The 230,686-nt window shown below is 50.2% G+C and carries 198 protein-coding genes, 1 tRNA gene and 2 pseudogenes (1 of these 201 running past the window's edge); 119 read left to right on the top strand and 82 right to left on the bottom strand.

Features of this window, described 5'->3' with window-relative positions; genetic code table 11:
* Positions 1 to 273: 273 nt before the first annotated feature.
* From H8K29_RS05885 to H8K29_RS05875, 3 genes are all read right to left on the bottom strand, one after another.
* Positions 274 to 3,027 (bottom strand): MASE3 domain-containing protein, encoded by a 2,754-nt coding sequence (locus tag H8K29_RS05885; RefSeq protein ID WP_186896809.1) that lies wholly within the window; start codon positions 3,025 to 3,027, stop codon positions 274 to 276.
* Positions 3,028 to 3,173: 146 nt separating this feature from the next.
* Positions 3,174 to 3,740, bottom strand: a complete 567-nt coding sequence (locus H8K29_RS05880) for a response regulator (protein WP_186883074.1) — start codon at positions 3,738 to 3,740, stop codon at positions 3,174 to 3,176.
* A 123-nt stretch (positions 3,741 to 3,863) separates the two neighbouring features.
* Positions 3,864 to 4,820 carry a 4-hydroxyproline epimerase gene (locus H8K29_RS05875; RefSeq protein WP_186897149.1) on the bottom strand — a complete coding sequence of 319 codons (957 nt, stop codon included), beginning with the start codon at positions 4,818 to 4,820 and terminating at the stop codon, positions 3,864 to 3,866.
* A gap of 253 nt (positions 4,821 to 5,073) precedes the next feature.
* Between H8K29_RS05875 and H8K29_RS05870 the strand changes: the two genes are divergently transcribed.
* From H8K29_RS05870 to H8K29_RS05860, 3 genes are all read left to right on the top strand, one after another.
* On the top strand, positions 5,074 to 7,155 hold the full coding sequence (locus H8K29_RS05870; RefSeq protein ID WP_186896808.1) for a TonB family protein: 2,082 nt from the start codon (positions 5,074 to 5,076) through the stop codon (positions 7,153 to 7,155).
* A 160-nt stretch (positions 7,156 to 7,315) separates the two neighbouring features.
* Entirely contained in the window at positions 7,316 to 8,209 is an 894-nt protein-coding gene (locus tag H8K29_RS05865; RefSeq protein WP_186896807.1) for a TIGR01777 family oxidoreductase, read from the top strand.
* Positions 8,210 to 8,268: 59 nt separating this feature from the next.
* Positions 8,269 to 8,994, top strand: coding sequence for a tRNA-uridine aminocarboxypropyltransferase (locus H8K29_RS05860; protein ID WP_186896806.1), 726 nt, complete (start codon positions 8,269 to 8,271; stop codon positions 8,992 to 8,994).
* A gap of 51 nt (positions 8,995 to 9,045) precedes the next feature.
* On the opposite strand, the gene H8K29_RS05855 is transcribed toward H8K29_RS05860, so the two are convergent.
* The 3 genes from H8K29_RS05855 to groES all read right to left on the bottom strand — a co-directional run bounded on the left by H8K29_RS05855 (position 9,046) and on the right by groES (position 13,457).
* Positions 9,046 to 11,028: an OPT family oligopeptide transporter gene (locus H8K29_RS05855; protein ID WP_186896805.1), complete on the bottom strand. Its 1,983-nt coding sequence runs from the start codon at positions 11,026 to 11,028 to the stop codon at positions 9,046 to 9,048.
* 438 nt (positions 11,029 to 11,466) lie between these two features.
* Entirely contained in the window at positions 11,467 to 13,116 is a 1,650-nt protein-coding gene (gene groL / locus H8K29_RS05850; protein ID WP_186896804.1) for a chaperonin GroEL, read from the bottom strand.
* Positions 13,117 to 13,166: 50 nt separating this feature from the next.
* Positions 13,167 to 13,457, bottom strand: a complete 291-nt coding sequence (groES, locus tag H8K29_RS05845; protein ID WP_186883080.1) for a co-chaperone GroES — start codon at positions 13,455 to 13,457, stop codon at positions 13,167 to 13,169.
* Positions 13,458 to 14,677: 1,220 nt separating this feature from the next.
* On the opposite strand from groES, the gene H8K29_RS05840 reads away from it, so the two are divergent.
* Positions 14,678 to 16,936, top strand: a complete 2,259-nt coding sequence (locus tag H8K29_RS05840) for a putative bifunctional diguanylate cyclase/phosphodiesterase (protein WP_370527142.1) — start codon at positions 14,678 to 14,680, stop codon at positions 16,934 to 16,936.
* Positions 16,937 to 17,124: 188 nt separating this feature from the next.
* Here the strand turns inward: H8K29_RS05840 and H8K29_RS05835 are convergent, their stop codons facing one another.
* Positions 17,125 to 17,307: a hypothetical protein gene (locus H8K29_RS05835; protein WP_186896803.1), complete on the bottom strand. Its 183-nt coding sequence runs from the start codon at positions 17,305 to 17,307 to the stop codon at positions 17,125 to 17,127.
* Positions 17,308 to 17,340: 33 nt separating this feature from the next.
* Here H8K29_RS05835 and H8K29_RS05830 point away from each other — a divergent pair, with 33 nt between their 5' ends.
* The 6 genes from H8K29_RS05830 (at position 17,341) to H8K29_RS05805 (ending at position 23,666) form a co-directional block, all read left to right on the top strand.
* Positions 17,341 to 17,730 carry a DUF4260 domain-containing protein gene (locus tag H8K29_RS05830; protein WP_186896802.1) on the top strand — a complete coding sequence of 130 codons (390 nt, stop codon included), beginning with the start codon at positions 17,341 to 17,343 and terminating at the stop codon, positions 17,728 to 17,730.
* Positions 17,731 to 17,819: 89 nt separating this feature from the next.
* Positions 17,820 to 18,947: an ABC transporter substrate-binding protein gene (locus tag H8K29_RS05825; RefSeq protein WP_186896801.1), complete on the top strand. Its 1,128-nt coding sequence runs from the start codon at positions 17,820 to 17,822 to the stop codon at positions 18,945 to 18,947.
* A gap of 8 nt (positions 18,948 to 18,955) precedes the next feature.
* Positions 18,956 to 20,218, top strand: coding sequence for a sensor domain-containing diguanylate cyclase (locus H8K29_RS05820; protein ID WP_186896800.1), 1,263 nt, complete (start codon positions 18,956 to 18,958; stop codon positions 20,216 to 20,218).
* Between the two features lie 45 nt (positions 20,219 to 20,263).
* Positions 20,264 to 20,665: a hypothetical protein gene (locus H8K29_RS05815; RefSeq protein WP_186896799.1), complete on the top strand. Its 402-nt coding sequence runs from the start codon at positions 20,264 to 20,266 to the stop codon at positions 20,663 to 20,665.
* Between the two features lie 115 nt (positions 20,666 to 20,780).
* Positions 20,781 to 22,208: a TolC family protein gene (locus H8K29_RS05810; protein ID WP_186896798.1), complete on the top strand. Its 1,428-nt coding sequence runs from the start codon at positions 20,781 to 20,783 to the stop codon at positions 22,206 to 22,208.
* 24 nt (positions 22,209 to 22,232) lie between these two features.
* Complete coding sequence (locus tag H8K29_RS05805) at positions 22,233 to 23,666, top strand: multicopper oxidase family protein (protein WP_186896797.1); 1,434 nt, start codon at positions 22,233 to 22,235, stop codon at positions 23,664 to 23,666.
* A gap of 69 nt (positions 23,667 to 23,735) precedes the next feature.
* Here the strand turns inward: H8K29_RS05805 and H8K29_RS05800 are convergent, their stop codons facing one another.
* Genes H8K29_RS05800 through H8K29_RS05790 form a run of 3 tightly spaced genes read right to left on the bottom strand, consistent with a single transcriptional unit; the run spans position 23,736 to position 26,098 of the window.
* Complete coding sequence (locus H8K29_RS05800; protein WP_186883089.1) at positions 23,736 to 24,191, bottom strand: hypothetical protein; 456 nt, start codon at positions 24,189 to 24,191, stop codon at positions 23,736 to 23,738.
* A gap of 58 nt (positions 24,192 to 24,249) precedes the next feature.
* Positions 24,250 to 25,140, bottom strand: coding sequence for a tRNA glutamyl-Q(34) synthetase GluQRS (gene gluQRS, locus H8K29_RS05795; protein WP_186896796.1), 891 nt, complete (start codon positions 25,138 to 25,140; stop codon positions 24,250 to 24,252).
* Positions 25,141 to 25,180: 40 nt separating this feature from the next.
* The gene (locus H8K29_RS05790) at positions 25,181 to 26,098 is read right to left on the bottom strand and encodes a LysR family transcriptional regulator (protein WP_186897147.1); all 918 of its coding nucleotides are present in this window, start codon (positions 26,096 to 26,098) and stop codon (positions 25,181 to 25,183) included.
* A gap of 262 nt (positions 26,099 to 26,360) precedes the next feature.
* On the opposite strand from H8K29_RS05790, the gene H8K29_RS05785 reads away from it, so the two are divergent.
* The gene (locus H8K29_RS05785; protein ID WP_186883092.1) at positions 26,361 to 26,930 is read left to right on the top strand and encodes a flavodoxin family protein; all 570 of its coding nucleotides are present in this window, start codon (positions 26,361 to 26,363) and stop codon (positions 26,928 to 26,930) included.
* Positions 26,931 to 27,022: 92 nt separating this feature from the next.
* Here H8K29_RS05785 and H8K29_RS05780 read toward each other — a convergent pair whose 3' ends face one another.
* The 6 genes from H8K29_RS05780 to H8K29_RS05755 all read right to left on the bottom strand — a co-directional run bounded on the left by H8K29_RS05780 (position 27,023) and on the right by H8K29_RS05755 (position 34,035).
* Positions 27,023 to 29,083: a M13 family metallopeptidase gene (locus H8K29_RS05780; RefSeq protein ID WP_186896795.1), complete on the bottom strand. Its 2,061-nt coding sequence runs from the start codon at positions 29,081 to 29,083 to the stop codon at positions 27,023 to 27,025.
* A 147-nt stretch (positions 29,084 to 29,230) separates the two neighbouring features.
* Positions 29,231 to 30,106: a sulfurtransferase gene (locus tag H8K29_RS05775; RefSeq protein WP_186897146.1), complete on the bottom strand. Its 876-nt coding sequence runs from the start codon at positions 30,104 to 30,106 to the stop codon at positions 29,231 to 29,233.
* Between the two features lie 58 nt (positions 30,107 to 30,164).
* Complete coding sequence (locus H8K29_RS05770) at positions 30,165 to 30,641, bottom strand: GNAT family N-acetyltransferase (protein ID WP_186896794.1); 477 nt, start codon at positions 30,639 to 30,641, stop codon at positions 30,165 to 30,167.
* 43 nt (positions 30,642 to 30,684) lie between these two features.
* Positions 30,685 to 31,488, bottom strand: coding sequence for a LytTR family DNA-binding domain-containing protein (locus H8K29_RS05765; RefSeq protein ID WP_186896793.1), 804 nt, complete (start codon positions 31,486 to 31,488; stop codon positions 30,685 to 30,687).
* On the bottom strand, positions 31,485 to 32,627 hold the full coding sequence (locus H8K29_RS05760) for a sensor histidine kinase (protein ID WP_186896792.1): 1,143 nt from the start codon (positions 32,625 to 32,627) through the stop codon (positions 31,485 to 31,487). Before H8K29_RS05760 ends, H8K29_RS05765 begins: the two co-directional genes overlap by 4 nt.
* A gap of 166 nt (positions 32,628 to 32,793) precedes the next feature.
* Positions 32,794 to 34,035 carry a CaiB/BaiF CoA-transferase family protein gene (locus H8K29_RS05755; RefSeq protein ID WP_186896791.1) on the bottom strand — a complete coding sequence of 414 codons (1,242 nt, stop codon included), beginning with the start codon at positions 34,033 to 34,035 and terminating at the stop codon, positions 32,794 to 32,796.
* 43 nt (positions 34,036 to 34,078) lie between these two features.
* Here H8K29_RS05755 and ugpQ point away from each other — a divergent pair, with 43 nt between their 5' ends.
* From ugpQ to H8K29_RS05720, 7 genes are all read left to right on the top strand, one after another.
* A complete protein-coding gene (gene ugpQ, locus H8K29_RS05750) occupies positions 34,079 to 34,825 on the top strand; it encodes a glycerophosphodiester phosphodiesterase (protein ID WP_186896790.1) in 747 nt (248 codons plus the stop codon).
* A 141-nt stretch (positions 34,826 to 34,966) separates the two neighbouring features.
* Positions 34,967 to 35,296 carry a hypothetical protein gene (locus H8K29_RS05745; protein ID WP_186896789.1) on the top strand — a complete coding sequence of 110 codons (330 nt, stop codon included), beginning with the start codon at positions 34,967 to 34,969 and terminating at the stop codon, positions 35,294 to 35,296.
* A 226-nt stretch (positions 35,297 to 35,522) separates the two neighbouring features.
* Positions 35,523 to 38,138 (top strand): alanine--tRNA ligase, encoded by a 2,616-nt coding sequence (alaS, locus tag H8K29_RS05740; protein ID WP_186896788.1) that lies wholly within the window; start codon positions 35,523 to 35,525, stop codon positions 38,136 to 38,138.
* Between the two features lie 478 nt (positions 38,139 to 38,616).
* A complete protein-coding gene (locus tag H8K29_RS05735; RefSeq protein WP_186883101.1) occupies positions 38,617 to 38,844 on the top strand; it encodes a sulfurtransferase TusA family protein in 228 nt (75 codons plus the stop codon).
* Positions 38,845 to 39,301: 457 nt separating this feature from the next.
* Positions 39,302 to 40,054: an electron transfer flavoprotein subunit beta/FixA family protein gene (locus tag H8K29_RS05730; protein WP_186896787.1), complete on the top strand. Its 753-nt coding sequence runs from the start codon at positions 39,302 to 39,304 to the stop codon at positions 40,052 to 40,054.
* A 103-nt stretch (positions 40,055 to 40,157) separates the two neighbouring features.
* Positions 40,158 to 41,090 (top strand): electron transfer flavoprotein subunit alpha/FixB family protein, encoded by a 933-nt coding sequence (locus H8K29_RS05725; RefSeq protein ID WP_186896786.1) that lies wholly within the window; start codon positions 40,158 to 40,160, stop codon positions 41,088 to 41,090.
* 147 nt (positions 41,091 to 41,237) lie between these two features.
* Positions 41,238 to 43,028 carry an acyl-CoA dehydrogenase gene (locus H8K29_RS05720; RefSeq protein ID WP_186896785.1) on the top strand — a complete coding sequence of 597 codons (1,791 nt, stop codon included), beginning with the start codon at positions 41,238 to 41,240 and terminating at the stop codon, positions 43,026 to 43,028.
* A gap of 66 nt (positions 43,029 to 43,094) precedes the next feature.
* Here H8K29_RS05720 and H8K29_RS05715 read toward each other — a convergent pair whose 3' ends face one another.
* Positions 43,095 to 43,511, bottom strand: a complete 417-nt coding sequence (locus tag H8K29_RS05715) for a hypothetical protein (protein WP_186883105.1) — start codon at positions 43,509 to 43,511, stop codon at positions 43,095 to 43,097.
* A gap of 169 nt (positions 43,512 to 43,680) precedes the next feature.
* Here H8K29_RS05715 and rpsP point away from each other — a divergent pair, with 169 nt between their 5' ends.
* The 9 genes from rpsP to H8K29_RS05670 all read left to right on the top strand — a co-directional run bounded on the left by rpsP (position 43,681) and on the right by H8K29_RS05670 (position 50,185).
* Positions 43,681 to 43,932, top strand: a complete 252-nt coding sequence (rpsP, locus tag H8K29_RS05710) for a 30S ribosomal protein S16 (protein WP_110255824.1) — start codon at positions 43,681 to 43,683, stop codon at positions 43,930 to 43,932.
* Positions 43,933 to 43,945: 13 nt separating this feature from the next.
* Complete coding sequence (gene rimM / locus H8K29_RS05705) at positions 43,946 to 44,488, top strand: ribosome maturation factor RimM (protein WP_186883106.1); 543 nt, start codon at positions 43,946 to 43,948, stop codon at positions 44,486 to 44,488.
* A 25-nt stretch (positions 44,489 to 44,513) separates the two neighbouring features.
* The gene (trmD, locus tag H8K29_RS05700) at positions 44,514 to 45,260 is read left to right on the top strand and encodes a tRNA (guanosine(37)-N1)-methyltransferase TrmD (RefSeq protein ID WP_186897145.1); all 747 of its coding nucleotides are present in this window, start codon (positions 44,514 to 44,516) and stop codon (positions 45,258 to 45,260) included.
* 128 nt (positions 45,261 to 45,388) lie between these two features.
* Complete coding sequence (gene rplS, locus H8K29_RS05695) at positions 45,389 to 45,772, top strand: 50S ribosomal protein L19 (RefSeq protein WP_186883107.1); 384 nt, start codon at positions 45,389 to 45,391, stop codon at positions 45,770 to 45,772.
* A gap of 99 nt (positions 45,773 to 45,871) precedes the next feature.
* Positions 45,872 to 46,540, top strand: coding sequence for a CoA pyrophosphatase (locus H8K29_RS05690; RefSeq protein ID WP_186896784.1), 669 nt, complete (start codon positions 45,872 to 45,874; stop codon positions 46,538 to 46,540).
* A 118-nt stretch (positions 46,541 to 46,658) separates the two neighbouring features.
* On the top strand, positions 46,659 to 47,609 hold the full coding sequence (locus H8K29_RS05685) for a CobD/CbiB family protein (RefSeq protein ID WP_186896783.1): 951 nt from the start codon (positions 46,659 to 46,661) through the stop codon (positions 47,607 to 47,609).
* 48 nt (positions 47,610 to 47,657) lie between these two features.
* On the top strand, positions 47,658 to 48,209 hold the full coding sequence (locus tag H8K29_RS05680) for a GNAT family N-acetyltransferase (protein ID WP_186896782.1): 552 nt from the start codon (positions 47,658 to 47,660) through the stop codon (positions 48,207 to 48,209).
* Positions 48,210 to 48,657: 448 nt separating this feature from the next.
* Positions 48,658 to 48,996 (top strand): DUF3579 domain-containing protein, encoded by a 339-nt coding sequence (locus tag H8K29_RS05675; RefSeq protein ID WP_186896781.1) that lies wholly within the window; start codon positions 48,658 to 48,660, stop codon positions 48,994 to 48,996.
* Between the two features lie 505 nt (positions 48,997 to 49,501).
* Positions 49,502 to 50,185 (top strand): hypothetical protein, encoded by a 684-nt coding sequence (locus H8K29_RS05670; RefSeq protein WP_186896780.1) that lies wholly within the window; start codon positions 49,502 to 49,504, stop codon positions 50,183 to 50,185.
* A gap of 147 nt (positions 50,186 to 50,332) precedes the next feature.
* Here H8K29_RS05670 and H8K29_RS05665 read toward each other — a convergent pair whose 3' ends face one another.
* Positions 50,333 to 51,238 carry a LysR family transcriptional regulator gene (locus H8K29_RS05665; protein WP_186896779.1) on the bottom strand — a complete coding sequence of 302 codons (906 nt, stop codon included), beginning with the start codon at positions 51,236 to 51,238 and terminating at the stop codon, positions 50,333 to 50,335.
* A 94-nt stretch (positions 51,239 to 51,332) separates the two neighbouring features.
* Between H8K29_RS05665 and H8K29_RS05660 the strand changes: the two genes are divergently transcribed.
* The 5 genes from H8K29_RS05660 to H8K29_RS05640 all read left to right on the top strand — a co-directional run bounded on the left by H8K29_RS05660 (position 51,333) and on the right by H8K29_RS05640 (position 56,195).
* On the top strand, positions 51,333 to 52,067 hold the full coding sequence (locus H8K29_RS05660) for a histidine phosphatase family protein (RefSeq protein ID WP_186896778.1): 735 nt from the start codon (positions 51,333 to 51,335) through the stop codon (positions 52,065 to 52,067).
* Positions 52,068 to 52,076: 9 nt separating this feature from the next.
* The gene (locus H8K29_RS05655) at positions 52,077 to 52,841 is read left to right on the top strand and encodes an SDR family oxidoreductase (protein WP_186896777.1); all 765 of its coding nucleotides are present in this window, start codon (positions 52,077 to 52,079) and stop codon (positions 52,839 to 52,841) included.
* A 65-nt stretch (positions 52,842 to 52,906) separates the two neighbouring features.
* Positions 52,907 to 54,133, top strand: coding sequence for an acyl-CoA dehydrogenase (locus H8K29_RS05650; RefSeq protein ID WP_186896776.1), 1,227 nt, complete (start codon positions 52,907 to 52,909; stop codon positions 54,131 to 54,133).
* Positions 54,134 to 54,171: 38 nt separating this feature from the next.
* Positions 54,172 to 54,324, top strand: coding sequence for a hypothetical protein (locus H8K29_RS05645; protein WP_186896775.1), 153 nt, complete (start codon positions 54,172 to 54,174; stop codon positions 54,322 to 54,324).
* Between the two features lie 170 nt (positions 54,325 to 54,494).
* Positions 54,495 to 56,195 (top strand): long-chain fatty acid--CoA ligase, encoded by a 1,701-nt coding sequence (locus tag H8K29_RS05640; protein ID WP_186896774.1) that lies wholly within the window; start codon positions 54,495 to 54,497, stop codon positions 56,193 to 56,195.
* Between the two features lie 81 nt (positions 56,196 to 56,276).
* Here the strand turns inward: H8K29_RS05640 and sppA are convergent, their stop codons facing one another.
* Together sppA and H8K29_RS05630 are read right to left on the bottom strand one after the other, a co-directional pair.
* On the bottom strand, positions 56,277 to 58,133 hold the full coding sequence (sppA, locus tag H8K29_RS05635) for a signal peptide peptidase SppA (RefSeq protein ID WP_186896773.1): 1,857 nt from the start codon (positions 58,131 to 58,133) through the stop codon (positions 56,277 to 56,279).
* A gap of 24 nt (positions 58,134 to 58,157) precedes the next feature.
* Positions 58,158 to 59,171, bottom strand: a complete 1,014-nt coding sequence (locus H8K29_RS05630) for a S1/P1 nuclease (RefSeq protein WP_186883119.1) — start codon at positions 59,169 to 59,171, stop codon at positions 58,158 to 58,160.
* Between the two features lie 344 nt (positions 59,172 to 59,515).
* Here H8K29_RS05630 and H8K29_RS05625 point away from each other — a divergent pair, with 344 nt between their 5' ends.
* From H8K29_RS05625 to H8K29_RS05615, 3 genes are all read left to right on the top strand, one after another.
* Positions 59,516 to 60,418 carry an ABC transporter substrate-binding protein gene (locus H8K29_RS05625; protein ID WP_186896772.1) on the top strand — a complete coding sequence of 301 codons (903 nt, stop codon included), beginning with the start codon at positions 59,516 to 59,518 and terminating at the stop codon, positions 60,416 to 60,418.
* A 144-nt stretch (positions 60,419 to 60,562) separates the two neighbouring features.
* Entirely contained in the window at positions 60,563 to 62,248 is a 1,686-nt protein-coding gene (locus H8K29_RS05620) for a peptide chain release factor 3 (RefSeq protein ID WP_186883121.1), read from the top strand.
* Between the two features lie 279 nt (positions 62,249 to 62,527).
* The gene (locus tag H8K29_RS05615) at positions 62,528 to 62,842 is read left to right on the top strand and encodes a hypothetical protein (protein WP_186896771.1); all 315 of its coding nucleotides are present in this window, start codon (positions 62,528 to 62,530) and stop codon (positions 62,840 to 62,842) included.
* A 189-nt stretch (positions 62,843 to 63,031) separates the two neighbouring features.
* Here the strand turns inward: H8K29_RS05615 and H8K29_RS05610 are convergent, their stop codons facing one another.
* The 3 genes from H8K29_RS05610 to H8K29_RS05600 all read right to left on the bottom strand — a co-directional run bounded on the left by H8K29_RS05610 (position 63,032) and on the right by H8K29_RS05600 (position 67,472).
* Entirely contained in the window at positions 63,032 to 64,162 is a 1,131-nt protein-coding gene (locus tag H8K29_RS05610) for a PepSY domain-containing protein (protein ID WP_186896770.1), read from the bottom strand.
* 78 nt (positions 64,163 to 64,240) lie between these two features.
* The gene (locus H8K29_RS05605) at positions 64,241 to 66,340 is read right to left on the bottom strand and encodes a TonB-dependent siderophore receptor (protein ID WP_186896769.1); all 2,100 of its coding nucleotides are present in this window, start codon (positions 66,338 to 66,340) and stop codon (positions 64,241 to 64,243) included.
* Positions 66,341 to 66,725: 385 nt separating this feature from the next.
* Positions 66,726 to 67,472 (bottom strand): YoaK family protein, encoded by a 747-nt coding sequence (locus H8K29_RS05600; protein ID WP_186897144.1) that lies wholly within the window; start codon positions 67,470 to 67,472, stop codon positions 66,726 to 66,728.
* A gap of 290 nt (positions 67,473 to 67,762) precedes the next feature.
* Between H8K29_RS05600 and H8K29_RS05595 the strand changes: the two genes are divergently transcribed.
* The 8 genes from H8K29_RS05595 (at position 67,763) to H8K29_RS05560 (ending at position 77,300) form a co-directional block, all read left to right on the top strand.
* Positions 67,763 to 68,704 carry a BadF/BadG/BcrA/BcrD ATPase family protein gene (locus H8K29_RS05595; protein ID WP_370527141.1) on the top strand — a complete coding sequence of 314 codons (942 nt, stop codon included), beginning with the start codon at positions 67,763 to 67,765 and terminating at the stop codon, positions 68,702 to 68,704.
* A 26-nt stretch (positions 68,705 to 68,730) separates the two neighbouring features.
* Positions 68,731 to 69,465, top strand: a complete 735-nt coding sequence (locus H8K29_RS05590; protein ID WP_186896768.1) for a GntR family transcriptional regulator — start codon at positions 68,731 to 68,733, stop codon at positions 69,463 to 69,465.
* Entirely contained in the window at positions 69,462 to 70,571 is a 1,110-nt protein-coding gene (gene nagA, locus H8K29_RS05585; RefSeq protein WP_186896767.1) for an N-acetylglucosamine-6-phosphate deacetylase, read from the top strand. Before H8K29_RS05590 ends, nagA begins: the two co-directional genes overlap by 4 nt.
* On the top strand, positions 70,564 to 71,574 hold the full coding sequence (locus tag H8K29_RS05580) for an SIS domain-containing protein (protein ID WP_186897142.1): 1,011 nt from the start codon (positions 70,564 to 70,566) through the stop codon (positions 71,572 to 71,574). Before nagA ends, H8K29_RS05580 begins: the two co-directional genes overlap by 8 nt.
* Before the next feature lie 198 nt (positions 71,575 to 71,772).
* Entirely contained in the window at positions 71,773 to 73,335 is a 1,563-nt protein-coding gene (gene nagZ, locus H8K29_RS05575) for a beta-N-acetylhexosaminidase (RefSeq protein WP_370527140.1), read from the top strand.
* Positions 73,336 to 73,792: 457 nt separating this feature from the next.
* A complete protein-coding gene (locus H8K29_RS05570; RefSeq protein WP_186896766.1) occupies positions 73,793 to 76,210 on the top strand; it encodes a PAS domain S-box protein in 2,418 nt (805 codons plus the stop codon).
* A gap of 213 nt (positions 76,211 to 76,423) precedes the next feature.
* A complete protein-coding gene (locus tag H8K29_RS05565) occupies positions 76,424 to 76,918 on the top strand; it encodes a glutaredoxin family protein (RefSeq protein ID WP_186896765.1) in 495 nt (164 codons plus the stop codon).
* A 226-nt stretch (positions 76,919 to 77,144) separates the two neighbouring features.
* Entirely contained in the window at positions 77,145 to 77,300 is a 156-nt protein-coding gene (locus H8K29_RS05560; RefSeq protein ID WP_186896764.1) for a DUF3096 domain-containing protein, read from the top strand.
* A 77-nt stretch (positions 77,301 to 77,377) separates the two neighbouring features.
* Here H8K29_RS05560 and H8K29_RS05555 read toward each other — a convergent pair whose 3' ends face one another.
* The 3 genes from H8K29_RS05555 to H8K29_RS05545 all read right to left on the bottom strand — a co-directional run bounded on the left by H8K29_RS05555 (position 77,378) and on the right by H8K29_RS05545 (position 84,456).
* Positions 77,378 to 79,540, bottom strand: a complete 2,163-nt coding sequence (locus tag H8K29_RS05555) for a metallophosphoesterase (protein WP_255423269.1) — start codon at positions 79,538 to 79,540, stop codon at positions 77,378 to 77,380.
* Between the two features lie 265 nt (positions 79,541 to 79,805).
* Positions 79,806 to 81,740: a phytase gene (locus H8K29_RS05550; protein ID WP_186896763.1), complete on the bottom strand. Its 1,935-nt coding sequence runs from the start codon at positions 81,738 to 81,740 to the stop codon at positions 79,806 to 79,808.
* A 157-nt stretch (positions 81,741 to 81,897) separates the two neighbouring features.
* Positions 81,898 to 84,456 carry a TonB-dependent receptor gene (locus H8K29_RS05545; protein ID WP_186896762.1) on the bottom strand — a complete coding sequence of 853 codons (2,559 nt, stop codon included), beginning with the start codon at positions 84,454 to 84,456 and terminating at the stop codon, positions 81,898 to 81,900.
* Positions 84,457 to 84,802: 346 nt separating this feature from the next.
* Here H8K29_RS05545 and H8K29_RS05540 point away from each other — a divergent pair, with 346 nt between their 5' ends.
* On the top strand, positions 84,803 to 85,717 hold the full coding sequence (locus H8K29_RS05540) for a diguanylate cyclase domain-containing protein (RefSeq protein WP_186896761.1): 915 nt from the start codon (positions 84,803 to 84,805) through the stop codon (positions 85,715 to 85,717).
* A complete protein-coding gene (locus H8K29_RS05535) occupies positions 85,714 to 86,751 on the top strand; it encodes an AraC family transcriptional regulator (protein ID WP_186896760.1) in 1,038 nt (345 codons plus the stop codon). The genes H8K29_RS05540 and H8K29_RS05535 overlap by 4 nt, the downstream gene beginning before the upstream one ends.
* Positions 86,752 to 86,774: 23 nt before the next feature.
* On the opposite strand, the gene H8K29_RS05530 is transcribed toward H8K29_RS05535, so the two are convergent.
* On the bottom strand, positions 86,775 to 87,086 hold the full coding sequence (locus H8K29_RS05530) for a hypothetical protein (protein ID WP_186896759.1): 312 nt from the start codon (positions 87,084 to 87,086) through the stop codon (positions 86,775 to 86,777).
* 289 nt (positions 87,087 to 87,375) lie between these two features.
* Entirely contained in the window at positions 87,376 to 90,066 is a 2,691-nt protein-coding gene (locus H8K29_RS05525) for a S9 family peptidase (protein ID WP_186896758.1), read from the bottom strand.
* 385 nt (positions 90,067 to 90,451) lie between these two features.
* Here H8K29_RS05525 and H8K29_RS05520 point away from each other — a divergent pair, with 385 nt between their 5' ends.
* Genes H8K29_RS05520 through H8K29_RS05510 form a run of 3 tightly spaced genes read left to right on the top strand, consistent with a single transcriptional unit; the run spans position 90,452 to position 92,615 of the window.
* The gene (locus H8K29_RS05520) at positions 90,452 to 90,832 is read left to right on the top strand and encodes a GntR family transcriptional regulator (RefSeq protein WP_186896757.1); all 381 of its coding nucleotides are present in this window, start codon (positions 90,452 to 90,454) and stop codon (positions 90,830 to 90,832) included.
* The gene (locus H8K29_RS05515) at positions 90,829 to 91,686 is read left to right on the top strand and encodes an ABC transporter ATP-binding protein (protein ID WP_186896756.1); all 858 of its coding nucleotides are present in this window, start codon (positions 90,829 to 90,831) and stop codon (positions 91,684 to 91,686) included. Before H8K29_RS05520 ends, H8K29_RS05515 begins: the two co-directional genes overlap by 4 nt.
* On the top strand, positions 91,683 to 92,615 hold the full coding sequence (locus H8K29_RS05510) for a hypothetical protein (RefSeq protein WP_186896755.1): 933 nt from the start codon (positions 91,683 to 91,685) through the stop codon (positions 92,613 to 92,615). Before H8K29_RS05515 ends, H8K29_RS05510 begins: the two co-directional genes overlap by 4 nt.
* Positions 92,616 to 92,674: 59 nt before the next feature.
* On the opposite strand, the gene H8K29_RS05505 is transcribed toward H8K29_RS05510, so the two are convergent.
* The 3 genes from H8K29_RS05505 to xseA form a co-directional block, all read right to left on the bottom strand.
* Complete coding sequence (locus tag H8K29_RS05505) at positions 92,675 to 93,547, bottom strand: DMT family transporter (RefSeq protein ID WP_186896754.1); 873 nt, start codon at positions 93,545 to 93,547, stop codon at positions 92,675 to 92,677.
* Positions 93,548 to 93,764: 217 nt separating this feature from the next.
* Positions 93,765 to 94,343: a superoxide dismutase [Fe] gene (gene sodB, locus H8K29_RS05500; protein WP_186883141.1), complete on the bottom strand. Its 579-nt coding sequence runs from the start codon at positions 94,341 to 94,343 to the stop codon at positions 93,765 to 93,767.
* Positions 94,344 to 94,531: 188 nt separating this feature from the next.
* Positions 94,532 to 95,896, bottom strand: a complete 1,365-nt coding sequence (gene xseA, locus H8K29_RS05495; RefSeq protein ID WP_186896753.1) for an exodeoxyribonuclease VII large subunit — start codon at positions 95,894 to 95,896, stop codon at positions 94,532 to 94,534.
* 1,145 nt (positions 95,897 to 97,041) lie between these two features.
* On the opposite strand from xseA, the gene H8K29_RS05490 reads away from it, so the two are divergent.
* The 15 genes and pseudogenes from H8K29_RS05490 to H8K29_RS05420 all read left to right on the top strand — a co-directional run bounded on the left by H8K29_RS05490 (position 97,042) and on the right by H8K29_RS05420 (position 111,350).
* The gene (locus H8K29_RS05490; RefSeq protein WP_186883143.1) at positions 97,042 to 97,647 is read left to right on the top strand and encodes a MotA/TolQ/ExbB proton channel family protein; all 606 of its coding nucleotides are present in this window, start codon (positions 97,042 to 97,044) and stop codon (positions 97,645 to 97,647) included.
* A 2-nt stretch (positions 97,648 to 97,649) separates the two neighbouring features.
* Positions 97,650 to 98,099 carry a biopolymer transporter ExbD gene (locus H8K29_RS05485; protein WP_186883144.1) on the top strand — a complete coding sequence of 150 codons (450 nt, stop codon included), beginning with the start codon at positions 97,650 to 97,652 and terminating at the stop codon, positions 98,097 to 98,099.
* 141 nt (positions 98,100 to 98,240) lie between these two features.
* The gene (lpxK, locus tag H8K29_RS05480) at positions 98,241 to 99,284 is read left to right on the top strand and encodes a tetraacyldisaccharide 4'-kinase (RefSeq protein ID WP_186896752.1); all 1,044 of its coding nucleotides are present in this window, start codon (positions 98,241 to 98,243) and stop codon (positions 99,282 to 99,284) included.
* Positions 99,265 to 99,333, top strand: a pseudogene (locus tag H8K29_RS18170) (Trm112 family protein); the annotation flags it as partial. The gene lpxK and the pseudogene H8K29_RS18170, both read left to right, overlap by 20 nt.
* 129 nt (positions 99,334 to 99,462) lie before the next feature.
* A complete protein-coding gene (kdsB, locus tag H8K29_RS05470; RefSeq protein WP_186896751.1) occupies positions 99,463 to 100,218 on the top strand; it encodes a 3-deoxy-manno-octulosonate cytidylyltransferase in 756 nt (251 codons plus the stop codon).
* Positions 100,219 to 100,420: 202 nt separating this feature from the next.
* The gene (gene adk, locus H8K29_RS05465; protein WP_186896750.1) at positions 100,421 to 101,077 is read left to right on the top strand and encodes an adenylate kinase; all 657 of its coding nucleotides are present in this window, start codon (positions 100,421 to 100,423) and stop codon (positions 101,075 to 101,077) included.
* 153 nt (positions 101,078 to 101,230) lie between these two features.
* Positions 101,231 to 103,399 (top strand): sodium-translocating pyrophosphatase, encoded by a 2,169-nt coding sequence (locus H8K29_RS05460; protein ID WP_186896749.1) that lies wholly within the window; start codon positions 101,231 to 101,233, stop codon positions 103,397 to 103,399.
* 254 nt (positions 103,400 to 103,653) lie between these two features.
* Complete coding sequence (locus tag H8K29_RS05455) at positions 103,654 to 104,412, top strand: 3-hydroxyacyl-CoA dehydrogenase (RefSeq protein ID WP_186896748.1); 759 nt, start codon at positions 103,654 to 103,656, stop codon at positions 104,410 to 104,412.
* Positions 104,413 to 104,546: 134 nt separating this feature from the next.
* The gene (locus tag H8K29_RS05450; RefSeq protein ID WP_186896747.1) at positions 104,547 to 105,740 is read left to right on the top strand and encodes a patatin-like phospholipase family protein; all 1,194 of its coding nucleotides are present in this window, start codon (positions 104,547 to 104,549) and stop codon (positions 105,738 to 105,740) included.
* A 100-nt stretch (positions 105,741 to 105,840) separates the two neighbouring features.
* Positions 105,841 to 106,212, top strand: a complete 372-nt coding sequence (locus H8K29_RS05445) for a ribonuclease (protein WP_186896746.1) — start codon at positions 105,841 to 105,843, stop codon at positions 106,210 to 106,212.
* A gap of 5 nt (positions 106,213 to 106,217) precedes the next feature.
* Positions 106,218 to 106,637 (top strand): annotated as a pseudogene (locus H8K29_RS05440) (barstar family protein); the annotation flags it as partial.
* Positions 106,638 to 106,726: 89 nt separating this feature from the next.
* Positions 106,727 to 107,332, top strand: coding sequence for a phosphoribosylglycinamide formyltransferase (gene purN, locus H8K29_RS05435; RefSeq protein ID WP_186896745.1), 606 nt, complete (start codon positions 106,727 to 106,729; stop codon positions 107,330 to 107,332).
* A gap of 41 nt (positions 107,333 to 107,373) precedes the next feature.
* Positions 107,374 to 108,630, top strand: coding sequence for an RsmB/NOP family class I SAM-dependent RNA methyltransferase (locus H8K29_RS05430; protein WP_186896744.1), 1,257 nt, complete (start codon positions 107,374 to 107,376; stop codon positions 108,628 to 108,630).
* A gap of 70 nt (positions 108,631 to 108,700) precedes the next feature.
* Positions 108,701 to 110,017 carry a mechanosensitive ion channel family protein gene (locus tag H8K29_RS05425; RefSeq protein WP_186896743.1) on the top strand — a complete coding sequence of 439 codons (1,317 nt, stop codon included), beginning with the start codon at positions 108,701 to 108,703 and terminating at the stop codon, positions 110,015 to 110,017.
* A gap of 130 nt (positions 110,018 to 110,147) precedes the next feature.
* Positions 110,148 to 111,350 (top strand): fatty acid desaturase, encoded by a 1,203-nt coding sequence (locus tag H8K29_RS05420; protein ID WP_186896742.1) that lies wholly within the window; start codon positions 110,148 to 110,150, stop codon positions 111,348 to 111,350.
* A 133-nt stretch (positions 111,351 to 111,483) separates the two neighbouring features.
* On the opposite strand, the gene rpmG is transcribed toward H8K29_RS05420, so the two are convergent.
* From rpmG to radC, 3 genes are all read right to left on the bottom strand, one after another.
* Positions 111,484 to 111,651, bottom strand: a complete 168-nt coding sequence (rpmG, locus tag H8K29_RS05415; protein ID WP_110257750.1) for a 50S ribosomal protein L33 — start codon at positions 111,649 to 111,651, stop codon at positions 111,484 to 111,486.
* Between the two features lie 25 nt (positions 111,652 to 111,676).
* Positions 111,677 to 111,913 carry a 50S ribosomal protein L28 gene (gene rpmB / locus H8K29_RS05410; protein WP_162040513.1) on the bottom strand — a complete coding sequence of 79 codons (237 nt, stop codon included), beginning with the start codon at positions 111,911 to 111,913 and terminating at the stop codon, positions 111,677 to 111,679.
* Between the two features lie 125 nt (positions 111,914 to 112,038).
* Positions 112,039 to 112,713: a DNA repair protein RadC gene (radC, locus tag H8K29_RS05405; RefSeq protein ID WP_186896741.1), complete on the bottom strand. Its 675-nt coding sequence runs from the start codon at positions 112,711 to 112,713 to the stop codon at positions 112,039 to 112,041.
* A gap of 86 nt (positions 112,714 to 112,799) precedes the next feature.
* Here radC and H8K29_RS05400 point away from each other — a divergent pair, with 86 nt between their 5' ends.
* The 6 genes from H8K29_RS05400 to H8K29_RS05375 all read left to right on the top strand — a co-directional run bounded on the left by H8K29_RS05400 (position 112,800) and on the right by H8K29_RS05375 (position 118,341).
* Positions 112,800 to 113,255, top strand: coding sequence for a peptidylprolyl isomerase (locus H8K29_RS05400; protein WP_186896740.1), 456 nt, complete (start codon positions 112,800 to 112,802; stop codon positions 113,253 to 113,255).
* 4 nt (positions 113,256 to 113,259) lie between these two features.
* Entirely contained in the window at positions 113,260 to 114,225 is a 966-nt protein-coding gene (gene ispH / locus H8K29_RS05395) for a 4-hydroxy-3-methylbut-2-enyl diphosphate reductase (protein WP_186883171.1), read from the top strand.
* 477 nt (positions 114,226 to 114,702) lie between these two features.
* Positions 114,703 to 115,632: a branched-chain amino acid ABC transporter permease gene (locus H8K29_RS05390; protein WP_186896739.1), complete on the top strand. Its 930-nt coding sequence runs from the start codon at positions 114,703 to 114,705 to the stop codon at positions 115,630 to 115,632.
* Positions 115,633 to 115,643: 11 nt separating this feature from the next.
* The gene (locus H8K29_RS05385; protein ID WP_186896738.1) at positions 115,644 to 116,834 is read left to right on the top strand and encodes an ABC transporter ATP-binding protein; all 1,191 of its coding nucleotides are present in this window, start codon (positions 115,644 to 115,646) and stop codon (positions 116,832 to 116,834) included.
* 11 nt (positions 116,835 to 116,845) lie between these two features.
* Positions 116,846 to 117,616, top strand: a complete 771-nt coding sequence (locus H8K29_RS05380; RefSeq protein WP_186883174.1) for an ABC transporter ATP-binding protein — start codon at positions 116,846 to 116,848, stop codon at positions 117,614 to 117,616.
* Positions 117,616 to 118,341, top strand: coding sequence for an ABC transporter ATP-binding protein (locus H8K29_RS05375; protein WP_186896737.1), 726 nt, complete (start codon positions 117,616 to 117,618; stop codon positions 118,339 to 118,341). The genes H8K29_RS05380 and H8K29_RS05375 overlap by 1 nt, the downstream gene beginning before the upstream one ends.
* Positions 118,342 to 118,428: 87 nt before the next feature.
* On the opposite strand, the gene H8K29_RS05370 is transcribed toward H8K29_RS05375, so the two are convergent.
* Positions 118,429 to 118,995, bottom strand: a complete 567-nt coding sequence (locus tag H8K29_RS05370) for a phasin family protein (protein WP_186896736.1) — start codon at positions 118,993 to 118,995, stop codon at positions 118,429 to 118,431.
* Between the two features lie 345 nt (positions 118,996 to 119,340).
* Here H8K29_RS05370 and H8K29_RS05365 point away from each other — a divergent pair, with 345 nt between their 5' ends.
* The 3 genes from H8K29_RS05365 (at position 119,341) to H8K29_RS05355 (ending at position 121,601) form a co-directional block, all read left to right on the top strand.
* On the top strand, positions 119,341 to 119,778 hold the full coding sequence (locus tag H8K29_RS05365; RefSeq protein ID WP_186883177.1) for a thioesterase family protein: 438 nt from the start codon (positions 119,341 to 119,343) through the stop codon (positions 119,776 to 119,778).
* Positions 119,778 to 120,473 carry a nitroreductase gene (locus H8K29_RS05360; RefSeq protein WP_186897138.1) on the top strand — a complete coding sequence of 232 codons (696 nt, stop codon included), beginning with the start codon at positions 119,778 to 119,780 and terminating at the stop codon, positions 120,471 to 120,473. The genes H8K29_RS05365 and H8K29_RS05360 overlap by 1 nt, the downstream gene beginning before the upstream one ends.
* Positions 120,474 to 120,581: 108 nt before the next feature.
* Positions 120,582 to 121,601: a serine hydrolase gene (locus H8K29_RS05355; RefSeq protein ID WP_370527138.1), complete on the top strand. Its 1,020-nt coding sequence runs from the start codon at positions 120,582 to 120,584 to the stop codon at positions 121,599 to 121,601.
* Positions 121,602 to 121,827: 226 nt separating this feature from the next.
* Here the strand turns inward: H8K29_RS05355 and H8K29_RS05350 are convergent, their stop codons facing one another.
* From H8K29_RS05350 to glnE, 6 genes are all read right to left on the bottom strand, one after another.
* Entirely contained in the window at positions 121,828 to 122,373 is a 546-nt protein-coding gene (locus H8K29_RS05350) for a cytochrome b/b6 domain-containing protein (protein ID WP_370527137.1), read from the bottom strand.
* Complete coding sequence (locus H8K29_RS05345) at positions 122,357 to 122,629, bottom strand: PepSY domain-containing protein (protein ID WP_186896735.1); 273 nt, start codon at positions 122,627 to 122,629, stop codon at positions 122,357 to 122,359. Before H8K29_RS05345 ends, H8K29_RS05350 begins: the two co-directional genes overlap by 17 nt.
* A gap of 36 nt (positions 122,630 to 122,665) precedes the next feature.
* On the bottom strand, positions 122,666 to 123,349 hold the full coding sequence (locus H8K29_RS05340) for a Fe2+-dependent dioxygenase (RefSeq protein WP_186896734.1): 684 nt from the start codon (positions 123,347 to 123,349) through the stop codon (positions 122,666 to 122,668).
* A gap of 13 nt (positions 123,350 to 123,362) precedes the next feature.
* Complete coding sequence (locus H8K29_RS05335) at positions 123,363 to 124,544, bottom strand: alpha-hydroxy acid oxidase (protein WP_186896733.1); 1,182 nt, start codon at positions 124,542 to 124,544, stop codon at positions 123,363 to 123,365.
* Between the two features lie 75 nt (positions 124,545 to 124,619).
* On the bottom strand, positions 124,620 to 126,989 hold the full coding sequence (locus H8K29_RS05330) for a TonB-dependent siderophore receptor (RefSeq protein ID WP_255423268.1): 2,370 nt from the start codon (positions 126,987 to 126,989) through the stop codon (positions 124,620 to 124,622).
* 347 nt (positions 126,990 to 127,336) lie between these two features.
* On the bottom strand, positions 127,337 to 130,087 hold the full coding sequence (gene glnE, locus H8K29_RS05325) for a bifunctional [glutamate--ammonia ligase]-adenylyl-L-tyrosine phosphorylase/[glutamate--ammonia-ligase] adenylyltransferase (RefSeq protein ID WP_186896732.1): 2,751 nt from the start codon (positions 130,085 to 130,087) through the stop codon (positions 127,337 to 127,339).
* A gap of 255 nt (positions 130,088 to 130,342) precedes the next feature.
* On the opposite strand from glnE, the gene H8K29_RS05320 reads away from it, so the two are divergent.
* The 11 genes from H8K29_RS05320 to H8K29_RS05270 all read left to right on the top strand — a co-directional run bounded on the left by H8K29_RS05320 (position 130,343) and on the right by H8K29_RS05270 (position 149,688).
* Positions 130,343 to 134,623 (top strand): YhdP family protein, encoded by a 4,281-nt coding sequence (locus H8K29_RS05320; RefSeq protein ID WP_186896731.1) that lies wholly within the window; start codon positions 130,343 to 130,345, stop codon positions 134,621 to 134,623.
* Positions 134,620 to 135,417: a carbon-nitrogen hydrolase family protein gene (locus H8K29_RS05315; protein WP_186896730.1), complete on the top strand. Its 798-nt coding sequence runs from the start codon at positions 134,620 to 134,622 to the stop codon at positions 135,415 to 135,417. The genes H8K29_RS05320 and H8K29_RS05315 overlap by 4 nt, the downstream gene beginning before the upstream one ends.
* A 124-nt stretch (positions 135,418 to 135,541) precedes the next feature.
* Positions 135,542 to 137,002 carry a metalloprotease TldD gene (tldD, locus tag H8K29_RS05310; protein ID WP_186896729.1) on the top strand — a complete coding sequence of 487 codons (1,461 nt, stop codon included), beginning with the start codon at positions 135,542 to 135,544 and terminating at the stop codon, positions 137,000 to 137,002.
* Positions 137,003 to 137,044: 42 nt separating this feature from the next.
* Positions 137,045 to 137,812: a cellulose biosynthesis protein BcsQ gene (bcsQ, locus tag H8K29_RS05305; protein ID WP_186883185.1), complete on the top strand. Its 768-nt coding sequence runs from the start codon at positions 137,045 to 137,047 to the stop codon at positions 137,810 to 137,812.
* Positions 137,813 to 138,288: 476 nt separating this feature from the next.
* On the top strand, positions 138,289 to 138,780 hold the full coding sequence (locus H8K29_RS05300; protein ID WP_186883186.1) for a cellulose biosynthesis protein BcsD: 492 nt from the start codon (positions 138,289 to 138,291) through the stop codon (positions 138,778 to 138,780).
* Positions 138,781 to 138,826: 46 nt separating this feature from the next.
* A complete protein-coding gene (bcsP, locus tag H8K29_RS05295) occupies positions 138,827 to 139,462 on the top strand; it encodes a cellulose biosynthesis protein BcsP (RefSeq protein WP_186896728.1) in 636 nt (211 codons plus the stop codon).
* Entirely contained in the window at positions 139,459 to 140,226 is a 768-nt protein-coding gene (gene bcsQ, locus H8K29_RS05290) for a cellulose biosynthesis protein BcsQ (RefSeq protein WP_186896727.1), read from the top strand. The genes bcsP and bcsQ (H8K29_RS05290) overlap by 4 nt, the downstream gene beginning before the upstream one ends.
* A gap of 59 nt (positions 140,227 to 140,285) precedes the next feature.
* Complete coding sequence (gene bcsA / locus H8K29_RS05285; RefSeq protein ID WP_255423267.1) at positions 140,286 to 142,385, top strand: UDP-forming cellulose synthase catalytic subunit; 2,100 nt, start codon at positions 140,286 to 140,288, stop codon at positions 142,383 to 142,385.
* Positions 142,386 to 142,388: 3 nt separating this feature from the next.
* Positions 142,389 to 144,767 (top strand): cellulose biosynthesis cyclic di-GMP-binding regulatory protein BcsB, encoded by a 2,379-nt coding sequence (bcsB, locus tag H8K29_RS05280; protein WP_186896725.1) that lies wholly within the window; start codon positions 142,389 to 142,391, stop codon positions 144,765 to 144,767.
* Between the two features lie 157 nt (positions 144,768 to 144,924).
* Positions 144,925 to 149,265 (top strand): cellulose synthase subunit BcsC-related outer membrane protein, encoded by a 4,341-nt coding sequence (locus H8K29_RS05275; RefSeq protein WP_186896724.1) that lies wholly within the window; start codon positions 144,925 to 144,927, stop codon positions 149,263 to 149,265.
* A gap of 3 nt (positions 149,266 to 149,268) precedes the next feature.
* Positions 149,269 to 149,688, top strand: coding sequence for a tetratricopeptide repeat protein (locus H8K29_RS05270; protein ID WP_186896723.1), 420 nt, complete (start codon positions 149,269 to 149,271; stop codon positions 149,686 to 149,688).
* A gap of 100 nt (positions 149,689 to 149,788) precedes the next feature.
* Here H8K29_RS05270 and H8K29_RS05265 read toward each other — a convergent pair whose 3' ends face one another.
* Positions 149,789 to 149,926, bottom strand: a complete 138-nt coding sequence (locus H8K29_RS05265) for a hypothetical protein (protein WP_186883193.1) — start codon at positions 149,924 to 149,926, stop codon at positions 149,789 to 149,791.
* A gap of 68 nt (positions 149,927 to 149,994) precedes the next feature.
* On the opposite strand from H8K29_RS05265, the gene aroG reads away from it, so the two are divergent.
* Positions 149,995 to 151,062: a 3-deoxy-7-phosphoheptulonate synthase AroG gene (gene aroG, locus H8K29_RS05260; RefSeq protein ID WP_186896722.1), complete on the top strand. Its 1,068-nt coding sequence runs from the start codon at positions 149,995 to 149,997 to the stop codon at positions 151,060 to 151,062.
* A 30-nt stretch (positions 151,063 to 151,092) separates the two neighbouring features.
* On the opposite strand, the gene H8K29_RS05255 is transcribed toward aroG, so the two are convergent.
* Positions 151,093 to 151,776 carry a TIGR02281 family clan AA aspartic protease gene (locus H8K29_RS05255; protein ID WP_255423266.1) on the bottom strand — a complete coding sequence of 228 codons (684 nt, stop codon included), beginning with the start codon at positions 151,774 to 151,776 and terminating at the stop codon, positions 151,093 to 151,095.
* Between the two features lie 52 nt (positions 151,777 to 151,828).
* Complete coding sequence (locus H8K29_RS05250) at positions 151,829 to 152,320, bottom strand: YajQ family cyclic di-GMP-binding protein (protein WP_186896721.1); 492 nt, start codon at positions 152,318 to 152,320, stop codon at positions 151,829 to 151,831.
* 87 nt (positions 152,321 to 152,407) lie between these two features.
* Between H8K29_RS05250 and murB the strand changes: the two genes are divergently transcribed.
* Positions 152,408 to 153,436: a UDP-N-acetylmuramate dehydrogenase gene (gene murB, locus H8K29_RS05245; RefSeq protein WP_186896720.1), complete on the top strand. Its 1,029-nt coding sequence runs from the start codon at positions 152,408 to 152,410 to the stop codon at positions 153,434 to 153,436.
* A 318-nt stretch (positions 153,437 to 153,754) separates the two neighbouring features.
* Here murB and H8K29_RS05240 read toward each other — a convergent pair whose 3' ends face one another.
* Positions 153,755 to 154,378: a hypothetical protein gene (locus H8K29_RS05240; RefSeq protein ID WP_186896719.1), complete on the bottom strand. Its 624-nt coding sequence runs from the start codon at positions 154,376 to 154,378 to the stop codon at positions 153,755 to 153,757.
* Between the two features lie 70 nt (positions 154,379 to 154,448).
* Positions 154,449 to 156,365 carry an ATP-binding cassette domain-containing protein gene (locus H8K29_RS05235; RefSeq protein WP_186896718.1) on the bottom strand — a complete coding sequence of 639 codons (1,917 nt, stop codon included), beginning with the start codon at positions 156,363 to 156,365 and terminating at the stop codon, positions 154,449 to 154,451.
* Positions 156,366 to 156,541: 176 nt separating this feature from the next.
* Between H8K29_RS05235 and H8K29_RS05230 the strand changes: the two genes are divergently transcribed.
* The 4 genes from H8K29_RS05230 to H8K29_RS05215 all read left to right on the top strand — a co-directional run bounded on the left by H8K29_RS05230 (position 156,542) and on the right by H8K29_RS05215 (position 161,543).
* Positions 156,542 to 156,616, top strand: a tRNA-Arg gene (locus H8K29_RS05230).
* A gap of 409 nt (positions 156,617 to 157,025) precedes the next feature.
* Entirely contained in the window at positions 157,026 to 158,720 is a 1,695-nt protein-coding gene (locus H8K29_RS05225; protein WP_186896717.1) for a PAS domain S-box protein, read from the top strand.
* Complete coding sequence (locus H8K29_RS05220; protein ID WP_186896716.1) at positions 158,717 to 160,288, top strand: chemotaxis protein CheW; 1,572 nt, start codon at positions 158,717 to 158,719, stop codon at positions 160,286 to 160,288. Before H8K29_RS05225 ends, H8K29_RS05220 begins: the two co-directional genes overlap by 4 nt.
* Before the next feature lie 361 nt (positions 160,289 to 160,649).
* Complete coding sequence (locus H8K29_RS05215; protein ID WP_186896715.1) at positions 160,650 to 161,543, top strand: ankyrin repeat domain-containing protein; 894 nt, start codon at positions 160,650 to 160,652, stop codon at positions 161,541 to 161,543.
* Positions 161,544 to 161,679: 136 nt separating this feature from the next.
* Here the strand turns inward: H8K29_RS05215 and H8K29_RS05210 are convergent, their stop codons facing one another.
* The 7 genes from H8K29_RS05210 to kynB form a co-directional block, all read right to left on the bottom strand.
* On the bottom strand, positions 161,680 to 162,267 hold the full coding sequence (locus tag H8K29_RS05210) for a DUF4124 domain-containing protein (RefSeq protein ID WP_186896714.1): 588 nt from the start codon (positions 162,265 to 162,267) through the stop codon (positions 161,680 to 161,682).
* A gap of 140 nt (positions 162,268 to 162,407) precedes the next feature.
* Entirely contained in the window at positions 162,408 to 163,016 is a 609-nt protein-coding gene (locus H8K29_RS05205) for a fumarylacetoacetate hydrolase family protein (RefSeq protein WP_186896713.1), read from the bottom strand.
* A gap of 58 nt (positions 163,017 to 163,074) precedes the next feature.
* Entirely contained in the window at positions 163,075 to 163,701 is a 627-nt protein-coding gene (locus H8K29_RS05200; protein WP_186883202.1) for a LysE family translocator, read from the bottom strand.
* Positions 163,702 to 163,783: 82 nt separating this feature from the next.
* Positions 163,784 to 164,041: a hypothetical protein gene (locus tag H8K29_RS05195; RefSeq protein ID WP_186896712.1), complete on the bottom strand. Its 258-nt coding sequence runs from the start codon at positions 164,039 to 164,041 to the stop codon at positions 163,784 to 163,786.
* A gap of 255 nt (positions 164,042 to 164,296) precedes the next feature.
* Complete coding sequence (kynA, locus tag H8K29_RS05190) at positions 164,297 to 165,151, bottom strand: tryptophan 2,3-dioxygenase (RefSeq protein ID WP_186896711.1); 855 nt, start codon at positions 165,149 to 165,151, stop codon at positions 164,297 to 164,299.
* Between the two features lie 63 nt (positions 165,152 to 165,214).
* Positions 165,215 to 166,465 carry a kynureninase gene (kynU, locus tag H8K29_RS05185; protein WP_186896710.1) on the bottom strand — a complete coding sequence of 417 codons (1,251 nt, stop codon included), beginning with the start codon at positions 166,463 to 166,465 and terminating at the stop codon, positions 165,215 to 165,217.
* Positions 166,466 to 166,536: 71 nt separating this feature from the next.
* Positions 166,537 to 167,163, bottom strand: coding sequence for an arylformamidase (gene kynB, locus H8K29_RS05180; RefSeq protein WP_186897134.1), 627 nt, complete (start codon positions 167,161 to 167,163; stop codon positions 166,537 to 166,539).
* 206 nt (positions 167,164 to 167,369) lie between these two features.
* Between kynB and H8K29_RS05175 the strand changes: the two genes are divergently transcribed.
* Positions 167,370 to 167,843, top strand: coding sequence for an Lrp/AsnC family transcriptional regulator (locus H8K29_RS05175; protein ID WP_186896709.1), 474 nt, complete (start codon positions 167,370 to 167,372; stop codon positions 167,841 to 167,843).
* 111 nt (positions 167,844 to 167,954) lie between these two features.
* Here the strand turns inward: H8K29_RS05175 and H8K29_RS05170 are convergent, their stop codons facing one another.
* Positions 167,955 to 169,043: a serine hydrolase gene (locus H8K29_RS05170; protein ID WP_186896708.1), complete on the bottom strand. Its 1,089-nt coding sequence runs from the start codon at positions 169,041 to 169,043 to the stop codon at positions 167,955 to 167,957.
* Positions 169,044 to 169,145: 102 nt separating this feature from the next.
* On the opposite strand from H8K29_RS05170, the gene murJ reads away from it, so the two are divergent.
* The gene (gene murJ, locus H8K29_RS05165; RefSeq protein ID WP_186896707.1) at positions 169,146 to 170,699 is read left to right on the top strand and encodes a murein biosynthesis integral membrane protein MurJ; all 1,554 of its coding nucleotides are present in this window, start codon (positions 169,146 to 169,148) and stop codon (positions 170,697 to 170,699) included.
* A 67-nt stretch (positions 170,700 to 170,766) separates the two neighbouring features.
* Here the strand turns inward: murJ and H8K29_RS05160 are convergent, their stop codons facing one another.
* The 3 genes from H8K29_RS05160 to argF all read right to left on the bottom strand — a co-directional run bounded on the left by H8K29_RS05160 (position 170,767) and on the right by argF (position 173,353).
* Positions 170,767 to 171,081 (bottom strand): pyrimidine/purine nucleoside phosphorylase, encoded by a 315-nt coding sequence (locus H8K29_RS05160; RefSeq protein WP_186896706.1) that lies wholly within the window; start codon positions 171,079 to 171,081, stop codon positions 170,767 to 170,769.
* A 76-nt stretch (positions 171,082 to 171,157) separates the two neighbouring features.
* Complete coding sequence (locus H8K29_RS05155; RefSeq protein WP_186883210.1) at positions 171,158 to 172,390, bottom strand: argininosuccinate synthase; 1,233 nt, start codon at positions 172,388 to 172,390, stop codon at positions 171,158 to 171,160.
* A gap of 48 nt (positions 172,391 to 172,438) precedes the next feature.
* Complete coding sequence (argF, locus tag H8K29_RS05150) at positions 172,439 to 173,353, bottom strand: ornithine carbamoyltransferase (protein WP_186896705.1); 915 nt, start codon at positions 173,351 to 173,353, stop codon at positions 172,439 to 172,441.
* Between the two features lie 395 nt (positions 173,354 to 173,748).
* On the opposite strand from argF, the gene H8K29_RS05145 reads away from it, so the two are divergent.
* The 4 genes from H8K29_RS05145 to H8K29_RS05130 all read left to right on the top strand — a co-directional run bounded on the left by H8K29_RS05145 (position 173,749) and on the right by H8K29_RS05130 (position 177,761).
* Positions 173,749 to 174,408 (top strand): SGNH/GDSL hydrolase family protein, encoded by a 660-nt coding sequence (locus H8K29_RS05145; protein WP_186883212.1) that lies wholly within the window; start codon positions 173,749 to 173,751, stop codon positions 174,406 to 174,408.
* 123 nt (positions 174,409 to 174,531) lie between these two features.
* A complete protein-coding gene (locus tag H8K29_RS05140; RefSeq protein ID WP_186896704.1) occupies positions 174,532 to 175,188 on the top strand; it encodes an alginate O-acetyltransferase AlgF in 657 nt (218 codons plus the stop codon).
* 20 nt (positions 175,189 to 175,208) lie between these two features.
* Positions 175,209 to 176,606: an MBOAT family protein gene (locus H8K29_RS05135; protein WP_186896703.1), complete on the top strand. Its 1,398-nt coding sequence runs from the start codon at positions 175,209 to 175,211 to the stop codon at positions 176,604 to 176,606.
* A gap of 9 nt (positions 176,607 to 176,615) precedes the next feature.
* Positions 176,616 to 177,761, top strand: coding sequence for a cell division protein FtsQ (locus H8K29_RS05130; protein ID WP_186896702.1), 1,146 nt, complete (start codon positions 176,616 to 176,618; stop codon positions 177,759 to 177,761).
* A gap of 57 nt (positions 177,762 to 177,818) precedes the next feature.
* Here the strand turns inward: H8K29_RS05130 and rsgA are convergent, their stop codons facing one another.
* The 3 genes from rsgA to H8K29_RS05115 are packed head-to-tail and all read right to left on the bottom strand — an operon-like array spanning position 177,819 to position 180,381.
* On the bottom strand, positions 177,819 to 178,724 hold the full coding sequence (gene rsgA, locus H8K29_RS05125; RefSeq protein ID WP_186896701.1) for a ribosome small subunit-dependent GTPase A: 906 nt from the start codon (positions 178,722 to 178,724) through the stop codon (positions 177,819 to 177,821).
* Positions 178,724 to 179,074 (bottom strand): 4a-hydroxytetrahydrobiopterin dehydratase, encoded by a 351-nt coding sequence (locus tag H8K29_RS05120; protein ID WP_186896700.1) that lies wholly within the window; start codon positions 179,072 to 179,074, stop codon positions 178,724 to 178,726. Before H8K29_RS05120 ends, rsgA begins: the two co-directional genes overlap by 1 nt.
* Before the next feature lie 38 nt (positions 179,075 to 179,112).
* Positions 179,113 to 180,381, bottom strand: a complete 1,269-nt coding sequence (locus H8K29_RS05115; protein ID WP_186896699.1) for a M48 family metallopeptidase — start codon at positions 180,379 to 180,381, stop codon at positions 179,113 to 179,115.
* A 39-nt stretch (positions 180,382 to 180,420) separates the two neighbouring features.
* On the opposite strand from H8K29_RS05115, the gene orn reads away from it, so the two are divergent.
* Entirely contained in the window at positions 180,421 to 181,005 is a 585-nt protein-coding gene (gene orn, locus H8K29_RS05110) for an oligoribonuclease (protein WP_186896698.1), read from the top strand.
* A 261-nt stretch (positions 181,006 to 181,266) separates the two neighbouring features.
* On the opposite strand, the gene H8K29_RS05105 is transcribed toward orn, so the two are convergent.
* A complete protein-coding gene (locus tag H8K29_RS05105) occupies positions 181,267 to 181,623 on the bottom strand; it encodes an FKBP-type peptidyl-prolyl cis-trans isomerase (protein ID WP_186896697.1) in 357 nt (118 codons plus the stop codon).
* Between the two features lie 240 nt (positions 181,624 to 181,863).
* Between H8K29_RS05105 and H8K29_RS05100 the strand changes: the two genes are divergently transcribed.
* The 6 genes from H8K29_RS05100 to H8K29_RS05075 are packed head-to-tail and all read left to right on the top strand — an operon-like array spanning position 181,864 to position 187,604.
* Positions 181,864 to 182,838: a cytochrome D1 domain-containing protein gene (locus H8K29_RS05100; protein ID WP_186896696.1), complete on the top strand. Its 975-nt coding sequence runs from the start codon at positions 181,864 to 181,866 to the stop codon at positions 182,836 to 182,838.
* Positions 182,801 to 183,631: a polysaccharide deacetylase family protein gene (locus H8K29_RS05095; protein ID WP_186896695.1), complete on the top strand. Its 831-nt coding sequence runs from the start codon at positions 182,801 to 182,803 to the stop codon at positions 183,629 to 183,631. Before H8K29_RS05100 ends, H8K29_RS05095 begins: the two co-directional genes overlap by 38 nt.
* Positions 183,631 to 184,623, top strand: a complete 993-nt coding sequence (locus tag H8K29_RS05090; RefSeq protein WP_186896694.1) for a sterol desaturase family protein — start codon at positions 183,631 to 183,633, stop codon at positions 184,621 to 184,623. Before H8K29_RS05095 ends, H8K29_RS05090 begins: the two co-directional genes overlap by 1 nt.
* Entirely contained in the window at positions 184,620 to 185,441 is an 822-nt protein-coding gene (locus tag H8K29_RS05085; RefSeq protein ID WP_255423265.1) for an EI24 domain-containing protein, read from the top strand. Before H8K29_RS05090 ends, H8K29_RS05085 begins: the two co-directional genes overlap by 4 nt.
* Positions 185,442 to 185,472: 31 nt before the next feature.
* The gene (locus tag H8K29_RS05080) at positions 185,473 to 186,276 is read left to right on the top strand and encodes a molybdopterin-binding protein (protein WP_186896692.1); all 804 of its coding nucleotides are present in this window, start codon (positions 185,473 to 185,475) and stop codon (positions 186,274 to 186,276) included.
* Positions 186,276 to 187,604, top strand: a complete 1,329-nt coding sequence (locus H8K29_RS05075; protein WP_186896691.1) for a TAXI family TRAP transporter solute-binding subunit — start codon at positions 186,276 to 186,278, stop codon at positions 187,602 to 187,604. Before H8K29_RS05080 ends, H8K29_RS05075 begins: the two co-directional genes overlap by 1 nt.
* Positions 187,605 to 187,622: 18 nt before the next feature.
* Here the strand turns inward: H8K29_RS05075 and H8K29_RS05070 are convergent, their stop codons facing one another.
* Complete coding sequence (locus H8K29_RS05070) at positions 187,623 to 188,732, bottom strand: beta-eliminating lyase-related protein (RefSeq protein WP_186896690.1); 1,110 nt, start codon at positions 188,730 to 188,732, stop codon at positions 187,623 to 187,625.
* Between the two features lie 140 nt (positions 188,733 to 188,872).
* On the opposite strand from H8K29_RS05070, the gene H8K29_RS05065 reads away from it, so the two are divergent.
* The 4 genes from H8K29_RS05065 (at position 188,873) to H8K29_RS05050 (ending at position 193,479) form a co-directional block, all read left to right on the top strand.
* Positions 188,873 to 190,579 carry a M14 family zinc carboxypeptidase gene (locus H8K29_RS05065; RefSeq protein WP_186896689.1) on the top strand — a complete coding sequence of 569 codons (1,707 nt, stop codon included), beginning with the start codon at positions 188,873 to 188,875 and terminating at the stop codon, positions 190,577 to 190,579.
* 88 nt (positions 190,580 to 190,667) lie between these two features.
* A complete protein-coding gene (locus H8K29_RS05060) occupies positions 190,668 to 190,883 on the top strand; it encodes a hypothetical protein (protein ID WP_186896688.1) in 216 nt (71 codons plus the stop codon).
* Between the two features lie 61 nt (positions 190,884 to 190,944).
* Positions 190,945 to 192,660 (top strand): GGDEF domain-containing protein, encoded by a 1,716-nt coding sequence (locus H8K29_RS05055; RefSeq protein WP_186896687.1) that lies wholly within the window; start codon positions 190,945 to 190,947, stop codon positions 192,658 to 192,660.
* A gap of 6 nt (positions 192,661 to 192,666) precedes the next feature.
* Positions 192,667 to 193,479 carry an SAM-dependent methyltransferase gene (locus H8K29_RS05050; RefSeq protein WP_186896686.1) on the top strand — a complete coding sequence of 271 codons (813 nt, stop codon included), beginning with the start codon at positions 192,667 to 192,669 and terminating at the stop codon, positions 193,477 to 193,479.
* A 157-nt stretch (positions 193,480 to 193,636) separates the two neighbouring features.
* On the opposite strand, the gene H8K29_RS05045 is transcribed toward H8K29_RS05050, so the two are convergent.
* The 4 genes from H8K29_RS05045 to hutC all read right to left on the bottom strand — a co-directional run bounded on the left by H8K29_RS05045 (position 193,637) and on the right by hutC (position 195,631).
* On the bottom strand, positions 193,637 to 193,855 hold the full coding sequence (locus H8K29_RS05045) for a DUF3820 family protein (protein WP_186896685.1): 219 nt from the start codon (positions 193,853 to 193,855) through the stop codon (positions 193,637 to 193,639).
* 19 nt (positions 193,856 to 193,874) lie between these two features.
* Entirely contained in the window at positions 193,875 to 194,522 is a 648-nt protein-coding gene (locus H8K29_RS05040) for a DUF2242 domain-containing protein (RefSeq protein WP_186896684.1), read from the bottom strand.
* A 51-nt stretch (positions 194,523 to 194,573) separates the two neighbouring features.
* Positions 194,574 to 194,771 carry a hypothetical protein gene (locus H8K29_RS05035; protein ID WP_186883234.1) on the bottom strand — a complete coding sequence of 66 codons (198 nt, stop codon included), beginning with the start codon at positions 194,769 to 194,771 and terminating at the stop codon, positions 194,574 to 194,576.
* Between the two features lie 149 nt (positions 194,772 to 194,920).
* On the bottom strand, positions 194,921 to 195,631 hold the full coding sequence (gene hutC / locus H8K29_RS05030; protein WP_186896683.1) for a histidine utilization repressor: 711 nt from the start codon (positions 195,629 to 195,631) through the stop codon (positions 194,921 to 194,923).
* A 179-nt stretch (positions 195,632 to 195,810) separates the two neighbouring features.
* Between hutC and hutU the strand changes: the two genes are divergently transcribed.
* The 7 genes from hutU (at position 195,811) to H8K29_RS04995 (ending at position 207,374) form a co-directional block, all read left to right on the top strand.
* Positions 195,811 to 197,514, top strand: a complete 1,704-nt coding sequence (gene hutU / locus H8K29_RS05025) for a urocanate hydratase (RefSeq protein ID WP_186896682.1) — start codon at positions 195,811 to 195,813, stop codon at positions 197,512 to 197,514.
* 109 nt (positions 197,515 to 197,623) lie between these two features.
* Positions 197,624 to 199,165 carry a histidine ammonia-lyase gene (gene hutH, locus H8K29_RS05020; RefSeq protein ID WP_186896681.1) on the top strand — a complete coding sequence of 514 codons (1,542 nt, stop codon included), beginning with the start codon at positions 197,624 to 197,626 and terminating at the stop codon, positions 199,163 to 199,165.
* A gap of 12 nt (positions 199,166 to 199,177) precedes the next feature.
* Positions 199,178 to 199,804 (top strand): HutD family protein, encoded by a 627-nt coding sequence (locus tag H8K29_RS05015; RefSeq protein ID WP_186896680.1) that lies wholly within the window; start codon positions 199,178 to 199,180, stop codon positions 199,802 to 199,804.
* Positions 199,804 to 201,012, top strand: a complete 1,209-nt coding sequence (gene hutI, locus H8K29_RS05010; protein ID WP_186896679.1) for an imidazolonepropionase — start codon at positions 199,804 to 199,806, stop codon at positions 201,010 to 201,012. The genes H8K29_RS05015 and hutI overlap by 1 nt, the downstream gene beginning before the upstream one ends.
* A gap of 440 nt (positions 201,013 to 201,452) precedes the next feature.
* On the top strand, positions 201,453 to 205,169 hold the full coding sequence (locus H8K29_RS05005) for a DUF748 domain-containing protein (protein ID WP_186896678.1): 3,717 nt from the start codon (positions 201,453 to 201,455) through the stop codon (positions 205,167 to 205,169).
* 159 nt (positions 205,170 to 205,328) lie between these two features.
* A complete protein-coding gene (locus tag H8K29_RS05000; protein ID WP_186883241.1) occupies positions 205,329 to 205,721 on the top strand; it encodes a response regulator in 393 nt (130 codons plus the stop codon).
* Positions 205,722 to 207,374, top strand: coding sequence for a diguanylate cyclase (locus H8K29_RS04995; protein WP_186896677.1), 1,653 nt, complete (start codon positions 205,722 to 205,724; stop codon positions 207,372 to 207,374). It abuts the gene before it with no gap.
* Between the two features lie 117 nt (positions 207,375 to 207,491).
* Here H8K29_RS04995 and parC read toward each other — a convergent pair whose 3' ends face one another.
* Positions 207,492 to 209,807: a DNA topoisomerase IV subunit A gene (gene parC / locus H8K29_RS04990; RefSeq protein WP_186896676.1), complete on the bottom strand. Its 2,316-nt coding sequence runs from the start codon at positions 209,805 to 209,807 to the stop codon at positions 207,492 to 207,494.
* Positions 209,808 to 209,971: 164 nt separating this feature from the next.
* Complete coding sequence (locus H8K29_RS04985) at positions 209,972 to 211,963, bottom strand: DNA topoisomerase IV subunit B (protein WP_186896675.1); 1,992 nt, start codon at positions 211,961 to 211,963, stop codon at positions 209,972 to 209,974.
* Positions 211,964 to 212,098: 135 nt separating this feature from the next.
* On the opposite strand from H8K29_RS04985, the gene H8K29_RS04980 reads away from it, so the two are divergent.
* Positions 212,099 to 212,932, top strand: coding sequence for a PleD family two-component system response regulator (locus H8K29_RS04980; RefSeq protein ID WP_186896674.1), 834 nt, complete (start codon positions 212,099 to 212,101; stop codon positions 212,930 to 212,932).
* 9 nt (positions 212,933 to 212,941) lie between these two features.
* Here the strand turns inward: H8K29_RS04980 and H8K29_RS04975 are convergent, their stop codons facing one another.
* Both H8K29_RS04975 and H8K29_RS04970 read right to left on the bottom strand, forming a co-directional pair.
* Complete coding sequence (locus tag H8K29_RS04975) at positions 212,942 to 214,111, bottom strand: VWA domain-containing protein (RefSeq protein ID WP_186883246.1); 1,170 nt, start codon at positions 214,109 to 214,111, stop codon at positions 212,942 to 212,944.
* 11 nt (positions 214,112 to 214,122) lie between these two features.
* On the bottom strand, positions 214,123 to 214,716 hold the full coding sequence (locus tag H8K29_RS04970; protein WP_370527152.1) for a GNAT family N-acetyltransferase: 594 nt from the start codon (positions 214,714 to 214,716) through the stop codon (positions 214,123 to 214,125).
* A 243-nt stretch (positions 214,717 to 214,959) separates the two neighbouring features.
* On the opposite strand from H8K29_RS04970, the gene rpsT reads away from it, so the two are divergent.
* Entirely contained in the window at positions 214,960 to 215,223 is a 264-nt protein-coding gene (gene rpsT / locus H8K29_RS04965; RefSeq protein ID WP_186883248.1) for a 30S ribosomal protein S20, read from the top strand.
* A gap of 132 nt (positions 215,224 to 215,355) precedes the next feature.
* Here the strand turns inward: rpsT and H8K29_RS04960 are convergent, their stop codons facing one another.
* The 3 genes from H8K29_RS04960 to H8K29_RS04950 all read right to left on the bottom strand — a co-directional run bounded on the left by H8K29_RS04960 (position 215,356) and on the right by H8K29_RS04950 (position 216,809).
* A complete protein-coding gene (locus H8K29_RS04960) occupies positions 215,356 to 215,745 on the bottom strand; it encodes a DUF192 domain-containing protein (protein WP_255423298.1) in 390 nt (129 codons plus the stop codon).
* Positions 215,746 to 215,919: 174 nt separating this feature from the next.
* Complete coding sequence (locus H8K29_RS04955) at positions 215,920 to 216,120, bottom strand: hypothetical protein (RefSeq protein ID WP_186896672.1); 201 nt, start codon at positions 216,118 to 216,120, stop codon at positions 215,920 to 215,922.
* Positions 216,121 to 216,263: 143 nt separating this feature from the next.
* Positions 216,264 to 216,809: a pseudouridine synthase gene (locus H8K29_RS04950; protein WP_186896671.1), complete on the bottom strand. Its 546-nt coding sequence runs from the start codon at positions 216,807 to 216,809 to the stop codon at positions 216,264 to 216,266.
* Positions 216,810 to 216,991: 182 nt separating this feature from the next.
* Between H8K29_RS04950 and icd the strand changes: the two genes are divergently transcribed.
* Positions 216,992 to 218,245, top strand: a complete 1,254-nt coding sequence (gene icd, locus H8K29_RS04945; RefSeq protein ID WP_186883252.1) for an NADP-dependent isocitrate dehydrogenase — start codon at positions 216,992 to 216,994, stop codon at positions 218,243 to 218,245.
* A 67-nt stretch (positions 218,246 to 218,312) separates the two neighbouring features.
* Here icd and H8K29_RS04940 read toward each other — a convergent pair whose 3' ends face one another.
* The 3 genes from H8K29_RS04940 to H8K29_RS04930 form a co-directional block, all read right to left on the bottom strand.
* Positions 218,313 to 218,933 (bottom strand): response regulator transcription factor, encoded by a 621-nt coding sequence (locus H8K29_RS04940; protein WP_186897133.1) that lies wholly within the window; start codon positions 218,931 to 218,933, stop codon positions 218,313 to 218,315.
* Positions 218,933 to 220,297: a cache domain-containing protein gene (locus tag H8K29_RS04935; protein WP_186896670.1), complete on the bottom strand. Its 1,365-nt coding sequence runs from the start codon at positions 220,295 to 220,297 to the stop codon at positions 218,933 to 218,935. The genes H8K29_RS04940 and H8K29_RS04935 overlap by 1 nt, the downstream gene beginning before the upstream one ends.
* Before the next feature lie 116 nt (positions 220,298 to 220,413).
* Entirely contained in the window at positions 220,414 to 220,617 is a 204-nt protein-coding gene (locus tag H8K29_RS04930; RefSeq protein WP_186883254.1) for a cold-shock protein, read from the bottom strand.
* 386 nt (positions 220,618 to 221,003) lie between these two features.
* Here H8K29_RS04930 and clpS point away from each other — a divergent pair, with 386 nt between their 5' ends.
* The 3 genes from clpS to H8K29_RS04915 all read left to right on the top strand — a co-directional run bounded on the left by clpS (position 221,004) and on the right by H8K29_RS04915 (position 223,964).
* A complete protein-coding gene (gene clpS / locus H8K29_RS04925) occupies positions 221,004 to 221,312 on the top strand; it encodes an ATP-dependent Clp protease adapter ClpS (RefSeq protein WP_186883255.1) in 309 nt (102 codons plus the stop codon).
* Positions 221,309 to 223,609: an ATP-dependent Clp protease ATP-binding subunit ClpA gene (clpA, locus tag H8K29_RS04920; protein ID WP_186896669.1), complete on the top strand. Its 2,301-nt coding sequence runs from the start codon at positions 221,309 to 221,311 to the stop codon at positions 223,607 to 223,609. Before clpS ends, clpA begins: the two co-directional genes overlap by 4 nt.
* 76 nt (positions 223,610 to 223,685) lie before the next feature.
* Positions 223,686 to 223,964, top strand: coding sequence for a hypothetical protein (locus H8K29_RS04915; protein ID WP_186883257.1), 279 nt, complete (start codon positions 223,686 to 223,688; stop codon positions 223,962 to 223,964).
* 200 nt (positions 223,965 to 224,164) lie between these two features.
* Here H8K29_RS04915 and dut read toward each other — a convergent pair whose 3' ends face one another.
* The 6 genes from dut to ltrA form a co-directional block, all read right to left on the bottom strand.
* A complete protein-coding gene (dut, locus tag H8K29_RS04910; RefSeq protein WP_186883258.1) occupies positions 224,165 to 224,614 on the bottom strand; it encodes a dUTP diphosphatase in 450 nt (149 codons plus the stop codon).
* Between the two features lie 47 nt (positions 224,615 to 224,661).
* On the bottom strand, positions 224,662 to 225,864 hold the full coding sequence (gene coaBC, locus H8K29_RS04905; protein WP_186897132.1) for a bifunctional phosphopantothenoylcysteine decarboxylase/phosphopantothenate--cysteine ligase CoaBC: 1,203 nt from the start codon (positions 225,862 to 225,864) through the stop codon (positions 224,662 to 224,664).
* Between the two features lie 18 nt (positions 225,865 to 225,882).
* Positions 225,883 to 226,401: a signal peptidase II gene (gene lspA, locus H8K29_RS04900; RefSeq protein WP_186896668.1), complete on the bottom strand. Its 519-nt coding sequence runs from the start codon at positions 226,399 to 226,401 to the stop codon at positions 225,883 to 225,885.
* Between the two features lie 240 nt (positions 226,402 to 226,641).
* Positions 226,642 to 229,515, bottom strand: coding sequence for an isoleucine--tRNA ligase (ileS, locus tag H8K29_RS04895; RefSeq protein WP_186896667.1), 2,874 nt, complete (start codon positions 229,513 to 229,515; stop codon positions 226,642 to 226,644).
* Between the two features lie 52 nt (positions 229,516 to 229,567).
* Positions 229,568 to 230,548, bottom strand: a complete 981-nt coding sequence (locus H8K29_RS04890; RefSeq protein ID WP_186897131.1) for a bifunctional riboflavin kinase/FAD synthetase — start codon at positions 230,546 to 230,548, stop codon at positions 229,568 to 229,570.
* Positions 230,549 to 230,684: 136 nt separating this feature from the next.
* Positions 230,685 to 230,686: a 2-nt sliver of a group II intron reverse transcriptase/maturase gene (ltrA, locus tag H8K29_RS04885; RefSeq protein ID WP_186896666.1), read on the bottom strand. It continues 1,696 nt past the right edge of the window; just 2 of its 1,698 coding nucleotides fall inside the window; its start codon lies off the right edge, out of view; only part of the stop codon is in view: it crosses the right edge, with 2 bases visible at positions 230,685 to 230,686.

The following is a 230,686-nucleotide window of genomic DNA, read 5'->3' as shown; positions in this document are numbered from 1 at the left end:
CTATCCTTCGCATTCAGTGAAAGATATTTCTCTTTTCATCTGATTCAGCGGTCATGCGGCAAAGCATGTTGCTCACCTGTGAGGAGAGTGGTGTCCGGCTGGCAGATATGTTGAGGAAAATATCGGATCAGAATCGTGCTGCTAGCACGCTAACAGCACAGAATTTATTTCCAGATGGCAATGCTAAGGCTTTTGATTATATCGAGTCAATCGAATTTATCGATTTGTTGTTTGCGGGAGAATCTGCGATTGCAAAGTGTGTATTGTTTTACATCAAGGTTTTTTGTTGTTGATGTCGAAAATATCGGCAATGGTTGTCAGTAGTGCTGCGGCGGCAACCGGCTTGGTGAAGTAATGCCTTATTCCTTTGCGAAGGGCTTCATCGCGGTCTAAGCCATCACTGTATCCAGTGCACAGTATCACTGGTAAATCGGGTTGCATGCTGTGCAGGTAGCGGGCCAGGGTCACGCCAGTGATGCCTGGCATAGTCTGATCGGTGATCAGTAAGTCGATGGCAATCTCTTCGTTGGCAAGTGCATTCATCACCTTGTACGGATCGGTAAATAGTTCCACCTGATAACCGGCACCTTCAAGCAATTCCCGTAGAAATCCGCCGACGGCGGGTTCGTCATCCACGACCCAGATGCGTTGTCCGGTTCCGGTGACATCGACTGCACTGGAATTTTTTGCGGCTTGCGATTTGCATTCTGACGCCGGAACGATGGAAAACAGAAGCCGGAAGCGGCTTCCGAGGTTAGCACCGGACTCCACCAAAATATGGGCGTCCGAGCGCCGCAGTATGCCCTGTACCATAGACAAACCCAGCCCGGTACCTTTACCCACTTCCTTGGTCGTAAAAAAGGGATCGAATAAGCGCGACATATTTTCGGGAGAGATGCCGCCGCCATTGTCAGAGACATCGATCGCCAGGTATTTACCGGATAACCTTTGCTGACTGATGGCACAGATTTCCCCGTGTAACTCTGTCTGATGCAGATGAATGTCAATCACGCCATGGGTATCAATCGCATCGCGCGCATTGATGACGAGATTCAACAGGATCTGGCTTAATTCTCCTGCATCCATACGGATGCACAGATCATCTTCGATATGGCTTTGTAACTGTATGCTGGAAGGCAGCGACGGCAACATCATTGCCACCACTTCCTGTATTACTGAGGCGGGAGAAATCAGGTTCACGCCTGTGCTGGCCTGGGTGCGGGTGAAGGTCAGCATTTTGGCGATCAGATCCCGCGCGCGTTCGCTGGCCGTGATGACTTCTTTCAGATAGATTGCCAGTTTGCTTTGTTTATCAGGCACGAAGCGTTCCAGCGCCAGATTGGAATAGCCAAGAATAGCGGCCAGAATATTATTGAAATCATGCGCAATGCCGCCCGTCAATTGCCCCAGCGCCTGCATCTTTTGCGACTGCTGCAATTGCCGTTCCAGTTCCTGCTTGACGCATTCCGCCTTCTCTCTTTCGGAGATGTCGCGCGTGAAAATAAAGAAATGTCTGGATTCCGGATCGTAAGTCACAGAAACTTCAACACGGAAAATATGACCGTCTTTATGGCGATGATGTGTTTCAAACTGATCGCGATATTGTGTCCTGATTTTTTGCAGATGATTTTGGGCGTTTTCAGCATTCTGCATAACATGTAACTGACTGATGCTCATCGTCAGCAATTCCTCCATGGAATAGCCGGACATTTTTACGTAGGCTTCATTGACTTCCAGCAGATCTCCTTTGGTATCAACGATGACGAAGCCATCAATCGCGGTATCGAGCACACGCTTGTGCCGCAATAAAGCTTTCGTGCTTTCTGTCACATTTTCACCAACCGAAACATAACCCTCAATGATCCCATTGTCGTTCAGCAGCGGCGTGACGGTACGATTGATGATGAAGCTTTCGCCGTTACTTCGGGTAATGGTGATCGCGCCACGCCAGATACGCCCCGCTTCAACGGTTTTTCTTAATTCTGCTGCGATCCTGGGGTCTGGTGTGATCGGTGCTGAAAATAAACAGGCCTGCCCAGCGACTTCCGATGCATCCGGCGGAAGAATGGCGCGTGACGCCGGATTTCTCCAGCGCAGTAAGCCATTTTCGTCGGTAAGAAAAATCGGCGTTGCGGAGGATTCCAGTGCCATTGCCTGTGAACGCAAGGTTTCATTGATTTTTTGTACTGTTTCTGCATGCATCGCCAGCGTCTGATATGGCTTGCGCACAATCACTACAAACATCGCGCGGTAAATCAGCGCATAACTGACGACCTTGTAAAAATGTCCGATGACATTCGATGTGTCACTGATGACGACGTAGTCTGCAAAAAAAAATTCACTCATCGCCGCAATGGCAATCGCCGCGAACATCAGTGTTGAGAATTCCTGACCAGATGCGCGTGCGAGACGATAGTAACGGAAGGCGGCGACGGACAGTGCTGCGGTGATCAGCCATTCAGTGACGATCTTGAACTGGCTTAATCCGGTGTTTTCATTGTATGTAATGACCAGGCTGCTTTCCTGAAAAAAGACCAGCCACAAAATCCCCAGGTTAATGACGCTGAATGCGACCAGCACGGTATATCTGAAGCGCCGTCCTGGCGGATGCAGATTGGGGAAAAAGCTGATGAACAAAATAATGCCAGCAAACAGTATCCGCGCAAAAAGCCAGAAAGCAATCGACTTTTGTGGCGAGGATGGAGTGATCAGATCAGGCATTCCTTTGTAGGACATGACGTGCGCAAAATCGAGCCAGCCAGCGGCGAGTAAAGTGACGGCGATCAGCAGCAGGGAAGTAGAGACTTCTTTTTCCGGTGTGTGCCAGACTGCCGCAAAAATCAAAAACGCAAACAGAATGGCCGCAAATTCCAGCAAGGTATGCAGAGGAAGATAATACTGGTGCGGAATATGAATATCCGTCAGAGGCAAAAACATCGCCAGCAAAAATAAGGCGGCAAAGACCGCGACCAGATATAGCTGCCGGTTTAACAGCTGGCGCTTTGCGTCGACTCCAGAGATGAGCATGATGTCATTCATTCAGCGTGCATTCAACGTTCATCGTGGCATCAGTTTTATTCATCGTCGGCATGACCGTAAGAATAATTCAAGCTAAGCGGAAAGAAGATCATCGATGGCGACTGTATCGATGTATGAATCCTATTCTGACATGGTCAGATGTTGAAGCCTATGACCTGAAACAAACGTGCAGTATCGATAGGTTTTGAAAAGCAGCATTCGACACCGACGGAGAGAAGCTCCGCTTCGTTTTCCGGGCTCAGATATCCGCTCATGGCGATAATTCTGACATTGGCTTGCCCCGGTATTTCCTTGATCTGACGGCAAACTTCGGTACCTTTGATGCCCGGCATCATCAGGTCGAGCAAGACAATATCCGGGGAAAAAGTATGCACTTTACGGCCTGCATCAAAGCCATCGTAGGCGGCTTCGACCACCATAGGCTGTTCGCCTTCACCAAGTAATTCCATCAGGAAGCCAGCAAAAGCCTTATTGTCATCGACGATCAGAATTCGCTGTGGCCCCTTGTTTCCGGCGGGATTCCACTGGCGGGCAAAGCGTTCGACTTCTTCCAGACGAAAACGACGATGTCCACCCGGCGTGACTTCGGCCTGCAATAAACCTCTTTGTGCCCAGCTACGCACAGTAATTGGCGACACCATCATCCATTGCGCGACTTCATTCGGCGTCAGGTAAGGTTTCTTTTTGTAGTCTTCAGTCATAAAAACAATGAATTCGATAATTTACAGATGTGCCCAATTATGTCACTTTATTGATTTTGGGAAATAAAAATAATGTTTCTGTCGCCCTCTGTCAGCGTGCTTTGAATGCAATGAACAAGCGTATCAGCGTATGCCCCAGACAAACGGATCTTCTTCATTCAGCAGTATGTCTGCCTCCATGTTGACAAAGGCCATTCCACGTAAGCTCGGCAATATTTGCCCTCTTGCCTGACGCTCAGGCGAGGCTAGCAACTGATACGACGCTTCGAAGACGCTACCGATAATACTTTCCTGACGCCACAGCTGACCCGGTGCCAGTTTATTGTCTGCCGCAAGGCAAGCCAGCTTGGCACTGGTGCCGGTGCCGCAAGGCGAACGGTCATAGGCTTTGCCGGGGCAGAGCACAAAGTTTTGGCTATGATTATTCGCTTTGGTCGCGGCGCCAAACAATTCAATATGATCGATGAGCGCATTGTTCTCGCCCGTAATCTGGCTGGCTTCCAATGCTTGTCTCACGCGCCATGCATAGTCGGTCAGGCGCTCAACGTTCGACAGATGCAATTCTTGCCCATGCTGATTGATCAGGAAGAACCAGTTGCCACCCCAAGCGATATCGCCACAGACCTCTCCGATACCCGGCACTTCAACACGGACTGCGCTTTTGTAGCGATAAGCGGGAACATTGTGGACGGTAACGCTGTGATCGTCATGTAACTCAACATTCACGATACCGACCGGCGTTTCTACGCGATGCTGTCCGGCCTTGATCTTTCCCTGGTGGGCGAGAGTTGCGACAAAACCGATCATGCCATGACCGCACATGCCGAGATAGCCGACATTATTAAAGAAAATAATCCCTGCCACACAAGACGGATCTGCAGGTGTGCACGCCAGTCCGCCGACGACGACATCTGAGCCACGCGGTTCGCAGGCGGTGGCGCTGCGATATTGGTCAAACTTGTCGCGAAAAACTTGCAGACGTTCAGCGAGTGAGCCGCGGCCTAAGTCGGGGCCGCCACCGACGATAATGCGGGTGGGTTCGCCACCGGTGTGAGAATCAATGATGGAGATTTTTTTCAACATGCGTTTCTTTCTGCGTGCGGATATCAGTGATGGTATGGTGCCATAGTATAAATGCCTGACGTTTGTTTTATCCGGGACGTTAATTTTTTTTCCGGCAAACGCTTGCAATTCTCAGGTCAGAATCTGCAACAATATGGATTGCCGAGCATGCGATAATGAGGCTTGGCGACGAGCTCATCATAAGACAGCATCGCCAGTTCCCGGTTTTTGATTAACTTGCAATTTAGCCGAATTTTCCACTATCTGCTGCATGAATCTGTTTCCAGCCAAAACTGAACATCAATTGCCTGATGAGATTAAAAAACGCCTGACTGGCGGCTTGTTGATTTCTTTGTTGGTGCATGCATTCATCCTGTCGTTGCAGTTTGGCTTACCGGGTGTCGGCTTACCGGGTCTCGAAGTACCCTGGGATAAACGCCGGGCAGAAACACCTGAACTCAGTGTGCAAATTGCGGATGTTGTTCCTGCTGCAGCCACGACAGCCTCACCTGCTGGGGTGAGCAGTTCTGACCCTGTTGCAAGTGCAAACCTAAAAGCTGAAACGAACACCGTTTCGCCATCAACGGAGCCCGCAGTCTCTGCGGCTCCGCTTGCTTCCCCGCCCGCCCCGGCAATGGCTGACGCGCCAAAATCAACGGCGACGCATGGCATACAGTTGTTGGCACCGTCGATTGCTGTTGCCAGCGTCGCTGCACCGGAGAAAAAAACGCGCACCAAAGCCGCGAAAGTGAAAAAATCGGTGACCCGGACACCTGTTGCTATGTCACGCCCGCCACGGGTTGTCGCGGTGGATGTGCCTGACATTATTACTCAGAATAATTTCAGGAGCGACACTTTCAGCGTCGCGGTTCGTGATCCGGAAGAACGCAAAAAAGAGCTTACGCAGAATGAAGAGCAGAGAATGTTTCCTGACCCAGTAAGCCAGTCAGTTGAAGAGCTGACTGATCTGCCGCCGGTCGCGGTCAGTCGCTTTGAGCCGGACGCGCAGCAGCGTGAACGGCGCGAACAAAAAATACTGCAGGCGACGAAAGAATTGTTGCAAGAAAAAATTGCAGCACCTGCATCCACGCAGCAAAGTGTGAAGCAGATGGAAGACGCCAGCCGCAAGCAAATAGCTGAAGCAGTGCGCAAGGAGGCTGACGCTGCGTTGGCACTGAAACAGCATGAAGCCGAGCAGCAACAGCATGAAGCCGAGCAGCAACAGCAACGTATTTTGCAAGAAGCCAGCAAAGCCAATGCCAGTGCACTGGCGGCAACCGCGTTGCAACGTATCGATAATATGAAACTTGTCGATGACAGCCTGAAGCAGCAAATGCAGGCTGAACTTGTTCAGCGCGAACAACAACGCAAAGAGCGCCAGACAGCCATGCTCACTGCGCGTCAGCAGGCAGAAGAGCGCGAGGAAGAATTGAAGCGGCAACGCGAAGAGGCGTTGCGCAAACAACAGCAGATGGAAATGCAAATTGCTCAGGCAAAAAATGAGGAATTGCTGGAACGCCAGAAAATGGAAAAACTGGCAGAACAACGGGCGCAGCAACAAGTGCAGCAACAAGCGCAAGAGGCTCAACAAAAAGCGCAACAAGAGCGCCTTGAAAAACAGCGTGCCGAGTCTGCTCGTCAACAGGCTGAACAGGCGCTGGCGCAGCAACGTGAGCGCGAACAGGCTGCCATCGCCGCGGCAAAAGCTGCCGGTACGAATAAGCTGGCGAATGCCAATGATCATCCGCTCACCGCTGGCAAGGCAGATGGCAATAGTGCCGTCGGCAAGACCAGCGTGTCCGGTAGCCACAGTAATTCTGCAGCATCAACTGCCAGCAATGCTGCGGGAAGTGGCGACAAAACTGCTGCTTTTGTTTTGCCGCAAAGCTTACTCAGCAGCGATCTGGCGAACCGGTCGCGTGAACAGGCGCGTGGCTTAGATTTGTTGCGTGGTACGCCGCCATTGCCGCGTGCCGACACTGAAGAACGGCCTCGCCGCCGCAGTGTGTTAGGCAGTGCGGAAAAAGATATCCAACTGCGTATGTACATCGATAGCTGGAAGCAAAAAATCGAAAGAAACGGGAATCTGAATTTTTCACAGACATCACGCGATAAAGCGCGCGGCGATCCTGTCGTCACGGTGGCGATCCGCAGCGACGGCAGTGTTGAGGAAATTACGATACACCGATCGAGCGGGCGAGCTGATCTGGATCAGGCCGTGCGCAATATTGTTCGTATCAACGCCAAGTACGCTGCATTTCCACCGAATATCGCTGCACAATATGACGTGATAGAAGTGCGTCGTGTATGGAACTTTGATGATGGTTTGCGCATACTCGAAGAGTTGCGCTGATCGCCGACGAAGCTGATTCTTTGATGCACTTTTGTTTCGTCACCGCCATTGCTGTTTGCAGTTATGCCGTTTGGCGCTGATTGTTCAGTGCTGTGAACTGAGAACGGTGATGGGAAAGTGATGCAAGGTCTTCTGATGAAAAATATTTAACGAGGCTGATATGCGTATTCTGATCACAGGCGGTACCGGGTTAATCGGCCGCCGTTTATGCTCGTCCTTACTTGATCACGGACATGTGCTGACTGTGTTCAGCCGTCATCCCGAAACGGTCAGATCTTTGTGTGGTAATGCCGTCCATGCGATGCAATCGCTGGATGAATATCATGTCGATACCGAGTTTGATGCCATCATTAATCTTGCTGGCGAACCTATCGTTGATAAACGCTGGACCTCCGCCCGGCAAAAAGTTTTACGTGACAGCCGGATCGCCCTGACTGAAAAGCTGCTGCAAAAAATTTCTGCAGCTAATTTCAAGCCTGAAGTTTTTCTGAGTGGTTCTGCGGTGGGCATTTATGGAAATGGCGGTGATCAGTTGTTGAATGAGCAGGCCGCTGTGGCTAAAGATTTCGGCGCTCATCTGTGCGCTGACTGGGAAGCGGCTGCGAACAGGGCGGCAGACATGGGAATTCGCGTTTGCATCTTACGTACAGGACTGGTGCTGGACGCTGCTGGTGGCATACTGAAGAAAATGCATCTGCCATTCAGTCTCGCTCTGGGCGCGCGCATTGCTGATGGCAAACAATGGATGAGCTGGATTCATGTGCAGGATTATGTGGCCATCGTGCGCTATTTACTGGACGATAAAAATGCAGCTGGACCCTACAATATGGTGGCACCGCATCCGGTAACGAACCGCGAATTCACCCAGACCCTAGCCGCTGCTTTACACCGCCCCGCGCTGTTTGTTGCGCCGGCATTTCTGCTCAAACTGGCGATGGGCGACATGGCAGAGTTACTGACCGGTGGGCAACGCGTGCAACCCATGCACGTTGCTGAGTTGGGTTACGAATTTCAGTATCCGTATCTGGCGGAAGCGCTGCATGATTTACTTTGAGCGATATCTGGCATCGATCAGTTCAGTCTGTAGCGCATTTACATGAACAGTCTTATTGCATGAATTTTTCTGCGATTTCCCCGGCATCAGCTAAACGTGCGATTTGTCAGCGCTGCCTCCGGCCGCAATCTGCTTGTATCTGCAACTGGATAGTACCTGTGAATAATGGGGTAGAGGTATTGATACTGCAGCACCCTCTGGAAGTGAATAATGCGAAAGGCAGCGTACGTCTGCTGGATTTATGTCTGCAGCATTCACGTGTTCTGACGGGCGAGGTTTTTACCGCCGAAACTTTGATGCAGGCCTTGTATGCACCCGCCGATGTGCTTGCCGATGTAGCTGCAGATGTAGTTGCAGATGCGGCGATGGATGTCTCAAATGATACGCGGCCTGTGGCACAAATTCGGCCTGTGTTGCTCTATCCTGATACGTCTCTCATCGAAGCCGCAGATCTGGCCTTGCCTGTGGCAGAAAAATATCAGGAAAGTGAGCAAATACAAGGACTCCGGTTGGTGATTATCGATGCCACCTGGCGTAAAAGTCGCAAAATGTTGTATCTGAATCCCTTACTGCAAGCCTTGCCACGCCTGAGTCTGGAGCAGATGCCTGCATCGCATTACCGGATACGTAAAGCGCACAAAGCAGATCAATTATCGAGTCTGGAAGCCTGTGCTTATGCGCTGATGCGTCTGGAAAACGACGAAGACAAATATCAATGTTTGCTGCAGGCATTTGATGGTTTCGTTGATCAGCAGCTCGGCAGTATTCCGGCAAACCTCAGATAAAAAAAGCCCCGCATCGTGCGGGGCTTTTTTAATATATCAATACTTCAGTTATTACATCAGCACATTGATGATCGCATTACCGATCCCCATCAATGCCGCACCTGAAATCAGGCCGGCACAGATAGGCTCGCAGCCTTCGACCCAGAATTGATGACCAGCCGTACCTTTCTCGGTATGCTTGCGCCCCATCCACCAGAATACGGCTGCACCTATCCACATCGCCAGACAGGCATCCGGTGGTAAGACAACACCCAGACCAATCGCGACTGCTGACAACGGGACTTTACCCTTGGTGATGATTTTAGCGCCTTCGATGACCACCGCAGCAATGGCGGCGATAACCATCGCAATGACGGCTGACGTCGGCAAACTGCTGATGCCTTTGGCAATCAATTCGGCCATGCCTTTCCACTGCATCGCGGATGGATGCGAAAACTGGTCGCTGACGATACTTGCCGTGTCGCGCACACCCTGCGCATCCGCAGGTAAGAACAGCAGGTAGTAAATCGGCACACAAGCGAGTGCGCCAGAAATAATGCCGATGATGTGACCAATTGCCTGTTGGCGAGGTTTTGCACCCAGCATGTAACCCGGTGTAATGTCGGATAACAGGTTAGAAGCATTCGATGCTACTTCGGCGGTCATCCCGGCAGGGATCATGTTGCTGGCCGGGTTGACTCTGTCGATCGCACCCATCGTGATCTGGGTGATTTTTGAGAGTGCGCCGGTTGGTGTCCAGGATGTCAGTGCCATCGAGTTTGCACAAATCACAGACAGCAGAAGAACTAATGGTAAGGCCGCGAACGTCAATACCATAGGCACGCCGAAAAAGCTGAAATTCAGCCATGCGCCGAGCATACTGAATGCCGGAATACCGACATAGGAAATCATCAGCGGCAATTCGATATTTTTCAGCAAATCGTTGTTGCTGCTGATCTCTTTCTTTTTACCGAAAGATTTAAATAAGCTGGTAAAAATTTCAGGCTTCGCTGCCAGCGTGACGATAGAACCGACGACCATGATCGATACCGCCCACCACAGACCCCATTGATTCAGAATTTCGACGCGGGAAATCGGTACGGCTTTACCACTGGGAGCGATACGCGCGACGATATCGCCTTTTTGTATCATCAAGGGGCCAAGTAAAGCAAAATTCAGCAAGCTGCCGAACAACAAGCTGCTGGCAACCCGGATACCCATCAGACCACCGACGCCAAACATCGCCGCATCGACGGTAAAGCGTAAACCCAGTGTGCGGAAATCGATTCCCAGGATTTTTGGCAGCCATAAATCAAATTTCACCGCTGCCATGTAATAGTATTCGTCAAACCTTTCCTGCAGATGCCAGGCTTCTTTCATACCAGCCCATTTATCCATTTGCAGCAGTTTGAATTGCAGCAGTTTCATCCAGCCATCGCTGATCAGGAACTGATAGGCGCCAGCAAACAGCGTCGTCAGACCCAGCAGTTTGGCCTGACGCATGCCTTCTTTGCCATCGCCGGAATACAAAGTGTCGAGTACCACGCCACAAGCACGGCCTTCCGGAAACGGTAACTGATCTTCGTTAATGAAACGGCGTTTCAATGGAAACGCAACGAGCACACCAAGCACAGAGCAGACCACCATCCAGATCATCATGTGCCACCACGGAATAATTTTCCCTGTCACCAACATGTAAGCGGTAATCGGGGCCACCATCGGCATAGTCATATAGCCTGCGGCAGTAGCGATTGATTGCGCACAGTTATTTTCGAGAACGGTAAAGTCTTTAGCGATACCGGTTTTGGACAAAATCCGGAACAGGGCAAAGGCCAGGATCACGGAAGTCAGGCCAACGCCGATATTCACACCGGATTTAGCGGCGATATACAGCGCTGTCGCGGCCAGAATGCCGCCTAATAAAAAGCCAGTCAGTGCTGAACGGAACGTCAGCTGCGGCATGTCGCCACGATAAATATTCTTGAACCACCACTCGTCTTTCTGAGCTCGGGTCCAGGTGCGTACCTGCTCTTCAGATAATTGTTGCAGCGCCATTATGTCTCCGGGATGAAATAGGATACCAACCGCATCAGCGTGCAGATGACGGGCATAGGTATTTGCCAGTTTTATCAACGCTGATGTCGAAATAATGAAAATAATTTTTCAGATGCCGCAGTATCTGAGTCATCAATCTTGCTGTCAAGATGTGTGACGACAAATATCGTTGAACGTAGATTGCCTTCACGGTGATTCTTGACGTAACGCAGCAGAGCGGATGCCAGAGGTATCAGCAGCAGGAAGTTGGCGGGGGAGACGAGTGAAAGGAAGAGGGAATGAAAGCAGTACCGAAAGCAGAATTGACATTCGCAACGAAGAAGGAAATTCTGGTTATTTATTTTCCCCACAAATATGCTGCACGCTGAAATGAAAAAAGCTCTGCAAAATAATTGCAGAGCTTTTTAGTATGCAGCTCAAACTGAGCAGCAAGCGGTATTACATCATGCCGCCCATACCACCCATGCCGCCCATACCACCCATGTCGCCCATGCCACCAGCTGGTTTGTCTTCAGCCAATTCAGCAACCAGAGCGTCAGTAGTCAGGATCAGGCCAGCAACAGACGCTGCATTTTGCAATGCGGAGCGTGTTACTTTTGCTGGATCCAGAATACCCATTTCAATCATGTCGCCGTAAGTGTCATTAGCAGCATTGAAACCGTAGTTGCCAGAGCCGTTGATGATCGCGTTGACCACAACAGATGGTTCGCCACCGGCATTTGCAACGATTTCACGCAATGGTGCTTCGATTGCTTTCAACACCAGCTTGATACCAGCTTCTTGATCTGCATTGTCGCCTTTGATCACGCCAGCTGCTGCACGAGCGCGCAACAGAGCAACGCCACCGCCAGGAACGACGCCTTCTTCTACTGCAGCACGAGTTGCGTGCAGAGCATCTTCAACGCGGGCTTTTTTCTCTTTCATTTCAACTTCAGTTGCAGCACCGACTTTGATCACAGCAACGCCGCCTGCCAGTTTGGCAACGCGTTCTTGCAGTTTTTCACGGTCGTAGTCAGAAGTTGCTTCTTCGATTTGCGCGCGGATTTGTTTTACGCGTGCTTCGATAGCGATAGCCTGACCAGCGCCGTCAATCACTGTCGTGTTTTCTTTACCGATTTCTACACGTTTCGCCTGACCCAGATCTGTCAGAGTTGCTTTTTCCAGTGTCAGACCGACTTCTTCAGCGATCACGTTACCACCAGTCAGGATAGCGATATCTTCCAACATCGCTTTACGACGATCACCAAAGCCCGGCGCTTTTACAGCAGCAGTTTTCAGGATGCCACGGATGTTGTTAACCACCAGAGTTGCCAGTGCTTCACCATCAACATCTTCAGCGATGATCAACAATGGGCGGCCAGATTTAGCCACTTGTTCCAATACTGGGAGCAGATCACGGATGTTCGAGATTTTTTTGTCGAACAACAGGATGAATGGGTTTTCCAGAATAACGGATTGTTTTTCTGGGTTATTGATGAAGTATGGTGACAGGTAGCCACGGTCAAACTGCATACCTTCAACGATGTCGAGTTCGTTGTTGAGGGATTTGCCATCTTCAACAGTGATCACGCCTTCTTTGCCCACTTTGTCCATTGCGTTTGCAATGATGTCGCCGATGTCAGCGTCAGAGTTAGCAGAGATAGAACCAACCTGAGCGATTTCTTTATTCGTTGTCGTTGGGCGGGACAGTGTTTTGACTTCAGCAACCAAAGCGGTTACTGCTTTGTCGATACCGCGTTTCAGGTCTGTTGGGTTGAAACCCGCTGCAACGTATTTGAAACCTTCGCGAACGATGGCTTGTGCCAACACTGTCGCTGTCGTTGTGCCGTCACCAGCGTTGTCGGAAGTGCGTGAAGCTACTTCTTTCACGAGCTGCGCGCCCATGTTTTCCAGCTTGTCTTTCAGTTCGATTTCTTTAGCAACAGAAACGCCGTCTTTAGTTACTGTAGGCGCGCCGAAAGAGCGTTCCAGAACAACGTTACGGCCTTTAGGGCCCAGAGTGACTTTTACTGCATTTGCCAGAATATTTACGCCATTAACGATTTTCGCACGTGCGTCATCGCCAAAAATTACTTGTTTAGCTGCCATGTTATTTTCTCCAGAATCTTGTGGATTTCTATAGTGCTACAGGGAAAGAATTACTTCTGTACGATCGCGAAGATATCTTCTTCACGCATGACCAGCACTTCGTTGCCGTCAACTTTGACAGCCTGGCCAGAGTATTTGCCGAACAAAACGCGGTCGCCGACTTTCACTTCCAGTGCGCGGATCGAACCGTTATCCAACTGCTTGCCAGCGCCAACGGCCAATACTTCACCTTGATCTGGTTTTTCAGCTGCTGCGTCTGGCAGAACGATACCGGATGCAGTTTTTGTTTCTTGATCCAGACGTTTGACGATAATGCGATCGTGCAGGGGACGAAGATTCATATTAACTCCTAAAATAATTACAAAAGTAAAACTACCGAAGTAAAACGGGGCTTATCACAAATTCAGACAGAATGACATTGAAGCATCACCTGATTTGCATAAGTCCCATCAGCAAACAAACAAAAATGTGCGCCGTAGATGGTGTCAGTGTTCGCCACTTTCAAGCCCTTTACTTCACACATACATGTGCTGCACAAGAGCCACCACGCTAACAGCGGCTAAGTTGCCTGCAATGCTGAAACCAGTCGATTTTAACATTGTTAGCACTCTCTTGTGTGGAGTGCTAATTGTATGGACGAGGTCAGGTTTTTTCAAGGAAGAATGTTGAAAAAGCAGTTTTATTTTAAAAATCAGAGGCTTAGCGACGCTTTTGGCTGGTTATCATTTTCAACGTCCACATAACAAGCCCGGCAAGTTCTCGCAAACTGTCTGATAGGCGATTAGGGCAGGCGCATTCTCGCGGCAAACTTGCTGCATATCTTAATTTTCCGTTCTTCACGTACTGACCACTTTAAGCAGATGGGCGCGATGTATTTTTGTGCCCGGCGGTGTCGGCAGTCTCAGGCGTGTTCGATGCCCTCAAAACCCGGAAAATATACTCCCCGGAGTATGTATACAAGCCCAATGTTTCTGATGAGATTTGGGGTGTTTTGCCAAAAACAGGGGGGAGTATGCGGATTTTCGCTTTTTCTTTACCATGCCGTTTGCCGATGCAGGCTTGCTGTGTCGCGGCCGATGTGATGGCTTCGGGTGTTGTTGCGTTCGCGAACGATAAAAACTGCCTTAGAGGGCGCGGCGTGATCTGTCAGTGTATGATGGGCTGGTGCTATCGGTGTATGCCGTAGTTTTGGCTGCAACCAGCGTCTGGAATGTGGATAGGCATGTGCATGAAAATGCGTCAAAGGCGACGTCAACATGAGTAATGCGAATCGTGAAATGTTGCTGCATGGAAATTAATTGTCTAGTATACGAACGCTTTGAAATACGCACGCTTTGAAACTAAGGCAGTTTTTAATATCAGGCTTTTCCGCTCGCCAGCTTCATTTTCCGGTTGACTTCTGACAATATGAGGGCAAGAGCCTTCAATGCACGAACATGCGCCGGGAAAATTCAGAAAGCTCATTTTCTGATCAAACACAGTTCGGATATTTCTTGTGGTAACAAGACCGGTTTTACGTTCTATCAATTGCTGCTTACTACAATGAAATGCACAGAGAGACGTGGATACTCAGACATTTATTATTTTTTCACTGGTGGTCGATGTCATTCTGATCATCACCATGATTCTGCCGTGGCTACATGAGCGCGATGACTGGCATGCGCTGTTCTGGGCCGCAGGTCAGGCTGGCATTACCTGTGGCAGTGGGCTGGCATTTCAGCAATTGCCGCAACAGCTGAATCCTTTGCTTTCTGCCGGTTTGCTGACCATCAGTATCAGCGGATTCTGGGCAGGCACCGAATATTTCATCGGCAATCTGCGCCGTAAGCATGTCATGCCTATCGCGGCTGCATCTGCACTTTTTTGTCTTCTTCTCACGCTGTTTTTTTTCAACGTGCCAGCCATGAGAGAGGCAACAACGAAGATGTTGCTTGGCACCGTGATTTTGTGGTCCGGCATCCGTGTATTGTGCATGCAGCGTCACTTTCGTCTTTTGGGGATGATTTTAATCATTCGCGGTGGCTACAATTTACTCACGGTGCTGAACCTGATCCCCGACCGTTTGGACGTCTGGTTCATGTTTGGATTAATCGTCAAAACATCGTCAACCCTTTGTCTGATTTATGCGGTACTCGAAAAAATACGTGAACGTTACGCCAGTACCATTGATTGTCTGAGTAATGGCCTGTTGATTCTGAACATGGATGGCATCATTCATGTCATTAACGAACGCGGCGCGCGTTTGCTTGGATATTCCTCAACGAAAGGCATGGCCGGCTCGCCCGTGGTGAACCACGTGAACGGGCTGGATGCTCATGCGGTCAAGAGCTATTTCAAACGATTCGCCGCTGCGGCCGGCAATTATCCTTTGGTCGAGAATATTGTCGTTCTGCTGCCAGACAAAGGACAGGTGCCCTTAGAGCTGATTTCCTCGCCCTATTATGAACGTGGGCGTCCTTACTGCATGGTGCAGATGATGGATATCAGCGAGCGTAAACAAAAAGAGGCGATACTGCACAAGGCTGCGCACTACGATGATCTGACTGGGCTCTTCAATCGTCATGGCTTTTCCCAGGAGCTGGCGCGGGTGATCGCTCAATCGCAGGAAAAGGGGCAAGAGTGCGTCGTGTTACTGGTGGACATCGACAGGTTTAAACGAATCAATGATTCCTTCGGGCACCTCGCCGGTGAACAGTTGCTGCGGGAAATCGGGGGGCGATTACAGCGCGCGTTACCAGATAACAGCCTGGCCGCCCGTTTCGGCGGCGACGAGTTTGCAATTGCGATGTATGGTCTGGAGCCCGGTTCCGCAGCACAAACAGCAGCCCTCTGCGGCGGCGATCTGTTTCAGATACTGACCAGCGGAATACCTTTGTTGCAGCAAAATATACAGTTCTCGGCAAGTATTGGCGTTACATGTATTCCTGAACATGGTACCGATACCGACTCCGTTATTCAGCATGCCTATATCGCGATGTATGACGGAAAAAAAGCGGGGCGGAATCAACTGCGCTTTTTTTCTTCCAGCATGATTTCTCATGCGCGGGAGGCGGTCATCGATACCGCGTTGCGCAGCGCTATTTCTTCCGATGAACTCTATCTTTTATATCAACCGGTCGCGAATGCGAAAACGGGCAGAATTGATAAGGTAGAAGCTTTACTCCGTTGGAACAGCCGCACACTTAATAATGTTTCGCCGGATCATTTCATTCCGATTGCAGAGGAAAGCGGCATCATAGTCGAAATCGGCACCTGGGTACTCAATCAGGCATGTCGGCAGCTGGCGGAATGGCAGGGCAGTGGCGTGCATCTGACCATGTGTGTCAATGTATCAGCGAGTCAGTTGCTCGACACACGATTCATTACCTATGTGGAGCGCGCGCTGCAAATACATCAGTTAAATCCGGCGCAGCTTGAACTGGAACTGACCGAGCGTGTGCTGATCGACGATGGCGCTCATGTGAGAACGACCTTAAATCATCTCCGCGCGATGGGGGTGCGATTGTCGTTGGATGACTTTGGCACCGGATATTCGTCGCTGAGTTATCTGACACAGTTTCATTTGAATACGCTGAAAATCGATCGGTCATTTGTGATGGCGCTGGAAAGCAGTGCGCGACATCAAAGCCTGGTTTCCACCATTATTGCGATGGGACACAATCTGGATCTGGAACTGGTTGCCGAAGGGGTCGAGACAGAACAGCAAATCAGTATGCTGCAGAAAATGGGATGCCACTATTTGCAGGGGTATTACATTTCCAGACCCATCGCTGCGGAAAACATACCATTGATCTGTTCGTCACCAGTGAAAATTCATTGATGTCAGCGGAGGAAATATCTTACCGTCGATAGTCCGCCATCGATCATTTTCTGGCACGTCGTTTGCCTGCATAACGTCGATGTTGCTCGGACTACTCCGCTTTGAGCCGCGGAAGTGTTTTATAATCTCAGCTTTCAGCAGTCAACTTCAGCATTCCACCGCCATCGTCAGTTTATCGACCCCCGGATTTACAACCCGGTCCGGCCAGATGCTTCCACATAATAATCCAGAGAACTTGCACCGCCGCTTTCACCAGCGGTGAATACGGTGACGAGGAAAAGTTCCGGCAACCGGGCATATCGTCCGGTTTTTGAATCGCTTTGAATAATACTGAAGCTAAGACTAGTGGCGCGTTCGTGTGCAGTTGACATAGCTTCTTCAGATGAACAGGTCAGGGGAGTGACATGGCGGGTGAAACAACCGGCGCAGTGCGCTGGATTCTGCGGCTGGAAGGGATATGCGTGCTCGCTGCCGCCATCTTTTTTTATCCGGCACCTGATTTTGGCTGGGGATGTTTCGCACTATTCTTTCTTGCGCCCGATCTTTCTCTGCTTGGATATGCGTTCGGATCACGTGTTGGTGCCGTCGCTTACAACGCCGCGCATTCTTATGCCGGCGCTATTGTTTGCCTCGTCGCCGGATCCTTGTTCGCGTTACCAGTGTTCTCTTGTGCGGGTGTGATTTGGTGCGCACACATAGGTTTTGACCGGGCGTTGGGCTATGGTCTTAAATATCCGGGTGATTTCAACATGACGCACTTAGGCAGAATTGGTTTTCAATCTGGCCCGAGGTAAAAGGTCGGTATGTTCGCAAATGATCGCCCGCTTTTGTGCCGATATTTTGTGCCGATAGGCATTGACTAGGTTTTATTTCTGGAGAAGATATGTGTTGGCTTCGCAGCGTGCTCATTTTTAGTCTCAGTCTGGGATATTTCCTTTGCTGTGACGCCGCTGCGATGTCGGTTACATTTCTGAATCCCGGGAAGTCGGATGAAATCTACTGGCTGACGGCAAGCAATAGTATGTTGGCCGCAGCGAAAGATCTGGATGTCAGGCTGGAAGTGCTGTACGCCAACCGTAATCACCTCAATACTTTGACGCAGGCAAAACAGCTGGCTGCCCGTGAGGTGAAAGACCGGCCGGACTATGTCATTCTGTCGAATGATCATGCCGTGGGATTTGAAGTCATCCGCATTCTGGATACAGCCAATATCAAGACTTTCCTGGCATTCAGTGGTTTACGCGAACAAAGTGAGCGTCTGCTTGCCACTGTTCCGCGACTACACTTTCCGGGATGGCTGGGTTCACTTGAACCACGCGCAGAAGAGGCCGGGTATCTGACAGCGCGGGCGCTGATTCTACACGGTCAGCAACATCACATGCAGGGATCAGATGGTCGTCTGCACATGCTGGCGATTGCCGGAGATCGTTCTACGCCGGCCTCACTTAAACGCAATGAAGGTATGCGCCGAGCGGTCGCCGAAGCAAAAGATGTGGTGGTTGATCAGGAAGTGTATGCAGAGTGGAGTCGCGCCAAAGCGCAGGAACAAAGTGAGTGGCTTTTTCAACGCCACCCCCAGGCAAGGCTGATCTGGGCAGGAAGTGATCTGATGGCATTCGGTGCGATGGACAGCTGGAAAAATAAAGGTGGGCAACCAGGCAAGGATGCTTACTTCAGTGCTGTCAATACTTCATCTGAGGCATTGGCTGCGCTGGAATCGGGTAGTCTGACTGCTCTGGTTGGCGGGCATTTTATCGCTGGTGCCTTTGGTCTTGTAATGCTGTATGACTATCATCATGGTAAAGATTTCAAAGATGAAGGGCTGGAACTGGATCGCTCCATGTTTATTCTTTTTAACAAGGATGATGCGCGCAGATTTCAGCGTCATTTTGGCAGACTCGATTTTAGCCAGGTTGATTTTAAAAAATTTAGTAAAGTGCTGAATCCGAAGTTAAAAAAATACGACTTTAATTTCCGGCAGATATTAACGCAGGTCGAAAAACATCAATGAAACTCCGATTGTCACAACCTATTGCAAGCCTGCTGTTCCGGCGGGTGTTTAAATGGGTCATTCTGTGTATTTTGCTGTTCAGCAGTTTGCAAGCCTATCTGAATTACAGAGCGATAGAGCGTAACTTTGATATGACCATCAGAGACGTTGCCAACACGCATATCCCCTTGTTATCTCTGGCGATTTGGGACATCGAATTACAGGCAATACACAAGCAGATTTCTTTGCTGACGAAAAACACGAATATTGCTTATGTTGTTATCAAGGCCAGCACTGGGCAACAGTTTGTCGGTGGAAATGGTGGGCAATCAATTTCAGATGAACATCTGATGTTTGATATTCCGTCGCCGGACGGTGTGGGTCCGCGTGTCGGAACGATGGAATTAGTTGTTGATCGCAGCGTATTACGTCATGAGGTAATGCGCAGCTTTTTTATTGTCCTCGCTGAAGTGCTCTTACTTACGGTATTTATTTTTGCTGCTGTCTTCGCAATCTTGCGACGCGATCTTGAACGTCCTATGCGTCAATTGGCCGATTTCGTCAAAAATCTTCAGGCAAATAAAATAGCTACCCGCCTTGATTTAGAGCTCGGGCCGCGGCACGTCTACAATGAAATTGATCTGGTTGTGGATGGTTTCCGCACTATGCAGGATCGTTTGCAGAAACACATAGAAAATCAGGATGCCCTGGTGTCAGAGCGGACTACCCAGCTACAACAGGCGATGGACAGATTAAAGAAACTATCGGTGACGGATGTTCTGACCGGCTGTTATAACCGTTTGTTTTTCAACGAACGCATGCCCGGCGAAATGCACAGAGCGATACGCTATGAGCGGGATTTGGCTGTGGTGTTTTGCGACATCGATTTTTTCAAGTCGGTGAATGATCAATATGGCCATGCTGTCGGTGATGATGTGCTGATCGTTTTCGTGGAGTCCTTGCAAAGAGAGTTGCGCGCGGAAATCGACTGGCTGGTACGGTATGGTGGCGAAGAATTTCTGATTGTCTTGCCTGAGACTTCGCTTCCGGCTGCCATTGAGGTCGCCGAGAGAATGCGCCTGAACGTCGAACGGGATCTGAAGGTGCCTTTGCCGGATGGGCAGCATCTGAATATCACCGCCAGTTTTGGTGTTGCCGAAAGATTGGCAGATGACACGCTGGAGACACTGGTTCAACGTGCTGATCAATGGCTCTATTTTTCAAAATCGCTGGGGCGCAATCAGGTACAGCCTGTGAGCGGCCGTGTGACGCGGGATGTGGAGTCACTTTGATGTCGTCGGTGGTCGCGCAGACTGAATTATGGTAAGTTCTCATTCATGAAATCTGGTTCCTGGCGTTTTCTGTTGATTTGTCTGATGCTGGTGCTGCTGCCTTTGCAAGGCTTTGCAGCCACTGGCATGTGGGCATTTGTGCATGGAAATAGTACGCAAACGGCATCAGGTGCAGAGACAAACGATACTGTGAGTCGTCCTGAGCATTGCGATACGATGAAGCAAAGCCAGCAGGGATCTGCGCAGGATGCACACATAGTGAAGCCCGATACCCAGAATCATTGCAAAGGGGCGTCACCTTGCTGCATTGGCATCGCCTTACTACTGCAGCAAGCGGATCAATGCTGTTCACCCGGCACGATCACGGTGTATCCGCTTGATTTTCACTCATTTTCATCAGCTCCTGCGCGTGCGCTGGAACGTCCGCCTAAACATTTTCCCGTTTAAATTGTTTTTGTAACTCAGTTGATTGCTGCCAGACTTCATGTTTTAGGCACGACAATACTGAGTTCAACTATGCCTGAGAGTATCAGGTCAGATTTGACTTTTTAACGAGGACGACATGTCGCCACCTTTACCAAGTTCTTTTGGTGTTGTACTTCCATTCGTGTCAGCCATGTTGCTGGCTGGCTGCACCAGTTTTGAACCGGAACAATCTGTTGATCAAATCAATCAGCAGTATTCTGCGTTCACACAATCGTCGCTGAAACCAGCGTTTAATTCCGAACAAAAATCCCGTTTGCAAGCGACTGCGGATCGTTTGCTTCAAGAACCGATTTCACAAAACGATGCAGTGCAGATTGCACTGACGAATAGCCCGGCATTCCAGGCCATGCTTGCGCAATACTGGGCAAGCGGGGCGAACGCCGCACAGCAAGGGCGAATTGCTAACCCGCTCTTCAGTATCGAGCGCAGCCGCTTCGTCGATGAACTTGAAATTGCGCGCACGATCAGTTTTGGTTTGCTTGACGTGCTGACCTTACCGCGCCGAAACGCGATTGCTCAAAGCAAAATAGAGGCGGCGCAATGGCAGTTCAGCAGTGAGGTGATTGATCGGATCACGCAGGTGCGGGCAGCGTGGGTAAAGGCAGTCGCCGCGCAGCAAGTCCTGGGTTATGCGATGCAAGTCAGTGATGCCGCAGAGGCCAGTGCAGAACTGGCGCAACGTATGCGCAGCGCAGGTAATTTCAATCAGTTGCAAGCCGCCAGACAGCGCGCTTTCTATGCGGACGCTGTCGCACAACTGGCGGCGGCACGCCACAGCAATACGGCGGCCCGCGAGGGATTGGTGCGCTTGCTGGGACTGACAAGCGATCAGCTGGCACGTTTGCGTTTGCCCGAGCGTCTGCCCGATTTGCCGACAGCCGTTTATCCAGCCGAAAAAATCGCGGCAGTTGCGACTGAAAATCGCCTCGATGTCCGTATGGCGCAAGCCTTGCTGGATACCGCCGCAAAGCAGCAAGGTTTGACGCTGGCGACCAGCATGACGGATATCGAACTTACGGTGAAGCGTAATACGATTTTTGATAACGCAAGTAAAACCAGTGATGTAAAACGAGGCGTGGAAATCGGCGTGCGTCTGCCTGTGTTTGACAGCGGACAATTGCAACGTGATGCGATGAATGCAGCGACGCTGGCAGGCAGTTATCGTCTCGAAAATATTGTGCGTAACGCGGCCTCTGAGTTGCGTGAAAGTTATTCGGCGTATCGCACCAGTTACGATATTGCACATCACTACCAACATGAAATTCTGCCTTTGCGCAAACGTATTTCTCAGGAAAATCAACTCCGCTACAACGGCATGTTCATCAGTGTTTTTGAGCTGTTGGCGGATAGCCGTGAGCAGATCAGTAGTGTGATGGCGGCGATTAACGCTGAACAGCAATTCTGGCTCGCAGATGCCGCTTTGCAGGCATCGCTGATCGGGCGGCCCGAACGTATCAGCGTGACTGGCACTAGCAACATCAATGAATCAGCCGCTGCGCACTGATAACGGAATTGAGAAGGAATAAAAATGAACTCAAGAAGAAACTTTTTCAAATTTGCCGGCATCGCCGGTGGCGCACTGGCAGCCAGCGCAGTGAGTAAAGTCGCGTTGGCCGCATTGCCAGAAATTACGACACAAACCAGCCCGGATACCATGCCGCCTTTAGTGCCAGGTAATGGACGTCCATATAATCCTGTTGTCACTTTAAACGGCTGGACGCTGCCGTGGCGGATGAAGAATGGGGTGAAGGAATTTCATCTGGTCGCTGAGCCTGTCGTGCGGGAAATGGCCCCCGGAATGAAAGCACATTTATGGGGTTATAACGGTCAGAGCCCGGGTCCGACGATAGAGGTGGTGGAAGGCGATCATGTCCGTATTTTTGTCACCAACCGCTTGCCTGAACACACCAGTGTGCATTGGCATGGGCAACGTGTACCGAATGGCATGGATGGCGTCAGCGGTTTGACACAACCTGCGATTCAACCAGGTAAAACCTTTGTGTATGAATTTGTCGCCCGCCGTCCCGGCACATTTATGTATCACCCGCACGCGGATGAAATGACGCAGATGGCAATGGGTATGATGGGTTCGTGGATCACGCATCCAAAAAATAAACATCCACTGATCGCAGATGTGGACAGGGATTTCGTCTTTTTGCTCAATGCCTATGACGTTGAACCGGGGGCTTCCCGGCCTAACATCATGACCATGACGGAATTTAATTTGTGGTCGTGGAATAGTCGTGTCTTTCCCGGCATCGATACCCTGAACGTCCGCAAAAATGACAGAGTCAGAATCCGTGTCGGTAATCTGACGATGACGAATCATCCGATTCATCTTCATGGACATGAGTTCACGGTCACCGGTACCGACGGTGGTGCGATTCCCAAAACTGCGCGCTGGCCGGAAGTGACGACCGATATCGGTGTCGGGCAAATGCGTCAGATCGAATTTATTGCGGATGAAGAGGGTGACTGGGCGTTGCACTGCCATAAAAGCCATCACACTATGAATGCAATGGGACATAGTGTGCCGAGCATGATAGGCGTGGATCATAAAGATGTTGCCGATAAGATCAATCGCTTGATCCCTGCATATATGACGATGGGCGATAAAGGTATGGCGGATATGGGCATGATGGAAATGCCTTTACCGGAAAATACCCTGCCGATGATGACAGGCGAGGGCCCGTTTGGCGGAGTAGAAATGGGCGGCATGTTCAGCGTTCTGAAAGTACGTAAGGATCAGAAGCCGGGTGATTACAAAGATCCGGGTTGGTATATGCATCCGAAAGGAACTGCTGCGTATGAATACCAGGGGGATGCCGCGGGATTAGGTGAACCAGTCAGACCTGCTGCCGCTGCCGATCATGCCGGCATGCACCATCATCACGAGCCAGCATCTGCGGAAAAAGAAATCGAGGTGCAGGTCGTGAAACCCAAGGGGCACGCCGGACACTGATATGCGCAAGCTTGGTCGTGAATCCATGTTTTGATCATGCAGAACAGGATCAATGCGATTCCAAAAACGTCAGTCAGCTTTGCTGGTCTGACGTTTTTTTTCTTCGAGCTCGGCCACCTTGGAGAGTAACTGCTCTATCGTCCAGTGTCTGCTCAGCCATATCGTCAGCGCACCGCCGGATAACTGCTGCCACATGACACCCTCGTGTGCATGATGCTGGCGCTGATACGAGGAAGCGACACGCCACGCAAACAAAGTCACCGGCGGTGGCGCGTCTTGTCCCGCTGCAGACAAAATATACGATACTGGATTTAATGCGACTGATTCAGGCTGCCCCTCATAGCCGGACTCGGCCCAGATTTTTTGCTGCATGTCACCGGAGATCATGTGTGCCGGTAAGTCTGGCTTACCGTCGATATCTTTCAGACCAAGATAATACAAACCCCACGGAATACTGAAAACAAGAGCGATGATGAACAGAACGATGGCGATCAGACTGCGTTGCAGGATGCTTAATGTGGGCATGGTGGATGAGTCAACAGGGGTGGATAGGGAATAAGGGATTGCAAAATACAGTGCTGATCTAAGCGATATGCAGTTTTTTTGCCCAAAGCATCGTTGCCTGCTGCCAGAATTCATGCAGATTGCTTGCCGGGCTGAGCTGCAAGCCCAGAAAACGCGCGGCGGGCAGTAACGCTTCATGTAATAAATCATTATCGCCGCGATCAAATGCCAGTGCGCCGGTTTGTTTCGATAATTTTTCACCGTTGGCATTGGTGACCACGGCAACGTGCAGGTAACTGGGTGTCGGTAAACCAAGTAAACCTTGTAAATATATCTGACGCGCAGTGGAGTCGATAAGATCGGCACCACGCACAATATGATTGATTCCTTGCGCCGCATCATCAACGACAACGGCGAGCTGATACGCCCAGAAACCATCGGCGCGCTTTAAAACGAAATCGCCGACTTCCGTTGCCAGGTTCTGACTTTGCGAGCCGCATAAACGATCTTCAAAACAGATGATGCCTTGTTCCGGTTCAGGCACACGCAGACGCCATGCGCGCGCCGTTTTTCCTGCGGCGATGCCATGTCTGCATGTGCCCGGATAAATCTGACTGGCGGTATCGCCGAGACGTAGGCGTGAGTCAGCAATTTCCTTGCGTGAGCAGGCACAGGGATAAACATAGTCGCCCAACTGTCGTAATGCCGCCTCATACAAATCCTGACGCTGGCTTTGCCAGACGACTTCGCCATCCCATTGCATACCGCAACGTTGCAGTGATTGCAGAATCTGCTGATCTGCACCGGCGACATTTCTGTCGAAATCCAGATCTTCTATACGCAGCAACCATGTGCCCTGGTGCGCTTTGGCGTCGAGGTAACTCGCCATGGCGGCGACCAGTGAGCCCATGTGCAGCGGGCCTGTCGGGGAGGGCGCAAAACGCCCGATGTAATCAGTCGTAGCAGACATGTTCGGTCTAATTCATTTTGTAGTATGGCTCAGCGCAACGTCAGTTACCCATCAACATTTTCTGCACTATCGGGTCATTCAGTTTTTGTAAAAACCATTGCAGGGCTTTGCCTTTATTTGTACTGCGCCATACGATGCGGTTGTTACCCAGCAGGCGATTGGCGTTGGTTTTCTTTTCAATCAGCATGCCCGACTGCAAATAAGGTTGAGCAATTCTTCGCGGTAAGTGCCCGCAGCCCAAGCCTGCCAGTTGCGCGGACAGTTTTGCTTGTATTGACGGCACTGTCAGTGTGTCCTGTCCACTCAATAACCCCGCTGTCATTGATGGCAGTGTCAGGCTGGTATCGCCAACCGCAACGGCGCGGTGCTCCAAGATTACTGCATGGCTGAGTGGCTCCGTCGCATTGGCTAAAGGGTGCTCGGGTGCAACCGCAAACACCCAATCAATGTTGCCAAGTGAGCGGGTCTGAAACTCTCCCTGCATGCGGATGGCATCGGGGCCATCGTATGCGGCACCAATGGCCAGATCGGCGCGCCCGGTGATCAGACTTTCCCAGACGCCGGATAAAATTTCCTGTGAAATACGGATGCGTGTGCCGCAGCCTTGTTGTTCAAATTCTTTAATTAAGGGGATCAGATCTTCAAAGCGGATGATGCCATCGATCACAATATGAAAGTCTGCTTCCCAGCCGCTCGCTGCGCGTTTGACGCGATTTTCAAGATCCTGTGCCGCATGCAATAAGTTTCTGCCCTGAGTTAACAACTCTTCGCCAGCGCTGGTCAGTTTTGCTCTGTGTCCCCGCCGGTCGTACAGCAAGACATCCAGATCTTCTTCGAGTTTGCGTATGCTGTAAGTAATTGCCGACGGCACTTTATCCAGCGCAGCTGCAGCTGCGGCAAAGCTGCCTTTGCGAGCGATGGCATCGAGAATTTGCAAGGCTTCCAGCGTCAGATTCATTTTATTCAATTAATTTGAATGATGTGTAGAAAATTTTACCCTTATCTTGCTTACCCTGCATGTATATAGTGTAGGTGCCGCATCAATTATTTTGAATAAGACAGATTTATCCGGGCTGACTTTGTGTGTGCTTGCTTGATGCTGATCGGCCATGTGCTGACGATGGTTTGAACATCGGAATAAAAGATTGTTGACGAGATTCATCGGTTGTCATGGATGCGGATGATTTTTAATGAACCTAATGAACCAAAAGGAATATGACATGAAAAAAGTAGCGATTGTTTATCACTCAGGTTACGGACACACCACCAAAGCAGCTGAAGCGGTGCAGGCGGGTGTTGCCGCCAATGGCGCGGCAGCAGAATTGATACTGATTGATGCCGAAGGCAATATCACCGAAGCACAATGGGCCAGCCTGGCTGCGGCAGATGCGATAGTGTTTGGCTCGCCGACATACATGGGCACCGTTTCGTGGCAATTCAAGAAATTTGCCGATGCGTCATCCAAGCCTTGGTATCACCAGCAATGGAAAAACAAGATTGCAGCAGGTTTCACGAACTCCGCAACGATGAATGGCGACAAACTAAGCACGCTGCAATATCTGTTCACGTTCTCACAGCAGCATTCTATGATCTGGGTCGGTACTGGTCTGATGCCATCGAACAGTAAAGCTGCGCAACGCAACGATGTTAATTATGTCGGCAGTTTCAGCGGTCTGATGACGCAATCTCCGTCAGACTCTTCACCGGAAGAAGGTCCATTGCCAGGTGATCTGGAAACAGCGAAACTGTTTGGTCAGCGTATTGCTGAAGTGGCGAAAAAATTTAGTTAATCGCTCATTTTTATTTGATCGTATATGAAAAAGTCCGCTGCAACAGCGGACTTTTTTTGTTTCTCAGTTACCAGATCAGTTGCCAGATTCAGTTACCAGATGCTGACGCGCTTGTTTTCCGGCAGGTACATGCCGTCACCCGGTTTCACGTTAAATGCGTCATAGAATGTTGTGTTATTTCTGAGGCTGCCATTGACGCGGAATTCACCGGGAGAATGTGGGTCAGTCTTAATCAGGGCGAGCGCACGTTGTTCGCGGGATTTGCTGCGACGTGCTTGCGCAAGGCCGAGGAACAGGCGTTGCTCACCCGACCAGCCATCGAGAATTGGAGATGGTTTCCCTTCCAGCGACAGACGGTAAGCTTTTAAGGCCATCACGATACCGACGTTATCCGCAATGTTTTCACCCAGCGTCAGTTCGCCATTCAGGAAATGACCCGGAACTGGGCTGTAGCCATTGTATTGTTCAACCAGAACCTTGGTTTTGCGGTTGAATTTTTCACGGTCTTCTTTGGTCCACCAATCACGCAAGTTGCCGTCACCATCGTATTGTGATCCGGCATCGTCAAAGGCATGGCTGATTTCATGACCAATTGAAATACCGAGCGCGCCATAGTTAACCGCATCTTCTGCCTCGACATTAAACAACGGTGCTTGCAAACGCGCTGCCGGGAACACGATTTCATTCATCTCCGGGCTGTAATAGGCATTCACGGTTTGTGGTGTCATATGCCATTCACTGCGATCAACCGGGGTTCCCAATCGCTTCACGTTTTTCTCGAAATCCGCGCTGCGGATACGTTTCAGATTACCAGCCAGATCATCTTTACTGATTTGTATTGCGGAGTAATCTTTCCACTTCTCAGGATAGCCAATCTTGACGCTGATTTTTGAGAGTTTTATCTGCGCCTGTTTTTTTGTTTCGGCGCTCATCCAATCCAGAGAGTCTATGCTGTCTTTGAACGCTGCCAGAAAATATTTCACCATTTTTTCCGTGCGGACTTTGGTTTCTGGGGCGAAATATTTTTCAACGTACAGCTTGCCAACGGCTTCGCCCAGCATCTGATCTGTCAATGCAACCGCGCGTTGTTCGCGTGTGCGGTTGACTTTGATTCCGGCCAGCGTGGTGCCACGGAAGGCAAAATTTTCATTCGCAAATGCGCTGGACAAGTAGGGGCTGTAGGCACTCAGCAGTTGCCATTCGGCATAACTTTTCCAGGTAGATAAAGGAAAACTTTTCAGTGCATGGCTGAATCCGCTCAGATAACTTGGTTGCTGTACCAGAACCTGATCTGCTTTTCCGGCGATACCGTTAGTCTGGAAATAGGATTTCCACTGATAGCCCGGCGCAAGCGTATCGAGTTTTGATACGGTCATTTTGTTATAGGTCTTGAGCGGATCGCGGTTTTCCACATTCGTCCATTGTGCTTTAGCGAGTTCCGTTTCTATCGCCAGTACCTGCTTCGCATTTACTGCAGCATCTTTATCGCCTGCCAGTGTCAGTATTTTTTCCACATGCGTCAGATAAGCAGCGCGGATATCGCTCATTTTCTTGTCGTCGGTTTTCAGATAATAATCGCGATTCGGTAAGCCTAATCCTGATTGTGCGATATCGACGATGTATTGACTGGATTGCTTGCTGTCTTGTTCAACACGCACCCGGAACGGGATAGTGACACCGATTTTCTGAAGCTGAGCAAAAAGTACGGCAAGCCCCTCTTTATTTTTCACTGCTGCAATGGTGTCGAGTTCAGATTTCAGTGCCGCTGCACCCAGCGTTTCCAACTTTTCTTCGTTCATGAAGCTGTTGAAAAGATCAGCAATTTTCTGTTTTTCTGTGCCGGCAGGATTTTTATCGTCTTTAGCGACATCGCTGATCAGTGCGTGCAATTGTCGTTGTACGTTTTCACGGGCTTCCATGAAGGAACCCCAGTCTGATTTGTCGGCTGGGATTTCATTGGCTCTTAACCAGCCACCTTGCGCATGTCTGAAAAAATTATCCTGACCACGAGTCGTTGGTTCAAAATTACGCGGAATGATCCCGGAACCGAGTGTAAATGCGACGGCAGTTGTTGGTGCAGCGGCTGGTTCGGCGGCGTAAACGGCGTTAGACAACAGGCTAAGGGCGAGAGTACTCAGTAAAAAACGTTTCATGGATTAGTCTCGTTTGTATTGTGGATAGATGAAAAGAATGTAGTGCGATTGTGACATGGTGTGGCGCCGGAAGTTCAGACCCGGAATGAAAAAAGCTCATTTAACGGACTTGCGTCAAATGAGCTTTTATGAAGAAAAACGGAATTATCAAGCTTGGGTCTGCGCTGATTCCTTTTTACAGTGAGGGCAGGATTTACCCGGCACGTACCATGGTGACAGTTGTTCACGCGGTGTGACGACGGCACGGCAGGCAAAGCATTGCTTGGTATCTGTTGCCTCTAACTGTGGATTCAGCGCGGTACGATAGTCAAACACAAAACAGTCACCGTGATAATGATCGCCACCGACTTCTTCGAAATACTTGAGAATGCCGCCTTCCAGCTGATACACGCTTTCAAAGCCAACGTTTTGCATGTGAATTGCCGCTTTCTCGCAACGAATACCACCAGTGCAGAAGGTCACAACGGTTTTGTCATTCAACACGTCACGATTGGCAGCGATGACTTGCGGGAATTCCGTGAATTTGGTAATGCGATAATCGATCGTATTATCAAAACTGCCGACATCGACTTCAAAATCATTACGGGTGTCGACCATCACGACCGGCTTGCCGTTATCGTCATGGCCCTGATCCAGCCAGCGTTTCAGAGTTTGCGCATCGACTGAGGGCGCGCGGCCTTCTTCGGGCTTGATCAGCGGCATGCGCATGGTAATGATTTCTGCTTTCAGCTTGACCAGCAATTTGGTAAACGGCTGACGATCAGAGTAACTTTCTTTGGCAACGATGTCGGCGAACCTTGGATCACTATGCAACCAGTCCATGTAAGCGTCGATCTCATGGCGCAGCCCTGCGAGGAACATATTGATGCCTTCCGGCGTCAGCAGAATGGTACCCTTGAGATTGAGTTCCTGGCATTTATCAATAAACGCCTGCCGCTTTTCAGCGGTGTCGTTGAAGGTGATAAATTTGTAAGCAGAGATATTGACGTAAGGTGTTTCTGGGGATAACTGTGCGACCGGCATAATAGAAGAATTCACTCATTTTCAGTAAGTCATTGATTTATCTCAATTATAGTTGAATTCACTGGTCGCTTGCTGGCAGCAACATGATCAGGTGCGGAATCTCGTCTTCGAGGTAGATATCGGAAACTGTCTGAAAGCCGAAGCTGGCATAAAATTTCTCAAGATAGGCTTGCGCACCGATACGTACAGAGGCGGCTGGATAAAGCTGGCGCAGTGCCTTGATGCCGTTCGCAATCAATTCTTTTCCTACACCAGTCCCGCGCCATGCCTGCGTACTCAGAACACGACCCAGCGATGGTTCTGCATAGCTGATGCCGGGAGGAACTATGCGTAAATACGCGGCAATGTCACCGTTGTCATCCCAGGCTACAAGATGATGGGATTGCGGATCTTTGCTGTCAATATCTTGATACGGGCAATTTTGTTCAACGATAAATACGGCGCACCTGGCCTGATACACCTTGTGTAACTGCTCAGGGTTGAATTCTGAAAAAGCTGATAATTGCCAGCGTAGTTGAGTGAGTTGATTTGTCATGTGCGTTAGGGAATTAGGCAAAGTTGAAGCATTGCGATGGCGATTACATTTGCCGGAATAAATGTGAATAAACTCTGCTGACAGTCAGCTTATCATCGCTATCCCTCAATTTCAGCGTCATTTTTCCGCTTTCATCTTTGTGGGCGGCGAGAATTTTTTTACTGTTAACCACAGTGCTGCGATGGATCTGCCAGAACACATCGGAATCGATTTGCGGCAATAATTCGCGCAAGCTGCTGCGGATCAGTGATGAATGTTCTTTGGTGACAACGTTAATGTATTTGTCTGTGGCTTCAAAATATAAAACGTCTTCGACCGGAATCATGCGGATCTGATTACCAACGGCGGCACGTATCATATGCAAAGGTTTGTGCGCAGCAGAGCCACTGGCGTGTACGTGCCCGGGCATTAAGCTGCGTAATTGTCCCAGCACGCGTTCGAGTTCTGTGCCGCTTTGCGACTGGTCAGTCAGACGCATCTGCAGACGCTGCACTGTTTTACTGAGACGTTCTTCACTGACTGGTTTGAGTACATAATCTGACGCCGAATGTTCAAATGCCTGAATCGCAAATTCGTCGTAAGCGGTCACATAGACGATCAAAGGGAACGCGCGGTTTTCCGGCCATTCTTCTGCCAGTTCCTGTGCGACTTCCAAGCCGGTTTTACCTGGCATTTTAATATCCAGAAATAGAATGTCCGGTGCGTGATGCAAGGCTTCCCGCACGGCTTCAACACCATTTTCCACTACGCTGCACAATACTAATTCCGGCCAGAGTTTTTCCAGCATTTTTTGCAGGGTGAGTGAGAGTATGACTTCATCTTCAGCAATCAGGGCGCGTATATTCATAATGATGTATGTAGGATTAAAGGGATAGAAATCCGTGCAATCGCGCCTTCCGGCTGATTTGCTTCTAATGTGAATGCGGCTGATGGGCCAAAGAGTGCTTGCAGGCGTTCACGGAGATTGATATTGCCAAGCCCCAGCCCGGCGTGATGTGTTTCTGGCGACGCCGCATGAGGCGCAGATAATCCAAGACCGGTATCCTTAACGGTCAGATACAGAAAATGCGCATCATTTTCTGCTGCAACATGAATGTTTCCACCGTTGATTTTTGGCTCCAGCCCATGTTTGATCGCGTTTTCTACCAGCGGTTGTAAAAGCATGGGTGGGATGGTTTGTTCCCGCAACTCTGATGGCAGAGATAAGGTATAAGTCAGACGTTTTCCCATACGTATCGCGAGCAGCTCCAGATAGGCTTCGATCAGAGAAAATTCCTGTTGTAAGGTGGTTTTTTCTGCTCTGGAAGCACTCAGTGTATTGCGCAGATACACAATCAACTGCGACAGCATATGTTGCGCGCGTGGTGGGTCAAGTGCGATCAGTCCTTGCAGATTAGCCAGTGTGTTAAACAGCATATGCGGTTCTATTTGAGCCTGCAGCATTTGCAGTTGCGCTTGCAAGGCCTGTCGCTCTATCGCGGAAGATTTCGCTTTTTCTGCCTCCGCTTCCGCGGCCAGTTCTGATATTTTTGCTTTATTCCAGAACGACCAGACCGAAATCAGACTGATGACCATGGTCAGCCCGATGAAACTGCTGAAGTATGCCCATTGCATTGAAAAAATACTCAGCAGCGGATAGGAAAAAATAGCGGCAGCAAGCGTTGATCCTGCGACAAATCCCAGTGGGGTAATGAGCAAGCAGACCAGAAAAAAAAAGAATGGCTGCGGTTTGCGTGTACTCCAGAATAAATGCTGGATGATTCGTACCAGCGCATAGCAACTGAATCCTATGCAATTGGAAAATACCCAACTTTGCAGCAAGGGACTGTGTGTCCGCATCACATAGGTGACGATCAGTGTGCAGATGGCATTGATGAGCAGTAGCCGTGGCAGATCCTGCAGAAATTTCCGTAGCTGCGTTTCTGCGCAAGGCTTCTGGTCAGGTGAGTTGCTGTTCTTTGGCTTAGGAATTGATGGCGTTATCATTTTTGCGCTGAGTATCTGATGCAATATTTTGTCCGGAGTTGATGTTAGCGCGCACAAGCGGGGTCGGACATCTGATTGCGATGGAGAGTACAGAATCTGTCGTCAAGCCCACTTTATCCGGCGCGAAATACCGCACGGATTCTCGCCTCATGTCAGATCATCTGCTTCAGATAATGCCGCGCTGCCTGAGTAGACTCAATTGTTCATCGTCATATCCAAGCACGGATTTTAAAATCTGATCCGTGTGTTGCCCTAGCAATGGCGGCGGCGACTGATAATCCGGTGGCGTGGCCGATAGTTTCATTGGGCTACCAACTAACTTCACGCTGCCGGCGCTTGGATGCGGCAAGGTAATCTGCATACCGCGCGCCTTTACCTGAGGATCATTAAACACGTCGTCCAGCCGGTTAATCGGTCCACACGGAACACCGGCGTCCTCCAGCAGCGCTATCCACTCTTGTCTGGATTTGCGTTTCACCATGTCCGCCAGCAATGGAATCAATACCTCACGGTTTGCCACGCGCGCTGGATTCGTGCTGAAGCGTTCATCAGTCGCAAGCTGTTCTTCGCCACCGGCCGCGACAAATTTTTTGTATTGGCCGTCATTGCCGGCTGCGACAATAATATGCCCATCGGACGTAGCGAATGTCTGATAGGGAACGATGTTGGGATGGGCGTTGCCCCAGCGTACCGGCGGTTTTCCGCTGGCCAGATAATTCGTATTCATGTTTGCCAGCATGGCGACCTGCACATCAAGTAAAGCCATATCGATGTACTGACCTTCACCTGTGCGGTCACGATGTGTCAGTGCTGCCATCACCGCGATAGTGGCGTACATGCCGGTCATCAGATCGGCAATCGCAACCCCCGCTTTTTGCGGCCCGCCACCGGGCAGATCATCGCGCTCCCCGGTCAGCGACATAAATCCGCCCATACCCTGAACGATAAAATCATAGCCAGCGCGATGAGCGTAGGGGCCATCCTGACCGAAACCGGTAATCGAACAGTAAATCAGATCCGGTTTGATTTCTTTCAGGAACGCGTAATCAAGCCCATATTTTTTTAACTGACCGACTTTGTAGTTTTCTAGAACTACGTCGGATTGTGCCGCCAGTTTTCTGATAATTTCCTGACCTTCAGGGGTGGAAATATCCACCGTGATGGCTTGCTTTCCACGGTTCGCAGCCAGATAGTAGGCCGCTTCTGTTGTGTTGTTGCCATTCTGATCGCGCAGATAAGGAGGGCCCCAGGAACGCGTATCATCGCCATTCCCTGGACGTTCGACCTTAATGACTTCGGCTCCCAGGTCGGCAAAATTCTGCGCACACCAAGGGCCAGCCAGCACGCGCGTCAGATCAAGAATGCGTATATGGCCGAGTGCTTTTTTTTGTAGCGACGTCGCTGTCATCCTGGATTATCCTTTTGTCTGCAATATTTTTCTGGAGATCAATATGTGGTCGTATCCCAAAGTTCTTGCGCACCGAGGTGGCGGTGTACTTGCGCCCGAGAACACGTTGGCGGCAATGAAGTGTGGAGCGGCGCACGGTTTCACTGCGGTGGAATTTGATGTCATGTTATCAAAGGATGGCGTTCCTGTGCTGATGCACGACCCTGAATTTGGCCGCACCATCATCGGTCGCGGGCATGTGGCGGATACGCTTGCCGCTGATTTGCAAAAAATGGATGCAGGCGCGTGGTTTAGCTCCTGCTACAAAGGGGAACCGGTGCCGCTGTATTCTGATGTCGTCCGTTTCTGCCGTCAGCATGACATCTGGATGAACGTGGAAATCAAGCCAGCCCCGGATTTTGAAGAGGAAACCGGGCATATCGTTGCCGCCCGGAGTTCTGAACTATTTGCAGATGTAGCTGTGAGCGATGTAAAGCACCTACCTTTGTTTTCCTCGTTTTCTTTTGTTGCCCTGATGGCCGCCAAACGTGCCGCCCCCACTATTCCGCGCGGTCTGCTGATGGATGAGCTCACGTCGGATTGGAAATCGAAATTGCAGGAAGTAGGTGCAGTGTCCCTGCACACGAATCACAAGTATCTGAGTCCATCTCTGGCAAAAAATGTGAAAGACGCTGGCTACGGATTATTTTGCTATACCGTCAACAGTGCCGAGCGCGCAGCGGAAATTTTACGTTGGGGCGTCGATGGATTCTGTACTGACAGGATTGATCTGATACCTGCCGGATTCTGAGATTCATGTCTGCTTACCGCTTGTTACATGACTATACAAATACTTGTCATCGCCGAAGGTTTGCGCTCCGTTGTGGAGTCTATGGGAACAACCCATTGATTTCACTCCCCGGAAACATGTTTCTACATTGAAAGGTACAACATGAAAACGATACAGATGACGGCATTCATTCTTGCCACTGCTTTTGTTGCGCCAGTGTTTGCGCAGACTGCAACACCGAATATCGATAAACGTCAGGCTCGTCAGCAGGAACGGGTCGCCAAAGGCATCAGCAATGGCGAATTGAATGCGAAAGAAAGCGCAAATCTGGAAAAACGCGAAGCGAAGATTGAAGCAAACAAAGAGGCTGCTGCGGCTGACGGTGTTGTGACCAAACAGGAACGCGCAAAGCTTGAACATCAGGAAAATGTTGCCAGCAAACGTATTTATACAAAAAAACATAACGCCAGAAAAGTTGAAACCAGTCAGTAAGATCATCCTTATCAGAAAAAACCGTCAGTGCATTCAGTGTTGACGGTTTTTTTCTTTTAAAGTCTGCGAACAGCTTTAGTCGTTTTGTGTGCTGGCGCAATGGCAATCACGGATCGCTATTTTATTGACGAATCTTCGGATTTCACAGCGCTGACTCCTGTTATAAGGCAGAATTTATACCGTATAATCAGAAGTTAACTCATTTTCAGCTTTGGCCTATCTCTCTATGAACTCGTCAGAAATCCGCGATAAATTCCTCAGTTTTTTCGAATCTAAAGGCCACACCCGTGTGCGTTCATCCAGCCTGATTCCCGGCAATGACCCGACTTTATTGTTCACCAATTCTGGAATGGTGCAATTTAAAGACGTGTTTCTGGGGCAAGACAAGCGTAGTTATACGCGTGCCACAACGGCGCAACGCAGTGTTCGTGCGGGTGGTAAGCACAATGATCTGGAAAACGTTGGCTATACGGCGCGTCACCATACTTTCTTTGAAATGCTGGGCAATTTCTCTTTCGGCGATTATTTCAAAAAAGATGCAATTCACTATGCGTGGGAATTGCTGACTTCTGTTTATGGACTGCCAAAAGACAAGCTGACCGTCACTGTTTATCAGGAAGACGACGAAGCTTACGAAATCTGGAAAAACGAGATCGGCGTACCGGTAGAACGCATCATCCGCATCGGTGATAACAAAGGTGCGCGCTACGCATCTGATAACTTCTGGCAGATGGCGGATACTGGTCCTTGCGGCCCGTGTACCGAAATTTTCTATGACCACGGCCCTGAAATCTGGGGTGGCCCTCCGGGTTCACCAGACGAAGACGGCGATCGTTTCATCGAAATCTGGAATCTGGTGTTCATGCAGTTTAATAAGGATGAAGCCGGTGTTTTGCATCCATTGCCTAAACCATGCGTGGATACGGGCATGGGTCTGGAACGTTTGTCCGCGGTGTTGCAGCACGTACACTCCAACTATGAAATCGATACTTTCCAAAACCTGATCAAGGCGGCTGCGCGTGAAACTGGTTGTACCGATCTGGAAAACAATTCCCTGCGCGTGATTGCTGATCATATCCGTTGCGCTGGTTTCCTGATTGTTGATGGCATCATTCCTGGCAATGAAGGCCGTGGCTATGTGCTGCGCCGTATTACCCGTCGTGCTTTGCGTCATGGCCATAAATTGGGTCAAAGCCAGCCTTTCTTCTACAAGCTGGTGGCGGATCTGGTCAAGGAAATGGGTGGTGCTTATCCCGAGCTGGCCGAGGTTGCTGACCGCGTTGCCCAAGTCTTGAAGACCGAAGAAGAGCGTTTCGGCGAGACGCTGGAACACGGTATGAAAATTCTGGAAGCGGCACTCGTCAAAGACGGTAAAAACCTTGACGGTGAAACTGCGTTCACCTTGTATGACACTTATGGTTTCCCACTCGATCTGACCGCAGATATCTGTCGTGAGCGTAATGTCGTGCTGGATGAGGCTGGTTTCAATGCCGCGATGGAAAGACAAAGACAGACTGCGCGCGCTGCCGGTAAATTCAAAATGGCGACTGCCATTGAATACAGCGGCGATAAGACCAAGTTCGTCGGCTACGATCAGTTGCAACACGAAGCGAAGGTTGTGGCGCTGTATGTTGATGGTAGTGCTGTCAATGAAATCAAAGCAGGTCAACAAGCGATCGTTGTGCTTGACACGACCCCTTTCTATGCTGAATCCGGCGGTCAGTGCGGTGACTCAGGTGTATTGATGGGCTTGGATGGCGCGGTATTTGAAGTTGCAGACACTCAAAAAATTCAGGCTGATGTGTTCGGTCATCACGGTGTATTGAAATCAGGTAGCCTGACGATCGTACAAAACGTCAAGGCTGAAGTGAATGCGGAAATTCGTGCGCAAACCATGCGCAATCACTCAGCCACACATCTGATGCACAAGGCATTGCGTGAAGTGTTGGGTAGCCATGTCGCGCAAAAAGGTTCTTTGGTTGACGTTGAAAAAACCCGTTTTGACTTCAGTCACAACGGCCCGATGACTGCTGATGAAATCCGTCAGGTAGAGTCCATTGTTAATCGTGAAATTCTGGCGAATGCTGCCACCCGGGCGCAAGTGATGGGTTATGACGATGCCGTCAAACATGGTGCGATGGCATTGTTCGGCGAAAAATATGGTGATGAGGTCCGCGTACTGGATATCGGTTCTTCCCGCGAGTTGTGCGGTGGTACGCATGTTTCCCGTACCGGTGATATCGGCCTGTTCAAGATCGTTGCAGAGAGTGGTGTGGCGGCCGGTATTCGCCGTGTCGAGGCAGTGACAGGTGAAGTTGCGCTAGCGCTGGTACAGAATCTGAACAGCCGTATCAATGAAGCGGCTGCAGCCTTGAAAGCACAGCCAGAAGAATTGACGCAGCGGATCGGACAAGTACAAGATCACGTCAAAGCTTTGGAAAAAGAACTGGCGATGCTGAAATCCAAAATGGCATCGAGTCAGGGCGATGATCTGGTCGGTAAAGCGGTTGATGTTAAAGGTATCAAAGTGTTGGCAGCGACACTGGAAGGTGCCGATGTCACAGCTTTGCGTGAGACTATGGACAAGCTGAAAGATAAATTGAAAACTGCTGCGATTGTATTGGCCGCCGTGAACGACGGTAAGGTCAGCCTGATTGCTGGTGTGACAGCAGATAGCACATCTAAAGTCAAAGCAGGTGATCTGGTTAACTTTGTGGCGCAGCAAGTTGGCGGCAAAGGTGGTGGCCGCCCAGACATGGCGCAAGCCGGTGGTACTGATCCTTCAGGCTTGCCAAATGCGCTCGCAGGTGTGGCAGATTGGATCGGCGCCAAGCTGGGTTGATCGTCGAGATCGCTACAGTTATTGCTACAGATGTAAAAGTAGATTTTAGTCAATAAAAAAAGCCGGCATGTGTGCCGGTTTTTTATTTTCAATGCGTGAGCCTGACGCTTACTTTCGTTTATCAATAACGGTAAATAACAGTAACGAAATGGACGCTGCTACACCAGATTATTTTCTAAAAAATATCTGAATTTCACCTATGATGAAACATTAAGTTAGCTATTGGATTCTAATATTTTAGTTAACGTTGATATCACCTGATTTTCTTCTTCACCTTGTTTTTGCCGAGATGTTTTTTTGAAAATAGGACAGATTTAAAAAAAGCGATTTGCCATATTTTGGTGCATAACTTGAGTAAATAAACAGGGTAAATGTTGTTAGTGTGCTGCATCGCACCATGCCAATGAAAATTCCGGTAGAATTGGTGCGTCAAATGTTTTGCAAATGAGCTACATCGTTTGCTGCTACAGGAAAAATCATGCAATTCAATAAAGAACTTGACGCTCGTGGACTGAATTGTCCTTTGCCTATTTTGAAGACGAAAAAGGCACTTGCTGAAATGATTACCGGTGAGGTCTTGCACGTGCTTGCAACTGATCCCGGATCTGTTCGTGACTTCAAAGCATTTTCAAAACAAACAGGAAATGAATTATTGTCGCATCAGGAAAGTAGTAACGAATTTGAGTATTTTATTAAGCGCAAATAAATCTCAAATTTCAAAAAAACCCGCAAATTTTGCGGGTTTTTTTATATTCTGAACTTCTTCAATTTTTTAAAGTGACTGCTTATTTTCATTTTAAGTAGTGCATCAGCGATAACAAGGCAACCTGACTGCCCAATTAAAAAAAATTGTGAGGTGTATGCGCATAAAAAGTCATGAAAGGTGTTGATTAGATACTCTGCTCTAGTATCAATACAAACAAAAAAGGAACGATCGTGCTAAATTGTGCGAAATCTTCTCATTTCGATTTATAATCAAACGGATTTACTTTACGTATACGTCAATCAGCATTAAATCAGCTTTAAAAGTACGTGTCGCGCAAAAAGTCGGCGCAGCGATTTGGTTAACCTGATTGTTCAGCATGACTTAGCATTAATTAGCAATAAATCCGATAGAAGTAAGTACATCTGTATTTCCAATTAGCTCACAAAAAGGCAGAACTATGAAAGTCCTGGTACCAGTCAAACGAGTAGTCGATTACAACGTCAAAGTACGTGTCAAATCTGATGGCACAGGCGTTGATATTGCCAACGTCAAAATGTCGATGAACCCATTCGATGAAATTGCCGTCGAAGAAGCAACGCGCCTAAAAGAAGCTGGTGCTGTTACTGAGATTGTTGCCGTGTCCTGCGGCGTTGCACAATGCCAGGAAACATTGCGTACAGCAATGGCAATCGGTGCGGATCGCGGCATTTTGGTCGAAACTGATGCCGAGCTGCAGCCACTGGCAGTGGCAAAACTGCTCAAGGCGCTGGCCGACAAAGAGCAGCCACAATTAATCATTCTGGGTAAGCAAGCCATTGATGATGACTGTAATCAGACAGGTCAGATGCTGGCAGCTTTGCTGGGCTGGCCACAGGCAACTTTCGCATCAAAAGTAACTGTTGCAGACGGTAAGGCAACAGTCACTCGCGAAGTGGATGGCGGTCTGGAAACTGTTGCCCTGACCTTGCCAGCGATCGTGACAACGGACTTGCGCCTGAATGAGCCACGTTATGTGACTTTGCCTAACATTATGAAAGCGAAGAAAAAGCAGTTGGATAACGTCAAACCAGCTGATCTGGGTGTCGATGTTGCGTCCCGCGTCAAGACGCTGAAAGTGGTTGAACCAGCTAAACGCAGCGCAGGCATTATTGTTCCTGACGTAGCGACACTGGTTTCCAAACTGAAAAACGAAGCAAAAGTGATTGGTTGATTCGCTGGTTATAGCTGATTCACCGACAGTTTGCTTTATCGCATCTTATTTACAAATTTTTTCACCAGAGTGCATTCTGGTGATTTATTAAGTGGAAAACATCATGACTACACTCGTCATCGCTGAACACGACAATGCTGGCCTCAAGGGCAGCACTTTGAATACCGTTACTGCCGCGACTCAATGCGGCGGTGATGTTCATGTACTGATTGCTGGCTCGAATGCCGGTACTGCAGCTGCAGAAGCAGCTAAAATCGCTGGCGTCAGCAAGGTTTTGCACGCTGACGCAGCACATTTTGCGGATGGCCTGGCGGAGAACGTCGCTGAGCAGGTATTGGCTGTTGCTGCTGGTTACAGTCATATTCTGGCTCCGGCAACTGCTTACGGCAAAAATATCCTGCCACGCGTCGCCGCTAAACTGGACGTTTCTCAGATTTCTGAAATTACCAAAGTCGATGCTCCTGACACATTTGAGCGCCCGATTTATGCAGGTAATGCAATCGCAACCGTGCAATCCACCGATGCTGTGAAAGTGATTACTGTCCGCACAACCGGCTTTGACGCTGCTGCAGCAACTGGTGGTTCAGCGGCTGTTGAGACTATCTCGGCAGTTGCTGATTCTGGTAAATCAGTTTTTGTTTCGCGTGAAGTTGCCAAGTCTGATCGTCCTGAACTGACCGCTGCGAAAATCATCGTTTCCGGTGGTCGCGGTATGGGTTCTGCGGATGCATTCAAAGTGCTGGAACCATTGGCAGACAAACTCGGCGCAGCGATGGGTGCATCTCGCGCTGCAGTCGATGCGGGCTTCGTCCCTAACGACTGGCAGGTTGGTCAGACCGGTAAGATCGTTGCGCCTCAACTGTATATCGCCGTTGGTATCTCTGGCGCGATCCAGCATCTGGCGGGTATGAAGGATTCCAAGACGATTGTCGCAATCAACAAAGATCCGGAAGCACCAATTTTCTCTGTCGCTGATTACGGTATCGTTGGCGATCTGTTTGAAATCGTGCCACAACTGGTTGCTGAATTAGGCTGATTTTAATGAATTCGCGGGCCGTTAATTTGTTAACCGGCTCAGATTGGACAGAATGAGTGGTTTGTCGCGCCATTGACAGCAGTGTTTTTGTTGTTGTGACACATTGCTGATTCTGTCCTTTTTTCTTTTCTATCTTTAGGAAATGTTATGACTTATGTCGCACCTGTGAAAGACATGCTGTTCGCGATGAACGAACTTGCGGGCTTGTCGGAAGTGAATGCTTTACCCGGTTGTGAAGATGCCACATCTGAAACTGTAGAGGCGGTACTGGAAGAGAACGCAAAATTCGCTGGCGAGGTCGTTGCACCGCTGAATTGGGAAGGTGATAAAGCGCCGAGTTACTGGCAGGACGGACAGGTTTTTACCACTAAAGGTTTTAAAGAAGCATTCAAGATGTTCGGCGAAGCAGGTTGGCAGGGCGTGCAACATCCGCAGGAATTTGGTGGTCAGGGCTTGCCTAAGCTGGTCGCTACTCCATGCATAGAAATGCTGAACTCGGCCAGCATTTCGTTTGCACTGTGTCCATTGTTGACTGACGGCGCGATTGAAGCACTGCTGACTGCGGGTAGTGACGAGCAAAAAGCAATTTATCTGGAAAATCTGATTTCAGGTAAATGGACTGGCACCATGAACCTGACTGAGCCGCAGGCGGGTTCAGATCTGGCGATGGTTCGCAGCCGTGCTGTTCCTCAGGGCGACGGCACATACAAAATTTTTGGCACCAAAATTTTCATCACTTATGGTGAGCACGATATGGCCGAAAATATCGTCCATCTGGTGCTGGCTCGCACGCCGGATGCACCGGAAGGTGTGAAAGGTATCTCCCTGTTTATCGTGCCGAAATTCCTGGTCAATGCTGATGGCAGTCTGGGTGCTCGCAATGACGCACACTGTGTCTCGATCGAGCATAAGCTGGGCATTAAAGCCAGCCCGACGGCAGTGTTGCAATTCGGCGACCATGGCGGTGCGATTGGTACGCTGGTCGGCGAAGAAAACCGCGGTCTGGAATACATGTTCATCATGATGAATGCGGCACGTTTCGGCGTGGGCATGCAAGGTATCGGTGTGGCAGAGCGTGCGTATCAAAAAGCGGTGCAGTACGCCAAAGACCGCGTCCAGTCGCGTGATCTGGCTGGCTCCGCTGGCCCAGTCGCGATCATCAATCATCCGGATGTGCGCCGTATGCTGATGTCTATGCGTGCACAGATCGAAGGAGCGCGTTCGTTGGCGTATGTGGCGGCAGGGTTGAGTGATATTGCGCATCACCACGCAGACGAAGCGACTCGCAAAGTCAATCAGGCTGTGTATGAATATCTGGTTCCTATCGTGAAGGGCTGGTCCACTGAAATGTCGCTGGATGTGACATCAACAGGTGTGCAGGTGCATGGCGGCATGGGCTTTATTGAAGAAACCGGTGCGGCACAGCATTACCGTGATGCCAAAATCCTCACGATTTACGAAGGTACGACGGCAATTCAGGCCAACGATCTGGTTGGTCGTAAAACGGCGCGTGATGGCGGTACTACAGCGAAAGCGTTAATTGCTCGTATTCGTGAAACGGAAGTTGCATTAGCTGCTACCAATCAGCCTGAGTTGTTGGCGATTCAAAAGCAATTGGCGGCTGGCTCTGCTGCGCTGGAGGATGTCGTTGCTTATGTTGTTGCCAATTTCAAGCAAGACATCAAAGGCGTATTTGCGGGCAGTGTGCCGTACCTGAAGCTGGCCGGTATCGTGCTGGGTGGCTGGCAGATGGCGCGTGCCGCATTGATCGCACAGCAGAAGCTGCAATCAGAGTCCGGTGACGCGGCTTTTTATCAGGCAAAAATCGCTACTGCCAGATTCTTCGCTGACCATATCCTGTCTGCAGCACAAGGACTGCGTTCTGCTATCGTTGATGGTAGTGCCGGAGTGCTCGCCTTGAATGAAGATCAGTTCTGATTTCATCTGACGCAGAACCCAAAAAAAGGACTCATTTCTGAGTCCTTTTTTTATTGCTGATCTGACTTAGCCGTAGGCTCCACCTGTATATAGCAGATCAAATGCACGGGCAATGACACCTATCAGAGCGATAGCGCCGATGCCTGTGGTTAAGACCAGTATTAGTGCCAGCGGCCAGGATGATGCGCTAGTTTTTGTTGAATTCGGGTTATGTCTGGCATCCCATTTTTCATCGGGTGTCAGTCCTGTCACCAGTGCTTCGAGTAAAGCAATTAAGAATGACAAAATAAACAGGCTGTAAGTCAGTAGCGGTTGTGAGCCGAAGTACAAATGACTGATCAGGAATGAAATGGGTAAGCTGATAAGATGAGCCCATCCCCAATAATCGCTTTTGCCAAACAAATAAAATCTGTGCGCACCAACGCTGCCAGCCAGTGCTGCCAGTAACGTCGTGAAGGTTTTGTTCTTGTGTGCCGCTATCATCAGGTTTTTCTTAAATTTTATGAGATGAATGATTGTAGCTGACGCTGTGACTGGTATCCTAATCAACACGTTTATGGCACATATCTCTGATAGTCCTTGCTTGTTTTGTTTTGGACGGGCTATAATCTACAGCTTTTTCCGCGTTTAGAACAATTTTTTTGGAAATATTATGGTCGTTATTCGTTTAGCTCGTGGTGGCGCAAAAAAGCGTCCTTTTTACAATATCGTTGCAACTGATTCCCGTAATCGTCGCGATGGCCGCTTTATCGAGCGTATCGGTTTTTACAATCCAGTAGCAACTGGCAATGCAGAAACAGTACGTGTTGCTGCTGATCGTCTGGCTTACTGGCAAGGCGTTGGCGCACAATTGTCTCCGGCAGTTGCTCGTCTGGTAGCTCAGTCTGGCAAAGCAGCAGCTTAATAGTTTGCTCTCAATGTCAGTTGAAGTTCATGTTCCTGAAGATCTGGTCCTGGTGGGCTATATCTCGGGAGCATTTGGTATTCATGGGTGGGTAAAGATTCGTCCTTATTCGCCAGATGCTGATGCCATGTTGTCTGCTAAAACCTGGTGGATAGATAAACCAGATTTACACGACGTTAATCGCCTTGAAGCAAAAATTCATGGCGAAGATGTAGTTGCAAGACTGGTGGGCGTTCCAGACAGGAATGCTGCTGAGGCACTGAAAGGTGCGACCATCAAAATATCACGTAAACACTTCCCAGCTTTGTCTGAGGGAGAGTTTTACTGGCAGGATTTGATGGGCTTGGCGGTCGAGAATTTGCAGGGTGAAAGTCTCGGCGTGGTTCGTGATCTGATGGATAATGGTGCTCACCCTATCCTTCGGGTTGCTGCTGCCGATGTGCCGGAATCTGAATTGCAAAAGCATGAAAAGTTGATCCCTTTTGTTGATAATTTTGTCAAAGAGGTCGATCAGGCAGCTCGCAAAATTCAGGTTGATTGGGGTACAGATTATTAATACGATGCAATCAGAAGGCATTTGTATGCAGTTTGATGTCATCACGCTGTTTCCCGAAATGTTTGGCGCCATTACGCAATCGGGTGTCACTCGACGGGCATTTGATCAGCACAAGTGCGAGTTGAAACTGTGGAATCCGCGTGATTTCACAACTGACCGTCACCGTACTGTAGATGATCGTCCGTATGGTGGTGGCCCGGGTATGGTCATGCTGGCTAAGCCGTTGCAGTCGGCGATTGACGCAGCTAAAGCGCGTCAGGCAGCACTGGCGAAACCTGCTCCGAAGGTTATTTATCTGTCACCGCAGGGACAGCGTCTGACGCATAAACGCGTGATGCAGATATCTGAGTTGTCAGGACTGATCTTGCTGTGCGGCCGTTACGAGGCTGTTGATCAGCGTTTGCTCGATACGTATGTTGATGAAGAGATCAGCCTCGGCGATTTTGTTTTATCTGGTGGTGAATTGCCAGCGATGGCGTTAATGGATGCGGTGATTCGCCAGATTCCGGGCGTTTTGCACGATGATGATTCTGCCGTGCAGGATAGTTTTGTAAATGGTTTACTGGATTGTCCGCACTACACCAGACCAGAGATATTTGCGCAGCAAACTGTACCGGCTGTGCTGATGAGCGGCAATCATGCTGAAATTGAAAAATGGCGACGCCAGCGAGCGCTTGAAGCAAGTGCCTTGAAACGTCCTGATTTGATTTTAGCCGCGCGTCAAGCAGGTTTGCTGAGTCGGGCGGATGAGAAATTTTTGAGTAGTTTGTAAGATTCCTTGTGTATGCAGGGATGTGAAAAGAGCGTTCCTATTGGGTTCGCATGTTAAACCCCATCCTCTACCGGGCAGAAGTCAGACTATGTCTGCAGCGTCGGCAAGATGGTTATCGGAGTATAAAAATGGATCTGATCCAAAAATTAGAGCAAGAAGAAATTGCTCGTCTCGGTAAAAGTATTCCTGACTTTGCGCCAGGCGATACTGTTGTTGTCAGCGTTAACGTTGTTGAAGGTACACGTAAACGTACACAGGCTTACGAGGGTGTTGTTATTTCCCGCCGTAATCGTGGTTTGAATTCCAACTTCATCGTTCGTAAAATTTCTTCCGGTGAAGGCGTTGAGCGTACATTCCAGTTGTATTCTCCACTGATCGCTTCTATCGAAGTCAAACGTCGCGGTGACGTACGTCGCGCTAAGTTGTACTACCTGCGTGAACGTTCAGGCAAATCTGCTCGTATTAAAGAGAAATTGCCAGCACGTAAAGTTGCAGCAGCGAAAGCAGAGTAATATCTGTTTATGCCGTAACAAAAAAAGGGATGCCTTCGGCGTCCCTTTTTTTTATGTTGTATTGAAAAATAAGATCTAAGCGAATAAGAGTTTATTTCCGTGACTAAATTGATTTTGACTCCCGAGCATTTACCGATTCACTCGATTGCGGATGAGGCTGCGATCGACGCGGATAGGCTGACACCAGAGTGGTTGCGGCAACGTTTTTCCAGTCCTCCGATATGGACACCGGAATCCAATAACGAAGAGTTGATGGCGGCAGGACGGATATTTCGTCCGGCATCAGTACTGATCCCCATCGTGATGCGTGAAAAAGAACTGACGTTGTTATTGACCGAACGTGCCGCGCATTTACAGCAACATGCGGGACAGATCAGTTTTCCGGGCGGGCGTTTTGAAATCGCTGATGGCAGTGCTGCCGAAACCGCTTTGCGTGAAACTGAAGAGGAGGTTGGATTGCCGCGTTCCCATATTGATATTCTGGGGGCTTTACCTGACTATAAAACTGGCACGGGTTACCAGGTAAGCCCCATCGTTTCTTTAGTCAAGCCACCTTTTGACACGGTCACTGATCCTGGTGAAGTTGCTTCTGTATTTGAGGTGCCGCTGGCATTTTTAATGAATGCGCGTCACCACCAGCGACGTGTATTTCAAATGCCGGATGGAAGCGGGAGCAGAATGTTTTACGCGATGCCTTATCAGGACAGATTTATCTGGGGGGCGACTGCTGGCATGTTGCGTAATCTGTTTCATTTTCTGCGAGCATGACGAGAACGCATTTCTCAGAGGAACAAAGCTTCATAATCTGGGGAAATCGGTTTACACTTGCCGCACCGGTAAATTCTTCTAAGACAGTCGCCTGACTGCGAATCTAGTTCAGCCTATCATGACATTTATTTCTATTTTGTTTGCCCTCCTTTTTGAGCAACTCAAACCCTTGCGTGCAGATAATCCTATCTATGCACAGATACAGGCGCTGGCAAATAAAATTGAAGCCTCGTTCAATGCTGGTAAGGTTGCCCATGGCCGACTGGGCTGGTGGATTGTGGTCGGCTCGCTGACAATTCCGACCGCCTTGATCTACTGGCTTTGTCTGCGTCTGAGCCCGTTTGCCGCATTTGCATGGAATGTGGTGATTGTTTATCTGACGCTGGGATTCCGTCGTTACAGCCATTACTTTACCTCGATACAACTGGCCCTTAGCGCGGGCGACGAGGATGCTGCCAGACGTCATCTGTCAGATTGGATACACCGCGATACCAGTGATCTTGATGTATCGGAGATTTCCCGCCTTGCGGTTGAGCGTTCACTCATCGCCACGCACCGTAATGTATTCGGGGTGTTTTTCTGGTTTCTGATGCCTGTCGGGCCGGCTTGTGCTGTGATGTACCGGGTTGCCGAATATCTTGCTCATGCCTGGACAGAGCCTGAGCATATGAAAAATGAAGAGTTCGGTGTTTATGCTGCAAAAGTATTCTATTGGATAGACTGGGTTCCAGCTCGTTTGACTGCCGTCGCATTTGCCATTGTCGGCAATTTCGAAGACGCTGTGTATTCTTGGCGCAATTATGCTGATCGCTGGTCGGATGAGGCGGTTGGTATTATTTTGTCCGCTGGCGGTGGTGCGTTGGGTTTGCGATTAGGTGAGCCCGAAGAAAAAGCGATGGTGTTGCAAGCAGATGCAACGGCAGTGGACGTTGACAGCCTCGAGCTGGAAAGTCAGCCGGGAAGCGAAGCAACGCCACGTGCGCTGCAAAGCGTCGTCGGTCTGGTCTGGCGTGCGCTGTTGTTGTGGATGTTGCTGCTGGCATTATTGTCGTTTTCAGTCTGGGTCTGATTGCCATTTTGTGTTCACATCTGTTCGCAACGGATGAAGCAATGAAACATGCCTGATATCTTCTTACGCGCATTGGAAAAAAATGATGCGGCCGCATTTGCCGCCATTGCGCGAGAATCTGCGATCAATGCAGATCCATGGATGGGATGGTGTGACCGTCAATACACAGAAGAGCAAGCGTTGGAATGGTTCGCGGTCTGCGCGCAAGAGCGGGCATTTCAGACTGCCTATGAATTTGGTGTGTTCGATAAAGAGTCAGGCCAACTGTTAGGCGCGGCAGGCGTCAATATGATAGACCGCATCCACCAGCGTGGTAATCTCAGTTACTGGGTAGCGCCTCGCTGGCAAGGGCAGGGCATTGCCACAAAGGTAGCGTCCTTTCTTACCCAATACGCTTTTACAGAATTACGACTGCTCAGAGTTGAATTGGTGATTGCCATCGCTAATCTGGCGAGTCGTCGGGTTGCTGACAAGGTCGGCGCGCAGCTTGAGTGTCTGGCGCGCAATCGTCTGCGTCTGAACGGAAATAGTGTTGATGCGGCAGTGTATTCATTGATTCCCGGCGAAGTACGTGCCGCCTCTTGCCTGATCCAAACCTAGCCACGCACCTGCACACTTTCTGTCGTTCTGACGTCGTTTTTAAGTGCGATGCCAAATTTCTGACATGTTTTTTTTCCTGTTTGGCGTGAAGTCTGGATTTGACGGGGAACTGTTGTCCTTTTATTCCAGACGGTGTTGCAGCCTTGTTAATGCCGATACGCAAAAAGGATATGCCCGGAATCTGGTTGCTTTTTACAATAAATGGCCGTAGTGCTAATAAAACGGTAGACCCTGACGACGTGACTGTATCTATTTGTAAAGTTTACGTCGCTGAAAATGCACTATATTGAGAGGTGACGTGATCATGGTTGGCCTGTTTGGATATTTATCTGACGCTCAGGTTTCGATCCAAGTCTTCTATAAGATATAATACTCATGTATTTTGAAAGCTTAGTGTCACATAATGGCATTGATGCTTTTTTATTTTGCTTCATAGCGAGCCGAGCACATGGCCGATTCAAAAAAAACTCATCATAAGCCCGTACGCGAGTTTTTCATCCAGGGAATCACCAGCGATGGAAAACAATTTCGCCCCAGCGATTGGGCGGAGCGTCTTTGCGGCGCCATGTCCTGTTTCAGCCCGGACGGTGGACGGCATTCGCATCTGCAATACTCGCCTTATGTTCGCCCGATTCTTTTAAATGGTGTGCGTTCTGTTGTGGTGAACGAAGCGATTCGTGATATTGAACCGTTGGCATATCATTTCGTGGTGAATTTTGCGAAAGACAATGATTTGCAAATCATCGATGCCTGTTTGTTACCTGATGAGCCACCAGCCGGCAAGTAAGTTATCAGTGCTATACATCGATCTGTGACGCCACCGCGTCGTCTTTTTTTCTTCTGTTTTCCCCCTGCCATTGTCCGTGGTATCGTGAACGTGGTACTTATGTGATCGGCATTGCGTACGACACTGCTCAGTAGTCCTACTCTGTTGTGACTCTTTTAAGGTGCAAAGTTTTCTTTGCGGTCTTGCTCTTCATTCCTTTCCAATTTTTATTTTCTCGTTTCTCGCAGTTCGTCATTGTCCTGAGCCTCTTTGTATTTTGATGGCATTCAGGATTTTGTTACCGGACGATACCGCTTCCGCCGAGCTTTCACTCTCTGTCTGCGTCATAACATTGTTTCCTTGTAATTATTGGTTACAAAGTATCAATTATGTATAAAAATATAACTAGATAAAATGTAGTGGCTTCTTTCAGGTGACTCTTGGCAATCGCATGTCCGTATTGCATCAGCCCTGCAAGGATTTGATCAAGTCATTTAATGAAAGTAACTATATGCTGAGTCGTGTAATGAAAATGCTGAAAGTCGCAATGATCGCGCCACTGCTCTTGAGCGCGGGTTTAGCTGGCGCTACTCCGCCGGAAAATGGCTGGTGGTGGAATCCTGCGGAAAGTGGTCGCGGTTTTGCGATTGAAGTGCAAAATGGCTCCATGTTTATGGCTGGATTTATGTATGACAATGCCGGTACGCCAGTCTGGTATGTCTCAGGCCCGGCACCGATGACGTCTGACACTTTATATCAGGGGAAGTGGATTTCGTACGGCGGTGGTCAGACTTTAAATGGACAGTACAAAAGTGCGGTAGTGACTAACGATGCGGTAGGTTCCGTGGTGATTAACTTTACCAGTACGACGACTGCCACTTTGCAATTGCCGAATGGGACGGTCATGCCATTGGTGCGTTTTGGTTTTACGCCACAGCAGCCGGGTACGGTTTCCGCGACCTGTACATCAGCGAATATCAATCTCGACAAATACAATCGCATTACCGTTGGTATGACGATGGCCCAGGTTAACCAGACTTTAGGTTGCACTTATCTGCCGGGCTCAACCAAGCGGGGCGCGACTTACGCGCTCAACACCTGGATGTCGTATGACAATGGCATCAGAGGCATACTGATTTACTTTGATACGACAAATTCCGTTGTCACCGCACAGGGTGGTAGTGTGTTTAAAAGTGCGTCTGGATTTTAATGTCAGTATCTTCAAATTGATATCCTGAAGCTAGATAAGCAGCTCTTTGCTGTTGCCGACTCATCGCAGATTGTTTACGGTGTGTCGGCATCTGTTTTATGTTTTGCCGGATCACTAAAATCAGTACGTAAAGCACAAAAACATATCTCATTTCCCCGATACCGACTGAATTACCTGCTCGCGTAACCAGCGGTTGGCGGGATCATGTTCCACATTCTGATGCCAGTACAGATAGACATCCCACGACGGCATGCTGACAGGCAATGGCAGAATCTGATTGCCAAATTGCTGATTCGCAATACGCGCGTAACCCTCTGGCATGGTCAGTAATAAATCGGTCTGACTGACGACGCGGCAAGCGGCAAAATAATGCTGACAGCGCAGCCGGATTCTTCTCTGCAATCCTAAGCGACTGAGTTCGAAATCCTCCAGCCCCATTCCTTTGCGACGCGAGCTGGCGAGGATATGTTCCGCCTGCAAATAGGTATCCAGATCCAGTGTCCCTTTGATGAGCGGATGATCATGGCGCGCCAGCACGACGGTCGTGTCGCGTGAAATTTGCTGCCGCCGGATTTCATTCGGCAAGGGCAGCAGCATATCGATTGCCAGATCTAATGTGCCGGCTGCGAGTTCACTGACCAGCTCACGACGTTCAACCTGGATTGCGGCCAGATTGATTTCCGGTGCCTGCTGCGTAATGCGTTCCAGTAGCGGTGGTAAAACCGTCGATTCAAGTACATCGCGTAAAGCCAGATTGAACAGCTTCACCGCTTGCGCCGGATCGAAATTGCCATTGTCGGTCAGCGTCATCTCTAAGCCGCGCAAGGCCTGTCGCACCGGTTCGATGATGCTGCGCGCTAGTGGCGTCGAGACCATGGTTTGTCCTTGCCGCACAAACAGTGGGTCATCAAACATCTGCCGCAGACGATTCAGCGCATGGCTGATCGCCGGCTGGGTCAGATGCAGTTGCTGGCTGGCGCGGGTCACGCTGCCCTCGCTGTAAATCGCTTCAAAAACGGTAAACAGATTCAGATCAACTCTGGATATATGCATGATATTAATAGTGTTTGATAATAACTATTCATTTGATCAATTATATCCGTCGTCTTACACTCAGTGCTCAGATAGTTGGCACAACGAGGAAACAATGGCACAGATTTACCTGGTACGTCACGGGCAGGCATCGTTTGGCAGTCAGAACTACGATCAGCTTTCTGATCTGGGGCAGCAACAGGCGCAACATCTGGGACGCTGGTGGGCGCAGCGTGAGTTGAACATCGGCCGCATCGTTACCGGCGGCATGCAACGTCATCAGCAAACGGCACTCGCCTGTATATCCACGCTGCAATCGCAAGAGGCGAGCCAGACCGACACCTCAGCATGGCACACCGACGCTGATTTTAATGAATACAACCACCATGAAGTGCTGGCGCGTCATGTGCCGGAGTTCGATGATCCGGCCGCGGTCAAACATTTTCTGATGCATACGCCGAACGGCAAACAGGCGTTTCAGGATATTTTTTCGCAAGCTGTCGCACGCTGGGTTTCCGGCCAACACGATGCGGATTACAGCGAAACCTGGCAGGCGTTTCAAACGCGTTGTGTGCAGGCCTTGCAGCGGCAACTGGCACTCGATGATGGCGCCAAAAACATTGCGATTTTCACTTCCGGCGGCACGATTTCCGCCATTTGTCAGCATGTGCTGGGCTTTCCCGACCCTCGTTTTGCCGAACTCAACTGGTCGCTGGTCAACAGCGCCGTAACCCGGCTGCATGTACAAACCGCCACGCCGGAGCGCCCGGTGCGTCTGGCACTCGCGTATCTGAACAATTTTTCTCATCTCGAAATATTGAATAACCCCAAAAGCATTACCTACGTTTAGGAGTAAAGAATGACAGATATGTTTGATCTGAGCGGCAAAGTCGCTCTGGTGACCGGTGCCAGCCGGGGGATTGGTGAATCGATTGCAAAAACGCTGGCTGCACGCGGCGCGCATGTGATTGTGTCCAGTCGCAAAGCGGAAGCCTGTGAGGCAGTCGTGGCGGCGATTGTGGCTGCTGGCGGCACGGCAGAGGCACGTGCTTGCCATATCGGTGAAATGGCGCAGATCGATGTCTTGTTTGCTGACATCACTGCGGCGCATGGACGGCTCGATATTCTGGTAAACAATGCGGCGACCAATCCGCATTTCGGCCACATCACGGAAACCGATGTCGGCGCATTTCAAAAAACGGTGGATGTGAATATCCGCGGCTATTTCTTTATGTGCAGTGCAGGCGCGAAGCTGATGGCAAAAAATGGCGGCGGCAGCATCATCAACGTTGCCTCTGTGAATGGTGTTATTCCGGGCGCGATGCAGGGCATTTATTCGATCACCAAAGCAGCGGTGATTGCGATGACCAAATCCTTCGCGCAGGAATGCGCACCGATGGGCGTACGTGTGAACGCATTGCTGCCGGGGGCGACCGATACTAAATTTGCTTCCGCTTTATTCCACAATCCGGCGATTCTGGAAAAAGCCCTGACCCGCATACCGATGAAACGCATTGCCGAACCGGATGAGATGGCGGGAACCGTGTTGTATCTCGCTTCCAACGCGTCAAGCTATACGACGGGTGCCTGCATCAATGTCGATGGCGGTTACTTAGTCAGCTGAAGTCATCAGTTAATCAAATCGGATGCTTCAGGCATCGCAGATTTTCTTTATATCAGAGGATCATCATGGATTTCCAGTACAGCCCTAAAGTCAAAGAGTTGCAAGCCCGTCTGATCGCATTTATGGACGAACACATTTATCCGAATGAAAAAGTATTTTTCGGTGAAATCGCCGCGAACCGTCAAGCGGGCGACGCGTGGATACCGACGAAAATTGTCGAACAACTGAAAGCCAAAGCCCGTGCCGCTGGCTTGTGGAATTTATTTCTGCCTGAATCCGATCAGGGCGCAGGCCTGACGAATCTGGAATACGCACCATTGTGCGAAATCATGGGGCGCGCCTTGTGGTCCGCAGAAGTGTTTAACTGCTCCGCACCGGATACCGGGAATATGGAAGTGCTGGCGCGTTACGGCACGCCTGCGCAACAGCAGCAATGGCTGACGCCGTTATTAAATGGCGAAATCCGTTCTTGCTTCGCAATGACCGAGCCAGGTGTTGCTTCATCCGATGCGACTAATATCGAATCTTCTATCGTCCGCGATGGCGACGAGTACGTGATCAACGGTCGCAAATGGTGGTCGTCCGGCGCCAATGATCCGCGCTGCAAAGTGTTTATTTTCATGGGTAAAAGCGATCCGCAGAATGAAAACCGCCACAAGCAGCAATCGATGATCATCGTGCCGCGCGATACGCCGGGCGTGACGATATTGCGTGCCTTACCGGTGTTCGGTTATGACGACGCGCCGCATGGTCATGGCGAAGTCTTGTTTGAAAATGTGCGCGTACCGGCATCGAATATGTTGCTCGGTGAAGGCCGTGGTTTTGAAATTGCACAAGGGCGTCTTGGACCTGGACGCATACATCACTGCATGCGCCTGATTGGTCTGGCAGAGCGCGCGTTGGAAGACATGTGCAAACGTTCTCTGAGCCGGGTTGCTTTCGGTAAGCGGGTGGCCGAGCAGGGCGTGACGCTGGAGCGGATTGCGAACGCCCGCATCCTGATTGATCAGGCGCGGTTTTTGGTACTGAATGCCGCACAGATGATGGATACCGTTGGTAATAAAGCGGCAGCCAAAGAAATCGCGATGATTAAAGTTGCAGCGCCGAATATGGCTTGTCAGGTGATCGACTGGGCGATACAGGCGCATGGCGGTGGCGGTGTGTCGGATGATTTCGGCGTTGCGTATGCGTATGCGCAGGCGCGTACCTTGCGCCTTGCCGATGGCCCGGACGAAGTACATCGTAACCAGATCGGCAAAATGGAATTGAAAAAATATATGCCAGCGAAGTGACAATATTCCGCTGTCTCTGTGGCGGTTTGATCACAGCGATGGCGGGATTTTTTCCTGCATTGATCGTTGCATTTATCGTTGTATTTGTCGTTACTTCTGCGACAGTGACACTGACCGGTTTTTCCGGTCTTTTGTCGTTCATAGCGTCGCCTGAAAAAATCCGGCATCTATCGGTAGCCGATCTGTATTGAAACTGTATTCAAACCGCATTTTTATGAATTTTAGGGGAGTATCTTTAAAAAACAGCTTATTCTCAGCATAAATAAAGGGGTTTAAAAAATACTCCCGGGGAGTATTTTTCATGCTTCTGGCGATCTGTTGTGCTTAATTTTCCAAAAAAACCATTATTCAGGAGACAAAAATGAGCGACACACCTTGGATCAATTCTTACCCTGCGGGCGTACACTGGGATGCCGCATTAACACTCAGCAGCGTGCCGCAACTGCTGCATGACGCAGTTGCACGCTGGCCGGATTTACCCGCACTGGAATTCATGGGCAAGAAAACCAGCTACCGTGAATTGCAGACACTGGTCGATCAGGCGACCAAAGGATTTCAGCAGCTCGGCGTTAAGCCGGGCGTGCACGTCGGTTTGTTTTTGCCGAATACGCCGCATTATGTGATCAGCTTTTTTGCGATTTTGCAGGCTGGTGGCACGGTCGTGAATTACTCACCGCTGGATGCCGAAAAAGTACTGGAACATAAAATCGAAGACAGCCATACCGATATGCTGGTGACGCTGGACATGAGCATGTTGTATCCGCAGATGGCGAAAATGCTGGCACATACGCGCTTGCAAAAACTCATCATCGGCAATATCGCTGAAATGACACCGTATCCTGAAGCGGTGCGCGCTAATCTCGATAAAGCTGCGCAGTTGTGCCCGATTCCGCAGGATGCGCAACATGTGCTGTTTGCTGATTTGCTGGCGAATGATGGCCAGTACACACCGGTGGCTGCGACCGATCCTGTCGAAACGATCGCGGTGTTGCAATACACCGGCGGCACCACCGGGCTGGCGAAAGGCGCGATGCTGACGCATGCGAATCTGACTGCTGCCTGCAGCCAGATCGTTGAAACCACGCAGACCGAGCCACGCTTGTTAGAAGAAGGCAAAGAGCGTTTGCTGGCGGTGTTACCGCTGTTCCACATTTATGCGCTGACGGTGGATATGTTGTTCGGTATTCGCCTCGGGGCAGAAATTGTGCTGCATACCCGCTTTGATGTGGAAGCCGTGGTCAAGGATCTGGCCGCAAAAAAAATCACGGTATTTCCTGGTGTGCCGACGATGTACACCGCCATCATTCATTATCCGCAGATCAAAGACTTCGATCTGCGTTCGCTCAAATTTTGTAATTCCGGCGGCGCCCCTTTACCAGTCGAAGTGTTGCAGCAATTTCAGAATATGACCGGCTGCACGTTACTCGAAGGTTGGGGCATGACTGAGACCTCACCGACTGGCACTTTCACGCCTGTTTCCGGTGTGCGTAAAGCAGGTTCCTGCGGTTTGCCGACACCGGGCATACGCTTTAAATTTGCCAGCATCGATGACCCGCGCACGTTTGTGGCGAGAGGTGAACGTGGCGAAATCTGCGTTGCCGGAGCGAACGTCATGAAAGGCTATTGGAACAAGCCAGATGCAACCCGCGATGCGTTTACCGCCGATGGCTATTTCCGCACCGGCGACGTCGGCTATATGGATGAAGACGGTTTCATCTATATCGTGGACCGCACCAAAGATATGATTTTATCGGGAGGCTACAATGTCTATCCGCGCAATATCGAGGAAGCGATTTACCAGCATCCGGCAGTGGCGGAAGTCAGTGTGATCGGTATTCCCGATGAATATCGTGGTCAGGCGGCGAAAGCGTTTATCAAACTCAAAACAGGACAGACGCCGTTTAGTTTCGATGTGTTGAAAGAGTTTTTGAAAGACAAACTCGGCAAACATGAAATGCCGCAGGCGATGGAAATTCGCTCGGAATTGCCGAAAACGCCGGTCGGCAAATTGTCGAAAAAAGAGCTCTACGATGAAGAAGCGAAGAAACGCGTTGCTGCATAAAACTGCGATGTAAAGCGACATAAAAAAAGGGAGCAATCGCTCCCTTTTTTATATGCTCTGTCGCTTAGCGTTAACCTTAGATTAAGGATTCGTACACAGACAATGCGTCAGTGCCGTATAGCCTTTGCCGTCTTTATTAATGTCGGCGAGCCAGCTCAGTTCGGATGCCATTTGCAATGCTGCTGCCGGCGGTACGCCGGTCGGTACCAGTGCGACCTTGAATTGCTGTTGCAATACTTTGGCCGTTTGTGAACCGAGCAAATCAAAAATACGGTCAACTTTCGACATTTCCGGTTCTACATAACTGACGCGGAAATCGCTGCCGAGTTTGGCGCGATTCGCAGCCGATTTTAAGGCGTCGGAATAGCTGCCGACGGTATCAACTAGATTGCGTTCTTTTGCCTGCGCACCAGTCCAGACACGTCCCTGCGCGACAGCATCGATTTTCTCTGGAGTCGTTTTACGGGCGGCTGCGGCTTTACCGGTAAATTCCGAGTAAATGTGATTGATACTGCTTTGTACCAGTTCACCGAATTTCGGATTCAGCGGACGCAAAGGATTAAAACCGTCGCCCAGCCAAGTGGTCGTGGTGCCGCCGGTGTGCACGCCGAGTTTATCTAGCGCTTTTTCTGCGGTCGGCAGAATCGCAAACACGCCGATAGAACCGGTGACAGTCGCTTCATCAGCGATCACTTCGTCGGCCGCCATGGAAATCCAGTAACCGCCTGATGCCGCAACGTTACCCATGGAAACCACGACAGGTTTGCCTGCCTTGCGCGTCAGCTCGAGCTCGCGACGGATTAACTCGGAACCGAAAGCACTGCCGCCAGGCGAATCAACACGCAAGACGATGGCTTTGATACTGTCATCTTCCCGCGCTTTGCGGATCAGTTTCGATGTCGACAAACCACCGATAGAACCCGCGGTCGCATTTCCTTCGCTGATTTCACCGGAAGCCACCACAACGCCAACCGCGTTACCGAACAACTGTGGCTTTTGACGAGCGAGATAATCGTCAAAGGCAATCTGACGGAATGTTTTACCTTGTTCGTCTCTGGCACCGTTTTTCAGCATCAGATCACGCAATTCATCGCGGGTTTTCAAACCATCGACAAGCTTCAGATTTAACGCCAGTTTGGCGCTGTCGTCGCCTGCGGCTTTCATTTGTTCCGGCAGTTCATTAATGCCTTGCATGATGCTACCGGCAGGCAGTTTGCGCGCTTTCTCTACATTGTCGGTATAGGTTTTCCACATCGCGTTGTAGAGGAAAGTATCGGCTTCCATTGCGGCTGGCGATGGCTCGTTCGCAATGTAAGGCTCAGCAAAGCTTTTGTAGGTACCGACCTTGAGCAGATTGACGGTCACACCGACTTTGTCGAGTGCATCGCGGTAGTAGTTACGATAGCGGCCGAAGCCCGTCATCATCACGGAACCCATAGGGTGCAGATAAACCTGATTCGCATGTGCCGCCAGAAAATACTGACGCTGATCGAAATTTGAACCCCATGCGATCACGGGCTTGCCGGACGCTTTGAAGCGATCAATCGCCGCTGCGACTTCACGCAACATCGGCAAGCCAGCGCCACCCATATCGTCAAGCAGCAGAACGGCGCTGTGTATCTTGTCGTCTTTGGCGGCGCTATCAAGCACGCTCAGTATATCGCGCAATTGCGTACTCTTTTTAGCGTTACCCTGTGCTTCAGCGAGCAAAGCTTCGCGGGCATTGCCCGAATGTTGTTCAACCAGCGCCCCTTTGAAATCCAGAATCAGGGCGGTCTTGTCTTCCAGCTTTTTGACTCCACCGGAAAAAATGCCGATCAGCAGCGCGATGAAAAATACCAGCAGCAGTAAATTCAACAAAACCCGGCGGCTGAAATCCAGCGCGCGCCACAGATATCGGAAGCCCTGGCCTATCCAGCGAAATGGAGAGAAACTCATAGTAGTCCTTTGGTAGCGGAGTGATTATTCTGGCCAGACAGTTTGTAAGATCTGCGCCAGATGTGCACCTGCACGCACTAAGGCATCTTCTTTCATGCTGACCATGGTTTTTTCATATTCCAGCGGCAGCGCGATAGACCAGCTGTTGCCGCGCTGATTCGGTGTGCTTTTGCTGAACTGTGTTCCTGCAAATAATTTTTTGGCGTCACTGACGGCATCATCTGCCCACAAGGCAGGTAATTGTTCCAGCGGTGCTTTTGCCACGTTCAGCGTGCGCGCTTTTTTGGTTAATGCTTCATTCATGCGGCCGCGTTTAAATTGCTGCGGCAAATCATCCCATAAAGAATGCAGATTGCCGCAAGGGCACTGCAAAGCATTGCCGCCGACGGTATTGCTGCCACGGTCGTACTCGCCTTCATCCGGATTGACGATCTTGCCTTCCGCGTTCAGAAATACCGAACCTACGTGCAGCGGTTGATGGATGTCGCCGACATAGTGCGTCAGTAAGGCCAGTGCTTCCTGCTTATCTTTAAATGCAAATGGCTTAGGCTGCGGTTTCCCCTGCAAGACCAGCGCAGCGGCACGAATCGCATTCACGACATCATGATCGCTGGTGCCGACATAGCCGGTCTTGTAATGATCGTGCTGCAGAGCGACATCGGCATAGTGATATTGCTTATGGCAGTTTTCTTCATCAAAAGCCGGATTGCAATTCGTATTGTTGCGACGGACATAATCGGCCATTGCGGCGATGCCGGCTGGATTTTCAAACGGTGCGCATTCCGGATAGCGTCCGGCTGATGTGTACGCATAATCCTTTTCAGGCGAAATGCCTTTAACGCAGTCGCCCCATACCGCCATTTTTTCCAGCGTGTTGTCACCCAGCAGAGCTTTGACCTGGGCACCGGCCTTGGTACCGCTCAGTAATTGATCAGCAATCGCCCCGACCGTCTGGTGACCATCGGCACCCCAGGCAAAACTGAGTTGCGGCAGGCTGGTCGCGCATAACATCATGGCTGAAATGAATATCTTTTTCATAGAGGTTCAGATAGGGTTGGGAAAATAGCATCAATGGTAGTACACAAAGATGACGAGGGTATAGCAAACTGCAAAAATTTTATTCAGATCACGGCTGTTGTTTGCTGCGTGAACTTTCTTTTCTTGTTTTTCTGTTGTACTGGGAATGCGGTTTTGCCCTGCTGTGGGTAATAAAAAAATATCAAAATATCTACCAACCTTTGCATTGATGATTGACACAAGTCAGCATCGCCCGACTACACTGGAGCATCATCTCTGGAGTGCAGACAGCGGGCAGCCTTACTGTGTCCGCCGTTGAAAAATAATTGCTGTTCCTGGTTTTTTGCTAAAGAAAGCAGACAAGCATGAAACAACGTTGTTTATTTCTGTTGTCATCGATATCTACGATAGCGCTACTGATCCTGAACCTGCTTCTGGCGATACCACTTGCCAGTGCGGCAGATGCGGCGAAAAAAACAGCATTGATCTGCTATCCTCTGGTCTCACTCAATGCCGACCCGCATGCAGACTATGTGTTGGAAATTCTCCGACATGCTGTGAAGGCGAGTGGCCAGCCGTATCAGTTGCAGGCGAGTGAGGTCGCGATGCAGCAGGCTCGTGCTATTTATGAACTGACTTCGCCAAATGGAGTCGTTGATATCCTGTGGACGATGAGCACGGATCAGAGAGAAGCACAACTGATCCCTATCCGCATTCCTATCGACAAAGGTTTGCTGGGATGGCGTCTGGCGCTGGTCAGAGCGGCGGATGCAGAGATTTTTCGTGAAGTAAGGACATTGAAAGATCTGAGTGCTTTCAGCGCCGGGCAGGAAATGGATTGGCCCGATGTCGCGATTCTGAGAAATAATGGGTTGCCGGTCAAAACATCTGCTTCTTATGACCCTTTATTTACGATGCTGAAGGCCGGACGTTTTGATTATTTTCCACGCGCTGTTTTTGAAATTCAGAATGAGCTTGATCAGCGGCCCTTTCTCGACCTGGTGATTGATAAGCACATCGTTTTGTATTACCCATCCGCCTTGTATTTTTTTGTCAGTCCACGTGAGCCAAAAATGGCTCAGGATATACAACGCGGGTTGGAAGAGCTGATTAAAAACGGCACTTTTGAAAAAATTTTTCAGCGGGCCAATCAGGATGCGATTAAAAATGCAAATTTGAAGTCCCGCACTATCATCACCTTGCGTAATCCGTTTCTGAGTCCGGAAAAAATGCCTTTACATCGACCCGGCTTATGGTTCCGGCCATGAGTTGCAGAATGACTACCGCAGCTGTGCTGGTATAAGTCTGGCAAAACTAAGGCGATTCTGATCTGCAAAGCGGATGCGTATTCGACTTCATTCTCAATACCAGCTAAACTTGCGTGTTTTTCTTCCATTTTTGCGGCATCTGCAATGACTACCAACCACGAATCCACAGACGACATCCCAGAATCCGCATCGGCATCAGCGGCGGACACGACGCAAGGCCATGCTGCGTCAAAAGATCTGATCAGCCGCGAAGTTAAGCGTCGTCGCACTTTCGGCATTATTTCCCATCCGGATGCGGGTAAAACGACGCTGACAGAAAAACTGCTGATGTTTTCCGGTGCGATTCAGCTGGCCGGTACCGTCAAGGCGCGTAAGAGCGGTCGTCATGCGACTTCGGACTGGATGGAAATCGAAAAGCAACGTGGTATTTCGGTTGCTTCGTCCGTCATGCAGTTTGAATACCGCGATCACGTCGTGAATCTGCTCGATACGCCGGGTCACCAGGATTTTTCTGAAGATACCTATCGCGTGTTGACGGCGGTGGACTCTGCGCTGATGGTGATTGATGCGGCGAAAGGTGTGGAAGAACAAACGATCAAACTGTTGAACGTTTGCCGTATGCGTAATACGCCTATCATCAGTTTCGTCAACAAGATGGACCGGGAAACGCGCGATCCGCTGGAGTTGCTCGATGAGCTGGAATCCGTTTTAAAGATTCAATGTTCGCCGGTCACCTGGCCTATCGGCATGGGCAAAACCTTCCGCGGTGTGTACCATATTCTGCGCGATGAAATTCTGTTGTTCACGCCGGGTAGCGAGCGTGCCGATCAGGAATTTGAAGTTATCAAAGGCATCGATAATCCACGTCTGGCGGAGATGTTCCCGCTGGAAATCGAACAACTGAAGATGGAAGTGGAACTGGTGCATGGCGCATCGCATCCGTTCAGTCTGGAAGATTTCCTGGCTGGTGTGCAGACGCCGGTGTTCTTTGGTTCCGCGATTAATAACTTCGGTGTGCGTGAAATTCTGAATGCCTTGCTGGACTGGGCGCCGCCGCCACGCGAACGCGATGCGACCGTGCGTTCTGTCGAGCCGACCGAACAGGCTTTTTCCGGATTTGTATTCAAGATTCAGGCGAATATGGACCCGGCGCATCGTGACCGTATTGCGTTTTTGCGCGTGTGTTCAGGGCGTTTCGAGCGCGGCATGAAGCTCAAACATTTACGTCTGAATCGTGAGATTAAAGTATCGTCAGTCGTGACCTTCATGGCGTCCTCGCGTGAACAGGTAGAAGAAGCGTACGCTGGCGATATCATTGGCTTACCGAATCACGGCAATATGCAGATCGGTGACAGTTTTTCTGAAGGAGAACTGCTGCAATTTACTGGTATTCCTTACTTCGCACCGGATTTTTTCCGCACGGCGCGTATTCTGAATCCACTGAAAATCAAGCAATTGCAAAAAGGCTTGCAGCAACTTGGTGAAGAAGGCGCGGTACAGGTATTCAAGCCCGTGGTCAGCAGTGATCTGGTGCTGGGTGCGGTCGGTGTCTTGCAGTTTGAAGTTGTCGCCAGCCGTCTCAAAAATGAATACGGCGTGGATGCTGTGTTTGAAGGCACCAGCATCAGCAGCGCGCGCTGGATTACTTGTGACGACAAAAAAATGCTGGCCGATTTTGAACGCTCATCTGCTGGCGCAAACATCGCATTTGATGCGGCAGGTAACATGGCGTATCTGGCAACTTCCGGTGTGAATCTGAAACTCACGCAAGAACGCTGGCCTGGCGTCACGTTCCACGCGACCCGCGAACATGCGGCGAAGCTGGGTTAAAGCGACGGCTTGCTACCTTGTGAGCGGATAAAAATTCGATACAGATTAAACACGGATCAATAGCAAAGACCCAATTCTTATGCGGCTCGTAAAGGTTTTTTCCTTTGCGAGCCGCTTTGTTATTGAGACTGATAACGAGAGTTGAAATCGCGTTTTTATTTGCTACTATTCCACCTGCATATCGTAAACGGTATGCCTGCAGCAGAGTATGCTGCGGACGACCCTTCTGAAATATCGAATTGACTTCCGTTTTTTGATTCATCGTCAGGGAGATTCATCATGGCATTATTCTTTATTGAAGCAGTCAGGTTTGATGACAGTGGCAAGCGTATTGAAAAAGTACGCTGGGGACGAAGTAAAGGCGGGCAGGTGATGCCACCGGCGATCGTGGATGATCCACAGGAGGTTGATGTCGGTGTGGTCTGGGATACCATTGCCAATGGCGATGAGGTGGTGACGAAATTCCATGGCGATCATGGCATCGTGTTGGGCGAGAAAGTGACCGGTGTGCTGTACGAAGACGGTATGCGCGGGCTATGCGGTGATGCAAATGGCAGTGATGGCATCCGCTTGCAGGATCTACCGTCTTTTTAAGCACAACAATTCATACTCTTCTGCTTTGAAAAGTAAAATTGTTTGAATCGCCTAACTCGTCTAATGTTTTTCTGCTCTTTGCTCTGCAAAAGATGCGGTACCAGATGTCATCTGATGCAGGGCAAAGGCGGTTGTTTACTAATGGTTCGGTTATTGTTTGTATGTGGTTTTCACCTGTATCGTTCAGACTTAGCTGCGACGTCGTAGCCACAACCATATTCCGCTGAGCATAAACAGCAGTGGCATTATTCCGGTAAGACTGATAAAAATTCTGCCCGCAATTCCAAATGCTTCTCCTGTATGTAAGGGGAAAAACCAGTTCAATACTAAGTTCCCGCCTTGTAGTCGTTCCGGATCTGTGATCTGTAATATGCTGGCGTCACGCATGTCGATAGCGATGCGGGTAGACCCTGCTCCTTTTCTGACCTCGTTGGGTTGACGCATCCGCACTTCCAGCACGTTTGCGGATTTTGCCGGAAAAGTCAGACGGGTCATTTTCGCTTCGGGGAATTGTTGTTGTGCGACCGATAAAATTTGGCGAAGTGGTAGTGCTGGATTTTCTGCAGATGTCCGCTCAGTTTTTTTGACTTGCGTCGAGATGGGCATGATCTGCGCGATCAGCGGCGTTATCCATTGGGGAAAGTTAAAGTAGATTCCCGTTATTGCAAGAGTAAGAAACACAGGTGCAAAGTAAAACCCTGCCGCCCGGTGCAGCCGGAAATTCAGTGCGCGCCAACTGACGAATTTACCTGTGGTTAATGCTTGTCGCAGCGCTTGCCAGCGTGCTTTGGGCCACCAGAGCAGAATGCCCGATAAACTCAGCGTAACGATGATGATGGCTGCGATCGATAAAATGAATTTCCCGGTTTCCCCTGCCAGCAAATAATGATGCAAATGAAAAATTGTTGGCATGATTTGTTCACGGCTGAAGCCGCTCTTACCCCAATATCGCTCACCCAGAATGACCCCGGTATCAGGATTCAGCATGAGTTGACGAGATACTCCTTTTTCTTTGTCAGCGCTTAATTTATACCAGACGACCATCGCATGCTGGTTATCTTCCGGCAATTCGATACGGCTCGGTGCGGATGCTTGTGTTTCCGAAAGTTTTGCCAGCAAACGTTGCAGGTCGTCAGGACGTTGCGCGAGCGGTGCTTTCTGAGTGTTTGCCGATACAGTCAGTAAGCCGGGGTTGAGCCACTGATCAATTTCATGCCGCCAGCTGAGTACGCTGCCGGTTAGTCCCAACAGCACAAAGAAGAGGCTAGCCGTCAGTGCAAAGCATAAGTGCAGACGTCGGAAAATTTTTTTATACGACATGGCTATGTAATAAATAAAAAAGCACCGCAAGGTTGCGGTGCGTTTGATTGGAGGAGATTATTTCTACGTGTCTGCGTGTTAAAAGCGGTAGCGTGTCGTCATATACAGACCCCGGCTTTCACCCGGCATATTGTAGTCATTCGCGCCGCTGTGAGCGGCGACAAAATAACGACGATTGAACAGATTACGCAGGCTGACATTGAATTCCAGTTTTCCGGCCTGATAACCGGTTGCCAGGTTAATAACGGTGTAGCCAGGTAAGGTAACGAGATTATCCGGCGACGCATAACGTGCCGATTCTGCACGTCCGCCACCGGCAACATACCATGCCGGATTGATTGTATATTTCAGCCACAGGTTCGCGCTATGTTTCGGCGTAAGTGCTGAGGTGTTGCCTTTGAACGGTGTGCCGGCACTGGTGAGTTCTGTGGATTCGAGAATCTCACCGCGCATGTAGGCGTAACCGGCGAGGACGTCCCAGCCCTTGGCGATCTCGCCTGTGTACTGCAGTTCTACACCTTTCGTGCCTTGTTTTCCGACAGGCAGAGAAGCATTTTTATTCAGCGGATCCTGTACCTGTACGTTATTCTGGCGCATGTCGAATACGGCGAGTGTCAGACTTGCTTTGGCATCGATGTCGAGCTTTAAGCCTATCTCGTTATTCGTCGTTTTCGTCGGCTCTAGCTTATCGGTGTTGGTACGTATCGTAAAGGTGTCGGCCAGTGGCTGGAATGAGGTGCTATTGCTGGCGTAAAAGCTTAACGCATCGCTGGCGTGATAGACAAAGCCAAGTCGGGGCGCGAAATTATTATCCTGGCGAGATTGATCCAGATTCTTTGAAGTGCGGTCATCGCGATTCTGGCGCAAACTGTCGTAGCGCAGACCCGCCAGAATTTTCCATTGCGGTGTCAGGCTGATCAAATCCTGCACATACGCCGCAGCAAACTCATAGCGGTTCAATGTATTGGTTCCCGGAACAAGTGTCGTCGGCATTGCCGCTAAATTGACTCTGACCGGCTGGAATAAATTGTAGGTCGCGACGTTATTCCGGCTCCAGAGAATTTCTTCTTTGTCTTGTGTCCCTAATTCCACGCCGTACATCAACTGATGGCGCGTGTCACCCCATTGCGCTTTTTGGGATAACTCGGTTTGCCAGTAAGTGCCGTTCTCATTACGTAATCGCTTGGATTGACCGATAGATACCGTCGGTGTTGCGCCGTCTTTGATGTCACCGATACCGGTGTAATTTCTGTCAAGTTTGAAATCATAAGAGCGGATCGCGCTGTGTAGCGAGAGGCTCTCATTAATTGTATGGTCGAGGGTAATTGTGCCGCTGACGACATCTGACTGCACATAGCCAACATCACTCGCATTTGCTGCACCATAAAAGGTATTGACAGGGACATCCACGGGACGGCCACGGTAGGCTGGTAAGCCCTGATCTGCGATGCGTTTGTCTTTCAGATAGTCGGCTTGAGCCGTGATGCGTGTTGCAGGACTTAGCTGCCAGGTTACAGAAGGTGCAACAGCCTGACGCTTGAGTGAAAACTGATCGCGGAAATTACTGCTGTCTTCCAGCGCACCGTTAATACGGAAGTTCAGTTGTTCACTCGCGCCGCCCACATCGAAGCTAGTGCGCTTCTGACCTTGTGAACTCAGACTCAGTGCAACCTCGGATTCCGGATGCGCTTGCGGCTTTTTGGTGATGCGATTGATCAGTCCGCCGGCAGAACCGCGCCCATACAACACCGATGCCGGGCCTTTCAGAACTTCAATGCGTTCAATATTCGATAAATCTCGGAAGTACATCGCGTCATCGCGGATGCCGTCGATGTACTGGTCGTAAATCGCGGTAAAGCCGCGAATGGCAACCTGATCGCGCTGGCCATCACCAACGCTGAAGCTGAGCCCGACCACATTTTGCAAGGCGTCCTGAACCGAGCTGGCATTTTGTTCGCGCATGACGATGTCTGGCACGACGTTAACAATTTGTGGAATATTGCGCAGTGCAATTTTTTGCTTGGTCGCACTGCTGGCTTCAGTAACATCGTATTGATCCGTTTTTTCGGCTTTAACTTTTACCTGAATTTCCGGCAGTTGATTGTCTGCTTGCACATAGCTTGAAAATAGCCCGCCAGCCAGAATGCCGGCAATCGTTTTTAATTGAAAGTTCTTCATATCGGAATTGAGAGAGATCGTCGTTACACAGTTGCTGCTTCTTACATTGCGTTGGCGAATAAACGCGATGTAGCCAGGAATCGACCTGATTGGGTATTCAGCAAGAGCAAGTGCTGATTATATTAACGCAAATGAGAATGATTCGCAATAATGATTGTGTGCGTGTTGTTTTATTGATTCAGGCGTGGAATTGTTGGTGGCAGGAAATTCTTAGGTAGGATGGGAGTGGCTTTTATAGCGTTTGTCAGTGTGCGCATCTCATTTTTTTATACACTTTTTTGCGCACTTCTTCTCTGACTTTTTATCTCATTTTTTTCTTGTATTCAAGCTACTGAACATTCTTGGATATATGTCTGGCGTGAGGGGGCTTTAGTTAATGACTTCATCATTGCTTCAGCTGTTCTTTGATATTCGGCGCCAGTGATAGGATGATCAGCGCGATGGACAGTGGCACGGTAGAGATAAAACCGACATGTTTAAAACCGGTTGCGCCAAGAATGCCGCCGATAAAAAATGCGATGACCAAGCGCAAGTGCAGGCGCAGTTTTTGCAGATTCGCATTGATTTCCTGCTCGGGATGCAGCTCGTCTTTATTTTTATTCCAGTAAATCAGTTTCCCCATTTCTATACCGATGTCGGTCACCAGACCAGTCACATGCGTGGTGCGGATTTCAGCCCGTGAAATTTTGGTAATCAAGGCGTTTTGCAGCCCCATCAGGTAACACAGCAGCACCGTGGTGAAGGATACAGTCACGACCGCGTGTTCCTGTAATTCTGTGCCGACCAGACCGAACACCAGCAACAATACCGATTCCAGCAGCAGCACCGGTGTGTACATATAGCGCATGTGATTACGTTTTGCATAGTTCACCATCAGCGAGGTGCAGGCAGCGCCCCAGCCAAATGCAATCAGCATAAAGATAGATGCAAACGCCGGAATAAATTTTCCCAATACCAGATCGTCGGCGGCGCTCGAAATCATGCCTGACATGTGCGACGTGTATTGGCCGACGGCCAGAAAGCCCCCAGCATTCACCGCACCGGCAATGCAGGCGAGGGTAATGCCCAGATGCATATTCGAGCGCGGCGTTCTTTTGGGAGATGTCAGTTTGGCGAGGTAATTAATCGGAATGGAGATGGGCATCGCAGACGGCCTTAAGTGATGAAAACCTGGTCTTAGTGTAACCGACACAGGGGCGTGCTGTGAATGTTCTGGCACGGTGTGTGCATTGCTAATAGAAAAAGATGATGCTTAGCTTGTGCTTAATTGCAATACCACTTAAATACCTATTGACGACCACTATGAAAATAATTACATTCGTACCTGGTTTTTCAGTGGAGCAATCTCAGCCTGGAATTTCTGCGTACGCGCAAGACGGATCGGCTGACGAAGCCCGTTTCTCAGCGTGCCGCAAAAAAAGGATGAACAAACTCTTGATGACACAAGCGAAGACAAAAGCGCAGACAAAACCGTGGCGTGAGACAGCGCCGGCAATCGCTTACCTGATCGGCGTCGATGGTGGCGGTACTGGTACGCGGGTCGTGCTGGCAGACCCAGATGGAACGCCACTGGCACGCGGCATAGCAGGCCCTTCAGCGCTTGCGCATGGTCGTCAACAGGCATGGGATGCGATTCTGCTGGCCATCGCCGACGCATTTGCGCAGGCAAATCTGGCGCTTCCGGCCTTGTCTGTGATCGCTATCGCGTGCGGCCTTTCCGGCGTGAATAATCTGCAATGGGCCGTCGAGCTGAAGACGCTTAATCCCGGCTTTGCGCTGTTGCTGACAGAAACCGATGCCGGTACAACCTTGATTGGTGCGCATCAGGGCGCGCCGGGCGCGGTGATTGCACTCGGTACCGGTAGTGTCGGTGAAGTCTTGCAAAGCGATGGACAACGGCGTGAAGTCGGCGGCTGGGGTTTTCCTGTCAGCGATGAAGCCAGCGGGGCGTGGCTGGGAATGCGAGCCGTTAATTATCTGCAACGCGTGCTGGACGGTCGTGCCGTCACCAGCAGCTTTGCCGATGCCATCTATGCCCACTGCGGCGGCGACAAAGACGCGGTATTCAGATGGCTGGCACAAGCGAACCAGACCCGTTATGCCGAAGTGGCACCGCTGGTCTTTCAACACGCGGCAGAATCAGCGTTTGCGCGTGATATGTTGCTTGATGCAGGTCGCGAAGTAGAGGCGATTGCGGATGCGCTTGATCCAGCACATGCATTACCACTGGCGTTGTGCGGTGGGCTGGCCGCTGCGCTGATGCCGTTTCTGCCAGATACCTTGCGGCAAAGGGTACGCGCGCCTTTGGGCGATTCCGCCAGCGGTGCGCTGATTTTGCTGCAACAACATTTACGTTCAACCTGAATCCATACTGAAAAGATCGAGGCGACATGCTGTCTTCCCTGCGCGATTTCAAACCTGATAGCGACAATGCCACGCCCTTGTATCTGCAACTGGCGAACAAGCTGGCACAAGGCATACAAAGCGGACGCTGGCAGCCGGATGAGGCCTTGCCATCCGAGCGCCTGCTGGCAGAGACACTGGAAATTTCGCGTGTCACCGCACGCAAGGCGTTGGCGATGTTATGCGAGCGCGGCTTGCTGAGCCGCAGACATGGTTCCGGCACGTATATCACACCGAAACTGGAACAGCCTTTATCACGGCTCACCAGCTTCAGCGAAGAATTACGCCAGCGTGGCTTTGTGCCCGGCTCGCGCTGGATACAACGTGACAGCGGCATCGCTTCACCGGAAGAAATTTTATCGCTGGGTTTATCGCCGAATACCGCGGTCTCGCGCCTGAAGCGCTTGCGTACTGCAGACAATGTGGTCATGGCGATAGAAACCACCACCATCCCGGCGGCGTATATGCCGCAGCCGCAACTGGTGACGGATAGTCTGTACGGCTATCTCGATGCCCATCATTGCGCACCGACACGCGCCTTGCAGCATATCCGCGCCATCAATGCGACCGCGGAACAGGCACACCTCGCGGATATCAAGCCCGGCGCTGCGATGCTGTTCATTACCCGTATCGGTTATCTGCCAGATGGAAGCGCAATCGAGCTCACGCATTCGTATTGCCGCAGTGACTATTACGATTTTGTCGCGGAGTTATTCAGATGAGCGATCAGCAATTACACGGACAGATACTGACGCCGGATGGCTGGGTACACGGCACGATAGCTTTCAGCGAAAAAATTCAGCGTATCCAGAGCGCACCGCTGCCGCGCGATACCGTCCATTACATCCTGCCCGGATTCATTGATCTGCACGTGCATGGTGCCGGTGGCAAAGACACGATGGAAGCGGGGAATGCGGTCGAAACCATCGCCCGCCTGCATGCGCAACACGGCACTACCAGTTTGCTGGCAACCACCATGACTGCACCGCTGAGCGATATTGAAGCGGCACTCAGCGCGATACAACCGCTGCTACAGCAGCGCCCCGCAGGCACCGCGCGTGTGCTGGGTGTGCATCTGGAAGGGCCGTATATCAATCCGGGCAAGCTTGGTGCCCAGCCAGCCTTTGCGGGCATAGGCTCGCTCGCGCAGGTGCAGGCGCTCGATGCGATTGCTGCCATTAAATTGATTACGCTGGCACCTGAAATGGAAGGCCATCTGGCGCTGGTGCGCGAACTGACGGCGCTGGGCATACGGGTGCAACTTGGTCACAGCACCGGCAGTTATGAAGAAGGTGTCGCCGCGCTGGAGAACGGTGCCAGCGGCTTCACGCATTTGTACAACGCCATGTCACGACTCGATCACCGCGCGCCCGGCATGGTCGGCGCAGCGTTGGCGCATGCGCAGTTTTCTGAAATTATTCCCGACCTGTTACATGTGCATCCGGGCGCGATTAAAGCCGCATTAAGAGCGATACCGTATTTGTATTGCGTGACTGATTCAACCGCTGCCACCGGCATGCCTGATGGCGAATATATGCTGGGGCGGCAGCGTGTGCATAAATGTCTGGGCGGCGTGCGTCTGGCCGATGGTTCGCTGGCGGGCAGTGCGCTGACGATGGATCAGGCGCTGCGCAATCTGGTCAGCATAGGCCTGACGCTGGATGATGCTGCGCGCCGGGTTTCCACCTATGCCGCTGATTATCTCGGGCTGCCTGAACGTGGCCGCTTAGCGCCGGGCGCATTTGCCGATATCGTCGTACTTGATCAGGACTTGCAACTGCTGGCCGTTTATACCGAAGGAGAAAAGATTGAATTCGCAAATGCTTAAAGAAGCCTGTGCTTCCGCAGAACAGGTCGCCATACAACTGACGCACGATGACGATCGTTATGCGCAGCTGGGGGCGCATTTGCGGGCGCAGCCTCCATCGTCGGTGCTGACGATTGCGCGCGGCAGTTCTGATCATGCGAGCAATTACGCGGCGTATCTGATCATGGCACGTCTGGGTCGTATCGTCGCATCGTTGCCGCTGTCACTGGTGACCTTGAATCATGCGCCTTTGCAGGTCAACGATGCGCTGGCGATTGCGATTTCACAATCGGGACAAAGCCCGGACGTGGTTGAACCCATGCGCTATTTCCGTGATGCCGGTGCGACCACGGTGGCGCTGGTGAATGATGTCAGCTCGCCGTTAGCGGCGGCAGCAGAATGGACGATGCCTTTGCATGCAGGGCCGGAACGCAGTGTCGCCGCCACCAAAAGTTTCATCACCTCGCTGGTGGCGGCCGCTCGTCTGGTCGCGCATTGGCAAAACGATGCGGTATTGCTGAACGCGATAGAACAATTACCCGCCGCGCTTGATGCTGCCAGCAAAACAGACTGGTCGGCAGCGCTGGAGGTGCTGGTACCCACGCAGCGCATGATGGTGGTCGGACGCGGCATCAGTTTTTCGGTGGCGCTCGAAGCGGCGTTGAAATTCAAGGAAACTTCGGCCATACAGGCAGAAGCGTTCAGTGGCGCAGAAATCAAACATGGCCCGATGGCCTTGATTGAAGAAGGCTATCCGTTGTTGATATTGGCGACCCGCGGCCCGGCACAGGAAAGCCTGATCCTGCTCGCAGAAGACATGCGTGGCCGCGGTGCCGATGTGTTGCTGGCCGCGCCAGATAATGTAGGCGAACGCAATCTGACTCTGCCCGTGGCAGCGACGCCGGATCTTGATCCCATCGTCGCGATTCAGGCGTTTTATGTGATGGCAGCGCAACTGGCGGTCGCACGCGGGCTGGACCCCGATCAGCCGCGCCATTTGAGTAAAGTGACCAGAACCAGTTAACTCACCGAAATCATCGGATTAGAGCCATATATATACTCCCCCCAGTATGTTTTAAGCCCCTTATTCTATGCTGACAATAGGGGTGTTTTGTATAAAAACAGGGGGAGTATCCATCTTCAGACGCATGTGCCGGGTCGGAATAAGACCGGCAATAGCAGCAACATCAGCAACATCAGTGACACCAGCCACCAGATACCTATGACAAATACCAATCCTGCCCTGCCTGTTGATCAGCAACCTCCTCATACCGCGCCGCTGAGTCTGGACCAAGCAATGCGTCTGGCCGGGCAACTGGTGATGGTGCGCATCAGCGTCACCAATATGGATGAGAATCTGGCGCAATTTTTGCGCGAGCATCATATCCGTGCGGTTTGCCTGTTCCGCAATAATATGACGGACGAAGCGCAACTCAAAAAGCTGACATCCGATCTGCGCGCCGTGATGGGGCCGGAAGCGCTGATCGCGCTCGATCAGGAAGGCGGCGCAGTCGTGCGGCCAACCTGGGTGCCACAGCCACCATCAGCCATGGCGCTGGGTGCCAGTGACGATGCTGATCTGTGCTATCAGGTTGGTGCGGCGGTTGCCCGTGGCATTAAGGCGCTGGGCTTCAACTGGAATTTTGCACCGGTGCTGGACTTGAATAATAACGTCGATAATCCGGTGATTGCCGAGCGCTCATTCGGCGCCGATCCGCAGCGTGCCAGCACGCTGGCGCTGGCGTGGATGGATGGCAGCCTGTCCGAAGGCGTGGCGTGTTGTGTCAAACATTTTCCCGGGCATGGCGACACCAATGTTGATTCCCACCGTGCGCTGCCGACTGTCAATAAATCGCTGGCCGAATTGCAGGCAATGGAGTTCGCGCCATTCCAGATCGCTGTCAGCCGCAATGCACCGGCGATGATGACGGCGCATATCGTTTATCCGGCGCTGGATGCCGACAATCCGGCGACCATGTCGCCGACGATACTGACGGATTTATTGCGCGAGCAGTGGCAGTATCGCGGCGTCGTGATTACCGATGGCATGGATATGCAGGCGATTGCCGGGCGCTACGGCGTCGGCAATGCGGCGGTGAAAGCATTGCTGGCCGGTGCCGATATGGTGATGGCGATCGGCAGCCGCGAGGCGCAAACCGAAACGCTGGCAGCACTGACTGAAGTCATTCTGTCGGGGCAGATTTCTTACCAGGCCGTACAGCAGAAACTGCAGCGCATAAGTGAACTGACAGCGGCTTATCCGTGTATCGACACGGACTGTCAGACAGAGGCTGCCGACCGCTTGCTGATGGCACATGCGTGGCAGCGTGGCCTGACCAGTGTTGGTGATCCGCAGCCGCCGGCAAAAGGCAGCCGGGTGCGTCTGGTGATTCGTGCCGATGCGGTCAGCGATGGCGTTTCTGAATCGGGTATCCGTGCCGACAAAGTGGCGACTATGCTGGCCGGTTTATATGATGTCGAGACCGTCACTTTCAGCGACGCAGCGCAATTTGACTGGCACAGTCTGCCGCAGGACGATCGCTTCGTCATCCTCGCCTCTACCGTACGCATACGCTATGGCGAGTCAGCGCGCAAGTCATGGCAGCCGGATCTGCATCTGGTGTTGTGGAATCCATTTCATATGCTCGATATTCAGGCGCCGGCGCTGATCACTTACGGTTTCGCATCACCTGCAATCGAAGCTGCGCGCGCGTGGCTGGCTGGTGACGTCAGTGCGCAAGGACGCATTCCTGTGGATATTGCTGGCAAGCGACACTGTACATAGACTTAGTTTGGATCGGAGTAAGCATTGTGGAATATCAATGCAAAAAGCCGGTATTCCGCAAATCATTTGGTCTGAATATTCGACCTAAAATTCACCGTATGCTGACGCTAAACTTACGGATAACAGGTGGTTTGTTGCATCAGGAACACCGCATGTGAACGAATGTCATTTTTCCCCTGCGCTGATCGGCAAAAGCGAACTGCTATCGGATAATATGCAGCAATACCTGCAAATAAATGTGCTGTTCGCTTCCTGACGAATTGACCTCTGACTCAGATCAGAGGGGGCTGGCATAGCGGGCAGACAAAGGAGACAAGGTCTTAATGATGTCGATGGAATTCCACACGCCGCTGATGCCGGTATCTAAATGCACGCCAGTCAGTCATGCTGTTTTTTTCGCGTTGTCGTTTTGCTTGCAGGCGGATGCGCCTGACACCCGTGTGGAGCAGGCGAGGTAATGTTGAAGCTGTCTTTGCGCTGGAAGCTGATTCTCGTCAGCGTGCTCGTCGAAGTTGTGATGCTGTCTATCCTTGTCGGAAACAGCTTGCGATTCAATGAAAGAAATTTATCGCAACTGACAGACATGCGGGCGCGGGAAATGTCGCATTTACTCAGCACTGCAATCGCACCATCGCTGGCGCAAAAAGATTATGGCGCCATCCGAGATATCTTCCGTACACATGAACATGGCGTCGATTATTTTCTGTTGTTTGGTCAGGAACATCAGCTGATACTGCATTCTGGCTGGACTAAATCCTTGCCCGCCACCAGCGATGCATTGCAATTGCCCGTTGCCAGCGACCGGCAGGATGTGCGCGTTCCCATCGTGTCTGGCGGCATCAATCATGGTGAACTGGTATTTGGATTATCAACCCGGTTTGTCCAGGACGCACAAAAAAAATTATTTGAAGAATCCGTTCTGATCTCTTTTTTCGAAGTCATACTCTCGACGATTTTCCTGTTTTTACTGGGGCTGTGGCTGACCCGTCATTTACGACAACTGGAAGCCGCTGCCAATGCTATTTCGGCCGGAGAGTTTGATACAAAAGTTCAGTACACGGGTCAGGATGAAATCGGTGTCGTCGGTCACGCACTGAACGTGATGAGTGATCAGTTGGCCAATGAAATTGCTGCACTCCGGCATAGCGAGCAGCAGCAGCGCGAAACGGCAAATCGTCTGCTGGCGGTGTTCGAAGCCGTGCCTGACTATATGACGTTGAGTCAGTTTGATACTGGCCGCATACTCTATGCGAATGCCGGATTTGAAAGACTCACAGGTCATAGCAAGCAAGATGCAATAGGAAAAACGTCACTGGAATTAGGTATCTGGTCAGATCCGGAACAGCGAAAAATCTGGACCAGTATGATCGCTGTGCAAGGTACGGTGAGTGATTTTCAGGGGAAAATGCAGACCAAGGACGGCCAATTCAAATCTGGATTGCTGTCTGCTGCTATCGTTGAGGTTGACGGTGCCAGACACATCGTTGCGATCTGTAAGGATATTACCGATCGTCTGGAGGCTGAAACTAAGGTGGAAGCCGCGCGACGTGATCTGCAGTCCGTACTCGATGCTGCCTCAGAAATTTCAATTATCGCGACGAATAAAGAAGGGCTGGTCACGATCTTTAATCGTGGTGCGGAAAAAATGCTGGGCTACCGTGCTTACGAAAGTGTCGGCCAGTTACATGCGGCAGATTTTCATGATGCCGATGAATTGGAACAGCGCGGCCGTGAATTATCACAAAAATTCGGGCGTGAGATTTCCGGTATCGATATTTTTTCAACCATTGCCACTATGTATGGCATGGAGACACGCAACTGGATTTACATTACCAAGTACGGTAAAAAAATTCATGTATCTCTGAGCGTGACGGCGCTGGCCAATGCCGATCAGGAAATTACCGGTTATCTTGGTATTGCCCGCGACATCACGCCGCAGATTGAAGCGCGCGCAGCCTTGAATCAGTTGAACAGTGAGCTCGAATCAAGGGTACAACAACGAACTGCAGAGCTGGAATTGGCGAATCATGAACTTGCTTCGACGATGGGACATTTGCAAATGGCGCAAACCGAGTTATTGCGCTCGGAAAAATTGCGCGCGCTTGGCGATGTCGTCGCTGTTGTCGCGCACGAACTCAATACACCTATCGGTAATTGCCTGACGGTTGCCAGCACGCTGATGGAAAAGTCCCGCGAGATTAGCAGCGCTTTTGATGACGGCAGCTTAAAGCGTTCTATACTCGCAGCGTATTTGCAGGACACTGAGCAAGGCATGGGGATACTGTTACGCGGACTTAACCGTTCGAGCGAATTGGTCATCAATTTCAAGCAAGTGGCTGCGGATCAGGTATCTGATCAACGCCGTCCTTTTGATTTACGGGCAGTGGTTCACGATGTCACCAGTTTATTGCAACCAATGCTGCGTAAAACACCGTTTGTACTCCATGTCGACATTCCGGAAAAACTGAAGATGGACAGTTTTCCCGGTGCGCTCGAACAGATTGTCACGAATCTGATTAATAACGCAGTCACACACGCTTTTGAGGGGCGATCATCTGGCACGATGACTATTCATGCCGAACTGATCGGGCCGGATAAGGTAAAAATTATTTTTGCTGACGATGGCATAGGCATAGAAGCCGCGCATATGTCGCGTGTTTTCGATCCTTTTTATACGACAAAAATGGGGCGTGGCGGAACGGGCCTTGGCTTAAATATCGTTCACAATATCGTCATAAAAATGTTGGGTGGAAAGCTGGAAGTCGAGAGCATCGTTGGCACGGGCACACGTTTCATCATTTATCTGCCACTCACCGCACCCCATACGGATACGGTACCGGGTGATACGAACAATGCTTTGTTTACGGCGCGATAATACAAATAGCCAGCGTCATCTGCACATGTAGCAAATGGCGCACATGCAGAAAAGCCAGCATGTTCTGTCGAATCAGTAGTTCACTTTTTTTGACGTAGTCCCTCCATGTGTGTTTCACTGAGCGGCGTTCTGTTTTCAGCGCACGCACAACGTGACACTGATCAGAAATTAGCTCGCGTTATTCATCTGAAGTCCATCGAAGGAGAAATAATTTTGCGTACACTGATCCCCTTATGTATCGTCGGTTTGCTTTATTGTTCTTTGAATGGCGCTCTGGCTGGCACGATATACAAATCGGTGACACCTGACGGGCGCGTTGTCTTTAGTGACCAGCAGCCGAGAGAAGGGCGGCTGGAGAAAGTGATGCAATTTAAGGATCAGCCTGCCAGTGATATTCCTGCATCGACTCTATCTGAGATTGAACGCCTGAAAAAAGCAGGAGCAAATCCTGCGACAGATTCTGCTATCGCGAGTAAAGACTTGATTCTGTACTCGGCCTCCTGGTGTGGATATTGTAAAAAAGCGAAATCCTATCTGGCAGGAAAAGGCATTAGCTATCGGGAGGTGGATATCGACACCAACTATGGCAAGGTCGCATTTGCAGAGGTTCGTGGTGGTCGGGGCGTGCCGCTCATGTTGTCCGGCACTAAGCGTATGCAGGGCTTTTCGAAGGAAGGCTACGACGCATTCTTCGCAAACCGGGATTAGTCAGACGGCAGTGCAGACGCTCGTTGTGCTGTTTTTTTCACGACAATGAACAGAATGTCGCACCTGAGAAACGTTGTCTGTAAGCCATTCTGATTTTCCTGTCGGGTCAACGCAAGGCACGTTACTATGCTCTCTCTGTGCCATCGCTCAGCAGGTCAGGCTTGAGCTGATTGCGCAGCTTTTTAAGCGGCCTCTCATTACTATTTTTATTTTCGACAGATTATTCATGAATATCCATCTTTCTCTTATGCCCGTACTGGCACTGGTTGCCGGTCTTTGTATTCTGGTTAAACCGAAATTAGTCAGCTTTATTGTCGCCTTGTACCTGATTATTGTCGGCTTGGTCGGCATACTGGGTCTGGGGCGCTTTCATCTGTTCTGAAGAACATCATTCACACGAATACTAAATAAAAAATCCCCGTTTGCCGCGAAGCAAACGGGGATACTGAATAGTCAGTCTTAGTTAAAGCTGGCTGAGCTGGTATTACTGTTTGTCAGTGTCTGGGTTTTGAAGTTGACAGTGAAGTGATCACTTGGCTTACCTGATCCCAGGCCTTTGAGAATACTGAATACCTGCTTGAATTGATTTTGGAACGGCACGTTGACAGCATTCTGGTCTGATGGCTTACCACTTAACATGGTGATTGCCGTCGGATTGGCAGGGAAGGCATTCATCAAGACCTTGTACTGTTTGACCCGGTCTGTTCCCATATCACGCAAGGCCAGCTCACCGGCGTACACGGTACGGTGGAAGTCGCCATAAAATTCATACGCCGTGATTTTGGCAAAATCATCCAGTTTATAACCGGCCGCGGTTGCCAATGCGGCCGCTTTGGTCGTCGCCACCGCCCAGTCAGCAGTCAACTGGCTGGCGGATACCGGCGTGCCGCTGACACTGCCTTTCGCCATACAATTTGCTGTCAATGGCAGAACTCCCGGCACGTCTTTCAATTGGGCGAAAGTAACCTGAGTCTGCAACTGCGAAAGAATCAACATCTGTTTTCCATCAAGCGTCGTCGCTGCTTCTTTCATTTCGCACGGCCAGTAATCATCCATGAAGCGCAGACGTGACAGCTCACCAAAATAGTAGCGCGTAAATTCGCCATAGGATTTGGTGTTGAGAATATCCTTGCTCCAGCGTTTGCTGATATCAGAAGCAAGGTTGCTGTTTTGCAGATAATCGTATTCGGTCTGGTAATACTTGAAGAGCTCGTTGTAGCGCGCCACATTGTTCAGGGACACTGTTTCAATATCCACTGTGTCCTGATCTTTGTATTTGACGACCTTGTACGACGCACCAAATACCGCTAAGGATGGCGACTGCACGTTGACGAAATAATTGCCGGCCGCATCTTTGTAATCATTGGTTCCGTTGAAATGCATATGACCACCCATGTGCAACTGCATACCGGTGGCTGCCAGCGCCGTTGTTGTGGCTGCATCTGGCACGCGTGTGACCTGGAAGGCGCCGGATTTGAAGACGGCTTTCATGGCGTCGGTTTGGTTTGCGTAGAAATCCATGGTTGGATAATGCGAGAACGCAATCAGGCGTTTTCCTTGCGATTTAGCGCGGGCAGTCACGGTTTTGATCCACGCCAGCAAATGCTTTTTATGCGTCAGCACTTTGTTCCAGCCGGCATTGCCTGCGCCGTCAAAGCCTTTGAATGCTTTTGCGTTGACCGGGTCAAACGCGCTGTTAGGGATATGCACATTCGCGTCTATCGACAATAACCAGACACCTTTAACCGGCTCTACCAGATAACTGGAATCAATAATGCTGGTGCATCGGGTAAAGGCTTTACCGAGATTTTTTTCACCTTCTGCTTTATAACTGCCGCCTTCGCCTTCAGCGCAAATTTCAAACTGGCGGTTTTTGACGTCAGCACTGGTGAGCGCTGCATCATAACTGTAGGCTGTGCTGCCATAGTTGGAAAACGGGGTTTCCCAATATACGTCAGCCTTGTTCGGCATATAGCCAAATTCACCGAGTTGCGCGATCAATTTTTCGTAGCCCAGTTCCATTAACTGATTGGTACAGGCAACGCTGGCATCCTGAGATTTACAGCCGGAATAATTGACGGCATATACTTTTTGTTCTTTACCTTCCGCCGTCAGAAAATCGCTTTTGCCAGCTTCGTCATTATCAAACGGCTCGTTAGGATCGTGATTGCCGGGTGCGATGAAGAAGCGCATGCCTTTTGCCTGGTATTCCTTCAGTATCGCGGCGATACCATCAATGTTGACTGGTTGCGCATCATCGGAATAGTCGCCGGATAAAGCGACAAGTCGGATGCCGCGCGCATACGCGTCATCCAGCGCACCACGGAAGGCGAAATAGTTTTCATTGAAAAGACGGGTCGAAGTCAATTGCGCATACATGGTACGGATAGTCGCAAACTTGCCGTCAGCGGTAGGGATGCCGGAAAACTTGGGATTTTTAAGATCGCCGTAGACATTTTCAAAATGCACGTCCGACATTACGGCCACGGCCGGTGTGTCCGCTTCAGCAGGTGCCGGTACTGCGGCATCCTTGCTGTCACCGCAAGCGATCAGTGCCAACGGCAAACAGAATGAAAGCAAATGCTTTGCAGCTTTGCCTTCATTTAAAAAATGAAGAGCCATGATAATTCCTGTTAAATTTTTTGAGTGACGCATCAGGACGGATCAGATGCCAGAAGAAAAACTGAAAGCGGTCCGTAAGAAAGGAAAAAACAGAGTAATTTCAGTCATCCGATTGTAAAGTTGCTTAATGACAAGCCTGTGACTCCCCTCTTCAGCGTGGGGTGAATTGCAACAGTCAAAGCGGATGGCTGAGGTCAGATACTCCCGGGTGAGTGGATGGTTGTGGCGATCGTTGCGGAAATAATTGTTGAGATCGTTTCGATATTCAGTATTCCAGATGCAAGCGGTCAGCGATTGATTCCCAGCGAACGTATTTGAAGTTCTGCGGCCCATCCGGCAAACGTTTGTAGCCGTCCTGTACGACCAGCATGCCTTTGGGAAAATGTGATCCGAGATAGGCAGAACTGACTTCAATGCCATCAGTCTCCGAAGTGCCGTCGATACCAGCGCTCAGATTGGTACCGATACGGAATTTTCCTCGCAGTTGGTATGGCGGTTGCGCATTGAGCACCAGATAGCTGTTATCTCCCTGGCTTGATACCAGTAAATACGACGATTTTTTCCCCTGATACAGCGCCAGACCCTCGACATCAGCAACCAACTGCTTCCCGACCGGCATCACCAGATGTAATATCGCCGCTTGCTCCGCGTTGGCTGAGGTGACCCAGATGCCATGTTTTTCCTCGCCGATAAAAATACGTGCATGCTGATCGTCAACGACACAGCCTTCAGGTTGTGTCGCGAGTTTAAAACTCCGTACTAACTGACTGCTGAAATTTCCGTCTATGTATCTGATCCGGTATTGCTGATAACGTCCATCTTTGTCATTGACGAATGCTTCCAGTCCTCCGCTTTGCGGACGGTACAGACAAAACCCATATATTTTTTCCAGCGTGGTTGGCAGGCGTGCCGCTTCACGTACTTCGCCATCGTTTGCAATTGTGTACAACGCTAGGCTGTTGTCATCGCGTTGTGTTGCCAGCGCGAGATCGAAACGCTGCTGTTCATCGGTGCTTTCGAAGTGGATGTTCTGGCGTACATCAACATTGTTCAGGCGTCCGCTTTCCAGCAACTGCAATTGCTTTCCTTGCAGGTCATAGACCAGCAAACCTTGCTTTTTATTCGTGCCAAGAATGCGTGACTGCGCCGGGTCTGAGGGGTGTACCCAAATCGCCGGATCATCAGCCGCGTCGCCGTAGCGGGCGACAACCTCAGTTTGTGCATCGGCTGCAATAATGATGCTGTTATCGTTTGTCGCTGGTGTTTTTTTCCAGGAAATGGTGTGCATCTGCCAAGCCTTGGTTGTACTGTTTTTTCTCAGTAAAAGAGGAAACTCAGATGAGGTTGTCGTTGTAATTTTCTTCGTTGAGGTCGCCCGTGCCAGCTTGCTGAGATTGCTTTGTTGGAGCGGCTGAGATGCTAATTTTTCCCAATGCGTTCCTTGTTGACGGTAGCGATGCAGTTGCTGCGTTTGTTCGTCCACGATTGCGACGCCGCCCGCTAAGGCAACGATTGTCGGCGCACCTTCGGAGATTTGTACTGCGGTACGCTGTGTTTCAACAGGCCAGTGATGCAATAAATTTTCGGCATCCGCGCTGACTGCCCATACACCTGTTTCTGCGGTGCTGACATACAGGGTATGTTGGCTGTCATCGCTGCGGCAATGACGAATATGTGGCGGCAACGCAAGCCTGCGTAGCAGTTGAAAGCTGCTGCCGTAGCGTATCCATTGTTCACTGATTCCTTCTTTACCGATCAAAAATACGTGATCCTGTTGTTGCGCATCACGATACAGGCAGCTACTCTCGAGGGAAAATGCCGGCGATGGCAGTGATGGCTGGGCGAGCAATTCGCCAGTATGTGTTTCTACGATAAAAGGTAGACTGCGCTGTGTATCTGCTTCGAGCAACATCGCATAAGCGCCTTGTGGATGCGGGCGGGTATCGAGATGCTTTGCCCGCACGAGAACGCGTGCCCGTTCCGTGCCGTCGGCACTCATCAGGCGCAGGCTGTTTTTATCCAGCATCAACCAGCCGCCATCCGGCAATCTCACCAGTTCCTGTGCCCGCTGAAGTGCTACCTGCACATCTTTCGTGTATGCGTGGAGTGACGGAGCCGGCGGTGCAGCATTGCTCAACGGTGACAGTGTAAGTAAGCTAAAAGCCAGCAGCAGATGAGCTTGTAGAGAAAGAGTACGCATAAATAAAATGAAAAAATAAAAAGGAATGCCGCGTTCACAGACTGCGTAAAAGCACGGAAAGGAGATGTCTGACGAGTGCGCTGCGCGGACTTCTCCGGCGGACACACCAGGAGAAGTCCCGCCACAGAAGCCCTCAGGCATGCTGTGTTGCTGAGCCTTAAAAGACGCTGGCTTTCAGACTGACTTTATAGGTGCGTCCGTATTGTTCGTATTGCGCGTTGTATTGTGGCGACCCTTGATAAACATAGTATTTTTCATTGTTCAGGTTGGTCGCTTCAAACACTAACTGGAAGCGTTTGTTTAACTGATATGACAAAGAAAAATCGAGCTGTTTTTGGGTTTCAACGATGCGATCCTGATCCGCCCGCAGAATATCGGAGCCGAGTTCCAGCAGATACGGTGACTTGTAATTCAACGCGAGGCGCGTACTGACGGCGCCATGTTCATAGCCCAGCATCAGATTCATCACGCGTTTCGACTGACCTGGAAAACGTATGCTGCGTGCCAGCGTTTTACCACTGGCAACATCGAAGCGACTGATATTGGCGTCAGAATTGGTAAACGACGCATTGGCGCCTATCAGTACATATTTCCAGGGGGCGGGTAACATGCGCAACGGTTGTGAATACGCGAGCTCTATTCCTTGAATGCTGGCCGTGTCACCGTTCGCGTATGAAGTTGCTGTCGTATAGTTTTTCCATTGACCTGTGCCAGCAAGGTTGGTTGTATAAGTGAAATTTTTAATATCTTTATGAAACAGGTAAGCGGATATGACGCCGTCGTGTTCTAACTGACGCTCGATACCCAGATCAAGATTCGATGCTTTCAAGGCCGCCAGATCTGGATTGCCTATCGTCGCTTCTGTGTTGCTGGCGAGATTGATGCCGGGTGCCAGTTGGCTGAAATTCGCACGCACCACGGCACTTGTCCAGGCAGCGCGCAAGCTGGTATGTTTGTCCAGATCATAGCGTGTATGCAGCGATGGTAACCAGTTGGTGTAGGAGCGCTCACGAGTAACAGGTTGGATGGTGCTGCCGCTGACCTGGCTTCCTGCTGCGTTAAATTTAGTACGCTCAACTCGTGCGCCGGCAAGAATATTCCAGTGACCAAAATCAAATGTATTCTGCAGATAGGCTGCATCGATATCTTCATTCAGAGTGAAGTCATTGATCGCGGACTCCAGCGCGAGTTTTGCATTCGCCCGGTTGAGTCCGGCAATACGGGCGCGGATCAGAGCTGGGCTGATAGCTGCACCAATGTTCGTAAATGGATAATCTAGCGTGCCCTGAACAAAACTGCTGAGAGAAGTAGAACCGGTACCCCAATAATTTCCGCTGGTGGTTTTGCTGCTGTTATAAGTCCATTGATCGGTATCATTGGTCTTTTCGCGACGACTGACTTTCGCGCCGAATTTTAAGGTGGATTCCAGCTGATCGAATGTCAGTTTGCGACTCATATCCAGCTGCGCATGCTGCTCGGTATCCTTTGAGTAGCGCTGCTGTAATGTGATCGCATTTAATCCATAGCTGGCTGGATCAGACAGGCTTGCAGGTGCAATCAGTTTCGGTAACTGGCTATCCGTAAATCCCACGCCGGCAAAGTTAGCTGTACCTCTGAACCGTGCATCATTAATTGATTCCGGCGTATCGTCGGTTGCACGGCTCGACGCTGCGGCGGCCTCCATTTTCCAGCCTGAGATGTGTTGCTCTGTACCTGCAACCAAAGAACTGATCTGTTGCGTATATTTACGTTGCCGCAGGCGGCGTTCTGCACGCGCAGTCGAGGTGTTGCCTTCACTGATGCTGCCACCGCTGAAATTGCTGACAGTCAGACGGTCGCGTACCTCGTCATCGCTGAAATCACTGAGAAAACTGCGCAGATAATATTGCTGCTCTCTGGATGCGCGATAATCAAGATTAAGAGCATAAGCATGGCGTTCACGTTCCGGCAGATAATCGCGGAATTCAATGCCGCCGAGCCGGTTGTTATCCCATGCTCCGCCAGTTTCTACGTTGTCTGAACCAAAACTGCGTTTCTCAGCGCTGATGCCGGCGGCAATGCCCAGTTTCCCGTCCAGAAAGCGATCAGCCCACAATGCGCCCGCATTCGGGCTGGTTTTTCCGGTTACCTGATCGTAGCTTGCTCCGGTATTCACAGTCAGCGTTTTCCCCGGCATGTCGAATGCTGTCAGCGATTTGACTTCTACTGAACCGCCGAGTGAGTTGGCATCCTGATCGGGACGCAGGGTTTTAGTTACCTCCAGTGAGCGGATCAGACCCGATGGCAGCACATCCAGTGCGACAGCACGCCGGCTCGCTTCCGGCGAAGGCACCAGTGCACCATTGATCGTCACTGCATTTAAATCTGCACCGAGACCGCGCACAACCACATAGCGGCCTTCGCCCTGATCGCGTTGTACCGACACGCCCGGCAGGCGGGCAAGTGCTTCTGCTGCATTTTTATCCGGCAGACTGCCTATGTCATCGCTGCTGATGACGCTGATGATGTTATTCGCTTTCTCTTGCGCCTCAATGGCTTTGCGCATGCTCACGCGTTGCCCGCTGATGACAACATCACTGGCAGCAGCGAGGGTGATGTCGTTCGCTTGCGCTGTGCTGATCAGGCCAAGAACGCCGATGGTGAGTGCCGACAGACGGAAGATTGCCTGTACGTCAGGATTGGAAAAGGATGTAGCAGGTCTTTGTCGGGTTCTCATTTTTTTGTCATTCATCAGTAAAAAGAATGAGCGGATTCTGGAGCCCGAATATGTCGTTTCGATGACAGGAATCAGACAGAAAGAGGCATAGTCCAGGAAACGATGCGACGACGAGGAGAAATGAGCTGAATTGACTTGCGTTGACGTTGTTAATCGCTGTCATTGCCGCTGTAACCGGGGACGGCAAAGAGTATAGAGATGAATTCGCTGTGTTTTTTGCGGTAATACCTGAGCTGTTTGCACCCCTGTTGTTTTTTGCTGCAGCAATACTGGTCATTGATTTTGATGTCATGAATTTGTCATGCAGGCCAGTTATTCTCGCGCCAGTTTTTATCCGGGGACTTGCATGCTGCACTTACATCGTAATCTGATTCTGGCGAGTATCGTCGCGCTGATCGCATTGAGTGGCTTGTACGCTTATGTCGGTGTACTCAAACCGTTCTATAAATGGCATTGGATGGATATTGTCGGTGAAGGCGGCACTGCCATCATGGCGGGTGTCTGGTTGCTGATGACGCTTAGCAGCCGGCCTAAAGGACGGGTCACGCTGCTGTTGGCGCTTGGCCTCGCCTCTATTATGTCGGGTTCCTGGGCTGATTGTATGGATGAGTTTTTTGCGATCCCCAAGGAGGATGTCTGGGATAACTGGCTGGAAGACACCCTGACTTTAGGCGGTATGCTGATTTTGACGGCGGGTATGTATTACTGGCGCATAGAGCAATTCAGTCTGAATGAACATTTACAAAAGCGTGAACGTTTATTTCGAGAACACAAACCGTACGACAGAGTGACGCAACTCAGTGATGCGGATTATCTGCGCTTGCAAATCCGTCTAGAAAAAGAAAATCACCCCTCGGCGGTTTGTTCCGTCGTCTTATTGGACATCAATTCCTTTCATCAGATTAATCGTCACTTCGGCCAGCATGAGGGCGACCGCGTGCTGCAAGCGGTCAGTCACATGCTGCTGCTGAATTTAAGAAATGAAGATGTACTGTGTCGTTATGCCGGTGATCGTTTTGCGATTGTCATGCCTGAAACGACCGTGGCAGATGCCGATGAGCTGGCAAAACATTTGTGCCACATGGTGCAGGGAATGCGTCATTTCGCAAAACGCGAGCTGGTGCGGCTTGGTTTGCGCTATACCTGCGCTGTATCAGACGGAGATGCAGACAGTCTGTTGCAGGAACTCAGCCGTGGAATTGACTGTCCCGGGACGACGCCTTCAGAACTGGCGACCGCTAGCCGCGCCTGTGCAGCATGATTGCATACCACCAGATTAGTGATGCGCATATTGCCATGCGTCAGCATCCGGCGATGCTGATCGAATTTGCCCGTAACCGGGAAGTAAGCGAAGCGCAGATATTGCTCGATACAGGCATCGATATCGCGGCAACCGAAGACGCACAAAGGATGATCAGCCCGCAGCAATATTTACGCTTACTGATGAACGTGACTAAAGCCCTGGATGCCAACGACACCAGCTTTTTAATCGGTGAGCAGATGTTGCCGGGTCATATTGACGGTGTCAGTCATGCTTTATTACACGCCGGAAGTTTGCGTGAAGCACTCGAGATATTAATTGCATACGCAACGCAACTATCGCCCTTAATGTGCCCCAGACTCAAGCGTGGTAAAGGTTGGGTTGTCGTTTACTGGATGGACAGTTATGGAGCCCCGGCACAGCGTTCGGTATTAACGGAGATGCACATGGCCGCTTTGGTCGCTATGTGTCGCTGGCTGAGTGGGGAGCGCTTGCCATGGCGCTTTTGTTTTAACCGGAGGGCGCCGCGTTACATCGAACAATATGAAGTACATCTGGGATCGGAAATGAAATTCAATTGCCACTTTGATGCCATGCTGATTGAAGAAGACATGCTCGACCGACGATGGCCGCGCGGCAATCCGGTGGCGGTTAAGCTGGCGTTGCAAGCGAGTGTCGCAGAACAAAAACAGAATACGCCCAGTTTATTAAATGCACTGTACGACTATCTTTTAAAGCACATACGCTGTGCACCGACGCTGGATCAGGCAGCACAGGAATTTTTCTGCAGCCCTGCGACGCTGAAACGCTATTTTGCAAAACACGGCACGCATTTTCAGGCGGAGTTAGACCAGGTGCGATCACATGCTGCTCTGCATTTGTTCTTAACGCAGCAAATTGACAATGAGGCGGTGGCACAGCATCTTGGCTTTCACGACGCGAATAATTTCCGTCGTTCGTTTAAGCGCTGGACCGGCCTGACACCCAGCTTAATCCGGGAAGGTATGCATGCCGATCTGGCGAAATGGATTTAAGTCGTTATGACGCCGCGTCGATTTTATTCATCCCTGCGCAGACGTTTGATGTAAATCCGTTGTTGCTGATAAGACTGAGATGTCTGCTGATCGTAAGTGTGATTTTGCTGCGGCGTTTTGAGCAGGCCGAGAAATACTCTCAGTAAAACAAACAGCACAAATAAGCTCAGTACAAATGGAATCAGACTGATCGCGAGAGCAATCGCGATACAGATGACGAAAATACGCGGCAGCGGTGTACGCAACATCGCCAGCGCACATTTCGATGCGAACTGGCGGAATTCCTGCGTTGCCTGGTGCAGGACAGAATACATATATTGTGAAAAGGCGTTCATAGTGACTTTCTTATAGCGTCTTGTTCGAGAGTAAAGTGCAAGAGATTATTGCGTGTATCAGTGTCGCTCACAACGGTAATAATTTCTCCAATTTGCCGTGACGATATTGATCGTAAAAGCTCATTACAGATCAGCGTACGCTGTGTTTGGTATGGCACATACGCTTGGTGCTTGCGAAAATGCAGTATGCGTTGCTCAATAAAAACTCCCGCATTGCGCGGGAGTGCAGAGAAAACAGAGTGACGATGCGTGTAAATGCCTCATTCAACGTCACTCAGATTTATCTGTTTTATTTATTTCCTGAGCCTAAATGTTGCAAGAAAAAGGCTTCGTATTTTTTATGCCAGGCTTTGGCTTTGATCGCACCGCCCAGCGCATGTTCTCCATCCGGGTCGAGGAAAAGATCGACCAGCGTTTCTTTCCCATTTTCCAGCAGTGCGCGATAGACGTTCACCGTGTCCTGATACAGCACGTTAGGATCTTGCATACCGTGTACCAGCAGCAGTGGTTTTTTCAACCCCGCTGTCAGCGGCAATAAAGAATACTTGCGCAGATTAGGCTTGCTGCGCTCAGTCTTGCCTATGGTGCGACCGCTGTACCAACTGTTGTAGTTTTCCCATTCGGTTGGACCAGCACCTGCAATCCCTGCAGCGAAGGTATCCGGGCTGGTGTACATCGTGTATTGGGTCTGGAAACCGCCGAAACTCCATCCTGTCAGACCGATACGATGGCCATCAACACCCAAGTTTTTTTGCATGAATTGCGCCAGATCTTCGAGGTCTTCGGTTTGCGGTTTGCCAGCCTGTTCCCAGTTTGCATCGCTGAATTTGCGACCGTAATTGGAATGTCCGCGCGGATCAACGGCAACCGTCACATAACCATTTTTTGCCGACATATACATGCCAAACATATAGGCAGTCTGCTGGAAACTGTCGGTTTCAATGATGTGTCTGTCATTCAACGGGCCGCCGTAGGTGTACACGATGGCGGGACGCAGATCGCTGGTTTTCCAGTTCGCTGGCTTGAAAACATACGCTTGTATCTGGTCGCCGTGGCGGTTTTTATAACTGAAACGTTCCGGTTGTTGTACATCAATCGCTTGCCACTGAGGATCGTGACTTTGCGTGAGGGGTGTGATTTTGCTGGTCTTCACGTCGATCAGTTTTAATTCCGGACGGTTTGACCACTGGCCTGCAACGCTGGCAAGTTTGTCGCCGCTGTCGGCAACATCGCTGGCACGATGGAAGTCGCCGGGCTGTCCCAGTGCTTTCATTTCGCCACTGGCGATATCGACTTTGTATGCATTCATTGACGCGAAGTCGTCTTTATTTGCCAGCACGAACATCGATTTACTGTCGGGTGTAAAACCGATAATCTGATGCACTTCAAAATCACCTTTCAGAATGGCTTTAGCGCTGCCGCTGCCGTTGTTGTTATCGGTACTGATGATGTAGGGCTGGCGATATCCCTGCTCGTCAAGTACCGCGATCAACTGTTTTCCGTCAGGAGTAAATTTTGGCTCCAGCACATTCACGACTTCATGACCAACATTGCCGCGACGTTCAAACACCAGTGCTGGCTTGACACCTTCTTCTGCTTTACCTACATAAATGCGCAGCAGATTTTTTTCGCGTTCCCAGGTTGAAAACGTATAGCGACTGCCATCTTTCGCCCAGCTGACTTTACTCATTTCAAACCAGACATCGCCGCCGTTGTTAGTGAATACCGGTTGTGGCTGACGGACAGATGTATCGGTCACGCGGCGAATGTACAAGGCCGTTGCCGGGATTTTACGCTTATCATCCGACACTTCGCGCGGCACTTTTTTTGCTGTCGCAAAGCGCTCGTTGTAATTCATGATTTCAACCTGACGCTCAGAAGATGGTTTCACTTTACCGGTTTCTTCGTCGACATCGGGTGCCACTGCGGAGATCGCCATCCATTGTTTATCTTCGCTCAGCACCGTGTTGGCGATGCTGTATTTTTTCTCTGCATCATCTGGATGAATCAGTTCGCGATTCAACTGACGAATCGCACTGTTGTCAAAGGCGGCACTGTAGAGACTCTTGCTATCCATGTAGATATAGCCTTTGTCATCCGCACGATAAGCGACGATGCGTTCTGCTTTGTCGGTTTGCGTCAGCCTTTCTACCTTGCCGCTGGCTGCCTGCAGACGGAATAAATCGCCGCGATACTGGAATATCAGTTCATTCTTTTTATTTGCCCAGACCAGATAATCGACACCGGGATAGAGGTCACTGGGTTTCAGTTTTTCTTTGGCGATTTTCTTTTTCAGTTCATCGCGTAATTCCCATAATTCTTTTTGTTTGTCGCTGTCTTTGTCCGCTTTACTGTCTTTTTTTTCATCCGCTTTTGCTACTGCAGTATCGGTCGTGCCACTGGTTTTTGCTGCTGCTTTCTCGGCAGCTTTTTCTTTTGCAGATTCTGCATCAGCTTCGGCTTTCTTCTTCGCATCGCGGGCTTTTTTATCGGCTAGCTCACGCTTCACTTCTTCTAAGCCAGCTTCTTCCCATTGTTGCAGATTGACTTTTTCGCCACGCAGATAAGCCGCGTGGGCTTCTGCTTTTGCCTGACGCTCGGTTTCTTCTTTTTCTTTTTGCTTCGATTTCTTCTCGAATCGATCCCACACTTCCGGTGCATCGAAAGTCTTCATCAGCGCTGGCGAAGTAATGCGGCGGGTTTCGCCCGTTTGTGTGTCGTGCACATATAAATCAGAGCCGATTTCATTAAACGGATTCCAGACGTAAGCAAGGTAACGACCATCGTGGCTGAAGCTGATCACTTTCGCAGACTGCCCGACGTAGGGCTTGGCACGAAAAACCTGTTCCAATGTCAGCTCGGCAGGGGTGACCTTAGCAATGACATTGCTGGCTGGCGCTGCATGGGCGATTTGCTGCGGTAACAGCGCTGCGCCTGAGCATGCAAGGGCAATACTGAGGGGGATAAATTTCGGAAACATAGCACTTGCCTTCATTTTTTTTATAGATTGGAACGGAGAGAACAACTGATCAGTTGTTCTTCGATGCGAAAAATACAGGATGTATCTGCGTTTTCCACATGCAAAAAGAGACACCTATTTTGCAGACGAACTGCATAGACTTGCACCTGTGGACAGAGTTCCTGGCAGTTATAACTATTTTTATCTGCTTCCTTTCATTTGGCTTGGGATGCGCGAAATTGCTGAGAATAAAAGTTATCAAAAGTTCTTGATGCTTATTGTTTTGGTGTTATAGTTAACTACAACACTAATTCATGTCGAAGTGGAGTGTGCATGTAGCGATATATCGAAGCTGAATGGATGACGGCATCGCGTTTGGTGCAGTCAATGAAAATGAGGAGGGAATATGAGTGTCAACTGGCATGATCAGTCGCCGATCTATCGGCAACTGAAGGAGAAGGTGCAAGCCATGATACTGGACGGTGTTCTGAAACCAGGCGATGCCTTGCCTTCTGTCAGACAGATTGCTGCGGATTATCAGATTAATCCGATTACGGTATCGAAGGCGTATCAGGAACTGGTCGATGAATCTTTAGTGGAAAAACGCAGGGGAATAGGTATGTATGTGACGGAAGGTGCATCAGACAAATTGCTGGCGACCGAGCGGCAGCGTTTTATCGAAGAAGAATGGCCAGCCATGCTGGGTCGCATTCGCCGTTTAGGGATAGGCGCAGATGAATTGCTGGCGCAAATGAAACGCGGCCAGACTAAAGGAGATGAATCATGAGCGTCGTGGTTTCCGCAAAAAATCTTTGTAAAAAATACGGTAAGCAGAGTGTTCTGGACAATATCAGTTTTGAGATTCCGGCTGGACGTATTGTTGGTCTGATCGGACCAAATGGTTCCGGCAAAACGACTACGCTCAAAGCCATACTTGGGCTAACGCCGTTTGACGGTGAAATGCAGGTACTGGGGCTGAATCCGCGCAGTGAGCGTGACGCATTAATGCAGGAAATCAGTTTTATTGCTGACGTGGCGATATTACCTTCGTGGCTGACCGTACGTCAGGCAATCGATTTTGTTGAGGGCGTGCATCCGAAATTCAATCGTACGAAAGCGGAGCGTTTTCTGGCAAAGACCAAATTGCAACCGCAACAGAAAGTTAAATCCATGTCGAAAGGCATGGTGGTGCAACTGCATCTGGCACTGGTGATGGCGATTGATGCAAAGCTGCTGGTGCTGGATGAACCAACGCTGGGTTTGGATATTCTCTATCGCAAACAGTTCTATCAGGATTTGTTGGAAGATTATTTTGATCAGAACAAAACCATCATTATCACCACGCACCAGGTCGAGGAAATCGAGCACGTACTCAGCGATGTCATGTTCGTCCAGGATGGGCAAATCCGCCTCTCTTCCAGTATGGAGGAACTGGAGCGTCGTTTTATCGAATTGATTGTGCGTGATGAATTTGTCGATCGTGCGCAAGCCTTGCAGCCTATCGATCAACGGAAAACATTTGGGCAGACAACGATGCTGTTCGACGGTGTTAACCGTGAACAATTGGCTCAATTTGGAGAAACCAGACAACCGAGCGTCGCCGACTTATTTGTGGCGATGATGAAGGGGGGGAAAGTATGAAAACGATGAAGTTTTTATTATTGCGGGAATGGTGGGAGAGCCGTCAGTTATTTATCCGGACGGGTTTGATCCTGATAGCTTTATCTGTCGTATCCGCAATTATTTCTGCCATCGTGATGCAAGACCCTGGCGCATCCCGTATCTTGCCTGGTGCTGTACTGACAGCCGAGCAACTGAGTAACGAAGTGGATGGCATTGCCGGACATAGCCTGGCAGGACGGATGTTTGGTTTTTGCGTTGCCATGATTTTTTTCATGTACTCGTATTTTTCCGGAGCCCTGAGTGAGGAAAGAAAAGACCGCAGTATTCTGTTCTGGAAATCTTTGCCGGTCTCTGACGCGCAAACGGTGATGGCCAAAGTGTTGTTCGGAGTGCTGGCGATTCCTCTTTTCATGTTGGTCGCTTCAATTATTTCCAATATTCTGGCGTTAAGCATCTTATGCATCGGCCATGCTTTACAAGGGCGCTGGCTGTTTTTATCGGTATTCAGTCATGCAGGACTCTGGTCGCCGGTTCTTGATGCCATAAGAGTTTTTCCGGTGTTTGTTTTGTGGTCATTACCAACGGTGGGCTGGTTGTTACTGGTCTCCAGCGTGCTGACCAAGCGGGTCGGTTTGTGGGCAGTACTGGGGCCGGTCGCCGTCTTTTTGCTGCTGGTTCTGCTCTGCAAATCGTTGAATATGACGCTCGATCCTTTTGTCTATTTGTGGCTGGGGCGCTTGTTATTTAGTCTTTTGCCATTCAGCTGGTTATTGAATGCTGAATTACTCAAGCAGCATAACGGGTTTAAAAATATACTGGATTCTATCGTGCGTTCAGCACCAACGGATAGCTGGGATACATTCCTGCATCTGAATATCTGGTGCGGAGTGCTGGTCGGTGCATTGTTCATTTACGGTGCTATCCGTATGCGGACTTACCGCGAGTGATCGTTAAAAAGGCCTGAAACACATCGGTTTCAGGCCTTTTTATTTTTTAATTTCTTATGTCAGCGTGCCGGTCTGACGACCAAGGCCACGCCTGCCAGCGCAATACTCATTCCTGCTAACGCGGTCAGGGTGAATTGCTCACCAAACATCAGCCACGCCATCGCAGCGGTGACGGCCGGTACCAGATACATATAGCTGGTGACTTTGGTTGCTTCGCCGTGCCGTATCATGATGTACAAAACGGAGATGCCGATACCGGATAGCACCAGAACAGACCATGCAAGTGCGCCGAAAAATTGTGGTGTCCACAATATAGTTTGCGTTTCCAACATCCATGCAAATGGTGCGGTAACCAGCAGCGACGCCGCAAATTGAATCACTTGCCCGGTGCGCACATCAAACGAAGGGCAGGTTTTTTTCTGATACAGCGTGCCTATCGTCATCGCAAATAAGGCCATCACGGCCAGACTGACACTGGTCAGCGACAAAGCGACGACAGAAATTTTATTCGCCACGACCAGACCCACGCCAGCGATACCGAAAGCCAGCCCCAGCCATTGTTTACCACGGATGCGTTCGCCGATGAACGGCCCCATGACCGCAGTCAGAATAGGTTGGATATTAGCGATCAGCGCCGCCACACCAGCAGGCATGCCGAGTTTGACGGCACACCAGATACCGCCGAGATACAAGGCTTGCATCAGTATGCCCGCGATGGCAATTGGTAACAGGTCTTTGCGGGCGGGCCACGGTGCACGCATGATTATGGCGAGCGTCAGCATCATAACGACCACGCCCAGATAGCGCATGCATAAAAACGTCAGCGGCTCTGCATAGGGCAGACCATACTTGGCGACCACATAACCGGACGCCCAGATAAAGATGAAAATGGCGGGCAAAGATTTCAGTAACAAGCTCTGGTTTGATTGCATACGAGATTCATTCGTTCAGGGTGGATGTTTAATGGTTTTGCGTTGTTGTCCGGGTGTTGGATGCGAGCGTCGCTACCAGATATTGGCGACCATTTTTCTATATCTTCGCATAAAGCATTTTTGGCATAGATGAAAAAAAACCTGTGATGCCGAAACATGCACAGGTTTTTTTCATCTGTTCCAACTGATGTCAGAACAGACCCGGTAACACGGTAACTTACGCCAGGTTCGCTGCAGCGAAATCCCAGTTAACCAGCGCCCAGAATGCTTCCAGATATTTTGGACGGGCATTACGGTAGTCGATGTAGTAAGCGTGTTCCCACAGATCGCAAGTGATCAGTGGTTTGTCTGTTGTTGTCAGCGGTGTCGCTGCATTCGATGTGTTGACGATATCCAATGTACCGTCAGCTTTTTTCACCAGCCATGTCCATGAAGAACCGAAGTTGCCGACAGCTGATTTATTGAAGGCTTCTTTGAATGCATCGAAAGAACCCCATTTTGCGTTGATCGCGTCAGCCAGTGCACCAGTAGGAGCGCCACCACCATTAGGTTTCAGGCCATTCCAGTAGAAAGTGTGATTCCAGATTTGCGCAGCATTGTTGAATACGCCAGCGGAAGATTTTTTAACGATTTCTTCGAGTGTGGAATTTTCGAATTCCGTACCTTTGATCAGGTTGTTCAGGTTGGTCACATAAGTCTGGTGATGTTTGCCGTAGTGATATTCCAGTGTTTCTTTGGAAATGTGCGGAGCCAGAGCGTCCAATGCATAGGGCAATGCCGGTAAGGTATGTTCCATGATGTGTCCTTTTAGTTTTCTTCAGTGGGTTCCGTTTGAACGACGAACGGGTAAAACAGCCATTGTAAGCGTTTGTGCAAAAGCTTGCAGCGCCGCCGTGTGGTTTTCCGGATTTACGTCTGCATCGACAGATAGCGTGGGCCAGTTCAGACTATGCTATCAACGTCATCGGGTCGCCTGGTTTGCTCTCATTGATCCAGACTGGTCTGGACGCTGCTGATGCCGACGTCAGCACTGCCGTTTGCCAGACGGATGTTGACCAGACTCTGCGGGTGCAACTCGTGTGTTGAACGCAGGAGTTTGCCTTTGTGGTCGCGGATAATCGCGTATCCACGATCCAGCGTGCGTTGCGGATTCAGTAATTCCAGCTGTGTTTGCAGCGCGCTTAATTGCTGGCGTTGCTGTGACAGCGCGTGGCGCTGGCATTGCTGCAAGCGATGCCGGAGTTCGTTGACTTGTGTACGTGCCGAATTCACATCAGGGCGTTGGTTTTTCAGTTGCGTGTTTAGTTGTGCCAGTGCGTGGCGCGAGCGTTGCAAGGGAATTCCGCTGCTGTAACGCAAACTTTGCAGGCAATGCTGCAATTGCTGTCGTTTTAAATTTATCGCTGCCGCCGGGCTGAGCAGGCGGCGTGAAAGCCAGTCCAGCGTCTGACTCTGGGTCGCGAGTTGTCTGTGCGTTGCTCTTTGCATGCGTTGCTGCTGCTGCTCCAACTCTGCGATCCAGTCGGCACGCGGTGTGGCCGCGAGCTCTGCGGCGGCCGTCGGCGTTGCTGCGCGCATATCGGCGGCGAAATCGGCAATCGTAAAATCGGTTTCATGGCCAATGCCCGCGATCACTGGCATGGGGCAGTTGGCGATGGTGCGCGCGACGATTTCTTCATTGAATGCCCATAAGTCTTCTATGCTGCCACCGCCGCGGCAAACCAGCAGCACATCGCATTCTTCGCGCGCGGCAGCGGTGGCTATCGCCTGCGCGATTTTGGCACCAGACCCTTCGCCTTGTACCAGCGTCGGATACAGAATGACCTGAATATGCGGCACACGACGGCGCAATGTCGTTAGCACGTCACGCAATGCGGCTGCCTGCGGGCTGGTGACGATGCCTATGGTTTTTGGAAACACCGGCAGCGGGCGTTTGCGTTCCTGATCAAATAAGCCTTCCTGGCCCAGTTGCGCCTTCAGACGTAAAAAAGCTTCATACAGGTTGCCGACTCCGGCACGACGTATCGCTTCCACGCTTAGCTGGTAATCACCGCGCGGCGCATACAGCGTCACCAGCGCCCGCACCTCGACTTTATCGCCCTCGCGCGGCTGGAAATCAGCATACTGGGCGCGCCCCCGAAACATGACGGCACGCACCTGAGCCGCGCTGTCTTTGAGGGTGAAATACCAATGTCCAGAGCTGGCGCGGGTGAAATTCGATATTTCGCCGGAAACCCAGGTCAGCGGGATATTGCGTTCCAATAATTGCGCTACGGCGCTGTTAAGCGCCGAAACACCGATGACAGCGCTTGTCGCAATTGAGTTTGAAGGGCGGGAATCAGTGTTCATGAGGCATACAATCAAAAAAGCTGTCCACAGAAGCTTGTGGCGGTCACCAGCATGTCATTACGACAGTAATAAGTCAAAAGAAATGCAAATTCTGAATATAAGTCCTTGATTTTTATTATCAATCTCCCTGCAAATAAATCAGGCAATATGAAAAAATCCTTACAAATCAATGGAGTTACAGAACGATACAAGGCTTGTGCACAAACTTATCCACAGAATAAGTGCATAAACTGTGGGTATCTTCAATGCAGTGGCGGGAAGCAGGTTTTGCTTATATTTTATGCAGAACAGTATTTCTGAATAAAATCATGGAGTTAGTGCGTTTTCTTTTCCTTTTGCACAGTCTTGTCCACAAAAAATGTGAGAAAAATGGACTTGTTCACAGAAAAACTTGCTTTGTAAGTAATTATTTCTTTGCGATCTCGTCTTTTTAGCGTGTGCTTAAAAAACAGGCTTTATAAAATAGTTGATATAAATCATGGAGTTAACATGATTCCCCAGTCTTTTTCACAATGTTGTCCACAAAAAATGTGCAAAAAGTCAGAGTTATCCTCTGCAGAGGCCGGATACTTTCGGTTTTGTAATCATAAAAAGGTAATGAACAGCCTCAAAACCTGATTTGCCCAATTTTTAAGCTGATTATATTTATCTATATAAATCAATTAATTGCAGCTCTTTTTCAGAATTCTGCACAAATTTGTCCACATAATTTGTGCAAAACAATGGAGTTGTCCACTGCGCGCACAGGCTTGCTGTTATTTTGAGCAAAATGGCTGGAAAAAAGCACTTTGCCTAAATAATTTGCAGAAGATTAATCTATTTATAAATCAGGGACTTAACTTGTTTCGCAGCGCTTGTGCACAAGCTTGTCCACATAAAGTGTGCAGAAATAAGAAAAAATATGGCCGGGAAAACCCGGTATTTACCCTGATCAAGGTTGCCTAATTCTTGAGCGTTACCGGAAATCTTTTTTATTTCAAAGGCTTACGGTGCTATGCCATACTTATCCACAAGCTTGCGCACAGATTTTGTGTAAAACATGGGAGATATGCACAGACGTCGTTTTTTTCATCAGTGCCCTTGCCCGTCAGCACACAAAGCGCTACATTGCGGGGTTGGATTTCTGAACCTACTAGGAGTGCGCTTTGTTCGCCATCATTCAAGCTGCCGGCTGGCCTATTTATCTGTTGTTGATCTCTTCCGTGATCGCCTTAACGCTGATTATTGAGCGCAGTTTTTCCTTGCGTCGCAATAAAATTCTGCCATCGACGCTGCTCGATGAAGTGATACGGGTGTATCAGTCGGGTAAGGTAAAGCCTGAAGTAATACAGCAGCTCGCTGGCAATTCCCCTCTGGGTAAAGTACTGGCTGCGGGTTTGCGCAACGTCAGCGCGCCACGCGAAGTGATGAAAGAGTCCATCGAAGAAGCTGGTGCGGCGGTCGCACATGAGCTGGAGCGGTTCTTGACGACGCTGGGCACGATTGCCTCATTGGCGCCATTGATGGGCTTGTTCGGCACAGTGGTCGGGATGATAGAAATTTTCGGTTCACAAACGGCGACGGGCGCGAATCCGGCGCAATTGGCGCATGGTATTTCGGTTGCCTTGTACAACACGGGTTTTGGTCTGCTGATCGCGATGCCGGCGCTGGTCGCTTATCGCCATTTCAGAGCCCTGGTGGACAGCCTTGTGGTCGATATGGAACAACAGGCAGTCAAATTCGTTGATGTCGTGCATAGCGCCAGAAAGTAAATATGAACTTTCGTAAAGGAAAGGGCAGGGAAGAGCCTGAAATTAACCTGATCCCGTTTATTGACGTGCTGCTGGTCATCCTGATTTTTCTGATGGTGACGACGACGTATAGCCGTTTCACCGAATTACAAATCACACTGCCAACTGCAGACGCCGAAAAAGCACAGGAAAAGCCAAATCAGATTGATATCGGTATCGATGCGCAAGGGCGATACAAGATCAATAATCAGGCGGTTTCTTTTCTGGATACTGCGACGCTGGCCGAGGATTTGCGGCGTGCCAGTGCCGCGCTGGCCGAGGGCTCGACTGGCGCGCAGGCTGAGCCCGTTGTGATCATCAATGCAGATCGGGCGGCGACGCACCAATCGGTGATCGATGTGCTGGAAGCGGCGCGTATCGCCGGATTAGCCAAAGTGACATTCGCAGCCCAGGCTGGAAGCCGCAGCAAATAAGCCTCTCCGGGGTGGTGATTTTGGGGAGTATATGAATACGATGCCCATAACCCCAATGTTTTAGCGGGCAATCTCATTTTTAAGTAGCATACTACCGGGGAGTATCTTACTCCCCGCTTGTTTTTTAGCAGAGGAAGAAAGATGCGGGTCTGGCTGGAATCCTGGCTGTTGCAGGCGTGGCAAAAGCGCGGCGTCGTGGCGTGCTTGTTGTGGCCGCTGTCCAGACTGTTTCAGCTGATTGTCACTTTCCGCTTCGGCTTGTTTGTGCTGGGTTACAAACCGCAAGCGAAACTCAGTGTGCCGGTGATTGTGGTCGGCAATATCTATGTCGGTGGCACCGGCAAAACCCCGTTGGTGATCTGGCTGGTGCAGCAATTGCAGGAGGCGGGTTATCGGCCTGGCGTCATTTCGCGTGGCTATGGGGCGCAAGCCGATAACGTGACGCTGCTGACGGCGGATGCGCTGGCGTCACAGGTCGGCGATGAGCCGCTGTTGATCGCGCAACGCACTGGTGTTCCGGTGGCCGTCGGGCGGGATCGCGTTGCGGCCGGGCGCGCATTGCTGGCGTCGCATACGGAGGTGGATATCCTGATTGCCGACGATGGCTTGCAGCATTATTTTCTGGCGCGCGATATCGAAATCATGTTGTTCGATCAGCGTGGTGCCGGTAATGGCTGGATGTTGCCGGCGGGTCCTTTACGCGAACCGGTACAAAGACGACGTGATTTCACCGTCCTCAATGCGCCCGCTGAGATCAGCGCCGCAGCGGTGCCCGGTATTCCGGCTGACGCGGTTCGCATGCAATTACAGGTGCAACAGGCGTATCAATTGGTGCATCCTGAATGTCGTCAGCCCCTCGTCAATTTTGCTGCAAAGCGTTTGTGTGCGGTTGCTGGCATAGGTCATCCGCAGCGTTTTTTCACGACGCTGGCTAACGCGGGGTTGCAATGTGAAGGCGTGGCGTTGCCGGATCATTTCGCTTTTGACGCCGCGACTTTTCAGGCCATCGCTGCCGATTGCATTCTGATCACGGAAAAGGATGCAGTAAAATGTCGACAAATTCCTGCATTGCAAAACGATGCCCGCATCTGGGTTGTGCCTGTTGAGGCGCAACTCGGCAGCACATTTGCAGCAGATCTACTTCAAATGATTTCGGAGAAAAAGCATGGAAGCTCGCCTGCTTGATATTTTGGTTTGTCCTGTCTGCAAGGGACCATTGGTCTACAACAAAGCTGCGCAAGAATTAATTTGCTACGCCGACAAATTGGCGTTTCCTGTGCGTGACGATATTCCTGTCATGTGGACAGATCAGGCGCGCACCCTGACGCAAGAAGAAATCGACGCGCGCTGAACGGGGTGCCGTATGAGTTTTATCGCCATTATTCCGGCGCGACTGGCATCGAGTCGCCTGCCAAATAAACCGCTTGCGGATATCGCTGGTAAACCGATGGTGGTGCGCACTGCCGAACGTGCGCTGGCATCCGGCGCCAGTGCGATCATGGTGGCAACCGATCACGCCGATATTGTCGCTGCCTGCGAGGCGCACGGCGTGCCTGTGTGCATGACGCGCCCGGATCATCCATCTGGTACCGATAGGATTGCTGAAGTCGCGGCCAGCATGCAGTTGCCCGCAGATGCCGTGGTGGTGAATGTGCAGGGCGACGAGCCCTTAATCGACCCGGCGCTGATTGCGGCAACTGCTGCGCTGGTGAATGCGCAGGTGCCGATGGCGACCGCCGCACATCCCTTGCACGAAGTGGCCGAAGTTTTTAATCCGAATGTGGTGAAAGTGGTGCTGGATAAATCCGGCCGCGCTTTGTATTTTTCGCGCGCAACAATCCCCTGGCACCGCGATGCGTTTGCCACGAGTCGTAATCATCTGCCGGCTGGCTATACGCCGCTGCGCCACATCGGTTTGTATGCGTACCGCAATGATTTTTTACAACAATACCCACAACTCGATATCTCGCCTCTGGAGCAGATCGAGGCGCTGGAGCAGTTGCGCGTGCTGTGGCATGGATATCCGATTGCGGTGCATGTGACGCAGGATAGCCCGGCAGCCGGTGTGGATACGCAGGAAGATCTGGAACGGGTTCGTCGTATTTTTTCAGGAAAATGAGCTAAAACATTGATGAACTCTGGATTGATTTCATATTCAGACAGCAATAAGCCCTGAAATTGTGGTAAGTTTCGTGAAAAGATTCTGTGTTATTACTACTAAAAGAAAAACAATTCCGTAGTGTTACGCAGTAAATTAAAAAAGATTCCGCATGCTCCCTTGCGAGCGTGCAAGCAAATTCAAACTCGTCTTAGGAAATAAAATGCGTCTTATTTTGTTAGGAGCGCCAGGTGCTGGTAAAGGCACGCAGGCTAATTACATCAAAGAAAAATTCAATATTCCGCAAATCTCGACAGGCGATATGTTACGCGCCGCAGTCAAAGCCGGTACCGCACTCGGTCTGGAAGCTAAAAAAGTCATGGATGCAGGTGGTTTGGTTTCTGATGACATCATCATCGGTCTGGTCAAAGATCGTTTGAAAGAAAGCGATTGTGCAAACGGTTATCTGTTCGATGGTTTTCCGCGCACAACGCCACAAGCCGATGCGATGAAAGAAGCTGGTGTCGCGATTGATTACGTATTGGAAATCGATGTTCCTGATGAAGCGATTGTTGACCGTATGAGCGGCCGTCGTGTGCATCCGGGTTCAGGTCGTACTTATCACGTTAAATACAATCCGCCAAAAGTGGCTGGGAAAGATGACGTGACAGGTGAAGATCTGATACAGCGTGACGACGATAAAGAAGAAACCGTTAAAAAACGTTTGTCTGTCTATCACGAACAAACAGAAGTGCTGGTTGGCTATTATGGTGACTGGGCGAAATCAGGTCAGCCCGGCGCGCCTAAATACCGCAAGATTGCGGGAGTAGGGCCAGTCGAGACCATACGCGACAGCGCCTTCGCTGCATTAGCGGAATAAGAGGAGTAAGAGGAAGCGGACAATATGTCCGCTTTTTTTTTCGTCTCTGCTCCTGTTGTGCCTGAACTGGTCATGTACTGAGTTTTTCTGTCGTCTCTGAGCATACGCCGCAGATGACGCTGTCTGACAACTACAACAACAGGAGGAGTCACCATGGTAACGAGTCTCTGGTTTGTGATCGCATGCGGCATGATTGCCGTGCTATACGGTTTGCTGTCGCGCCGCTGGATATTAAAGCAGGACGCTGGCACACCGCGTATGCAGGAAATCGCGGCGGCGATACAGCAAGGCGCATCGGCTTATCTGGCACGACAATACCGCACGATAGCACTGGTGGGCGTGATCCTGTTCATTGCGATTGCCGCGATTCCCGGGCTTGGGCTGACAACTGCCTGCGGCTTTCTGATCGGTGCGGTATTGTCGGGTGCCTGTGGTTTTATCGGCATGAATGTATCGGTACGGGCGAATGTGCGTACCGCGCAGGCCGCGACCAAAGGGATGAATGAAGCGCTGGATGTCGCCTTTCGTGGCGGTGCGATTACCGGCATGCTGGTCGTCGGGCTGGGCTTGTTAGGTGTCACAGGTTTTTATTGGATACTCATTGTTTCTGCGCCGCATGGCATGGGAATGACGCTGAGTCAGCACGATGTGATTCAGCCCTTGATCGGACTCGCCTTTGGCGCTTCGCTGATTTCTATTTTTGCACGGCTGGGCGGTGGGATTTTCACTAAAGGTGCCGATGTTGGAGCAGATCTGGTCGGTAAAGTCGAAGCCGGTATTCCTGAGGATGATCCGCGCAACCCTGCCGTGATTGCCGATAACGTGGGTGACAACGTCGGTGATTGTGCCGGTATGGCAGCAGATTTATTTGAAACTTACGTCGTGACGCTGATTGCGACGATGTTACTGGGCGCACTGGTCGTCACTAACGCTTTCACGCAAGCGATTGTTTATCCCTTGCTGCTCGGGGCGGTGTCGATACTGGCCTCGATTGTCGGTTGTTCTGCTGTCAAAGCCAGACCCGGTAAAAAAATCATGTCAGCGCTGTATACCGGCTTATGGTGGGCGGCCGGTTTGTCGCTGATCGGCTTTGCGATCGTTACCTGGCTGGTGTGGCCCGACGACGCAATGCGCTGGCGCATGATGGGCGCGACCGTGGTTGGTATCGTGCTGACTGGCCTGATGGTGTACATCACTGAATATTACACAGGAACCGATTTTAAGCCGGTGCAACATGTTGCCCAGGCATCGACGACCGGCCACGGCACCAACATTATTGCCGGTCTGGGGGTGTCGATGAAATCGACCGCGTGGCCGGTGCTGGCGGTGTGCGCTGCCATTCTGTGCTCTTACAGCTTTGGCGGCTTATATGGCATCGCGATTGCTGCGACGGCGATGCTGTCGATGGCGGGCATCATCGTCGCGCTGGATGCGTATGGCCCGATTACAGATAACGCCGGTGGTATTGCTGAAATGTCAGAAATGCCAGCGTCTGTCAGGGCCATTACCGATCCGCTGGATGCGGTTGGCAACACCACAAAAGCGGTGACCAAGGGCTATGCGATAGGCTCAGCGGGTCTGGCTGCATTGGTATTGTTTGCCGACTACACCCATGCTTTAGATGCGGTCGGTAAATCGACGGCGTTTGATTTGTCTAATCCTCAGGTCATTGTCGGGCTGTTTATCGGTGGCTTGATTCCCTATCTGTTTGGCGCGATGGCGATGGAAGCTGTGGGGCGTGCCGCTGGTGCCGTGGTGGTGGAGGTGCGCCGCCAGTTCCGCGAGATCAAAGGCATTATGGATGGCAGCGGCAAACCAGAGTACGACAAGGCGGTCGATATGCTGACCACGTCAGCTATCCGGGAAATGATCTTGCCGTCGCTGTTGCCCGTGATTGTGCCGGTGCTCGTTGGTTTGCTGTTGGGGCCAGCCGCTTTGGGCGGATTATTAATGGGGACGATAGTGACAGGATTATTCGTCGCCATTTCGATGACGACGGGTGGCGGTGCCTGGGATAACGCAAAGAAATATATCGAGGATGGTCATTACGGTGGCAAAGGCTCAGAGGCGCATAAGGCGGCTGTGACCGGTGATACGGTGGGCGACCCATATAAAGACACTGCCGGACCAGCCGTGAATCCTTTGATCAAAATTATTAATATTGTTGCCTTGTTACTTGTGCCGCTGTTGCCGCATCCGCATCCAGTACTACAGTCGGTTGGCGGTATTGCTGCAAGTGTTTCTACCTCATCTGCCGCTGTCGTCCTCGTTCCTGCTGTACCTCCACCCGAGGGAATTCTGTCATTGTCGGTACAGAAATAGATGCAAGATCAAATTAGAAAAAGACACAGATATAAACGGAATATTTGATTCAGATAAAAAAGATGCGTGCCGGAACGGCGGAGCATCTTTTTTCTTTTAGCAGTGCGGCAAACTTGGATACAATACAGATATGACGTTTACGTAAACGTAATGCGTTTGCATTGCACGTTTGAATGCAAGCCCAATATCTGGTCAGGTTTTCACATCAATAGCATTAGTTTGCTATTTCTTAACCAAAACGAAAGAGACAGAACATGCAAATCCAACATGGTGTTTTTATTATTACTGGTGGTGCTTCCGGCTTGGGTGCCGCGACGGCGAAGATGATTGCTGCCAATGGCGGTAAAGTTGTACTGGCAGATGTGCAGGTGGATGCTGGTGAGAAACTGGCTGCAGAATTGGGTGGGATCTTCGTGAAGTGTGACGTGACTTCAGAAGCTGATGGCAAAGCGGTTGTCGAAGCCGCGACTGCTTTGGGTACCGTACGTGGTCTGGTGAATTGCGCGGGTGTTGCGCCTGCGGTTAAAACTGTCGGTAAAGACGGACCACATCCGCTCGACGTATTTCAGCGTGTCGTCAATATTAATCTGATTGGCACGTTCAATATGTGTCGTCTGGCTGCTGATGCGATGGCAAAAACAGACGCGACAGAACAAGGCGAGCGTGGTGTGATTATTAATACCGCATCGGTCGCGGCGTATGATGGACAAATTGGTCAGGCAGCATATGCATCCTCTAAAGCAGCGGTTGTCGGGCTGACCTTGCCGATGGCACGTGATTTATCCCGCAGTGGGATTCGTGTCATGACAATTGCGCCGGGTATTTTTGAAACACCGATGTTGCTGGGCATGCCGCAAGAAGTGCAGGACGCGTTAGGAAAGATGGTGCCGTTCCCACCTCGTCTCGGCAAGCCGGAAGAATATGCGCATTTGTCCAAAACGATTATTGAAAACGTCATGCTGAACGGTGAAACTATCCGTCTGGATGGCGCTATACGTATGCAGCCAAAATAACGTTGCGATATCGTTGATGTATCGTTGATGTTGTCAGAGAGCGCAGCGTCTGTGCCTGATCTGATGACAATTTCGTTACAGGCTAATACACTAGGGCGAACACTTGTTTGCCCTTTTTTTATTGTCGGAGTCTGATGAATTCTCATTCTGAAACTGGATTAATCCTGACCGGTGGTGGCGCTCGCGCTGCCTACCAGGTTGGCGTGCTGGATGAAATTGCCAGGATTCTGGTTGAGGAAGCATCCTGGTCTCCTGCCACTAACCCTTTCGGTATTATCTGCGGCACCTCTGCCGGTGCCATCAATGCGACGGCTCTGGCTTGTCGTGCCGATCATTTTGGCGAGTCGGTCGCGCATGTGCTCAAGGTGTGGGAAAACTTTGAAGCAGCACAGGTCTACCGGTCTGATTCTTTAGGTGTCATCCGGACAGGCGCTCGCTGGCTGACCTTGTGGTCATTTGGCTGGTTGCTGAATAAATGGCGTCAGTCGCCACCCAATTCTCTGCTGGATAGTTCCCCGCTTGCAGATTTGCTGAACCGGATGCTGGATTTGCCGCGATTAGACGCCGCACTGCAATCGGGCGCTTTGCGGGCTTTGGCGGTAACAGCCTCGTCGTACACGTCTGGTCATCACTTAACTTTTTATCAGACTCTGGCAGATATTGCACCGTGGGTACGCAGTCAGCGTTTGTCGCAACGTGACTTTATCGCTGTCTCACATTTAATGGCATCGGCAGCAATTCCATTTATTTTTCCCGCCGTTCCATTGAATTGGGGAGGACATCTTCAATATTGCGGCGACGGTTCTATGCGCCAGTTGGCGCCGATTTCCCCGGCGATCCATCTGGGGGCGAAGAAAGTGCTGATCGTGGGGGCTGGCAGGCTGGCGGAACCACCTGCCGCAAGTGCGGATCATGCGCAATATCCCAGTCTTGCTCAAATTGCCGGTCATGCTCTTTCCAGTATTTTTCTCGATAGTCTCGCCGTTGATATTGAACGGTTGACGCGGATTAATAAAACCCTGTCCTTGTTGCCCAAAGAAGCCCTCGCAAATGCACCGTTGCGCCCAGTAGAGTTACTGGTGATTGCACCTTCTGAACGTCTGGATGAAATTGCGAGTTGCCATACCGGCAGCTTACCTTTGCCCGTTCGAACCATGCTGGGAGGAGTAGGTGCAACCGAGGCACGTGGCGCAGCATTAGCGTCTTACCTTTTGTTTGAAGCGAGTTATACGCGAGAACTGATTGCGCTGGGCAGACGTGATACCAGGGCAAAGCAAGAAGATGTATTAAATTTTTTTCGTTCAGAAGACGACATTCTTAAACGATAACAGGCCGGTCAGCTATGAATGAAGGTTGATACATGGCGAGCAAACCGTTAATCTACGGTTTAGTTCACCGTTTGCATAATGCTAAATTAATGAGTAGTTAATGAGAAATTTTCGATTTTTTCGCCAGTACTTTCTCTTTTTGACGATTGCTTTACTTGCTTCTGTTGCATTTGCAAAAGATAATGTCGGCATCGTGTTCGTCAGCGAACTTCCGCGCGAAGCACAGACAACCCTGATGCTGATTAAGCAAGGTGGCCCGTTTCCATACGAAAAAGATGGCGTTGTTTTTGGTAATTACGAGTCCAGACTTCCAAAGCAAAAGCGTGGCTATTATCACGAATACACAGTCAAAACCCCGAGAGCACGCAATCGCGGTGCTCGCCGCATCATCGCTGGCGGAATACCGGCTCAATCCGGGGAGTACTACTATACCGATGACCATTACGAAAGTTTTCGGCGTATCAGAGAATAATTATGATCTCATCACCTGAGGGAGAAATGGATTTATTAGTAACAGTGGCGCCGAATACCGTGCAGTCGATTCGGGCTTTTCGTGTTCCTGACCTGCAGGCGGAAGCGGCACATCTGGGGCAGCACTTTTTGTACGCATATTGTCTTGACACGACGACCAAGCAACAAGTTTTGGCTAAAATTGCTGCATCTTTCGGTTTTCCAAAACATTTCGGGAAAAATTTTGACGCTCTGTATGATTGCCTGACAGATATGATTCATCAGGCAGGCCCACAACCCGGCTTTGTCATTGTTCTGGAGCAATTACCAAATACACCGAAATTCGATAAGGAAGCGCGTGAAATTTTATTAGACGTGTTTCGTGATGCCGCCGATTTCTGGGCAGAAAAGAAAGTTGCTTTTCGGGTATTTTATTCGTTTGAATAATGATCTCAATGTTGCCAGACTAAAATGCCGGCGCTGATGACCGGCATTTTTATTTGGGAGTCAGTGCCTTACAGCGTTACAATGCCGCCATGAAAAAGATCGTTATTCTCATTTCTGGTCGTGGTAGTAATATGCGGGCAATCGTTGATGCCTGCATTTCACAAAAATGGCCAGCACAGATTGCTGCCGTAATCAGTAACAAAGCCGATGCCAGCGGTTTGGCCTACGCTGCCGGACTTGGCATAGATATAGCCGTTGTCGTCAGTAAAGAATTTTCATCTCGCGAAGCATTCGATCATGTGCTGCAGCAGAAGATTGACGAATATTCGCCTGATCTTGTTGTCCTGGCGGGTTTTATGCGGATTCTCACACCTGCATTCGTAGAGCATTATGCCGGGCGTTTGCTGAATATACATCCATCATTGTTGCCGAGTTTTACTGGCCTTGCGACACACCGGCAGGCACTGGATGCTGGCGTCAAGGTACATGGCGCGACGGTGCATTTTGTGACTGCTGAGCTCGATCACGGGCCGATTGTTGCTCAGGCAGTTGTTCCTGTCAAAGCGGATGATACCGAGGACAGTCTGGCTCTTCGCGTACTGGAGCAGGAGCATGTCATTTATCCACAGGCGGTACGCCTGTTTGTGGAAGACAAAATCAATATTACTGGCCATATCGTTACGGTCAGTGAATAAACAGGTCAACATTGACCGATATAGAATTTTAAGGAAGCAGCATGAGATTACCTCCCGCCATTACTGGCCACACAGAAGAAGTTTTACGCGAGATTTTACGTTTTACCGGTCCAGCCGATGGTACTTTATCCCGCTATTTCCGCGAACATCCGCGCCTTGGTTCGCGTGAACGCGGCGTGATCGCTGAAGCGATTTACGGCTTGTTGCGGAATAAATCGGTATATACCAATTTTGCTGAATCTGGTTCTGGTTCGCCGATGCGACGTCTGACCTTGCTTGGTCTGGCAGATGCTGTTGGTGCTGAGTCGCTAGGTGGGCTCACCGAAGAAGAAACCAGTTGGTTAGAACGGGTGATGCAAATCGATCGCTCACATTTACCCGTCGTAATGAAGGCTAATTTACCTGCCTGGCTGTGGGAAAAATTAAGTGAGCGTTTTGGTGAAGAGAAGGCGCTGGCGCTGGCGGAATCATTGAATACACCTGCGTCTCTTGATTTACGTGTGAACTCGATGAAAGCTAATCGTGATGATGTCGCTGCGGCACTTGCGCAGGCACCGATTATTGCCGAGCCGACACCGTATTCCAGCACTTGTTTGCGGGTAAAGAAAAAGCCATCGATACAGAATTTGCCGTTATTTAAAGACGGCACGATAGAAGTTCAGGACGAAGGTAGTCAGTTACTCGCGCAACTGGTTGGCGCCCGACGTGGTGAAATGGTTGCCGATTTTTGTGCTGGTGCTGGTGGTAAGACATTGGCACTCGGTGCAACGATGCGCAACACAGGTCGTTTATACGCATTTGATATTTCTGAGAAGCGTCTGGCGAAGCTGAAACCACGTCTCGCCCGCAGTGGTTTATCAAACGTGCATCCGGTTGTGATTGCGCATGAGAAGGACGCAAAAATTAAGCGCTTGGCAGGCAAGCTTGATCGTGTGCTGGTTGATGCACCATGCAGTGGCCTCGGGACTTTACGCCGCAATCCTGACGTCAAATGGCGCCAGACGGTCGAAGGTGTGGCGGAACTGAATGTAAAGCAAGCTTCTATTCTGGCGAGTGCCTCTCGCATGGTGAAAGCTGGTGGTCGTTTGGTGTATGCGACATGCAGTATTCTGGATGAAGAGAATGAAGCGATTGTTCAGGCTTTCCTGGCGGAACATGCTGATTTCACTTTAGTTCCGGCATCAAAAGTCTTGGCTGAGCAAAAGATAGAACTGGAGATGGGCGACTATCTGAAGTTGTATCCACATATTCATCAGACTGACGGTTTCTTTGCTGCGATATTAGAACGCAATAAATAATTTGTTCCTTCTATAGTCCTCTTCGTTATGCGAAGAGGACATTTTTATTTTCCCGATTTATTTTCCCAATATGAGCGCACCATTACTCGCCAGTTTATTGTCAGATCTGGCCACCGATTTTCGTGAGCCTCAGTTTTTTTGGCAAGTGGGGACCGTGTTATGTTGTTTTGCGCTTGCCTGGGTCATTTCGCGCTTTCTTAAAAGTAGTGTCGCGGGTAGTCGTGAGCATGCCAGCTCAGGTGTTGTCCAATTAGGTGTCGGTAGTTTTTCACGTGTGCTGACGCCCGCGCTGACCTTATTGTTTTTACTGATCGGTAAAGCGATTTTGGGACAATGGCAGCATACCAATCTGATCCGGTTACTATTTCCAGTGATAGGTTCTCTGGCACTCATACGCTTTGGGTTTTATGTTGTACGTAAGACTTTTGCCAGGGATGGAAGCTTAGGTAAGTTTCTGGCTCTTTTTGAAAAGCTATTCGCAGGCTTGGTGTGGGTCGGTGTTGTCCTGCACTTCAGTGGTTTGTGGCCAGATTTATTGGAAGCAATGGATGACCTGGTCATTCCAGTCGGTAAGAATAAAATCTCCTTGCTGACGATTTTTCAGGCAAGTATCTCCGTCGCGATTACTTTAATTGTCGCATTGTGGGCCAGCGCCGCACTTGAAACCCGGCTGATGATGTTGCCAACGGTGCATACATCGTTGAAAGTTGTTCTCTCCCGTGTCGGGCGCGCATTGCTTATTCTCGTCGCAATTCTGATGAGTCTGACCATTGTCGGGATAGACTTAACCGTCCTTTCCGTATTTGGCGGCGCACTTGGGGTTGGTTTAGGATTTGGTTTACAGAAAATTGCCAGTAGTTATGTGTCGGGATTCATTATTTTGCTCGACCGCAGCATGTCTATCGGAGATATGATTACCGTAGATAAATTCAGCGGAAAAGTCACTCAGATCAATACCCGGTACACTGTTGTGTTGGGGACCGATGGTTCGGAATCCGTGATTCCAAACGAAATGCTTGTTTCAACGCCGGTACAAAATTATTCGTTAACCAATAGCAAGGTGGCGATGTCGACGGATCTGACGGTTTCCTATCAGACTGATCTGGATACTCTGCTGGCTCTGTTAGCATCTGCGGTCGCTAAGGTTGCACGGGTTGCACAAGATCCTGCCCCGTCGGCATCTCTGATTAAGTTTGGCGCCGATGGTTTTGAGATCCGTGTTGGATTCTGGATATCTGATCCAGAGAATGGGCGTGTCGGCGTGCTGTCCGAGGTTAATCTGGCGATCTGGCAAGTTATTAAAGAGCACAACATAGATCTGCCGTTTCCACAAAGAGTGGTGACATTACTCAAAAACGAGCCGTCGGAGGCTGCAAAGTTGAGCTGATGGACGCATATAAATTGGTGGAACCCCTCTAAAAACGCGTACAATACCCGCGCACGTGCCACTAAGGTTGTGCGTATATTTATACAACATAAGCTACGAAGCAAGCGATAACGACGGAGTACATGATATTTTGAGCACTTTTATTGAAACCGCAATAGATTTTCTTTCCAATGGCATTACCCGTGCCACCGGCTGGCAAGTTTTTGTATTCACAGCAATCGTTACTCATATTACGATTGCCAGCGTAACGATTTTTCTCCATCGTTGTCAGGCGCATCGCGCACTGGAATTGCACGCTATTCCTAGTCATTTTTTCCGTTTCTGGCTGTGGCTGACCACTGGTCAGGTCACGAAAGAATGGGCTGCTATCCATCGTAAACATCACGCAAAGTGTGAGACTGAAGAGGATCCGCACAGTCCGCAGACGCGTGGCATCAAGAAAGTGTTGTTCGAGGGCGCCGAATTATATCGTAGCGAATGCAAGAACTTGGAAACCATGCAGAAATACGGTCATGGTACTCCTGACGATTGGCTGGAGAGGAATGTCTACACCCGCTTCAGCGGGCGAGGTATTGTGTTAATGCTGCTTATCGACTTTCTCCTGTTTGGCGTAATCGGTATTACTGTCTGGGCAGTGCAGATGGTATGGATTCCGATTACTGCCGCCGGAATAATTAACGGTATCGGTCACTACTGGGGCTATCGTAACTATGATTGTGTTGATGCTTCTACCAATATATTTCCATTGGGAATATTGATTGGGGGCGAAGAGTTACACAATAACCACCACACGTTTGGCACTTCGGCGAAGTTGTCATCTAAGTGGTACGAGTTTGATATTGGCTGGATGTATATCCGCACCATGGAAATGGTTGGTTGGGCGACGGTGAAAAAAGTGGCGCCGGAACCAAAATTTGTCGAGTTGAAATCCGCAGTCGATATGGAAACTTTGCAGGCGGTGATCACAAATCGCTACGATGTCATGGCTAAGTATGCAAAATCCTTGCGTAAAACCTGGCATGATGAAGTTGTTTTATTACGCGAGAAAGCCCAGTTTGAAGCGGCACGTCTGAAAGTCACAAAAAAACTGTTGCAGCGTGAACCGACCAAGCTGGAAGTATCTCAGAAACAGGAATTGTCAGAAGTGTTGGCTCACAGTACCGTATTGCAGACGATGCATGATATGCGTGTTGAATTAGGACTGATCTGGGAGCGTTCGACAGTCAGCCGTGAACAACTGGTGCATCAACTGCAGGATTGGTGTCTGCGTGCTGAAGCGTCGGGTATTCAGACTTTACACGATTTTTCCCGCAGGTTGCGCACCTACGCCTGATACGGCATAGCGTATAAGAAACGGCGTGAGTAGCGCCGTTTTTTTATGGTTAATCGAGAACATTCAGGGAAACGAAAGACGAAAAAAAAACCTCGCAATGCGAGGTTTTTTTATTGCTACTAAAAACGCAAAATTATTTAATTTTGGTTTCTTTGTAGATTACATGCTTACGTGCCTTAGGATCAAATTTCATGATCTCCATTTTTTCAGGCATCGTGCGCTTGTTTTTAGATGTTGTGTAGAAGTGACCTGTACCAGCAGTCGATTCCAGTTTGATTTTGTCGCGACCAGATTTAGCCATGATGATTTCCTAACAATAGTTTAGCTTAAACTTTTTCGCCGCGAGCACGCAGGTCAGCCAAAACCGCATCAATACCGATTTTGTCAATGACGCGCAGACCAGCGTTAGATAAACGCAGAGAAACCCAACGGTTTTCTGATTCTACGAAAAAGCGACGGTTTTGCAGGTTAGGCAAAAAGCGACGTTTTGTTTTGTTATTAGCGTGGGAAACGTTGTTGCCAACCATCGGCCCTTTCCCAGTTACTTGGCAGACACGTGCCATATTTAACTCCTTGATAGTTTCCGAAATTGGAAAAAATGAGAGTATAAACAAAATCCCATGAATTATCAATGACTTGCGAAAAACAATTGTGTCTTAATTTGAAAATTAATTTAACAATTTAAAATTCAGAGTAAACCATGCTCTGCGAAGGAGTAAACGTCTGGGTTTGCAATAATAAAATGATCCAGTACTCGTACATCGACCAGTGCCAGTGCCTGCTTCAGAGTTTGCGTTAGTCGCACATCGGCATCGCTGGGTTCGCAGGAGCCTGACGGGTGGTTGTGAGCAAGAATAATGGCCGCTGCGTTGTGTTGCAAGGCTGTTTTAACTACTTCTCTAGGGTATACGCTGGCATGATTGAGGGTGCCCCGAAATAATTCTTCTGATGTAATCAGCCTGTTTTTCGTGTCGAGAAACAGAACCGCAAATGATTCATGTGTTTTGTTTCCGATTAATAGTTGCAGATAATGCTTAACAGCTTGCGGTGAAGAGAGGGCGGCGTTGATCTGCAACTCTTCGTGAATAGACCTTCTGGCCAATTCAAGCACAGCTTGCAATTGTGCGTATTTAGCATGCCCTAATCCGTGAATGGCCGAGAACTCGGTAATGGTGGCGTTAAATAACTTTGATAAAGAGCCAAAGCTATTGATCATCTCGCGACCCAGGTCCACCGCGCTTTTCCCGGTAACGCCGGTTCGTAAAAACACAGCCAGGAGTTCAGCGTCCGATAACGCAGCCGCGCCAAATCTGATCAGTCTTTCCCTTGGCCTCTGATCTTCAGGCCAATCGTTAATTGCCATATTTACGTCACTCCGGAATTTTCAGAAAAGAATCGAAGTACAAAAGCTGGCTTACAATAGACACTTATTTGTTAAAGCCATTGATCATGACCACTTCCAAAACACCCATTGTTACTAAAGATGCTTATCTTACTTTGCATTACCGGCTCGCGACCTTAGATGGTGAAGACATTATCAGCACATTCAAAGAAAGCCCGGCAACATTGCAGATGGGAACCGGCCAGCTTGCTCCTGAGCTTGAACTGTCTCTGATTGGCTTGACAGAGGGAGCTCATGTAACGCAAGAATTATCGCCGGAAAAAGCGTTCGGTCCACGTAATCCTGACTTGGTTCAGCGTGTGTCTGTCGCTACTTTAAAAGAAAATTCGGCATCTGGCGAACAATACGTCGTTGGAGATCTGGTTGATTTTGCCGCTCCTTCCGGTGGACGTTTTGCCGGAGTGTTACGTTCAGTGGATGAACAGGGATATATTTTTGATTTCAATCATCCCCTTGCCGGGCAGACCTTATTGTTTGAAACAAAAATCATAGGGATTTTGTAAACACATGGAAAAAGAGATTTTATTGGCTCAGCCCCGTGGTTTTTGCGCCGGGGTAGATCGTGCAATTGAAATCGTGGAGAGGGCATTAGAGAAATTTGGTGCACCTATCTATGTCAGGCATGAAATCGTACACAACGCTTATGTTGTGAATGATTTGAAAGAAAAAGGGGCTATTTTTATCGAAGACCTGAACGACGTTCCTCGCGGAAATACCTTGGTTTTTTCTGCGCATGGTGTATCTCAGGCCGTCCGTAAAGAAGCAGAAGAACGTGGCGTACAGATTTTTGATGCTACCTGTCCTTTGGTCTCAAAGGTTCATTCTGAAGTTGTTAAGATGCGTGATGAGGGCCGGGAAATTATCATGATCGGTCACCAGGGGCATCCGGAAGTCGAAGGTACGATGGGACAGGCAGAAAGCGGGATGTATCTGGTTGAGACAATTGAGGATGTAGATCGCTTGATCGTTTCGGATCCTGCGATGCTGGCTTATGTCTCGCAGACTACGCTGTCGGTTGATGATACTGCCGAAATTATCGCCGCTCTGAAGCGGCGCTTTCCATCCATCAGTGAACCCAAAAAGGGGGATATCTGTTACGCAACAACTAACCGTCAGGAGGCTGTAAAGTTCATGGCACCTCAAGTCGATCTGGTGTTGGTGGTTGGAAGTCCAAACAGTTCGAATTCAAATCGTTTACGTGAACTTGCCGAAAAAATTGGGGTACCTGCATTTATGGTCGACAATGCGGCGCAGATCAATCCTGTCTGGCTGGAAAATGTCCTGCGCATTGGTGTTACTGCTGGCGCGTCTGCTCCAGAAGTATTGGTGGCTGAGGTGATTGCGCGTTTGCGCGATCTTGGTGCACGCAGCGTCCGGGCTTTAGATGGTGTTCAGGAGCATGTGACGTTTCCTATGCCAAAAGGACTCAGTGCCAATAAGGAAATATCACACCAGGCAAACTCATCGACATAACAATTGAAAAATTTGTTTTCTATCGATATTCAATATTTTATTTTGCCAATTCGTATTTAAGATTGTTCCGCACATCAATGCGGATATTGACCAAATTGATCAAGTGTTGACAGTCGCCATTGATTTTTGTGGAAAATACGTAGCATCGGGTGGTTTTTTTACCACTCGTACAGAGTGTCGCATCTGTATAATTCCGCCCACTTCAATGGCGTAACAAAGAAGTCTAAATATTAGAAAAACTTTTACAAAAAGTTGCAGAGGAGAATTGATCATGTGCATTACACGTACTATTGGCACTCTCGATATGATGACGCGCCTTTTCGGATAGCAAATTGTTAAAACACGAGCGGCCCCCTGATTAACGGGAGCCGTTTTTTGTTAACAGGAATGATTTTTGCTGATTACGAACTAGCTTATCCAGTTCAAAGTCGTCGTTTAGCTGAAATTCCGATTCGTTTATAGAGAGAGATGCGAAATATGGATACCTTTATCCAACAAATTATTAATGGGCTTGTCTTAGGTAGTATGTATGCTCTGGTTGCCCTGGGGTACACCATGGTCTATGGGGTGCTGAATCTGATTAACTTCGCACACGGTGATGTGCTGATGGTGGGCGCGATGGCGGGGCTGAGTATCATCAAGCTTTTGCAGGTCTATGCGCCCGGACTTCCTGGTTTCGTCATGTTGCTGATTGCAATTCTTGGCGCAATTCCAGTCTGTATTGCTGTCAATCTGCTTATTGAGCGTGTGGCATATCGCCGTTTGCGCAATGCGCCTCGTCTGGCTCCATTGATCACGGCAATTGGTGTTTCACTTCTGGTGCAGACCTTTGCCATGATGATCTGGGGGCGTAGTCCTATCTCATTCCCTTCTGTCATGCCGACTATCCCTGTTGAGGTTGGCGGGGCAGTGATTTCTCAGGTGCAAATTTTACTGCTGGTACTGGCTACCGTGGCGATGATAGCGCTGGTGCTGCTGGTAGAAAAAACCAAGATGGGACGTGCAATGCGGGCGACGGCTGAAAATCCCCGTGTTGCTGGCTTAATGGGTGTTGATTCGAATAAGGTGATCGTCGCCACGTTTGCAATTGGTGCCGCACTTGCTGCCATTGCAGGCGTAATGTGGGCTGCCAATTATTCGTCTGCACAGTTCGCCATGGGATTTGTTCCCGGCTTAAAAGCTTTCTCTGCGGCTGTATTAGGCGGAATCGGTAATATTTATGGTGCGATGGTTGGCGGCATCATTCTCGGGTTAATCGAAAGTATGGGAGCAGGATATATCGGTGATTTAACCGGAGGCGTACTCGGTAGCCAATACCAGGATATTTTTGCTTTTATTGTTTTGATTATCGTACTGACATTGCGACCATCCGGCATCATGGGTGAACGCGTTGCTGACCGTGCGTAAGGGGAAGATCAATGTCAACTATATTTGATGTCAAAGCAAATCCTAAAAAGGCCTACACCAGCTTTGCTGTGTTGGGGGTAGTGCTGGTTCTTTTCCCGTTTGTTGCTGCAAATTTTGGTAATTCCTGGGTTCGTATTATTGACTTCGCATTACTCTACATCATGCTGGCGCTTGGTTTAAATATTGTGGTCGGTTTTGCCGGGTTGCTCGATCTTGGCTATATCGCGTTTTATGCGGTAGGTGCTTATCTGGCAGCACTTTTCGGTTCACCACAGTTTGCGACTGTTCTGGCGTCGTTTGTTGAAAATTACCCGGCACTCGGGAATTTTCTGGTAACGCTGTTTGGCCCGGAAATCGCACAAAAGGGTATTCATCTTTCGGTCTGGATCATTATTCCTTTTGCTGCAGCCATTGCGGGCTTATTTGGTGCATTGCTTGGTGCGCCTACATTAAAGCTGCGCGGCGATTACCTTGCGATCGTGACGCTGGGTTTCGGTGAGATTATCCGCATTTTTATGAATAATATGAATGCGCCGGTCAATATTACGAACGGACCTCAGGGGATCAACATGATTGATCCGGTCAGTGTCTTAGGTGTTTCGCTGGCAGGTGAAGCGGGTTCCAATGCGACGATTAATCTGGCTGGTTTCAGCATGCCATCGGTGAATGCCTATTATTTCCTGTTTTTATTTTTGTGTATCGCCATCGTGATTGTATCGACACGTTTGCAGCACTCGCGTCTCGGAAGAGCCTGGGTAGCGATTCGGGAAGATGAAATCGCTGCAAAAGCGATGGGTATCAATACGCGTAACGTGAAATTGCTGGCGTTTTCCATGGGCGCATCATTTGGTGGTATTTCTGGTGCCATGTTCGCGTCGTTTCAGGGATTCGTTTCACCAGAGTCTTTTTCTCTGACCGAGTCTATGGTAATTCTCGCCATGGTCGTACTGGGAGGGATCGGTCATATTCCCGGCGTGATTCTGGGCGCGATTCTGATCGCGGCATTACCTGAAGTGTTACGTCACGTGGTTGAGCCAGTGCAGATGTTGATATTCGGAAAAATCTGGATTGATGCGGAGGTATTGCGCCAACTGTTGTACGGTCTGGCAATGGTGGTTGTCATGTTGAATCGTCCGGCCGGTTTATGGCCTGCGCCGAAACATGAAGACAGAATGGCCAAAACGAATGACGCAGCAGCATAAGGAAGATCAAGATGACTGAACAAACAATGTTGAAAATTGAGGGTGCGAACAAGCGTTTTGGTGGTTTGCAAGCATTGTCAAACGTAGGGATTGACATCAAGAAAGGTCAGATTTACGGTTTGATCGGCCCGAATGGCGCTGGTAAAACAACTTTTTTTAATGTGATCACCGGCTTGTATCAACCTGATACCGGCAGCTTCGAGCTGGATGGTAAGCCGTATTCGCCTTCGGCACCGCATGAGGTCGCTAAGGCGGGGATTGCCCGTACCTTCCAGAATATCCGTCTGTTTGGCGAAATGACTGCACTCGAAAACGTGATGGTGGGGCGTCATATCCGTACCAAACAAGGTGTATTTGGCGCTATATTCCAACACGCTGCAGCGCGTGAAGAGGAGGCGGCAATCCGTCGCCGGGCGCAGGAATTGCTCGATTTTGTCGGTATTGGACAATTCGCCGGACGTACATCCAAGTTTCTTTCTTACGGTGATCAGCGCAGACTTGAAATTGCCCGCGCGTTAGCGACTGATCCGAAATTACTTGCTCTTGATGAGCCTGCGGCAGGTATGAATGCGACTGAAAAACTTGCACTCAGAGAACTGCTGGTGAAAATCAAGGCCGAAGGAAAGACCGTACTCTTGATTGAGCATGACGTGAAATTGATGATGGGCCTGTGTGACCGTATTACCGTATTGGATTATGGCAAACCGATTGCAGAAGGTGTTCCGGCTGATATTCAGAAAAATCCTGCGGTAATCGAAGCATATTTGGGAGGTGCTCATTAATGGCTGAGAACATTTTAAAGATCAGTAATCTGAAGGTTGCTTACGGTGGGATTAAGGCCGTTAAAGGCATAGACCTTGAGGTGAATAAGGGCGAATTGATCACGTTGATTGGTGCGAACGGCGCGGGGAAAACCACTACATTAAAAGCGGTCACCGGTACTTTGCCGAGCTGTACGGTGGAAGGTGATATCTTTTACTTAGGCAAATCCATCAGAGGAAAAAACTCTTTTGAACTGGTGACGAACCATCTGGCAATGGTACCTGAAGGACGAGGCGTCTTTACCCGTATGACGATTCTTGAAAATCTGATGATGGGTGCTTTTACCAGAAATGATAAAGCCGGTATTGAAAGTGATATCGATAAATGGTTCTCGATTTTCCCTCGCCTGAAAGAACGCTCTGCTCAACTGGCAGGCACCCTTTCCGGTGGCGAGCAACAGATGTTGGCGATGGCAAGAGCATTGATGAGCCATCCTGAATTATTGTTGTTGGATGAGCCTTCAATGGGGTTGTCACCCATTATGGTTGAGAAGATTTTTGAAGTCATCAGAAATGTTTCAGCACAGGGTATTACGATTTTGCTGGTAGAACAAAATGCAAAATTAGCTCTGCAGGCCGCTCATCGTGGTTATGTGATGGAGTCAGGCACCATCACCATGAACGGTAACGCCAAAGACATGCTGGATGATCCAAAAGTTCAGGCGGCGTATTTAGGTGAAGCCTGATTATTTCCCTTCATAAAAAAAGCCCCGGAAACTTCCGGGGCTTTTTTTTACAACTGAAGCCCCTGAATGTCGGGGGCTTATATACGTTTATTTCTTTGTAGCACGAGGAGTTGCTTTTTCTGTTGCTTGGGAGATTTGTGCGACTGTGTTGTTCAGATTAGCTTCTATTGCGTCTACGGCTTGTTTAGTGGTTTTACTTAATTGCTCGTATCCGGAATTCATATTCGTGATCGCTGTTTTAAAAAACGAAACGAATTGTTCTGATCCTGCAGGCGCATTTTTCGAAACTTCATCAAACAATGCCTGAAACTTGCGGTTGCTTTCAGTTATTTGTGCTTCTGCAGCATGCGTGAGTTCTGCTTGTGCGGCAGATGCTATTGATGTCAGATGGCGACTGTAGTCGAGTAATTTTTCTGCACTTGGCTGAGCGTGTGAACTGCTCAGAGCAAAAAATTCCTGAGGATCTTTTGCTGCCAGCAATTGTTTTGTGGTTGCCGCAGACGATTCGAATGAGCTTTTAATTGCATTCAGATTCAATTCAATTAATTTCTCAACACCTTCGAAGGTTTTACCGCTCAGGTTAGAAAATAACGCGAGTTGTGCGTCTAAGTTTGCTTTAGTTGCATTGGAAAGTTGTTCAGGTACGGAAAACATGATGATCTCCTGTTTAAAAGGGGGAATCAGATAGAGGGTGTTTTCAGCATTTATTGAAACAGAACAAATACAATCGATAAATGCAGTCGTTCGTTAAATTTGTGCATTGCAGTAATTATTATATTGCTTCATCGCGCTTAATCAAGCGTAATTATGCAATTAATGCAATATTTTAACGTCTTCATTTTTGATCAAACTCTGACCTTGCCTGCCGAGTCAGGAGAAATGTCGATTCTCAACGCGTAGTCTCCCTTTTCTGTATGACAGGATAATGAATTTGTAAGCTTATGTTAGACTTTTATTCCAGTCAAAAGCGGCCAGCTGAGCCGATGTAAAAGGGGACTAATGAAGATACAAGCGAAAAGCCGTAGCGACTTCCGCCATTTCCATGAAATAACCACACGCTGGATGGATAATGATGCGTATGGTCATGTGAATAATGTGGTGTATTACAGCTGGTTTGATACCGTCGTCAATGAATTTCTGATCAGTCATCAGGTACTTGATGTTGAGAAAAGTAATGTGATTGGGCTCGTGATAGAAACTCAGTGTAATTATTTTGCTTCCGTCGCTTTTCCTGACAAAGTGACCGCCGGTGTTTCTGTGAGTAAATTGGGAAATTCCAGTGTGCGTTACGAACTGGGTATTTTTAAAGCAGATGAGACTGAAGCGTGCGCACAAGGTCATTTCGTCCACGTCTATGTGGATAGGGCGAGCCGCCGTCCGGTCCTGCTCCCAGACGCTTTGCGCTTACTTTTGCAATCAATAAAAAGTGATTCATGATGATAGCTTCCCCTTCCCAGCAAATTGTTGACCAGATTATTACTGAACGCCGTTCGGTTCGTGCATTTTTACCTGATTTAGTGGCGTCCGAAGACATACAGCGCATTCTTGAGGTGGCATCGCGCGCACCATCCGGGAGCAATACGCAGCCATGGAAAGTCTATGTATTGACGGGCGATAGTCTGGCGCAGCTGTCTGAAAAAATTCTGCATGCCCATCAACATCCCTCGACAGAAGAGCCGCATACTGAGGAATATAATTATTACCCCGTAAAATGGGTCAGTCCCTATCTGGAGCGGCGACGTAAAGTTGGTTGGGACTTATATGCCTTGCTTGGACTTGCACGTGAAAATAAACAGGGAATGCATGCGCAACATGGCAGGAATTATGCTTTTTTTGATGCACCGGTGGGATTGATTTTCACCATTGATCGCGTAATGGAACAAGGCTCCTGGTTAGACTACGGCATGTTTTTACAAAATATCATGCTTGCAGCAAAAGCCCGTGGTCTGGATACTTGCCCACAGGCCGCTTTTACCCAGTATCATAAAATTATCCGTGAGCAACTACAGTTTTCTGAAAATGAAATGCTTGTTTGTGGCATGGCTTTGGGTTACGCAGATACGTCGAAAGTGGAAAATACGCTGGTCACTGAACGTGAGTCTATATCTGCGTTCGTTAAATTTTTAACATGATGTATTGCTTCAAAAACTTACGCTAAGTTATTAATTATCTTGCGATTTTTTTGAGATTTGCTAAACTGCATCAAATTTTTTGGCATATTTTAATAGGAGTTAGTGACAGTGAAATTTGCCCGTCAAGCCTTAATCCTCTCTTTTGTTAGCCTGTTCCCCGCCACGATTTTATCGGCGCAGGCGACCGAACATAAACACACCTCGCATAAGAAACATATTGTCCACAAAAAAGTGGTCAAAACAGCCGCTGCAAAAACGACTAAACGTTATGCTGTTGTTAACGGTAAACGCAGAGTGATCACTGAACGTGTTGCGGCGGTACCTGTGGTGCCAGAAAAGCCCAGTGTTGGCGATACTGTAGGACTCAATCATTCACACGATCCTTTGGCCTTACAATCAAACGTTGCCTACGTGGTTGATCAGGCGAGTTCTAAGGTCTTGTTTGAAAAAAATTCCAATGTATCTTTACCGATTGCCTCCATTACCAAACTCATGACGAGTCTGGTTGTCGTCGAAGCGAATCAGGATTTGAATGAGCTGATAGAAATTACGACAGATGACATCGATAAAGAAAAGGGAACAGGTTCCCGTCTGAAGATCGGTGCGAAGTTGTCGCGCTCAGATATGTTGCATATCGCTTTAATGAGTTCTGAGAATCGCGCTGCATCGGCGTTAGGGCGGAGTTACCCAGGTGGCTTGCCAGCCTTTGTCAACGCGATGAATGCGAAAGCGCACCAACTGGGAATGTCGGAAACGCACTATGTTGATTCCAGTGGCTTATCGAGCCAGAACCGTGCAAGTGCAAAAGATCTGGTCAAGCTAGTTAATGCTGCGTATCAGCACCCTGTCATTCGCGAGTATTCAACTGACTCCAAATATGTGGTCAATCCTGGCGGTCGTCAGCTTGAATACGGTACCTCGAATAAACTGGTCTCGAATCCTGCATGGGAAATCGGTTTACAAAAAACCGGTTACATTGCAGAGGCTGGTCGCTGCCTGGTAATGCAGGCGATGATAGAAGGTCGTGCAATTGTCATGGTATTCCTTGATTCCAAGGGAAAATACTCTCGTCTGGCAGACGCTGGCCGTATTAAAAAATGGTTGGAAAGCGCTAAACCACAAGTCTGATTCTGCGCTTGATCAATGCTGATTTAACCGATATCAGCACGGATGGCATCACCGTTTTTTTGTCTGTGATGCCATCAAATAACTTCTGATTATCCCCACATCTTCCACGCATTTGCATTACTTCATCAATATGTTTGAGGCTCCGCTGTAGCTAGCTCAGATATGCGAATCCTTTGTTCATTGTTCTTATAGTCCAGTTTTTTAGGGCTGACATCCCATTGAGTCGTCACTCAATATCATCGTCACCAGCAGGCGCTTTCTTCCCGGTGAGCATGGCGGCGATCAGGTTTTCATGATGCTGCCAACTGGTAAATAAGACGCCGCTGATATGCAAAGCAATCAGTCCGATTAAGGCCCAGGCGATGGTGGTGTGTAACAGCACCGGCCACGCATAGCCCCACAATAAATCGGTGGTCGTGAGCCAGCCGCTGACAACGAGCAGGCCGACACAGCTTAGCAATGCAATGACCATCCATCCGCCCAAAGGATTATGTCCCAGATAGCGAGCTGCATGACCTTGCACCACTTCACGCAGATACTGCAGCGTCAGCGGGGCAGGGCGAACGAATTGCCGGAAGCGGGCATAACGGTTGCCAGTAAAACCCCACAGTAGCCGCAGCAAAACGATCATGCCGGCACCGTAGCCAATGTATTCGTGCGCTGAGCCAGTACGATGGCTGCTGATCCAGGCTGCTGTAATCGTTGCAACCAACAGCCAGTGCAGCAGGCGTACTGGCAAATCCCAGACTGACTGCTTAATTTTCTTCAACACGCTTGAATGTCACCGGATCAAAAAAAGCCTCGATGCGCTTGCCTTGCGGATCTTTGGCATAGACTTCGTAGCAGCTTGAAGTCATTTCCATGCGGCGTATAACCCAACCTTCCTTGGTCAGTTTCTGGTGTAATTCCGTGTGTGGTCGCCATTCCGATTTGGGCTGGCTCGTACACTTCACATCTCCGTGGGCTGACGCATAGCTTGCTGAAAAAGCGAGAAGCAGTGGAATAATTTTTTTGATTATCGATGTCATACAAACTCCTTGGTGAAGGTAATGCTCAATGGTGATTCAGGTAATCGACCAGCGGCGCAGCAGGTTATGGTAAATACCCGTGAGTTTCAGCAAACGAGGATCATTTGCGTCAATGGACGGTGTCAGTTTTTGTATGGTTTGATCGAGGTCGAACAGCATCGCACGTTCGCCTTCATCATTGACCAGGCTTTCTATCCAAAAAAATGAAGCGACTCTGGCTCCTTCGGTGACTGGCATCACCCGGTGCAGACTGGATGATGGGTACAACACCATGTTGCCGGCTTCCAGTTTGACTGCCTGTACACCGAATTCTGTTTCGATCTCTAACTCGCCGCCTTCATATTCATCCGGCTCAGCCAGAAATAATGTGGCGGATAAGTCGGTGCGCAGGCTCAGATTGGTGCCGGGTATCTGCATGATCGCACTGTCCACATGCGTGCCGTAGGTGCCGCCGTCAGCGTAGCGATTGAATTTTGGTGGATATATTTTGCGCGGTAACGCCGCCGAGACGAACAGCGGATTATTCCCGAGCGAACGCAGAATATGGTTGCCCAGGCTGATTGCGACTTCCGTACTATCATCAATCTGTGCATTACGTTTGACGTTACGCGCCAGTGTTCCTGCTGTTTTGGTGCCGTCATTCCACTCAGCATTATCCAGATAGCGACGGAATTGTTTTACTTCATCCTTACTCAATACGTGATCGATAGTAATCAGCATAATTTCATCTCATTTATTTGTGACTGTTGTCGCGAGGCGGAAAATCAGTGGACGTGGCCGATGTGCCGCATCGCACTAAAGCGCCGCGATTGATTTCCTTCAGTGTCGCGCAACCTGCCAGCGACATACATATTTCGAGTTCTTCACACAGCAGCTTGATCATGTGGGCGACGCCCAGAGCACCGGCGACACTCAGTGCGTACATTTGCAGACGGCCTATGAGAACGGCATCTGCACCCAACGCCAGGGCTTTGAAGATATCGCTGCCAGAGCGTATGCCGCTGTCAAGCAATAAGGGAAAACTGGTACCGACGGCAGCACGAATGGCAGGTAGCGCATCGAGGCTGGCAGGGGCACCGTCCAGACTACGCCCGCCGTGATTCGAGACGATGATGCCAGCCACGCCCATGTTTTGCAGTGCGCGTGCATCGTCGGGATGTAACACACCTTTTACCCAGACTGGCAGCGATGTCTGGGTCATCAGCCACTCAAGATCTTTCCAGGTTGGCGCGTCGCGCATGATGCCCTGAAAGACGCGGCTTTCACCGGGGCTGAGAGTGATGTTTGCAGGTGCAGTATGATCGCGCAGATTGGCTGCCACACAGTCTTGTGGCATACGAAAGCCTGCGCGCTGGGCGCGTAAGCTGGCAGCCTGAATCGATGCATCTAAAGTGACGACAATGGCGCTATAGCCTGTATTTACTGCTCTGTTGATGAGATCCAGTGTGTCATTTTGTTGGGGCTGAAAATACAGCTGGAACCAGCGCGGCGAGCCACCATTACTGGCGACAGTCGCAACGTCTTCCATGCGGACGGATGACAGCGTGCTGCTGACCATACAGCTCTGCATCGCCTGCGCAGCACGGGCAGTATCTATTTCTCCGGCCGGATGAGCGAGTTGCTGAAACGCGACCGGTGCCATAAAAACCGGGTGGGGGAATGTTTGCTGCCCCAACGTCAGCCGGGTGTGACCAGCGGTGACATCTCGTAGCAGACGGGGATAAATGGCCCATAGGGCGAAGGCGTTCAGATTTGCCGCGACAGTGATGTCGCGACCACAACCACCTGCAACATATTCGTAGTGGGGGAGCACCATGAATTGTTGCGCCAGACGCTCGTAATCCTGTGCGCAGCGTATGTCCGGTGGAATAGTGCTGAGCGCAGCTTGCGCCGTTGCGGTGGTTGTATTAGTCATATCAGCAAATGTCGGGCAAGTGCCCGACATTGTATCTAACGTTATGAAGCGTTGATGATGGTTTTTGCAGCGAACTTACATTTCATAGTTCAGCGTTAACCGTACTGCACGGGCATCGCCTTTATACAGGAATGAGCCGGAACGATAAACCGCCGTGTAGTAGTCCTTGTTCGTTGCGTTTAATACGTTCACGCGCAGATCCAGCTTTTTGGAAAAACGATACGCAGCAAATACATCGTAGACAGCAAATGACGGCACTGGTTGCGAGCAATAGCCAGTCGCAGTGTAACCAGCCGCAGTGTCTGGTTGACCACCACAACGGTCGCTTTCGTAGCGGGCAGTAGCCCCGAACGAGAATGCGTTTGTCAATTGATACTTAGCTTGTGCAGAGAATGATTTTTCAGCAAAGTTACTCAAAGGACGACCAATATTTGATGCCGTTGCAGAATCCAGCACTTTTGATCGCAAAATCGCCAGACCGACTTGTGCTGACAGTTTTTCAGTCACATCACCAGCGAGGCCAAACTCTATACCTTGTACACGATTTTTACCTGTGTTGAATGTACCGATGGTGTCGTAATTGGCGCCTTCCATCACATCAGATTTTTTGGTCTGGAATATCGCTGCCGTTGCAAGCAATTTGTCGTCGAACAGATTCCATTTTGCACCCAGCTCCAGATTGATCGAGGTTTCAGGCTTAGCACCTGCGATCTGATTTTGATACAAGACAGCGCCACCGTAACCGCTGCTGGTACCAGCATCGGCTTCACCGCCGTTGATATCCTGCGCACTTGCCATGCTGCCGTAGACGATCAGTTTTGGCGTGACTTTATAGCTCAGCCCAAGGTGACCGTTGACCAGTGTATCGTTGTAGCTGTAGTCGCCAGTGATAGCGGCTGTAGTATTGTTGCGGCGGATCAGTGACAGGTCAAAATAATCGGCACGCAAACCACCAAATGCAGTGAAGCGATCGGTCAGATCAACTGTATCCATCGCTGTCAGTGCGATCGTTTTTACCTGCCAGTTCTGAGTCCAGCCCTGACGGGTGCCGTTGCGACCTGCGAGTGTATTCAGGTTGCTGACTGGCACACCATTACTATCAGTAAAGCAATAGCCATTATTCGCGCCGATACCTGCGGTTGTTTTACAGTTAAACGCACCGCTGTTGCTGACGGCGAAGTTACCAGAAACGACTTTGTGATCGGTGTATTCTGCGCCGAAGATGAATTCGTGTTTCAGACCCAGCAATTCTTTATCCCAGCGCAGATTACTTTGATGCGCGAAATAATCGACATCCTGCCAGCCGGTATGCCCGCCATCCAGCACGCCTGTCGTGTACGCTTTGCCCGTCGCACCATCGTAACGGGTTGCACTGGATGCGCCGGTCGTGACATAGGAATTACCGGATTTGCCATAACGTGTCAGGCTGTTGAGCGTGAGCGCCGGTGCGATTTTCCACTTGACGCGTGCGGTCAGGGTATCAACATCCGACTTGAGAAAATCATTGGCTTGGGCATAGACCGGAACATTTTTTGCCGGAACGCGGTCAGGTACGGTGCCAACCAGATAGTAACCAAGATCCGGTGCTTTATCTTCGGTACGCAAACCGTAGTAATCCAGCGTCACAAACAGATTTTCATTAGCTTCCCACAGACCGGACAGTGCCACACCTTTACGATTGCGGTTTGACGGTGAGCGGTCTGGTATGCCTTCATCACCGTAGAGAACGTTGGCACGCAAAGCGAAGTTATCACCAAAGCCTTTGTTAATATCGGCAGTCACACGTTTTTGATTGTCGGTACCTGCACCGATAGACACTTTGGAGAAATCTTTATCTAAAGTTGCTTGTTTCGTGATGGCATTCACCGCACCGCCAGCACTGCCGCGACCAGCAAAGCTGGAGCTTGGTCCCTTGGAAATTTCCAGCTGTTCAATCGCGAAACTTTCGCGTGTCGTCATTCCCGGGTCGCGCAGACCGTCAACGAATACGTCACTACGGGCTTCCTGGCCACGAATGATGTAACGGTCGCCAAAGGCGTTACCATTTTCACCGGTACCGAGGGTAATGCCAGGCTGTGCGCTCAGAATCTGTTTCAGTTCAGTCAGTCCGGAATCATCAATAGCAGCTTTAGTAATGACAGAAATGGTTTGTGGTGTCTCGGCCAGCGGGCGGGTGTGACGGGAATCTCCAGACGTTTTTGCTTTGTAAGGCACGCCCGATTCTGCATTCGGGTTCGGATCCAATGCTTTGCCATAAATTTGCACTTCTGGCAGTGCCTGCGTTTTGTCATCGGCAGGTTTTGCTGGTGCTGTTTGCGCCATCGCCACTAATGGAATAAACATCGCGGTGGAAATGCCCATGGCAATGCTGGTTTTATTCATAGAAATGAATGTCGTGTCATTGATGCGTAGGCTATTTGGCTGGCGCGTTTGCTTATTTCTCAAGGTGTGCTCCTGGTTGAAGTTAAAGGTTTGCGCGTAGTGTAAACAACATTTTAATTAATGTAAATAGGAATTAGTCTCATTTGCATTGTTGTTACTTATTCCCTTGGTGAGTGCACGGTTATGGTATTGGCGCTTGTGTGTGAGGTTTGGGCGCAAATATAGTGCCGTTGGTTGTGGAAAAACGGAACGCGCCAACGCATGTCTGCTGCCGCGATTAACTGAGCAGGCTGCATGCGTTGGGAATGACGCTGGAGGAAATGCTGGCGGATAGTCGCCGGAGTCAGATACAGGCCAAAGCGTTGCGATGTCGGCTGTGCCCTGTATCTGGAAGATAAGCTTAGAGGGATCTATGCCGGTGTGATGTCGTCGCCAAACAGCGACGCCCATAATTGCCGCGTTGCTGCTACTTCCTGAGTAACTTTGGTGGCGGTGATGCGTGCACGGTCTTCCCCTTGCAGGCGGATGCCATGTTGCAATTTGCGCAGCCAGCGGTAAGCTTTGGCAGTTTTTCCTGCCAGATCGGCATCAATCAGAGCGAGTTCGCCACATAGTTTCAGCAAGGCGATATTGCCGATATTGGCTGTGAGTTGCGGATATTGATGGGCATGTCTGAGAACCAGATACTGCACCATAAATTCGATATCGATCATGCCGCCAGCATCATGCTTGAGGTCAAATAATTCGCTGCGGTTAATGTTCGCATCACGCATTTTTTTACGCATACTGACGACTTCCAGCGATAACCCGGCAACATCTCTGGGCTGACGCAATACCTGATCGCGGATGCGTTCAAATTCCTGCGCGATCATGCCATCACCAGCACAAAAGCGGGCACGGGTCAGTGCCTGATGTTCCCATAACCAGGCGGATTTTTCCTGGTAACGGGCGAAAGAACCCAGCGAAGACACCAATAAGCCACTCGCACCATCAGGACGCAGCGCGATATCGATGTCGAACAGTATGCCCGCCGGCGTGTGGCTGGTCATCCAGGTGATGAAGCGCTGTGCGAGTTTGGCGTAATTGCCGGGCGCTTCCTGATCGTCATCGTCATACAGAAAAATCACATCCAGATCCGACGCGTAACTGAGTTCTTTGCCACCCAGTTTGCCGTAGGCAATCACGGCAAAACGCGGCACCTCGCGATGCCGGCTGGCGATGGTTTCCCATGCGGCCTGTATCGTCGCCGCCACGATCAGATCAGCGAGTCTGGAGAGTTCATCTGCCAGATGTTCTACGCTGAGTTGGCCTTCCAGATCTTGTGCCAGTAAGCGGAACTGCATTGCATGGTGCAGCTCACGCAAGGTTTCCATCTGGCGTTCCGTGTCACCCTGGTGCTGGCTGAGTTGTCGCTTCAGATCCTGCTCAAAACTGCCCCAATCAGGACGCTGGTGCAGCGATGACTCATCGAGCAATTCGTCCAGCAGGATGGGATGGCGGGTCAGGAACTTGGCGGCCCAGTCGCTGGCTTCCATCATGCGGATCACGCGTGCTAGCGCATGCGGATATTCAGTCAGCAAAGACAGATAGGCCGAGCGGCGTGCAATGGTTTCGAGAAAATCGAGCAGGCGGTTCCAGCAAGCCAGTTGCATTTCTTCTTGTCTGGCGATCTGGGGCAAAGCATTGTTGATCAGCGCAATCATTTTATTGCGGCTGGACTCTGACAAGCTTTGAATTTTCCCCGACTGCCAGCTGGCGATCAGTCTGCGTGCAACATCGCCCGCCTCATGAAAGCCCGCGTTGCTTAATTGTGATGTCAGTAATTCTTCGCTGTCGCTGCTGCCGAGATTGGCTGTCAGCAGATATTGGGCGGCTTCTGTGCTGTTGTCTGCTTTATCTTTAAAAATGGCGTCGAACTGTTCTGCGACAAAGGCGCGATGCGGCTGCAATTGCGCCAGCAGTTCTTCCACACTCTGGCAACGCATCATTTGCGCAATGCGCAACTGGTCTTCTGTTTGCGCCGGGAAGGTATGCGTTTGCGCATCATCCAGATATTGCAAACGATGTTCGAGGTTGCGCAAAAAAGTGTAAGAAGTAATCAACTGTTGCACCATACGGGTGTCGAGTATTCCTTTTTCGGCCAGCGTCAATAAGGTATTGCGGGTCGAGCGGTCACGCAGGCTGGTGTCGCGGCCGCCGCGTATCAGTTGAAATACCTGCGCCAGAAATTCCACTTCACGGATGCCGCCGCGTCCCAGCTTCACATTGTTGCTGCGTTCGGGATGTTTGCTTTCCTGGCGTACCACCTCGGCGCGGATCTGCGCATGCATGGAACGCAGCGAATCAATCGAGCCGTAATCAAGATAGCGACGATAGACAAACGGCCGGATAATTTTTTCCAGCGTGGTTATATCTTCCGCTGTGCCAGTCATGGCGCGTGCTTTGACCCAGGCATAACGCTCCCATTCGCGCCCCTGAATCAGGAAATATTCCTCAACCATACCAAAGCTGGCGACTAGCGGCCCGGAGGCGCCATTCGGGCGCAATGCCATATCGACGCGGAAACTGAAGCCGTCTTCGGTCACTTCAGAAATCGCGGCAATCAGTTTTTTGCCGAGGCGGGTGAAATATTCATGATTCGACAAGCTGCGTTGCGTGCTGTCGCTGGTAACGGTGTCGCCATCTTCGGCATAGCAAAAGATCAGATCGATATCCGACGAGACATTGAGTTCATAGCCGCCGAGCTTGCCCATGCCGAGCACGATCATTTCCTGCACGCGGCCGCTGTCTTCCCCGGTCGGTGTGCCGTATAAACTCTGCATTTCAGCGCTGAGTGCGGCCAGATGCTGCTGCACGACGAAGTCGGCAAATTCACTGATCGTCGTCACCACTTCGTGCATGTCTGCGTCGCCGCACAGATCGCGTTTGATCAGGGTGCAGACGACGAGGTTGCGCAAACGACGCATGGCTTTGTTCAGCGTCGCACCAGATGAAATTTCTTTTTGTAAAATCTGAGCAAAAATTGCCGGGGTCAAGGATAATCTTGAAATCTCGTCCAACATTGTCTGACGGTCGCTGCCGCCTTGCAGCCAGCGTTGCAGGAAACGCGATGCATTCAGAATATCGGGGATGTCAGTTTGGTCGGGTGGCGTGATAGTCATAGTCAGTCGTTGGGAAAGCGCGGTGTCGCAGTGTTGCTTCGATTCTAAGTCATCTTGATCGGCTGCGGGCGTCTTAATCAAAGAAGTGTGAAGTTCCTCCTGGAAGGCGTAAATATACTCCGGGGGAGTATTATTTAAAGCCCAATGTTTCTGCGGACAATTGGGCGAAATGAAGAAAAATATAGGGGAGTATGTTGAAAATAGCGGTATATCCAGTGACCAGCGCCTTGTCGGCAGAATAGTGTCATTGCTTAAATGAAAACGGATATCCCCGCCTCTCAGCCTTCTGCTGCGGAAGATCAGGAGCCAGTATTGCCAGCACGCTCGCGCTGGCGTCGGCTGTCGTCGCATACTTTTGCCGCTTGCGGTGGCAGCATCCGCTTTGTTCTCCGCGCTGCTTTATTGCTGTACTTTGTGTTCTGCATTCTCGTATTGGTACTGCGCTATCTGGTGTTGCCACATGTTGCCGATTACAAGCCGGAAGTGGAAGCGATGGTCAGCCGGGCAATCGGACGCGAATTGCACATGGCATCTTTGCAGGCATCCTGGCAAGGGCTTAATCCACAACTGGTATTACAGAATGTGGAGATGCTTGATCAGCATGGCAAAGCGGCCTTGCGTTTGCCCGAAGTCAGGACGACGCTGTCGTGGTGGAGTCTGGCGCTGTTAGATCTGCGCTTCGACAAGATAGAGTTGCATCAGCCGGTACTCGATATACAGCGCGATGCCGATGGCAAATTGTATATCGGCGGGTTTTTTATTGATCCGAAAAAGAAAAGCGATGGCAAAGGCCTCGATTGGGTGCTGGCGCAGCATCAGATTGTGATCAAACAAGGCTTGCTGCGCTGGAATGACCAGGCACGCAACGCCCCGGAATTACAGCTCAACGATGTCAGTCTGATTTTGCGCAATCGCTGGCAGCATCATCAGTTTGCACTGCGTGCAACGCCGCCAGCGGCATTGACAGCGCCGGTCGATATCCGCGGTGATTTGCAGCATCCGCCATTTAGCAGACAAGTGTCTGATTTCTCCAACTGGAGCGGTGAGCTGTATGCCGATCTGCAAAGTACTGACCTGCACGCATTGCGCTCGTATATTGATTATCCGGCCGATATCAGTCAGGGCTATGGCGCAGTAAGATCATGGTTGCGGCTCGATCGCGGCCGAGTTGCTGATGTCAGCGCCGACCTGAAACTTGCGGATGTGCAGGGTAAATTTGCCAAAGACTTGCCTGAGCTGGATATGGCAGAAATTCGTGGTCGGGTGACCGCCAGCGAAAAAGCCGATCTGGGGAAAAAGTATCTGCCATCTTTGTTCGGCAAAGCAGGACACACGGTTGCACTCACCGATTTTTACATGAAAGCCAGAGATGGCGCGGTCATGCCAGCGACCACCATCAGGGAAAGTTTTACCCCCGGCATAGGAAACCAGCCAGCGAAGGTTGAGTTGTATGCCAAATTTCTTGATTTGCAAATTCTGGCCAATTTTGCCGGACATCTGCCTTTACCTGCCGATCAGCGGCAGATGCTGGCGGATTTTGCACCCAAGGGGCAATTAAAAGAATTCTCCGCTTCCTGGCAAGGGACTTATCCGGATGTCGCAGCCTACAAAGTCAAGGGCGAATTTATCAATTTGTCCATGCAGCCACAGCCAGCGCAGTTAGCTCGCGCCAAAACCGCAAAAATTCCGGCGAAAGCAGCAGTTCCGGCGATTCCGGGATTTGAAAATTTATCCGGCACCGTGGATGCCAGCGACCGTGGTGGCACTTTTTCGCTGGATTCAAAAGACTTGTCCTTGCGCCTTGCCAGCTATTTCATTGACCCGGTGATGCCGTTTAATCGCTTGCAAATGCAGGCAAACTGGAAATTTCAAGCCGACGATAAGCTGATGTTCCAGATTAATCATATGGATATGACGCAGGAGAGTATGCATGCCACTTTATCCGGCAAACACATCATGTCCATGCGTGCATCGGCGCAGCCGCAGCCCGGCGACGTCGATTTAACGGCGCATATAGATGGTTTCGACCTGAAGCAGCTGGATCGTTATATTCCGACGGTCGCCGAGCCGGATTTACGACATTGGCTGACGAAAAGCATCCTTGATGGGCGCGCCGACGATGTCACCGTGCGCATTCGCGGCGACCTCGCGCATTTCCCATTTTCAGCCAGTGAACCTCATTCCAGAAACAAAGGTGAATTTCTGGTCAGAGGTAATCTGACTGGCGGCAAACTGGATTTCACTGCCGGTGAGCTGGCGGAAGGCGGCAAAGCGCCTTTATGGCCAGTGATAGACGATATCAAAGGGAATTTCATCTTTGAGCGCGCCAGAATGGAAATTAACGGCGATACGGCGAAAACCCTGGGCGCTGATCTGCGTAAAGTCAAAGCGGTGATTCCCGATTTATTAAGTGCGGGATCTGTCCTGAATATCGATGGCAACGCCAGCGGTCAATTGCAGACCATGCTGGCTTACGTCAGCGCCAGTCCTGTCGATGGCTGGTTGGGGCATTTTCTGGCGGAATCGAAAGCCAGCGCGACTGCTGGTCTGACTTTAAAGCTGCAATTACCGTTGCGACATATGATCGACGCAAAAGTCAACGGTGTGCTGCAGTTTCCCAATAATGACGTAGTGCTGCAACCCGGCATTCCGCTGGTGACCGGCGTCAACGGCAAGTTGGAATTTAATGAGCGCGGCGTTAATCTGGGGACGCTGAAGGGAACTGCGCTGGGTGGACCAATTGTGATTAGCGGCGGCTCGCAAAAAGATAGCAGTATCCGCGTCCGGCTTGATGGCAGCGTCACTGGTGAGGGTTTGCGGCAGATGCTGCCAGCGGCTAATCGCGAGCAAATCAAGATTGACGGTACCAGCCGCTACATCGCAACGATCGCCGTGAAAAAGCAATTACCGGAAATCGTGATTGAATCAAATTTACAGGGAATGGCGCTCAATTTTCCTGCACCGTTGAAAAAAGGCGCGACGGAAGCAATGCCCTTGCGCATCGAACTGGTGCCGCAGATAAACACTGACAGCAGCGTTTTACAGGATGAATTGCGCATTCATCTTGGCAATGCAGTGCATGCAAAATACGTACGACAGAAAAGTACGGATAAGCAGGCGAGTTGGCAGCTTCTGCGTGGCGGCATCGGTGTGAATGTGCCTGCGCCTGAGCCTTTGCGCGGAGTGGCGGTCAATATTGAATCGAATGTACTGCATGTCGATGAGTGGCGCAGCGTCTTGAACACAAGTTCTGCTGGCGCGGCAATGGCAAATAACAATACGGCGACTTCTGCGCTGAACGGCGCTGCTGGCAAAGTGGTGCAGGCTGTCACCGCTTTAAATATTGCACCGTATCTGGACGTCAGCACCCTGGCATTAAAAACCGGTCAGTTGCATATCATGGGTAAGCAACTGGATCATGTTGTGATGGGAGTTTCTCATCATAATGATCTCTGGCAGGCGAACATCGATGCCAATCAGGTTTCCGGCCATATCAGCTGGAGTGACGGCAGTGCTAAAACTGGCGCTGCGGCAGCCGGACCGGGCAGCGTGACGGCCCGTTTAAGCAAGCTGATTATCCAGCAATCGGCGGCAAGCGATGCGGGTGATTTGTTCGATGAAAAGCGTAGCAGTACCCAGATACCGGGGCTCGATATCGTTGCGGATAATGTTGAATTATTCAACAAGAAGCTGGGCAGATTAGAGTTGCAAGCCAGTAATCAGATGAGTGGCGCTTCCAGTGAATGGCTGCTCAGTAAGGTATTGTTGAAAAATCCGGATGCGGAACTCAGGGCGACTGGACGCTGGGGAAGTCGCACCGGGAATAGCACCGGGAATAGCGCCGGAAATAGCGTGACCCAACTCAATTACGTGCTCGATATTGCGAATGCCGGACAATTGCTGGACAGGCTTGGGTTTGCCAATGTCGTACGCGGTGGACGTGGACGACTGGATGGCGACGTGAAATGGAATGGCTTGCCGTATGCGATGGATATTCCCAGCATGAGCGGTAAGGTGCAGCTTGATCTGGCCGCCGGGCAGTTTTTAAAAGTCGATCCAGGCGCTGCGAAGTTACTCGGTGTGCTGAGTATGCAGTCATTGCCGCGACGCCTGACTCTGGATTTCCGGGATATATTTTCTGAAGGATTCGCTTTTGATGCGATTACCGGCAGCGCACAAATTATGCAGGGTGTGGCACGTACCGATAATCTGAAAATGCGCGGAGTGAATGCGACCGTGGTGATGGCTGGCAACGCTGACATCGTGAATGAATCTCAGCAATTGCATGTTGTGGTTATTCCTGTTATCAATGCGGGTGCGGCGTCGGTTGTGTATGGGCTGGCGGTCAATCCCGTTATTGGCTTGGGTACTTTCCTGGCGCAATTATTCTTACGTGAACCGCTGGCAAAGGCTTTCACCTTCGAATATATGGTGAGCGGCCCGTGGAAAGATCCTCTGGTGAAAAAAATTGAACGTCAGGAAAATCAGGACGTTGCAGGTGAGCATCGCGTGCAAGATGCCAAGAAAGGTGAATGATGAAAGTTGCAGCTATACAGATGGTTTCTTCCAATGCTTTGGCCGACAATATGGCAACGGCAAAACGCCTGTTGATCGCAGCGGCAGGCGAGGGGGCCGGATTATTGTTGCTACCGGAATACTGGCCTTTAATGGGTTTGCAGGATACCGACAAACTGGCGATCGCTGAACCGGCCGGTCGCGGCATTATGCAGGAATTTTTAGCGGAGATGGCGCGTTCGTTGAAGGTCTGGATCATCGGCGGCACAATTCCGTTGCAGTCGGCTGAAGCTGGCAAAGTCATGAATGCGACACTGGTATTTGACCCGCAGGGCGTGCAGCGCGTCCGCTACGACAAAATCCACTTATTTGGTTTTTCTAAAGGCGAGGAGTCTTACGAAGAGGCTCGTACCATTACTGCCGGCGAACAGGTAGCCACCTTTGAAACTGAGGCCGGCCGGGTAGGCCTGTCTATTTGCTATGACTTACGCTTTCCGGAATTATTCCGTGCGATGGGACCTTGTTCCCTGATCGTTGTTCCTGCTGCTTTTACTTACACCACAGGTCAGGCGCACTGGGAAATTCTGTTGCGAGCCAGAGCGATAGAGAATCAGTGTTATGTTCTGGCATCGGGGCAGGGCGGCAAACATCTGAACGGGCGTCGCACCTGGGGACATAGTATGCTGATTGACCCTTGGGGTAAGATCGTCGCAGAATTGCCCGAAGGTGAAGGCTTTGTCAGCGGCGAAATAGATGCTGAACTGTTACATCAGATCCGCACCAGCCTGCCCGCGTTGCAACATCGGAAATTATAGTTGCCCTCCAGCTTACCTCTCAGGGCGATTCAACTTCAAGTGTAAGTTATCAGCATACTGTTGTCGTCGCTGAGTTGTTTTACAATGCATATATTGCATTCTTTTGTATTGGTTAATCTACTTTATGAGTTCTTCAAATTCAGCCTTGAACCACCTTGCTATTGCTCGCGACATTTTATTGACGCCATTTGGTCTGGACGACCATAAATTGTCGAAAGTGCTTGGTTCTATGTTCACTCACCGTGTGGACTATGCTGATCTGTATTTTCAGTTCACTCGCAGCGAAGGCTGGAGTCTTGAGGAAGGTATAGTCAAAACCGGCAGTTTTTCGATTGACCAGGGTGTTGGTGTTCGCGCTGTTTCAGGTGATAAGACCGCCTTTGCTTACTCCGATGAAATTTCTGAAAAGGCTTTGTCTGACGCAGCCAAAGCAACCAGAACGATTGCGGTTCAGGGCGCTGGCAAAATTAAAGTGGCTTCCGCTTTACACGGAATTCAGGGGCGGGATTTATATTTGCGTGATGATCCTCTGCATTCTCTTGATGCAAATGAAAAAGTGCGTTTGCTTGAGCGTATAGAAAAAATTGCGCGGGCAAAAGATCCGCGCATCGTACAGGTGATGGCATCGCTGGCTGGCGAGTATGACGTTATTCTGGTTGCCCGCAGTGATGGTGCGCTGGCGGCAGATATACGCCCTCTGGTACGCGTTTCCCTGACCGTGATTGCGGAGCAGAATGGTCGCCGTGAAATGGGTTCCAGCGGTGGCGGCGGTCGTTATGATTACTCTTATTTTTCCGATGTTTTGCTTGAACAGTATGCAGATGAAGCAGTGAAATCGGCGCTGGTAAATCTGGATGCCCGTCCTGCGCCGGCGGGACCGATGACGGTAGTACTTGGGCCAGGCTGGCCTGGTGTGCTGCTGCACGAAGCGATAGGGCACGGTCTGGAAGGCGACTTCAATCGCAAAGGATCCAGTACGTTTTCTGGCCGTATCGGTGAACGTGTTGCGGCAAAAGGTGTGACAGTTGTTGATGACGGTACGATGCAACATCGCCGCGGTTCGCTCAATATTGACGATGAAGGTAATCCTACGCAATGCAGCACGCTGATTGAAGACGGCATACTGAAGGGATACATGCAGGACACGATGAACGCGCGTCTGATGAAAATGGCCGTCACTGGTAATGCCCGGCGCGAATCGTTCGCGCATTTACCTATGCCGCGCATGACCAACACCTATATGCTGGCCGGAGATAAAGATCCGGCTGAGATTCTTGCTTCTGTGAAAAACGGCTTATATGCAGTGAATTTTGGCGGTGGTCAGGTTGACATCACCAATGGCAAATTTGTGTTCTCTGCCAGCGAAGCCTACATGATAGAAAACGGTAAGCTTAGTTATCCGGTCAAAGGCGCAACCCTGATCGGTAACGGACCTGAAGTACTTAACCACGTGTCTATGATAGGTAATGATTTACGACTCGATTCCGGTATTGGCGTGTGTGGAAAAGAAGGGCAGAGTCTGCCGGTTGGTGTTGGTCAGCCGAGTCTGCGTATTGATGGCCTGACCGTCGGTGGGACTGCGTAATTTTGCGATCGGTTTTCTGGTTTTGATTGAGGACAACGCCCCATGTTTGTGATCGCTGTTGTTTCAGCAAAAGGTGGCGTAGGAAAGACTACGCTGTCAGCCAACCTTGCGGTTGGTATTGCGCAGCGTGGTCACCCCACTCTGGTGGTTGATCTCGATCCGCAGAATGCGCTGCAATGGCATCTCGGCGGGCTGGATCAGAACGAATGCAAGGGGATCAGTGCATTGACCGGTACACGCACCAGACTTGCAGGTGTGACACATGCAAGCCCTTATCATGTTTATTTTTCTCCTTATGGACGTGGCGGAGAGGTGCAGCGTCAGCGTTTTGAGAGTATTTTGGAAAAACAAGATGATTGGCTACGCGGTAAGTTACAAAAAGCGAATTTGTCAGAAAACGCGATTGTGTTGTTGGATACCCCACCTGGGCCTTCTGTATATCTGAAGCAGGCAATTCATGCCGCAGATTATGTTCTTGCCGTGGTGCTGGCTGATGCGGCGTCGTACTCGACCTTGCCAGAAATGGAAGAACTGATCTCTGCGTATGGACCACCAAGCGCGCAGGTGACAGGATCCGCCTATGTGATTAATCAATCGGCAAAGCGGCAATTGGCGCAAGATGTATTGGCACTGTTTCACACACAATTAGGTGAGCGTATGGTGCCTTGGGTCATACCGGAAGACGCTGAGGTTGAAGAGGCTTTGGCCTACGAGTGTCCACTTCTGCATTATCGCCCGGATAATCCGGCCACAAAGAAAATACAGTCTGTCGTCGATTGGCTGCTTTTGCATGCCCCAAAATCTCATTGAATGAAAAAATTTCCTCCTCTTTTTTTCTCTGCTTGAGTGGGCGGTTGGACGACATCCACTCTGTATCTGAAGATCTGCCCCACGAAAAACCTTTTGCGTTTGCCAGCTTATATAGATAGTTAATCCATATAAGCGAGCTATCAGAAAATAAAAATCAATTAATTGCCAATGTAATAATGTTTTTTATCATGTGTCATGGTCAAATGCCGGGTAATTGTAAGTAAATGAAATGACTATTTACTTCTGACGGATTCTGATCTAACGCAAACTAATGTTTTTGCTTTGAAACTTATTTAGAAAAAATGACTCTGCATTGATGTTTGGATATTCCTAATTATAAATTGTTGACATTTGTTTACTGTGTATCGCTAGACGATCAATTCTGCTGGGTGTTAAAGTTTCAGGCGATGAATCTGGCTTTGTTGCAGACGCCGGGTGCAGAAAGAACAGCAAAATAATGAATGGAAGTGTTTAGTATGTTGAAGAAAAATCTGCAGTATTACGAGTCTCAACAGTGCTCGAATCAATGGAGAACATTTCTTGCTGCGTTTTCTGCTGAGTTTGCCTCTAAAGGCGAGGTGTCTGATTTGCGGGCGTTTATGTATCAGATGGGGCGGACCATGGCAGCCGCTTTTCCGGCGCTCAACGGCAGTAGTTTGCAAGTACTTGAGGATGGTATTAATTCTCACTGGTCGCAAATCGATTGGGGCTGGGTGGAACTGATAGAGCAAGCAGAGAGTCTCGTTGTTGAGCACCATGCTTCTCCGTTGAAAGTGGCTTTTGGTGAGGATGCGCTGGTATGGTCGTCCGCGCTACTCGAAGGTGTTTATGCACAATTGTTTGATAATCTTGGAATGGACAAATCACTTTGCTTAACGCAGCGCGGTGATGCTTTGGAAGATGGTCAGTTGTTTGTTTTTGAACTAAAGAAACAGCTCAATGAGCCGACATATTTCACGCGTCGTTGATTGTCGGATAAAGATGTATTAAGTATTGAAAAGGGCTGTAAAGATTATGGATGATGACGTTAAAAATCTTTTTCAAAAGTTTGGGCAACCAGCGACAGCATACCAAGAGATAAATCGAGACGTGGAGAGTGAGCAAGCTAAAAAGCGCTGGCCGCTTTTACGTGATGTCAGGGTGCATGCAATTCCTGACAACTCGATGCCCGAAGACATGGAACCGCTCCCGGTGCCGCAAGCCTCGCCATCAATAAGGCCAGAAATTATGCCCGGAATTGATCGTAAGCCAGTGTTAAAAGAAAGTATTGGTAGCAGTTCTCATGGAGCGAGTGATATTTTCGGCAGAAAACAAGAACTTACACCGACAGAGTCGGTCGTTGCTGTTCCTGAAAAGATCAATGGCTCTGCAAGCTTATTCAGATCTGAGCGTCAGCAAAAAGCCACTTTATTCCAGACGGATGAGCAACTGCAACAAAACAGCAGTTTGTTTCGCCGTTTGCCTGCGGATGCAGTGAGCGCGCAAGGGAATGGGTCTGGCTCTCAGGAAAAAGTAGCAGTTTTACCTGTTCATGCAGATAAACATCAAGCTGTCTCTGACATTTTTAAACGACTGGCTAAGCAACCGGAGCCAGCTAAAACCGTTGATACGCCAGTGAATTCCTTTTTCAAAAAAATCTTCAAATCATGAGGATAGTTGCAGTCATTTCTCCCAAAGGAGGGGTAGGAAAGACAACGGTCACGGCGAACCTCGCGGCATCGCTTGCGCGCATGGGCGCTAAGGTAGTTGTGTTAGATTTGGATCCGCAGAATGCGCTGAGATTGCATTTCGGAATACCTTACGAGGATGCTTCCGGAATCGCGATCCGAAATCTGGCAGACGATCGCTGGTCGCATGTGTTGTACCAAAGTACTTATGGCGTTGACTTCTTACCATATGGAACGGTGGAAGAAGATCAGCGGGCGATATTTGAAGATGCGGTCAGGAAAAATCCGGATTGGTTGCTTTCCCATTTGCAGAATTTATTTCTGGAGCCGGAGACCGTCGTTTTAATTGATACGCCGCCGGGTCCAAGCATTTATTTGCAGCAAGTGCTCAGTGTCGCGCATATCGGGCTGGTTGTGCTGAAGCCTGACGCTGCTTCATATTCGACTATCCCTTCGATTGAGTCCTTGATTCAATATTACACCGCAGGAAGAAAAGACTTTCTCGGCTACTGTTATGTCTTGAATCAAATGGATGCCTCAAGACAATTATGCCGTGATGTCCATGGCATGCTGCGGACAACGCTGGGAGACAAATTTGTTCCTTCCACGATACATAAGGATGAAGCCGTGAGCGAGGCGCTGGCGTGCCAGATGCCGGTTTCTTACTACGCACAACACAGTTCAGCGACACATGATGTGCAGCAACTTGCTGCATGGCTGCAGGAAAATTTTGGACTGATTGATTAATGCGCTCAATACTGAACTCCAGATATTTATACGGCCGGCTCAATGAGTTTGGGCGATTGATGGTTAACTGGTCCGGGTGGAATTCGAAGTTACCCCGCGTGTTGGCGTTGATTGTTGCCGCCGTGCTGTTCTGGATTTCGATCAGTATTCCAATGGAGTTGCCATATCAGACTTTTTTCTCGGCAGTGATATTTTCTACCGCGATGTATTTACGCCGGTACACAGGAACGCTGATTTCACTGATCATGGTGATGTTTTCCGTCAGCGCAACCAGCCGTTATATTTACTGGCGGGTCAATTACACGATAGATACTGAAAATCTGGTCGATTTGTTTTTTGCGCTGGTACTGATTCTGGCAGAAGTTTACGCGTGGCTGGTGTTGCTGTTGGGATATCTGCAAACTGCCTGGCCTCTGAGGCGCAAACCTGTCATCTTACCGACCGATACATCAAGCTGGCCAGTTGTTGATCTGTTTATTCCGACATATAACGAAGATTTGGCCGTCGTCAAACCGACCGTCATGGCGGCGATGGGCATAGACTGGCCTAAAGATAAATTGAATATCATTATTCTGGACGATGGGCGGCGTCCGGAATTTGCTGAGTTTGCTGAGACGATTGGTGTCCAGTGTTTTACGCGCTCGGATAATAACCACGCCAAAGCAGGCAACATTAACGCAGCGCTGAAGCGCACCACGGGTGAATTTGTCGCGATTTTTGACTGCGATCACATGCCGACCCGCTCGTTTTTGCAATACACGATGGGATGGTTTCTGGTCGATCCGAAACTGGCGATGATACAGACGCCCCATCATTTTTTGTCACCCGACCCGTTCGAGAGAAATCTGCATACGTTCCGACATGTACCCAACGAAGGCGAGCTGTTTTACGGCTTGATTCAGGATGGAAATGATTTATGGAACGCGACTTTCTTTTGTGGCTCCTGCGCAATTTTGCGGCGTACTTATCTGGAAGAGATTGGTGGTATCGCCGTTGAAACCGTGACTGAAGATGCGCACACCGCATTAAAAATGCAGCGGCTTGGATATAACACGGCGTATCTGGCACTGCCACAAGCGGCGGGGCTGGCAACCGAAAGTTTGTCTGCGCACGTGGGTCAACGCATACGCTGGGCGCGTGGAATGGCGCAGATTTTCAGGGTGGATAATCCTCTGCTTGGTAAAGGGCTGACTTTTGGTCAGCGACTTTGCTACAGCAACGCGATGCTACATTTCTTTTACGGTCTGCCGCGCATGGTTTTCCTGTTGGCACCCATCTCGTATCTGTTTTTTGAAGTTCACATCATCAAGGCATCAGCGATTTCTATTGCGGCATATTCCTTGCCACATTTGCTGCACGCCAACTTGACCAACTCCCGTATTCAGGGCGCTCACCGGCATTCATTCTGGGCTGAAGTCTATGAGGCAACGCTTGCCTGGTATATCTTCCGGCCAACGATGGTGGCGTTGATTAATCCAAAATTAGGTAAGTTCAACGTAACCGCAAAAGGTGGTTTAGTTGAAGAGGAACACTTTGACTGGGTGATTTCTAAACCCTATCTGGTGATGCTGGCCTTGAATATTTTAGGTTTCATCGTCGGTATCGGACGGGCAATCTGGTGGAATAGCTATGAGCTCGACACAGTTTTGCTGAACATGTTATGGACGATTTATAACCTGATTATTCTTGGCGCGACTCTCGCCGTGGCAACTGAGTCCAAGCAGGTACGGCGCTCGCACCGCGTCCGTGCAGAATTGAGCGCCACATTGCGTTTGCCAAACGGACACTCCTTTGTTTGTCAGACCGAGGATTTCTCTATGGGTGGAATGTCACTCAAAGTACCCGAGGGTTTCAAAATGGAAAAAGGCCAAGAGGCAATGATTTCGCTGTATGGCACCAATGGCGAATGTTTATTTCCATCGAAAGTCATTTTCTCAAAAGAGAATTTATTGAGTCTGCAATTTCTGGATCTGAGTTTACAGCAACAGATGGATCTGATCAGTTGCACAATTGGCCGGGCAGACGTTTGGTTGAATTGGTCCGAGGAACGCGATCTGGATCATCCTTTGAATGGTTTAAAAGAAATTGCCTTTCATAGTATGCGTGGTTTTATCCGGTTCGGAGCCGGATTGAGGCAATACTTAGGAAAAAGCGCTTAGCACATGAATACACTTACTGAAGCGAACATTGTGAAAAACATGAAATCAACATTGCCTTGGAAAAAAACTGTCAAAACCACGCTTGCCCTGGCAATTGCATTTGGCATGAGTGTGACGGCGCATGATGACGTTTTTGCGAAATCGAAGCGCGCAAAATCTGCTGAAGCGCAAACGGAAGAAACGGAAAAAACACTGGCAAGTGATGCCTCTGCCGTTGTTTCAACACCAGTTCCTGGCCAAAAAGTGTATACCATCAGCCTCAAGCAGATGGGGCAGGGCTCGAATATCGAATTGCGTGGTGTTGAAGGTGAGCGTACATTTCCTTTCACAGTCCGCAGTGACGAAGTGATTACTTCGGCAAAAATACGTTATGGCATTGCGTATTCGCCAGCGCTGTTGCCGGACTTATCCCATATCAAAGTTTCGGTTAACAATGAGCTGGTCAGCGTTGTGCCCCTGCCGAAAGATAATCCTAAGGGGATCGTCCGCGAAGATAATATCGATCCACGGTTTTTTGCAGACTTTAATCAGCTCAGTTTCAAACTGATAGGGCATTACACCAGAGAATGTGAAGACCCATATCATTCCAGTTTGTGGGCGAAAATCAGTAATACGACGCAATTGGAGCTGACCGTCAGCACAATCGATCTGGCGAATGATCTGGCGCTGTTGCCTGGGCCATTCTTTGACAAGCGCGACTCCAAATTGCTGGAGTTACCGTTTGTGTTACCGAGCGGCGCATCATTGGAATTGTTGCGCAATGCCGGTGTTGTTGCTTCCTGGTTTGGTCAGTTGGCGTCCTATCGCGGTGCTCGTTTCCCGGTCGCTGACGGTATGCCTAAATCGCATGCGATCGTATTTGCAACGACAAAGGAAGCACCCGCCGGTGTGCAATTACCTGTAATTAATGGTCCGACCTTGATGGTGGTACCAAATCCGCAAAACCCGAAAACAAAGTTGTTGTTAGTTTTAGGACGTGACAATGCAGAGCTGAAAATTGCGACGCAAGCGTTGACACTGGGACAAACGGCATTGGCAGGTCAGACGGCGATTATCCGTAACTTTAAAGAGCCCGCGCTGCGTAAAGCCTATGATGCGCCTAAATGGCTGCCAACTTCGCGGCCGGTTAAATTCGGCGAACTGACCCCGCTGCAAAGTTTGCAGGTGAATGGCCTGACGCCCGATCTGATCCGGATTAACATGCGGGTGGCACCTGACTTGTTCACCTGGCAGACCGAGGGTGTTCCTATGGATCTGCGCTATCGCTTCACACCCAGACCAACGATAGACAAGTCGACGTTAAATATCGGTATTAATGATGGTTTTGTCCGCGCATTGTCTTTGTCTGGTGCAGAACCGGAAAAAGGTAAGATCAAAGAATCTGTGATGCTTTTCTTCAAGTCGGGCTTGCGTTACGCTCAGGAGGAGATACAAGTACCGACATTCAGAATCGGTGCAGAAAATCAACTGCAATTTCACTTCTTCTATGACTATCCTAAGCAAGGCGCTTGTAAAGATGTGTATCTGGATAACGTGCGGTCTACGATTGACCCGGATTCGACCATAGATTTTTCACACATGCCGCATTACGCGACATACCCCAACCTTGCCTACATTGCGAATGCCGGCTTCCCGTTTACCAAATTGGCAGATTTATCTGAAACGGCTGTCATTCTTCCTGAGCGCGCCAGTAATCAGGAGCTGGAAGTCTTTTTCAATCTGATGGGGCGTATGGGGGAATCAACCGGCTATCCGGTCACTAACAATACCGTGATCTACGGTAACGATGTCGAAAAACACAGCAATAAAGATTTGCTCGTGATAGCGACTAACGGTAACCAGCCTCTGCTGAAACAATGGTCAAAATATATGCCACTGACCATTGATGAAACAGGGAATCGTTTGCAATTGCCGACCGGATTTTTACGTGTTCTGGCGCGCTGGGCTGGTAAAGATCTGGATGAACTCGAGCGTAAATCCGGCGAAATGTTAGCCAGCACCGGAAGTGCATTTGGCACCGTTATGCAGTTTGAATCGCCATTGTCTGGCGGTCACAGCGTCGTCGTCGTGACTTCTGGCAGCCCCCGTGGCTTACTGGATGTGACAGATGGTTTGAATAAAGCCGATCTTCGCAGCCAATTCCAGGGCGATCTGGTGTTGATTAAAGGTGATAAGGTCATCAATGCATTGATCGGTAACACCTATTATTCCGGTCATCTGCCTTTATGGACCTGGCTGAAGTGGAATCTCTCAACAAAACCTGTCTTGCTGATTGCTTTCCTGATGTTGGCGTCATTGATTGCCGCCGCTTTACTGTTCCGTTATTTACGGAAAAAGGCAGCCCAGCGCTTGAAGGCGAATGAGCCCAAAGATCAACATTGATACATCAAAAATAACTGAATAAAAGAGTAAATTTACGCAGGCAGACCACATTGTTGTGGTCTGCCTGTTTATAATTTAATGCCAGTTTTAAAGCAGATTTCAAAATCTCCAATTGAGGTAGAGATCGCTTCATCAAAGTGTTGAATAGGGGATGGTAATGGTTTTCAAAAGAAAAGCGATGGCGTTGGCGCTTTTAGCGATGTGTGTGGAATGCAGCACTGCTTTTGCAAACTCTCCTCTGACCCAGAAATTAGTTGAACAGGCACATTTTTGGGAGCAACGTGGTCGTGACGATAACGCCGCCGATGCCTGGCGTAAGGTACTGAAAGTCGATGCGAATAATATTGAGGCATTGGTCGCACTGGGTATATTCGACGCTCACAGCGGCAATGCTGATTTAGCGAAAAATCACCTTGATAAGCTGAAAGAAATCAAAGCAGGCAGTGCGCAAATTCGTCTGGTAGAAAAAGCGATCAGTCTCGGTACTGCCGGGGGCAAGTCTCAGCTTGAAAATGCCAGAAGACTGGCGCAGCAAGGCGATACCGAAGCCGCGGCGGACAGTTATCGTATGATCGGCGATGCGTCCCGCCTGAAAGGTGATGCGGCGCTTGAATATTATCAGGTGCTGGCCGGTACTAAATCTGGTTATGCCGAGGCAAAACGCGGCCTTGAAAAACTGGCGAAAGAAAATCCCTCCAACCATAAATATGCTTTGGCTTATGCGCAAACGCTGACTTACCGCGATGCCAGCAGACCGGAAGGCCTAGCCTTGCTGGAGAGTCTGACCAGTAAAGCTGACGTATCCAGGCAGGCGGAAGAGGCATGGCGTCAGGCATTAACCTGGATGGGGCTGCAAAGCAGCAACAGTAAGTATTTCCGGAACTATCTGGAAAAACACCCGCAGGATAAAACCATACAAGACAAACTTGCGAGCGTGAATCGTCCGGTCAGGAATGATGCGCAGGAAGAGCGTCGTCCCGTGAATAAGCCGAAGCCTGAGAGTCCTTTAGCAAAAGGATCTGCAATCGGGTTTAAAGCGCTGGATGCCAATGATGTGCCGACGGCAGAGAAAGAATTCCAGTCACTGATCAAATCTCATCCTAAAGATCCTGTTGGTTATGGTGGCATGGGGCTGGTCAAAATGCGCCAGGAAGAATTTATTGAAGCGCGTAAATTCCTGCAAAAAGCCTTAGATTTTTCATCCGCAAAAGCCAAATCGAATTGGAAGCAAGCATTTGATGGTGCCAATTATTGGGCACTGATCGAAGATGCACGCACCGCTTTTGAAGATGCTGACAGCGTAAAAGGGATCGCCTTATTGCGTAAAGCAGTTGAGATCAATGGCACCGAGCCATCCGGACTTTTACAACTCGCCGATGCGTTGCAGGCTGAAAACGATATGGCTGGCGCAGAAGAAAACTTTAAGCGTGTTTTTAATGCAGATAAAAAAGAAATGCGCGCGCTCGATGGCCTGATCGGGATTTATGTTTTGCAGAAGCGGCTCAGTGATCTGGAGGCGCTCGGTGAATATTTATTACCTCGTCACCTCGCGATCGTCGCGAATCTGAAGTCTGAACAAATGGCGGCTCAGGCCAAGCAACTTGAAGCAGCAGGCGATATCGTCGGCGCGCAAAGGGTGTTGGAAGACGCGATTCTGATCAAGCCGGAAGATGCCTGGTTAAGAATGTCGCTGGCCAAAATTTATCTGAAACGGAACATGGCACCGCAGGCGCAGGCATTGTTAGATGCGCTGACCAATGTTGAAAAGCCCGATGCAGAGGCGCTTTATGTCAGCGCCTTGCTCAGTCAGATGCAGCAGCTCTGGTGGGAGGGTTTGCAAACATTGGAGCGCGTCCCTGCTAACGCGCGCAAACCAGAAATGTTTGCCTTGCAAAAGCAATTATGGATACGCGTCCAGCTTGACCGTATCGATCTTCTGAACAAACGTGGGTATGTCGATCAGGTCAGGGAAATCCTGACACAGATTGAAGCTGCCGCAGGAACAGATAACGAGTACATCGGCACTCTTGCGGCCTTGTACATCAAGTTAGGCGATACCGAACGCGGTTTTGCCATGATACGGCAGGCGGTACAAAATACGCAGCAACCTTCCGCCAGCCTTTTGCTGCAATACGCCAGCACCTTGATGCAGGCGAATCAGGAAGCCGAGCTGGAAGCCGTCATGCGTAAGGTGGCAGCGATGCCGAAATTGCAGGAGGATGAAATTAAATCCTTTAAGCAATTACAAAAGGCATTGTCCATGCGTTACTCCGAGCGCGCCAGAGAAGCAAAAGACTACGCGGCGGCTTATGCTTATATCCAGCCTTATCTGATAGAGACGCCGGACGATAATTTATTGCTGCTGACGTTGGCGCGTATTTATTCGTCTGCTGGTGACAGCGAACCGGCAAAAGAGTTGTACACCAAAGTACTGGAAACCGATCCGGATAATCCCGAGGTATTACAAGGACTGGTATTCGCAGCAATACAGATCAAAGATTTCAGTGGCGCCGAAAACTACCTTGATAAATTAATGCGCATGCAGCCAGAGAATCCGCGCTTTATTGCGCTGGCGGGGAATGTTGCACGGGCACAGGGGCATAACGGCAAAGCCTTAGGCTACTTCAAAAAAGCACTGGCACTGGAACAGGCGCAGCGCCCATTGTCCGGCGCAGGTGTTGATGGTTTGCGTCTGGTCACACCAGGTTCGGTTGCTAACAACCTCAACAATTTCAAAGTCAATCCTTTTGCCGAACGTAAGGCTGACGCTGTTCCGGCGGTGACGCAAGTCGCAGCACCAGTAACAGCATCAGCGAGTGCGCCAGCGACGCCCACGCCACCGGTATTGAAAGAGGTGCCACAACTTGCACCGCAATATGCTGCCGCGGCGAAGCCTGCAAGTGCAACATCCGTAGTGGTCGCGCCGGTCTCTGCAACACCGCTTGTTGCGAATGGAGTTACCCCCGGTTCGACAAGTACATCAGGTACAACAACTACGACAGCTATACCCGCCGCCGTCAGTAACTCAACTGGCGTGGCTGTTGCTGGCAATGCCGGCAGCAAACCAGTGAACGCGCCGGCATTACTCAGCGTGCCTGCTGCGCCACCAGTATCTCAGGGTTCTGCGGTGATCCGCAGTAACCCTTTACCACTAGCAAAGCCTGTAGCAGGAAATGCAGTTAGCGGAGCCGAGGTAAAAAAAGTCTCACCGCTATCATCTGCCAAGTCAACGGCACCTGTCAGTGCAGAAGAGGCCGCGCTGATCAAAGAGATTGATGCGCTCAATGAGCTTAATCGTTCTGAAGTCACCGCCGGATTTGCTGCCCGCGCACGCAGCGGACAAAGCGGTTTATCGCAGTTGAAGGATCTGGAAACACCGATAGAAGCACATATCACTACCTTGGGTTATGGCCAGTTTGGCCTGAAGGTGATTCCGGTTGTGATTGATGCCGGTACCTTGCAACTGAATGATGCCAATATCGCAGGTCAGTTCGGTCGCAATACGATACTCAATGAACAGGCCAAATTCGCAAAAGTCGCTTTTTCAACGCAGGCCAGAACGCGCGGCTTATCAGATGCGTCTTCGATAGAGCAGGTGGCGAGAGGAGTTGCGCTGAATCTGAGTTATGAATTAGCCGGCGTGAAGCTCGATGTCGGTTCCAGTCCTTTGAACTTCCCTATCCAGAATGTCGTCGGCGGGCTGCGCTGGAGCACGCAGTCGGACGGTCTGAATTTCAGTGCAGAAGTGTCCCGTCGTTCTGTGACGGATAGTTATCTGTCGTATGCAGGAGCAAAAGACAGCCTGTACGGGCTGAACTGGGGTGGCGTCACCAGAAACGGCTTGCGTCTGGATGCGTCCTACGATGGCGAGGATGGCGGTGTTTACGGAGCGCTTGGCCTGTATGGCATCAATGGTAAAAACGTCGTTAAAAACACGATGGTCGATGCTGGTGCCGGTATTTACTGGCGTGCTTACCGGACCAAAGACACCACAGTCACAACGGGGCTCGGCCTGAATTCGAGTTTCTATAAAAAGAATCTGCGTTACTTCACTTACGGTCACGGTGGGTATTTCAGCCCGCAATCGTATGTCGCTCTGAATGTGCCGCTGGAAATCAGCGGACGTTATGGCAAGTTGTCGTATCAGGCCGGTGCTTCGGTTGGTGTCCAGCATTTCCGCGAAGATGCGGCACCGTATTACCCTTTGATCAGTGCAGATCAGACCGAACTGGAATTATTTGCGGCGGCGAATCCGGCACTGAATATCGCCAGCAGCTATGCGGGGCAGTCGCATACCGGATTGCAATACAAAATTTCCGGCGCATTAGAGTATTTGCTGTCGCCGCATTTTACTTTGGGCGGCAGGTTGTCTGCCGATAATTCCGGTGACTTTACCGATGCCAGCGGCATGCTGTATATCCGTTACACGTTCGAGCCACGGCGAGGTCAGGTCTCGTTCCCGCCGATTGCGCCTAAGCCTTACTATCTGGGAAATTGACCGATGAAAACTATCATGAATACCTTGATCGTTGCGTCGACAACGTTGCTGTTATCAACCCAGGTAAGTGCTGCGGATTTACAGGCAGAAGGGCGGGTACATCTGGCTGAAGGGGATGCCGCTGCAGCCAGTAAAAAATTTGCTGAAGCGGCGAAAGTAAATCCATTTGATGCATCCGCATTAAATAATCAGGCGGTGTCTCTTGCTGCGCAAGGCGATTATGAAAACGCGCTGAATTTGCTGGAGCGCGCCGTCCGGCTTAATCCTGAGCGTCGTGATATTGCGACAAATCTGACCAGTATGCGGCAATGGATGGGGCGTAACGTACCGCAAGTGAAATTGAAAGAGCAGAGCAAACCCATCATGAATGTGTATCCTGAAGGTGATATTCCGCCGGAACCACCAGCGCTCTGGAAAAAATAAATACGAATTGGCGGGATTTGGCTTGCCAATTGCTGATTTTTGATGCAATATCAATGCCGAACTTTTTAAGTTTTATCAAAATTTAATATAGCGATTCAAGCTAAACGCCTAATTTATGAAACTTGCGCACTTCTTTTTCTTTTTTTACTTTAGCTATTCCAAGCCACAGGCGGTCGGAAGAAGGTAAGCGCACAAAGAAAAAAAGCTCAACCAGATTTCTGAAAAAACCGCCAGTCATGGCGGTTTTTTTTTGCCACAAATTCAACCATTTGCACTTATTTATACTTGAAAGACACAGGAGAGAACATGCACCGTACCGATGATTTACGCATACGCGAAATGAAAGAACTGGTTCCACCTTCACATTTGATCCGTGAGTTTGCCTGTTCTGTGAAAGCCTCTGAAACCGCAGCGCATGCGCGCACCGCCTTACACAATATTCTGCACGGCAAAGATGATCGCCTGATGGTGGTGATTGGTCCTTGCTCGATTCACGATACCAAAGCTGCGATGGAATACGCACGTCGTCTGGCGGAGCAGCGCACGCGTTTTGCCGGTGAATTAGAAATCGTCATGCGCGTGTATTTCGAAAAACCGCGCACTACCGTCGGCTGGAAAGGCTTGATTAACGATCCGTACATGGATAACAGCTTCCGCATCAATGATGGCCTGCGTATCGCGCGTGAACTGCTGCTCAATATCAATGAACTCGGCTTGCCTGCCGGTACTGAATTTCTCGATGTGATCAGCCCGCAGTATATTGCTGACCTGATCAGTTGGGGTGCCATCGGTGCCCGCACCACAGAATCGCAAGTTCACCGTGAACTGGCATCAGGTTTGTCTTGCCCGGTTGGTTTTAAGAATGGCACCGACGGCAATGTCAAAATTGCGGTCGATGCGATCAAGGCATCTTCGCAGTCGCATCATTTTTTATCAGTGACAAAAGGCGGTCATTCAGCGATTGTTTCGACCAATGGTAACGAAGATTGTCACATTATTCTGCGCGGTGGAAAAACGCCGAATTACGATGCAGCGAGTGTCGATGCTGCCTGCAAGGATATTGCGAAAGCCGGTCTGGCTGCGCGCCTGATGATCGATGCATCGCATGCCAACAGCTCGAAAAATCCAGCGAACCAGATTCCGGTCTGTGCGGATATCGGCGCTCAGCTTGCTGCTGGCGACACGCGTATTGTCGGCGTGATGGTTGAGTCACATCTGGTGGCCGGACGTCAGGATCTGGTTCCGGGTCAGGAGTTGGTGTACGGTCAGTCTGTGACCGATGGTTGTATCGACTGGGATTCCAGTGTCAAGGTATTGGAAGGTCTGGCAGCGGCGGTCAGACAGCGTCGCGTAGTTGAGGCGCAACCAGCGTAAGTGCTGCCTTATTGGTGTCTGTGACCCTGATCAGAAACGTTTGCTCAGGGTCATCTGATCGCCTTCGCGACGCATTTCCATGCGGTTCAGAAACGACATGCCCAGCAAAGGCATCGTCAGGCCTGCTTCGATGACGGACGCATCCACCTGATGTAATTCGATGTCACCGATCTTGATCGTATCGAGCTTGATCAGATACGTATTGACGACGCCACCAGCCGTATTGGCCCGTCCCATGCGACCCGCTTTGTAATTCAGACCAATGCGCGTCGCGTCGGCTGCTGGCAAAGCGATCAGGCTGGCGCCGGTATCGACCATCATATTCACACTGACGCCGTTGATCATCGCGGGGGCCATAAAATGCCCGCGGTCACCCGCTTTCAGAACCACGCTGTTACCGCTGCTGGCGGCCGAGCGGTGCACGGTTTGCCCCATCACCAGCACGTAGCGTTTGCCGTTGCTGACGATGGTGGCCGATTCGCGATCCGCATCAACCAGTTTCGTATCACTGCTCAGCGCGCTGCCTACCGCATAAGCCTTGGGCGGCGCGCCATCGACCACCAGTATCGCCTTGCCCGGGAATAAACCGACCACACCGACGTCCGTTGCGAAGGACGTCAGTGAACACAATAAAAGAGGCAGCAGGGCAAAGCGTTTCATGGTGACTTTCGGTGTGAGGTCGGAAGGCGGAACGAAGCGGATATCACGGGACATCGTGCAATATCGTCCAAGATTGCGCGATATTGCACAATAGCCGCAGCACAAATCAATCGCGGAAATTATTAAATTCCAGCGGCAAATCTTTGATTTCCTTGCGCAGCAAAGCCATTGCTGCCTGCAGATCATCGCGCTTCGCGCCCTGAACCCGCACCGCATCGCCTTGTATGCTGGCTTGCACTTTCATTTTGCTGTCTTTCAGCACTTTGACGATTTTCTTTGCGTCTTCTGTCTCAATACCATTTTTGACTTTGATGACTTGCTTGACCTTGTCGCCGCCGATTTTTTCGACTTTGCCGAAATCCAGGAAACGCACATCGACTTTACGTTTTCCCATGGTTTGCGTCAGCTCAGTAATAATCTGATCCAGATGGAATTCTGTATCGCCAAAAATCACGACTTCGCGCTCTTTATCTTTGAGTTCGATTTTGGCGCTGGTGCCTTTCATGTCGAAGCGATTGGTGATGACTTTGTTCGATTGCGTGACCGCATTCTTCACTTCTTCCATGTTTGCTTCAGAGACGGTATCAAATGAGGGCATAGTGCTTCCTTGGTGAAATAAATAAACGTGCGTCATTTTATCAAATGCGCGGCTGTCACAAAGCGCAGCAGCTATAATTTGCACCCTATGACGACGAATCTCTCTTTTTCCCGCGACGTTTCGCTGCAACCGTACAATACTTTTGGCATTGCGGCGCAGGCGAATTACTTTTTATCCGTCACCGATATCGACCAGTTACAGGCGTTGCGCGACGACCCTGTGCTGGCTGCAATGCCGCGCCTGATCTTGGGCGGCGGCAGTAATCTGGTGTTGTCGGATCAGGTCGATGCGCTGGTGCTGAAGATGGATTTACTCGGCAAATCCATCATCGGCGAAGATGCTGAATTTGTTTATGTGCAGGCGCAGGCCGGTGAAAACTGGCACGCTTTCGTGCAATGGACGCTGGCGCTGGGTCTGGGCGGGCTGGAAAATTTATCCCTGATTCCCGGCACGGTTGGTGCGGCACCGATACAGAATATCGGCGCGTATGGCATGGAAGTGCAGGACGCTTTGTTTCAGCTAGAAGCGTTTGATTTTGCCACTGGCGAGATACTGGTGCTGGATAAGGCTGCGTGCCAGTTCGCCTACCGCGACAGTATTTTCAAACATGCGCTGAAAGACCGCGTGGCGATTACCAGCGTGCAGTTCGCTTTGCCCAAGCAATGGCAGCCTAAAATTGGTTACGCCGATGTCGCCAGATATCTGCAACTGCAAGCGATCAGCGCGCCTTCGCCACGCGCAGTCAGCGATGCGATTATCGCGATACGTCAGGCGAAATTGCCCGACCCGCAGGTGATAGGTAATGCCGGCAGTTTTTTCAAAAATCCGCTGGTGAGCGCGGCACAGCGCGATGCGCTGTTGCTGAACTATCCCGATCTGGTCAGTTATCCTCAAGCATCCGGCGAGTACAAACTGGCGGCAGGCTGGCTGATTGAACGTTGCGGCTGGAAAGGAAAAAATCTGGGACGTGCCGGTGTCTATGAAAAACAGGCCTTGGTGCTGGTGAATCGCGGCGGTGCGAGTGGCGCAGAAGTGCGCGCGCTGGCGCAGGCGGTGCAGGCCGATGTGCTGGCGAAGTTTGCGGTCACGCTGGAAATTGAACCGGTGTTTGTCTGATTTCTGTTTGATGGCAGCAGCACAGAACGGTGTCGGCTAAGCTCAAGATGCCGTTCATTTCCGCACCGGTTTCAGCACACCTTTCAACGCAGATCAAGCAGGCTGAAAATCTGATGCATTCGCCGCATTTTTTGTCGAAATACGGATACTCCCCCTCTTTTTTAATGAAATCGCCTTTATCTCAGCATAAATAAAGGGCTTCAAAATATACTGGGGGGAGTATATTTAAGGCCTTTTGGCGCGTCTTTGGCCGTATTTTGGCACTATCGGGCAAATTCAAAACCATGCTGACAGCAAAGTCTCATGTGCTGACACGGTTCAACGATCGCAACCCATGCTTTTTAAATCCTTGTCGGCGTTGCCCGCATTGCCTGCCTGACGCAGACTGACCAGCGCTTCACGCACCTTATCGCACATCGCTTTTTTACGCGCCGCTTCGCCATTGTCGGGAGCACTTGCCGATGCGGCTTTTTCGTTGGCAGCAGGTGCCGAGGCCGACGTTGGTGTCGCTGGTGCTGCAGGTTTGGCGGCATTCATTGCACGCTGTTTTTCATCCATGCATTCTTTTTCAACCGCGGCCCGTACATCCGCAGCATTGCCACGTTGCGCGTAAATTTCATTGATCAGTTTCTTGCGCTCTTCGGTACCAGCTTCAGACAAAACACGCTCTTGCGTCGCACCGGCTTCACGCATCCAGATAATTTTTTTAGCGTCTTCGCCACGCAAGCGGCACGACGCATCGACCACCGGTTTATTCGTATTGTCTGTGGTGGCGAGCTTGCCTAAGATCTGCTCTTTCTGGCCTTTGTCGCAGGGTTTGTCCTGATATGAATTGCCGCAGCGATACAGGGTTTGCGCCTGCGCACCCGTCGTCATACTGAGAACCAGCAGCAAGCTGCCGAGCACGGTTGATGCTGAGAATAGTTCGCGTCGTGTCTTCATAGTGACTCCTGTAGTCCAAATGCAGAGAGGTGCCATCCGTGCACCTCTCTTTGCTTTACTGCGGTTGGATTCAGCCTTTACTTCTGGCTTCGATGGTTTCCCATTTATCCAGCGCTGTTAGCAATTCCTCATCGATCTCGGCAAAGCGCGCATTCAATTTATTTGCTTCGTCCGGTCCATTTTTATACAAGTCAGCATCGGCGAGTTGCGCGGTAATCGCGGCTTGCTCTGCTTCCAGTTGCGCGATCAGCTTAGGCAATTCTTCCAACTCGCGTTGCTCTTTGTAGCTGAGCTTTTTGGCTTTCGCGGCGGCTGGGGCCGTCGCCGTCGCTGCTGTATTGGCGACACTCGCGGCTGGTTTGCTGTCCGCTTTCACTGCGGATTTGGCGACGGAATTGCTGTAACGTTCCCAGTCGCTGTAACCGCCGATATATTCGCGCCACTGACCTTCACCTTCAGAGACGATCACCTGTGTAACGACGTTGTCGAGGAAAGTCCGGTCATGGCTGACCAGGAACACCGTGCCGGTATATTCTTCGAGTAATTCTTCGAGCAATTCCAGCGTGTCGATATCAAGATCATTGGTCGGTTCATCGAGCACCAGCACGTTCGCTGGTTTGGCGAACAGGCGCGCCAGCAACAGGCGATTGCGTTCGCCGCCGGACAAAGATTTGACCGGTGAACGGGCACGTTCCGGCGCAAACAGGAAATCGCCCAGATACGACATCACATGTTTGCGCTGACCGTTGATCTCAACAAAATCACTGCCCGGCGCAATCGTTTCTGCCAGACTCATTTCATCGTTTAACTGTGCGCGCATCTGATCGAAATACGCGATCTGCAATTTACTGCCTTGTTTGATGGTGCCGCTATCCGGTGTTTCCTGACCAAGTATCAGTTTCAGCAAGGTGGTTTTACCGGCGCCGTTCTGACCGATCAGACCTATCTTGTCGCCACGCATAATGATGCTGGAAAAATCTCTGACGATGACTTTCTCGCCAAACGATTTGCTGACATTTTCCAATTCGGCGACGATCTTGCCGGAACGCTCGCCGGTGGTGACATCGAGCTTGACCTGACCTTGCAATTCACGTCGCGCACTGCGCGCCAGACGCAATTGTTCCAAGCGTTTGACTCGGCCTTCATCGCGCACGCGGCGCGCTTTCACGCCTTTGCGTATCCAGATTTCTTCCTGCGCCAAAAATTTATCAAACTTGGCATTTTCCACTTCTTCATTTTCCAGTTGCTCTGCTTTGCGGGTCTGATAAGTGGTGAAGTTGCCGGGATACGAAGTCAGCTTGCCGCGATCGAGTTCAACGATGCGGGTCGCCACGTTGTCGAGGAAACTACGGTCATGCGTGATGAACAGTACGCTGCCTTTGAAATCTTTCAGCAAACCTTCGAGCCACTGAATCGAGGAAAAATCCAGATGATTGGTTGGTTCATCGAGCAACAACACATCCGGCGCACTGACCAGCGCGCAGGCCAGCGCCACCCGCTTTTTCATCCCGCCCGATAAGGTGCCCATAATCGCGTCTTTACCGAGATTGAGTTTATCGAGTGTGGTTTCGACTTTATTGCCCAGGCTCCAGGCGTCGGCTGCATCCAGCTTGACCTGGATATCATGCATACGCTCCATCAGCGCATCATCATTATCGCCACCGAATTGGCCGGTCAGGCTTTCATATTCTTGCAACAGCGCAGGCAATTCACCGAGGCCGGAAGCAACCGCGTCAAACACGCTGATGTTCTGGTCAAATTGCGGTTCTTGTTCCACATACGCGATTTTCAGACCTTGTTGCTGCACCAGCAGACCATCATCGATTTTTGAAGTGCGGGCGATAATTTTCAGTAAAGAAGATTTGCCTGTGCCGTTACGGCCGATCAGACCGACGCGCTCGCCGGTTTCAAGAGAAAACTCTGCATGATCGAGCAGAGCAACGTGACCGAATGCCAATTGGGCATCGCTTAATGAGATAACTGCCATAAATACCTGTGAGATCAGTACGGCAGATCATGCCGGACTACATTGGAGAAAACCCGTATTGTACGACAGGCAGCCCGGCGCTTAGCGATCTTGATGTGACCTTGATTGATTGTTAGGGGCTGCTCAGGTAAGATGGCGGGCTTGCTGAACCGCGCCTGCCGCTGTTCACACCGTGTCTCGCCGTAGTTCAATGGATAGAACGTATGCCTCCTAAGCGTAAGATACAGGTTCGATTCCTGTCGGCGGGACCAGTCCTGGCACATCTCATTCCTCAACGTAATCAAAGTAATCAAAGTAATCAAAGTAATCAACGTACTTTTCCGTCTGTTGTTGTGATTAGCGGTCAGTGTTGATCGCCAATGATGCGCGGCTGATTCGTTAAATATTATTTCCTACTGGCAATCAGCCATTGCTGCGGCTGAATATCCTATAGAATCAAACGATTGCACCCATAAACATAAAAACAATGCAACGCTGATTTTTAATCATCTGTCAAATTTAGCGATGTTATTCCGGTGGCTTTTTTCAGCTTATTTTTCGCTTTTAGCGGCATGCGTACTTTCAGCCACGAGCGTGCCGGCCAGAGCGTTCCTTCACGTTCCCAGCGCAGTGGGCTGATTCAGCCATCATCACTGAGTATCAAACATAAAGAGCACCGCCATGAACCAGTCCAGTATCTCTCGCCAGAATGCCTTGATCGAAGCGCTCAACCGCGTGCAGGCGATTATCGAATTTGATCTGCAAGGCAATATCCTGCATGCGAATGAATTATTTCTCTCAACGATGGGCTACGCGCTTGACGAAGTGGTCGGCCAGCATCATAAGATTTTTTGCGAGCCGTCTTATGTCAACGGCATAGGATATAGCCAGTTCTGGAGTAAGTTAGCCAAGGGCGAAACGTATTCGGGTGAATTTCATCGCTACGGTAAAGACGGCAAAACAGTCTGGTTGCATGCGTCTTACAACCCCATCATGGGCGACGATGGCAAGCCCGCACGCATCGTCAAATTTGCGACCGATATCACCGCTGAAAAATTACGACGCGCGAACGATGAGGGAAAAATCAATGCGATAGACCGCGCGCAGGCGGTGATCGAATTTTCTCTTGATGGCAAAGTGTTAGCGGCGAATCAGAATTTTCTGCAGATTTTCGGCTACAACATCGAACAGATAACCGGGCAGCATCATCGCCTGTTTTGCACGCAGGACGAAGCGCGCTCTGTCGAATATCTGAATTTCTGGGAACGCCTCGGGCGTGGTGAATTTGATGCCGGTGTGTATCGACGGCTCGATGTGCATGGCAAGGATATCTGGATACAGGCGTCGTACAACCCGGTGTTTGATCCGGATGGCAAGCCATACAAGATCGTGAAGTTTGCGACCGATATTACAGAGCTGCGTAGCAGACAGGCAGAATCTGAGGGCAAGCAAAATGCGATTTCCCGTTCGCAAGCGGTGATTGAATTCGATTTACAGGGAAATATCCTGACGGCGAATGCTAATTTTTTGCGTACTTTCGGCTTTACCGAACAGGAAATCATCGGCCAGCACCATAAAATTTTTTGTGAAGCAGCACTGGTCAAATCGCTGGAATACAGGCATTTCTGGGCGGATCTGGCGGACGGCCAGTTTAAAAGCGGGCGCTATAAACGGATAGGAAAACACGACGCAGAAGTCTGGATACAGGCAACCTACAATCCTATCCTTGATCTGGAAGGCAAGCCGTACAAGGTCGTGAAATATGCGGTGGATATTACCGAGCAGGTGGATAGAGAAAACCTGATTTCAGAAAAAGTCGAATCGATCACGCGCATACTTGATGAACTGTCCGCATCAATCGACAGTATTTCCAAGAGTTCTGAACACTCGAATGCTCTGGCGCAGAAAACGCAGCAACATGCGGCCGACGGCAGCGGCGTGCTGAAGCGTTCGCAAGAAGCGATACAGGCGATACAGAAATCGTCAAATGACATCAACGAAATTATCAACACGATTGCCGATATCGCGAGCCAGACGAATTTGCTGGCGTTTAATGCGGCGATCGAAGCCGCACGCGCTGGCGAGCAAGGGCTGGGCTTTTCCGTGGTGGCTGACGAAGTGCGTAAGCTGGCAGAAAAATCGACGCTGGCAGCACGCGAGATCGCCAAGTTGATCACGCAAACCGTGACGCGGGTGGATGAGGGCGGGCGCTTGTCGGAACAGGTCGGCGATTCGTTTGCGCGGATTCTCGATTCCATGAATAACACCACGCAATCGATCGCCGCTATTTATGGCGCAACCAGCGAGCAGGCGGATGCGACCCGCAACGTTGTGAACTTGCTCAACGAATTGAATCAATCGACGGAGCGCCTGTGACCCTTGCCGCAACATCGGTAGCGTTGAACGGCGCGCATCGCAACGACAGCAGCCTGAGCATGACATTCTGCCGGCTTGGTGATTTGCGTTTTGCTGTGCCGCTGAAGGATGTCGTGCAGGCGATCCGACAGCCGCAGCTGACGCTGTTGCCACGTCGCGATCAGGCGATTGCAGGTGTGTTTGTGTATAGACAGCAGACCATCCCATTGCTCGATTTGCGGCGTTGGTTACCGTGGCCGGATGAACGCGGCGAGTTGCCGGGACAGATATTGTTATTGAAGCAGAATGCGCATCTGGTCGGTGTGGCGATTGATCAGGTTGAAGGTTTGCAGCGCGTCCCTGGCAGTCAGATTCAGCGCGTGGTTCAGCGTGAGGATGACGAAGAATTGTTTCATTCCACCGTCAGTATTGCCGCTGGTGAGCAAGAGTCGCAGGCTCTGGGTCTGCTTGATGTCGATGCGCTGATCCGGCTGTCACAGGTATGGAGTGCGGCGGATGAGGAGTTTGCGACTTCCATCGCAGCAGCCGATAGCGAATTGGCCGCAACTGCTGCCGCTGCCGCTGGCTCAGCCTCAGCCTCAGCCTCAGCCAGCACAGTGCCACATGCATTGTTTGAACTTGCCGGACAGGTACTGGCGATTCCCGCTGCCGATGTTGCCGCTGTGATTTCCATGCCTGTCGTTACCACGATATTAGGACGCCATCCGGCGTGGCTGGGCATGACCATCTGGCGCGAACGTGATGTGCCGGTCTTGCGCACGATGGCGGCATTAGGCTTACCACCGCAAGCAGCGGATGAATCTGCGCACGACACGACGGCATCAGCGCAAGAAAACTTGCTGGTGATACTGGGCAGCGAGGGACGTTATGCGGGCTTACCGGTGCAGGTCGCCCGCGCGGTGACGCCACTCGATACCAGCGCAGCGCAAACGGCTGCCAGTGCTGGTTTACCTGTCAACACGGTATTAAGCGGCGTGTTGCATCTGAATGCGGCGGAACGCTTATTGCTGGTCGATGGCGCTGAATTAGTGAATACGTGTTCCCTGAGTGCGCTGAGCCAGAAAGCAGAGGGTGCCAAACAAGACCAGCAAACCCAACAACCAGATCAACAGAGTCAGACGGACCTGGATGCTGCGTTACAAGCGCATGTGGTGGTGCAGGGCGGACGTGCCTGGGCGGTCGGCATGCGCTGGCTGGAGGCCATCATTTATTTTCCGGCTCAGCTTGATATAAATACAGCGGGAAACCCTGCGCAGCTGGGTAACTTTATCTGGAATCAGCAGACCCTGGCCTTGTGGGATTTGCGTATGCTGAGCAATCAGACGCCAACGCCGGATAGCCCGGAACGCCGCGTGCTGATCATGCGTATCGACGGCATGCTGATCGGGCTTGCGGTTGAGCAGTTGCTGATACTGCTACCCGCCAGAAGCGGCAAAATTGCGGCATTTGGGCGGCGTCAAAGTGGCGTCACTCAGATCATCACCGTCCGCGATCAGGATCAGGAAAAAACTTACAGCATTCTGAATCCGGCAGAATATTTACCTTTGCAGCAGGCGCTGGCATCCTGAACGCTGACGAAAAATCGCTGCCACGTCGTTTTCCATGCCCCGTCTGACGGCAACTATTTTGCCTCTGCCCTCATCCTTTATTTACTGAAAATAGGGGGAGTATCTGCGATTTCATGCTGATTGTCGGCATGAAATAAAGGGTGTAAAAAATACTCCCCCCAGTATATTTTCATTAAAAAACCTTCATTTACCGCCCGGTAAGGGCATGCTGATACGGTAATGTGCCATCGCCAGATGGCGAGCCTGAGACAAGGATGGAAATCGTCCCGTCATTGTGAGACATCAGAAAATGCCCTCACTAAAAATAAAACTCAGTAAAATAGGCCATATCTATTTTGTAATTTTTCGTGACGGAGTACGAATGAGTGGTAAGGCTTCTCGTGGCATGGTGTGGGCAAGAATCTTCATCGTTTTGATTCTGGTCAGCTTGATGGCATGGTGTGCGACTAATAATCGCAGGATGGCGCAATCAGCACCGCTGCGTATGGAGTTGCAATCCATCTTTCTTGAGCAAGGTTTAATCGATAATAACAACGAGCGCAGCAATCTCGCTGATGTCGCCAGAAAAGCGGGAACCGCCCGCATGAACCGGCTCTTATACGACGTTGCTGGTAGCGCTTCACTGGATAGCCTGAAATGGATCGTGGCGAATGGCGCTGAACCGAAAGACATCGGCATCATGCGCGACATGACTTTGCTGCAGTCCGTGGCGATGCGGGCGCAGGGCGACCGGATAGAGTATTTTCTGGGGCTGGGATTAAATCCGGCCGAACGTAGCCGTGACGGTAAAACCCTGATGCATATCGCTGCGCAAGGCGGCATGGATAATAAAGTGCTGGCGCTGTTGGTGGCCAAGGGCCTGAACATGAATGAGCCGGATAATGTCGGGCGTGTTCCCATACATTACGCCAGCGTTAAAGCAATCAGTGTGCTGGCGGGTGCGGGTGCCGATATTGACGCCAAAGATGCGCTGGGAATGACGCCCCTGCATTACGCGGCCAAAGAGGGGAAGAACGATATCGTTGCCGAGTTATTGCGCAATTCGGCCTCGGTTTATCTCACGGATAAAAAAGGCAGAACTGCATTGCATTTTGCGGCGATGACGGCACAGTCAAATAATGTGGTGGATACCTTGCTGGCCGCCGGTGCCCCGGTGACTGTCAGAGATGAAGACGGCAATACGCCTAAAGATCTCGCCATCGAAGCGCGTGACAATTACCGTTATCACAATGTGAGCGTGATTGACCGTTTGTAAAATCCGACGTCAGTGAAAAAAGTTTTATAAAAAAAGCTTCATAAAAAAATAGCTTCATACGCGCTACTGGCTGTGTATGAAGCTATTTTTTTAGGCTCTTTTTAAGGTGGTTTTGCAGTAGTAGTATCTGTGACGCTTAATGCTTATTACGTTTCAGAATGACGGGATCGCGCCCGTCTGCAGGAGCTGCTTGCAGTTTGTAATCGATGGCTTTTGCGTCTTGCTGGCTGATCTTGTCGTTGAATGTGGATTTCAGAAAATCCCACATATTTCTTTGCAGACCATCACATTCAAGTACATCGCGGCTTTTGCTGGTATAGCGATGGTTGTATTCAAGATCATTTCCTTCTTGTTCTTCACGATAATTTCTTGAACGTGAATTCTCCTTGGCCCGTTCGCGCTCGAACTGACTCATCGGGATACTGCAGTTTTCGCGGAAATTCGACATCAGCAAATGCTCAACAGCGACGTTGCATTGTGAATAGCGATGCGACAGTTGCCAGCAACTTTTCCCCACATCCTGTTCTTTGATGCGTGAGCTGATTTTCTTTAATGCCGCATCGTCACGGACTTCCTTGACTGATTCGCCTGCTTTGCTGGCACAAGGTTGATCTGTGTAGGTAACCGTACCGGAACTGCTGACACATTTTTTTAAATCAGCGTGTGCCGATAGCGGTGCGAGCAGGATAAGCACAACAGAAAAACAGACAACCGGGTTGAGCATGAATACTCCAGTCAAAAATAAAGGTAATGAATTGTTCCCGCGTTTTTTTGACCAGCAATTCAGCGGCGGGAGACAAATATTTTATCGAGGGGTATTGTAAAATATTTGTTACAAAGTGATGGTTTATTTTTTTTGTATGATTACAACGCGGTCCATTGCTGTTCAACCAGCAGGCGGTCGCCGGAATAAATCCTGCCGGTGAAAATTGCGCCGCGCTGTACTGGTCCCACACCTTTCGGTGTGCCCGTCATCAGGATGTCGCCATCATTGAGACTCATAAAACTCTGTATCGATGCCAGCAATTGCAGCGGCTTGAACAGCATCAGCGGTGTGCCGCCATGCTGCACGAGCTGTCCGTTTATCAGCAGTTCCAGTCGCAGTGCTTCCAGATTGCCGTCAAAGCGCACGAAGCGGCTGAACACTGCCGAGCCATCAAATGCTTTTGCCCGTTCCCACGGTAAGCCTTGTTTTTTCAGGCTGGTCTGCACCGCGCGGCGGGTCAGATCGAGGCCGAAGCCGACCGCATCGATCTTGCCATTGTGCAGCAGGAAGCTGATTTCACCTTCGTAATGAATATCGTCGCCATCCGAGCGCAGTTCGTCAGACAGAGCCGAATTTGGTTTAACAAAAATCACGGGTTCCGTCGGAACTTCATTATCGAGTTCGGCGATATGCTCGACATAATTGCGGCCGGCGCAGACGATTTTGGATGGCACGACGGCCTGATTTTCGCGTATTACGGTATGCATGTTTAATCCTGAATTTCTGTCGTCAAAGCGAGCAGTTTGATTGATGCAAGAAACTTTCTCAGCGTTGCGCCAACGCGAGTTTGGCTGCCAGTAAGGCAAACACAGTCGCCGCGCTGCGATTGAGCCAGCGCTGTGCTTGTGCCGAGCGGCGTAAACGCTGACCGACACTGGCGGCGAACCAGGCGATGCCGCCAAAGGTGATCAGCGTCGCGACGATGAAAATAGCACCAAGCTGAAAAAACTGCGGCGCTATCGCACCACGTTCCGCCGATACAAACTGCGGCAGCAACGCGAGGAAAAATAACACGACTTTAGGATTCGTCAGGTTCATGATGATGCCGCGCAAATACAGTTGTGCCGGACGCATGACAGGCGCGCTGTTGCCGGCAGTATCGCCGACCGGAGCATGAAATGCGCCCCACGCCAGATACGCAAGATAAGCTGCACCGACGAATTTGAGAACAAGAAATGCGGTTGCCGAGGCGGCAAACAGAGCGGCCAGCCCCATCGCAATGGCGCAGGTGTGGACGATGATGCCGCTACTGAGACCGAAGACGACCAGCATGCCTGCTTTGCGTCCCTGCGTTGCCGATTGCATCAGCACGAACAGGTTATCGGGGCCGGGCGTCAGTCCCAGCAAAATTGAAATACCAAAGAAAGTCAGTGCGGTTTGTAAAGTCAGCATGGCGTCGTCCGGAAAAAGTACACAGGCAAATCAACATTATCTGCGATTTGCCTTCAACCGGGTATCTGATGTCATGCCGAAATTACAGAGAGTGGCGGCGTCTTTCCGGATGGGTCAGAACACGACCACTGGTGACTGGATCGACATCATTGGCCTGCAGGTATTCCAGTGCGCAACTGGTGCCGTGGCTTTGTTGCAGGCGGATTGCTGTTTCTACATACGCTGCAGTGCGCAGATCGTGGCGCTGAGCGTCAATATTGTCGATACCGGTCAGCGGTGTGGCAGACGCGGGGAAATCAGGAATAGCGGTAATACCGTGGCGGTGCATGTCAGACTCCATAATCAATCCAGCCGCGACATCGTTCTTATGCCCTCTTACTGTTGGACATTCATCATGCAACTGGTGATGGTAATAAGATTGCTGTAACGGGATGGATATTCAATAAGTGGGTATCCGGGAAACACGCTCACATTATAAATCCATCAAGGGCACAAAGATTGCGCGGCATCAACATCCTAGCAAGCCGCTGCGAGAGAGGGGGCAGCCAGGATGTTATGACTTGATTCTTGAGTCAGGTTTGACAGGCACTCATGCTTACAGCGCAGTGCGCAGGGCGAATAATTCCGGAAACAGCACGACATCCAGCATTTTGCGCAGATAGCTGACGCCAGCCGTGCCGCCGGTGCCGGTTTTGAAGCCGATAATGCGTTCTACCGTTGTCACATGACGGAAGCGCCAGATGCGGAATGCGGTTTCCATATCGACCAGCTTTTCTGCCAGCTCATATAAAGACCAGTGCTGTTCCGGCGCACGATAGACTTGCAGCCATGCGGCTTTGACGGATTCGTTGGATGTCGTCGATTGTGTCCAGTCGGCTTGCAAGCGCTCAGCGTCGATCACCAGACCCTGACGTGCCATCAGCATGATGGCTTCATCGTAAATCGATGGCGTATGCAGCGCATCGCTCAGCGTGGCATGGATCGCCGGTTTGCTTTCGTGCACGCTCAGTAAAGCCGCATTCTTATTGCCGAGCAGGTATTCCAGTTCGCGGTACTGATGCGATTGAAAACCGGACGAGGCGCCAAGATAAGGGCGGATCGCCGTGTATTCACTAGGCGTCATCGTTGCCAACACATCCCAGGCATGTACCAGTTGATCCATGATGCGGGCCACGCGTGACAGCATTTTGAATGCGGGCGGCAAATCATTATTGCGTATCTGTACCCGAACGGCATGCAGCTCGTGCAGCATCAGCTTGATCCAGAGTTCGCTGGTCTGGTGTTGGACGATAAACAGCATTTCATTATGATTCGGCGAGCGCGGATGTTGCGCCGTCAGTATCTGATCCAGCCCCAGATAATCGCCGTAGCTCATGTCATTCGAAAAATCCATCTGCGCGCCATGCCATGACATCGGGCATTTGCCTGCGCTGGTATTGTCGTTACTCATTGTGTTCCTCTTTTTTATCGTTGCTGTTGCTTGGTCTGCTCAGTTTCGGTATTGCCGCTGTGATCAGGTCACGGCATGGCGTTTGGCATGCAGATCGTAATCTTCGCGATCAAGGATATCGCGCAAGCTGGCAACGGCGTCCCACACATCGACATAACGCACGTACAAAGGTGTGAATCCAAAACGCATGATGCCGGGCTCGCGGTAGTCGCCGATTACGCCGCGTTCTATCAAGGCCTGGATAATTGCGTAAGCATGCGGATGATGGAAACTTGCCTGACTGCCGCGCTGCGGATGTTGACGCGGCGTGACTAGTTCCAGCGGATGTGCCGCACACTGGCTTTCAACCAGTGCGATGAATAAATCGGTCAATGCCAGTGATTTTTCGCGTATCGCCTGCATCGTGGTTTTGCCGAAGATATCGAGACCACAGCCGACCAGCGCCAGCGAGACCATCGGCTGCGTACCGCACAGCGCGCGGCGGATACTCGCGGTTGGTTCAAAATGCGGCTGCATCGCGAATGGGCTTGCATGTCCCCACCAGCCTGATAATGGATGTTGAAATGCGGCCTGATGGCGTTGCGGTACCCAGATAAACGCCGGGGCACCGGGGCCGCCGTTCAGATATTTATACGTGCAGCCAACCGCGAAATCGGCCTGCGCTGCATTCAGTTCCACCGGTACCGCACCGGCGGAATGCGCCAGATCCCATAAGGCCAGCGTGCCATGCTGATGAATCAGGGCGGTCACCGCGCGCATGTCGTGCAGATAGCCGGTGCGGTAATTCACATGCGTCAGCATCACCAGCGCGGTCTTTTCATTGATCACCGCAGGCAATTCGTCGGGCGAATCTATCAGTTGTATCTGATAGCCGCGATCCAGCCAGCGGGTGATACCCTCGGCCATGTAAATATCGGTAGGGAAATTACTGCGTTCGGTGATGATGACTTTGCGTTGCGCGTCGCCAGACTGCATCTGCAACGCCGCGCTGATGGCTTTGAAAAGGTTAATGGAAGTCGAATCGGTGACGACCACTTCTTCTGCTTCTGCGCCGATCAGCGGTGCAAGCTGATTTCCCAACGTCGACGGCAGATCAAACCAGCCCGCTTTATTCCAGCTTTTGATCAGATCGGTGCCCCATTCTTGCGCGATCACTTCCTGCGCTCTTTGCAGCGATGCTTTCGGGCGCGCGCCGAGTGAATTACCGTCGAGGTAAATCACGCCGTCCGGCAGGATAAATTCGTTGCGTAACGCGGCCAGCGGGTCTTGTCGATCAAGTTGCTCGCAGGCTGCGCGGCTGTGGGCTAAGGTCATATTCATCTCCTGAAAATAATAGTGAGCGTGTTGATGCGTTCGTGTTTTTTTGCGTCGATTATCGTGTGGATTTATCGCAGCGCCCTGAGTACCGCCCGCACCGGGCTGGCATCGAGTCCGGCGAGTTTTAAGGGGAGGCAGATCAGTTCGTAATCGCCCTCCGGCACTTCATCAAGAACGATGCCTTCCAGAATCGCCATCTGATGCTGCTTCATGCGCAGATGTGCATCCAGCGTTTTGGATTCCTGCGGATCGAAAGAAGGGCTGTCGATGCCGATCAGCCTGACACCATGCTGCGCCAGCAGATCGATAGTTGCCGGGGCAATACTCGGGAAATCCGCATCCCATTGCATCAGCGGTGCCTGCAGATAGGTGCGGAATAACACGCGTGGCGGCAGATTGTGCAGATAGTCGCTGACGTGTTCCGGTAAAACCTGTACCACGCCCAGACTATGAATCACGCGGCAGGCACCGATATACGTATCGAGTGCGACCTGGTCGATAGATTTACCATCGACATCGTAATGCGAAGGCGCATCGCAATGCGCGCCGGTGTGGGTGGACATCGTGATCTTGCTGACTTTGACCGGGCAGCCGTCGGCAATTTGCCAGGTGGTTTCCGCGCTGTAAGCACTGTCGCCCGGCCAGACCGGAATCCCCGGCTGTATCGCCGGTGTGATGTCCCACAGGTGGGGCATTTCAGGCAGCTTAGACAGATCAGACATAGCAAACTCCTCAACAGAACAGGCAGAGATTTTATGCCGGATTGCCTGAATAATTGTTGCAAATCACAATATCAAAAACGGTATCGCTAGAATATACTGCGAATAAATGAAGGTTATTTGACGGAAATTGCGAATGTGCGTTTGTGCATCGCGCAAATGCACCAGAAAACAGGAAAACCATGCAACTCGACGCGACCGATCTGAAAATTCTCGATTACCTGCAAACCGATGGCCGTATCAGCAATCAGGAGTTGGCGGACAAAGTGTTTCTGTCGCCTTCATCCTGTCTGCGGCGGGTGCGTATGCTGGAAGAGGCTGGCGTGATTCATCATTATTGCGCCGTGATCGACACCGAAAAAGTCGGGCTGGAAGTGGATGCGTTTGTGCAGGTGACGATGCGGCGCGATGTCGAACAATGGCATGAGAGTTTTTCGCAGGCATTGCAGCAGTGGCCGGAAGTGACCGGTTCCTACATCATCACCGGCGACGCCAATTACCTGCTGCGCGTGCGCGCCCGCAATCTGAAACACTATTCCAGCTTCGTCCTTGAACGCCTCTACAAAACCACTGGTGTGCTGGATATTCGTTCGAACATCGTTTTGCAGACACTGAAAGATACCCAGCAGATTGACACTGCTTTGCTCGCAGAATAAGGCAATTTCAGGGGAGTATCTTTGATTTTTGCCTTATTCTCAGCATAAACAAAGGGCTTTTAAATATACTCCCGGGAGTATATTTTTGCCTCTGGAAGCCGTTTGACAGGCTTATTTACTCTGTAACAGCGCTTTCAGGATTTCTGCTGCCGGGCCCTGATTGTTCCAGGTCTGGGTCAGATCAAGGTCGCCGTTGGTGCTGACGAGGATCAGGATATTGCCGTTTTGGAGGTCGAGCAGATTCAGTATCCGCACACCGGCAATCCAACCCTGGCGCTCGACGATAGTGGTCGGTTTGCGCTCATCAGCGCCTTTGAAAGGATAGACCCAGACGCCGAGCGCGCCGCCGGTGGCATTCGGTTTCAGCATGTCAGCGCGGGCGGCAGACGACAGCAGTTTGCCTGCAATGAAGGCGCGGTCAAACGCCAGCAAGTCTTGCAGCGTGCCATACGATGAACCTGCCGCGCCGTAACTGGCGAAATTCACTTCCGGTTCGGCTTTCCCACCCAGCATGCCGTGCACATGCGCCGGGTTGTCCGGCATCGCGGCGTTGTACATACCGGCGCTTTTCATACCTGAAGGCTGGAACAGGCGCTGTTGCAGTAATTGGGCAAATGGCTGACCGCTGATTTTTTCCAGCAGCGCGCCGAGCAACAGATAGTCGCAGTTGTTGTAATCAAACGTGCTGCCGGGCGCACTCTTCATTGGTCCTGCGCAGATGCCGCTCGCGAAGGCCTGCATGTTGTCGCCATTATTGGCATTGCGCATGTGAAACGTAGGCTCGGCGTTTTCATTGTACAGGCCGGAATAATGCGTCAACAGTTGCCGCAGCGTGATCTGGCGCGCCTGCGGATTCGGATAATCTGGCCAATACTTTCCCAGCGGCTGATCGAGTTGCAAACGTCCAGCATCCACTTCCTGCAGTATCAGTATCGCGGTCATTTGCTTGGTGATTGAGGCGAAACGGAAAGTACGTTGCAGATCGCCAAAGTCGGCGCTGCTTTTTTGCAGCAGAATGCGATCACCGCGCGCTGCCAGTATCGCGCCGCGGAAACCGCTGGCAAACAACTGGCTGGCGGCGGTTTCCAGCGCACCAGGCTGTTTTGCCGCGACATTCTGGGCAGATAGAGAACTCAACAGACTCAGAACGATGAGGGCGCTACTGCGCAGGAAGTGACTAATGTGACAGAGGCGGGGCATAGCTCTACTCCGGGAACAGATCAGAATCCGCAGTGTAACAAATCACGGTAAAAACGGAAGAATGTGCAGTGCAGGATAGGTGTCGCGATATAATGCCGCACCATGAATTTACTCAAAACTCTTGCTTCTATCAGCGGCATGACGATGTTGTCGCGTATTACAGGCCTGGCGCGCGACATTCTGATTAACAGCCAGTTCGGTGCGAATGCACTGTCCGATGCATTCAATATCGCGTTCCGTATTCCGAATCTTTTACGCCGTTTATTTGCCGAAGGCGCGTTCGCGCAAGCCTTTGTGCCGATTCTGGCCGAATATAAAGTCAGACAGGGCGAAGAAGCGACGAAGGCGCTGGTCGATCATGTCGCGACCTTGCTGACCTGGGCTTTGCTGCTGACCTGCGCGGCTGGCATTGTCGGTGCGCCGGTGATTTTATATGTGGCGGCGAACGGTTTGCTTGACCGGCCGGACGTATTTAACGCCAGCGTGGTGATGACGCGCATCATGTTCCCTTACATCGGTTTCATGTCGATGGTGGCGCTGGCTGGCGGCATTTTAAATACCTGGCGCGAATTCAAAATACCCGCTTTTACGCCGGTGATTTATAACCTGACCTCGATTGCAGGTTCTTTGTGGCTGTCACGTTTTCTTGAGCAACCGATCTATGCGCTGGCGATTGCGGTTTTCGTCGGCGGCGTGCTGCAAATGGCGATCCAGATACCGGCTCTGGTCAAAATCGGCATGCTGCCACGCATAGGCTGGCGGCCGCATACCGCATGGCAAGACGAAGGCGTGCGCCGCATTGTGCGCAATATGCTGCCAGCAATATTGGCCGTCTCGGCGTCGCAGATCAGTATTCTGATCAACACCAGTCTGGCCTCCAAAATGGTTGCTGGCAGCACCAGCTGGCTGGCCAGCGCAGATAGGTTAATGGAATTTCCAACCGCGCTGCTCGGTGTGGCCTTAGGCACGATCTTGCTGCCGGGCTTGTCGAAGGCCAATGCCGATGGCGATACCACCGAGTATTCGGCATTGCTCGATTGGGGCTTACGCCTGACGTTCCTGCTGGCGATGCCCGCCGCAGTGGCGCTGGCAACGATACCCGAAGCGCTGACCGCTACCTTGTTCCATCATGGCAAATTTGACGATCATGCGGTGCAGATGACCTCGCATGCCTTGATTTCTTATGGCATCGGCCTGATTGGTCTGATCGTGGTGAAAATTCTGGCACCGGGCTTTTACGCACGGCAGGATATACGCACGCCAGTCAAAATCGCGCTGACCGTGATGATTGCGACGCAATTGCTGAATCTGGTGTTTGTGCCTTTGTTCGCGCATGCCGGTCTGGCTTTATCGGTCGGGCTGGGCGCTTGCGTTAATGCCTTATTGCTGTTTATCGGCTTGCGCCGCCGCAGTATTTTCCATCCGCAAAAAGGCTGGCTGATGTTCCTGATCAAACTGGCTGCCGCATTAATGCTGATGGCGGCGGTGTCGTCGTGGATGTCGGATCAGATACACTGGTTGGCGATGAAACAGACGCCGCTATTGCGCGCAGGCGCTTTGTTCGTATTGATCCTGGTATCCGCTTCCGCGTATTTCGGTGCGCTGGCGGTGATGGGGTTCCGCCCCAAAGATTTCCGGAAAACAGCGAAGGTCTGATGTTGATGATCGTAATAAAAAAGGGATGCCGCGGCATCCCTTTTATTTTGATTCAGCGGAAGGCTGATCAGATGAAATGGCAAACGTAATCGAGGGTTTCCAGCGTTTCGATTTCAAAACTGGAATTGGCTGGTACCTGGAATTGCTGGCCGCCTTCATACACTGACCATTCGCTGTTGCCTTTGACGCGGATGCGGCATTTGCCTGCGTTCAGTTCCATGATTTCAGCCGCACCTGTATTGAATACCAGGCTGGATGGGAAAATCACACCTATGGTTTTTTTTGTGCCGTCAGCCAGCAATACTGTGTGGGAAACGCATTTGCCGTCGAAGTAAATATTCGCTTTTTTTACGACGCTGACCTGATCGAATTGAGTTGTCATGTTGTTCTGTTCCAAAAAAACAGCCCGCATAAAAAGCGGGCTGAGTTGCATTGATAAAAGCGGGTGTATTTCCTGATTACTGACCGCGTTTTGCGCGGGCATTTGCTGCAATACGCATACGCAATGCGTTGAGCTTGATGAAGCCACCAGCATCCGCCTGATTGTAAGCGCCGCCGTCTTCATCAAAAGTAGCAATGTTCATGTCGAACAGAGAATCTGTTTTGGAGTCACGCGATACGGTGATCACATTGCCTTTGTACAGCTTGACGCGTACCCAGCCATTGACCGTTTGCTGCGTCTGGTCGATCAGGGTTTGCAGAGCGATACGCTCTGGCGCCCACCAGTAGCCGTTGTAAATCATGCTGGCGTAACGTGGCATCAGATCATCTTTCAGATGCGCGACTTCGCGATCCAGTGTGATCGATTCAATCGCACGATGCGCACGCAGCATGATGGTACCGCCTGGCGTTTCGTAGCAACCACGGGATTTCATACCGACATAGCGGTTTTCCACCAGATCGAGACGACCGATACCGTGTTTACCACCCAGACGGTTCAATTCAGTCAGCACCGCCGCTGGCGACAAGCGTTTGCCATTCAGGGCGACGATGTCGCCGCGCTCGAATTCGATGTCCAGATATTCTGGCGCATCTGGTGCAGCTTCCGGGCTGACTGTCCAGCGCCACATCGATTCTTCGGCTTCAGCACTTGGGTTTTCCAGGTGGCGACCTTCAAAACTGATGTGCAGCAGATTCGCATCCATGGAATACGGTGCGCCGCCATTTTTGTGTTTCTGGTCGATTTCTATGCCTGCGTCTTCTGCATATTTCATCAGTTTTTCGCGGGACAATAAATCCCATTCACGCCATGGTGCAATGATCTTCACGCCCGGCATCAGCGCATAAGCACCGAGTTCGAAACGAACCTGATCATTACCTTTGCCAGTCGCACCGTGCGAGATCGCATCGGCACCGGTTTCTTTGGCGATTTCGATCAGGCGTTTGGCGATCAACGGACGGGCAATCGATGTGCCGAGCAGGTATTCACCTTCGTAAATTGTGTTGGCACGGAACATAGGGAAAACGAAATCGCGCACGAATTCTTCACGCACGTCATCGATGTAAATGTTTTCCGGCTTGATGCCGAATTTGATCGCTTTGGCACGTGCCGGTTCCAGCTCTTCACCCTGGCCCAGATCGGCAGTGAAGGTCACGATTTCGCATTGATAATTGTCTTGCAGCCATTTCAGAATGACAGAGGTATCCAGACCGCCAGAATAGGCGAGGACGACTTTTTTAATATCGCTCATAGTGTGCTTTCAAAATGTCTATTTAAAACGGTGTGTGCTTGATCCGGCTTAGCTGATTTCGCCAACAACCAGATATTCTAATAAAGCTTTTTGTACGTGCAGACGGTTTTCTGCTTCATCCCAGACCACAGACTGCGGGCCATCGATCACGCCAGCTGATACTTCTTCGCCGCGATGAGCAGGCAGACAGTGCATGAACAGCGCATCCGCATTGGCGCGTGCCATTTTTTCTTCATCCACAATCCAGCCGTCAAATGCTTGCAGACGCGCCTGATTTTCGGCTTCGTAACCCATGCTGGTCCAGACATCAGTATTCACCAGATCAACTCCGGCACAGGCATCAGATGGATTGTCGAACAAGGTGTACTGCGATGGATCGGCGCTGACCAGCGACATATCCATGTCATAGCCTTTGGGTGTCGAAATATGCAGATGGAAATTGAATATCTGGGCGGCCTGCAACCACGAATACAGCATGTTGTTCGCATCGCCTATCCACGCGACTTTTTTACCCGTGATAGAACCGCGATGTTCGATGTAGGTAAACACGTCGGCCAGTACCTGGCAAGGATGGTGCTGGTTGGTTAAACCATTGATGACGGGGACGCGCGAATTGGCCGCGAATTTTTCTATCATCTCTTGTTCGAATGTGCGGATCATGATGATGTCGCACATACGGGACATGACCTGACCTGCGTCTTCGACAGGTTCGCCTCGACCAAGCTGACTGTCACGCGTATTCAGATAAATTGCCGCACCGCCGAGCTGATGCATGCCAGCTTCAAACGACAGACGGGTACGGGTGGAATTTTTCTCGAAAACCATCACCAGCGTTCTGTCGAGCAGAGGGTGATAGGTCTGATAAGCTTTGAACCGTTGTTTGATGATGCGCGCACGTTGCATCACATATTCAAATTCGATCAGCGTGAAATCGGAAAATTGCAGGAAGTGTTTGATAGCCATAAATAAAACCGGCAGCAAGTGAAGCTTGCCGCCGCCTGTTATAACTGCTTCATTATAAAGGATTAAAGCGGCTTTCCCATATTAAATTCAGAAAATGGCGGGTTTGAAAATTAATTTGTGGGCGCTTTTGACATTTATTTGCGAGAAATCAGCTTTGTTGTTGCGATATTGAAATGTTGTTTGATTGCGTACGGAATTGTTAATTTTCGTGAATTAGTAAAAAAAAGTAACTCTACTTGATAATCTTATTGTTCTGACATCATTGGTTCTCGGTAAGCTATTTATAATGCCTCTGATTGTAGAATTTGTTTCTTCAGAGAATTCGTCGTTAATCTGACTGGCATTTGAGCTGGCAGATCATTTGTATTGAACAACATTTACCCGGATTAATTATTATGAGTGCACTTTTAGCCGGACTGACCGTCCTGATTATTGGCGATAGCCATATGTCCACACCAGATTATCTGATCACGACTTTGCACGATGATCTGATGAATAAAGGTGCCGTCGTCTATTCTTTCGGTGCCTGCGGCGTCGCCGCCGGTGACTGGATGGTAAAGAGCCAGTCTTCTTGCGGCGGTGCTGTTCGTCTGAAAGATGGTCCGGTTGAAGTGAAAACCGGGCAGGATGCAATGACGCGTCCGTTCAATGAACTGGTCAAAACCTACAAACCAAATCTGGTGGTTGTGGTGAATGGCGATACGATGGCGTCGTATTCTCAGCCAGAACTGCAAAAAAACTGGGTCTGGCAACAGGTTTCCCGTCTGACTAAAGGCGTCAAAAATAACAATGTGAGTTGCGTCTGGGTTGGCCCGGCCTGGGGTACTGAAGGCGGCAAATTCAATAAAACTTATGCCCGTGCCAAAGAAATGTCTGGTTACCTGTCTGAGATCGTGGCGCCATGCACTTATATCGATTCACTCAGCCTGTCTAAACCTGGCGAATGGGGCACGATTGACGGTCAGCATTTCGACGGTGCTGGCTATAAATCCTGGGGCAGTGCGATCGGTAATGCGATCGCCACACCTGCGATTCTGAATTCAATCAAACGTTAATATCCAGATTGACCGGCCGTGCGCCACCAGATTTTTATCTGTGGCGCACGGGTGTTTTTGGCTGGCATGATGCCTGTTTGTATTGTCGGCTTTGTCTTTGACCGCATAGACTGATTCATCAAAATGAAAAAAATTATCCTTACTTGCCTGGCTTCCGTCTTGTCTCTGAGCGCTTACGCAGATAATCCTTTGTATGAAACCGGACCTGGTCAGGATTCATCCTTCGTGCGCTTTCTGAATGCCAGCAGCGATAAGGCGCTTGTCGTCAACGGCGCGGCTAAAGTGAGTCTGGATGTTAAAAATGAGAGCCGTGTTTCGCGGTTTTATCCGGTCAAGGCCGGCGATAAACTGAAGGCCAGTGTGCAAGTCGGTGCCGCTAAAACCAATGTGGAAGTTGTGGCGAAGCCGGGTGAATTTATTACTGTCACCATCCTGAATAAAGGAACGGCGCTTGAAAGTATGCTGGTGCGCGAAGCGCCAACGGATTTCAATGCCATGCGTTCTTCTATTTCTCTGATGAATGTTGATAGCAGTTGCGCTGCCGCCTCGCTGACAGGTGGTGCCAAGGCCGCGACGATTTTTGAAGGCGTTAAACCAGCCACAACACAACGCCGTCTGGTGAACCCCGTGGCGCTGACAGTGCAGGCGAATTGTGGCGCTGATGCTGCTGGTGCAGCGGTCGATATGTCGCAATTGCAAGCGGGTGAACGCTACAGCATTATCGTGATTCCTGCGAAAAAAGGTCGTCAGACTTTTTTTGTACGCGATTCCACTTCCTGATCTGAATCAGGATTTTTCTCATGGTATTCGCTTCTCTTGAGTTTCTGACGCTATTTCTGCCTCTGTTTTTTGCGCTGTATCTGGTCACACCGCAGCAGTATCGCAATCACACTTTGTTGTTTGGCAGCTGGCTGTTTTATGCATGGTGGACGCCTAAATTTCTGCTGTTGATTATTGCGCTGACCATCCTTGCATGGGGTGCTGCGATCCTGATTGACCGAACCAATGATGAACGCCTGAAAACACGGCTGATGGCGGCAACCATAGTGTTGAATCTGGCGTCGCTGGTCTGGTACAAATACACCAACATGGTGGTGTCGTCGCTGAACACCATACTAACGGGGCGGCAGATGCCCGTCATACCGTGGGAAAACCTGATGCTGCCGATCGGTTTGTCTTTCACGGTATTACATGCGATTTCGTATATCGTGGATGTGCGTCGCAAGACCGTACCCGCACAGTACAGCTTTATTTCTTTCAGTGCGTATATGGCGATGTTCCCGCATCTGATTGCCGGCCCCATCGTCCGTTATAAAGTGATCGACAAAGAACTGCGCGAACGTGTTTTTTCATTTGAAAAATTCACGCTTGGCGCACGTCGTTTCATGATTGGTTTTTCGATGAAGGTCTTGATTGCCGATACGCTGGCACCGGTGGTGGCACTGGCGTTTGGCTTGAAAAATCCCGGCTTTGGCGATGCCTGGGTTGGCTGTATCGCCTATACGTTTCAACTGTATTTTGATTTCGCCGGTTATAGCGCAATGGCGATTGGCCTCGGGCTGATGCTGGGTTTTCATTTTGAGGAAAATTTCAATAACCCGTATCTTGCGGTGTCGATACAGGATTTCTGGCGGCGCTGGCACATGACCCTGTCGTCATGGTTACGGGATTATCTTTACATCAGCCTCGGCGGTAATCGTCAGGGAAAAATCCGCACCTATGTGAATCTGATGCTGACGATGGCAATCGGTGGTTTATGGCACGGTGGTGATAACTGGAATTATCTGATCTGGGGCATCATTCACGGTAGCGCGCTGTGCTGCGATCGCGCCTTTACTCAACGTGGCTGGTCTATGCCGAATTTCGCTTCGCGCAGCCTGACTTTGTTGGCGGTGATGTTTGCCTGGACGATCTTCCGTGCCGCAGGTTTCGACAATGCGCTCGACATGTGGGCGGGGCAACTTGGTTTAAACGGTATGAGTATCGGTGATGAAATTATTCTGGCTTTGCGTCCCGGTATTTTGCTGACCTTTGTGATAGGTCTGACTTGCGTGGTTTATCCTGCGACCCGGATAGCGAAACAGGGTGGTCTCGGTATTATGAGCTGGAGTATGGTCTGGCCTGTGCTTACCTTCGCTTATGCAGTGATCGTGCTGGCCGGGCAAAAGGCAATTCCATTTTTGTACTTCCAGTTTTAAGAGGGAAACATGAGCGAATCTTTTTCCTTTGACGCAAAAAAAGCCGGGGCATGGCGCTATGTGCCTGCCTTGTCGTTTGCGGCGATACTTGCTGCTGGCCTGGTTGCGACGGTATCGTCTTTGCAAGAAGTGCCATTGCAGAAGTGGCGAGAGATGGGGGACGTGCAGAAGATTGTTCAGGGTGAAGCGACGCGGATGTTTACGACGCAGCTCAATGAACATTTTTCATGGAGTAAAACATTTGCCAAATTTGAGCGGGCGGTTCGATGGAATCTTGCACGCGATGCTGGCCCGAATGTGCGTGTCGGTTGTGACGGTTGGTTTTTTTTACAGGAAGAGCTGACGACATTTGACGGCGGCGCACAGAATGCAAATGCGCGCGCATACATGGTCGGACAGATTGCGCAGAGCCTGAAAAAGCAAGGCGTGCAACTGGTGGTGGCAGTCGTTCCGGATAAGTCGCGGGTAGAACAGCAGCACCTGTGTGGCCTGCATCGGCCAGCGGGCTTTGCCCAACGTGGCGATGACTGGATTAAGGCTTTACGTGCAAAACAGGTTGAGGTGATCGATCTGTATCCTGCTCTGAACACTTTCAGTGGTGAGCGTTATTACCGGACCGATTCGCACTGGAGTGAGGCAGGTGCGAATGCAGCGGCGGCGGCGATTGCAAAGCATTTACAAAGTGCTGGCCTGGTTGATAAGTTCAATGCAGAGCTTCCTGCAGGTGCGGTGAAGACCGTGATCGCAGAGCGCATGGGGGATTTATTCCGTGTCGCCAATCTGGATGGATTACCGGCTGCTTTACGTCCCGCAATTGAAAGGACCGCGACCAGTACCGTGGCACCAGTCGCGAATAACAGCGACGATTTGTTTGGTGACGGCGGATTGCCTGCGGTGGCTTTAATCGGCACCTCATTCAGCTTGCGCGGTAATTTTGTGCCGTTTCTGAGTCAGCATCTGGCGGCACCGGTAGCGAATCTGGCCAAAGATGGCGGCGATTTTGACGGTTCCGCCTCAGCCTATCTGCACAGCAAAGCATTGCAGCAGGAACCGCCAAAAGTCGTAGTGTGGGAGATTCCAGAACGCATGTTGCAAAAGCCATTCAAGCCCTCAGAGCGTGCCTGGCTGGAAAGCCTGAAGCAAGGCAAGCTGTAATTCAACGCTGAAAATTCAATGGAAAAGTCAGCGTAAAAATTCAGCAATCCGTAGCGATCAGTAACCGACCGTTTGTGCCGATTCATGCACGAGTTGTTCAAACAGCTCGTGCCGCATAGAGGCGATGCTGCCATCTTTTACTGCGGCCAGAATCGCGCAGCCAGGCTCGGCATGGTGGTGGCAATTGTAGAATTTACAGTGTCCCAGATGCGGTAAAAATTCGGGGAACGCCCGTTCCAGCATGCCTTCACTCAGATGATGCAAGCCAAATTCCTGAAAGCCCGGCGAATCAATCACATACGAGTTTTCATCCATCTGATACAGACGGGTGAACGTCGTCGTGTGCTTGCCTGTATCCAGTGCTGCCGAAATTTCACGCGTGGCGATTTCCGCATCGGGAATCAGCAGATTAATCAGCGAGGATTTCCCCATGCCCGACTGGCCTATCAATATCGTGCTTTGACCCCGCATCAAATTTTCCATCGTGACCCGTGTGCCTTCAGGATCGGCCTTGGCCGAAACCTCATGCACCGGGTAGCCTAGCTTCGCATACAAGCCGACACGTTCACGCGCTTTCGGCAGTGATTCGGTGACATCCACTTTGTTCAGAATCAGATGCGGCTTGATGCCGGAAGATTCTGCCGCAACCAGTGCCCGCGAGACCAGATCGTCAGTAAAGCTGGGCTCTGTCGCCACCACAATCAACAGTTGCGTGAGATTCGCTGCCAGCATTTTTGACTTGTACTGATCTGAGCGATACAGCAAGGTTTTACGCGGCGTAATTGCTTCGATCACACCCTGATTTTTTGACGTCAGCGCGAATTCAACCACGTCACCGACAGAGACATCGCTTTTCTTGCCACGTGTGACGCAATGCAGTTTTTTTACTTCGCCGTTGATCGTCGCCTGTATCAGGTAATGACGGCCATGTGCAGCGATAACCAGACCTTGTAGATGCGCCATCAGGAAAAACTTTGCTCAAAAATGGCGTCGATTTTAGCGGCGCAGATGAAGTCGTTTTCTGAAATGCCGCCGTTGCCGCCGTTCACCGTATGCGTGTCAAAACGAACCACACAACGGTTATAAGTGACGACCAGTTCCGGATGATGGTCTTCTGCATGAATCACATACGCAATCGCGTTGATGAATGATAGTGTTTCGTAATAATTTTTGAACTGATAGGTTTTGGCGATACGCGCGCCATCGACTGCCCAGCCCGGAGTCGCAGCCAGATAAGCAGGCAATTCCGATTCCGGTAATCCGGTGAAGGTTTCTTGCGATTTTTTGGCGAGCAGGTCGGCGGTTTTAATCATGGTCATTCCTGAGATTATTTTTGACGTTATTCATGAAATTACGCGGCTGAAGACGCCGCCAGCAATTTGTTAATCCGTACCGTCGCTGGCGGATGCGAATCATAAAAAGCAGAATGCAGCGGATCTGGCGTCAGGGTAGACGCATTGTCTTCATATAGTTTCACCAGCGCTGCCACCAGATCATTGGCATCAGTATGTTTGGCGGCGAAGGCATCAGCCTCAAATTCATGTTTGCGCGAGCTGATCGAGGTCAGCGGCGAGAACAGGAAGGTGAATACCGGCACGCTCAGCATAAATAAAATCAAGGCCATCGCGTCATTTTTTGCCAGCAGCATTGGTTCAACACCAAGACCGGTATAAAACCATATCTGCTCTTTCAGGTAGCCCAGCAAGCCCAGGAAAACCAGTGACATGCCAAAGATCACGACCATGCGTTTGACGATATGTTTTAGTTTGAAGTGACCGAGTTCGTGCGCCAGTACCGCTTCAATTTCAGCCGGTGCCAGACGCGACAATAAGGTATCAAAAAAGACGATGCGTTTTGATGCGCCAAACCCTGAGAAATACGCATTGCCGTGGGCGCTGCGTTTAGACCCGTCCATCACAAACAGACCTTTCGATGCAAAACCGACGCGCTGCATCAGACCTTCGATACGCGCACGCAGACCATCATCTTCCAGAGGGGTGAATTTATTAAACAGCGGTGCGATCACGCTGGGGTAGATCAGCATCATCAATAACTGAAAACCGCTCCAGAATAGCCACGCATACAGCCACCACAACGCACCAGATTTATCCATCAGCGTCAGCACCACCCAGATCAGGGGCAGGCCAATCACCGCGCCCAGCAGCGTGCTTTTTATCAGGTCGCCAAAGAACAGGCCCGGCGTCATTTTGTTAAAGCCAAACTTCTGTTCGAGCACGAATTGCGAGTAATACGAAAATGGTAGTTCCAGCAAACTGCTGATCACAGCAAATGCGGTGATCAGACTGATCTGATACCACATGCCCGGGCCGGTGATTTTGACCAGTGTGACAGACAGCCACTGCAAGCCGCCAAATAAGGTGAAGCCAATCAGCACCAGCGCATTGAATATCAGCAGCACCAGCCCAAGCTTGGTCTTGGCAATGGTGTAATCGGCGGCTTTCTGATGTGCTGCCAGCGGGATTTTTTCGGCAAATTGCACAGGCACCTGCGCCCGGTGTTGCAGTATGTGGCGAATGTGGCGCGAGCCCAGCCAGAACTGCACCAGCAGCGTGACCAGCAGAAAGGAAATGAAGAAAACCGAAAAGGCGACTGAAATCATGGGAAAATGTGACATTCGTAAAAAAGCTAAGGAAGAATTATGTCACAAGCGACCGACATTCAAGCAAACACACCGCCTGCACGCCCAAATGAAATGAATCTGATCTGGGTGGACATGGAAATGACCGGCCTTGACCCTGATAATGACCGCATTATCGAAGTGGCCGTGGTCGTCACGGATTCGCAATTGAATGTGCTGGCAGAAGGCCCTGTATTTGCCATCCATCAGTCGGATGAGACGCTGAACAAAATGGATGCCTGGAATAAAGGCACACATGGCCGCTCCGGCCTGATCGATAAAGTCAAAGCATCGACGTTCAGCGAAGCCGATGCTGAAGAAGCATTGATCGCATTTCTGAAACCGTATGTGCCAGCCGGTAAATCGCCGATGTGCGGTAACTCGATTTGTCAGGATCGCCGTTTCATGGCGCGCGGCATGCCTAAGCTGGAAGCCTTCTTCCACTACCGCAATCTGGATGTGTCGACACTGAAAGAATTGTGCCGCCGCTGGAAACCAGAATTATCGACAGGCTTTAAAAAACACCAGAAACACACTGCGTTAGCCGACATCGTTGAATCGATTGAGGAGCTCAAGTATTACCGTCAGCATTTCATCAAGGAATAAGCTGAAGGCGATGCTGCCTCTGTGAAGTTGCGTAGTTGCGGACTTGGGCAGACAGCAGCAGACATAAAAAAGCGACGGTGAAAATACCGTCGCATTTTTATCGCCTGATTTTTCATATACTCCCGGGGAGTATGTATTTTGGCATCACTAACATCCTTTGTTTATAAGGAGATGCTCGCAATTGAATAGGATACTCCCTGAAAAATGGCAAAAACAGGGCAAAAATGGCTGTTTTCAGGCCATTTTCAGCGCAGCCAATGCTTATACGCCCAGCAGTTCTACTTCAAAAATCAACGTCGCATTTGGTGGAATCACACCGCCGGCGCCGCGTGGGCCGTAGCCGAGGCTGGATGGGATAGTCAGGATGCGGGTGCCGCCGATTTTCATGCCTTGTACGCCTTCATCCCAGCCTTTGATCACATGACCAGCGCCGAGTGGGAAGGAGAAAGGATCATTACGGTCTTTGCTGGAATCAAATTTCGCGCCAGCGCTGCCATCGGCATTTTGCAGCCAGCCTGTGTAATGAACGACAACGTGATTGCCTGCTTGCGCTTCTGCGCCTTCGCCGACGATTTTATCTTCGTATTGCAAACCGCTGACGGTAGTAATTGTGCTCATGGTTTCCCCTTTATTTGTCAAAAAAGTGGCGCAATTGTAGAGCAAAAACAGAGTCCGGCGCTGGAATCAGCCCGGATGATGCCCTTTTCTTCGCGGCGCGGTGTTTCCTGAGTGAAAGTTGTTGCCTTGATTTTTCTCAATATCGGCTGAAAAGTAAAAAAACAGCAAGCCTGATCTAAGCCGCTGACGACTATGCACGGTAAAATGCAGACTTAATTCATTTATTGGCGGTCTTCTTTCATGCGTAGTCGTTCTTTGTTGGCATCTCTGTTTTTTGGTTTATTGATTCCCGCCGTTGTACCGGCAGCGCAGTCAAACGTTGTGGTCGTGCTGAATTCGCGTGATGCGACGGTCAGTTTGCTGGATCAGCAGACGTACAAAGAAATCAGTACATTTCCTATCGGTAAAGAGCCGCATCACCTGATGGCGACGCCGGATAATAAATCTCTGATTGTGGCGAATGCGATTGGTGATGAGCTGGTGTTTCTTGACCCTAAGAGTGGTCAGATTCAGCGTCGTATCAAGGATATTGCTGATCCGTATCAGATCGGTTTTTCACCGGATCAGAAATGGTTCGTCTCAAATTCGCTGCGCCTTGATCGCGTCGATTTTTATAAATTCGATGGTCAGGATCTGAAGCTGGTGAACCGTGTTCCGCTGGCGAAGTTACCTAGCCATATGGCATTTGATGCGGCCAGCACGACGGTGTTCATTACTCAGCAAGGTAGCGATCAGGTGTCGGCAATTGATCTGGCGACCCAGAAAGTGAAATGGACGATTCCTGTCGGTAAGCTGCCAGCGGGTATCGTGATGACGCCGGATGATAAATATCTGCTGGTCGGCATCATGGGTAAAGATTACGTTGAAGTGATTGACTGGCGTACACAAAAAACCGTCAAGCGTATCAAGGCAGGTGTCGGCACGCATAATTTCCGTGCGCTGGGCGATAAGCGCCATGTGTTTGTCTCTAACCGCACCTCGAATGAAATCAATATCCTCGATCAGCAAACACTGGAAATGGTTGGCAGTATTCCTGTTCCCGGCGGCCCTGATTGCATGGAAGTCAGTGAAGATGGTAAGACTTTGTGGGCGACTCTGCGCTGGATTAAAAAAGTGGCGGTCGTTGATATTCCTTCCAGAAAAGTCATCAAGCTGATTCCGGTCGGCCGCTCCCCACATGGCGTTTTCTTTGCCAATCGTGCCGGCAACATCTAAGCATCATCCTTACCTTGCAGCCGCACTGGCAGCCTTGATTCTGCCGGTGCAGATCAGCGCAGCCGCTGCGACCGCAGCCGCTCACTCTGCCGCATGTAAGGGAACGATTTATCTGACATTTGATACTGGCAGCCAGTCGCAGGCGGAATTGATTGCGGCAACACTGCGTCGCCATCAGATCAAGGCCACCTTTTTTCTGGCGAACGAAAAAACGGTGCGTGACGATTATTCTCTCGATCCATCGTGGGCACCATATTGGAAAACGCTGGCAAATGAAGGCCATGCGTTTGGGTCGCACACTTTCGATCACGTTTATGTGATCGGTGATTTGCCCGATGGTAGGATTGAAGTACGCCCGCAGTTCGGCGCTGATGCCGGAAAAAAACTGGCGTGGACGCCGCAACAATATTGCAGCGAATTGCGTCGTGTGAACCAGCGTTTTCTTCAACTGACCGGTAAGCAACTTGATCCCTACTGGCGCGCGCCTGGCGGTAAGCTGACACCGAATTTATTGAAAGCGGGTGAAGCTTGCGGTTACCGTCATGTGGCATGGGCACCTGCCGGTTTTTCCGGCGACGAATTATCCAGCGAAAAATTCAGTAATGCGCTGCTGTTAAAACGCGCACTTGATCATTTACGTGATGGCGATATTTTCATGGCGCACCTCGGCATCTGGTCGCGCAAGCAGGCCTGGGCACCGGAAAATCTGGAACCCTTAATTACCGGGCTTGAGCAAAAATCCTTTTGTTTTGCTACGCTACGCGAGCATCCTTCCTATACCACTGGCAAATAATGAATTTCATTTCTTACTTCTCAGATTTACTGACCAACCTTCAATCCTGGATTTTTCAAGCCATCGTGCAGCCGACGATGTTTTATGTCGGGCTGGGTGAATATGTGGAAGATTCGTTTGAGGGTGTTGAGTGGTTTATCTTCGGCGTATTACAACTGATTATTTTGTTCCTGATCTTGCGCCCGTTGGAGTCCTGGATACCGGTACATAAGATCACCGACCGTTACGCCCGCTGGAACGATTTTATTTATACCGCCTTGCATCGCCTGGGCGCGTTTTCGATGGTGGTGTTTTTTCTGCTGACACCTGTATTTGATTATCTGACAGCCGTCTTGCATTTGCAGGGCGTCAACCCTTTTAATCTGGAAAATCTGTGGTCAGGTTTCTTGCAATATCCGGCCTTGCTGTTTATTGCTTACCTGTTTGTGCTGGATTTTTTTGATTACTGGTATCACCGCGCCAGCCATCAGTTCAACTGGTGGTGGGGTTTGCACAGCCTGCACCACAGTCAGCGTAATATGAATCTGTGGAGCGATAATCGTAATCATCTGCTGGACGATTTTTTGCGCGATATTTACATGGGCATGATCGCGATTGTGATAGGCGTGGAGCCCGGTCAGTATGTGATGCTGGTGATGGCATCGCAGATGTTGCAGAGTCTGCAGCATGCGAATGTGCGCCTGTATTTCGGCCGGTTCGGTGATTATTTACTGGTGTCGCCACGCTATCATCGCATGCATCACGCGATTGGTCTGGGGCATGAAACGCAAGGCAAAGGCACCTTGGGCGGGCATAATTTTGCCGTGTTATTTCCGCTATGGGATGTGCTGTTTGGTACAGCTTTATTCAGTAAAGAATATGCCGAGACCGGCATCCGTGATCAACTGCCTGCACCGGAAGGATGTTCCCGCGATTATGGTCGTGGATTCTGGGCGCAGCAATGGCTGGGGCTCAAACGCATGACCGGTATGGAAAAGGAAACGCACTCATGAATATTGCTGCTGTGGGGATTGCATGGGGGAGAGCGGTTGCGGCGCAATTACACTTTCGCATGTTGTTACTGACGTTCATTCCATTTCTGGCTGCGCTGTTGATCTGGAGCGTCGCCATGTGGTTTGGTCTGCAGGCGCTGATCGATTATCTGCAACTATGGTTTGCCGATCACAACAGTTTTCAGACCGCTGGTGACATCCTGGGAATGATAGGCTTGTTCACATTGAAAGCGATGGTGGTGCCGCTGGTGGCGATGTGGCTGTTGTTACCGCTGATGGTGTTTACCGCTTTATTGTGCATAGGCTTGTTTGCGATGCCTGCAATCAGCAAACATGTCGGGTCCCGCCATTATCCGCAACTGGAACAACGGCATGGTGGTTCTTTGCTCGGCAGCATAGGGTATTCCCTCAGTTCGTTTGTGATTTTTGCTTTCGTCTGGCTGCTGACATTGCCGCTGACTTTATTTCCACCTGTGAGTCTGGTCTTGCAACCCTTGTTATGGGGTTGGCTCACTTATCGCGTGATCGTCTATGACGCGTTGGCTGAATATGCCGATGTGGATGAACGGCGCGCACTGATGAAACAGCATCGCTGGTCTTTATTGTTCATGGGAACGATTGCGGGTATATTCGGTGCCGCGCCGGGTTTGTTGTGGCTGGGTGGTGTGATGGCGGTGATGTTCTTGCCGGTGATCGCCGGATTTGCGATCTGGCTGTATGTGCTGGTATTTGTTTTTTCCGGTCTGTGGTTCCAGCACTATTGTCTGGCGGCGCTGGCACAACAGCGGGCAGCAGCGTCGTCTGCTCTTGTACAATAAGCGCATCACGAATTCCAACAAAGGAACGCATATGGCTATCGGTCTGATCATCATCGGTGACGAAATTCTTTCAGGGAAACGGCAGGATAAGCACTTGCCGCAAGTGATCGCTGCATTGAATGCGCGCGGTCTGCAACTGGATTGGGCTGAGTACGTCGGTGATAACCGCGAACGGATTACGGCAATCCTGCAACGCAGTTTTGCCAGCGGCGATATCGTTTTTTCGACCGGCGGCATCGGTGCCACACCGGATGATCACACCCGTCAATGTGCTGCCGCAGCACTGAATCTGCCGCTGGAATTACATACTGAAGCGAAGACACTGATACAGCAACGGGTACTGGAAATGGCTGCTGAGGCCGGTAAGACCGTGGATCTGAACAGCCCCGATCATTTGCAGCGCCTCAAAATGGGCGAGTTTCCGCAAGGCGCGGCGCTGATTCCGAATCCTTACAACAAGATTCCCGGCTTTGCGATACGTCAGCATTATTTCGTTCCGGGCTTTCCGGTGATGGCCTGGCCGATGATAGAGTGGGTGCTGGATACGCATTATTCCCATCTGTTTCATCAACAGGCAAGAGCAGAAAAAGCGGTGTTGGTATACGAAGCAATAGAGTCTGTACTGACGCCGTTAATGGAGGCTTTGGAAGCTGAATTCCCGCTGATTAAAGTCTTCAGTCTGCCCAGCGTTGGCACAGAGACGCAGCGCCGACATATTGAGCTGGGCGTCAAAGGTGATCCTGCACAGGTGGAAGCCGCATTTAAGAAAATGCTCGCAGGCCTCGATCATTTCCACTCTGAATATGTGCCGGTACCGCTGAGTTCCGACGCCTGATGCAAAAGATCAAGTTCACCCTGTTTTCGCTGCGCGACCTGATCGTCGCGTTTGGCCCGGTGACACTGATGGTGTTGATCGTCTGCGGCCTTGGATTCTGGCTGGTGGACCCGGCGCCGCCGCGCATTATCGACATTTCCACCGGTCCGGAAAACAGTGCTTACGAACGTTTTGCCAAGTTATATGCTGCGGAGCTGGCGAAAAACCAGATTCAGCTACGGTTTAAAACCTCGCAAGGTTCACAGGAAAACTTGCAACGCATCAGTGACCCAGATTCTGAAATCGAAGTAGGCTTCGTGCGTAGCGGCTCAACCGATCGCACGGAAGCAGCGGAAAAAGGATTGATATCGCTGGGTAGTTTGTTTTATGAGCCGATCTGGATTTTTTACCGCGATAAAAAAGAATTCACGACCATCAGCCAGTTCCGAGGGCGCCGCATTAATGTCGGCCCTGACGGCACCGGTGTTGGCCGTATTTTCGAGCAGATTTTATCGGTCAACAACATGAGTGCCGGCGATGTCAGTTTCCAGCATCTCGACGACACGCCTGCGACAGTGGCATTTCTGGCGGGGCAGTTAGATGTGCTGGTATTCAGCACCGCCAGCGATGCACCGCTGGTGCAGATGCTGCTGCAGACGCCTGGTGTGCGCTTATTTGATTTTGTGCAGGCGGAAGCCTATACCCGGCGTTTTCCTTATCTGTCGCAAGTGACTTTACCGCGCGGCATCGTCGATATCGGCTTGGATTTACCAGCCCGCGATTATCACCTGATCTCACCGACAGCAACGCTGGTGGCGCACGAAAGTCTGCATCCGGCGTTGACTGGTTTGTTGTTGCAGGCAGCAGCTAAAATTCACAGTCGCGCCGACTGGCTGAGCAAGCAGGGTGAGTTTCCCTCCGATCGCTATACGGAAATTCCGGTATCGGGTGAGGCTGAAAAATTCTATAAAAACGGTGCGCCGGTGCTGCAACGTTATCTGACTTTCTGGGTCGCAAATTTTATCGAGCGCATGTGGGTGGTCATCGTTGCGCTGGGGGCTTTGTTTTTGCCTTTGTCCAAAATTATTCCCCCTTTATACGTCTGGCGTATCCGCTCCAGAATTTATCGCTGGTATGGTCAGTTACGTACGGTCGAGCAGATCATCGATAACCTGAGCAGTTCAGATAAAAAAGCGACGCTGGAAAAACAATTGAATTATCTCGATGAAATTGAAGACAAGGTGAACCGCATCAGCGTTCCTCTTTCGTATGCCGAGGAATTATATGGTCTGCGCAGCCATATCCAGTTCGTACGAACCCGGGTGCAATCTTTGCTAAAAAGCAGATAAGTCCTGCGCACCATTTCATCACATTGAAAGGACTGGTGCCTGTACGCCTGCTGCCAGTAAATCTAATGCCTGTCGCAATGTGTTGTCGTTAATGTCCAGCATCTGATCGCCGACATACCATTCAAACATGCAATAACCTGGCAGTGCGGTATGGACAGCATTATTGAATAACCAGATACCTTGTTCGGCAGCGATGCGGTTGCGCAACTGTATGGCGGGTTCTTTGTCTGCCGGCAAATGCAGATGCAGCATATTACAGTGCGGTGTTGCAGGGTTCGCGATGAATGTCGGATAGTCTTTTAATACTACATAAATTTCTCTGGTGCGCTGAAAATACGCTGGCATCGCCGCAAGACGTTGATCGAATTGCATAGCAGCGGCAACGACATACGGTGTGCGCCGGAAAACGTTACCACCTTGCCTGTGCATCCATACTCTGGCCTTCGCGATGAAATCGGTACGACCGACAAGCATAGCACCGGCAAACCCGCCTATGCCTTTGTAAAATGAAACGTAAACGCTGTCAAAGCCCGCGGCAATGTCATTCAACGGTTTGTTGAAACCGCAGGCAGCTTCCCATAACCTTGCGCCATCCATGTGCAGGTGAATGTCTTGCTGACGACAATAGGTTTTTATCGCATTGAGTTCTTCCCAGCCCGGTAATTGCCCGCCTATTTCACGCATAGGTAATTCGTACTGCGCAGCGGCGATGTGTTCGGGCTGGGCTTGCAGGTCTTGCAGTGTCCACGGACGGTGAGGATTACCGATGTTCAATGCAGTGAAATAATGCATAGCCTGAAAGTTACTGCGTTCGTGCAAAAGCAGGTGTGAGGTCGGGTGCAGCGCAACCAGCGAACTGCCGCGTTCTTCGCAGGCCAGTTTTAATGCAATCACCTGAGCCATGGTGCCGCTGATGCAAAACATCGCGGATTCAATTCCCAGCAGCCCGGCAATTTTTTTCTCAAATGACTGCAGAAAATCGCCTTCACCATACACATCATGCTCAATATTATTTGCTTCGCACCAGCTCGCCATCTGTGAAAAACTCTGTGCCGGGGTCTGGGTTTTATGACCGGGTAGGATGGTATGACAGGTGTTTTTCAGGGCAATAATCTCGGCGTTATTCACAGTCTTCTCCGGTCAGATTCTTTTCTTTGGTAGTGCGGATAAAATCGCAGGCTCCAGTATGCCATCTCTGCCATGCGTTTTTGGATAGTCGGAATGTAAGCTAAAATCGAAGCCTTACTCCATTTTGCAGAATCCTGAATATGAGCACGACGCCTACGCTTGGACACCAATTTTTAACTCCCTATGAAACTGGCAATCAGAATCAAACCACCAGTTGGGAAGAGTGCATACAATTCTATCAGCGACTTGCCGCAGCATTTCCCCGGACCTTACAGTTTTTTGAGATAGGCAGATCCGATGGAGGAAGACCTATTCATACGGGCGTCGTGACCGCGGATGGCGTGTTTGATCGTGAGCAGTTGCAAAGCGAAGGCCGCCCCGTCTTTTTTAATAACAATGGTATTCATCCCGGAGAGCCGGAAGGAATTGACGGCTGTATGGCGCTGGTGCGTGACTTTTGCCTGCAGCCGGAGCGGCTGGCCGCATTAGGACGAACCGTGTTTTTGTTTATCCCGGTCTATAACGTTGATGGCTGCGTCAATCGTCAGAATACATCACGTGTGAATCAGGATGGTCCTGAAATGTTCGGCTTTCGCGGTAACAGCCTGCATCTTGATCTGAACCGCGATTTCATCAAATGTGACAGTCTGAATGCGCAGGTGTTCAACCGCTTTTTCAGTGTCTGGAGCCCGGATGTCATGGTCGATACGCATACGTCTAATGGTGCTGATTACCAGTACACGATGACGCTGATACAGACCCAGGCCGATAAGCTGGGGAGTGCGCTCGGCGGCTTTTTGCGCGAGACGATGTTACCTGCAATTTATACGCAGATGAATGAACGTGGCTGGCCGACTTGCCCGTATGTGAATCCGGTGAAAGATATTCCGGATCACGGCATTGAAGATTTTCTGGAAACACCGCGTTTTTCCACAGGCTACGCCGCGTTGCATCACACGATAGGTTTTATGCCTGAAACGCACATGCTTAAACCATTCGCTGATCGCTATGCATCCATGCGTGCATTGGTTGAGACCGTGCTGGATTTCACCATTGCGAATGCGGCGCAGATACAGACATTAAGATCGCAGGCGAGACAGGCTGCCGCAACCAGTACGCACGCCGCCGTCAGCTGGAAGGTAGATCAAAGCCGTCCATCCAGTTTTCTCTTCAAAGGATATCAGGCAGTGTATCGCCCCAGCGTGATCGGTCATTACACTCGCTTAGCCTATGACCGTAGTCAGCCCTGGGAAAAGCCGATTCCTTACTTCAATCACTTTGTCAGCGATGTGACTGTTACACAGCCCAAAGCCTACCTGATTCCGCAAGCCTGGCGCGCCGTAATCGAGCGCCTGCAATGGAATGGTGTGCAGATGCAGCGCGTCGAAAAAGCGCAGATGCTTGAGGTGCAGGCTTACCAGATTGAATCTGTGCAGTCGCATCCGCACGCGTATGAGGGGCATCTTTTTCACGACCAGCTGACGCTCGTCAGCCGCCAGCAGACAGTGCAGGCGGAGCCTGGTGATTACCTGATTGCTCTTAATCAGCCACAGGCACGTTATGTGATGGAAACGCTGGAGCCACAGGCGCATGACAGCTTTTTCCGTTGGGGTTTCTTCAATAGTGTGTTGGAAAAAAAGGAAGCGTATTCCGATTATGTCTTCGAGGATACCGCAGCAGAAATCCTGCGCGATGAACCGGCAACCCGTGCCTTATTTGAAACATGGAAAAACACTCACCCTGAATTACTGAGTAATCAGGAAGCGGTACTCGATTTTATTTTCACGCATTGCGAGCGCTACAGAGAACCTGAATGGCGTTGTTACCCGGTGTTGCGGATAATCTAATGTCGGTAACTTTTGCTTACATTTAAGATGAAACCGAATAGAATGTTTTCTTGGAAGTAATGTCATCAACTTTTACCTGAGAAACACTATGTCAAAACTGCTGGACTATCTGAATTATCTGGATCAAAACGCTGACGCACGTGAAGCATTTGCAGCCAACCCTGTCGCTGCAATGGATAGTTTTGGTCTGAATGAGGAAGAAAAAAATGCCCTGATTTCAGGCGATAAATCGCGGGTGGCCAATTTAATTGGGATTGATGAGGCAAACCTGCCCACGCTCCAGTCTACTGAGACAACCCACTGATGTGTTTAACGTTGTGCGCGTAATAATGAAGGCATTCAAAAAGTTTTTGTTATTATGCGCAATGCTGCTCATCGCATTTCTGCATCAATACAGTCAGGCTGGTACGGATGAAAAAAACGATGCGCTTTTAAAAAATGTCTCGCGGAGTTTACTCAACTCTCCAGATGAATCGCTCAGGAAGTTAGATGAGCTGGTGTTGCAGCAGGCGACATTCTCTACCGAACAAAAAAATAAATTTCTGCTTTTGCGTGCATCGGCGCTCGGTTTTCTCGGAAAACACCGCGAGCGGGTGGAATTTGTTCAGTCTGTCATCTCAGATATTTCTGACATCGACTATCGCGCCCGATTTTTATATCAGCTATCGGATGGCTACATCAATTTGGGTGAGTATGAAAATGCGCTGAGTTATATGAATCAGAGCATAGTAATGCTACCCGGTCTGAAAAATAAAAATGCCAAGATTGATGTTTTGCAATCAGCAATTACTATTCTGAATTCATTGCGCGCGTACGATGAATCGATGGAATACGCACGCCGCTTGCCGGAACTGGATCGTGATGAACTTCCGGGGCCAGCGACTTGTCTTGGGATTGGCAATCAGCTTGAAATCAATTTTTTAATGGGTCGTAGTCAAAAAGCCAATGAGTTGTTAAACGTTGCTATTACGACTTGTGATGCTCAAGGGCGATTTTTTATTTCGCTTTTGATTAAAACCATCGCCAATATTGATGTGATTGAATCAGGTAATTATGCTCTGGGTATCAAAGCCGGAATACCTTTGCTTGAAGAGTTGAAAAAAAATAGTCAGAGTTCTGGTTACTTGATACAGCTGGAAACGGCACTTGCTAAAGCTTACCTAAAAACGGGAGATACGCAGCAGGCTGAGTCATACGGTGTTCAGGCATATACCAGGGCAAAAAAAGAAAATGTCGTTTTGTTATTGGAAAAAGCCAGTGAAATTATGGCGGATATCAAGCGATCACAGGGGCAGTATTTCTCAGCACTGGAGTATGCCGATACGGCGCTGACTTTAAAAAATAAGCTGCTTGATCAACAGTTGCAGAAAAACCTGGCCTACCAGCGTGTTAAGTTCGAGATTCAGGATAAAGCCAATCAAATGGTTTTACTCGAACAAAAGAACAAAATTCTCGATGTTGAAAAAAAATTAGAGAAGAAGAGCAATCAGAATCTATTGCTGATCATCGTCTTGGTACTGTGTTTTATTTGTGTGCTGGGCGTCTGGTTGTGGAAAGTTATCAGGCAGAAAAATATTTTCCAACGCCATGCGGAACTGGATGGGCTGACGCAGATCAGCAATCGTTCACACTTCATGAGTTCAGCAGAAGCCGGGGTTAAGCATCGTACTGCAGCGGTCAGCCTGATCCTGTTCGATATGGATTTTTTCAAAAATGTGAATGACAGTTTTGGCCACCCAACTGGTGACTGGGTATTGAAAAGTGTGAGTCAGGCTGTTGCCGGTGTATTGCGTAAAGGTGATGTTTTTGGGCGTATTGGTGGCGAGGAGTTTGCTATTTTTTTGCCAGCGGCGGAACAGGAAATCGGTTTGCAACTTGCAGAACGTTGTCGGCATGCTATTACTATGATTGATGTCGAATCCCGTGGTATCCGTTGCCCTTTAAGTGCAAGCTTTGGCCTCGCGACAATGACGATGAACACTAACGACATCACTAATTTTCAGGAACTGATGCAAGCGGCTGATAAAGCGCTGTATCAATCCAAAGCAGATGGCCGTAATCGCGTTTCCGTATTTTCATAGAATTCAATGTTAAATAAAAAAGCAGGGAAATTAGTTTGTGTAGGCACTGGTATGCGTATGGCGGGACAATTGACGCCGTTGGCAAAAAGCTATATCGAGTCATTTGACGTGGTGATCGCTGCCGTTCCTAACATGTTCACCCGCAAATGGCTGCAAGGTGTGGCGAAAGAGTATGTCTGTTTATTAGATCATTACGACGATACGAAAGTTGACGGCAAGACCCGGCGGGATACTTATCGTCGCATGGCTGATACGATCCTGCATGAAGTCCGGCAGGGTAAAAAAGTATGCGCGGCATTTTATGGGCATCCCGGTATTTTCGCCTGCATCTCACACATGGCAATTGCTGATGCGCGGCAGGAGGGTTTTGAAGCGCACATGGAGCCGGGGATTTCCGCGCTGGATAGTCTGGTTGCCGATCTGGGAATCGACCCGGGTACTTTCGGTATGCAGTCGATGGAAGCCACGCAATTCATGATTTATCAGCGCCAGATCGATCCGACCGCTTTGCTGGTTTTGTGGCAGATCGGTATTGCAGGTGATCTGACACTCAAACGTTTTGAGACAGAGCCAGCGCATTTGCAGATCATTGTGAATAAGCTCATGAAAACATATTCACCTGATCATGAGGTGATTTTGTATGAGGCTGCTACCCACCCGCTGGAGCAGACACGGGCGGATAAAATTCGTCTCTGTGAATTGCCGCAGGCGGCGCTGAAGCAGATCACCACACTGGTGATTCCGGCTGCAAATAAGATGCAAATTGATCAGGATGTCGTTGATCAGTTGCGAGCCTTGTCAGACACCATACTTGCCTGAGCTTTACCTGTATAGGTATTTATTGAATTAAAAAAAAGCAGCACAATTTCTTTGTGCTGCTTTTTTTCTAATTTCCAGTTCGTCTCCGCAGGCTGATCGGATATGAGTGGAACGGCGTTGAGTGATATTGAGGCAACGCAGGGCTGGCCTGAGTTGTTTATTTTGTCGACTGCCGCAAAGGATTCAGCAGTTCCCGCAGATCATTATGGTCAATCTCATACATCAGCTCCAATAATCTGCCTATCTCTCCTTTGGGAAAACCTTCACGCGCAAACCAGCCCAGATAATGCCCCGGCAAATCGGCGATGTATCTGCCTTCATATTTACCGTAAGGCATTTTCAGTGTCAGCAATCGCTGCAAATCATCTGCTTGCATGGGTTTTTCAAATGGCAGCTTAGTTATCGGCATTCGACTTACTTATTTCTTTACCCGCCTGATCCGGCGCGGCTGATTGTTCAGCCGGCGGTGCCTTTACAGAAGCGCTTTCTTTTTTTTCTGCATCGGGATCATTCGGCATTTGTACACTATCGAGATAGCGTTCAACCAGATCAAAAAACTGGTTATAAAACTGCCCGGTTGGTATCGTTTCGCTGGCAACTTTGACGAGCGCATCATCAGTACTGCCGAATGGCAATGATACCGAACCTATCGCGCTGACGCCGATACTGGCGGAGGTGTTGCTCTTTTTCAGTGAGTAACGATCGCGTACCGCGTTCGCGAATATGGTGGTGCTGTTGCTGCCCTGGCTGTTAGCGACACAAACGACATTAAACTCGATTTCCGCATGGACTTCGGCATCGTGCTGATATTTGCGGCGACCTTTCAGGATGGAAGGTTTCCAGTCGCTGATAACATATCCCTGGCTCAGCAACGCGCGTCGCGCTGCTTCGCAGGCGGATTGCTCCGTACCGGGAAAACTGCGCGTAAATACGCCGCTGGCACCAAATTCCTCATGTTGTTGGGAGGGCGATTTGGTAGTGGAACAGGCACTGACCAGACTCAAAGAAAGTGCGACTGACAAGTACAAAAATAAACGGCGCATTTTTAATCTAAACTTCATGTGAGCAGAGGCTGGTTTTACTATGATCTATCCTCAAGCGAGCGCCTCTTTTGCTGCTTCTTCCGGACTTAAACCATCAAAAAATAAATCGGTGAACCACTCGATTTGTTCTTCTATGTGATCCTGTGCTTGCGCGATGGTCGCACCGCCGGCGACTAAAAAACCTTCAACTTCTGTGCACCATGCGATCAGCGCTTCGGTTTCCGGATCAAGCTCGTTCTTTTTTGCCATGGTAATTTCCTTAATTCAGACTGCATTTTAACTGCTTGGCAGGATGAACGTTGTTACAAGACTGTTACCAGATCATGTCGTAACGTATCAGTCCGGTTGTTGCAACGTGTCAGCGCGGTTTTTCGATGACGTGCTCAGTTATTTTGTCATTAGAAACTGCCAGCAAACTGGTAGCGTTTTCCCGGGTGCCACATAGTCACAACGGTTGCGATTTTTCCATTTGAGCGGGTCTTTCTGTGCAATACCAGACAGGTGTCCTTGACTGCAATCTTCAACATCACGGCGATCTGCTTTGGCGGCATCATCGCTTCTATCCGGTAATCAACGCCTTGCAGCGGTGCTACTGCGACCAGATACTCATTCGGTGTAATGCTGCTGAAATCCTGTTGCAGATAGTCGGGTGTGACACTGGAGTTGACCCAGCGGTCTTCTACCTGAATCGCGACATTATCTTCAAAGTGAACGATGACTGAGTGAAACAGACGATGCCCCGGTTTGACCATAAATTCCTGCGAAAGTTGCTCACTTGCAGGATGCTCCGCCAGCAGATGTAATTCACTTCTATGCACGTGCCCACGCGAACGGATTTCTTCGGCAATGCTTTTGATTTCCACCAGCGTTGCCTGGTATTTTTGTTGTGCAACGTAGGTGCCTGAACCTTGAATCCTGTGCAGAATCTGTTCGCTGGTCAGCTCGCGCACTGCGCGGTTGACCGTCATGCGCGAGACGTTGAATTGTTCTGCCAGCATCGCTTCAGATGGGATTGCATCGCCTTCTTTCCAGGTACCGGACTGAATCTCTTTCAGTAAATAATTTTTGATCGTCTGGAAAACGGGGGCATTAACTTGTACTTTTGGCACGGGATTCCTGCTGAAATAGTTGCGCTATTGTCTCACTAAAAATCCGCTTGCAAAAGTTGTATATACAACTTAAACTCCAAAAAAAGCTGTTCTGATGGGAACGTCAATATTCAGCGCTACCGGCCATCAAAATGTCCGGCTACATTTTCCTCGTAACACCTGAGATCAGGAGACACCGTATGTCCGATATTCTTCAAAACGATCCACGCTGGGATGCCAGCCGTGTTATTCACGCACCGCATGGTGCCGAGAAGGTTTGTAAAACCTGGGTGGCCGAGGCGGCCTATCGCATGATACAAAATAATCTGGACGCGGCCGTTGCTGAAAATCCTAAGCATCTGGTGGTGTATGGCGGCATCGGTCGCGCGGCGCGTAACTGGGAGTGCTACGATCAGATTCTGGCTTCGCTCAAGGCGCTCGAAGCCAATGAAACCCTGTTGATACAGTCAGGCAAACCGGTCGGTGTATTCCAGACGCATGAAGATGCGCCACGCGTACTGATCGCGAATTCCAATCTGGTACCGAAATGGGCCAACTGGGAACACTTCAATGAACTCGATCGCAAGGGCTTGTTCATGTATGGTCAGATGACGGCAGGTAGCTGGATTTACATCGGTACCCAGGGCATCGTGCAGGGGACTTATGAAACCTTCGCTGAAGCCGGACGCCAGCATTACAACGGCGACTGGGGTGGACGCTGGATACTGACCGCCGGCCTCGGTGGCATGGGCGGCGCGCAGCCATTGGCAGCCAGCTTTGCCGGTGCGGTGTCGCTGAATATCGAATGTCAGCAAAGCAGTATCGACTTCCGTCTGCGTACCCGCTATGTCGACAAACAAGCAAAAGACCTGGACGATGCGCTGGCGCTGATACAACAGCATTGCGAACGTAAGGAAGCGGTTTCCATCGCCTTGCTCGGCAATGCCGCTGAAATCCTGCCTGAGCTGGTCAAGCGCGCTAAAGCGGGCGGCATGAAACCCGATCTGGTGACTGACCAGACCTCGGCCCATGATCTGATCAATGGCTATTTGCCTATAGGCTGGAGCGTGCAGCAGTGGAAGGCTGCCCAGCACGATTCGACACAACATGCGAAGCTGACTGCGGATGCGGCTCAGGCTTGTGCGGTGCATGTACAGGCAATGCTGGACTTCCATGCGATGGGCATTCCTACTGTTGACTATGGCAATAATATCCGTCAGGTCGCATTCGATACCGGCGTAAAAAATGCCTTCGATTTCCCCGGCTTTGTACCGGCTTACATCCGTCCGCTGTTCTGCGATGGCAAAGGCCCATTCCGCTGGGTGGCTTTGTCGGGTGATCCGGAAGATATCCGTAAAACCGATGCCAAAATCAAGGAATTATTCCCACACAATAAAGGCGTGCATAAATGGCTGGACATGGCGGGTGAGCGTATCGCCTTCCAGGGCTTACCTGCGCGTATTTGCTGGTTGGGTCTGGGCGAGCGTCACATCGCCGGGCTGGCATTCAATGAGATGGTTAAAAACGGCGAACTCAAAGCACCGATCGTGATCGGTCGCGACCATCTCGATACCGGTTCGGTCGCCAGCCCGAATCGCGAAACAGAAGGGATGCGGGATGGTACCGATGCCGTCTCTGACTGGCCTTTGTTGAATGCCTTGCTGAATACCGCCGGCGGCGCCAGCTGGGTTTCTTTGCATCATGGCGGCGGCGTTGGTATGGGCTATTCCCAGCATTCCGGTATGGTGATTGTGGCCGATGGGACAGATGCCGCAGCGAAACGTCTGGCGCGCGTGCTGGTCAACGATTGCGGTTCCGGCGTGATGCGTCATGCCGATGCCGGCTACGAGCAGGCCGTCGCCTGCGCCAAGCGTGAAGGCTTGAACTTGCCGATGCTTAAATAAGCAGATCGTCTGAATTGACAAGAAAATGCCCGCGTATTACGGGCGTCCTGGCGAAAAAATGCCTGAAGAGGCGCGCAGGCATTGAGACACCTTATTAGAAAGTAAAAAAATGAGTAAGCATCTTGAGATACATCCTGGCGAATTCACGCTGTCAGATTTGCGCCGCATCTGGATCAGTCCGGCACCGTTAAAACTGGTCGCGTCTGCTTACCCGGCGATACACGCATCGTCAGAAATGATACAAAAGATCGTTGCCAAAGGCGATGCGGCTTACGGTATCAACACCGGCTTCGGCAAACTCGCGAAAACTCGCATCCCGGATGATCAGCTTGAGCTCTTGCAACGCAATCTGATTTTGTCTCACTCGGTGGGCTCAGGCGAATTCATTGCCGATGAGGTCGTGCGTCTGATATTGGCGATGAAAATTGCCAGCCTGGCTCGTGGGGTATCCGGCATCCGCGCGGTTGTGATCGACACCATGATCGCGATGCTCAACGCTGGCATTATGCCGACCATACCAGTGAAAGGTTCGGTCGGTGCCTCCGGCGATCTGGCACCGTTATCGCACATGACACTGGCGCTGCTGGGCGAAGGCGATGTGCGCGTCAACGGCACACTGCTACCGGCAAAGCAGGCGCTGACGAACGCTGGTATCACGCCGGTCGTCCTCGCCGCGAAAGAAGGGCTGGCATTGATCAATGGTACTCAGGTATCAACGGCGCTCGCTTTGCATGGTTTATTCATGGCGGAACGTTTGCTGGAAGCGGCCACGATTACCGGCGCTTTGTCAGTCGATGCAGCCAAAGGTAGTGATGCACCGTTTGATCCTCGCATACATAGCAGCCGAGGTCAGCCTGGTCAGATCGCGACGGCAGAAATTTATCGTAAGCTTCTGGTCGGCAGTGAAATCCGTCAATCCCATCTGGTCAACGATGAGCGCGTACAAGACCCATATTGTCTGCGCTGCCAGCCTCAGGTTATGGGTGCCTGCCTCGATATCATCAATAACGCAGCGCGCACTTTGCTGATCGAAGCCAATGCCGTGACCGATAATCCACTGGTATTTATTGATACCGGCGAAGTGATTTCCGGTGGTAATTTCCATGCCGAGCCAGTCGCATTTGCAGCGGATACGCTGGCACTCGCAATTGCCGAGATCGGTGCGATTTCCGAGCGCCGTATCGCCTTGCTGATTGATGCTTCTTTATCTGGTTTGCCGCCATTTCTGGTGCCATCGTCGGGCCTGAATTCCGGCTTCATGATCGCGCATGTGACAGCGGCAGCTCTCGCTTCAGAAAACAAATCTCACGCGCATCCATCCAGCGTCGATTCGATTCCGACCTCGGCCAATCAGGAAGATCATGTCAGCATGGCGACTTATGGCGCACGTCGTTTGCATGAAATGGCGCAGAATACCGCGACCATTGTCGGGATTGAATTGCTGGCTGCGGCGCAAGGCGTGGATTTTCATGCGCCACTGAAAACCTCGTCTATGCTGGCTCAGGTGCATCAGACCTTGCGGGATAAAGTTGCGTTCTATGACAAAGACCGTTTTTTTGCGCCTGATATTGAGGCGGCGAAAGAACTGGTGATCTCAGGGCGCATCAGTGCGGAATGTCAGCATCTGTATCAGCATTTGTATCTGGCCTGACGGAGCATGCTGATGCTGCATTGGTCTGTGAGTGATTATCAAACGATGCCCTGGAAAAATGGCGGTGGCAGCACGACTGAGCTGGCGATTTTTCCGGCTGGCGCCAATCTGGATAATTTTATCTGGCGCCTGAGTACGGCGCAAGTCGCGGTTGATGGACCGTTTTCCAGTTTCCCCGGCATAGACAGAACGCTTGCCGTGTTGTCTGGCGCAGGTTTGATTTTGCATACGAAGGCAGAGCAGGGAACTACACCATCGGGTGCGGTGCATCTGACGCAAAACAGCCCGCCGTATTGCTTTGCAGGCGAGCTTGCGGTAACGGCTGAATTATCAGAGGGCAGCGTGTCGGATCTGAATATGATGACGCGCCGCGATGTCTGCACCCATACCATGCAAAAGCTATTGGCCGGACAACATCGCATCCATGCGCAAGACGCCCGACAAATGTTGTTGTACTGTGTTGCCGGTGGCGCTCGTCTGACAACGCCAGAAACAGCGGGGGAAGTATTTTGCAGCGGCGATCTTATGCTGTTGAACGAAACCCATCCTGCATCAGGCATAGCACTGGAACTGACTGCCGATGAGGGCACCATCGTATATCTGATCACGCTGAGATTCTTTGATAAAGGACCGGACTGATGTTGCACTTGGATAGTCTGTGGACCAACATCCACCTCGCGACCATGACAGATGGTTATGGCGAGATCAATGATGCCGCGCTTGCGGTCCGTGACGGCAAGATCGTCTGGCTGGGGGAGCGCAATGCCTTGCCAGCGAATTATTTGGTAACGACACAGCACGATGGCGCTGGCTGCTGGGTCACGCCGGGGCTGACCGATTGCCACACACATCTGGTGTATGCCGGTAACCGTAGCAATGAATTTGAAGCACGTCTGAATGGCGTCAGTTATGAAACGATTGCCCGCCAAGGTGGCGGTATTCTTTCCACTGTCACGGCGACCAGAGCCGCGACTGAAGATGAGTTATTGCAAGCCACTCTGCCGCGTCTGCACCATCTGCTCAGTGAAGGTGTGACCACACTGGAAATCAAGTCAGGCTATGGTCTCGATTTGCCTAGCGAAGCGCGGCTGCTGCGTGTTGCGCGGCGCATAGGACGTGAGTTTCCGGTTCGCGTCAAGACAACTTTTCTGGGAGCGCACGCTTTGCCAGCGGAATATGCAGGTCGGCCAGATGATTACATCACACTGGTGTGCGAGCACATGCTGCCAGCATTGGTGGCGGAAGAATTGGTGGATGCAGTTGACGTCTTTTGCGAAAAAATCGGTTTTACGCCGGCTCAGACCGAGCGGGTATTCCTGGCCGCGCAGGCACTTGGTTTGCCGGTGAAGCTGCATGCAGAGCAATTATCCGATCAGGGTGGGGCGGCGTTAACTGCGCGTTATCAAGGCTTGTCGGCGGATCATCTGGAATATCTGTCGGAGGAAGGGATCGCCGCCATGGCTGCCAGTGGCACGGTGGCCGTGTTATTACCCGGTGCTTTTTATTTTTTACGCGAGACGCAAATGCCACCGGTGCAGGCCTTACGTGCTGCCGGTGTGAAGATCGCATTGGCGACCGATTGCAATCCTGGCACATCGCCACTGACCTCACTGTTACTGACAATGAACATGGGGTGCACCCTGTTTCGTTTGACGCCGCTGGAAGCCCTGCAGGGCGTGACTTGCCATGCCGCACAGGCATTAGGGGCGAGCAGCGTCAGCGGCACCTTAGAAGTCGGCAAGATGGCCGATTTTATTTTGTGGAAGATACAGCGACCGGCAGATCTGGCCTATCACATCGGTGCGAATCCGCTCTGGAGCAGGGTTTTCGGCGGGCGACCAGAATAACGACAGTTGATTTTTCCAGCTGAGACGCGTGCTTAGCAACCAAGGCCGGACGCGTTTAAGTCAGCAGCCAGCCTGACCGCATGTCTTACTGATTGTATGACTTGTCCTGGCCGGCGCGGTTTTTTTCCATGAAGCGTATGAGGCGGAAACAAAGCCTTGCCGCTGTTGCACCTGATTGACGCTTGTCAACATTAAGCCCTGCCCGGTTCGGCGCTTGTTCACGGTTTGTTGAATCTTTACGCGCTTCCGTTCGAATGCGTATCGATAGCATCTGAACGAACTCTGGTAATCTTTTGACACATTATTTAACCTGCGCAGCCCGGGTTTTCCCCGCTTTGACGTTTAGCGAGACGTATAATGCTGGAAAAATAATATTCAATTGAAAAATGAGGCGCTTCAGCGATTTTTGCTTCATTTTTATCTACACGCAGAGGCTCACAGTGGCATTACCGGTTACTTCTTTTTCGACCCGTTTTCAACGTTGGAGAACGGGGCGCTGGCTTGCCGGGGGACTGGTGCTAGCCGTGCTGCTGATGTTGCTCAGCTATTTATTTTTGCCGGTGTTTGTAAAACGCATGGCGATAGAGCAGGTGCAACAACAAACTGGCCGCAAACTGGACATCGGCGAGGTTAGCTTTTCTCCATTTTCACTTGCCCTGACGGCGACGAATGTGCGTCTCTATGAAGCCGATCAGAAAACGTCGGCTTTAGCGGTGCAAGAGCTGAGAGTCAATCTGTCAATGACATCCTTGTTTCATCGCGCATTGGTACTCGATGAATTTTATCTGACTGCGCCGGATGTACATCTGGTACGTTACAGTGCGGCTCAGCATAGTCGCTATAACGTCAGCGACGTGCTGGATAAAATTGCAGCAGCCCCCAAAAGTGACGCGCCGCTGCGTTTTTCTGTCGCCAACATACAGATCAGCAAAGGCACTATTGTCTTTGATGACCAGGTCTTCGGTAAGCAATTTAAACTGACAGACTTGCAGGTAGGCTTACCTTTCATTTCCAATTTCCCGAAACAGATAGACAGCTTTGTCGAGCCCCGATTATCTGCCCACATCAACGGTGCGGATTTTTCTTTGCAGGCGCGCGCCAAGCCATTTTCTGAAACGCACGAAAGCACGCTGGCGATCGATTTCGATCAATTAGATCTGGCGCAGCTGATTCCTTATGTGCCAGTCGCCTTGCCGGTGCAGGTAAGCAGCGCCAGACTGAGCAGCAAGCTCAATCTGACTTTCAGCCAGAAAAAGCAGATGGAAATTTTTCTGTCCGGTGATTTGCGTTTGCATGATGTTTTCCTGAAAGATAAACAAAGTCAGCCTTTGCTGAAGCTGGAAGGTTTGCAGGCGCAGATTCGTCAGATGAATCTGATGACGGCGGCGACAGAGTTGCAACAATTGAGCCTGAGCGCACCACAGGTATGGCTGGATTTTGATGCGCAGCATGGCCTGAACTGGGCGAATCTGCAAGCTGCACCCGTTGGTAAATCAGGAGCGGCAACGACTGCTGCAGCCGGAAAAACATCCACAGCCACACCAGTAGCGACGGCGGCAACAGCGACAGCAACCCCGGCACCTTTGCCACTCGTGCAGGTACACGATCTGCAGGTCGCGAATGGACAGATACACTTTTCTGATGCCGTGCATGCCAGACCAGAACAAAAACTGGAATTGCAAAACATCAGCCTGCGTGCGCAGCAGTTATCGACCGCGAAAGACGTCAAGCCAGCGCAACTGAAACTGAGTCTGGAAACAAAAGCCGATGAAAAAATCGGGTTTGACGGGCAATTGCAGATTTTCTCCTCTACACTGAATGGCAAGCTTGCCATCAGCGATGTGGCGCTCGCTAATTATCAGGCTTTTCTGAATCCGTTTTTGAAGGCGAATCTGAGTGGCAAACTGGATGCGGAATCCGGCGTCAGTCTGAAGGCTGGCGAATTTCAGCTTAGTGATTTATCGCTCAGACTGCGTGATCTGCTGCTGAAAGGGAACGCCAGTGACGGTAGCATTGCGCTCAAATCTTTTGCGTTGAACAAAACACTACTTGACTCCACGAACCGTGCGATACAAATGGGAACCGCTGAATTTGATGGTTTGCGGGCGGATATCCGGCGCGATAAGTCGGCGGCGATGCTGATGCAGAGCTGGTTGCCTGAGTCAGCTTCCTCTGCGACCAAAGGCAACGTCGTCAGAACTGCCAACGCTGAACTGCCACCTGCCAAGAGCGCAGCAACTGCACCGTGGAAAATCAGCCTGAATCAATTTGATCTGAAAAATAGTGAAATCGATTTTCTCGATCAGTCGGTCACACCGGAAGTGAAATTAAACCTGAACAGCATCAGCCTGAATCTGGGGCAACTGAGCAGCGATTTCTCTAAAGACGTCAGCTTCCGTCTGCAATCGAAACTGAACCGGCGTTCCAAGTTGAATCTGGATGGCAGTAGTTCTGCCGGTATGAAAAAAGTAAATGTGAATGTGGATACAGAGAGTTTGCCGATTGCGCGACTATCTTCGTATTTTTCACAATTTCTGAATGTGCAGATTGTTAAAGGTGGCGGCACTGCCAAGGGCAAGCTGGTACTGACAAATATCCTGGAAGCCGACCGTCAGTTTGATTACGACGGCATGCTGAGCCTGAATAATTTTCAGATATTTGAAAATGGCACAGAGGAGGATTTTCTGGACTGGAAAGCGATATCGGCCGAAGGCATTCACGCGAACATAGGAAAAACCAAACAACTGATTGATGTTAAAAAACTGAGCCTGAATGATTTTTTTGCGCGTCTGGTGTTGTCTGACAAGGCGCGCTTGAATTTACAGAATATCCTGGTGAGCCAAACCGTGAAGGAGGTACCTGCGAACGCAGTGCCGACGTCGAAAGAGATGACGCCGAAAACCACGGCAGGCCTTGCCGGTAGCACCACCGTGACGCAGAAAGTGCAGGTCACCGGTACGCCATCCTCCGTCGTCATGCGCATAGGACAAACCGTCATCACCGGTGGCAACGTAAACTTTACGGATAATTTCATACAGCCGAATTACCATGCAAACCTGACTGGCATCAGCGGTAGCATAGGCACAATTTCATCCGACAACCCACAAGTGGCAACGGTGGAACTGAATGGCAAAGTGGATGATGACGCACCTTTGCTGATTTCAGGCAGCATGAATCCTTTATCTACACCGGTATTTCTGGATATTAAAGGCAGTGCGAACGGGATCGAACTGACCAAGCTGACGCCGTATGCGGCCAAATATGCGGGTTACGTGATTGAAAAAGGCAAATTGTCGGCTCAGGCAAGTTACAAAATAGAGAACCAGCAATTGACGGCTGAGAACGAGGTGAGGCTGGATCAACTGACGTTTGGTGAGCGGGTGGACAGCCCGAGTGCGACCAAATTACCAGTGATGCTGGCAGTGGCGCTGTTGCGTGACAACCAAGGCCGGATAACGATTAATTTACCGATCTCTGGCTCATTAGCCGACCCGCAGTTTTCTGTTAGCAGCATTATTTTTAAAGTGTTTGTGAACATCATTACCAAGGCGGTGACGTCACCGTTTGCCTTACTGGGATCGATGTTTGGTGGTGAAGAGCTGGCTTATCTTGAATTCAATCCCGGCAGTGCAGTTCTGACGCCGGCGGCAACTGAAAAACTCGACAACCTGGCAAAAGCATTGAAAGAACGCAGCAGCCTGCATCTGGATATTACAGGCCGTGTGGACGTCAAAAGCGATACTGAGGGCATACGTCATGAAATGCTGGAAAATCGTTTGCGTGAAGCTAAATGGCGTGAACTTGGACGGAAAAATCGCGGTATCAAAGCGGAGTCGCTGACATTGACGGCAGACGAACGACATAAATTTCTGCAATCCTTATACGATGCTGCAAAATTCAATAAGCCACGGAATGTGCTGGGGCTGGCTAAAACACTGCCAGACGCAGAGGCGGAACAATTGTTATTGCAAAGTCTGACGGTGGATACCGATGATTTGCGGGACTTGGCGCAAAGACGCGCAGATACTGTGCGCGATTATCTCGAAGATGTAGCGCTGGTGAGTCGCGAACGCATGTTCCTGATTGCCCCCAAACTGAATGCGGACGGCATCAAAGATAAGGGCGCTCCTAACCGCGTCGATTTTTCATTGAAGTAATCTGATATCTGATCTCAGGCACAGATTTTTATAACAACGATGATGCTGCGATTAAAGTCCTGCAGAACCGGATATTGTTCTTTGCTGACGGATTGTTTTGAGCATCATCTTGATTTATGCTGATCTGACGGGCGTAACAATTTTGTTTAAGGAGTGAGAATGACATCTGCAAACCTGGTCAACATTTTGTATGTTGAGGACGACTCCGATATACAGACGGTGGCGCAGATTGCCCTTGAAGTTGTTGGCGGCTTTGTTCTGAAGACCTGCAGCTCAGGCAGTCAGGCACTGTCAGAGGTAAAAGCGGGTTTTGTACCGGATTTGCTGTTGCTTGATGTCATGATGCCCAATATGGACGGACCAACGACATTGGCAGAGTTACGTCAACTGCCCGTAACGGCGACGACGCCGGTGGTTTTTATGACGGCGAAAGTGCAGACCTCTGAATTGGAACTGTATTATTCTTTAGGTGCCATCGGCGTGATCGCGAAACCTTTTGATCCTATGGAATTGTCCGCACAGGTCGCTAAACTCTGGCAGGAAAGAAAATAGATGTCAGAAAAAATGGATAACCTGCAAGAAAAACTGCGTAAGCTGGAAGCGCTTTTTTTGCAGAAATTACCCTCCCGGTTTGACGAGATCACTGGTGCATTAGGGCAGTATTTGCACAACCCGCAGGACAAAGAGTCACTGACGGCTTTGCATCGTCATCTGCATACGATGGCTGGTTCCGCAGGCACTTTTGGCTTTGAAGAGTTGGGTGTGCAGGCGCGGGTGTTTGAGTCGCGTCTGAAGCCATTATTAAGCGGCACAGAGTGGAGTCAGACTGAGCTGGACGATTACTCCCGTGATATTCGCGATTACTTTGCTGCCGCACTCAACAATCTCAACAAGGAACATGCGCCGGGTGATATCGCATCCGCAGACGCGAGCGAAGCGGCTTCGACCGATAATCAGTCGCGGCTGATTTATCTGGTCAATCAGGATTGTCGGCAAAATCAGGAAATTACGACCCAGCTTGAGCATTTTGGTTACGAGACCGTCAGCGTGGAACAGTCGAAAAATCTGGCTCTGGCGGTGGCGCGACGACGCCCGGATGTGATTGTGATCGATATGGGATCTGCCGAAGATGGCACTGGCGGGGTCGAAGAAATAAAGAAAGTAGAACAACTGCAACGCTTGCGAATTCCAACGATTTTTATTTCGAAGTCGAGTAGTTTTGATTCTCGCCTGATGGCGGTGCACGCCAAGGGCGACGGCTATTTTACGAAGCCAGTCGATGTGGTCGAGCTGACTGAAAGAATCGATACCATCTTGCAGCGTGATGAGACGAAAGGCTACCGGATACTGATCGTCGATGATGATGTAGTGACGGCGAATTATTACGGTGCGATTTTGCGCAATGCCGGCATGATCGTGCAATTGCTGAATGAGCCGACCCGGATATTGTCTGTCATGACAGATTTCCGCCCTGAGCTGTTGCTGCTCGATGTCTACATGCCGTTGTGCAGTGGCATTGAATTGTCGCATCTGATTCGTCAGGACAATTCGTATGTGGATGTGCCCATCGTATTTTTATCCAGCGAGGCTGACCCACAGAAACAGCTGGAAGCCGTGCGTGCTGGTGCGGATGATTTCATCACCAAACCGGTGGCGCCGGATTATCTGATCTCATCTCTGGCAACGCGTGCCGAGCGCTATCGTTCTTTGCGTGCGCTGATTATGCGCGATGGTCTGACCGGCTTATATAACCATACTGCGATCAAAGAACATCTTGCCGCCGAGATTTTGCAGGCACATCGCAATGCGACGCCACTGGCATTGGCGATGATTGATCTCGATTATTTCAAGCAGGTGAACGACCAGCATGGGCATGCTGCCGGCGACCATGTATTACGTATGTTGGCGCGTTTGTTGCGCCAGCGTCTGCGCCGTACCGATATCGTCGGGCGTTATGGTGGTGAAGAGTTTGCTGTTATTTTTCCGCATACCGATGCGAGTACCGCACGCCGGGTGCTGGATCAGGTTCGCATTGCATTTGCGAAGATTCTTCAGCATTCAGAAAACAGGGAGTTTTCTTCAACGTTTTCTGCCGGGATTGCCGATCTGGAGTTATCTGGCGATGTCGATACCTTGTTTGATGCGGCCGATGCTGCGATGTATGTTTCCAAACAAAGCGGACGCAATTGCATTACGATCGCCTGAGGTCTGAGGTTTGTTCTATAGCTGCCAGTCTTGCTGAGGAAAACGACTTCTTAAAATAAAAAAGCCTGAACATCGTTCAGGCTTTTTTTATCGGTATCAGCTTAGCTCAGGCTTAACTCAGCCCAGCTTCTGCAAGCTGCTGGCCTTGATTTTCGCTTCCAGCGGTTTACCTTTACGGGCGCGTTTGTTGATATGAACAGACAGGGCATTGGCGCTCAGATTCACTTCCTGCACTTTGCCGCCACGTCCGGTTCCCGTTACCCTGACACCTTTCTGGTTGATCGCCTGCGCCGCCAGCAGGGCTTCTTTTTCTTCGAGTTCCATCAGGATAACGCCGCGTCCACCGCTCGACAATTGCTTGATTTCATTCAGACCGAAGACCAGCAAACGGCCATTTTCAGACAAGCAGGCAATCGCGCTGGCATCTTCGCTGATGACCGCTGGCGGCAGCGGCAAATCGTTTTCTTCCAGCGTCATAAAGGCTTTGCCAGCCTTCATACGACCAACCATGTCGCCCACTTTCGCGGTGAAGCCATAACCGGCATCCGATGCCAATAATAAACCGGTGTCATTGCTGCCTGCAAAGTAATGCAGAATCTTGGTACCGGCTGCGAGATCGATCAACGTTGTAATCGGCACGCCGTCGCCACGCGCGCCGGGCAGGGCGGCGACCGCGACAGAATAGACTCTGCCGTTCGAGCCGAATACCAGTAAATGATCAACCGTACGGCATTCAAACGTGCCATACAGACTATCACCCGCCTTGAAGGTGAACTGGCCGGCTTCATGTCCGTGACCAGTGCGGGCGCGCACCCAGCCTTTATCTGAGATGACGACCGTGACCGGCTCATCGACCACTTTTTGTTCTACCGAGGCGCGTACCGCTTCTTCTATCAGCGTGCGGCGTGCATCGCCAAATTGCTTCGCATCGGTTTCGATTTCTTTAATCAGGGTTTTCTTCATCGACGCAGGGTTGTCGAGCAAATCATGCAAGCTAGCTTTTTCTTTACGCAGCTCTGCCAACTCTTGCTGAATTTTAATGGCTTCCAGCCTTGCTAACTGGCGCAGGCGAATTTCAAGGATGTCTTCTGCCTGCCGGTCGGATAAGTGGAAAGCCTGTATCAGCGCGGGTTTCGGCTCATCCGACTCGCGGATGATGCGGATCACTTCATCGATATTCAGCAAAACTGCTTCACGGCCTTCGAGAATATGGATGCGGTCATCGACTTTTTTCAGACGGAATTGGGTGCGACGTGTGACCGTCGTGAAACGGAATGCAATCCACTCGCTGATGATATCGAGCAAGCCTTTCTGGCGTGGGCGACCATCGCCACCGATCATTACCAGATTGATCGACGCCGAACTTTCCAGCGAGGTATGTGCGAGCAACATTTGCATGAACTCGGCCTGATCCTGATTTTTCGATTTCGGTTCCAGCACCAGACGCACAGGCGCATCTTTGCCCGATTCATCACGCACAGTATCGAGCACTGATAAGATCACTTGCTTTAACGCGACCTGTTCTGGCGACAGTGTTTTTTTACCGGTTTTGATTTTCGGATTGGTCAGTTCTTCGATTTCTTCCAATACCTTTTGCGACGACACGCCTGGCGGTAATTCCGTCACCACCGCTTGCCACTGACCGCGCGCCATGTCTTCTATCTTCCAGCGGGCGCGCACTTTCATGCTGCCGCGACCACTCGCATACATCTCCGCAATCGCGGATGCTGGTGTGATGATTTGTCCGCCGCCGGGGAAATCCGGGCCGGGAATATATTCCATCAGCTCGGCTTGTTTCATGGCCGGATTGCGGATCAGCGCGACGGCGGCTTTGGCCACTTCGGTCAGATTGTGCGAAGGAATTTCCGTCGCCAGACCGACCGCGATACCGGAGGCGCCATTCAGCAACACCATAGGCAAACGTGCTGGCAGCAGCTTGGGTTCTTCGGTGGTGCCGTCATAATTCGGCTGAAAATCGACGGTGCCCTGATCGATTTCATCCATCAGCAATTTGGCAATCGGCGTCAGGCGCGCTTCGGTGTAACGCATCGCTGCAGCGCCATCGCCATCGCGTGAACCGAAGTTGCCCTGGCCATCGATCAGCGGATAACGCAGCGAAAAATCCTGCGCCATCCGTACCAGTGCGTCATACACAGACTGATCGCCATGCGGATGCAGCTTACCGAGCACATCACCGACCACCGCAGCCGATTTACGCGGTTTGGCCGACGAATTCAGACCGAGTTCGTTCATCGCAAACAGGATGCGGCGTTGTACCGGTTTCTGACCATCGCAGACGTCCGGTAAGGCGCGTCCTTTGACGACGGAAATTGCGTAATCAAGATAAGCACGTTCGGCGAAACTCGCCAGTGTCAGTGCTTCGCCATCGCCTGGCGGCGGTGTCTGTTCAAATAAATTCGCTTGTTCGCTCATAGTTTTTTATTCTTTGTTGCATCCGGCAAAACGCCACTTTGTTTGCCGATATTCGTCATTTTTGGGGAGTATGTCTGAAAATACACCTTATGTCCGTATATTCATTGGGGTGTTTACATATACTGGGGGGAGTATTTTCAGACCTTAAAAAGCATTTCAGCGCCTTAAATATCGGCCTCGACAGCATTACCGTGTTCTTCTATCCAGGCACGACGGGCCGCAGCTTCGCCTTTTCCCATCAGCATATTGAAGCGCCCCTCGGAAAAATCCTGATCGAATTCACCGAGGCTGACCGGTAACAAACGACGGGTGTCTGGATTCATCGTGGTTTCCCATAACTGTTCTGCATTCATTTCACCCAGACCTTTGAAGCGGGAAATATTCCATGCGCCGTCTTTGACGCCTTCCTTGCGTAACTTGTCTTCGATCGACGTCAGCTCGGCACTGTCCAGCGCATAGATTTTTTGCGCCTGTTTTTTGCCACGTGCCGGCGCATCAACGCGGAACAACGGCGGACGCGCAACGCAGATATGACCACGAGCAATCAGTTGAGGGAAATGTTTGAAAAACAGTGTCAGCAACAGCACTTGAATGTGTGAACCATCGACGTCCGCATCAGACAAAATACAGATCTTGCCGTAACGCAGATTCGAGAGATCGACGTTATCGTTCGTCCCATGCGGATCGACGCCGATGGCGACCGAAATGTCGTGAATTTCATTATTCGCAAACAAGCGGTCACGTTCCGATTCCCAGGTATTCAGCACCTTGCCGCGTAACGGCAGGATCGCCTGAAATTCTTTGTCGCGTCCCATTTTTGCTGAGCCACCAGCGGAATCACCTTCGACTAAAAATAATTCATTACGAGTGATGTCGCTGGATTCGCAGTCCGTCAGTTTGCCCGGTAAAACGGCAACGCCAGAGGATTTTTTCTTTTCGACTTTTTGCGCTGAACGCAAGCGTGACTGAGCTTGTTTGATCACCAGTTCAGCGAGTTTTTTACCGTAATCCACGTGCGAATTGAGCCACAATTCCAGCGGTGGTTTGGTGAAGGAAGACACCAGCCGCACCGCATCACGCGAATTCAGGCGCTCTTTAATCTGCCCCTGAAATTGCGGGTCCAGCACTTTAGCTGACAGCACAAACGAGACGCGCGCAAAAACATCTTCTGGCAGCAGCTTGACGCCTTTCGGCAGCAGCGAATGCATTTCAGCAAAGCTCTTGACCGCGCCGAATAAGCCTTCGCGCAGACCGGATTCATGTGTACCACCAGCTGGCGTCGGAATCAGATTCACATACGATTCACGCACCACATTGCCTTCTTCGGTCCAGGCCACGACCCACGATGCGCCTTCGCCTTCGGCAAAACCTTCGGCGTCCGCACTGGCGAATTGCTCGCCTTCAAACAGCGGAATCAGCGGCTCGCCATGCGAATACTGGGCCAGCGCTTCGGTCAGATAACCACGCAAGCCCTGATCGTATTGCCAGGTTTGCGATTCACCAGTTTTGGCATTGCTCAGTGTGACTTTCACGCCTGGCAGTAAGACCGCTTTTGAGCGCAGCAAACGCTGTAACTCACCTTGCGGTATATTCGCGGAATCGAAATATTTTGCGTCGGGCCAGATACTGACGCGGGTGCCGCTCTTTTTATCGCCGCGAGGAATCGGCTGGCTGCGCAGTGGTTCTATCACATCGCCATCAGCAAAGGTCAGCTGATGTAAGCCAGCTTCACGCCAGACGGTAATTTCCAGGCGTTTGGATAGCGCGTTAGTGACAGAGACACCAACGCCGTGCAGACCGCCGGAAAACGCATAGGCTCCACCAGAACCTTTGTCGAATTTGCCGCCGGCGTGCAAACGTGTGAATACAATTTCGACCGTGGGAACACCTTCGTCCGGATGCAGCCCAACCGGAATACCGCGACCGTCATCTTCAACGCTGACGCTGCCGTCGGTGTTCAGCGTGACTTGTATATGTTTGCAATGACCGCCCAAAGCTTCATCGGACGCATTGTCGATGACTTCCTGGATAATGTGTAGCGGGTTTTCGGTGCGGGTATACATGCCCGGTCTTTGTTTAACCGGTTCCAGCCCTTTGAGGACGCGGATGGATGATTCGCTATAGTCGGACGGAGTCGTATTTTTTTTAGTGGCCATGCAAATAGAAATCTGTTGTTTTGGTTAAAGTGCAATAATATTTTGCAATTTTTAAATACGGAATACATGATTTTAGATGTATTCTTGCATACGTTTTGGCAGCTATTGTAGCTGTAATAGGTAGATGGATAAACGATGTCAATAAAAACTCCAACGATCGCGATCCGACTGCTTGGATTTTCCGCCAAAGAGGAAGAAACTTTTTCTGCAGTACTCGCGGTAGCACGCGAGACCGGTTACAGCTATACGTGTCTGAGGACGGGGTGCGTCCAGGATCCGGACATGTATATCGTCAATGCCAGCAATATCAAAGCGATTGCAACACTGTCCGACCTTAATCCTGGCGATGCGATGCCGGTGTTGTTAATTGGTAAAACCGATATTGATTTACCTTATCAGGTGATGCCAAAGCCTATCCGCTGGCGCAATATTTTCGGCATTCTTGATGAGCTGATCAATAAACGTGAACTGTTACTACATACTTTAGCTGCGCACACCATCAATTTAACCGTGCATGAGCGGCGCGCTCATAAACGCATAGATTTTGATCTTACCGATCCACAGGTGTATCAAAAAATGCGTGATACGCCGATGGCGAAGGGCGGCATTCTGGTCGTTGATAAGGACACGCAATTCCGTGAATACGTGGCGGCCATTATGGATCATTACGGCATTACTGTTACGCTGGCGGCCGATGAGCGTAGCGCTCTGATGCTGGATCGGAATAACCAGCATGCGCTGACCTTAATCAACACGTCTACCCCTGATGTCGATCCTTATCACCTGTGTGACGGGCTGAAAAAACAAAATCACGGTTTAAAGACTTCCGTGATTTTTTTAATCGATCAATCTTTTGATTACAAACTCGGGCTGGCGGAGCGGGTGCGTTGCGACGGTTTTCTGGTAAAACCATTGTCCCGTCGTGTTCTACTCAGTACGATCAGAAAATACTTACACTTATTTAAATAAGCCCGGCGCTTACTTGCTCAGTAATCGCATTCCCCGTTCCAGTCCTTCTATGGTGACCGGAAACATGCGGTTGCTCATGACCTGACGAATAACCGAAATAGACTGCCGGTATTGCCACAAGCCTTCCGGTTCGGGATTGAGCCAGATATATTTGGGAAATGTCGTTGCAAAACGTTGTAGCCAGACAGCACCGGCTTCTTCATTGTTGTATTCGACTGAACCGCCCGGTTGCAGAATTTCATACGGACTCATGGTGGCATCGCCAACGAAGATGAGCTTGGTATCCGGCGGATATTTGCGCAAAACATCCCAGGTCGGAAATTTTTCTGCATGACGGCGACGGTTATTTTTCCAAAGATAGTCGTACACGCAATTATGGAAATAGAAGAATTCCATATTTTTGAATTCGGTTTTTGCTGCTGAAAATAATTCTTCAGTTTGCTGTATGTGATCATCCATTGTGCCACCGACGTCCAGCAACATGAGCACTTTGATATTGTTTTTACGCTCGGGTTGCATCTTGATATCAAGATAACCGGCATTGTTGGCGGTTGCTTTGATGGTGGCGTCCAGCGCCAGTTCTTCCTCTGCACCCTGACGGGCGAATTTACGCAGGCGGCGCAGCGCGACTTTGATGTTGCGTGTGCCAAGTTCACGTTCAGCGTCGTAATCTTTGAACGCGCGCTCTTCCCATACTTTGACCGCACTGCGGTTGCCACCCTTGCCGCCGATGCGTATTCCCTCGGGATTCGTGCCGCCATTACCGAAAGGAGAGGTGCCGCCCGTGCCTATCCATTTACTGCCACCTTCATGCCGTTCTTTTTGTTCGTTCAGCAGCTCTTTAAGTCTGTCCATGAGTTTGTCGTAGCCAAACTTTTCGATCGCCGCTTTTTGCTCGTCGCTCAGTTCGCGTTGCAGTCGCTTGGTCAGCCAATCGAGAGGGATGTCAGGACGTTGCTCAAAGATCGTGTCTATCCCCTTGAAATACATGCCGAACGCTTTATCGAATTTGTCGTAATGCGCTTCATCCTTCACCATGATCGTACGCGACAGGAAATAAAAATCGTCGAGTGACATGTTGATCAGACCTTTATCCAATGCTTCAAGCAGCATCAGAAATTCTTTGATCGAGACAGGAATTTTGGCGTCTTTTAACGTAAAGAAAAAATCAATCAGCACTTGTTTATCTCTCAGTATTTATTTTGCATATATTGCAAATTCTTTTTTAAGCCCGGCCATTCATTTTGCAGAATGCTATACACAACCGTATCACGGATACGTCCGTCGGGTAATATCATGTGATTGCGCAAAACCCCGTCACGTTTGGCACCAAGCCGCTCAATTGCAGCTTGCGAACGTCGGTTAAACCAGTCGGTACGGAATTCTACCGCGATGCAGTTCAGCACTTCAAATGCATGGGTCAGCAGTAATAATTTACATTCCGTGTTGATTGCCGAGCGTTGCACCGATTGCGAATACCAGGTGTAACCGATCTCCAGCCGCTGGTGTTGGTGATCTATATTGCAAAAGCGGGTAGATCCTACAATTTTGCCTCCTGATTTCTCGCGGACGACAAACGGAATTGCCTTTTGCTGGGACTGCATGGCGAGCGCTGTATCAAGCCACTGTTGTGTTTGTTCCGGCGCGGGTACCGAAGTAAAGAATAGTTTCCACAGTTCACCATCGGCAGCCGCATTGCGGATATCCGCAATATGTGCCTGCTCTAAAGGCTCCAGACTGACGCTTGTTCCCTGCAAATGTAGTGGCTGACATTCCATACTGATTCCTCGCGGTAGTTATTTTTTAAGACTGTTGCACAAAAAGTCTGTGAATATCAGCAACAATAATGAAAAAATGGGTGAGTGAAGATGGTTTCACGGGTTATAATCTTCTATTCACTCAAAACAACAGCAATGCTTGCTAACGAAAATAAAAGCCGTTATACTGCAAAGCTGTATAGAATTTTGCGGCGTGGCATTTAATCAAATGTTTTGACCTCGTCGCTTTGACCACGTTTAGGAAATCTCATGGCAAATACCGCACAAGCACGCAAACGTGCTCGTCAAGCAGTAAAACAAAACGCACACAATTCCAGCCAACGCTCGACTCTGCGTACAGCAATCAAAGCTGTTCGTAAAGCAATCGAAGCTGGTGATAAAGCTGCTGCTGCAACAATTTTTCAAGCTTCCGTATCGACTATCGATCGCATCGCTGACAAGAAAATTATTCACAAGAACAAGGCTGCCCGTCATAAAAGCCGCCTGGCTTCCGCTCTGAAAGCTTTAGCTTAATTGCTATTCTGCCTGCAGATAAGTGCAGGCAATTTCAGATGTAAAAAAAACCGCATTTTTTGCGGTTTTTTTGTTTTCTTCTTCGGAATTCATCAGATACACAGGTTTGTTGGGTATCTGATGCGAAATTGCTTAGCGCAGTGGCAGGCCTTCAATTTTGCTGCCTGGTTTAATATTTTTTTGTTTGAACCAACCCTGATTCATTTCCAGTGCGTAGCGCACCGTCTTTTTCGCACAGTGAGAGTCGGTCGTTTCTGGCTGCATATCTTCAATGTTGACGATTTTCCCTTCGCCGTCGATAAATGCGACAGACAATGGGATCAGTGTGTTTTTCATCCACATACAAACGCCGGCCGGAGCGCCAAAATCAAATACCATACCTTCGTTGATCCCCATTTTGGTTCTCAACATCAGACCCTGTTCCCGATCGGCATCACTGGCAGCCACTTCTGCTTGAATGACGTAAATGCCAGCAGAGAGTTGTTTGACAGGCAGTTTTCTTTCAGCGTGCGCGACAGGCATCAGCACGCTGAGCAGAACAATACTTGCCGCTTTCAGTTTGATATTCGGGAAAAGGTTCATCATGGTTGGAATCAGGTTGAAAAAAAATAACAACAGGTATGCTACCGCAAATAAAAAAGGCAGGAATACATCCTGCCTTTTTTATTTTGCGATCAGGTAATTAATTTGCAGTAATTACTTTGTCGCAGATGCGGATGCTGCGGCTTCGGCAGCAGCTTTTTTCGCTTTCTTCGTTTTTTTAACTTTTTTAGCTGGTTTAGCAACTTCAGCCGAAGCGGAAGCAGATGCCGGAGTGGAAGCTGCCGGTGCAGGGGCTTGTGCGAAAGCGGCTGAAGCAAACAGACCAGCAATCAGTGTGGCGATCAATTTTTTCATGTTAACTTCCTTTGCGTGAGTATTTGGGAGGGTGATTCAATAGGAATCATCTGGATAACGCACTCAAACCCAGATAAGTTGACATGATATTGCAGCACATAGGGGAAATCGCAATTAATTATGCTGCAAGGCAATAAAGCAACTCAGGCGCCCACTTCTTGCCATTCTCCTGGCAATAAGGGATGTGTTTCTAATGAAAATCCTCCAATTGCAGTACGTATCAAGCGCAAAGTGGGGAGCCCGACTGCTGCCGTCATTCTTCGAACCTGGCGGTTTTTTCCTTCCGACAGAATAATGCACAGCCAACTGGTCGGAATATTGCTCCGGTGCCGAATTGGCGGTGTTCTTTCCCATAACCACTCAGGTGTTTGTACGTGCATGACAGTGCATGCCTGAGTCACAAAATCCCCCAGATCTAAAGGATTGCGCAAACGCTCCAGCGTTTCTTTATCAGGTATGCCTTCTACTTGCACCAGATAGGTTTTCGCTTGTTTGTGATCGGGATGACTGATGCGATTCTGAAGTTTGCCGTCATCTGTCAGTAAAATTAAGCCCTCACTATCTGCATCAAGACGTCCCGCCGGGTATATATTAGGGATGTGCAAATAGTCCGCCAGAGTTGGCCTGTCCGGATGGGCGGAAAACTGGCACATGACGTTGAATGGTTTGTTAAATAGGATGAGTTTCATGGCAATATGGTAACCGCAATTTTGCAAACAGATGGCATCCAGTAAAATACTAGTGCATAATACGAAATGAAGGTCTTGTGTCTTATAGAAGAGTTAATAGCGATATTGACCGCTATGTTAGCAAGCAAGGCATATTACGAGAAAAGCGTGACCCGCTTGATCGCCTAACTACGGAGAAAACGATGTATCAACATATTAAAGTACCTGCTGAAGGTAAAAAAATTACCGTCAATGCTGACTTTTCATTGAATGTTCCTGATAATCCTATCATTCCTTTTATCGAAGGCGATGGTACTGGTGTTGATATCAGCCCGGTCATGATCAAAGTCGTTGATGCGGCCGTAGCAAAAGCCTACGCAGGCAAGCGCAAAATCAGCTGGATGGAAATCTATGCTGGTGAAAAATCCACGAAAGTATATGGCCCAGATGTCTGGTTGCCAGAAGAAACACTGAAAGTATTGAAAGACTACGTAGTTTCTATTAAAGGTCCATTGACAACGCCAGTTGGCGGCGGCATTCGCTCCCTGAACGTGGCTCTGCGTCAGGAACTTGATCTGTATGTCTGCCTGCGTCCTGTGCGTTATTTCAAAGGCGTACCATCCCCAGTACGTGAACCAGAAAAAACAGACATGGTGATCTTCCGTGAAAACTCAGAAGACATCTATGCCGGTATCGAATTCGCGCAAGGTTCCGATCAGGTTAAAAAACTGATTAAGTTCCTGCAAGACGAAATGGGCGTGAAAAAAATCCGCTTCCCTGAAACTTCAGGCATTGGTATCAAACCAGTTTCTATCGAAGGTACTGAGCGTCTGGTTCGTAAAGCGATTCAATACGCGATCGACAATGACAAGCCATCTGTGACTATCGTCCACAAGGGCAACATCATGAAGTACACCGAAGGTGGCTTCCGTGACTGGGCTTATGCATTGGCGCAAAAAGAATTCGGCGCAGAACTGATCGATGGCGGTCCATGGTGCAAATTCAAAAATCCAAAAACAGGTAAAGAAATTACTGTTAAGGATTCGATTGCTGATGCATTCCTGCAGCAAATTTTGTTGCGTCCGAATGAGTACAGCGTTATTGCTACACTGAACCTGAACGGCGACTATATTTCTGATGCGTTGGCGGCTCAGGTCGGTGGTATCGGTATCGCTCCTGGTGCTAACTTGTCTGATTCAGTTGCTATGTTCGAGGCAACACACGGTACAGCACCTAAATACGCTGGTAAAGATTATGTGAACCCAGGTTCATTGATTTTGTCGGCTGAAATGATGTTGCGTCACATGGGCTGGACTGAAGCTGCTGATTTGTTGATTTCTTCAACAGAAAAAGCAATTACGGTGAAAAAAGTCACTTATGACTTTGCCCGTCTGATGGAAGGTGCGACTCAAGTATCTTGCTCAGGTTTCGGTGACGTTATGATTGAGAACATGTAATTCACATGTGACTGTTTCGAGTAAAGTCTTAAAAAAGCCAGCGTCAGCTGGCTTTTTTATATTTGTGTTACTGGTTGATGTTACTTAGAGCGTAGCGGATGAGATCTGCCTGGCCTTCAATATTCAGCTTGCGCTTGATATTGAGTCTGTGGGTTTCGACCGTCCTGACACTTAAACCTAAATCCAGAGCAATATGTTTGTTCGATTTACCTGTCGCAATGCTGTTCAGAACACACTGTTCCCGCTGAGTCAGTATCTGTGTTACGTTGTTCGTATTGTTTTGCTTAAGGCCTGAGCTGAAATACACCCCGCCAGCCCTTACGGTTTCTATTGCGTTGATAATATCTTCTGCTGGTGCATCCTTCAGCACGTACGCGCGAGCACCTGCTTGTATCGCCTGGCTCACATACTCGGCCTTATCGTGCATAGAGAGCATGATGATCGCGATCTGTGGGTAATCCTGTGTGAATTTTGCGGTCAGATTGATGCCATTGGTACCGCCCAGATTAATGTCCATCAAAATCAGATCGGTTGCGTGAAGCGCCACCATTTTGAGCGCATCTGCTGCGTTACCAGCCTCGCCAACGATGTGAAAATGGGGAATGGTTTCCAGCCTGGCCCTTAATCCATCTCTGACCAGAGGGTGGTCATCGACTAATAGCAGATTGATTGTCTTTTTATCTGTCATCATATTTCTCCATTCGGGATTTTTGCTATCACACTGGTGCCGCCTGCGCCTGAGAGTATATCCAGACTACCATTTACAGTGGCCATGCGCTCATGCATATTACTGAGTCCTATCCCGCGTTTGGGGTGATTCTCTATGCCTTGAATATCAAAGCCGGTTCCGTCGTCTTCGATTGTCAAGGTGATGATTTCTCCACTCTCAACGAGTTGTATGTCCACGTGACTGACGTTGTGCGCATGTTTATGGATGTTGGTCAGCGCTTCCTGCGCAATCCTGAACAGAACTGTATTACTGATTTCTGACAATTTGCTGAAATTTCCTGTTGCCGTGACTCGTACCGGTAAGCCGCAGGCATTTTCAAATTCGCCAGCAAGATGTTCAAATGCTGCGACTAAGCCGAGATCATCCAACATGGCAGGGCGCAGATCATGTGAAATTCTGCGTACTTCATTGAGCGCTTCATTGAGTTGTTGTGTTGCGCGGTGAAACGGCAATCTGCTTGTCTCCTGCGCTTTTTGGGTGTTATCCAGCTTTGCCAGGCCAGACTCTATCTGCAGCTTAATCGAGACCAGTAACTGACTTAATCCATCATGTAAGTCACGTGATAAGCGGGCACGCTCATCCTCCTGAGAGCGAACGACACTTCTTGCCAGAACTTTCAGTTTGGCTTCGGCGATTCTGGATTCGCTGATATTCAACACCAAGCCCGACAGCGCAATCAATAGCGCACAAACCAGAGCGATGACGGCGATCCATATTAAGGTGCCACGTATATTCTTTTCTACCTGTACATCAATTTTATTCAGTGCTGCATCGACATCGTCGAGATAAATGCCGGTGCCAAGCATCCAACCCCAGCGATCAAGCAGAATGACGTAACCGAGCTTTGGCGCAATCTGACCGCTGGACGGCTTTTCCCACAAATAGCGTACCGCGCCACCACCGGCTTTGGCTTTGTTGATCAGATTCTGAATCGTAAAATTTCCTTCTGGATCCTTCAGGTGCCACAAATTTTGCCCCATCAGCTCTGGTTGCCGTGGGTGCATCAGATTATTGCCGTTCATGTCGTAAACGTAAAAATAGCCATCGTCACCAAAATCTAAGGTGGATAGCATCTTCTTGGCGTTTTCCTGATTTTGAACTATGTCCTTACCATTGTTGTAAAAATGCTGAATTGCTGCATTTCCCAGACTGACATAGTGCTTCAGCTCCGCCTCCTTACTTGCCAGATACGCTTGCTCGACGGTGTTTCGCTGTTGCTTTGCCAAATTTGTCGCCTGATAGAAAACTGCCGCAGAAATACCTGCAAGCGAAAGCAAAAGAGGGATGATGGCCAGCAATATAAATTTATAGCGAAGTTTCATTTCGTCGTTGCGTCTTATCGAATGGGCGGTCTGCTATATCGTATTTATACAGTTATTCCAGAAAAATAAAAAACCCCGCAAAAGCGGGGTTTTTCAGAAAGTCCTAAATCCGGAAATTAAGGATTTTGGATGTTAGAAGCTTGCTTGCCTTTAGGGCCTTGCGTGACTTCGAACGCTACTTTTTGACCTTCTTTCAGTGTCTTAAAGCCGTTCATTTGGATTGCGGAAAAGTGGGCGAACAAATCCTCACCACCGTCGTCCGGAGTGATAAAGCCGAAGCCTTTGGAATCATTGAACCACTTGACGGTACCTGTTGCCATAATGCGTCTTTCAAATAAAAACTAATCACACGAGCCGTAAAAGCAAGAAACCTGGCGATATGCCAGCCCCCCCTAAACTTGCCCACTTCATATTGACTAATTACTACTAATGCAGTCAATAAATGTCATTCTTGGCGGAAAAAAAACTAAAGTCAAGAAACTTTTATTTACTTGTATCCTATTGTTGTATTTTTAAGTAATGTCAGCAAATTCCTTTATACATTTAAGTGAAATGTCTGCTTTTCACTTAAAACTTGATCTGTGAGAAATGATCACCATCTGTGAGTTTGTCCGAAAGCAGGTAACATCTGCTCAGAGCAGAAATAAGGTAGTTTTACCTGTTTATTATTTGCCTTTGGAACGAATCAACGTACTAAAATAGACGCATGGGAAACAAGCAAGAAAACGGTACGATACTGGAGCGGCAGACACAACAGCTCAAACCGCCCTCAATGTATCAGGTAATATTATTGAACGACGACTATACCCCTATGGAATTCGTGGTGGCGGTCGTTCAGGAATACTTTCATAAAGACCGAGAGACGGCGATGCAGATCATGCTCAAAGTACATAGAGACGGTAAAGGAATTTGTGGCGTATATTCGAAAGATATTGCACTGACTAAAGTGGAACTCGTTTTGACACACGCTCGTAAGGCAGGACACCCCCTGCAATGTGTGATGGAGGAAGTATGATTGCGCAAGAATTAGAAGTCAGTTTGCATATGGCCTTTGTTGAGGCCAGACAAGCTCGTTATGAGTTCATCACAGTCGAGCATTTATTGCTGGCTCTGCTGGATAATCCTTCGGCAGCCGAGGTGATGCGCGCATGCGCGGTCAATATCGATGACTTACGCAAAACCCTGAGTAACTTCATCACTGATAACACGCCGACTGTGCCTGGCACGACAGAGGTTGATACGCAGCCGACCCTGGGTTTCCAGCGTGTGATTCAACGTGCGATCATGCATGTGCAGTCGTCGTCAAATGGCAAAAAAGAAGTCACCGGTGCGAATGTGCTGGTTGCTATTTTTGGCGAGAAAGACTCGCACGCCGTCTATTACCTGCATCAGCAAGGTGTCACCCGTCTGGATGTCGTGAATTTTATTTCTCATGGTGTCCGTAAAGATAATCTGAACGAGCCGCAAAAATCTCCTGAAGGTGGTGATGAGGGGCAGGCAGATGCGCAGGCGAAAGAAAATCCACTGGATCAGTTCACTCAAAATCTGAATAAGTCGGCAGCGGATGGCAAGATTGATCCCTTGATCGGACGCGACAGTGAAGTCGAACGCGTGATACAGATTTTGTGCCGTCGTCGTAAAAATAACCCCTTACTGGTCGGTGAGGCGGGTGTCGGAAAAACCGCGATTGCCGAAGGGTTGGCGTTACGTATCGTCAAATCAGAAGTACCGGATATCTTGCAAAATGCAGTGGTGTATTCACTCGATATGGGCGCATTACTGGCCGGAACGAAATATCGCGGTGATTTTGAGCAGCGTCTCAAGGGTGTGCTCAAACAGTTGAAAGAGACACCGAACGGTATTTTATTTATCGATGAGATTCATACCATCATTGGTGCCGGTTCGGCATCGGGCGGAACGCTGGACGCGTCCAATCTGTTGAAACCGGCTTTGTCGAGCGGTCAATTGAAATGCATCGGTGCGACAACCTACACCGAATATCGCGGTGTATTTGAAAAAGATCATGCACTGTCACGCCGCTTCCAGAAAATTGATGTGAATGAGCCGACGGTTGAGCAAACTGTGCAGATTCTGCGCGGCCTGAAATCGAAGTTTGAAGAGCATCACAATGTGAAGTATTCAGCATCGGCATTGACGACAGCAGCGGAATTGTCTGCCCGCTTTATCAATGACCGCCATTTGCCGGATAAGGCGATTGACGTGATTGATGAGGCCGGTGCAGCGCAACGCATTCTGCCAAAATCGAAGCAAAAGAAAACGATAGGCAAAGCAGACATTGAGGAAATTATTTCCAAGATTGCCCGCATTCCGCCGCAAACTGTCAATCAGGATGACCGTAGCAAATTGCAGACCATCGATCGCGATCTGAAAAATGTCGTGTTTGGTCAGGAACCTGCGATTGAAGCGCTGGCTTCCGCAATCAAAATGGCTCGTGCCGGTTTGGGTAAAACGGACAAGCCTATCGGTTCCTTCCTGTTTTCAGGTCCGACCGGTGTTGGTAAAACTGAGGTCGCGAAACAGCTTGCCTTCACTTTAGGTATAGAACTGATTCGTTTCGACATGTCGGAATACATGGAGCGTCATGCGGTCAGTCGTTTGATCGGTGCGCCGCCGGGGTATGTCGGTTTTGATCAGGGCGGTTTGCTGACGGAGGCGATTAACAAGAAGCCGCATGCAGTGTTGCTGCTGGATGAGATAGAAAAAGCGCACCCTGATGTCTTCAATATTTTGTTGCAAGTCATGGATCATGGCACGCTGACGGATAACAATGGCCGTAAAGCGGATTTCCGTAACGTGATCATTATCATGACCACGAATGCCGGTGCCGAGAGCTTGCAGAAACGCTCGATTGGCTTTAATGACAGTCGTGAAGCCGGTGATGAAATGGCGGATATCAAGCGCATGTTCACGCCAGAATTCCGCAATCGTCTCGACTCGATCATCAGTTTCCGTGCCTTGGACGAAGAAATTATTCTGCGCGTGGTGGATAAGTTCCTGATGCAACTGGAAGAACAATTGCATGAGAAAAAAGTGGAAGCGACTTTCACTGATCACTTGCGTAAATTCCTCGCGAAGAAAGGTTTTGATCCGTTGATGGGCGCACGTCCTATGGCTCGCCTGATCCAGGACATGATCCGCAAAGCATTGGCCGATGAGCTGTTGTTTGGTCGTCTGGTGTCTGGCGGGCGCGTCGTGGTCGATCTCGATGATAAGGATCAGATTACACTGGACTTCAGCGAAGGTGATGCGACGCCGCCAGAGGCTTCGCAGGAAATCGTTGAAGTGGAATAAATAAAAAAGTGCACAGCGATCGTACTGATCGCTGTGTGTATAACTGATGTGCGGTGTTCACACTCGGGAGATCATAATGGGTAGTTTTGTCGTACCGTTGTATGTGTTGGATTACACAACCAAAACGATTAATGCTGTATTGTCGCCAGCTGCACTGGAAGGCAAAGAAGTAGAGGTCGATGTATATGACCGACGTGACGCAGGGAAAAAATATACGGCAATCGGTCGCCGGATTAAAGGTGAAGACGACACATTTCTGATCTGTGTCACTTTGGATTCCGGGCCACATGAAGACTCCTGGAATTACACCTTACTGCGCGAATCCGCAGGTCGTAGCCGCAAAATGAAAAAATAAAAACCGGAGCTTGCTCCGGTTTTTATTTGCTCTGCCGCCGAGGGTAGGGACGCTGTTGATGTTGTTTACACGTGCAAAGCTTCGTATTTACCCATTTATATACTCCCGGGAGTATATTTCAGAGCCCTTATTTTCTGCGGGGATAAAGGCAAAAATATAAAAAACAGGGGGGAGTATATATATTTCTGGCGTCCCGTTGCTTAATGTTTGCCGGTGCTGCCAAAACCGCCGTCACCGCGTTCGCTGCCGCCAAACTCTTCCACGATGTTAAATCCGACCTGTACCACAGGAACGATAATTAATTGCGCCAGCCTATCCATAGGATTCAACGTGAACGCACTGTGTCCACGATTCCAGGTCGAGATCATCAGCTGACCTTGGTAATCAGAGTCGATCAATCCCACCAGATTTCCCAGTACGATGCCATTTTTATGGCCCATGCCGCTGCGTGGCAGGATCATTGCGGCATAAGCCGGGTCCGCGATATGGATCGCCAGCCCGGTCGGAATCAATACTGTTTCACCCGGTTGTATCGTGACAGACTCGTCCAGACAGGCGCGTAAGTCCAGCCCCGCGCTGCCCGGTGTGCCATAACTTGGCAGCAAGTCTTTCATGCGTGGATCAAGAATTTTGAGATCGATATTTTTCATAAAAACTCAGAAAAAGAAAATGTAAGTGAGGCGAACAGTTTGTTCAATTAATGCGGCAAGCGTCGCGCGATTTCAGCCAACAATTGAATTGCCAGCGTTTGCTTGTCTGCGCGTGGCAGCGCGGTGTGACCGTGCTCGTCAAATAAGACGAGTTCATTGTCGTCTCTGCCGAATGTGTGGTGACCGATGTTGCCCACCAACAGCGGTATATTTTTCTTGATACGTTTCGCGGCACCGTATTCCAGCAGATTTTCTGACTCCGCTGCAAAGCCGACGCAGTAAGGCGCGCCGGGCATCGCGGCAACGGTGGCCAGAATGTCTGGATTTTGTGCAAACACCAGTTGCGGCGTGTCATCGTGCTGCGTTTTTTTCAGTTTGTGCTCACTTGCATTGGCAACGCGCCAATCGGCCACGGCCGCGACGGCAACAAAAATATCCTGCTTGTGTTGTGCGAGGCTTTTCAGCACGGCATCATGCATTTGCAGCGCGGTCTGTACGTGGATGCGGCGCACGCCATGCGGCGCTTCGAGAGCGGTCGGGCCTGATATCAAGGTCACATGTGCACCGGCTTCCCACGCAGCAAGCGCAATCGCGTAACCCATTTTTCCGGAAGATAAATTGGTGATGCCGCGCACCGGGTCGATAGGTTCGAAGGTTGGGCCTGCTGTGATGAGCAGGTGCTTACCAGCCAGTATTTTCGGCTGGAATGCCGCGATGATTTCCGTGAGTAATTGCTCAGGCTCCAGCATACGTCCCATGCCGGTCTCGCCACAAGCCTGGTCGCCTGCAGCGGGCCCCAGAACCTGTATGCCGTCCTCTTCAATCTGAGCGACGTTACGTTGTGTCGCCGCGTTTTGCCACATCTCGACATTCATTGCCGGGGCGATCAGTAAAGGAACGTGACGAGGCCGGGCGATGCACAGCGTGGACAGCAAATCGTCACATGCGCCATGCGCGAGCTTGAACATGAAATCGGTGCTGCAGGGGGCAATGATGATCGCGTCGGCGTCGCGCGTCAGATCAATATGCGGCATATTGTTGTGAATGCGCGCATCCCACTGATCGGTAAATACGGTATTGCCTGACAAAGCTTGCATCGTCACAGGTGTGATGAACTGGGTTGCGGCCCGTGTCATCACCACTTGTACGTGAGCACCTGCTTTACCTAATGCCCGCGTTAATTCAGCGACCTTGTAGCAGGCGACGCCACCGGTCATGCCAAGCACAATTTTTTTTCCAGCCAGTCGCAGACTCATGTTCAGCACTCCTTATTTTTTGACGCGACGCAATTCATCCAGAATGAACAGTGCTGCGCCGACCACAATCGCGCTATCGGCAATATTGAAAGCTGGGAAGTGATAAATCTCCTGGTAATGGAAATCCAGAAAATCAATCACATGACCATACAACAGGCGGTCAATCACATTTCCCAGTGCACCGCCCATAATCATCGCCAGTGCAGCACAAAACAGTTTTTGCGTTGCATGACGCTTCAGAAGATAGGTAATGTACGCCGCTGCAATCAGCCCTATCGCAGTAAAGAAATAGCGCTGCCAACCAGATTCCGCAGCCAGAAAGCTGAATGCCGCGCCTTTGTTATACACCAGCGTCAGATTAAAAAACGAGGTAATGCTCAGCGATTCAGCATAGTCGAATAATTTGGTGATGGTGATTTTACTGACCTGATCAAACAGAATAATGATCGTCGCCAGACCCAGCCAGGGTATCAGGGAGGAACCTGAAGTAGTTGAGCCAGCAGAGAAATTCGAACGTTTTTTGGTAGCCATGGATAGTCTGAAAAGAAGAGAATGGGCGTAACCTTACCTGAAAGCAGGCGATATCAGAAAGTTAAAGCAGTTTCATTTGCCGACTTACGCAACATCGCCGCTCTGGCATGATGGCGTGTTGTCACATCAGGTGTGATGCCTGCGTCACGGTGCCTCGCCGGAACAATTTTGCGTCTGTCCTTCATTTAAACAAGACGGGCAGATGATGTTCTGCTCCACCTTGTTTCTCTGTATTAAAAATTATGCGAAACGACGCGTTTCACCGGCACCAAACAAATTGCTGACGCAGCGGCCACACAAGCCTGTGTGCTCGGCATGGCTGCCAACGTCTGCACGATAATGCCAGCAGCGCTCACATTTTTCATATTTGGATGGTGTCACGACGACGGCTTCTTCCGCCTCTGTCGCGACTTGCTCAACTGTGGCAGCAGAGGTGATCAGGGTAAATTTCAAATCGTCTGCCAGACTGCTCAGCACCGCAAATTTGTCGCCTGCAGCTTTGATGGCGACTTCTGCTTGCAGTGATGAGCCGATTGCACCAGATACACGTACTTCTTCCAGTTGTTTGGTCACATCCGTACGCACTGCACGCAAGGTATTGAATTTGCCGAGCAAGGTTGCAGCATCGGCGATTTCCGGTAACTGGTAATAGGTTTGTGTGAAGATGGTTTCGTCGCTGTCTTTGTAGGCATCGGCTGCGGCAAAGAATTGCCATGCTTCTTCTGCGGTGAACGACAGCATCGGTGCTATCAGACGCAGCAACGATTGCGTGATATGCCAGATCGCTGTCTGTGCCGAACGACGCGCATGCGACGTTGTACCGCTGGTGTACAGACGATCTTTCAGAATATCGAGGTAGAAACCACCGAGATCTTCCGAGCAGAATGACTGCAATTTGCTGACCACAGGGTGGAATTCAAACGCATCAAAATGTGCCAGGATATCTTTCTGCAATGCTGCCATATTGGCGATTGCGTAGCGGTCGATTTCCAGCAGCTCATTGATCGCGACCGCATCTTTTGCCGCATCAAAATCCGACGTATTCGCCAGCAAGAAGCGCAAGGTATTGCGGATGCGGCGATAGGCTTCCGTCACACGTTTCAGGATTTCGTCAGAAATAGATAGTTCACCGGAATAATCAGACGACGCGACCCACAGGCGCAGGATATCTGCGCCAAGGGTGTCGGATATTTTTTGCGGTGCTAAGGTATTGCCCAAAGATTTGGACATTTTTTTACCTTCGCCATCGACAGTAAAACCATGCGTCAGCAAGGCTTTGTATGGCGCACGGCCATCCAGCATGGATGCGGTCAACAGCGAGGAGTGGAACCAGCCGCGATGCTGATCAGAGCCTTCGAGGTACAGGTCAGCAGGGAACTGTAGTTGTTGTTTGTGTGAACCACGTAAAACAGTCTGATGTGTTACGCCGGAATCAAACCAGACATCCAGCGTGTCGCGGTTTTTCACATACATATCTGCTTCATCGCCAAGCAAATCCGCGACTTCGATTTTTTGCCAGGCTTCGATACCTTCTTTTTCCATGCGCAGTGCGATCTGTTCCAGCAATTCTGGTGTGCGTGGATGCAACTGGCCGGTTTCCTTATGCAGGAAGAACGCCATCGGCACGCCCCATTGACGCTGACGTGACAAGGTCCAGTCAGGGCGGTTGGCGATCATGCCATGTAAACGGGCCTTACCCCACGCGGGGAAGAATGCTGTTTCATCGATGGCTTTCAATGCGGTTTGACGCAGGCTGTCGCCGCCCGCTGCGGGCGTGTTATCCATGCTGGCAAACCATTGGGACGTGGCGCGATAGATGATCGGCGTTTTATGACGCCAGCAATGCATGTAGCTATGGTCAAACATTTTCAGCGAGAACAATGTGCCCGCTTCTTTCAGTTTTTCGCAGATAGGCTTGGACGCTTCCCAGATCGTCATACCAGCCAAGAAAGGCAGACTGGACGCGAATCTGCCATCACCCATCACAGGAGCGATGATGTCGTCGTCTTTCATACCATGCGCTTTGCATGACTGGAAATCTTCGATACCGTAGGCTGGTGCAGAGTGAACCACACCGGTACCGGTTTCGGTACTGACGTAATCACCCAGATAGACCGGAGAAAAACGGTCATAGCCCGCATCCATTGCCGCCAGCGGATGTTTAAATTTAATTTCGGATAAATCTGCACCCAGGCAGGTGGCGATGATTTTACCAGTCAGTCCGTAGTTAGTCAGGCAGGCTTCGACTAGGTCTTTTGCGAGGATCAGCAGGATGTCTTCACTGTCGCGCTGGGTCTTGACCAGTGCGTAAGTGATTTCAGGATGCATGTTCAATGCCTGATTCGACGGGATGGTCCACGGCGTTGTGGTCCAGATCACGCAATAGCCTTTATCCAGTGGCAGCTTATCCAGTTTGAAGGCCGCAGCCAGTTTGTCGTTTTCTTCAGCCCCTGCAAACGGGAAACCGACATCGATGGATGGATCGCGTTTGTTTTCGTATTCGACTTCAGCTTCAGCCAGTGCAGAGCCGCAGTCAAAACACCAGTTGACTGGCTTCAGACCACGATAGACATAGCCTTTTTCCAGTAATTTGCCGAGCGCACGCAATTCATCTGCTTCATTGCCAAATGCCATGGTTTTGTAAGGATTGTCCCATTCGCCCAGAACGCCCAGGCGGATAAAGCCAGCCTTTTGTTTTTCTATCTGTTCATTTGCATACGCGCGCGCTTTGGCATGCACTTCGGCCACTGGCAGGTTTTTGCCAAACAGCTTTTCGACCTGAATTTCGATAGGCATACCGTGGCAATCCCAGCCAGGTACATAAGGAGCATCAAAGCCAGCCATAGTGCGGGCTTTGATGATCATGTCTTTCAATATCTTGTTGACGGCGTGACCCAGATGGATATCGCCATTGGCGTATGGTGGGCCGTCATGCAGGATGAATTTTGGACGACCAGCAGCAGCCTTGCGCACACGTTCATAGATTTTTTTGTCCTGCCATTCCTTGACCCATTTAGGTTCGCGTTTGGCGAGGTCGCCACGCATAGGGAAGGCGGTTTCGGTCATGTTGACCGGATATTTATTGGCAGATTTAGCCGCTTTGTTTTCAGACATGATGAATTTTCTTGTAAAGATAGAGGGAGAAGAAAAACCGTGCGGTGTTTCTTCAAATTCGGTCAGTAGCGTTACTGGCGGGTATGCGTGTCGTTACTCCGAAATAAGCACGCGCCTGATCGGCGTCGCGCTGAATCGCGGCGGTCAGCGTTTCCAGATCGCTATATTTCTCTTCGTCACGCAGTTTCTGTAAAAACTCGATCTGTACGATGTTGCCGTAAGCATTGCCGCTGTAGTCGAACACATGCGTCTCCAACAGCACGCGGCCACTATCATCTACGGTAGGGCGCACGCCCAGACTGGCGACGGCAGGCAGCGGCTGATCGGCGAGGCCATGTACCTGCACAATAAAAATACCGGTCAGGGCAGGGCGATGATGCGCGATGCGCAAATTCAGTGTCGGAAAGCCGATGGTACGGCCCAGTTTTTGCCCGTGTATCACATGGCCAGAAATACGGTAAGGGTGGCCAAGCAATGCCTGTGCTTCGTCAAAGTCACCATGCACCAACGCAGCGCGAACGGCCGAAGAGGAAATTCTGACGCCTTTATTTTGCACCGAAGCTAAAGTCACGACCTCAAAGCCGTGGATTTTGCCTGCAGCTTCCAGCATTGCGATACTACCGGCGCGTTTGGCACCGAAGCAGAAATCTTCACCCACCATCAGCCATTTCACATGCAAACCTTCGACCAGTACTTTTTCTATAAAGTCCTGCGGCGACAGTGAGGCAAAGTGGGCATTGAAATGTTCGACGATCACGCGGTCGACATTGGCGTTTTGTAGCGAAGTCAGGTTGTCACGCAGATTGGCAATTCTGGCCGGTGCTTTCGATAAATCGCCGGCCAGCTTGGCAAAGAATGCACGAGGATGTGGTTCAAACGTCATCACCGCAGCCTCGATACCGAGACGATCAGCGGCGTCGCGCAGGTGGGCGAGCAAAGTCTGATGACCAAGATGCACCCCATCAAAGTTACCTATCGCCAATGCACAAGCGGCACGGGAGGCTGCATTCGGAAGTCCGCGAAATACCTTCATTGTGTCCAGAAAACTGCTGGTAGGGTAGGAACAGGTCATTGCTGACCCATTCCCCCCTAAGAACCGTGCTTGCGAGTTTCCCCGCACACGGCTCAAGCCTATAACAATACTTCTAAAAAGAAGTAACCATTTTTTTTC

The organism is Undibacterium sp. CY21W, from assembly GCF_014284265.1.
In the GTDB taxonomy this organism is placed as follows: domain Bacteria; phylum Pseudomonadota; class Gammaproteobacteria; order Burkholderiales; family Burkholderiaceae_D; genus Undibacterium; species Undibacterium aquatile.
This window is presented reverse-complemented; position numbering and strand designations above follow the sequence as displayed.

Coding starts and splice junctions, on each gene's coding strand:
- H8K29_RS05885 (WP_186896809.1), bottom strand. CDS start 3,027: ATGCTCATCTCTGGAGTCGACGCAAAGCGCCAGCTGTTAAACCGGCAG.
- H8K29_RS05880 (WP_186883074.1), bottom strand. CDS start 3,740: ATGACTGAAGACTACAAAAAGAAACCTTACCTGACGCCGAATGAAGTC.
- H8K29_RS05870 (WP_186896808.1), top strand. CDS start 5,074: ATGAATCTGTTTCCAGCCAAAACTGAACATCAATTGCCTGATGAGATT.
- H8K29_RS05865 (WP_186896807.1), top strand. CDS start 7,316: ATGCGTATTCTGATCACAGGCGGTACCGGGTTAATCGGCCGCCGTTTA.
- H8K29_RS05860 (WP_186896806.1), top strand. CDS start 8,269: ATGAATTTTTCTGCGATTTCCCCGGCATCAGCTAAACGTGCGATTTGT.
- H8K29_RS05855 (WP_186896805.1), bottom strand. CDS start 11,028: ATGGCGCTGCAACAATTATCTGAAGAGCAGGTACGCACCTGGACCCGA.
- groL (WP_186896804.1), bottom strand. CDS start 13,116: ATGGCAGCTAAACAAGTAATTTTTGGCGATGACGCACGTGCGAAAATC.
- groES (WP_186883080.1), bottom strand. CDS start 13,457: ATGAATCTTCGTCCCCTGCACGATCGCATTATCGTCAAACGTCTGGAT.
- H8K29_RS05835 (WP_186896803.1), bottom strand. CDS start 17,307: ATGTCAACTGCACACGAACGCGCCACTAGTCTTAGCTTCAGTATTATT.
- H8K29_RS05830 (WP_186896802.1), top strand. CDS start 17,341: ATGGCGGGTGAAACAACCGGCGCAGTGCGCTGGATTCTGCGGCTGGAA.
- H8K29_RS05825 (WP_186896801.1), top strand. CDS start 17,820: ATGTGTTGGCTTCGCAGCGTGCTCATTTTTAGTCTCAGTCTGGGATAT.
- H8K29_RS05815 (WP_186896799.1), top strand. CDS start 20,264: ATGAAATCTGGTTCCTGGCGTTTTCTGTTGATTTGTCTGATGCTGGTG.
- H8K29_RS05810 (WP_186896798.1), top strand. CDS start 20,781: ATGTCGCCACCTTTACCAAGTTCTTTTGGTGTTGTACTTCCATTCGTG.
- H8K29_RS05805 (WP_186896797.1), top strand. CDS start 22,233: ATGAACTCAAGAAGAAACTTTTTCAAATTTGCCGGCATCGCCGGTGGC.
- H8K29_RS05800 (WP_186883089.1), bottom strand. CDS start 24,191: ATGCCCACATTAAGCATCCTGCAACGCAGTCTGATCGCCATCGTTCTG.
- gluQRS (WP_186896796.1), bottom strand. CDS start 25,140: ATGTCTGCTACGACTGATTACATCGGGCGTTTTGCGCCCTCCCCGACA.
- H8K29_RS05790 (WP_186897147.1), bottom strand. CDS start 26,098: ATGAATCTGACGCTGGAAGCCTTGCAAATTCTCGATGCCATCGCTCGC.
- H8K29_RS05785 (WP_186883092.1), top strand. CDS start 26,361: ATGAAAAAAGTAGCGATTGTTTATCACTCAGGTTACGGACACACCACC.
- H8K29_RS05780 (WP_186896795.1), bottom strand. CDS start 29,083: ATGAAACGTTTTTTACTGAGTACTCTCGCCCTTAGCCTGTTGTCTAAC.
- H8K29_RS05775 (WP_186897146.1), bottom strand. CDS start 30,106: ATGCCGGTCGCACAGTTATCCCCAGAAACACCTTACGTCAATATCTCT.
- H8K29_RS05770 (WP_186896794.1), bottom strand. CDS start 30,641: ATGACAAATCAACTCACTCAACTACGCTGGCAATTATCAGCTTTTTCA.
- H8K29_RS05765 (WP_186896793.1), bottom strand. CDS start 31,488: ATGAATATACGCGCCCTGATTGCTGAAGATGAAGTCATACTCTCACTC.
- H8K29_RS05760 (WP_186896792.1), bottom strand. CDS start 32,627: ATGATAACGCCATCAATTCCTAAGCCAAAGAACAGCAACTCACCTGAC.
- H8K29_RS05755 (WP_186896791.1), bottom strand. CDS start 34,035: ATGACAGCGACGTCGCTACAAAAAAAAGCACTCGGCCATATACGCATT.
- ugpQ (WP_186896790.1), top strand. CDS start 34,079: ATGTGGTCGTATCCCAAAGTTCTTGCGCACCGAGGTGGCGGTGTACTT.
- H8K29_RS05745 (WP_186896789.1), top strand. CDS start 34,967: ATGAAAACGATACAGATGACGGCATTCATTCTTGCCACTGCTTTTGTT.
- alaS (WP_186896788.1), top strand. CDS start 35,523: ATGAACTCGTCAGAAATCCGCGATAAATTCCTCAGTTTTTTCGAATCT.
- H8K29_RS05735 (WP_186883101.1), top strand. CDS start 38,617: ATGCAATTCAATAAAGAACTTGACGCTCGTGGACTGAATTGTCCTTTG.
- H8K29_RS05730 (WP_186896787.1), top strand. CDS start 39,302: ATGAAAGTCCTGGTACCAGTCAAACGAGTAGTCGATTACAACGTCAAA.
- H8K29_RS05725 (WP_186896786.1), top strand. CDS start 40,158: ATGACTACACTCGTCATCGCTGAACACGACAATGCTGGCCTCAAGGGC.
- H8K29_RS05720 (WP_186896785.1), top strand. CDS start 41,238: ATGACTTATGTCGCACCTGTGAAAGACATGCTGTTCGCGATGAACGAA.
- H8K29_RS05715 (WP_186883105.1), bottom strand. CDS start 43,511: ATGATAGCGGCACACAAGAACAAAACCTTCACGACGTTACTGGCAGCA.
- rpsP (WP_110255824.1), top strand. CDS start 43,681: ATGGTCGTTATTCGTTTAGCTCGTGGTGGCGCAAAAAAGCGTCCTTTT.
- rimM (WP_186883106.1), top strand. CDS start 43,946: ATGTCAGTTGAAGTTCATGTTCCTGAAGATCTGGTCCTGGTGGGCTAT.
- trmD (WP_186897145.1), top strand. CDS start 44,514: ATGCAGTTTGATGTCATCACGCTGTTTCCCGAAATGTTTGGCGCCATT.
- rplS (WP_186883107.1), top strand. CDS start 45,389: ATGGATCTGATCCAAAAATTAGAGCAAGAAGAAATTGCTCGTCTCGGT.
- H8K29_RS05685 (WP_186896783.1), top strand. CDS start 46,659: ATGACATTTATTTCTATTTTGTTTGCCCTCCTTTTTGAGCAACTCAAA.
- H8K29_RS05680 (WP_186896782.1), top strand. CDS start 47,658: ATGCCTGATATCTTCTTACGCGCATTGGAAAAAAATGATGCGGCCGCA.
- H8K29_RS05675 (WP_186896781.1), top strand. CDS start 48,658: ATGGCCGATTCAAAAAAAACTCATCATAAGCCCGTACGCGAGTTTTTC.
- H8K29_RS05670 (WP_186896780.1), top strand. CDS start 49,502: ATGAAAATGCTGAAAGTCGCAATGATCGCGCCACTGCTCTTGAGCGCG.
- H8K29_RS05665 (WP_186896779.1), bottom strand. CDS start 51,238: ATGCATATATCCAGAGTTGATCTGAATCTGTTTACCGTTTTTGAAGCG.
- H8K29_RS05660 (WP_186896778.1), top strand. CDS start 51,333: ATGGCACAGATTTACCTGGTACGTCACGGGCAGGCATCGTTTGGCAGT.
- H8K29_RS05655 (WP_186896777.1), top strand. CDS start 52,077: ATGACAGATATGTTTGATCTGAGCGGCAAAGTCGCTCTGGTGACCGGT.
- H8K29_RS05650 (WP_186896776.1), top strand. CDS start 52,907: ATGGATTTCCAGTACAGCCCTAAAGTCAAAGAGTTGCAAGCCCGTCTG.
- H8K29_RS05645 (WP_186896775.1), top strand. CDS start 54,172: ATGGCGGGATTTTTTCCTGCATTGATCGTTGCATTTATCGTTGTATTT.
- H8K29_RS05640 (WP_186896774.1), top strand. CDS start 54,495: ATGAGCGACACACCTTGGATCAATTCTTACCCTGCGGGCGTACACTGG.
- sppA (WP_186896773.1), bottom strand. CDS start 58,133: ATGAGTTTCTCTCCATTTCGCTGGATAGGCCAGGGCTTCCGATATCTG.
- H8K29_RS05630 (WP_186883119.1), bottom strand. CDS start 59,171: ATGAAAAAGATATTCATTTCAGCCATGATGTTATGCGCGACCAGCCTG.
- H8K29_RS05625 (WP_186896772.1), top strand. CDS start 59,516: ATGAAACAACGTTGTTTATTTCTGTTGTCATCGATATCTACGATAGCG.
- H8K29_RS05620 (WP_186883121.1), top strand. CDS start 60,563: ATGACTACCAACCACGAATCCACAGACGACATCCCAGAATCCGCATCG.
- H8K29_RS05615 (WP_186896771.1), top strand. CDS start 62,528: ATGGCATTATTCTTTATTGAAGCAGTCAGGTTTGATGACAGTGGCAAG.
- H8K29_RS05610 (WP_186896770.1), bottom strand. CDS start 64,162: ATGTCGTATAAAAAAATTTTCCGACGTCTGCACTTATGCTTTGCACTG.
- H8K29_RS05605 (WP_186896769.1), bottom strand. CDS start 66,340: ATGAAGAACTTTCAATTAAAAACGATTGCCGGCATTCTGGCTGGCGGG.
- H8K29_RS05595 (WP_370527141.1), top strand. CDS start 67,763: ATGAACAAACTCTTGATGACACAAGCGAAGACAAAAGCGCAGACAAAA.
- H8K29_RS05590 (WP_186896768.1), top strand. CDS start 68,731: ATGCTGTCTTCCCTGCGCGATTTCAAACCTGATAGCGACAATGCCACG.
- nagA (WP_186896767.1), top strand. CDS start 69,462: ATGAGCGATCAGCAATTACACGGACAGATACTGACGCCGGATGGCTGG.
- H8K29_RS05580 (WP_186897142.1), top strand. CDS start 70,564: ATGCTTAAAGAAGCCTGTGCTTCCGCAGAACAGGTCGCCATACAACTG.
- nagZ (WP_370527140.1), top strand. CDS start 71,773: ATGACAAATACCAATCCTGCCCTGCCTGTTGATCAGCAACCTCCTCAT.
- H8K29_RS05570 (WP_186896766.1), top strand. CDS start 73,793: ATGTTGAAGCTGTCTTTGCGCTGGAAGCTGATTCTCGTCAGCGTGCTC.
- H8K29_RS05560 (WP_186896764.1), top strand. CDS start 77,145: ATGAATATCCATCTTTCTCTTATGCCCGTACTGGCACTGGTTGCCGGT.
- H8K29_RS05555 (WP_255423269.1), bottom strand. CDS start 79,540: ATGGCTCTTCATTTTTTAAATGAAGGCAAAGCTGCAAAGCATTTGCTT.
- H8K29_RS05550 (WP_186896763.1), bottom strand. CDS start 81,740: ATGCGTACTCTTTCTCTACAAGCTCATCTGCTGCTGGCTTTTAGCTTA.
- H8K29_RS05545 (WP_186896762.1), bottom strand. CDS start 84,456: ATGAGAACCCGACAAAGACCTGCTACATCCTTTTCCAATCCTGACGTA.
- H8K29_RS05540 (WP_186896761.1), top strand. CDS start 84,803: ATGCTGCACTTACATCGTAATCTGATTCTGGCGAGTATCGTCGCGCTG.
- H8K29_RS05535 (WP_186896760.1), top strand. CDS start 85,714: ATGATTGCATACCACCAGATTAGTGATGCGCATATTGCCATGCGTCAG.
- H8K29_RS05530 (WP_186896759.1), bottom strand. CDS start 87,086: ATGAACGCCTTTTCACAATATATGTATTCTGTCCTGCACCAGGCAACG.
- H8K29_RS05525 (WP_186896758.1), bottom strand. CDS start 90,066: ATGTTTCCGAAATTTATCCCCCTCAGTATTGCCCTTGCATGCTCAGGC.
- H8K29_RS05520 (WP_186896757.1), top strand. CDS start 90,452: ATGAGTGTCAACTGGCATGATCAGTCGCCGATCTATCGGCAACTGAAG.
- H8K29_RS05515 (WP_186896756.1), top strand. CDS start 90,829: ATGAGCGTCGTGGTTTCCGCAAAAAATCTTTGTAAAAAATACGGTAAG.
- H8K29_RS05510 (WP_186896755.1), top strand. CDS start 91,683: ATGAAAACGATGAAGTTTTTATTATTGCGGGAATGGTGGGAGAGCCGT.
- H8K29_RS05505 (WP_186896754.1), bottom strand. CDS start 93,547: ATGCAATCAAACCAGAGCTTGTTACTGAAATCTTTGCCCGCCATTTTC.
- sodB (WP_186883141.1), bottom strand. CDS start 94,343: ATGGAACATACCTTACCGGCATTGCCCTATGCATTGGACGCTCTGGCT.
- xseA (WP_186896753.1), bottom strand. CDS start 95,896: ATGAACACTGATTCCCGCCCTTCAAACTCAATTGCGACAAGCGCTGTC.
- H8K29_RS05485 (WP_186883144.1), top strand. CDS start 97,650: ATGAACTTTCGTAAAGGAAAGGGCAGGGAAGAGCCTGAAATTAACCTG.
- lpxK (WP_186896752.1), top strand. CDS start 98,241: ATGCGGGTCTGGCTGGAATCCTGGCTGTTGCAGGCGTGGCAAAAGCGC.
- kdsB (WP_186896751.1), top strand. CDS start 99,463: ATGAGTTTTATCGCCATTATTCCGGCGCGACTGGCATCGAGTCGCCTG.
- adk (WP_186896750.1), top strand. CDS start 100,421: ATGCGTCTTATTTTGTTAGGAGCGCCAGGTGCTGGTAAAGGCACGCAG.
- H8K29_RS05460 (WP_186896749.1), top strand. CDS start 101,231: ATGGTAACGAGTCTCTGGTTTGTGATCGCATGCGGCATGATTGCCGTG.
- H8K29_RS05455 (WP_186896748.1), top strand. CDS start 103,654: ATGCAAATCCAACATGGTGTTTTTATTATTACTGGTGGTGCTTCCGGC.
- H8K29_RS05450 (WP_186896747.1), top strand. CDS start 104,547: ATGAATTCTCATTCTGAAACTGGATTAATCCTGACCGGTGGTGGCGCT.
- H8K29_RS05445 (WP_186896746.1), top strand. CDS start 105,841: ATGAGAAATTTTCGATTTTTTCGCCAGTACTTTCTCTTTTTGACGATT.
- purN (WP_186896745.1), top strand. CDS start 106,727: ATGAAAAAGATCGTTATTCTCATTTCTGGTCGTGGTAGTAATATGCGG.
- H8K29_RS05430 (WP_186896744.1), top strand. CDS start 107,374: ATGAGATTACCTCCCGCCATTACTGGCCACACAGAAGAAGTTTTACGC.
- H8K29_RS05425 (WP_186896743.1), top strand. CDS start 108,701: ATGAGCGCACCATTACTCGCCAGTTTATTGTCAGATCTGGCCACCGAT.
- rpmG (WP_110257750.1), bottom strand. CDS start 111,651: ATGGCTAAATCTGGTCGCGACAAAATCAAACTGGAATCGACTGCTGGT.
- rpmB (WP_162040513.1), bottom strand. CDS start 111,913: ATGGCACGTGTCTGCCAAGTAACTGGGAAAGGGCCGATGGTTGGCAAC.
- radC (WP_186896741.1), bottom strand. CDS start 112,713: ATGGCAATTAACGATTGGCCTGAAGATCAGAGGCCAAGGGAAAGACTG.
- H8K29_RS05400 (WP_186896740.1), top strand. CDS start 112,800: ATGACCACTTCCAAAACACCCATTGTTACTAAAGATGCTTATCTTACT.
- ispH (WP_186883171.1), top strand. CDS start 113,260: ATGGAAAAAGAGATTTTATTGGCTCAGCCCCGTGGTTTTTGCGCCGGG.
- H8K29_RS05390 (WP_186896739.1), top strand. CDS start 114,703: ATGGATACCTTTATCCAACAAATTATTAATGGGCTTGTCTTAGGTAGT.
- H8K29_RS05385 (WP_186896738.1), top strand. CDS start 115,644: ATGTCAACTATATTTGATGTCAAAGCAAATCCTAAAAAGGCCTACACC.
- H8K29_RS05380 (WP_186883174.1), top strand. CDS start 116,846: ATGACTGAACAAACAATGTTGAAAATTGAGGGTGCGAACAAGCGTTTT.
- H8K29_RS05375 (WP_186896737.1), top strand. CDS start 117,616: ATGGCTGAGAACATTTTAAAGATCAGTAATCTGAAGGTTGCTTACGGT.
- H8K29_RS05370 (WP_186896736.1), bottom strand. CDS start 118,995: ATGTTTTCCGTACCTGAACAACTTTCCAATGCAACTAAAGCAAACTTA.
- H8K29_RS05365 (WP_186883177.1), top strand. CDS start 119,341: ATGAAGATACAAGCGAAAAGCCGTAGCGACTTCCGCCATTTCCATGAA.
- H8K29_RS05360 (WP_186897138.1), top strand. CDS start 119,778: ATGATAGCTTCCCCTTCCCAGCAAATTGTTGACCAGATTATTACTGAA.
- H8K29_RS05345 (WP_186896735.1), bottom strand. CDS start 122,629: ATGACATCGATAATCAAAAAAATTATTCCACTGCTTCTCGCTTTTTCA.
- H8K29_RS05340 (WP_186896734.1), bottom strand. CDS start 123,349: ATGCTGATTACTATCGATCACGTATTGAGTAAGGATGAAGTAAAACAA.
- H8K29_RS05335 (WP_186896733.1), bottom strand. CDS start 124,544: ATGACTAATACAACCACCGCAACGGCGCAAGCTGCGCTCAGCACTATT.
- glnE (WP_186896732.1), bottom strand. CDS start 130,087: ATGACTATCACGCCACCCGACCAAACTGACATCCCCGATATTCTGAAT.
- H8K29_RS05320 (WP_186896731.1), top strand. CDS start 130,343: ATGAAAACGGATATCCCCGCCTCTCAGCCTTCTGCTGCGGAAGATCAG.
- H8K29_RS05315 (WP_186896730.1), top strand. CDS start 134,620: ATGATGAAAGTTGCAGCTATACAGATGGTTTCTTCCAATGCTTTGGCC.
- tldD (WP_186896729.1), top strand. CDS start 135,542: ATGAGTTCTTCAAATTCAGCCTTGAACCACCTTGCTATTGCTCGCGAC.
- bcsQ (WP_186883185.1), top strand. CDS start 137,045: ATGTTTGTGATCGCTGTTGTTTCAGCAAAAGGTGGCGTAGGAAAGACT.
- H8K29_RS05300 (WP_186883186.1), top strand. CDS start 138,289: ATGTTGAAGAAAAATCTGCAGTATTACGAGTCTCAACAGTGCTCGAAT.
- bcsP (WP_186896728.1), top strand. CDS start 138,827: ATGGATGATGACGTTAAAAATCTTTTTCAAAAGTTTGGGCAACCAGCG.
- bcsQ (WP_186896727.1), top strand. CDS start 139,459: ATGAGGATAGTTGCAGTCATTTCTCCCAAAGGAGGGGTAGGAAAGACA.
- bcsA (WP_255423267.1), top strand. CDS start 140,286: ATGGTTAACTGGTCCGGGTGGAATTCGAAGTTACCCCGCGTGTTGGCG.
- bcsB (WP_186896725.1), top strand. CDS start 142,389: ATGAATACACTTACTGAAGCGAACATTGTGAAAAACATGAAATCAACA.
- H8K29_RS05275 (WP_186896724.1), top strand. CDS start 144,925: ATGGTTTTCAAAAGAAAAGCGATGGCGTTGGCGCTTTTAGCGATGTGT.
- H8K29_RS05270 (WP_186896723.1), top strand. CDS start 149,269: ATGAAAACTATCATGAATACCTTGATCGTTGCGTCGACAACGTTGCTG.
- H8K29_RS05265 (WP_186883193.1), bottom strand. CDS start 149,926: ATGACTGGCGGTTTTTTCAGAAATCTGGTTGAGCTTTTTTTCTTTGTG.
- aroG (WP_186896722.1), top strand. CDS start 149,995: ATGCACCGTACCGATGATTTACGCATACGCGAAATGAAAGAACTGGTT.
- H8K29_RS05255 (WP_255423266.1), bottom strand. CDS start 151,776: ATGTCCCGTGATATCCGCTTCGTTCCGCCTTCCGACCTCACACCGAAA.
- H8K29_RS05250 (WP_186896721.1), bottom strand. CDS start 152,320: ATGCCCTCATTTGATACCGTCTCTGAAGCAAACATGGAAGAAGTGAAG.
- murB (WP_186896720.1), top strand. CDS start 152,408: ATGACGACGAATCTCTCTTTTTCCCGCGACGTTTCGCTGCAACCGTAC.
- H8K29_RS05240 (WP_186896719.1), bottom strand. CDS start 154,378: ATGAAGACACGACGCGAACTATTCTCAGCATCAACCGTGCTCGGCAGC.
- H8K29_RS05235 (WP_186896718.1), bottom strand. CDS start 156,365: ATGGCAGTTATCTCATTAAGCGATGCCCAATTGGCATTCGGTCACGTT.
- H8K29_RS05225 (WP_186896717.1), top strand. CDS start 157,026: ATGAACCAGTCCAGTATCTCTCGCCAGAATGCCTTGATCGAAGCGCTC.
- H8K29_RS05215 (WP_186896715.1), top strand. CDS start 160,650: ATGAGTGGTAAGGCTTCTCGTGGCATGGTGTGGGCAAGAATCTTCATC.
- H8K29_RS05210 (WP_186896714.1), bottom strand. CDS start 162,267: ATGCTCAACCCGGTTGTCTGTTTTTCTGTTGTGCTTATCCTGCTCGCA.
- H8K29_RS05205 (WP_186896713.1), bottom strand. CDS start 163,016: ATGCATACCGTAATACGCGAAAATCAGGCCGTCGTGCCATCCAAAATC.
- H8K29_RS05200 (WP_186883202.1), bottom strand. CDS start 163,701: ATGCTGACTTTACAAACCGCACTGACTTTCTTTGGTATTTCAATTTTG.
- H8K29_RS05195 (WP_186896712.1), bottom strand. CDS start 164,041: ATGGAGTCTGACATGCACCGCCACGGTATTACCGCTATTCCTGATTTC.
- kynA (WP_186896711.1), bottom strand. CDS start 165,151: ATGAGTAACGACAATACCAGCGCAGGCAAATGCCCGATGTCATGGCAT.
- kynU (WP_186896710.1), bottom strand. CDS start 166,465: ATGACCTTAGCCCACAGCCGCGCAGCCTGCGAGCAACTTGATCGACAA.
- kynB (WP_186897134.1), bottom strand. CDS start 167,163: ATGCCCCACCTGTGGGACATCACACCGGCGATACAGCCGGGGATTCCG.
- H8K29_RS05175 (WP_186896709.1), top strand. CDS start 167,370: ATGCAACTCGACGCGACCGATCTGAAAATTCTCGATTACCTGCAAACC.
- H8K29_RS05170 (WP_186896708.1), bottom strand. CDS start 169,043: ATGCCCCGCCTCTGTCACATTAGTCACTTCCTGCGCAGTAGCGCCCTC.
- murJ (WP_186896707.1), top strand. CDS start 169,146: ATGAATTTACTCAAAACTCTTGCTTCTATCAGCGGCATGACGATGTTG.
- H8K29_RS05160 (WP_186896706.1), bottom strand. CDS start 171,081: ATGACAACTCAATTCGATCAGGTCAGCGTCGTAAAAAAAGCGAATATT.
- H8K29_RS05155 (WP_186883210.1), bottom strand. CDS start 172,390: ATGAGCGATATTAAAAAAGTCGTCCTCGCCTATTCTGGCGGTCTGGAT.
- argF (WP_186896705.1), bottom strand. CDS start 173,353: ATGGCTATCAAACACTTCCTGCAATTTTCCGATTTCACGCTGATCGAA.
- H8K29_RS05145 (WP_186883212.1), top strand. CDS start 173,749: ATGAGTGCACTTTTAGCCGGACTGACCGTCCTGATTATTGGCGATAGC.
- H8K29_RS05140 (WP_186896704.1), top strand. CDS start 174,532: ATGAAAAAAATTATCCTTACTTGCCTGGCTTCCGTCTTGTCTCTGAGC.
- H8K29_RS05135 (WP_186896703.1), top strand. CDS start 175,209: ATGGTATTCGCTTCTCTTGAGTTTCTGACGCTATTTCTGCCTCTGTTT.
- H8K29_RS05130 (WP_186896702.1), top strand. CDS start 176,616: ATGAGCGAATCTTTTTCCTTTGACGCAAAAAAAGCCGGGGCATGGCGC.
- rsgA (WP_186896701.1), bottom strand. CDS start 178,724: ATGGCGCATCTACAAGGTCTGGTTATCGCTGCACATGGCCGTCATTAC.
- H8K29_RS05120 (WP_186896700.1), bottom strand. CDS start 179,074: ATGATTAAAACCGCCGACCTGCTCGCCAAAAAATCGCAAGAAACCTTC.
- H8K29_RS05115 (WP_186896699.1), bottom strand. CDS start 180,381: ATGATTTCAGTCGCCTTTTCGGTTTTCTTCATTTCCTTTCTGCTGGTC.
- orn (WP_186896698.1), top strand. CDS start 180,421: ATGTCACAAGCGACCGACATTCAAGCAAACACACCGCCTGCACGCCCA.
- H8K29_RS05105 (WP_186896697.1), bottom strand. CDS start 181,623: ATGAGCACAATTACTACCGTCAGCGGTTTGCAATACGAAGATAAAATC.
- H8K29_RS05100 (WP_186896696.1), top strand. CDS start 181,864: ATGCGTAGTCGTTCTTTGTTGGCATCTCTGTTTTTTGGTTTATTGATT.
- H8K29_RS05095 (WP_186896695.1), top strand. CDS start 182,801: ATGGCGTTTTCTTTGCCAATCGTGCCGGCAACATCTAAGCATCATCCT.
- H8K29_RS05090 (WP_186896694.1), top strand. CDS start 183,631: ATGAATTTCATTTCTTACTTCTCAGATTTACTGACCAACCTTCAATCC.
- H8K29_RS05085 (WP_255423265.1), top strand. CDS start 184,620: ATGAATATTGCTGCTGTGGGGATTGCATGGGGGAGAGCGGTTGCGGCG.
- H8K29_RS05080 (WP_186896692.1), top strand. CDS start 185,473: ATGGCTATCGGTCTGATCATCATCGGTGACGAAATTCTTTCAGGGAAA.
- H8K29_RS05075 (WP_186896691.1), top strand. CDS start 186,276: ATGCAAAAGATCAAGTTCACCCTGTTTTCGCTGCGCGACCTGATCGTC.
- H8K29_RS05065 (WP_186896689.1), top strand. CDS start 188,873: ATGAGCACGACGCCTACGCTTGGACACCAATTTTTAACTCCCTATGAA.
- H8K29_RS05060 (WP_186896688.1), top strand. CDS start 190,668: ATGTCAAAACTGCTGGACTATCTGAATTATCTGGATCAAAACGCTGAC.
- H8K29_RS05055 (WP_186896687.1), top strand. CDS start 190,945: ATGCTGCTCATCGCATTTCTGCATCAATACAGTCAGGCTGGTACGGAT.
- H8K29_RS05050 (WP_186896686.1), top strand. CDS start 192,667: ATGTTAAATAAAAAAGCAGGGAAATTAGTTTGTGTAGGCACTGGTATG.
- H8K29_RS05045 (WP_186896685.1), bottom strand. CDS start 193,855: ATGCAAGCAGATGATTTGCAGCGATTGCTGACACTGAAAATGCCTTAC.
- H8K29_RS05040 (WP_186896684.1), bottom strand. CDS start 194,522: ATGCGCCGTTTATTTTTGTACTTGTCAGTCGCACTTTCTTTGAGTCTG.
- H8K29_RS05035 (WP_186883234.1), bottom strand. CDS start 194,771: ATGGCAAAAAAGAACGAGCTTGATCCGGAAACCGAAGCGCTGATCGCA.
- hutU (WP_186896682.1), top strand. CDS start 195,811: ATGTCCGATATTCTTCAAAACGATCCACGCTGGGATGCCAGCCGTGTT.
- hutH (WP_186896681.1), top strand. CDS start 197,624: ATGAGTAAGCATCTTGAGATACATCCTGGCGAATTCACGCTGTCAGAT.
- H8K29_RS05015 (WP_186896680.1), top strand. CDS start 199,178: ATGCTGCATTGGTCTGTGAGTGATTATCAAACGATGCCCTGGAAAAAT.
- hutI (WP_186896679.1), top strand. CDS start 199,804: ATGTTGCACTTGGATAGTCTGTGGACCAACATCCACCTCGCGACCATG.
- H8K29_RS05000 (WP_186883241.1), top strand. CDS start 205,329: ATGACATCTGCAAACCTGGTCAACATTTTGTATGTTGAGGACGACTCC.
- H8K29_RS04995 (WP_186896677.1), top strand. CDS start 205,722: ATGTCAGAAAAAATGGATAACCTGCAAGAAAAACTGCGTAAGCTGGAA.
- parC (WP_186896676.1), bottom strand. CDS start 209,807: ATGAGCGAACAAGCGAATTTATTTGAACAGACACCGCCGCCAGGCGAT.
- H8K29_RS04985 (WP_186896675.1), bottom strand. CDS start 211,963: ATGGCCACTAAAAAAAATACGACTCCGTCCGACTATAGCGAATCATCC.
- H8K29_RS04980 (WP_186896674.1), top strand. CDS start 212,099: ATGTCAATAAAAACTCCAACGATCGCGATCCGACTGCTTGGATTTTCC.
- rpsT (WP_186883248.1), top strand. CDS start 214,960: ATGGCAAATACCGCACAAGCACGCAAACGTGCTCGTCAAGCAGTAAAA.
- H8K29_RS04960 (WP_255423298.1), bottom strand. CDS start 215,745: ATGCCTGTCGCGCACGCTGAAAGAAAACTGCCTGTCAAACAACTCTCT.
- H8K29_RS04955 (WP_186896672.1), bottom strand. CDS start 216,120: ATGAAAAAATTGATCGCCACACTGATTGCTGGTCTGTTTGCTTCAGCC.
- H8K29_RS04950 (WP_186896671.1), bottom strand. CDS start 216,809: ATGAAACTCATCCTATTTAACAAACCATTCAACGTCATGTGCCAGTTT.
- icd (WP_186883252.1), top strand. CDS start 216,992: ATGTATCAACATATTAAAGTACCTGCTGAAGGTAAAAAAATTACCGTC.
- H8K29_RS04940 (WP_186897133.1), bottom strand. CDS start 218,933: ATGACAGATAAAAAGACAATCAATCTGCTATTAGTCGATGACCACCCT.
- H8K29_RS04935 (WP_186896670.1), bottom strand. CDS start 220,297: ATGAAACTTCGCTATAAATTTATATTGCTGGCCATCATCCCTCTTTTG.
- H8K29_RS04930 (WP_186883254.1), bottom strand. CDS start 220,617: ATGGCAACAGGTACCGTCAAGTGGTTCAATGATTCCAAAGGCTTCGGC.
- clpS (WP_186883255.1), top strand. CDS start 221,004: ATGGGAAACAAGCAAGAAAACGGTACGATACTGGAGCGGCAGACACAA.
- clpA (WP_186896669.1), top strand. CDS start 221,309: ATGATTGCGCAAGAATTAGAAGTCAGTTTGCATATGGCCTTTGTTGAG.
- H8K29_RS04915 (WP_186883257.1), top strand. CDS start 223,686: ATGGGTAGTTTTGTCGTACCGTTGTATGTGTTGGATTACACAACCAAA.
- dut (WP_186883258.1), bottom strand. CDS start 224,614: ATGAAAAATATCGATCTCAAAATTCTTGATCCACGCATGAAAGACTTG.
- lspA (WP_186896668.1), bottom strand. CDS start 226,401: ATGGCTACCAAAAAACGTTCGAATTTCTCTGCTGGCTCAACTACTTCA.
- ileS (WP_186896667.1), bottom strand. CDS start 229,515: ATGTCTGAAAACAAAGCGGCTAAATCTGCCAATAAATATCCGGTCAAC.
- H8K29_RS04890 (WP_186897131.1), bottom strand. CDS start 230,548: ATGAAGGTATTTCGCGGACTTCCGAATGCAGCCTCCCGTGCCGCTTGT.